This window comes from Escherichia sp. WS3227_2, from assembly GCF_046486495.1.
GTDB lineage: Bacteria > Pseudomonadota > Gammaproteobacteria > Enterobacterales > Enterobacteriaceae > Escherichia > Escherichia coli.
This window is the reverse complement of record NZ_JBJQLG010000001.1, coordinates 56,968-287,653: the sequence shown is the minus strand read 5'-3', so window position 1 is coordinate 287,653 and position 230,686 is coordinate 56,968. Positions and strand designations below refer to the sequence as shown.

The 230,686-nt window shown below is 49.9% G+C and carries 210 protein-coding genes, 9 tRNA genes, 3 pseudogenes and 1 CRISPR repeat array (2 of these 223 running past the window's edge); of the genes and pseudogenes, 131 read left to right on the top strand and 91 right to left on the bottom strand.

Annotated elements, in window-relative coordinates:
* Positions 1 to 217: the 5' portion of a urate/proton symporter UacT gene (gene uacT, locus ACJHXB_RS01395; RefSeq protein ID WP_001295374.1), read on the bottom strand. 1,232 nt of this gene lie to the left of the window's left edge; only the first 217 of its 1,449 coding nucleotides appear in the window; the start codon lies at positions 215 to 217; the stop codon falls past the left edge of the window.
* Between the two features lie 435 nt (positions 218 to 652).
* Here uacT and ygfT point away from each other — a divergent pair, with 435 nt between their 5' ends.
* Complete coding sequence (ygfT, locus tag ACJHXB_RS01390) at positions 653 to 2,572, top strand: formate-dependent uric acid utilization protein YgfT (RefSeq protein WP_001604804.1); 1,920 nt, start codon at positions 653 to 655, stop codon at positions 2,570 to 2,572.
* Positions 2,572 to 3,060 carry a 4Fe-4S dicluster domain-containing protein gene (locus ACJHXB_RS01385; protein ID WP_001604803.1) on the top strand — a complete coding sequence of 163 codons (489 nt, stop codon included), beginning with the start codon at positions 2,572 to 2,574 and terminating at the stop codon, positions 3,058 to 3,060. The genes ygfT and ACJHXB_RS01385 overlap by 1 nt, the downstream gene beginning before the upstream one ends.
* A gap of 35 nt (positions 3,061 to 3,095) precedes the next feature.
* Here the strand turns inward: ACJHXB_RS01385 and ghxQ are convergent, their stop codons facing one another.
* The 8 genes from ghxQ to mocA all read right to left on the bottom strand — a co-directional run bounded on the left by ghxQ (position 3,096) and on the right by mocA (position 16,424).
* The gene (gene ghxQ, locus ACJHXB_RS01380; protein WP_000012163.1) at positions 3,096 to 4,463 is read right to left on the bottom strand and encodes a guanine/hypoxanthine transporter GhxQ; all 1,368 of its coding nucleotides are present in this window, start codon (positions 4,461 to 4,463) and stop codon (positions 3,096 to 3,098) included.
* A gap of 35 nt (positions 4,464 to 4,498) precedes the next feature.
* A complete protein-coding gene (guaD, locus tag ACJHXB_RS01375) occupies positions 4,499 to 5,815 on the bottom strand; it encodes a guanine deaminase (protein ID WP_001604802.1) in 1,317 nt (438 codons plus the stop codon).
* Positions 5,816 to 5,832: 17 nt separating this feature from the next.
* Positions 5,833 to 7,233: a xanthine/proton symporter XanQ gene (gene xanQ / locus ACJHXB_RS01370; protein WP_001280192.1), complete on the bottom strand. Its 1,401-nt coding sequence runs from the start codon at positions 7,231 to 7,233 to the stop codon at positions 5,833 to 5,835.
* 164 nt (positions 7,234 to 7,397) lie between these two features.
* Positions 7,398 to 10,268, bottom strand: a complete 2,871-nt coding sequence (locus tag ACJHXB_RS01365; RefSeq protein WP_001604801.1) for a molybdopterin-dependent oxidoreductase Mo/Fe-S-binding subunit — start codon at positions 10,266 to 10,268, stop codon at positions 7,398 to 7,400.
* Positions 10,265 to 11,044, bottom strand: coding sequence for a molybdopterin-dependent oxidoreductase FAD-binding subunit (ygfM, locus tag ACJHXB_RS01360; RefSeq protein ID WP_000572473.1), 780 nt, complete (start codon positions 11,042 to 11,044; stop codon positions 10,265 to 10,267). The genes ACJHXB_RS01365 and ygfM overlap by 4 nt, the downstream gene beginning before the upstream one ends.
* A gap of 50 nt (positions 11,045 to 11,094) precedes the next feature.
* Positions 11,095 to 12,423: a putative aminohydrolase SsnA gene (gene ssnA, locus ACJHXB_RS01355; RefSeq protein ID WP_001604799.1), complete on the bottom strand. Its 1,329-nt coding sequence runs from the start codon at positions 12,421 to 12,423 to the stop codon at positions 11,095 to 11,097.
* 2 nt (positions 12,424 to 12,425) lie between these two features.
* A complete protein-coding gene (gene ygfK, locus ACJHXB_RS01350) occupies positions 12,426 to 15,524 on the bottom strand; it encodes a putative selenate reductase subunit YgfK (protein ID WP_001604796.1) in 3,099 nt (1,032 codons plus the stop codon).
* Between the two features lie 321 nt (positions 15,525 to 15,845).
* Positions 15,846 to 16,424, bottom strand: coding sequence for a molybdenum cofactor cytidylyltransferase (mocA, locus tag ACJHXB_RS01345; RefSeq protein WP_001604793.1), 579 nt, complete (start codon positions 16,422 to 16,424; stop codon positions 15,846 to 15,848).
* 102 nt (positions 16,425 to 16,526) lie between these two features.
* On the opposite strand from mocA, the gene yqeC reads away from it, so the two are divergent.
* Positions 16,527 to 17,297: a selenium cofactor biosynthesis protein YqeC gene (yqeC, locus tag ACJHXB_RS01340; RefSeq protein WP_001604791.1), complete on the top strand. Its 771-nt coding sequence runs from the start codon at positions 16,527 to 16,529 to the stop codon at positions 17,295 to 17,297.
* A gap of 47 nt (positions 17,298 to 17,344) precedes the next feature.
* Positions 17,345 to 18,970, top strand: a complete 1,626-nt coding sequence (yqeB, locus tag ACJHXB_RS01335) for a selenium-dependent molybdenum cofactor biosynthesis protein YqeB (protein WP_001020405.1) — start codon at positions 17,345 to 17,347, stop codon at positions 18,968 to 18,970.
* A gap of 220 nt (positions 18,971 to 19,190) precedes the next feature.
* On the opposite strand, the gene arcC is transcribed toward yqeB, so the two are convergent.
* From arcC to ygeW, 5 genes are read right to left on the bottom strand one after another with little or no spacing between them, the layout of a single operon-like run.
* Positions 19,191 to 20,123: a carbamate kinase gene (gene arcC / locus ACJHXB_RS01330; protein WP_000037992.1), complete on the bottom strand. Its 933-nt coding sequence runs from the start codon at positions 20,121 to 20,123 to the stop codon at positions 19,191 to 19,193.
* Positions 20,124 to 20,170: 47 nt separating this feature from the next.
* A complete protein-coding gene (gene hyuA, locus ACJHXB_RS01325; RefSeq protein WP_001604788.1) occupies positions 20,171 to 21,556 on the bottom strand; it encodes a D-phenylhydantoinase in 1,386 nt (461 codons plus the stop codon).
* Between the two features lie 52 nt (positions 21,557 to 21,608).
* A complete protein-coding gene (locus tag ACJHXB_RS01320) occupies positions 21,609 to 22,820 on the bottom strand; it encodes a YgeY family selenium metabolism-linked hydrolase (RefSeq protein ID WP_001107125.1) in 1,212 nt (403 codons plus the stop codon).
* A gap of 57 nt (positions 22,821 to 22,877) precedes the next feature.
* A complete protein-coding gene (dpaL, locus tag ACJHXB_RS01315; protein ID WP_000110494.1) occupies positions 22,878 to 24,074 on the bottom strand; it encodes a diaminopropionate ammonia-lyase in 1,197 nt (398 codons plus the stop codon).
* Positions 24,075 to 24,131: 57 nt separating this feature from the next.
* Positions 24,132 to 25,319, bottom strand: a complete 1,188-nt coding sequence (gene ygeW / locus ACJHXB_RS01310) for a knotted carbamoyltransferase YgeW (protein ID WP_000859787.1) — start codon at positions 25,317 to 25,319, stop codon at positions 24,132 to 24,134.
* A gap of 477 nt (positions 25,320 to 25,796) precedes the next feature.
* On the opposite strand from ygeW, the gene ACJHXB_RS01305 reads away from it, so the two are divergent.
* Positions 25,797 to 27,575, top strand: a complete 1,779-nt coding sequence (locus ACJHXB_RS01305; RefSeq protein ID WP_000417789.1) for a sigma-54 interaction domain-containing protein — start codon at positions 25,797 to 25,799, stop codon at positions 27,573 to 27,575.
* Between the two features lie 39 nt (positions 27,576 to 27,614).
* On the opposite strand, the gene xdhC is transcribed toward ACJHXB_RS01305, so the two are convergent.
* The 3 genes from xdhC to xdhA are packed head-to-tail and all read right to left on the bottom strand — an operon-like array spanning position 27,615 to position 31,277.
* Complete coding sequence (gene xdhC, locus ACJHXB_RS01300; RefSeq protein WP_001016587.1) at positions 27,615 to 28,094, bottom strand: xanthine dehydrogenase iron sulfur-binding subunit XdhC; 480 nt, start codon at positions 28,092 to 28,094, stop codon at positions 27,615 to 27,617.
* Positions 28,091 to 28,969 carry a xanthine dehydrogenase FAD-binding subunit XdhB gene (gene xdhB, locus ACJHXB_RS01295; RefSeq protein ID WP_001604786.1) on the bottom strand — a complete coding sequence of 293 codons (879 nt, stop codon included), beginning with the start codon at positions 28,967 to 28,969 and terminating at the stop codon, positions 28,091 to 28,093. Before xdhB ends, xdhC begins: the two co-directional genes overlap by 4 nt.
* 10 nt (positions 28,970 to 28,979) lie before the next feature.
* Positions 28,980 to 31,277, bottom strand: coding sequence for a xanthine dehydrogenase molybdenum-binding subunit XdhA (gene xdhA, locus ACJHXB_RS01290; protein WP_001604784.1), 2,298 nt, complete (start codon positions 31,275 to 31,277; stop codon positions 28,980 to 28,982).
* A gap of 412 nt (positions 31,278 to 31,689) precedes the next feature.
* On the opposite strand from xdhA, the gene actS reads away from it, so the two are divergent.
* From actS to ACJHXB_RS01205, 17 genes and pseudogenes are all read left to right on the top strand, one after another.
* The gene (actS, locus tag ACJHXB_RS01285) at positions 31,690 to 32,445 is read left to right on the top strand and encodes an amidase activator ActS (protein ID WP_001603437.1); all 756 of its coding nucleotides are present in this window, start codon (positions 31,690 to 31,692) and stop codon (positions 32,443 to 32,445) included.
* A gap of 78 nt (positions 32,446 to 32,523) precedes the next feature.
* Positions 32,524 to 32,597: transfer RNA gene (locus ACJHXB_RS01280), tRNA-Gly, on the top strand.
* Between the two features lie 221 nt (positions 32,598 to 32,818).
* Positions 32,819 to 34,441 (top strand): glycoside hydrolase family 15 protein, encoded by a 1,623-nt coding sequence (locus ACJHXB_RS01275; protein ID WP_032159276.1) that lies wholly within the window; start codon positions 32,819 to 32,821, stop codon positions 34,439 to 34,441.
* Between the two features lie 65 nt (positions 34,442 to 34,506).
* Positions 34,507 to 34,686, top strand: coding sequence for a GhoT/OrtT family toxin (locus tag ACJHXB_RS01270; RefSeq protein WP_001305821.1), 180 nt, complete (start codon positions 34,507 to 34,509; stop codon positions 34,684 to 34,686).
* A 345-nt stretch (positions 34,687 to 35,031) separates the two neighbouring features.
* Complete coding sequence (locus ACJHXB_RS01265; RefSeq protein ID WP_000568782.1) at positions 35,032 to 35,781, top strand: helix-turn-helix domain-containing protein; 750 nt, start codon at positions 35,032 to 35,034, stop codon at positions 35,779 to 35,781.
* Complete coding sequence (gene sctC / locus ACJHXB_RS01260; RefSeq protein WP_000694681.1) at positions 35,778 to 37,481, top strand: type III secretion system outer membrane ring subunit SctC; 1,704 nt, start codon at positions 35,778 to 35,780, stop codon at positions 37,479 to 37,481. The genes ACJHXB_RS01265 and sctC overlap by 4 nt, the downstream gene beginning before the upstream one ends.
* 4 nt (positions 37,482 to 37,485) lie before the next feature.
* Positions 37,486 to 38,631: a YopN/LcrE/InvE/MxiC type III secretion system gatekeeper gene (locus ACJHXB_RS01255; RefSeq protein WP_000974422.1), complete on the top strand. Its 1,146-nt coding sequence runs from the start codon at positions 37,486 to 37,488 to the stop codon at positions 38,629 to 38,631.
* The gene (locus tag ACJHXB_RS01250) at positions 38,624 to 40,684 is read left to right on the top strand and encodes an EscV/YscV/HrcV family type III secretion system export apparatus protein (protein WP_001604776.1); all 2,061 of its coding nucleotides are present in this window, start codon (positions 38,624 to 38,626) and stop codon (positions 40,682 to 40,684) included. The genes ACJHXB_RS01255 and ACJHXB_RS01250 overlap by 8 nt, the downstream gene beginning before the upstream one ends.
* Before the next feature lie 31 nt (positions 40,685 to 40,715).
* Positions 40,716 to 42,008, top strand: coding sequence for a type III secretion system ATPase SctN (sctN, locus tag ACJHXB_RS01245; protein ID WP_000734312.1), 1,293 nt, complete (start codon positions 40,716 to 40,718; stop codon positions 42,006 to 42,008).
* Positions 41,998 to 42,456 (top strand): hypothetical protein, encoded by a 459-nt coding sequence (locus ACJHXB_RS01240; RefSeq protein ID WP_001559743.1) that lies wholly within the window; start codon positions 41,998 to 42,000, stop codon positions 42,454 to 42,456. The genes sctN and ACJHXB_RS01240 overlap by 11 nt, the downstream gene beginning before the upstream one ends.
* Positions 42,434 to 42,664, top strand: a pseudogene (locus tag ACJHXB_RS01235) (type III secretion protein); the annotation flags it as partial. The gene ACJHXB_RS01240 and the pseudogene ACJHXB_RS01235, both read left to right, overlap by 23 nt.
* A 75-nt stretch (positions 42,665 to 42,739) precedes the next feature.
* Complete coding sequence (locus ACJHXB_RS01230) at positions 42,740 to 43,309, top strand: type III secretion system needle length determinant, SpaN/EivJ family (protein WP_122991189.1); 570 nt, start codon at positions 42,740 to 42,742, stop codon at positions 43,307 to 43,309.
* Positions 43,269 to 44,256 (top strand): annotated as a pseudogene (locus tag ACJHXB_RS01225) (YscQ/HrcQ family type III secretion apparatus protein). The gene ACJHXB_RS01230 and the pseudogene ACJHXB_RS01225 overlap by 41 nt, the downstream one beginning before the upstream one ends.
* A complete protein-coding gene (locus ACJHXB_RS01220; RefSeq protein WP_000071537.1) occupies positions 44,246 to 44,911 on the top strand; it encodes an EscR/YscR/HrcR family type III secretion system export apparatus protein in 666 nt (221 codons plus the stop codon). Before ACJHXB_RS01225 ends, ACJHXB_RS01220 begins: the two are co-directional and overlap by 11 nt.
* A gap of 9 nt (positions 44,912 to 44,920) precedes the next feature.
* Positions 44,921 to 45,181: an EscS/YscS/HrcS family type III secretion system export apparatus protein gene (locus ACJHXB_RS01215; RefSeq protein WP_000341004.1), complete on the top strand. Its 261-nt coding sequence runs from the start codon at positions 44,921 to 44,923 to the stop codon at positions 45,179 to 45,181.
* Between the two features lies 1 nt (position 45,182).
* Positions 45,183 to 45,950: a type III secretion system export apparatus subunit SctT gene (gene sctT / locus ACJHXB_RS01210; RefSeq protein WP_000503300.1), complete on the top strand. Its 768-nt coding sequence runs from the start codon at positions 45,183 to 45,185 to the stop codon at positions 45,948 to 45,950.
* Positions 45,951 to 45,958: 8 nt separating this feature from the next.
* On the top strand, positions 45,959 to 47,071 hold the full coding sequence (locus ACJHXB_RS01205; RefSeq protein ID WP_001284719.1) for an EscU/YscU/HrcU family type III secretion system export apparatus switch protein: 1,113 nt from the start codon (positions 45,959 to 45,961) through the stop codon (positions 47,069 to 47,071).
* Between the two features lie 69 nt (positions 47,072 to 47,140).
* Here ACJHXB_RS01205 and ACJHXB_RS01200 read toward each other — a convergent pair whose 3' ends face one another.
* Both ACJHXB_RS01200 and ACJHXB_RS01195 read right to left on the bottom strand, forming a co-directional pair.
* Positions 47,141 to 47,434, bottom strand: coding sequence for an invasion protein (locus ACJHXB_RS01200; RefSeq protein WP_000060687.1), 294 nt, complete (start codon positions 47,432 to 47,434; stop codon positions 47,141 to 47,143).
* Between the two features lies 1 nt (position 47,435).
* Positions 47,436 to 47,936, bottom strand: coding sequence for a helix-turn-helix transcriptional regulator (locus ACJHXB_RS01195; protein ID WP_001195865.1), 501 nt, complete (start codon positions 47,934 to 47,936; stop codon positions 47,436 to 47,438).
* A gap of 258 nt (positions 47,937 to 48,194) precedes the next feature.
* Between ACJHXB_RS01195 and ACJHXB_RS01190 the strand changes: the two genes are divergently transcribed.
* The 7 genes from ACJHXB_RS01190 (at position 48,195) to ACJHXB_RS01160 (ending at position 52,812) form a co-directional block, all read left to right on the top strand.
* Entirely contained in the window at positions 48,195 to 49,376 is a 1,182-nt protein-coding gene (locus tag ACJHXB_RS01190) for a PrgH/EprH family type III secretion apparatus protein (protein WP_001604768.1), read from the top strand.
* 13 nt (positions 49,377 to 49,389) lie between these two features.
* Entirely contained in the window at positions 49,390 to 49,629 is a 240-nt protein-coding gene (locus tag ACJHXB_RS01185; RefSeq protein ID WP_000796272.1) for a type III secretion system needle complex protein, read from the top strand.
* 19 nt (positions 49,630 to 49,648) lie between these two features.
* On the top strand, positions 49,649 to 49,981 hold the full coding sequence (gene sctI, locus ACJHXB_RS01180; RefSeq protein ID WP_001604766.1) for a type III secretion system inner rod subunit SctI: 333 nt from the start codon (positions 49,649 to 49,651) through the stop codon (positions 49,979 to 49,981).
* Positions 49,978 to 50,712, top strand: coding sequence for an EscJ/YscJ/HrcJ family type III secretion inner membrane ring protein (locus ACJHXB_RS01175; protein WP_000875224.1), 735 nt, complete (start codon positions 49,978 to 49,980; stop codon positions 50,710 to 50,712). Before sctI ends, ACJHXB_RS01175 begins: the two co-directional genes overlap by 4 nt.
* Before the next feature lie 15 nt (positions 50,713 to 50,727).
* Positions 50,728 to 51,309: a type III secretion apparatus protein OrgA/MxiK gene (locus ACJHXB_RS01170; RefSeq protein WP_001604763.1), complete on the top strand. Its 582-nt coding sequence runs from the start codon at positions 50,728 to 50,730 to the stop codon at positions 51,307 to 51,309.
* Complete coding sequence (locus ACJHXB_RS01165; RefSeq protein WP_001604762.1) at positions 51,251 to 51,958, top strand: hypothetical protein; 708 nt, start codon at positions 51,251 to 51,253, stop codon at positions 51,956 to 51,958. Before ACJHXB_RS01170 ends, ACJHXB_RS01165 begins: the two co-directional genes overlap by 59 nt.
* Before the next feature lie 221 nt (positions 51,959 to 52,179).
* Complete coding sequence (locus ACJHXB_RS01160; RefSeq protein ID WP_000516283.1) at positions 52,180 to 52,812, top strand: LuxR C-terminal-related transcriptional regulator; 633 nt, start codon at positions 52,180 to 52,182, stop codon at positions 52,810 to 52,812.
* An 18-nt stretch (positions 52,813 to 52,830) separates the two neighbouring features.
* Here the strand turns inward: ACJHXB_RS01160 and ACJHXB_RS01155 are convergent, their stop codons facing one another.
* From ACJHXB_RS01155 to ACJHXB_RS01135, 5 genes are all read right to left on the bottom strand, one after another.
* Positions 52,831 to 53,334: a lytic transglycosylase domain-containing protein gene (locus ACJHXB_RS01155; protein ID WP_019843029.1), complete on the bottom strand. Its 504-nt coding sequence runs from the start codon at positions 53,332 to 53,334 to the stop codon at positions 52,831 to 52,833.
* 83 nt (positions 53,335 to 53,417) lie between these two features.
* Positions 53,418 to 53,636, bottom strand: coding sequence for a hypothetical protein (locus ACJHXB_RS01150; protein WP_000184104.1), 219 nt, complete (start codon positions 53,634 to 53,636; stop codon positions 53,418 to 53,420).
* Positions 53,637 to 53,803: 167 nt separating this feature from the next.
* Positions 53,804 to 55,180 carry a HilA family transcriptional regulator YgeH gene (gene ygeH, locus ACJHXB_RS01145; protein WP_001604760.1) on the bottom strand — a complete coding sequence of 459 codons (1,377 nt, stop codon included), beginning with the start codon at positions 55,178 to 55,180 and terminating at the stop codon, positions 53,804 to 53,806.
* 334 nt (positions 55,181 to 55,514) lie between these two features.
* Positions 55,515 to 56,006, bottom strand: coding sequence for a tetratricopeptide repeat protein (locus ACJHXB_RS01140; RefSeq protein ID WP_000102383.1), 492 nt, complete (start codon positions 56,004 to 56,006; stop codon positions 55,515 to 55,517).
* Between the two features lie 226 nt (positions 56,007 to 56,232).
* Positions 56,233 to 56,724 (bottom strand): hypothetical protein, encoded by a 492-nt coding sequence (locus tag ACJHXB_RS01135; RefSeq protein WP_001604759.1) that lies wholly within the window; start codon positions 56,722 to 56,724, stop codon positions 56,233 to 56,235.
* A gap of 429 nt (positions 56,725 to 57,153) precedes the next feature.
* On the opposite strand from ACJHXB_RS01135, the gene yqeK reads away from it, so the two are divergent.
* Entirely contained in the window at positions 57,154 to 57,579 is a 426-nt protein-coding gene (yqeK, locus tag ACJHXB_RS01130; protein WP_000350603.1) for a protein YqeK, read from the top strand.
* A gap of 35 nt (positions 57,580 to 57,614) precedes the next feature.
* Complete coding sequence (locus ACJHXB_RS01125; protein ID WP_077636476.1) at positions 57,615 to 57,695, top strand: hypothetical protein; 81 nt, start codon at positions 57,615 to 57,617, stop codon at positions 57,693 to 57,695.
* A gap of 32 nt (positions 57,696 to 57,727) precedes the next feature.
* Here ACJHXB_RS01125 and yqeJ read toward each other — a convergent pair whose 3' ends face one another.
* From yqeJ to ACJHXB_RS01105, 4 genes are all read right to left on the bottom strand, one after another.
* Positions 57,728 to 58,210, bottom strand: a complete 483-nt coding sequence (yqeJ, locus tag ACJHXB_RS01120) for a protein YqeJ (RefSeq protein WP_001604755.1) — start codon at positions 58,208 to 58,210, stop codon at positions 57,728 to 57,730.
* On the bottom strand, positions 58,203 to 59,012 hold the full coding sequence (locus ACJHXB_RS01115; RefSeq protein ID WP_001328926.1) for a transcriptional regulator: 810 nt from the start codon (positions 59,010 to 59,012) through the stop codon (positions 58,203 to 58,205). The genes yqeJ and ACJHXB_RS01115 overlap by 8 nt, the downstream gene beginning before the upstream one ends.
* A 333-nt stretch (positions 59,013 to 59,345) precedes the next feature.
* Complete coding sequence (locus ACJHXB_RS01110) at positions 59,346 to 59,978, bottom strand: helix-turn-helix transcriptional regulator (RefSeq protein WP_001305805.1); 633 nt, start codon at positions 59,976 to 59,978, stop codon at positions 59,346 to 59,348.
* A gap of 459 nt (positions 59,979 to 60,437) precedes the next feature.
* Positions 60,438 to 61,667 (bottom strand): amino acid permease, encoded by a 1,230-nt coding sequence (locus ACJHXB_RS01105; RefSeq protein WP_001604752.1) that lies wholly within the window; start codon positions 61,665 to 61,667, stop codon positions 60,438 to 60,440.
* 254 nt (positions 61,668 to 61,921) lie between these two features.
* On the opposite strand from ACJHXB_RS01105, the gene ACJHXB_RS01100 reads away from it, so the two are divergent.
* The 5 genes from ACJHXB_RS01100 (at position 61,922) to ygeA (ending at position 67,571) form a co-directional block, all read left to right on the top strand.
* Positions 61,922 to 63,103 (top strand): acetyl-CoA C-acetyltransferase, encoded by a 1,182-nt coding sequence (locus ACJHXB_RS01100; protein WP_000656041.1) that lies wholly within the window; start codon positions 61,922 to 61,924, stop codon positions 63,101 to 63,103.
* A gap of 286 nt (positions 63,104 to 63,389) precedes the next feature.
* On the top strand, positions 63,390 to 64,226 hold the full coding sequence (kduI, locus tag ACJHXB_RS01095) for a 5-dehydro-4-deoxy-D-glucuronate isomerase (RefSeq protein WP_410233451.1): 837 nt from the start codon (positions 63,390 to 63,392) through the stop codon (positions 64,224 to 64,226).
* A gap of 29 nt (positions 64,227 to 64,255) precedes the next feature.
* On the top strand, positions 64,256 to 65,017 hold the full coding sequence (kduD, locus tag ACJHXB_RS01090) for a 2-dehydro-3-deoxy-D-gluconate 5-dehydrogenase KduD (protein ID WP_000603518.1): 762 nt from the start codon (positions 64,256 to 64,258) through the stop codon (positions 65,015 to 65,017).
* A 314-nt stretch (positions 65,018 to 65,331) separates the two neighbouring features.
* The gene (araE, locus tag ACJHXB_RS01085) at positions 65,332 to 66,750 is read left to right on the top strand and encodes an arabinose-proton symporter AraE (RefSeq protein WP_000256438.1); all 1,419 of its coding nucleotides are present in this window, start codon (positions 65,332 to 65,334) and stop codon (positions 66,748 to 66,750) included.
* A 128-nt stretch (positions 66,751 to 66,878) separates the two neighbouring features.
* Complete coding sequence (gene ygeA / locus ACJHXB_RS01080; protein ID WP_000848649.1) at positions 66,879 to 67,571, top strand: amino acid racemase; 693 nt, start codon at positions 66,879 to 66,881, stop codon at positions 67,569 to 67,571.
* On the opposite strand, the gene lysR is transcribed toward ygeA, so the two are convergent.
* Positions 67,558 to 68,493, bottom strand: coding sequence for a DNA-binding transcriptional regulator LysR (gene lysR / locus ACJHXB_RS01075; protein ID WP_000741817.1), 936 nt, complete (start codon positions 68,491 to 68,493; stop codon positions 67,558 to 67,560). The two genes, ygeA and lysR, sit on opposite strands and share 14 nt — an antisense overlap.
* Before the next feature lie 121 nt (positions 68,494 to 68,614).
* Here lysR and lysA point away from each other — a divergent pair, with 121 nt between their 5' ends.
* Positions 68,615 to 69,877 (top strand): diaminopimelate decarboxylase, encoded by a 1,263-nt coding sequence (gene lysA / locus ACJHXB_RS01070; protein WP_001120697.1) that lies wholly within the window; start codon positions 68,615 to 68,617, stop codon positions 69,875 to 69,877.
* Positions 69,878 to 69,883: 6 nt separating this feature from the next.
* Here the strand turns inward: lysA and galR are convergent, their stop codons facing one another.
* Positions 69,884 to 70,915 carry an HTH-type transcriptional regulator GalR gene (gene galR, locus ACJHXB_RS01065; RefSeq protein ID WP_000201064.1) on the bottom strand — a complete coding sequence of 344 codons (1,032 nt, stop codon included), beginning with the start codon at positions 70,913 to 70,915 and terminating at the stop codon, positions 69,884 to 69,886.
* A 585-nt stretch (positions 70,916 to 71,500) separates the two neighbouring features.
* On the opposite strand from galR, the gene aas reads away from it, so the two are divergent.
* Both aas and lplT read left to right on the top strand, forming a co-directional pair.
* Positions 71,501 to 73,660: a bifunctional acyl-ACP--phospholipid O-acyltransferase/long-chain-fatty-acid--ACP ligase gene (gene aas / locus ACJHXB_RS01060; protein WP_000899043.1), complete on the top strand. Its 2,160-nt coding sequence runs from the start codon at positions 71,501 to 71,503 to the stop codon at positions 73,658 to 73,660.
* A complete protein-coding gene (lplT, locus tag ACJHXB_RS01055) occupies positions 73,653 to 74,846 on the top strand; it encodes a lysophospholipid transporter LplT (protein ID WP_000004627.1) in 1,194 nt (397 codons plus the stop codon). The genes aas and lplT overlap by 8 nt, the downstream gene beginning before the upstream one ends.
* 31 nt (positions 74,847 to 74,877) lie before the next feature.
* Here lplT and ACJHXB_RS01050 read toward each other — a convergent pair whose 3' ends face one another.
* The 4 genes from ACJHXB_RS01050 to mutH form a co-directional block, all read right to left on the bottom strand.
* Complete coding sequence (locus tag ACJHXB_RS01050; RefSeq protein ID WP_001199297.1) at positions 74,878 to 75,918, bottom strand: NADP(H)-dependent aldo-keto reductase; 1,041 nt, start codon at positions 75,916 to 75,918, stop codon at positions 74,878 to 74,880.
* A 107-nt stretch (positions 75,919 to 76,025) separates the two neighbouring features.
* Positions 76,026 to 76,244 (bottom strand): lipoprotein YgdR, encoded by a 219-nt coding sequence (ygdR, locus tag ACJHXB_RS01045; RefSeq protein ID WP_000758655.1) that lies wholly within the window; start codon positions 76,242 to 76,244, stop codon positions 76,026 to 76,028.
* A 137-nt stretch (positions 76,245 to 76,381) separates the two neighbouring features.
* Positions 76,382 to 77,095: a TerC family protein gene (locus ACJHXB_RS01040; RefSeq protein ID WP_000895624.1), complete on the bottom strand. Its 714-nt coding sequence runs from the start codon at positions 77,093 to 77,095 to the stop codon at positions 76,382 to 76,384.
* 68 nt (positions 77,096 to 77,163) lie between these two features.
* Positions 77,164 to 77,853 carry a DNA mismatch repair endonuclease MutH gene (mutH, locus tag ACJHXB_RS01035; RefSeq protein WP_000082188.1) on the bottom strand — a complete coding sequence of 230 codons (690 nt, stop codon included), beginning with the start codon at positions 77,851 to 77,853 and terminating at the stop codon, positions 77,164 to 77,166.
* A gap of 185 nt (positions 77,854 to 78,038) precedes the next feature.
* On the opposite strand from mutH, the gene ygdT reads away from it, so the two are divergent.
* The 13 genes from ygdT (at position 78,039) to recD (ending at position 96,881) form a co-directional block, all read left to right on the top strand.
* Positions 78,039 to 78,185 (top strand): protein YgdT, encoded by a 147-nt coding sequence (gene ygdT, locus ACJHXB_RS01030; RefSeq protein ID WP_001305801.1) that lies wholly within the window; start codon positions 78,039 to 78,041, stop codon positions 78,183 to 78,185.
* A 352-nt stretch (positions 78,186 to 78,537) separates the two neighbouring features.
* Complete coding sequence (gene rppH / locus ACJHXB_RS01025) at positions 78,538 to 79,068, top strand: RNA pyrophosphohydrolase (RefSeq protein WP_000564489.1); 531 nt, start codon at positions 78,538 to 78,540, stop codon at positions 79,066 to 79,068.
* A gap of 12 nt (positions 79,069 to 79,080) precedes the next feature.
* Positions 79,081 to 81,327 (top strand): phosphoenolpyruvate--protein phosphotransferase, encoded by a 2,247-nt coding sequence (ptsP, locus tag ACJHXB_RS01020; RefSeq protein WP_000957914.1) that lies wholly within the window; start codon positions 79,081 to 79,083, stop codon positions 81,325 to 81,327.
* Positions 81,328 to 81,477: 150 nt separating this feature from the next.
* Complete coding sequence (gene lgt, locus ACJHXB_RS01015; RefSeq protein WP_000204658.1) at positions 81,478 to 82,353, top strand: prolipoprotein diacylglyceryl transferase; 876 nt, start codon at positions 81,478 to 81,480, stop codon at positions 82,351 to 82,353.
* Positions 82,354 to 82,359: 6 nt separating this feature from the next.
* Positions 82,360 to 83,154, top strand: a complete 795-nt coding sequence (gene thyA / locus ACJHXB_RS01010; protein ID WP_000816232.1) for a thymidylate synthase — start codon at positions 82,360 to 82,362, stop codon at positions 83,152 to 83,154.
* Positions 83,155 to 83,338: 184 nt separating this feature from the next.
* Positions 83,339 to 83,809, top strand: a complete 471-nt coding sequence (locus ACJHXB_RS01005) for a prepilin peptidase-dependent protein (protein ID WP_000857056.1) — start codon at positions 83,339 to 83,341, stop codon at positions 83,807 to 83,809.
* Positions 83,800 to 84,363 carry a prepilin peptidase-dependent protein gene (locus ACJHXB_RS01000; protein WP_001144286.1) on the top strand — a complete coding sequence of 188 codons (564 nt, stop codon included), beginning with the start codon at positions 83,800 to 83,802 and terminating at the stop codon, positions 84,361 to 84,363. Before ACJHXB_RS01005 ends, ACJHXB_RS01000 begins: the two co-directional genes overlap by 10 nt.
* Positions 84,360 to 84,767 (top strand): DUF2509 family protein, encoded by a 408-nt coding sequence (locus ACJHXB_RS00995; RefSeq protein ID WP_001078399.1) that lies wholly within the window; start codon positions 84,360 to 84,362, stop codon positions 84,765 to 84,767. Before ACJHXB_RS01000 ends, ACJHXB_RS00995 begins: the two co-directional genes overlap by 4 nt.
* Positions 84,752 to 85,075, top strand: a complete 324-nt coding sequence (locus ACJHXB_RS00990) for a prepilin-type N-terminal cleavage/methylation domain-containing protein (RefSeq protein ID WP_001276460.1) — start codon at positions 84,752 to 84,754, stop codon at positions 85,073 to 85,075. The genes ACJHXB_RS00995 and ACJHXB_RS00990 overlap by 16 nt, the downstream gene beginning before the upstream one ends.
* 12 nt (positions 85,076 to 85,087) lie before the next feature.
* Positions 85,088 to 88,456: an exodeoxyribonuclease V subunit gamma gene (gene recC / locus ACJHXB_RS00985; RefSeq protein WP_000946895.1), complete on the top strand. Its 3,369-nt coding sequence runs from the start codon at positions 85,088 to 85,090 to the stop codon at positions 88,454 to 88,456.
* Positions 88,457 to 88,631: 175 nt separating this feature from the next.
* Positions 88,632 to 91,520, top strand: coding sequence for a pitrilysin (gene ptrA / locus ACJHXB_RS00980; protein WP_001138176.1), 2,889 nt, complete (start codon positions 88,632 to 88,634; stop codon positions 91,518 to 91,520).
* Positions 91,513 to 95,055 carry an exodeoxyribonuclease V subunit beta gene (gene recB, locus ACJHXB_RS00975; RefSeq protein WP_001469288.1) on the top strand — a complete coding sequence of 1,181 codons (3,543 nt, stop codon included), beginning with the start codon at positions 91,513 to 91,515 and terminating at the stop codon, positions 95,053 to 95,055. The genes ptrA and recB overlap by 8 nt, the downstream gene beginning before the upstream one ends.
* Positions 95,055 to 96,881 (top strand): exodeoxyribonuclease V subunit alpha, encoded by a 1,827-nt coding sequence (gene recD, locus ACJHXB_RS00970; protein ID WP_000775930.1) that lies wholly within the window; start codon positions 95,055 to 95,057, stop codon positions 96,879 to 96,881. The genes recB and recD overlap by 1 nt, the downstream gene beginning before the upstream one ends.
* A gap of 61 nt (positions 96,882 to 96,942) precedes the next feature.
* Here the strand turns inward: recD and argA are convergent, their stop codons facing one another.
* Positions 96,943 to 98,274: an amino-acid N-acetyltransferase gene (gene argA, locus ACJHXB_RS00965; RefSeq protein WP_000237947.1), complete on the bottom strand. Its 1,332-nt coding sequence runs from the start codon at positions 98,272 to 98,274 to the stop codon at positions 96,943 to 96,945.
* Positions 98,275 to 98,505: 231 nt separating this feature from the next.
* Here argA and amiC point away from each other — a divergent pair, with 231 nt between their 5' ends.
* Positions 98,506 to 99,759, top strand: coding sequence for an N-acetylmuramoyl-L-alanine amidase AmiC (gene amiC, locus ACJHXB_RS00960; RefSeq protein ID WP_000016907.1), 1,254 nt, complete (start codon positions 98,506 to 98,508; stop codon positions 99,757 to 99,759).
* A gap of 74 nt (positions 99,760 to 99,833) precedes the next feature.
* On the opposite strand, the gene ACJHXB_RS00955 is transcribed toward amiC, so the two are convergent.
* From ACJHXB_RS00955 to ACJHXB_RS00945, 3 genes are all read right to left on the bottom strand, one after another.
* Positions 99,834 to 99,910 (bottom strand) — tRNA-Met (locus tag ACJHXB_RS00955).
* A 32-nt stretch (positions 99,911 to 99,942) separates the two neighbouring features.
* Positions 99,943 to 100,019, bottom strand: a tRNA-Met gene (locus ACJHXB_RS00950).
* Positions 100,020 to 100,052: 33 nt separating this feature from the next.
* Positions 100,053 to 100,129 (bottom strand) — tRNA-Met (locus ACJHXB_RS00945).
* Positions 100,130 to 100,337: 208 nt separating this feature from the next.
* Between ACJHXB_RS00945 and mltA the strand changes: the two genes are divergently transcribed.
* Complete coding sequence (mltA, locus tag ACJHXB_RS00940; protein WP_000678646.1) at positions 100,338 to 101,435, top strand: murein transglycosylase A; 1,098 nt, start codon at positions 100,338 to 100,340, stop codon at positions 101,433 to 101,435.
* Between the two features lie 75 nt (positions 101,436 to 101,510).
* Positions 101,511 to 102,317 (top strand): tRNA cyclic N6-threonylcarbamoyladenosine(37) synthase TcdA, encoded by an 807-nt coding sequence (gene tcdA / locus ACJHXB_RS00935; RefSeq protein ID WP_000117728.1) that lies wholly within the window; start codon positions 101,511 to 101,513, stop codon positions 102,315 to 102,317.
* 50 nt (positions 102,318 to 102,367) lie between these two features.
* Here tcdA and csdE read toward each other — a convergent pair whose 3' ends face one another.
* A complete protein-coding gene (gene csdE / locus ACJHXB_RS00930; protein ID WP_000184260.1) occupies positions 102,368 to 102,811 on the bottom strand; it encodes a cysteine desulfurase sulfur acceptor subunit CsdE in 444 nt (147 codons plus the stop codon).
* Positions 102,811 to 104,016: a cysteine desulfurase CsdA gene (gene csdA, locus ACJHXB_RS00925; protein ID WP_001469284.1), complete on the bottom strand. Its 1,206-nt coding sequence runs from the start codon at positions 104,014 to 104,016 to the stop codon at positions 102,811 to 102,813. The genes csdE and csdA overlap by 1 nt, the downstream gene beginning before the upstream one ends.
* 191 nt (positions 104,017 to 104,207) lie before the next feature.
* Here csdA and ACJHXB_RS00920 point away from each other — a divergent pair, with 191 nt between their 5' ends.
* The 4 genes from ACJHXB_RS00920 (at position 104,208) to rlmM (ending at position 107,210) form a co-directional block, all read left to right on the top strand.
* Complete coding sequence (locus ACJHXB_RS00920; RefSeq protein WP_000750398.1) at positions 104,208 to 104,435, top strand: YgdI/YgdR family lipoprotein; 228 nt, start codon at positions 104,208 to 104,210, stop codon at positions 104,433 to 104,435.
* Between the two features lie 350 nt (positions 104,436 to 104,785).
* Complete coding sequence (gene gcvA / locus ACJHXB_RS00915; RefSeq protein WP_000044401.1) at positions 104,786 to 105,703, top strand: glycine cleavage system transcriptional regulator GcvA; 918 nt, start codon at positions 104,786 to 104,788, stop codon at positions 105,701 to 105,703.
* A gap of 18 nt (positions 105,704 to 105,721) precedes the next feature.
* Entirely contained in the window at positions 105,722 to 106,117 is a 396-nt protein-coding gene (locus tag ACJHXB_RS00910; protein ID WP_000203901.1) for a DUF423 domain-containing protein, read from the top strand.
* On the top strand, positions 106,110 to 107,210 hold the full coding sequence (rlmM, locus tag ACJHXB_RS00905; protein WP_001045520.1) for a 23S rRNA (cytidine(2498)-2'-O)-methyltransferase RlmM: 1,101 nt from the start codon (positions 106,110 to 106,112) through the stop codon (positions 107,208 to 107,210). The genes ACJHXB_RS00910 and rlmM overlap by 8 nt, the downstream gene beginning before the upstream one ends.
* Positions 107,211 to 107,253: 43 nt before the next feature.
* On the opposite strand, the gene fucR is transcribed toward rlmM, so the two are convergent.
* From fucR to fucP, 5 genes are all read right to left on the bottom strand, one after another.
* Positions 107,254 to 107,985: an L-fucose operon activator gene (fucR, locus tag ACJHXB_RS00900; protein WP_000642344.1), complete on the bottom strand. Its 732-nt coding sequence runs from the start codon at positions 107,983 to 107,985 to the stop codon at positions 107,254 to 107,256.
* Between the two features lie 57 nt (positions 107,986 to 108,042).
* Positions 108,043 to 108,465, bottom strand: a complete 423-nt coding sequence (gene fucU / locus ACJHXB_RS00895) for an L-fucose mutarotase (protein ID WP_000920840.1) — start codon at positions 108,463 to 108,465, stop codon at positions 108,043 to 108,045.
* A gap of 1 nt (position 108,466) precedes the next feature.
* A complete protein-coding gene (gene fucK / locus ACJHXB_RS00890; RefSeq protein WP_000808358.1) occupies positions 108,467 to 109,885 on the bottom strand; it encodes an L-fuculokinase in 1,419 nt (472 codons plus the stop codon).
* Positions 109,886 to 109,993: 108 nt separating this feature from the next.
* Positions 109,994 to 111,769 carry an L-fucose isomerase gene (gene fucI, locus ACJHXB_RS00885; protein WP_000724153.1) on the bottom strand — a complete coding sequence of 592 codons (1,776 nt, stop codon included), beginning with the start codon at positions 111,767 to 111,769 and terminating at the stop codon, positions 109,994 to 109,996.
* Positions 111,770 to 111,801: 32 nt separating this feature from the next.
* Positions 111,802 to 113,118, bottom strand: coding sequence for an L-fucose:H+ symporter permease (gene fucP / locus ACJHXB_RS00880; protein WP_000528603.1), 1,317 nt, complete (start codon positions 113,116 to 113,118; stop codon positions 111,802 to 111,804).
* Between the two features lie 546 nt (positions 113,119 to 113,664).
* Between fucP and fucA the strand changes: the two genes are divergently transcribed.
* Together fucA and fucO are read left to right on the top strand one after the other, a co-directional pair.
* Complete coding sequence (gene fucA, locus ACJHXB_RS00875; RefSeq protein WP_000440775.1) at positions 113,665 to 114,312, top strand: L-fuculose-phosphate aldolase; 648 nt, start codon at positions 113,665 to 113,667, stop codon at positions 114,310 to 114,312.
* Between the two features lie 27 nt (positions 114,313 to 114,339).
* Positions 114,340 to 115,488 carry a lactaldehyde reductase gene (gene fucO, locus ACJHXB_RS00870; protein ID WP_000013588.1) on the top strand — a complete coding sequence of 383 codons (1,149 nt, stop codon included), beginning with the start codon at positions 114,340 to 114,342 and terminating at the stop codon, positions 115,486 to 115,488.
* A gap of 54 nt (positions 115,489 to 115,542) precedes the next feature.
* Here the strand turns inward: fucO and xni are convergent, their stop codons facing one another.
* The 5 genes from xni to queF all read right to left on the bottom strand — a co-directional run bounded on the left by xni (position 115,543) and on the right by queF (position 122,004).
* A complete protein-coding gene (gene xni, locus ACJHXB_RS00865; RefSeq protein WP_001604741.1) occupies positions 115,543 to 116,298 on the bottom strand; it encodes a flap endonuclease Xni in 756 nt (251 codons plus the stop codon).
* A gap of 111 nt (positions 116,299 to 116,409) precedes the next feature.
* Positions 116,410 to 117,777: an L-serine ammonia-lyase II gene (gene sdaB / locus ACJHXB_RS00860; RefSeq protein ID WP_000626404.1), complete on the bottom strand. Its 1,368-nt coding sequence runs from the start codon at positions 117,775 to 117,777 to the stop codon at positions 116,410 to 116,412.
* A gap of 57 nt (positions 117,778 to 117,834) precedes the next feature.
* Positions 117,835 to 119,124: an HAAAP family serine/threonine permease SdaC gene (sdaC, locus tag ACJHXB_RS00855; RefSeq protein ID WP_000450476.1), complete on the bottom strand. Its 1,290-nt coding sequence runs from the start codon at positions 119,122 to 119,124 to the stop codon at positions 117,835 to 117,837.
* A 555-nt stretch (positions 119,125 to 119,679) separates the two neighbouring features.
* Positions 119,680 to 121,044: a nucleotide 5'-monophosphate nucleosidase PpnN gene (ppnN, locus tag ACJHXB_RS00850; protein WP_000627995.1), complete on the bottom strand. Its 1,365-nt coding sequence runs from the start codon at positions 121,042 to 121,044 to the stop codon at positions 119,680 to 119,682.
* A gap of 111 nt (positions 121,045 to 121,155) precedes the next feature.
* Positions 121,156 to 122,004, bottom strand: coding sequence for an NADPH-dependent 7-cyano-7-deazaguanine reductase QueF (gene queF / locus ACJHXB_RS00845; protein ID WP_000100411.1), 849 nt, complete (start codon positions 122,002 to 122,004; stop codon positions 121,156 to 121,158).
* A gap of 67 nt (positions 122,005 to 122,071) precedes the next feature.
* Between queF and syd the strand changes: the two genes are divergently transcribed.
* The 7 genes from syd to gudD all read left to right on the top strand — a co-directional run bounded on the left by syd (position 122,072) and on the right by gudD (position 129,307).
* Positions 122,072 to 122,617, top strand: coding sequence for a SecY-interacting protein (gene syd, locus ACJHXB_RS00840; protein ID WP_000342439.1), 546 nt, complete (start codon positions 122,072 to 122,074; stop codon positions 122,615 to 122,617).
* A 621-nt stretch (positions 122,618 to 123,238) separates the two neighbouring features.
* Complete coding sequence (locus ACJHXB_RS00835) at positions 123,239 to 123,568, top strand: YqcC family protein (protein WP_000206975.1); 330 nt, start codon at positions 123,239 to 123,241, stop codon at positions 123,566 to 123,568.
* Positions 123,568 to 124,350 (top strand): tRNA pseudouridine(65) synthase TruC, encoded by a 783-nt coding sequence (truC, locus tag ACJHXB_RS00830; RefSeq protein WP_000890003.1) that lies wholly within the window; start codon positions 123,568 to 123,570, stop codon positions 124,348 to 124,350. The genes ACJHXB_RS00835 and truC overlap by 1 nt, the downstream gene beginning before the upstream one ends.
* Positions 124,351 to 124,367: 17 nt before the next feature.
* On the top strand, positions 124,368 to 124,817 hold the full coding sequence (locus tag ACJHXB_RS00825; protein ID WP_000807759.1) for a flavodoxin: 450 nt from the start codon (positions 124,368 to 124,370) through the stop codon (positions 124,815 to 124,817).
* A 434-nt stretch (positions 124,818 to 125,251) separates the two neighbouring features.
* A complete protein-coding gene (gudP, locus tag ACJHXB_RS00820) occupies positions 125,252 to 126,604 on the top strand; it encodes a galactarate/glucarate/glycerate transporter GudP (RefSeq protein ID WP_000097071.1) in 1,353 nt (450 codons plus the stop codon).
* A gap of 1 nt (position 126,605) precedes the next feature.
* Entirely contained in the window at positions 126,606 to 127,946 is a 1,341-nt protein-coding gene (locus tag ACJHXB_RS00815; RefSeq protein ID WP_001551566.1) for an enolase C-terminal domain-like protein, read from the top strand.
* A 20-nt stretch (positions 127,947 to 127,966) separates the two neighbouring features.
* Positions 127,967 to 129,307 carry a glucarate dehydratase gene (gudD, locus tag ACJHXB_RS00810; protein ID WP_000098256.1) on the top strand — a complete coding sequence of 447 codons (1,341 nt, stop codon included), beginning with the start codon at positions 127,967 to 127,969 and terminating at the stop codon, positions 129,305 to 129,307.
* Between the two features lie 230 nt (positions 129,308 to 129,537).
* Here gudD and barA read toward each other — a convergent pair whose 3' ends face one another.
* Positions 129,538 to 132,282, bottom strand: a complete 2,745-nt coding sequence (barA, locus tag ACJHXB_RS00805; RefSeq protein ID WP_137524766.1) for a two-component sensor histidine kinase BarA — start codon at positions 132,280 to 132,282, stop codon at positions 129,538 to 129,540.
* Positions 132,283 to 132,338: 56 nt separating this feature from the next.
* On the opposite strand from barA, the gene rlmD reads away from it, so the two are divergent.
* The 7 genes from rlmD to eno all read left to right on the top strand — a co-directional run bounded on the left by rlmD (position 132,339) and on the right by eno (position 140,696).
* Positions 132,339 to 133,640 carry a 23S rRNA (uracil(1939)-C(5))-methyltransferase RlmD gene (rlmD, locus tag ACJHXB_RS00800; protein WP_000046786.1) on the top strand — a complete coding sequence of 434 codons (1,302 nt, stop codon included), beginning with the start codon at positions 132,339 to 132,341 and terminating at the stop codon, positions 133,638 to 133,640.
* Between the two features lie 47 nt (positions 133,641 to 133,687).
* Positions 133,688 to 135,922 (top strand): GTP diphosphokinase, encoded by a 2,235-nt coding sequence (relA, locus tag ACJHXB_RS00795; RefSeq protein ID WP_000226799.1) that lies wholly within the window; start codon positions 133,688 to 133,690, stop codon positions 135,920 to 135,922.
* A gap of 77 nt (positions 135,923 to 135,999) precedes the next feature.
* Entirely contained in the window at positions 136,000 to 136,248 is a 249-nt protein-coding gene (mazE, locus tag ACJHXB_RS00790; protein WP_000581937.1) for a type II toxin-antitoxin system antitoxin MazE, read from the top strand.
* Positions 136,248 to 136,583: an endoribonuclease MazF gene (gene mazF / locus ACJHXB_RS00785; protein WP_000254736.1), complete on the top strand. Its 336-nt coding sequence runs from the start codon at positions 136,248 to 136,250 to the stop codon at positions 136,581 to 136,583. The genes mazE and mazF overlap by 1 nt, the downstream gene beginning before the upstream one ends.
* Before the next feature lie 70 nt (positions 136,584 to 136,653).
* Complete coding sequence (gene mazG, locus ACJHXB_RS00780; RefSeq protein ID WP_001071667.1) at positions 136,654 to 137,445, top strand: nucleoside triphosphate pyrophosphohydrolase; 792 nt, start codon at positions 136,654 to 136,656, stop codon at positions 137,443 to 137,445.
* A gap of 227 nt (positions 137,446 to 137,672) precedes the next feature.
* A complete protein-coding gene (gene pyrG, locus ACJHXB_RS00775; RefSeq protein WP_000210878.1) occupies positions 137,673 to 139,310 on the top strand; it encodes a glutamine hydrolyzing CTP synthase in 1,638 nt (545 codons plus the stop codon).
* Between the two features lie 87 nt (positions 139,311 to 139,397).
* The gene (eno, locus tag ACJHXB_RS00770; RefSeq protein WP_000036723.1) at positions 139,398 to 140,696 is read left to right on the top strand and encodes a phosphopyruvate hydratase; all 1,299 of its coding nucleotides are present in this window, start codon (positions 139,398 to 139,400) and stop codon (positions 140,694 to 140,696) included.
* 59 nt (positions 140,697 to 140,755) lie between these two features.
* On the opposite strand, the gene ACJHXB_RS00765 is transcribed toward eno, so the two are convergent.
* Both ACJHXB_RS00765 and ACJHXB_RS00760 read right to left on the bottom strand, forming a co-directional pair.
* Positions 140,756 to 141,628, bottom strand: a complete 873-nt coding sequence (locus ACJHXB_RS00765; RefSeq protein WP_001268474.1) for a TPM domain-containing protein — start codon at positions 141,626 to 141,628, stop codon at positions 140,756 to 140,758.
* A gap of 13 nt (positions 141,629 to 141,641) precedes the next feature.
* Positions 141,642 to 141,783, bottom strand: a pseudogene (locus tag ACJHXB_RS00760) (hypothetical protein).
* Between the two features lie 138 nt (positions 141,784 to 141,921).
* Here ACJHXB_RS00760 and queE point away from each other — a divergent pair.
* The gene (queE, locus tag ACJHXB_RS00755; protein WP_001199984.1) at positions 141,922 to 142,593 is read left to right on the top strand and encodes a 7-carboxy-7-deazaguanine synthase QueE; all 672 of its coding nucleotides are present in this window, start codon (positions 141,922 to 141,924) and stop codon (positions 142,591 to 142,593) included.
* A gap of 339 nt (positions 142,594 to 142,932) precedes the next feature.
* Positions 142,933 to 143,205: a CRISPR direct-repeat array (repeat unit 29 nt; unit sequence GAGTTCCCCGCGCGAGCGGGGATAAACCG).
* Between the two features lie 45 nt (positions 143,206 to 143,250).
* Here queE and ACJHXB_RS00750 read toward each other — a convergent pair.
* A complete protein-coding gene (locus tag ACJHXB_RS00750; protein WP_000039707.1) occupies positions 143,251 to 144,729 on the bottom strand; it encodes an FGGY-family carbohydrate kinase in 1,479 nt (492 codons plus the stop codon).
* 26 nt (positions 144,730 to 144,755) lie between these two features.
* Positions 144,756 to 146,033: an MFS transporter gene (locus ACJHXB_RS00745; protein ID WP_001164519.1), complete on the bottom strand. Its 1,278-nt coding sequence runs from the start codon at positions 146,031 to 146,033 to the stop codon at positions 144,756 to 144,758.
* A gap of 318 nt (positions 146,034 to 146,351) precedes the next feature.
* Here ACJHXB_RS00745 and ACJHXB_RS00740 point away from each other — a divergent pair, with 318 nt between their 5' ends.
* The 5 genes from ACJHXB_RS00740 to ACJHXB_RS00720 all read left to right on the top strand — a co-directional run bounded on the left by ACJHXB_RS00740 (position 146,352) and on the right by ACJHXB_RS00720 (position 151,705).
* Positions 146,352 to 147,137: an SDR family oxidoreductase gene (locus ACJHXB_RS00740; protein WP_001469277.1), complete on the top strand. Its 786-nt coding sequence runs from the start codon at positions 146,352 to 146,354 to the stop codon at positions 147,135 to 147,137.
* A 69-nt stretch (positions 147,138 to 147,206) separates the two neighbouring features.
* On the top strand, positions 147,207 to 148,661 hold the full coding sequence (locus ACJHXB_RS00735) for an FAD-binding oxidoreductase (RefSeq protein WP_000059296.1): 1,455 nt from the start codon (positions 147,207 to 147,209) through the stop codon (positions 148,659 to 148,661).
* A 92-nt stretch (positions 148,662 to 148,753) separates the two neighbouring features.
* Positions 148,754 to 150,091 (top strand): MFS transporter, encoded by a 1,338-nt coding sequence (locus ACJHXB_RS00730; RefSeq protein ID WP_001098096.1) that lies wholly within the window; start codon positions 148,754 to 148,756, stop codon positions 150,089 to 150,091.
* Positions 150,069 to 150,848 (top strand): electron transfer flavoprotein subunit beta/FixA family protein, encoded by a 780-nt coding sequence (locus ACJHXB_RS00725; RefSeq protein WP_001469276.1) that lies wholly within the window; start codon positions 150,069 to 150,071, stop codon positions 150,846 to 150,848. Before ACJHXB_RS00730 ends, ACJHXB_RS00725 begins: the two co-directional genes overlap by 23 nt.
* Entirely contained in the window at positions 150,845 to 151,705 is an 861-nt protein-coding gene (locus tag ACJHXB_RS00720) for an electron transfer flavoprotein subunit alpha/FixB family protein (RefSeq protein ID WP_001469275.1), read from the top strand. Before ACJHXB_RS00725 ends, ACJHXB_RS00720 begins: the two co-directional genes overlap by 4 nt.
* Positions 151,706 to 151,851: 146 nt before the next feature.
* On the opposite strand, the gene ACJHXB_RS00715 is transcribed toward ACJHXB_RS00720, so the two are convergent.
* The 4 genes from ACJHXB_RS00715 to queD all read right to left on the bottom strand — a co-directional run bounded on the left by ACJHXB_RS00715 (position 151,852) and on the right by queD (position 154,406).
* Positions 151,852 to 152,427: a glycerol-3-phosphate responsive antiterminator gene (locus ACJHXB_RS00715; protein ID WP_001130278.1), complete on the bottom strand. Its 576-nt coding sequence runs from the start codon at positions 152,425 to 152,427 to the stop codon at positions 151,852 to 151,854.
* 16 nt (positions 152,428 to 152,443) lie between these two features.
* Positions 152,444 to 152,704, bottom strand: coding sequence for a ferredoxin family protein (locus tag ACJHXB_RS00710; protein WP_000109536.1), 261 nt, complete (start codon positions 152,702 to 152,704; stop codon positions 152,444 to 152,446).
* Positions 152,695 to 153,966 carry an FAD-dependent oxidoreductase gene (locus tag ACJHXB_RS00705; RefSeq protein WP_001469274.1) on the bottom strand — a complete coding sequence of 424 codons (1,272 nt, stop codon included), beginning with the start codon at positions 153,964 to 153,966 and terminating at the stop codon, positions 152,695 to 152,697. The genes ACJHXB_RS00710 and ACJHXB_RS00705 overlap by 10 nt, the downstream gene beginning before the upstream one ends.
* 77 nt (positions 153,967 to 154,043) lie before the next feature.
* Positions 154,044 to 154,406: a 6-carboxytetrahydropterin synthase QueD gene (gene queD, locus ACJHXB_RS00700; protein WP_000108294.1), complete on the bottom strand. Its 363-nt coding sequence runs from the start codon at positions 154,404 to 154,406 to the stop codon at positions 154,044 to 154,046.
* 318 nt (positions 154,407 to 154,724) lie between these two features.
* Here queD and cysJ point away from each other — a divergent pair, with 318 nt between their 5' ends.
* The 4 genes from cysJ to ACJHXB_RS00680 all read left to right on the top strand — a co-directional run bounded on the left by cysJ (position 154,725) and on the right by ACJHXB_RS00680 (position 159,461).
* On the top strand, positions 154,725 to 156,524 hold the full coding sequence (gene cysJ / locus ACJHXB_RS00695) for an NADPH-dependent assimilatory sulfite reductase flavoprotein subunit (protein WP_000211924.1): 1,800 nt from the start codon (positions 154,725 to 154,727) through the stop codon (positions 156,522 to 156,524).
* Positions 156,524 to 158,236, top strand: a complete 1,713-nt coding sequence (gene cysI, locus ACJHXB_RS00690; RefSeq protein WP_001290701.1) for an assimilatory sulfite reductase (NADPH) hemoprotein subunit — start codon at positions 156,524 to 156,526, stop codon at positions 158,234 to 158,236. Before cysJ ends, cysI begins: the two co-directional genes overlap by 1 nt.
* Before the next feature lie 73 nt (positions 158,237 to 158,309).
* Entirely contained in the window at positions 158,310 to 159,044 is a 735-nt protein-coding gene (cysH, locus tag ACJHXB_RS00685) for a phosphoadenosine phosphosulfate reductase (RefSeq protein WP_000039841.1), read from the top strand.
* A 264-nt stretch (positions 159,045 to 159,308) separates the two neighbouring features.
* A complete protein-coding gene (locus ACJHXB_RS00680) occupies positions 159,309 to 159,461 on the top strand; it encodes a Hok/Gef family protein (protein WP_000956458.1) in 153 nt (50 codons plus the stop codon).
* A 126-nt stretch (positions 159,462 to 159,587) separates the two neighbouring features.
* Here the strand turns inward: ACJHXB_RS00680 and iap are convergent, their stop codons facing one another.
* Complete coding sequence (iap, locus tag ACJHXB_RS00675; RefSeq protein WP_000490430.1) at positions 159,588 to 160,625, bottom strand: alkaline phosphatase isozyme conversion aminopeptidase; 1,038 nt, start codon at positions 160,623 to 160,625, stop codon at positions 159,588 to 159,590.
* A 251-nt stretch (positions 160,626 to 160,876) separates the two neighbouring features.
* Here iap and cysD point away from each other — a divergent pair, with 251 nt between their 5' ends.
* From cysD to rpoS, 12 genes are all read left to right on the top strand, one after another.
* The gene (gene cysD / locus ACJHXB_RS00670) at positions 160,877 to 161,785 is read left to right on the top strand and encodes a sulfate adenylyltransferase subunit CysD (protein ID WP_000372392.1); all 909 of its coding nucleotides are present in this window, start codon (positions 160,877 to 160,879) and stop codon (positions 161,783 to 161,785) included.
* A gap of 1 nt (position 161,786) precedes the next feature.
* The gene (gene cysN / locus ACJHXB_RS00665; RefSeq protein WP_001090390.1) at positions 161,787 to 163,214 is read left to right on the top strand and encodes a sulfate adenylyltransferase subunit CysN; all 1,428 of its coding nucleotides are present in this window, start codon (positions 161,787 to 161,789) and stop codon (positions 163,212 to 163,214) included.
* Positions 163,214 to 163,819: an adenylyl-sulfate kinase gene (cysC, locus tag ACJHXB_RS00660; protein ID WP_001173673.1), complete on the top strand. Its 606-nt coding sequence runs from the start codon at positions 163,214 to 163,216 to the stop codon at positions 163,817 to 163,819. Before cysN ends, cysC begins: the two co-directional genes overlap by 1 nt.
* 49 nt (positions 163,820 to 163,868) lie before the next feature.
* Positions 163,869 to 164,192: a DUF3561 family protein gene (locus tag ACJHXB_RS00655; protein WP_001246103.1), complete on the top strand. Its 324-nt coding sequence runs from the start codon at positions 163,869 to 163,871 to the stop codon at positions 164,190 to 164,192.
* Positions 164,193 to 164,385: 193 nt separating this feature from the next.
* Positions 164,386 to 164,697 (top strand): cell division protein FtsB, encoded by a 312-nt coding sequence (ftsB, locus tag ACJHXB_RS00650; RefSeq protein WP_000517476.1) that lies wholly within the window; start codon positions 164,386 to 164,388, stop codon positions 164,695 to 164,697.
* A gap of 18 nt (positions 164,698 to 164,715) precedes the next feature.
* Positions 164,716 to 165,426, top strand: coding sequence for a 2-C-methyl-D-erythritol 4-phosphate cytidylyltransferase (ispD, locus tag ACJHXB_RS00645; RefSeq protein WP_000246138.1), 711 nt, complete (start codon positions 164,716 to 164,718; stop codon positions 165,424 to 165,426).
* Positions 165,426 to 165,905 carry a 2-C-methyl-D-erythritol 2,4-cyclodiphosphate synthase gene (ispF, locus tag ACJHXB_RS00640; protein WP_001219242.1) on the top strand — a complete coding sequence of 160 codons (480 nt, stop codon included), beginning with the start codon at positions 165,426 to 165,428 and terminating at the stop codon, positions 165,903 to 165,905. The genes ispD and ispF overlap by 1 nt, the downstream gene beginning before the upstream one ends.
* Positions 165,902 to 166,951, top strand: a complete 1,050-nt coding sequence (gene truD / locus ACJHXB_RS00635) for a tRNA pseudouridine(13) synthase TruD (protein WP_000568922.1) — start codon at positions 165,902 to 165,904, stop codon at positions 166,949 to 166,951. The genes ispF and truD overlap by 4 nt, the downstream gene beginning before the upstream one ends.
* Entirely contained in the window at positions 166,932 to 167,693 is a 762-nt protein-coding gene (gene surE / locus ACJHXB_RS00630; RefSeq protein ID WP_001295182.1) for a 5'/3'-nucleotidase SurE, read from the top strand. The genes truD and surE overlap by 20 nt, the downstream gene beginning before the upstream one ends.
* Entirely contained in the window at positions 167,687 to 168,313 is a 627-nt protein-coding gene (pcm, locus tag ACJHXB_RS00625; RefSeq protein WP_000254708.1) for a protein-L-isoaspartate O-methyltransferase, read from the top strand. The genes surE and pcm overlap by 7 nt, the downstream gene beginning before the upstream one ends.
* Positions 168,314 to 168,497: 184 nt before the next feature.
* Positions 168,498 to 169,592, top strand: a complete 1,095-nt coding sequence (gene nlpD / locus ACJHXB_RS00620) for a murein hydrolase activator NlpD (RefSeq protein WP_306174120.1) — start codon at positions 168,498 to 168,500, stop codon at positions 169,590 to 169,592.
* Between the two features lie 62 nt (positions 169,593 to 169,654).
* Positions 169,655 to 170,647 (top strand): RNA polymerase sigma factor RpoS, encoded by a 993-nt coding sequence (rpoS, locus tag ACJHXB_RS00615; protein ID WP_000081550.1) that lies wholly within the window; start codon positions 169,655 to 169,657, stop codon positions 170,645 to 170,647.
* 120 nt (positions 170,648 to 170,767) lie between these two features.
* Here rpoS and ACJHXB_RS00610 read toward each other — a convergent pair whose 3' ends face one another.
* Positions 170,768 to 171,175 carry a MarR family winged helix-turn-helix transcriptional regulator gene (locus ACJHXB_RS00610; RefSeq protein ID WP_001208079.1) on the bottom strand — a complete coding sequence of 136 codons (408 nt, stop codon included), beginning with the start codon at positions 171,173 to 171,175 and terminating at the stop codon, positions 170,768 to 170,770.
* Positions 171,176 to 171,321: 146 nt separating this feature from the next.
* On the opposite strand from ACJHXB_RS00610, the gene ACJHXB_RS00605 reads away from it, so the two are divergent.
* From ACJHXB_RS00605 to ACJHXB_RS00595, 3 genes are read left to right on the top strand one after another with little or no spacing between them, the layout of a single operon-like run.
* The gene (locus ACJHXB_RS00605) at positions 171,322 to 171,915 is read left to right on the top strand and encodes a non-oxidative hydroxyarylic acid decarboxylases subunit B (protein ID WP_001237177.1); all 594 of its coding nucleotides are present in this window, start codon (positions 171,322 to 171,324) and stop codon (positions 171,913 to 171,915) included.
* Entirely contained in the window at positions 171,915 to 173,342 is a 1,428-nt protein-coding gene (locus ACJHXB_RS00600; protein WP_000863205.1) for a non-oxidative hydroxyarylic acid decarboxylases subunit C, read from the top strand. Before ACJHXB_RS00605 ends, ACJHXB_RS00600 begins: the two co-directional genes overlap by 1 nt.
* A gap of 10 nt (positions 173,343 to 173,352) precedes the next feature.
* A complete protein-coding gene (locus ACJHXB_RS00595) occupies positions 173,353 to 173,589 on the top strand; it encodes a non-oxidative hydroxyarylic acid decarboxylases subunit D (protein WP_000562977.1) in 237 nt (78 codons plus the stop codon).
* A gap of 38 nt (positions 173,590 to 173,627) precedes the next feature.
* On the opposite strand, the gene ACJHXB_RS00590 is transcribed toward ACJHXB_RS00595, so the two are convergent.
* The 5 genes from ACJHXB_RS00590 to ltnD all read right to left on the bottom strand — a co-directional run bounded on the left by ACJHXB_RS00590 (position 173,628) and on the right by ltnD (position 178,664).
* Positions 173,628 to 174,992 (bottom strand): GntP family transporter, encoded by a 1,365-nt coding sequence (locus tag ACJHXB_RS00590; protein WP_000104454.1) that lies wholly within the window; start codon positions 174,990 to 174,992, stop codon positions 173,628 to 173,630.
* Positions 174,993 to 175,080: 88 nt separating this feature from the next.
* The gene (locus ACJHXB_RS00585; protein ID WP_001136934.1) at positions 175,081 to 175,857 is read right to left on the bottom strand and encodes an HPr family phosphocarrier protein; all 777 of its coding nucleotides are present in this window, start codon (positions 175,855 to 175,857) and stop codon (positions 175,081 to 175,083) included.
* Between the two features lie 4 nt (positions 175,858 to 175,861).
* A complete protein-coding gene (locus ACJHXB_RS00580) occupies positions 175,862 to 176,500 on the bottom strand; it encodes an aldolase (RefSeq protein ID WP_001278992.1) in 639 nt (212 codons plus the stop codon).
* Positions 176,497 to 177,759, bottom strand: a complete 1,263-nt coding sequence (gene otnK, locus ACJHXB_RS00575) for a 3-oxo-tetronate kinase (protein WP_000590400.1) — start codon at positions 177,757 to 177,759, stop codon at positions 176,497 to 176,499. Before otnK ends, ACJHXB_RS00580 begins: the two co-directional genes overlap by 4 nt.
* Positions 177,756 to 178,664, bottom strand: coding sequence for an L-threonate dehydrogenase (ltnD, locus tag ACJHXB_RS00570; RefSeq protein WP_000847985.1), 909 nt, complete (start codon positions 178,662 to 178,664; stop codon positions 177,756 to 177,758). Before ltnD ends, otnK begins: the two co-directional genes overlap by 4 nt.
* 195 nt (positions 178,665 to 178,859) lie before the next feature.
* Between ltnD and ygbI the strand changes: the two genes are divergently transcribed.
* Complete coding sequence (ygbI, locus tag ACJHXB_RS00565) at positions 178,860 to 179,627, top strand: DNA-binding transcriptional repressor YgbI (protein ID WP_001295181.1); 768 nt, start codon at positions 178,860 to 178,862, stop codon at positions 179,625 to 179,627.
* Positions 179,628 to 179,677: 50 nt separating this feature from the next.
* Here the strand turns inward: ygbI and pphB are convergent, their stop codons facing one another.
* Together pphB and mutS are read right to left on the bottom strand one after the other, a co-directional pair.
* Positions 179,678 to 180,334, bottom strand: coding sequence for a protein-serine/threonine phosphatase (pphB, locus tag ACJHXB_RS00560; RefSeq protein ID WP_410233450.1), 657 nt, complete (start codon positions 180,332 to 180,334; stop codon positions 179,678 to 179,680).
* A 105-nt stretch (positions 180,335 to 180,439) separates the two neighbouring features.
* A complete protein-coding gene (gene mutS, locus ACJHXB_RS00555; RefSeq protein WP_410233449.1) occupies positions 180,440 to 183,001 on the bottom strand; it encodes a DNA mismatch repair protein MutS in 2,562 nt (853 codons plus the stop codon).
* Between the two features lie 75 nt (positions 183,002 to 183,076).
* Between mutS and ACJHXB_RS00550 the strand changes: the two genes are divergently transcribed.
* Together ACJHXB_RS00550 and ACJHXB_RS00545 are read left to right on the top strand one after the other, a co-directional pair.
* Entirely contained in the window at positions 183,077 to 183,256 is a 180-nt protein-coding gene (locus ACJHXB_RS00550; protein WP_000611940.1) for a hypothetical protein, read from the top strand.
* Between the two features lie 31 nt (positions 183,257 to 183,287).
* Positions 183,288 to 183,632: a nitrous oxide-stimulated promoter family protein gene (locus ACJHXB_RS00545; RefSeq protein ID WP_000015479.1), complete on the top strand. Its 345-nt coding sequence runs from the start codon at positions 183,288 to 183,290 to the stop codon at positions 183,630 to 183,632.
* Between the two features lie 38 nt (positions 183,633 to 183,670).
* Here the strand turns inward: ACJHXB_RS00545 and ACJHXB_RS00540 are convergent, their stop codons facing one another.
* The 7 genes from ACJHXB_RS00540 to hypA form a co-directional block, all read right to left on the bottom strand.
* Positions 183,671 to 184,099, bottom strand: a complete 429-nt coding sequence (locus ACJHXB_RS00540) for a molybdopterin-binding protein (RefSeq protein ID WP_001469273.1) — start codon at positions 184,097 to 184,099, stop codon at positions 183,671 to 183,673.
* A gap of 44 nt (positions 184,100 to 184,143) precedes the next feature.
* A complete protein-coding gene (flhA, locus tag ACJHXB_RS00535; RefSeq protein WP_001469272.1) occupies positions 184,144 to 186,222 on the bottom strand; it encodes a formate hydrogenlyase transcriptional activator FlhA in 2,079 nt (692 codons plus the stop codon).
* Positions 186,223 to 186,295: 73 nt separating this feature from the next.
* Complete coding sequence (gene hypE, locus ACJHXB_RS00530; protein WP_001059912.1) at positions 186,296 to 187,306, bottom strand: hydrogenase maturation carbamoyl dehydratase HypE; 1,011 nt, start codon at positions 187,304 to 187,306, stop codon at positions 186,296 to 186,298.
* Entirely contained in the window at positions 187,303 to 188,424 is a 1,122-nt protein-coding gene (gene hypD / locus ACJHXB_RS00525) for a hydrogenase formation protein HypD (RefSeq protein WP_001212973.1), read from the bottom strand. Before hypD ends, hypE begins: the two co-directional genes overlap by 4 nt.
* On the bottom strand, positions 188,424 to 188,696 hold the full coding sequence (hypC, locus tag ACJHXB_RS00520) for a hydrogenase 3 maturation protein HypC (RefSeq protein ID WP_000334883.1): 273 nt from the start codon (positions 188,694 to 188,696) through the stop codon (positions 188,424 to 188,426). The genes hypD and hypC overlap by 1 nt, the downstream gene beginning before the upstream one ends.
* On the bottom strand, positions 188,687 to 189,559 hold the full coding sequence (gene hypB, locus ACJHXB_RS00515; protein WP_000337682.1) for a hydrogenase nickel incorporation protein HypB: 873 nt from the start codon (positions 189,557 to 189,559) through the stop codon (positions 188,687 to 188,689). Before hypB ends, hypC begins: the two co-directional genes overlap by 10 nt.
* Before the next feature lie 3 nt (positions 189,560 to 189,562).
* Positions 189,563 to 189,913, bottom strand: a complete 351-nt coding sequence (hypA, locus tag ACJHXB_RS00510) for a hydrogenase maturation nickel metallochaperone HypA (RefSeq protein WP_001299100.1) — start codon at positions 189,911 to 189,913, stop codon at positions 189,563 to 189,565.
* 211 nt (positions 189,914 to 190,124) lie between these two features.
* On the opposite strand from hypA, the gene hycA reads away from it, so the two are divergent.
* The 9 genes from hycA to hycI all read left to right on the top strand — a co-directional run bounded on the left by hycA (position 190,125) and on the right by hycI (position 197,987).
* Entirely contained in the window at positions 190,125 to 190,586 is a 462-nt protein-coding gene (gene hycA, locus ACJHXB_RS00505) for a formate hydrogenlyase regulator HycA (RefSeq protein ID WP_000158056.1), read from the top strand.
* Between the two features lie 124 nt (positions 190,587 to 190,710).
* On the top strand, positions 190,711 to 191,322 hold the full coding sequence (gene hycB, locus ACJHXB_RS00500; RefSeq protein ID WP_001079186.1) for a formate hydrogenlyase subunit HycB: 612 nt from the start codon (positions 190,711 to 190,713) through the stop codon (positions 191,320 to 191,322).
* Positions 191,319 to 193,145 (top strand): formate hydrogenlyase subunit 3, encoded by a 1,827-nt coding sequence (hycC, locus tag ACJHXB_RS00495; protein ID WP_001274392.1) that lies wholly within the window; start codon positions 191,319 to 191,321, stop codon positions 193,143 to 193,145. The genes hycB and hycC overlap by 4 nt, the downstream gene beginning before the upstream one ends.
* Before the next feature lie 2 nt (positions 193,146 to 193,147).
* The gene (hycD, locus tag ACJHXB_RS00490; protein WP_000115226.1) at positions 193,148 to 194,071 is read left to right on the top strand and encodes a formate hydrogenlyase subunit HycD; all 924 of its coding nucleotides are present in this window, start codon (positions 193,148 to 193,150) and stop codon (positions 194,069 to 194,071) included.
* Between the two features lie 17 nt (positions 194,072 to 194,088).
* Complete coding sequence (gene hycE, locus ACJHXB_RS00485; protein ID WP_001288122.1) at positions 194,089 to 195,798, top strand: formate hydrogenlyase subunit HycE; 1,710 nt, start codon at positions 194,089 to 194,091, stop codon at positions 195,796 to 195,798.
* Between the two features lie 9 nt (positions 195,799 to 195,807).
* A complete protein-coding gene (gene hycF, locus ACJHXB_RS00480; RefSeq protein ID WP_000493779.1) occupies positions 195,808 to 196,350 on the top strand; it encodes a formate hydrogenlyase subunit HycF in 543 nt (180 codons plus the stop codon).
* Positions 196,350 to 197,117, top strand: coding sequence for a formate hydrogenlyase subunit HycG (gene hycG, locus ACJHXB_RS00475; RefSeq protein ID WP_000067399.1), 768 nt, complete (start codon positions 196,350 to 196,352; stop codon positions 197,115 to 197,117). The genes hycF and hycG overlap by 1 nt, the downstream gene beginning before the upstream one ends.
* The gene (hycH, locus tag ACJHXB_RS00470) at positions 197,114 to 197,524 is read left to right on the top strand and encodes a formate hydrogenlyase assembly protein HycH (protein ID WP_001291918.1); all 411 of its coding nucleotides are present in this window, start codon (positions 197,114 to 197,116) and stop codon (positions 197,522 to 197,524) included. Before hycG ends, hycH begins: the two co-directional genes overlap by 4 nt.
* Positions 197,517 to 197,987 carry a hydrogenase maturation peptidase HycI gene (hycI, locus tag ACJHXB_RS00465; protein WP_000132947.1) on the top strand — a complete coding sequence of 157 codons (471 nt, stop codon included), beginning with the start codon at positions 197,517 to 197,519 and terminating at the stop codon, positions 197,985 to 197,987. The genes hycH and hycI overlap by 8 nt, the downstream gene beginning before the upstream one ends.
* Before the next feature lie 157 nt (positions 197,988 to 198,144).
* Here the strand turns inward: hycI and ascB are convergent, their stop codons facing one another.
* Together ascB and ascF are read right to left on the bottom strand one after the other, a co-directional pair.
* Positions 198,145 to 199,569, bottom strand: a complete 1,425-nt coding sequence (gene ascB, locus ACJHXB_RS00460; RefSeq protein ID WP_000110333.1) for a 6-phospho-beta-glucosidase AscB — start codon at positions 199,567 to 199,569, stop codon at positions 198,145 to 198,147.
* 8 nt (positions 199,570 to 199,577) lie between these two features.
* Entirely contained in the window at positions 199,578 to 201,035 is a 1,458-nt protein-coding gene (ascF, locus tag ACJHXB_RS00455) for a PTS cellobiose/arbutin/salicin transporter subunit IIBC (protein WP_001107857.1), read from the bottom strand.
* 259 nt (positions 201,036 to 201,294) lie between these two features.
* Between ascF and ascG the strand changes: the two genes are divergently transcribed.
* From ascG to hypF, 3 genes are all read left to right on the top strand, one after another.
* Complete coding sequence (ascG, locus tag ACJHXB_RS00450) at positions 201,295 to 202,305, top strand: DNA-binding transcriptional regulator AscG (protein ID WP_024185229.1); 1,011 nt, start codon at positions 201,295 to 201,297, stop codon at positions 202,303 to 202,305.
* 148 nt (positions 202,306 to 202,453) lie between these two features.
* Positions 202,454 to 202,981, top strand: coding sequence for an electron transport protein HydN (gene hydN / locus ACJHXB_RS00445; RefSeq protein WP_001078777.1), 528 nt, complete (start codon positions 202,454 to 202,456; stop codon positions 202,979 to 202,981).
* 152 nt (positions 202,982 to 203,133) lie between these two features.
* On the top strand, positions 203,134 to 205,374 hold the full coding sequence (hypF, locus tag ACJHXB_RS00440; RefSeq protein WP_001107670.1) for a carbamoyltransferase HypF: 2,241 nt from the start codon (positions 203,134 to 203,136) through the stop codon (positions 205,372 to 205,374).
* A 77-nt stretch (positions 205,375 to 205,451) separates the two neighbouring features.
* On the opposite strand, the gene norW is transcribed toward hypF, so the two are convergent.
* Positions 205,452 to 206,585 (bottom strand): NADH:flavorubredoxin reductase NorW, encoded by a 1,134-nt coding sequence (gene norW / locus ACJHXB_RS00435; RefSeq protein ID WP_000064698.1) that lies wholly within the window; start codon positions 206,583 to 206,585, stop codon positions 205,452 to 205,454.
* Positions 206,582 to 208,021, bottom strand: coding sequence for an anaerobic nitric oxide reductase flavorubredoxin (gene norV, locus ACJHXB_RS00430; protein WP_000029622.1), 1,440 nt, complete (start codon positions 208,019 to 208,021; stop codon positions 206,582 to 206,584). Before norV ends, norW begins: the two co-directional genes overlap by 4 nt.
* 186 nt (positions 208,022 to 208,207) lie before the next feature.
* Between norV and norR the strand changes: the two genes are divergently transcribed.
* Complete coding sequence (norR, locus tag ACJHXB_RS00425; protein ID WP_000010755.1) at positions 208,208 to 209,722, top strand: nitric oxide reductase transcriptional regulator NorR; 1,515 nt, start codon at positions 208,208 to 208,210, stop codon at positions 209,720 to 209,722.
* Here the strand turns inward: norR and gutQ are convergent.
* From gutQ to srlA, 7 genes are all read right to left on the bottom strand, one after another.
* Complete coding sequence (gutQ, locus tag ACJHXB_RS00420) at positions 209,719 to 210,684, bottom strand: arabinose-5-phosphate isomerase GutQ (protein WP_001287415.1); 966 nt, start codon at positions 210,682 to 210,684, stop codon at positions 209,719 to 209,721. The two genes, norR and gutQ, sit on opposite strands and share 4 nt — an antisense overlap.
* A complete protein-coding gene (srlR, locus tag ACJHXB_RS00415) occupies positions 210,677 to 211,450 on the bottom strand; it encodes a glucitol operon DNA-binding transcriptional repressor SrlR (protein WP_000804552.1) in 774 nt (257 codons plus the stop codon). Before srlR ends, gutQ begins: the two co-directional genes overlap by 8 nt.
* Before the next feature lie 66 nt (positions 211,451 to 211,516).
* Entirely contained in the window at positions 211,517 to 211,876 is a 360-nt protein-coding gene (gutM, locus tag ACJHXB_RS00410) for a transcriptional regulator GutM (RefSeq protein WP_000252914.1), read from the bottom strand.
* A 105-nt stretch (positions 211,877 to 211,981) separates the two neighbouring features.
* Positions 211,982 to 212,761 carry a sorbitol-6-phosphate dehydrogenase gene (srlD, locus tag ACJHXB_RS00405; RefSeq protein WP_001077351.1) on the bottom strand — a complete coding sequence of 260 codons (780 nt, stop codon included), beginning with the start codon at positions 212,759 to 212,761 and terminating at the stop codon, positions 211,982 to 211,984.
* 3 nt (positions 212,762 to 212,764) lie between these two features.
* Positions 212,765 to 213,136, bottom strand: a complete 372-nt coding sequence (srlB, locus tag ACJHXB_RS00400; RefSeq protein ID WP_000216211.1) for a PTS glucitol/sorbitol transporter subunit IIA — start codon at positions 213,134 to 213,136, stop codon at positions 212,765 to 212,767.
* 10 nt (positions 213,137 to 213,146) lie between these two features.
* Positions 213,147 to 214,106: a PTS glucitol/sorbitol transporter subunit IIB gene (gene srlE / locus ACJHXB_RS00395; RefSeq protein WP_000196934.1), complete on the bottom strand. Its 960-nt coding sequence runs from the start codon at positions 214,104 to 214,106 to the stop codon at positions 213,147 to 213,149.
* Complete coding sequence (srlA, locus tag ACJHXB_RS00390; protein WP_000573329.1) at positions 214,103 to 214,666, bottom strand: PTS glucitol/sorbitol transporter subunit IIC; 564 nt, start codon at positions 214,664 to 214,666, stop codon at positions 214,103 to 214,105. Before srlA ends, srlE begins: the two co-directional genes overlap by 4 nt.
* Positions 214,667 to 214,921: 255 nt before the next feature.
* Between srlA and mltB the strand changes: the two genes are divergently transcribed.
* The 15 genes from mltB (at position 214,922) to luxS (ending at position 226,113) form a co-directional block, all read left to right on the top strand.
* A complete protein-coding gene (mltB, locus tag ACJHXB_RS00385; protein WP_001328874.1) occupies positions 214,922 to 216,007 on the top strand; it encodes a lytic murein transglycosylase B in 1,086 nt (361 codons plus the stop codon).
* A 144-nt stretch (positions 216,008 to 216,151) separates the two neighbouring features.
* On the top strand, positions 216,152 to 216,649 hold the full coding sequence (gene pncC / locus ACJHXB_RS00380) for a nicotinamide-nucleotide amidase (RefSeq protein WP_000132231.1): 498 nt from the start codon (positions 216,152 to 216,154) through the stop codon (positions 216,647 to 216,649).
* A gap of 79 nt (positions 216,650 to 216,728) precedes the next feature.
* The gene (gene recA, locus ACJHXB_RS00375) at positions 216,729 to 217,790 is read left to right on the top strand and encodes a recombinase RecA (protein WP_000963143.1); all 1,062 of its coding nucleotides are present in this window, start codon (positions 216,729 to 216,731) and stop codon (positions 217,788 to 217,790) included.
* 68 nt (positions 217,791 to 217,858) lie between these two features.
* Positions 217,859 to 218,359, top strand: coding sequence for a recombination regulator RecX (gene recX / locus ACJHXB_RS00370; RefSeq protein WP_000140506.1), 501 nt, complete (start codon positions 217,859 to 217,861; stop codon positions 218,357 to 218,359).
* A gap of 127 nt (positions 218,360 to 218,486) precedes the next feature.
* On the top strand, positions 218,487 to 221,117 hold the full coding sequence (gene alaS, locus ACJHXB_RS00365; RefSeq protein ID WP_000047205.1) for an alanine--tRNA ligase: 2,631 nt from the start codon (positions 218,487 to 218,489) through the stop codon (positions 221,115 to 221,117).
* A 234-nt stretch (positions 221,118 to 221,351) separates the two neighbouring features.
* On the top strand, positions 221,352 to 221,537 hold the full coding sequence (gene csrA / locus ACJHXB_RS00360; RefSeq protein ID WP_000906486.1) for a carbon storage regulator CsrA: 186 nt from the start codon (positions 221,352 to 221,354) through the stop codon (positions 221,535 to 221,537).
* A gap of 315 nt (positions 221,538 to 221,852) precedes the next feature.
* Positions 221,853 to 221,945, top strand: a tRNA-Ser gene (locus ACJHXB_RS00355).
* A 3-nt stretch (positions 221,946 to 221,948) separates the two neighbouring features.
* Positions 221,949 to 222,025: transfer RNA gene (locus ACJHXB_RS00350), tRNA-Arg, on the top strand.
* 198 nt (positions 222,026 to 222,223) lie between these two features.
* A tRNA-Arg gene (locus tag ACJHXB_RS00345) sits at positions 222,224 to 222,300 on the top strand.
* A 62-nt stretch (positions 222,301 to 222,362) separates the two neighbouring features.
* Positions 222,363 to 222,439: transfer RNA gene (locus ACJHXB_RS00340), tRNA-Arg, on the top strand.
* A gap of 101 nt (positions 222,440 to 222,540) precedes the next feature.
* Positions 222,541 to 222,617 (top strand) — tRNA-Arg (locus ACJHXB_RS00335).
* Positions 222,618 to 222,827: 210 nt separating this feature from the next.
* Positions 222,828 to 223,394, top strand: a complete 567-nt coding sequence (gene yqaB, locus ACJHXB_RS00330) for a fructose-1-phosphate/6-phosphogluconate phosphatase (protein ID WP_000273309.1) — start codon at positions 222,828 to 222,830, stop codon at positions 223,392 to 223,394.
* Positions 223,391 to 223,819 (top strand): YqaA family protein, encoded by a 429-nt coding sequence (locus tag ACJHXB_RS00325; protein ID WP_001287455.1) that lies wholly within the window; start codon positions 223,391 to 223,393, stop codon positions 223,817 to 223,819. The genes yqaB and ACJHXB_RS00325 overlap by 4 nt, the downstream gene beginning before the upstream one ends.
* 72 nt (positions 223,820 to 223,891) lie before the next feature.
* Positions 223,892 to 225,448, top strand: a complete 1,557-nt coding sequence (gene gshA, locus ACJHXB_RS00320; RefSeq protein ID WP_000611804.1) for a glutamate--cysteine ligase — start codon at positions 223,892 to 223,894, stop codon at positions 225,446 to 225,448.
* A gap of 149 nt (positions 225,449 to 225,597) precedes the next feature.
* Positions 225,598 to 226,113 (top strand): S-ribosylhomocysteine lyase, encoded by a 516-nt coding sequence (luxS, locus tag ACJHXB_RS00315; RefSeq protein ID WP_001130211.1) that lies wholly within the window; start codon positions 225,598 to 225,600, stop codon positions 226,111 to 226,113.
* Between the two features lie 63 nt (positions 226,114 to 226,176).
* Here the strand turns inward: luxS and emrB are convergent, their stop codons facing one another.
* The 5 genes from emrB to ygaZ form a co-directional block, all read right to left on the bottom strand.
* Complete coding sequence (gene emrB / locus ACJHXB_RS00310) at positions 226,177 to 227,715, bottom strand: multidrug efflux MFS transporter permease subunit EmrB (RefSeq protein WP_001295176.1); 1,539 nt, start codon at positions 227,713 to 227,715, stop codon at positions 226,177 to 226,179.
* A gap of 16 nt (positions 227,716 to 227,731) precedes the next feature.
* On the bottom strand, positions 227,732 to 228,904 hold the full coding sequence (emrA, locus tag ACJHXB_RS00305; RefSeq protein ID WP_001295175.1) for a multidrug efflux MFS transporter periplasmic adaptor subunit EmrA: 1,173 nt from the start codon (positions 228,902 to 228,904) through the stop codon (positions 227,732 to 227,734).
* A 126-nt stretch (positions 228,905 to 229,030) separates the two neighbouring features.
* Positions 229,031 to 229,561, bottom strand: coding sequence for a multidrug efflux transporter EmrAB transcriptional repressor EmrR (gene emrR / locus ACJHXB_RS00300; protein WP_000378442.1), 531 nt, complete (start codon positions 229,559 to 229,561; stop codon positions 229,031 to 229,033).
* 90 nt (positions 229,562 to 229,651) lie between these two features.
* The gene (ygaH, locus tag ACJHXB_RS00295; protein WP_097447050.1) at positions 229,652 to 229,987 is read right to left on the bottom strand and encodes an L-valine transporter subunit YgaH; all 336 of its coding nucleotides are present in this window, start codon (positions 229,985 to 229,987) and stop codon (positions 229,652 to 229,654) included.
* Positions 229,977 to 230,686, bottom strand: partial view of an L-valine exporter subunit YgaZ gene (ygaZ, locus tag ACJHXB_RS00290; RefSeq protein ID WP_000445658.1) — the 3' portion only. Its footprint extends 28 nt past the window's final position; 710 of the gene's 738 nt are visible here — the last part of the coding sequence; its start codon lies off the right edge, out of view; it ends in the stop codon at positions 229,977 to 229,979. The genes ygaH and ygaZ overlap by 11 nt, the downstream gene beginning before the upstream one ends.

The window sequence follows — 230,686 nt, the reverse complement described above, 5'->3', positions numbered from 1 at the left end:
AAAAGAGATCCGAGCTAATGAGCATCGCAATAGCTTCTTTTGAGAGGCCCAGTCGGTCACCAATCATAAGAGGAACAGCGACTGCACCTGCGTACATGACAAGGACGTGTTGCAGACCGAGTATGATCAGCTTTCCTGGTGATAATATGCGGTCAACCTCATCAGTTGGGCGATCTTGCCCTGAAGATGAGGGAAGTTGGGAATCTATGGCGCTCATCAGTGTTTCTCCTTTCGCTCGCCAGAGTAAAAAGCAACCGTTTACGTTATTGAAACTGTCTAAACACATGCTCGTGGAGTGCCAGTTTTTGCGAGGAAGGGGAGTTAGAGACAGGAATTGCGGAGGCAATCACATAATCGTGGTTAAACCACGAAAATGAGAAGAGAACCTGACAATGGAATTATCTGTAATTTTCTCATATTGATATTTCATTAATCATTCTGGCATGTCGCACTCTCGCATTTAATCGTTTTTATCTGGATAGCGCTCTTTTGGTCGGCAATGTTGAAATAATGAAAGCGGCACAGATGAAGGGGCAATAATTTGAACTCAGTCGCAAAATTATAATTAAAACGGTCATGCTACCTAATATATGCCCGTTTATTGCATCGCGAAATTTGAGAAGACATAACTCATTAAATGAAAGGGATGCAAATGAATAAGTTTATCGCTGCTGAAGCTGCGGAATGTATAGGCTGTCATGCTTGTGAAATTGCCTGTGCGGTGGCACACAATCAAGAAAACTGGCCGCTGAGTCACAGTGACTTTCGACCGCGTATCCACGTTGTAGGGAAAGGCCAGGCTGCGAATCCGGTGGCCTGCCATCACTGCAACAATGCCCCTTGCGTTACGGCTTGTCCGGTTAATGCTCTGACTTTCCAGCCCGATAGCGTACAACTGGACGAGCAAAAATGTATTGGTTGTAAAAGATGCGCAATCGCTTGCCCCTTTGGCGTCGTTGAGATGGTCGATACGATTGCGCAGAAATGCGACCTTTGTAACCAGCGCAGTTCCGGCACGCAAGCCTGTATTGAAGTCTGCCCAACACAGGCGTTACGGCTGATGGACGATAAAGGGTTGCAGCAGATAAAGGTGGCCCGCCAGCGCAAAACGGCAGCAGGAAAAGCGTCATCAGACGCTCAGCCATCTCGCAGTGCAGCGTTGCTCCCCGTTAACTCGCGTAAAGGCGCAGATAAAATTTCAGCGAGTGAACGGAAAACCCACTTTGGCGAAATTTATTGCGGGCTGGATCCACAACAAGCGACTTATGAGAGTGATCGCTGTGTTTATTGTGCCGAAAAAGCTAACTGCAACTGGCATTGCCCGCTGCATAACGCTATTCCGGATTACATCCGTCTGGTACAGGAGGGAAAGATTATTGAAGCGGCAGAACTTTGCCACCAGACCAGTTCCTTACCAGAAATCTGCGGCAGGGTATGCCCACAGGACCGTCTTTGTGAAGGCGCATGTACTTTGAAAGATCACTCTGGCGCAGTCTCTATCGGTAATCTGGAACGCTACATCACCGATACCGCGCTGGCGATGGGCTGGCGTCCCGATGTCAGCAAAGTTGTTCCCCGTATCGAGAAAGTGGCGGTGATTGGCGCTGGGCCTGCAGGGTTAGGGTGTGCTGATATTCTGGCGCGCGCAGGAGTTCAGGTCGATGTCTTTGATCGCCATCCAGAAATTGGCGGTATGCTGACTTTTGGCATTCCTCCTTTCAAACTCGATAAAACGGTATTAAGCCAGCGGCGAGAGATATTCACCGCAATGGGAATCGACTTTCATCTTAACTGTGAAATTGGCCGCGATATTACCTTTAGCGATTTAACTTCTGAATATGATGCAGTTTTCATCGGCGTGGGGACTTACGGGATGATGCGAGCAGATCTGCCGCATGAAGATGCGCCCGGTGTCATTCAGGCTCTACCGTTCCTGACTGCACATACCCGCCAGCTCATGGGGTTGCCGGAGTCTGAAGAGTATCCGCTGACGGATGTGGAAGGTAAGCGGGTCGTGGTATTGGGCGGTGGCGATACGACCATGGATTGTTTGCGGACTTCCATCCGCCTCAATGCCGCCAGCGTGACCTGCGCGTATCGTCGTGATGAAGTCAGTATGCCGGGCTCGCGCAAAGAGGTGGTCAATGCGCGCGAGGAAGGTGTCGAGTTTCAGTTCAATGTTCAGCCGCAATATATCGCTTGTGACGAAGATGGGCGTTTAACTGCAGTGGGCCTGATTCGTACCGCCATGGGGGAGCCGGGGCCGGATGGTCGCCGTCGTCCTCGTCCGGTAGCGGGTTCAGAGTTTGAATTGCCCGCCGATGTTCTCATTATGGCCTTTGGTTTCCAGGCGCATGCCATGCCGTGGTTGCAGGGCAGCGGAATTAAACTCGATAAATGGGGCCTGATTCAAACCGGTGACGTCGGGTATTTACCTACCCAGACGCATCTGAAAAAAGTCTTTGCTGGTGGTGATGCAGTTCATGGCGCGGATCTGGTTGTCACTGCAATGGCCGCAGGAAGGCAGGCGGCGCGCGATATGTTAACTCTGTTTGATACGAAGGCATCGTGATGAAATCGTTAATTATCGTTAATCCGGCTGACTGTATTGGCTGCCGTACTTGTGAAGTAGCCTGTGTGGTCGCTCACCCTTCAGAACAGGAGTTGAATGCCGATGTCTTTTTACCCCGGCTGAAGGTACAGCGACTGGACAGCATCAGTGCGCCGGTGATGTGCCATCAGTGTGAAAACGCCCCTTGTGTTGGCGCTTGCCCCGTGGGGGCGCTGACGATGGGCGAGCAGGTGGTGCAGACCAATTCTGCCCGTTGTATTGGCTGTCAGAGTTGCGTCAGTGCGTGCCCGTTTGGAATGATCACCATTCAGTCGTTGCCGGGGGCTACCCGGCAACAAATCGTGAAATGCGATCTCTGTGAACAGCGGGAAGAGGGGCCAGCCTGCGTTGAATCTTGCCCAACACAGGCGCTGCAGTTGCTTACTGAAAGAGAACTCAGGCGAGTCCGCCAGCAGCGTATTGTTGCCAGCGGTGAGAATCCTCTGTGAAAGAAATCTCCGCGCTGAAAGGCGCGGAGAATCTATTAGATTGCCCAACCACCCGCGTAAAATGCGACCAGTGCGGCAGTAATGATCACCGTACCAATATTCAGCTTTTGCCATTCGCGTGCAAAGACGCGGCCTACGACCAGTGTCACAAAGCCCAGCATAATACCGGTAACGATATTACAAGTCAGAACGATGAACACGGCACACACCAGGCCAGCCATAGCGTCAATAAAATCATTGAAATCCAGCTTCGAGACGTTACTTAACATCAGCAAACCTACGTACATCAGAGCGGGTGCAGTGGCGTAACCAGGGATCAAAAATGACAGCGGTGATAAGAACAGAATCAGCAGGAATAACGCCCCCACTACGGTTGCGGTTAACCCTGTTTTACCCCCGGCGGCGGTTCCTGCCGCTGATTCGATATAAACCGCTGCGGGCGCTGCGCCCACCAGGCCGGAGAATATTGAACTTACTGAGTCACTGGTCAGGGCTTTGCCGCCGTTGATGATCTGGTTGTCTTTATCCAACAAATTCGCCTGACCGGCGACGGCACGGATGGTGCCAGTGGCGTCGAACACTGCGGTCATCACCAATGCCAGTACACTCGGAAGTACAGTTGGCTGGAGTGCGCCCATAATATCGAGGCTGAAAATCAGAGACTTACCATCTTCGCCAGTCAGGCTTGGCATCGCCACCAGACCGTGGTATTTCACCGCTGGATCAAAGATTAAGCCGATGATCGAAATTGCAATAATCACCAACAAGATCCCGCCGGGTACGCGGCACTTTTCCAGACCGAAGATGACCGCCAGCCCCAGCAAGCTCATCATCACTGGGAAGGAGGTAAACGCACCGAGCGCCACCGGCAAGCCTTCAATCGGGTTTTTGATAACCATTCCCACACCGTTAGCAGCAATCAGCAGCAGAAACAGGCCGATACCGATACCTGTACCGTGAGCGATACCCATGGGCAAATTACGTAAGATCCAGGTACGCACACCGGTTACGGAAATGGCGGTGAAGATGACGCCCATCAGAAAGACCGCGCCCAGTGCGACAGGAACGCTAATTTGTTGCCCGAGTACCAGACTGAATGCGGTAAACGCCGTCAAGGAAATCGCGCAACCAATCGCCATCGGCAAATTGGCCCATAACCCCATCAGCAACGAGCCGAAGCCCGCGACCAGACAGGTGGCAACAAACACAGCTGCGGGAGGAAAACCTGCTTTGCCCAGCATTCCCGGAACGACGATAACGGAATAAACCATGGCCAGAAAGGTCGTTAAGCCAGCCAGTACTTCCTGACGAACGGTACTGCCACGAGCGGTAATTTTAAAATAATTATCCAGCGCGCCCTGTGGCTTTGGTGCGTCCGGTGTTTGTAGGATGTCTCCAGACATAATGATGTCCTCACGAGGATGTTAAAGTTTTATTATTAGTTGCGTTCGTACACCAGACGACCATCAACGTAGGTGCGGTAGATCGAACGGTCATCGCCCAACGTCATCATCACGAACAATTTGTCGACTAAAGAAACAGAGTTGTCATAGCGCAGCTGCTGTAGCGGAGTGGCGGTGGGTTCCATCACCACGAAATCAGCCTCTTTGCCAGGTAAAAAGTTGCCAATCAAATCGTCAAGGCCCAGAGATTTCGCTCCGCCGAGCGTGGCCAGGTAAAATGCTTCATATGCCGAGAGGCGATAGCCTTGTAGTTGCAACACTTTGTAGGCTTCGTTTAGCGTTTGCAGCATGTTGAAAGTTGTTCCGGCACCGATATCCGTTCCCATGCCCACTTTAACTTTCTTCTGCCATGCTTTTTTCAAGTTGAATAAGCCGCTGCCGAGGTAAAGGTTGGAGGTCGGACAGAAAGCAATGCTGGATTTGGTTTCGCTGAGACGATCCCACTCTTTTTCTTCGAGATGGACGCAGTGAGCAAAGACACAGTTTTTACCGGTCAGGCCGTACTGATGGTAAACATCCAGATAGCCATCATGTTCAGGATAAAGTTCTTTCACCCAGGCAATTTCATCTTTGTTTTCACAGAGATGGGTATGTACCCACGTATCCGGATATTCTTCTTTCAGGCGTTTCGCCATCGTCATCTGTTCAGGAGATGAGGTAGGGGCGAAGCGTGGCGTAATCGCATACAACAGACGACCATTTTTGTGCCAGCGCTCGATCAGTTCTTTGCTTTGGTGATAGCTGCTTTCGGCAGTGTCGAGCAGATAATCCGGTGCGTTGCGGTCCATCATCACCTTACCGGCAATCATACGCATATTGATATGGCTGGCGGCTTCAAACAGCGCATCAACGGATTGCGGATGAACAGTGCCAAACACCAGAGCCGTGGTGGTTCCGTTACGTAAAAGCTGCTTGATGAAGAACGCCGACATTTCGCGGGCGTACTCTAAATCCTCATAACGACGTTCAGTAGGGAAGGTGTGTTTATTCAACCACTCCAGCAATTGTTCACCATAGGCCCCCACCATTTCACTTTGCGGATAATGGATATGTGTATCGACAAAGCCCGGTACTATCAGTTTGCCGCGATAGTCGCGCACGCGAATGGTGTCAGGAATTTGATGTTTTCCGTCTTCCCATTCGCCAAACCATTCCACTTTTCCCTGTTTAATGAGTAATAAACCATCCTCAATAAACCGCAGCGCAGAGGCAATCTCTTCCGGGTTGTCGACCGTACGCGTGACATCAATAAAACTGCCTCGTACCGCTTTTAACGTGTGTTCTCCTGACATCATTGACTCCTTTACTGTTAATCCATCTCTTCCGCTGAGGTAATACCAGGCAGAACGTTTTCCTGTCGGTAGCCACCAGGGAGGATAATATTTAATAAAATCGCAGTTAACCCGCCAGCACAAATAGGGTTTTCAACTAGTACATAAATAGAGGCTGGCAATATTTTAAAAATTTCGGGATCGTAGGAGACGCCAAGCCCTAAACCTAAAGAAGTGGCGACAATAAGTGTTTCTCGGCGCTTTAAACCGTTGGTGATGATGATGCGAATCCCAGCGATAGCAATCATGGAAAACATCAACGTCATTGCGCCTCCCAGAACTGCCGAGGGTATGGTTGTGAAGAAGCCGCCAATCATCGGAAACAAACCGAGGATAACCAGCATTACCGCGATGGTTCGCCCGACATAACGTGAAGCGACGCCAGTCATCTGAATAACCCCATTATTTTGCGCAAACGTGGTTAAGGGTAATGAACCGACAGCGGAGGCGATAACAGAAACCAGACCGTCTGCCAGCACGCCGCCTTTCAGTCGGGACTGATACTCTTCTCCCTGAATGGGTCGGCGGGAAACCATTGCCGTGGCGGTGATATCGCCGACAGCTTCCAGCACGCTAAGCAGATAAATCGTGCCAACCACCAGGAACTGATGGAAGCTAAAACTAAAGCCGTATTTGAACGGATGTGGGATGGTGATTAACGGCAAATTGCGCATACTGCTGAAATCCACCATGCCCAGGCATAACGACGCGATATAACCGACGCATAGCCCAATGGCGATCCCTCCCATGCGTAGCAACGGACTGCGACAGCAGTTAAAGCCGATCACCACAATCAAAACCAACAAACCAACGCCGAGATGTTCGTAATTGCCGAAGGTACCGCTGCTTTTGGCTGCAAATCCACCGCCAAAATCGATAATGCCGACTTTAATCAGGCTTAAGCCGATCATCAGTACCACAATACCGCTGACAGTAGGCGTAATAACCCGACGTAGGTAGGGCAAGATAAATGAAGAGCCGACAACCAGAAATGCGCCAACGAAGGATACGCCAAGCAGCGACGACATGATTAACTCTTCGTGAAAACCGTCGCTTTTCATGCTGCTGCCCAGCGCAATCATGACCGTAACAAATGAAAAATTGACTGACTGAATTGAGAGTAGGCCAGAACCGACGATGCCATAGCGGTTTACTTGTAACCAGGTACCAATACCAGAGGCGATCATCGCCATTGAAACAAGATAGGCAGTTGTTTCAGCGGAAAGCTGTAAGGCCGCACCCACGATTAACGCGGGGGTTACCATCGGAACGAAAATTGCCAACAGATGGGTAATGGCACCAACGAGAGCCTGATGAAAGGGAGGGCGATCCTCCAGTTCAAATATAAGGTCAGAACCTGCATGGTTTATATCAGACATCCCTTCACTCCTTTTAAAGTAAATTTGATCATCTGAATTAGTAAAATAAATTCCCACGAATTTGGGGCGCAGGACGCCTTGAGAACGGCTTATCTCATTTTCGCAGTCACTATTTAGTCATCGTTCAAACAGAGAAACAGGCCGCCGAAGCGGCCATTTATTACTTATATTTTTTCCAGCGCGGTGAGTATTTTCTCCGGTGTGAAATGCCATTCGCGTAACCAGATGCCGCAGGCATCGTGAATTGCGGTAGCAATCGCCGGAGCTGCGCCATTTACACCAATTTCCGAGATCGATTTCGCCCCGAACGGGCCGACTTTATCGTCGCTCGGCACCAACACAGCGCGGAAATCACGCGGAATGTCACCAATTTTCGGTGCACCGTAACTGCGTAAATCACGCGTTAACGGGTGACCTTCGGCATCATAAATGATCTCTTCGCTCATACTGTGGCCGATAGCTCGCAGGGTGGCACCGTAGATTTGTCCCAACGCTAACTCTGGATTGACCGGTGTACCGCAATCCAGCAAGGCGTAGAATTTATCCAGGCGGATTTCACCCGTACGCGTGTTGACGGCAACTTCAGCAAAGTTTGCGCCATACGGGAAGGCGAAATCAGGCGTGATATAACTGCCAGTTCCCACCAGTGAACCAAAGCCTGTGCCGGTTTCGCCTTTATGGGCAATATCCCCGAAACTAACTTCGCCTTTCTTGCCGCGTACGACGCCCGGCGTTGCTAGTTGGACATCTGCCACTGGCTCACCCAACATTTGCGCTCCGTGGAACAGAATTTTCTCCCGCAGATTTTCTGCTGCCAAACGCGCCGCGTTACCCGAGAAGCAAGTACCGGACGAGGCATATGCGCCTTTATCAAACAACGCATGATCGGTATCACCGGAGATAACATGCACGTCCTGCGCTGGGCAGTGCAGCACTTCTGCTGCCAGTTTCGTCACCACAGTATCCAAACCAGTACCAATATCCGCACCGCCAGAATGAACGATAAAGGTGCCGTCCGATTCCAGTTTGATCATGCAGTTAGCCTGATCGATATCCGGGATCCCTGATTTCTGCATGATAATGGCGACACCACGACCGATGTGCCAGTCACCGTTTTGTGGTTTTGGTGACGACCATTGGATCATCTCGCGACCCTGACGCAGGATCTCTTCCAGTGCGCAGCTGGCGGCGGAAGGAACGGAGGTCGGCGCTTTACCTTCACCGATTGCACCGAGAATTTTCAGCTCTTGCCCTTCGTGTACCCGGTTACGTTCGATAATTTCCAGTTGGTCGATCTGTAACTGTTCAGCCAGTTCCGCTAATGCCATGGTGATAGCGAAGTTACCTTTCGGTGCGCCATAACCCTGATAAGCACCATTTGGGCAAATGTTGCTGTAGTAGGTGGTGACCTGGAAATCGACGTTATCGCACGGATATAACGGCAGCGACAGCGCCGGTCCGTTACACGGTACGGTGAGTGAGTGGTTGCCGTAAGGGCCAGTGTTGGCGCGGAAATCCATCTTCACTGCCGTCAGGCGACCATCTTTTTTCGCTCCCAGTTTGACGGTGACTTTCGCGACGTGACGAGAGGTGTTAGCAATAAACTCTTCTTCACGGGTGTAGCGGAACAGTACCGGACGCCCGGTCACGCAGGTTGCCCAGGCGCACACTTCTTCCAGCAGGATGTCCTGTTTAGACCCAAAACCGCCGCCAACTCGCTCTTTAATGACATGAACTTTATGCTGTTTCATGCCCACGAGGCGCGCGACCTGGCGGCGTAAGTGCCATGGTACCTGGGTGGAGGCGTGGATAACCAGACGATCGCCGTCCATACGGGTAAAGCAGATATGAGTTTCAGTCGGGCACTGCTGCGCCTGCGTTGAGTTATAGGTTCGCTCAATGATCACATCGGCATCGGCAAAGCCCTTGTCCATATCGCCGATATGACCATGAATACTGGCGGCGATATTTTTGCGAGGGCGAGAACCGATCGGGAAGTTGATGATCATATGCTCGCCGCGCTGGGCTGCATGGCTGTTATCGTCTTCCAGAGTATCTGGCGCACCAGCAACATACACCACCGGTTCATCGTGCACGACAGGCGCATCTTCCGCCATTGCTTCGTCGATCGACATTACAGGTTTAAGCACTTCATATTCAACGTCGATGAGCTTCAGTGCTTCGAGCGCAATTTCTTCACTTTCAGCGACGACCGCAGCAACGCGATCGCCGACGTGACGCATTTTCTTGCCGAACATACGGCGGTCAAGCGGTGACGGTTCCGGTGCGCTCTGACCACCCGGGGTATAGTAGATATCCGGGCAATTCAGGTGAGTAATAACGTGAACGACGCCTGGTAAGGCTTCAGCTTTGCTGACATCCAGATGAGTAATCAGTGCGTGAGCGTGTGGGCTACGTAACATTTTAATGACGCAGGCGTCAGCCGTTACGCGGTCTTCAACATAGCAGGGTTTTGCCTGCACCATTTTCGCGGCATCAGTTTTAGGATAATGCTTACCAATGACTTCAAGGTCGTCACGGAAAGTCGGAGCGATATCAATGGTGGCCTGCGGATTATTTTTACGTGCAACCGCCAGTTCAATGACCTGATAGTATTGTTGCCAGCCTGCATCGCGGCTGAACAAACCAGAAAGCGCGTCGTCGATCTCTTCGCGGGTAGGTGCGGCAATGCGATCGAGAAGATCGGTGATAATCAGAGCCGCAGCTGGATCGTTATAACCAGACTGCACCACGCCAACATCAACCATTGCCTGTTGAACCAGACTTAACTCGTTCCATTTGCCCAGAGACTCTGCGGTACGAATATCTGCCTTCTCTAACTGTGCGGCGATAAGCAAGGACGCGTTAACGATATTACCGTTAAAGATAATTGCGTCAGAACCGGCAAACCCGAATCCATCATCGCTGTTGCGTACAGAGTGCATTCCCATGTTAAACAACAGCTTTTGCACGTTTTCGCCTGGATTAACGGTTAGCTCCTGAGGCGCGCCATTTAAAGTAAAGTGGATGATCATACGGCTTCCTCCCCAGCCTGTTGGCAGTCGGCATACAGGTCGGCTACCAGAACTCCCGTGATATAGCGTTTATAGGCCACGCTGCCCCGCAAATCTTCCTGCGGGAAAATGGCGTTGGCGACAGCCTGTTCAAGTGCATTGCCTTCCAGATTTTGTTTTTCAACATCGTGCAGACGCAGTGCTTTACTGGCGACGCCATCCAGCGCAATTCGCATACCGTCGTGGTCTGTCATTGCAACGGCTGCCGTCACGACGGTTAAACCTGCCTGAGAACGGCTAATTTTGCGGGTCGCACAGGTGCGATACGGATCTTTAATGATAATTTCGGTTAGCAGGCGATCGCATGGGCAGGCCAGGTACTCTTCGATTGACAGTGTTTCGCCATTGCCAAAAACCAGTTCAGCATCCAGTGCCAGCAGGACGGGAAGCAGCACAGACTCTTCCTGCCGGGCGGCGATTTCACCACCAATGGTCGACTGATTACGAACATGGCGAGAGTAGACAAAGCCGAGGGCTTCACGCAGTGCTGCAGGAATAAATCGCGCATCACGCAGTGGCTGCAAGCGAGACATTGCGCCAATCCGCAGTGCACCGTTATCCCAGTCAACCCAGTCCAGTTCCAGATCCTGTAAGGAAATGGCAATCTTTTTATCGGTACGGGTTGGTGTAGCGTTGAGTTTGCTGCCCCCGGCGAACCAGACGGCTTCATCCTGGTAGCGGCGCTTCAGTTCCAGCGCCTGTTCGACAGAGTCGGGCCTGAAAAATTGTTCAATCATCTTCTTTCCTTATTTAACCCTCTTCCCTACGGGAAGAGGGTATTTGTCATTTATGCCAGCGCATCCATCCGACGCCACATACTGGCAGCGGCTTTTCTGGCTTGCGCATAAATGGAATCGCAATCGAAGTTAAACTGACGGTCTTCATAGACCATCACGCCATTGACCATCACGCTATGAACGCTGCCTGAGCCCATACCGAAAGCGATATGCCCGGCGATATTGTCTGCCAGCAGCGGTGTCGGCGAGTTGTAATCGCAAATGGTTAAATCGGCTTTGTAACCGGCTTCCAGAAGGCCAAATTTCGCGCCAAAATTGCGGCTCATCAGTTCGTTGCCGTTAGTCAGGGCTTTGGCAAAACTGTCAGGCCACAGCGGACCACCCGCATCGCGATGTTTAAAGAAGGCAAATTTCATCTCTTCAAACATGTCCGAACCAATGCCGTCAGTTCCCAACGCCAGATTGCGGATGTCGCTAAGGTGATGGTTGTAGCCGACATGGTTGTTCATGTTTGAACGGGCGTTATGCACCAGGAACGCATCGCGCTGATTGAGTAGGGCGATGTCATCTTTCGACAAGTACAGCCCATGAGCGACCAGCGTTTTGCTGTCGATGAGATCGAATTGCGCCAGTCGTGCCAGCAGGTCTTTGCCGTACCAGTGGTGACTGTAGGAAACGTCGTAAAGGTCTTCCGCAGCGTGAATATGCAAACCACGACCTGTGGCTTTCACGGCTTCACGCAGCATCTCCAGACCGGCATCCGGCACGGTAAACGGCGCGTGAGCGCCGATATGTGCTTCCACCAGATACGGCTCGGTTGCTGCTTTCTTCGCCTCATCAATCTGACGGGCGAAGCGGATGTTTTCTTCTACACCTTCCTGCAACTCTTTGATGCCGTTGTTACGGTCAGTAGTTTCAAAACAGGTCATCGCGCGCAGGCCAACTTTTAAAAATGCGTTGCGCAATGTGGAGAGCGACCCGCCGATATACGCCGGAGAGGCATGGTGATCGATAACCGATGTACATCCGCTCTTAATCGCTTCCAGGGAACAAATCAGTCCGCTGTAATAGAGCGACTCTTCATCAAGGGCGCGATCGAGTCGCCACCAGAGATTTTTCAGCGTTGAGATGAAATCCGGGCAGGGGGCGATGTTTGCCATAATTCCGCGGGACAGTCCCGAGTAAAAATGGTTGTGCGAGCAGACAATTCCCGGCATCACAATCCGACCATGCATCTCTTTGTAGCTGGCATCGGGGTAGCGTTGCGTCAGGGCATCGCCGATAGCGACAATCACATCATTTTCGATGGCGATATCAACGCCTTCCTGCACTTTCGCCGGGTGTAACTGCACTGCGGTGACATTCTTCAGAATCAACATGATTACACCTCCACGCGGCCCAGCAGATAATGATGATGCTGGTGGACATGGCTAATAATGCGGCACATATCGTTCAGCTCCGGTGGTACGTTGTTGAACTGACCTTCGCTGTCGATGTTTAACACCCAGCTTTGGTTATTCAGACGTACTCGTACCCGGCAATCTTCCACAAGGAAGCCAGGATTGCTGCTGTTATCAAAGTCTTGCGACAGGCTGAAGACGGTGATTTTGTCTTTGTACGGTTTACCGTTCCACGGGCAGAACTGAGCGCAGTTGCCGCATTCGTTACAGTAAGCGTCGAGGTGCAGCGTCTGGAAACGGTTCTGGAAGCCAGGGACCGCAATGGATACGTTGGCGCGGTTCGGGCAGACATCCACACACTTGCTGCAAACGTAGTTACATTCAAGGCAGCGTGCGGCTTCCTGGGCGACAAACGCGTCACGATCGTCGCTATCCACCAGGGTGATAGAGATATCGCCTTTGCGTTGATAGATTTCCGCCGGATTGACGTTGTTCCAGTATTTATCGTTCTGGTGGGAACGGATGTTTTCCCGACTAAGGATGACATCGGTCGCCCGACGCGCGGTTCCGACAGCAGCGACAATGGAGGATGGTCCGCGCTGTACGTCGCCGATCATAAAGACGTCAGTCAGACGAGTTTCGCCATTATGGTCGACGTCTGGCCAGCCGTTTTTGTCCAGCGGCACGCCCATCGCATTCAGGGCTTCAGTATCCTGCTGTTCACCAATGGCGGTGATCAGGCTGTCTACATGCAGTGTTACTGTTTCGTTGGTTTCAACCGGACGGCGACGACCTTTCTCATCAGGTTCGCCAAGCGACATAACGCGCAAGGTTAAGGTGCCATCAGCATCGAAACGTTCCGGATTATTCAGGAAACGGAACTCCACGCCGTCGTGCAACGCTTCTTCATACTCTTCGCGCCATGCTGGCATCTCTTGCAGTGAACGACGGTAAACGACCGTTGCTTTTTCTACGCCTGGAACGCGTAACGCCGCACGAGCGCAGTCCATTGCCGTGTTACCCGCCCCGACAACGACCACATGTTTGCCCAGCTTGAGCGCTGTGCCCTTGTTGTATTCACGCAGGAAGGGGAGTGATTTCCAGACATTTTGGTTGTCGCCCGCCAGTTTCACACCGCTATTTTTATCAGTGCCGGTGGCAATCAGAACATAGTGGAAGCCCTGATTTTTTAACTGTTCAACGGTCAAATCGGGTGAGCAGCCATACTCAAATTTCACGCCGTGAGCGGCAACAAAATCGATATCGTGCTGAATTAACTCTGCAGGAATACGGAACTGAGGAATGATATTTTTCACCACGCCGCCCGCATTGGCTTCGCGTTCAAACAGCGTAACCGGATGGCCCGCTCTGGCAAGGAAGTAACCTGCTGCCAGACCCGCCGGACCTGCACCAATCACGGCAACCGGATGGCGTGAACCAGAACCGGCTGGTTTGTGCCAGCGTTGCTTATATTCATCCCAACCTTTTTCCAGCGCGACTTTTTTCAGTTCGCGGATATTCAGCGCACTGTCGTAATCCAGGCGGGTACAGTTGTATTGGCACTGGTGATCGCAAATATGACCGGTAATGGCGGGCAGGGCGTTGCGTTGGTAGATGAGTTCCAGTGCGTCGGCATAGCGGTGTTCGCCAAGCAGACGGATGTATTCCGGAATATCCTGTTTAATGGCGCAAGCAGTAACACAGGGGGCAACGTAGCAGTCAGTCAGCGGCAGGTCTTCTGCCACTTCAATACGCTCTTCTGGCTTCCAGTGTTTCTGAGTGTATTCCATGGTTAACGCGTCTGCTGCCAGTTTGTTCAGGCGTTCGACGTCAACATGGGCAAGCCCCCAGGCGTCGGAGCCTTCCAGCTCGCGCATGCAGGCACTTAAGCGCAGATAGCCGCCAGGTTTCAGCAGGTCGGTTGCCATAGTAATAGGGCGAATACCAGTATCAAAAATATCGCGGATAGTCAGCTGACTGGCACCACCGGAATAAGAAATGGGCAGTTTGCCGTCAAAGGCGCGAGAGAGAACTGCTGCAACATTGATGGAGAGCGGGAACAGCGCACGGCCTGACATATACATCTCTTCACCAGGCAGTGCGCCTTTATTGTTGATGGTGCCGAGAGTGTTAGTCAGTTTTACGCCAAAGCCGAGTGATTTTTCTTTTGCCAGTGCCATCAGGCGTTCCAGCATTTCCAGCGCTTGCGTCAGCTTGAGGTCGTGATCAAATGACTCTTCTTTTAAGCCTATGTAACCGAAACCGCAGACATCGAGGATCTCACGAACACGCGCGTACCCCAGTAAGGTCGGGTTGAGTTTCACAAAGGTATTGAGCCCTTTTTCTTCCAGCATGTAGCGGCAAATGGCTTCGATTTCATGCGGAGGGCAGCCGTGCATGGTGGAGAGGGTGACGCCCTGCACCATGCTGGTAGGGATGCGAGCTGGTAAGGCTTGCAAGCTTTCGCGTTTTTCCTGCAATCCGTGGCGGGCTAAAAATGCGTCATCCTGGAGTAGTTTATTAAGCGTATCGCGGTACTGTGCGAATTTCGGATGGTCAGACGCGTCCATCATATTATCGATGAACTGCTGCATGGGCGGCTGTTTAATCCCTTCAAGGTTATAACCGACGCTCATATTAAAGATAAATGACTTACCGGATCCTGATGGCTGGAACATCGCTTCCAACAGATGCAGGGCAAACCAAGCTTTGAGGTATTCATCCCAGGCTTTAAGCAGGGTAAATTCGGTGGACCATTCGGTGTTAAAGCACTCGTCTTCGGCATCAATACAGGGCTTTTCCAGCTCCAGGCGGTCAAGAATTTGGACGGTTTTTAGTTCGATGAAGCGTCCGCCAGTTAGCCAGGAAGTGACAATATTTTGCGCGAGCTGCGTGTGCGGGCCAGCGGCAGGGCCGACGGGAGTGGCACAGGTTTCACCGAAGACGCTAACAGTTTTACCTTTTACGGGTGAGTAAAACTGTTGCTCGGGAATACCAAAGATTGAGCGTTGTTGTTGGTATTCATCAAATATGCGCGTCAAAAGTTCCTCAAACGGAATGGGACGCATAATATCCCCCATAACCCTCTCCTTAGCTTATACAGATATCATTGAGTGACCGGTGTTGAGAAATCCGGTGGTTTAGGGGGATAGAGCAACAATCGCACCACTCTTGCCAGGTTTGGCGGGAAATATAAAAAAATGTGAGGCGGCTCGAAACTTAGGAGCTTTTTGTGAAAGAACTCACAGGTGCCAAATGAGAATTAAAATCACTCCTGAAAATTATTATTGCCAGCCCATTTATCACTTTTTCTCTTTTCTCAAAATCAGTGATTCCTTATCATTATGATAAAGAGAACTGGAAGGGTTAAATATTTGAACGCAATCGTTTAACTACGTTTTCTAAATTTCAGTATACCTTTTTTTCGCTGTAATAAAGTCGTCCGGAGTATCAATATCTAAAATTATTTCTGCATTTTCTATTTCGACGGAATAATGTTCTCCCATAAGGAGTGCCTGACGCATATTGGTGATATTGAGACGCTGGATTGCCTGCATCAGGCATGGCTTTGACACTAAAATCGGATGGCCGGGAATGCCATTATGGAGTGGCAGTATTGCGCCATCATTTCGTAACGACCAGATTTTTCTAAAAATATCGATGGTGAGGGTAGGCATGTCACCGTGGGTGAGAAAACAATATTCTGTTTTTACCGCGGGTACTGCGGCCTTTACTGATGTTAGTAAACCCTGCGCATAATCTGGGTTGTGGATAATAGTGATATTGCTCTGGTTCGCATAACGCTCGTGCAGTTCATTACCACGATAGCCGGTGACTAAAATAATTCGGCTACAAAACTGCAACGCATTTTTGATACTTGTATCAAGAATTGTTCCCTGTTGCCAGGGTAACATCATTTTCCATTGCCCCATTCTTGATGATAATCCGGCAGCGGTAATTATACAGTCGATGGCTGACATAGTGGTTCCATTATTTATAGGGACTAATAACGCCTGATAATTGCGTTACTTCCTGATGGATTAAGTTGGGGATAATTTATCCCAGAGAGGTCATAAAGACTCGTGAAAAGTATAGTTGACCCATCGGCATTATTCATTGATTTAGGCGCGCAGAAACGTCCCACTGTGATTTCTGTTGTTGGGGCTGGGGGGAAAACCAGCTTGCTTTTTTGGCTGGCAGAACTGCTCCAGGCTAGCGGCAGGCGTGTGTTAATCACTACGACGACACATATGTTTATGCCAACGTCTCACTGGCCCGTGGTTTTCTGTCGTGATCCCGCCATGCTTCCTCATGCGTCTCTTACATCCCCCATTTCATTTTGTTTTCACAGCTGGAAAGCGAACCAGGGAAAAGTGCAGGGATTTATGCCAGAAGCGATTGATGCACTGGTGCAACGACCAGAGTGTGACGTAATTCTCATTGAGGCAGATGGCTCGCGTGGAATGCCGTTAAAAGCGCCTGATGAGCACGAACCTTGCATACCCAAAAGCAGTTGCTGCGTGATTGCTGTGATGGGAGGACATATTTTGGGTGCGAAAGTGAGCACAGAAAATGTCCATCGCTGGTCGCAGTTTGCTGATATTACCGGGTTAACACCTGATGCAACCTTGCAACTGAGCGATCTCGTTGCGCTGGTTCGCCACCCTCAGGGCGCATTTAAAAACGTACCGCAAGGTTGTCGGCGAGTCTGGTTCATTAACCGTTTTTCTCAATGTGAGAATGCGATTGCGCAAAGCGAGCTCCTTCAACCGCTGCAACAACACGACGTAGAGGCAATCTGGCTGGGCGATATACAAGAACATCCTGCAATCGCGCGCAGATTTGTGAATTAGCGGCCCGGGTATTCCGGGTTACTGAAAGGATATCCATTGAGGTTGGTATGAATATTTTCACAGAGGCTGCAAAACTTGAAGAGCAAAATTGTCCGTTTGCGATGGCGCAAATTGTTGATAGCCGAGGCTCGACTCCCCGCCATTCTGCACAAATGTTAGTGCGCGCCGATGGTTCTATCGTCGGTACAATTGGTGGTGGAATGGTTGAGCGGAAGGTGATTGAAGAGTCGCTTCAGGCATTGCAGGAACGTAAGCCGCGATTATTCCATGGACGTATGGCTCGTAACGGTGTGGATGCTGTCGGGTCAGATTGTGGAGGTGCAATGTCCGTGTTTATCAGCGTCCATGGTATGCGTCCTCGTCTGGTATTGATTGGCGCGGGGCATGTCAACCGGGCGATAGCCCAGAGTGCGGCGCTATTAGGATTTGATATTGCCGTTGCCGATATATATCGCGAAAGCCTTAATCCTGAATTATTCCCACCATCAACCACGCTTCTCCATGCTGAGTCGTTTGGTGCGGCAGTGGAAGCACTGGATATTCGCCCTGATAATTTTGTCCTGATTGCCACGAATAATCAGGATCGTGAAGCCCTCGACAAACTCATTGAACAGCCCATTGCATGGCTGGGGTTGCTGGCAAGTCGTCGCAAGGTTCAGCTTTTCCTGCGTCAATTGCGTGAGAAAGGCGTGGCTGAAGAACATATTGCCCGTTTACATGCGCCCGTTGGTTACAACATAGGTGCGGAAACGCCGCAGGAGATCGCCATCAGCGTGCTGGCAGAAATATTACAGGTGAAAAATAACGCGCCGGGTGGGCTGATGATGAAACCTTCTCATCCTTCCGGACACCAGCTGGTGGTGATTCGCGGTGCGGGGGATATCGCCAGTGGTGTGGCGCTACGTCTGTATCATGCGGGTTTTAAAGTGATCATGCTGGAAGTGGAAAAACCGACAGTGATTCGTTGTACCGTGGCGTTTGCCCAGGCCGTGTTCGATGGCGAAATGACGGTCGAAGGCGTCACTGCCCGCCTGGCAACCAGCTCTGCGGAAGCGATGAAACTTACCGAACGCGGATTCATCCCTGTGATGGTAGATCCCGCCTGTTCATTGCTTGATGAACTGAAACCGCTTTGCGTGGTGGACGCTATTCTGGCGAAACAGAATTTGGGTACGCGGGCAGATATGGCACCAGTAACAATCGCGCTTGGGCCGGGCTTTACTGCTGGGAAGGATTGCCATGCGGTAATTGAAACAAATCGCGGGCACTGGCTCGGTCAGGTGATTTACTCTGGTTGTGCGCAGGAGAATACCGGTGTTCCCGGCAATATTATGGGGCATACCACCCGACGGGTGATCCGTGCTCCTGCTGCAGGCATTATGCGATCCAACGTGAAATTAGGCGATCTGGTGAAAGAGGGCGATGTGATTGCCTGGATTGGTGAGCATGAAATTAAAGCACCGTTGACGGGGATGGTGCGTGGCTTGTTGAACGACGGACTGGCGGTGGTCGGTGGTTTTAAAATTGGTGATATCGATCCACGTGGTGAAACAGCTGATTTCACCAGCGTTTCTGATAAAGCCCGGGCAATTGGCGGCGGCGTACTTGAGGCGTTAATGATGTTGATGCATCAGGGCGTTAAAGCGACAAAAGAAGTGCTGGAAGTGGCTTAAATGAAAATGGCCGGATGGTATTACCCACCCGGCCTGAGACTGATGACAAACGCCAAATTGCCTGATGCGCTACGCTTATCAGGCCTACAAGTGCATTGCAATCTATTGAATTTGCGATGTTTTGTAGGACGGATAAGGCGCTCGCGCCGCATCCGGCATCAACAAAGCGCACTTACTTGACAATCTTTGGCCGGATGGTATTACCTACCCGGCCTTAAAATTACTGACAAATCACCGTTCCGGTTTTGCCTTCAATCCCTTCTTTCGCTTTGCTCAATACGGTAATCAGTGCTTCGCGTCCAGCGCGAGAGCGAGCAAACGAGGCGGCTGCTTCCACTTTAGGCAGCATAGAACCTTTCGCAAAATGACCTTCTTCGATAAAGCGTTCAGCATCACTTAATGACAGGCGATCGAGCCACTGTTCGTTCTCTTTACCGAAGTTAATGGCCACTTTTTCTACCGCAGTCAGAATGATCAGCATATCGGCATCAATCATTTCTGCTAAACGGGCGCTGGCCCAGTCTTTATCAATAACCGCGCTGGCACCACGCAGATGGTTACCTTCACGAATAACAGGAATACCACCACCGCCAACGGTGATCACTACCTGGCCTGCATCTACCAGAGCTTTAACCGTTTCTTTTTCAATGATATCAACTGGTTTTGGCGAGGCAACAACACGGCGATAGCCGCGACCAGCATCTTCTTTCAGAGTGTAACCCTGTTTTGTCAGTTGCTCTGCTTCCTGCTCGGTAAAGAACGAACCGATCGGCTTGGTCGGGTTGAGGAATGCCGGATCGTTAGCATCGACTTCGACCTGGGTAACCAGCGTTGCTACAGGTTTATTAATGCCACGAGAAAGCAGTTCTTCTCTTAAGGCGTTTTGTAGATCGTAACCAATGTAGCCCTGGCTTAAGGCAACACAGACAGACATCGGCAGCATTGGCGAGTGCGCTTCCGTTTTTGCGGCAGCTTCAAAGGCCTGGTTAATCATGCCCACCTGTGGCCCGTTACCGTGAGTGACGATGACCTCATGTCCCTGGGCAATTAAATCAACAATTGCCTGAGACGTAATTTTTACCGCTTTCATTTGTCCGGCCAGGTCGTCGCCCAGCGCATTCCCGCCCAGGGCGAGAACAATTTTCTTACTCATTTTTCCTCACTCATCATTCTTGATTGTGTATAGATCCCTGGCAGTGGTTAGAGCACGGGAGGGACAAACGGTTTGCGTCGCAGGAAACGACCTCGCCCGGCTTTGCCTGTAAAGGTGCCGTCACAGAAAATCGTTTCACCACGGGATAATGTTCTGACAATCGCGCCCTGACAGGTAAACCCCTCCCAGGGCGAGTAGTCGGCGTTGTCGTGGAGATGGCGATGCTGAATTTGTTGGCTCTGACGTGGGTCGATAATCACCACGTCACCATCGGAACCGGGCGCTAATATCCCTTTTTGCGGCCACAGGCCAAACAGCCTGGCGGGCATTGCGCTGGTTAATTCAACAAAACGTTCCGGTGTTATACGTCCCGTCATCACGCCACTGGAAAACAGTAACTGCATGCGGTTTTCCACACCGGGTAAGCCATTTGGGCAGCGACTGAAATCGCCTTTAGAAATTTGCAGGCGTTGAGCCATCGAGAAGGTGCAGTGATCGGTCGCCACCACGTCAATCGCACCATCGCTGATGCCACACCACAGTTTGTCCTGCTCGCGTACGTTACGCAGCGGTGGGCTAAGAATGAACTTCATGCCATCTTCTGTATCGTAACTGCGTTCGTCCAACAGGAGATATTGTGGGCAGGTTTCAACCCAGACTGGCTGGTGATTCGCACGGGCAAGACGCAGATAATCCAGACCTAAGCCGTTAGACAGATGCACGATATAGAGCGGGGCGTTACCGGCAATTTGTGCCAGGTTAATCATGCGGGCGATGGCTTCCGCTTCGCATTCCAGAGGGCGACTCAAGGCGTGATAGCGCGGCGCGGTTAACCCTGCGGCGATAAACTCCGCCCGCTTGCTGGCGATAGCTGCATCATTTTCCGGGTGCACGGTGGTCAGCGCGCCGGACTCATGCAAGCGGCGTAACGCCTGCAAAACTTCGTCATCGTTGAGTTTGTATTGATAGGTTAAATAGAGTTTAAAACTGCTCAGTCCTTCTTCGACCATCATCGGAATTTCGTCGAGGATGGCGTGATTAATGTGCTGGATCACACCGTGAAAGCTGTAGTCGATGACCGCCTTATGGGCGGCATAACCACGATAAATCTCCAGTTGATGGCGTAACCGACAGCCGTTTGGGCCAAATCCCATATGGTCAATAATGGTTGTTGTACCGCCACACGCAGCTGCGCGGGTACCGGTAAAAAAATCATCACAACTGCGCGCGATGCCGACATCAATATTGAAATGCGTATGGACATCCACGCCGCCAGGGAAAACGTAACAGCCAGTGGCATCAATTTCTTCATACGGGAGCTGCGGCGAAATATTGCTGCCCAATTGGCGAACAATCCCGCTCTCAATCAGCAAATCTTGTTTGGCTTGTCCATCTGCGTTAACGACAGTGCCGTTTTTGATCAATACGCGCATAGCAAACTCCAAAAACCCTCCGGCGAACCGGAGGGGAATAAGTGAAGAGTAATTATTCGGTTGCCAGCCAGCTTAACGGGATTGCAGCGTACATCGCGGCACAGGTCACCAGGTGAGATTTCCAGGTTTTTTCGTTAGGTGCATGCGCTTCAGGTTCTTTACCCGGGCCAAAGCCGATCACCGGAATGCCGTGACGGCCCATGATAGATACGCCGTTAGTTGAGAAGGTCCACTTATCAACAACCGGCGCTTTGCCAAACAGCCCTTCGTAGGCATTCACCAGTGCTTTAACAGTGAAGTGATCTTCTTCCACTTTCCAGGTCGGGAAGTAGCATTCTGTTGGGTAAACCAGGCCAGTCCAGGACGGACGGTCGTAGTTGTACATAGAAACAACCGCGTTAGCTTTCTGTACCGCAGGCAGGGCGCGGATTTCGTCCAGCGCGCCTTCCCAGGTTTCGCCCCAGGTCAGACGACGGTCGATTGAAACTGCGCAGCTATCTGCTACAGCGCAACGGCTTGGGGATGTGAAGAAAATTTCAGAAACGGTGAGGGTGCCTTTGCCGAGGAATTCGTCATAGCCCAGGCGCTGGGAGAGTTCCTGCAATTCGCCAAGAATCGGACCCATTTTGAAAATGGCGTTGTCACCGCGTTCTGGTGCAGAACCGTGGCAGCTAACACCCTGAACATCAATGCGAATTTCCATACGACCGCGTTGACCACGGTATACCTGGCAATCAGTCGGTTCAGTACTGACCACAAATTCCGGGCGAATGCCGGATTGTTCAATAATGTACTGCCAGCACAGACCGTCGCAGTCTTCTTCCTGCACCGTACCGGTAACCAGCAGGGTATATTCATCTTCCAGACCGAGGTCTTTAATGATTTTACCGGCATAAACCATAGACGCCATGCCGCCTTCCTGATCGGAAGTACCACGACCACCGATCAGCTCATCGGTTTCCATACCTTCGTACGGATCGAAGTCCCAGTTTTTGATGTTGCCAATGCCGACGGTATCAATATGAGCGTCCATTGCCACCAGACGCGGGCCGTGGCCGATATAACCGAGAACGTTGCCCATCGGGTCGATTTCAACTTTATCGAAGCCGACTTTTTCCATCTCTTCTTTAATACGATGTACTACGCGTTTTTCGTCGCAGCTTTCACTGGGAATAGCAACCATATCGCGCAGGAAGCGAGTCATGTCTGCCTGGTAATCTTTTGCTTTTTCAAGAATCAGTTTGAATGGAATATTCTTAGCCATTATTTTTCTCCAGATTTTTTACTCCCCGTTTTGCGGGGAGCTGTTCCAATAGGGTGATTAAGGTGCTACAGAGTGTTTGCCTTCCCAGACAACTTCGCGGTAGTGCTTCACGTCGGTGTCGCCTTCAGTGCTGATAACCAGCACTACGGCATCTTTGTTCAGCGCCAGTTTTTCCATCAGGCTTTGACGTTGCGGGTGATAATGAACAGCCGCGAGAACGCCCAAACCGACAGCGCCAGATTCACCGGAGATGATGCGTGGATCGTTGCCGTACGGATTACCCAGTACGCGCATACCTAATGCGGCAACGCTGTCCTGGCAGGAGATGAATTGGGTGGCGCAGTTACGTAGGATTTCCCAGCCCAGCGGGTTAGGTTCGCCACAGGCCAGGCCTGCCATGATGGTGGCCATATCACCGCCAACGTTGACGATGTCGCCTTTGACGCCAGAGCGATAAATACAGTCAGCTTTGTCAGGTTCAACAATAATGCTGTGCAGATTTTGCGGGCTGTAGACATCGACCAGATAACCCAGCACACCACCGGCCATCGCGCCGACACCGGCTTGCAGCAGAACGTGCGTCGGGGTTACGCCCATTTCACGCATTTGCTCGACGGCTTCATCTGCCAGTGTTGCATAGCCCTGCATGATCCAGGTTGGGATTTTGGTGTAACCTTCCCAGGCGGTATCTTGCACCACTTCCCAGCCGTGCTGCTGTGCGTGTTGCATGGTCAGGCGAACGGTATCGTCATAGTTCATATCCGTGACGATGCACTCGGCACCGAGGTTCAGAATGGCGTCAACGCGTTCCTGAGCAGAACCTTTCGGCATGTAAATCACCGCATTCTGTCCGAGTTGCTGCGCTGCCCATGCCACACCGCGCCCGTGGTTACCGTCGGTGGTGGTTGCGAAGGTCATTTTTTCGCCGATAGCATTTTTCAGGTGCTCAAATGACAGCGTTTCGATATCAAGATGATATTTTTCGCACAATAATTGAGCGATGGCGTATGCACCGCCGAGCATTTTGAAGGCGTTCAGACCGAATCGTTTTGATTCGTCTTTGACGAGAATTTTCTTCACACCAAAAAGGTTTGCGAGATCGTCCAGCGCACAAAGCGGTGTTGGGCGATAACCAGCAATTTTCTGGTGGAACTGGCGCGCCAGTTTGGCCTGGCTTTGCGAAAAGAGCGGTGATGTTTCGCCGTTGAAAAATTTGTTATCGGCGATATCAATCTTCAATGAGAAAACGGACATATCCTATCCTTTTGGCCTCTGGAAATAGAGGGCCGACCAGCTGATCGGCCCGAGGGGTTATTTCACGCGTTCTTGCGCTTCTTTCAGCAGTTGCTCGAGCAGTGCACCTGGTTTGGCGTATTTACGGGACAGGATCATCGCGGCGATGATATAAGGCTTCCAGCTGGCTTCTTTGTAGGTTGCGATACGGTATTTTTCGAATACGCCTTCAGTCACTTCACCTTCTTTACAGGATACGCCGCTGATATCAGCTGGCAGGCAGTGCATGTACAGGGCTTCGCCATCACGGGTCAGTTCCATCATCTCTTCAGTACAATGCCAGTCTTTGTGTTGCGCGTTCTGTGCCAGACACTGTTTTTCCAGTGCTTTTAAGCCTTCGTGATCGTTCGCACGCAGCAATTCAGTACGCTCTTCCATCACTTTGTAAGGTGCCCATGACTTCGGATAAACGATGTCTGCGTCTTTGAAGGCTTCTTCCATGCTGGTGACCTGACGGAAGCTACCACCGGAGGCTTTAGCATTGTTTTTAGCGACTTCAACGACATCCGGGATCAGGTCGTAGCCTTCCGGATGGGCCAGGGTGACATCCATACCGAAGCGAGTCATCAGGCCGATGATGCCTTGTGGTACAGAGAGCGGTTTGCCATAGCTTGGTGAGTAGGCCCAGGTCATGGCGATTTTTTTACCTTTCAGGTTTTCCAGCGAACCAAAGTGTTCACGTAACCATGCGAGGTCAGCCATTGACTGAGTCGGGTGGTCAATATCGCATTGCAGGTTCACTAAAGCCGGACGCTGCGGCAGTACGCCCTGCTTGTAGCCGTCATCAAGTGCAGCGCCAACTTCACGCATATAGGCGTTGCCTGCGCCCAGATACATATCGTCACGAATACCGATGGCATCGGCGCAGAAGGAGATCATATTGGCGGTTTCACGCACGGTTTCGCCGTGAGCGATTTGTGATTTGCCTTCGTCGAGATCTTGCTGTGCAAGGCCGAGCAGGTTAAGCGCGGAAGCATAAGAGAAGCGGGTACGGGTGGAGTTGTCGCGGAATACGGAAATACCTAATCCACTATTAAAGACTTTGGTTGAGATGTTTTCAGCACGCAGTGCTTTTAATGCTGCGGCAACGTCCAGTACTTGTTTCAGTTCATCTGGCGTCTGTTCCCACGTTAACAAAAAATCTTTCTCGTGAAGGTGAGAGGTCAGCGAATTGATATCCTTAATCAGCTCATTAACAGTTTTCATCATAAAGTCCCGGTAGTGGAATGACAGGCAAAGAGGTTTATTTCACTGTGACTTGCCAAGTGATTGGTGTTTTCACAGCTATACCAGGGACTAACAATAAGTGTGCCAGAATTATCCACGTGGCTGCAAAAGACTAATTTGACGGATAATGTGTGGGGTTGATCACAAATTGATGCCAGCTTCTGGTTGTTTGTAAAATACGAAAACGTTTGGCTTTTTTTATCGCGTTATTTATTTGCTGCTAAGTGTCAGAAATAAGATAAAGGGGCAGGTTATCCCTCGTCAGTTTGATAAACTCACCGCCGTAATTCTCATATTGATATAGAAATGTGATATCTCTTCCATAATTTCATTAGAAAGTGATAAAAATCTTATGTTTTTATCAAAGCCAATTTCGTCTGAGTTAATATCATCATGATCTGTGAACCATCAACGTCTTCAATGATCGACTTTTAAGTAAGTCTGGAAGGTAAAGCTATGGAGCTTGCTACTACGCAGTCAGTATTGATGCAAATTCAACCGACAATTCAGCGTTTTGCCAGAATGCTTGCCAGCGTTTTGCAGCTTGAGGTTGAGATCGTTGATGAAAACTTGTGTCGCGTCGCCGGAACGGGCGCGTATGGGAAGTTTCTTGGTCGCCAGTTGAGCGGCAACTCACGCCTGCTCCGCCACGTCCTGGAAACGAAAACTGAAAAAGTTGTGACACAGTCTCGCTTCGATCCCCTTTGTGAAGGTTGCGATAGTAAAGAAAATTGCCGTGAAAAAGCATTTCTGGGTACGCCTGTCATTTTACAGGATCGTTGTGTTGGGGTGATAAGTTTGATTGCCGTTACCCACGAGCAACAAGAACATATCAGTGATAATTTACGCGAATTTTCTGATTACGTTCGCCATATATCCACCATTTTTGTTTCGAAACTTCTGGAGGATCAGGGGCCAGGAGATAACATCAGTAAAATATTCGCGACCATGATCGATAATATGGATCAGGGCGTTTTAGTTGTTGATGACGAAAATCGGGTTCAGTTTGTTAATCAGACTGCCTTAAAAACACTCGGTGTTGTGCAAAATAATATTATTGGGAAACCTATCCGTTTCAGACCATTAACATTTGAGAGTAATTTTACCCATGGACATATGCAGCATATTGTTTCGTGGGACGATAAAAGTGAATTAATCATTGGTCAATTGCATAACATTCAGGGCCGACAATTATTTTTAATGGCGTTTCACCAATCGCATACCAGTTTTTCTGTAGCAAATGCACCTGATGAACCGCATATTGAACAATTGGTTGGCGAGTGCCGTGTTATGCGGCAATTAAAACGACTCATTAGCCGTATTGCACCCAGCCCATCCAGCGTTATGGTGGTTGGTGAAAGCGGCACGGGTAAAGAAGTTGTCGCCCGTGCAATCCATAAGTTGAGCGGAAGACGGAATAAACCTTTTATTGCTATCAACTGTGCCGCGATTCCGGAGCAGCTTCTGGAGAGCGAACTGTTCGGTTATGTTAAAGGCGCATTTACTGGCGCTTCTGCCAACGGTAAAACAGGGTTGATTCAGGCGGCGAATACGGGCACGCTGTTTCTCGATGAAATAGGTGATATGCCATTAATGTTGCAGGCTAAATTACTGCGCGCTATTGAGGCACGTGAAATTCTGCCGATTGGTGCCAGTAGCCCAATACAAGTCGACATTCGCATCATTTCTGCAACTAACCAGAATTTGGCCCAGTTCATTGCCGAAGGTAAATTCCGCGAAGATCTCTTCTACCGACTTAATGTTATCCCGATAACTCTGCCACCGCTGCGTGAACGTCAGGAAGATATTGAACTACTGGTGCATTACTTTTTACATCTGCATACCCGTCGTCTGGGATCGGTTTATCCTGGCATTGCTCCTGATGTCGTCGAAATATTGCGTAAGCATCGTTGGCCCGGAAACCTGCGCGAGTTAAGCAATTTGATGGAATATCTGGTTAACGTGGTTCCTTCAGGTGAAGTTATCGACAGCACGCTATTGCCGCCAAATCTGCTGAATAATGGCACAACGGAGCAAAGTGATGTAACAGAGGTCAACGAGGCGCACCTGGCACTCGATGATGCGGGCGGCACGGCGCTGGAGGAGATGGAAAAGCAAATGATCCGCGAGGCGCTTTCACGTCATAACAGCAAGAAGCAAGTTGCTGATGAACTGGGCATCGGCATTGCTACGCTCTATCGCAAGATTAAGAAATATGAGTTGTTAAACACATAACCTCAGTGAATCCGGCCTGAATTCAGGCCGGATATCCTTTTACTTCGTTTTCTCGCAATCCAGAACTGTATTTACAATCATCTGATACCCCGTGCAGCGACAAAGATTTCCCGCCAGTCCGCGACGAATTTCCGTAATGGTTAATGGCTTCTCGCGTGGTTTCGCCAGCATTGCTGTGGTAGCCATAATCAGGCCAGGCGTACAAAACCCGCACTGCACTGCGCCGGATTTCGCATAAGCCTGCTGAACATGAGAAAGTTTTCCGCCTTTCGCTTCACCTTCCAGCGTGCGGATCTCTTTTCCTTCAGCCCAGGCGGCAAGGTATAAGCAACTGTCTATTGCTGTGCCGTCGACCAGCACCGTACAGGCACCACATTCACCCACGCAGCACCCTTGTTTGACACTTAGCAGTCCTTGTTCGCGGAGTAATTCCGAGAGTGGCGTGCCTGGTGCGGCGTGAAGCTGAAAAGGTATCCCGTTAATGGTGCATTCGATGGTAATTGTTTCGCTGTGATTCATTGCAATTTTCCCCCCGCCGCGGCGACGGCTTCGCTAATCACTTTTTTGGTCATCGTCTGGATGAGATGCAGACGAAACTCTTTACTGGCCCGCCATGAAGAACGCGGGGCGACATCTTGCAGGACAGATTCGCTGATAGCTTCCAGCGTTTGCAGGTTTAATGGCGCATTTTGTGCAGTCTGTTCGGCATGTTGGCAGCGAATCGGCGTTGGCGCTGCAACACCAAATGCCAGGCGTAATTCGCTGAAATTGCCGTTATCCAGTCGGCAATGTGCGGCGCAGCCAATCGTTGAAATATCCATTGCGTCGCGCATGGCATATTTAAAATGCGCGCTGCCCGCGTGTTCTTTCGGCTGGGGCGGAAAATGAAAGGAGACAAGGATTTCGTCATGCTCAAGAGACACTTTGCCCGGTCCAGTGTGAAAGCCATTAATCGGGACGAAACGAACACCGCGCGGGGAGTGAATCTCCAGTTTCGCGTCATAAATTAGCGTTGGCGTGGCAGAATCTGCGCTGGTAGCACCGTTGCAAATATTTCCACCGTAGGTAGCGACGTTACGGATCTGCGGTCCGGCAATGGATGAGGCCGCAGCACATAACGCTGGGAGATGACGTTGAGTTACAGGATCTTCAATGAGCTGGGTAAATGTCGTTGCAGAGCCGATACGTAGTGAGCCATCTTCCGCCAGCGTAATTCCCCGCAGCTCCGCCAGATTGTGAATATCAACAATATGGCGATAACGGTCATTGTGATGGTGGAGCTGAATCAGTACGTCAGTGCCACCGGCGAGCAGTTTGGCCTGCGGGTTGTCAGCCAGCAGGTTGATGGCATCGGCAAGGGTTGCTGCGCGATGGTAAGAAGCAAAATCAAACATGATGTTATCCTCAAATCAATCCTGCCAGATGGAACTCTTCATATAACCGTTTTGGCGTCAGCGGCAGTGTATTGATTGCAACACCGGTAGCCATCTTCACCGCGTTACGAATAGCAGCGGCAACAGGAATTATTGGTGGCTCACCCAGTGACTTATGTCCGTATGCGGATTGCGGCTCATTGATTTCGACGAACGCGCTTTCCAGATGTGGCAGATCCGGCATGGTCGGCATTTTGTAATCCAGCAGATTGGGGTTACGGACCACGCCGCTTTTCGCATCGATGATCATCTCTTCAAATAGCGCCCAGCCAATGCCCATTCCCATTCCGCCGTGTACCTGACCTTCTGCCAGCAGCGGATTTAGAATATGCCCCGAATCATGAACGTTGAGGATGCGGTTGATGGTGACTTTACACAGCGCAATATCGACCGTCAGATCAACAAAGGTACAGCCAAACGCCGGTGGGTTAGTGGTGGTTTTGATGGAGCTTTCAGCAGAGAGCTGCCCGCCGCGTTCAGGGTGGTAGAAGGCGTCCATCGCCAAATCTTTTAACGACATTAACGGCTCTTCCGGTCGTTCAACCAGCACGATATGGCCTTTTATCAAGGTAAGATTCATCGCTGACTGATGTAGCATGACAGCGGCGTGAGCGATGATTTTCTCCTTTAATAACAGTGCCGCACTGCGCAGCGCAGGCGCGGCAACATAGCTCTGGCGTGAGGCAAATGCACCGGGATCGAACGGCGTAATGTCGGTATCTTGGGTTGAAATAACGCGAACGTCGCTGACCGGAACCCCCACGGTTTCTGCTACCATTTGCGAGAAGACGGTGTCGGCCCCCTGACCGATTTCCGTGGCACCACTCTGTACGTTGAGGGTTCCATCCTGATTCATCAGAAGGCGCGCGCCTGCTATTTCTACGCCGACAGGCCAGGTGTTAGAGGTGTAGCTAAAACAGGCGACGCCAACGCCGCGGCGTAAATTGCCTTGCTGGTTCTGGCATTCTGCACGGCGTTTTTCCCATTCAAAGATTTTCCGGCCTTTTTCAAGACACTCCGGCAACCCTGCGCTGTAAATACGTTTGCCCGTGAGCGGATTAGCATCTCCTTCGCGGGCGGCGTTGCGTAAACGAATTTCAACAGGATCAATACCTAACGCTGTCGCGGCGTCATCAAGCATAGACTCAACGGCAAATACGACTTGTGGCGCGCCATAACCACGCATCGCACCAGCCGAGGGGAGGTTGGTATAGCAGGTCTTTGAACTGTAAGCGTAGGCACAACGAGGATAAAGGTAAGCGACTTTATTCCCCCCTGCAGAAGCGATGGAGTGCCCGTGAGATGCATAAGCGCCGGTGTTAGACAGAACATCCAGACTATAACCTTTCAATGTTCCGTCGCGGTTCACGCCCATTTGCCCGTCAATAGTAAAAGCGTGGCGGGTACGGGTTGCGAGGAAACACTCTTCACGGCTAAGGGAAACTTTCACCGGAATGCCGCCAAGCTTGCTGGTCAGGAATGCCGCCATTGGCTCTTCCAGCACATCCTGTTTATTACCAAAACCGCCACCGACAAACGGTTTGATAACTCGTACGCATGACCAGGGAATATCCAGCGCCTGACCAACTACGCGGCGAACAATGTGCGGGATCTGGGTGCTGGAAACGATGGTAATTCGCGAGTCATCCTCCATCCATGCCAGCGATGTCACGCTTTCCATGTGACAATGTTGAATAACGGGAGTCTGATAGTGCCCCTGCACCTGGTAATCGGCGGCATCGATTGTTTGTTGGACATTACCCGTCGACATCGTGCTTTGTTTTAGTAAATTGCCGCCGTTATGGATTGGTGCAGCGTCATCTGCCAGCGCCGCTTCTGGCGTGGTGATAACGGGTAATTCTTGCCACTCAATGCTGACCAATTGCGCCGCTTTTTCTGCCGTGAGTTCATCACGGGCCACGACGATGGCAACGGCGTCACCATGATGACGAACATGGCGAGTTAGCAGTGCGCGATCGGCGGTATCGCGCTTGTTTTCGTCAAGTGTCCATGCATGCCCAGCTGTAGCGAATGGGATATCAGGTACATCTTCCCAGGTAAAAATCGCCAGTACGCCTGGTAAACTTCTGGCTTGTTCATCATTAATACCTACGGCATAACCATGTGCGATAGGGCTACGTACATATTTCGCGTAACACATGCCCGCCATAACATAATCGTCAGTATATCGTGCCCGCCCGGTGACCTTAGCAATGGCATCTACGCGCATGCATGATTCACCTGTAGCGGTTGCTTCCCGCGCTTCCATAGAAATCCCCTCGATTTGAACATTTGGTTCTTATGGCAAAGATTTAGTCTAAGCAGGCAAGATTTACGCCAGAAACGACGATAAGCGTTAAGGGAGGAAGGAAGTGTGATGATGTTAAAAAAACACAGATATGATACGAAACAGGACCCTGAATAGGGGCAGTGATACGTATCAATATGAGTGGCGATAAAATCAATGTGATAAATCAGGATTATTACGCATCAGGATGGAAATAGGGTAAAAGTCAGGAACTTCGATACCTCTGCAGCGAATATTTTGCTGATGATACTTCCCTTTGCCAAATGAAATTAACCTCTTTCTATATTACCGCGTTTTTCCAGAAGCAAGAGATTGGGTATCCAGAGGCTGGCTGCTATGATATGGCGTCTTGTTTTTTAAGCGAGGAAAGATTTTGAGTGCGGGACGCCTGAATAAAAAATCTCTGGGTATCGTGATGTTGTTATCGGTTGGTCTGCTTTTGGCGGGCTGTTCGGGTAGCAAATCATCCGATACAGGAACGTATTCCGGCTCCGTTTACACCGTGAAACGGGGGGATACGCTATATCGTATTTCGCGCACCACGGGAACCAGCGTAAAAGAACTTGCGCGACTGAACGGCATTTCACCCCCTTACACCATTGAAGTTGGTCAGAAACTAAAACTGGGTGGGGCGAAAAATAGCAGTAGTACACGTAAATCAACCGCCAAATCAACGACCAAAACCGCATCGGTTACACCGTCATCAGCGGTACCGAAATCTTCCTGGCCGCCAGTAGGGCAACGTTGTTGGTTATGGCCAACGACAGGGAAAGTTATCATGCCGTATTCGACAGCTGATGGCGGCAATAAAGGGATTGATATCTCAGCTCCACGGGGTACACCTATTTACGCCGCGGGTGCAGGAAAGGTGGTGTATGTGGGCAACCAGCTGCGTGGCTACGGTAATCTCATCATGATTAAACACAGTGAAGATTACATTACGGCTTACGCCCATAATGACACGATGCTGGTAAATAATGGGCAAAGCGTGAAGGCTGGGCAAAAAATCGCCACTATGGGGAGCACTGATGCGGCATCTGTTCGCCTGCATTTCCAGATTCGTTACCGTGCAACGGCAATTGATCCGCTACGTTACTTGCCGCCTCAGGGCAGCAAGCCAAAATGCTGATGGCGAATTAATCAGCAGTCAGCAGCGCGGCACTTGCTAAGGAGAGCGTAAGGTTTATAATGCCTTACGCATCTCGAAGCGGGCGTAGTTCAATGGTAGAACGAGAGCTTCCCAAGCTCTATACGAGGGTTCGATTCCCTTCGCCCGCTCCAATTTATCTTCACCTCATCAATCTGCCATTTTTGCTGTATCTGATTTTCTATATTATCTTAATTCAAACGCTTCAGACTTTTCCCAATCGCTGTAACACTTCCCCATTTTTTTGTAAATAAAAAGCGTTTACGCAATGCAATCCTTTTGTAACAACCCAGGTAAAATACCTTATTTTCAAGTTGTTAAATAAGTGGTTATCTACGCTTTTAACAAACGATTGATGGAATATTTTATGAAAGGGAAATCTGCATTAACTCTTCTGCTCGCTGGTATATTTTCGTGCGGCACATGCCAGGCGACAGGGGCAGAAGTGACGAGTGAATCTGTATTTAACATTCTTAATTCCACGAGGGCAGCAACAGATAAAAGTTATTTATCGTTAAATCCAGATAAGTATCCTAATTATCGTCTTCTGATTCACTCAGCCAAATTACAAAATGAAATAAAGAGCCACTATACCAAAGACGAAATTCAAGGATTGTTTACATTAACAGAAAACACACGAAAGTTAGCGTTGACGGAGAAACCCTGGGGAACGTTTATTCTTGCTTCTACTTTCGAAGATGACAAAACAGCGGCAGAAACCCACTATGATGCTGTCTGGCTGAGGGATAGTTTATGGGGCTATATGGCATTAGTATCAGATCAGGAAAATAGGGTAGCTGCAAAAAAGATTCTGCTCACCCTGTGGGATTATATGTCTACGCCCGACCAGATTAAGCGGATGCAGGATGTCATTAGCAACCCAAAACGACTGGATGGAATTCCCGGGCAAATGAATGCTGTGCATATCCGATTTGACAGCAACTCCCCCGTGATGGCAGATGTGCAGGAAGAAGGCAAGCCGCAGCTGTGGAACCATAAACAAAATGATGCTTTAGGTCTTTATCTTGATCTCCTTATACAAGCAATCGACACTGGTACTATTAACGCTGAAGATTGGCAAAAAGGTGACCGATTAAAATCGGTTGCGCTGCTGATTGCTTATCTGGATAAAGCCAATTTCTATGTTATGGAAGATTCCGGAGCGTGGGAAGAAGATGCCAGATTAAACACATCTTCCGTTGCACTGGTGACCTCTGGACTGGAACGTTTGTCGAACTTACTCTCGAAGAAAGACTCTGTTTTTGTCTCTGATTTACTACGCGAAGCTAAAGCTAATGAACTGGATGAACCTCTTTCAACAACGAGGTTGAACCACCTCATAGATAAAGGTTATGAAAGAATAACGTTACAGCTTGATTTAGGGGGAGAATCCCCAGGTTATCTGGAAAAAGATAAACATTACAGAGAAGCCGATGCGGCTTTACTTAATGTTATTTATCCTGCAAATCTTTCAAAGATAAATACCAGAAGAAAAGAGCAAGTTCTAAAAATAGTTAAAAAACTAGCAGGTCCGTATGGTATAAAAAGATACGAGAAGGATAATTATCAGTCGGCAAATTTTTGGTTCAATGATATTAAAACTGATACCGATCAAAATTCACATGCGAAAAGAGAAAAGAGCTTCATTCCATCAACAGAAGCAGAATGGTTTTTTGACTCATGGTATGCAAAATCAGCAGCAATTGTTTATAAAGAATCAAGAAAAGAAGAATATTTGAATGACTCAGTGCAATTTATGAATAGATCATTGGCCCAAATAACAGGCGAGAATATGATTGGTGCAAATGGCAGGAGCGTACCTGAAATGGCACTTCCCGAAAGCTATAACTATATCCACAAGTCAGGAACTTTGCATGAAGCGCCAAGCCCTATCATTCCGCTAAACTGGTCGAAAGCCTCAATGACTCTTATGTTGAAAGAAATGTCCAACCTTATCAATGATGAGGGAAATAAATAGTTTTCATAATGAGGCGGTCCTGGATTAAAAGGACCGCTCAAAGAGAAATCGTAAGGGAGGTAAAAGTGATCAATAAATTACTGTTAGCTTACCTGATAGGTCTGGTTGTGACATCGACCTTAATATTTATCTTCTCGGAAGAAAAAGTAACATATCGGTTGTTTGCTGCAGTAATTACAGGGTTGACCTGGCCGCTTAGCCTCATTCCATCCATCATAAGTCTCATGATTCGTAAATCCGACTAACAAGAAAATTATATGAACGATTAAGAAAAATAGAATCGAAAAAGAGAATAAAATATATGCGGGGAGTAACAAAACACTCGCAGTGCGTTAATGTGTAACTAACAAATATGATTTTTATTGAAAATAGTCACCAAACAAGTGTTATAAGAAATACGGGGTATGTTTAAGTAAAACATATCAACAGTTGCAATTCTGTATATGGACAGGATGACTTACTACTGTAAGTGGCTGATAGCTATTCACTCATAACAAAATCATTATTTTATAAATAGTAATCATCACTTTTTAATCATGTTTTTATAGCAAGTTTATGGAGAATGAGAATATGGAATAAGGAGATGAAACATGATTGAAGAAGGGCTGTTACTTCCAATGAATGTTTTGCTTCAAGGACAGAAGTTAACCCTACTGGACCCTGAAATGTGGTTCTTACGGGGAAATGAAAACAAGGATGTAACCCTTGTTATTACGATTGGTAATAACCATCAAAAATTAATGGTAGTGGAAGATATATTACTGCTCATTGACCGAAGCCAAATTGAGGTAACTGCAGGGAAAGTAATTTATCATCCACTTCGCATTGATATCCTGAGTAAATTATTAGCTTTTATAGATGAATCAACGGGGAGTGTGGAAAGGGAACACCATGAATTGTTTGCTGATGCCTTGCCCTTTGCATCAGAAGTTGTGCTATTCAGTAAAGTTGCAAGTGAAGCCTGGTTTTTAGCCACTTATCTGAGCAGCGATAATATTAATGAAATTCTGTTTCAGCATCTAAGAAAAACAGAATGCTATAAACTGGTTCGCTATTTATTATCGCAATCGCTCATACAGACTTCACTCTATGATCTTGGTGAGCTTTACGGCGTATCGTATTCACATTTTCGCCGTTTATGTAGTTATGCATTGGGTGGTAAAGTTAAAACGGAATTATGTGGCTGGAGAGTTGCCAGAGCCGTGTTGGAAATCATTGAAGGAAACAGTGATATGACAACAATTGCGCATAAATATGGCTACTCATCCTCATCACACTTTTCAGCCGAAGTAAAAAGCCGGTTAGGAAAAACACCGAGAGAACTATGTAAAAAGTTATGAAAATAAAATTACGTATTACTATTATATTAATTTCAGCCTTATGCATTTTTAATGGATTATTGACTCCTGGTGCATATGCCGCAACAGCGAATGGATACGTAGCAAATAAAGAAAATCTACGTAGTTTTTTTGAAACGGTTTCATCATATGCGGGTAAGCCTACAATAGTAAGTAAGCTTGCCATGAAGAAACAGATCAGCGGAAATTTTGATTTAACCGAACCCTATGCCTTGATTGAACGCCTGTCGGCGCAGATGGGACTTATTTGGTACGATGATGGCAAAGCTATTTATATCTATGACTCATCAGAGATGCGTAATGCGCTGATTAATCTGAGAAAGGTATCGACGAATGAGTTTAATAATTTTTTAAAAAAATCAGGTCTGTATAACTCTCGTTATGAAATTAAAGGGGGGGGCAATGGTACTTTCTATGTTTCAGGGCCACCGGTGTATGTTGACCTGGTCGTTAATGCTGCAAAATTGATGGAGCAAAACAGCGATGGCATCGAGATCGGACGAAATAAAGTAGGAATAATTCATCTGGTCAACACATTCGTTAATGATCGGACTTATGAATTACGTGGCGAAAAGATAGTTATTCCTGGCATGGCAAAAGTACTATCGACGTTGTTAAATAATAACATTAAGCAAAGCACTGGGGTTAACGTACTTTCTGAAATTTCAAGTCGTCAACAACTAAAAAACGTATCACGTATGCCTCCTTTTCCTGGTGCTGAAGAAGATGATGACCTACAAGTAGAGAAAATAATATCGACAGCTGGAGCGCCAGAGACTGACGATATACAAATTATTGCATATCCTGATACCAACAGTTTACTTGTTAAAGGAACAGTATCTCAGGTTGATTTTATCGAGAAGTTAGTAGCTACGCTCGATATTCCAAAGCGACATATTGAATTATCTTTATGGATAATAGATATTGATAAGACTGATCTAGAACAGTTAGGAGCTGACTGGTCGGGCACGATAAAAATTGGATCCAGCCTAAGTGCATCATTTAATAATTCAGGTTCAATTAGTACACTGGATGGGACACAGTTTATTGCAACAATACAGGCACTTGCGCAAAAAAGAAGAGCCGCCGTTGTTGCGCGTCCTGTTGTTTTAACACAGGAGAATATTCCTGCTATATTTGATAATAACCGTACTTTCTATACTAAATTAGTCGGCGAGCGTACTGCGGAGTTAGATGAAGTAACCTATGGTACGATGATTAGCGTGCTACCACGATTTGCTTCACGAAATCAAATTGAATTACTCTTGAATATTGAAGATGGCAATGAAATCAATTCCGACAAGACCAATGTTGATGATCTGCCTCAGGTTGGTAGAACGCTTATAAGTACTATTGCGCGCGTGCCTCAAGGGAAAAGTCTTTTGATTGGTGGATATACACGAGATACGAATACCTATGAAAGTCGCAAGATCCCAATATTAGGCAGTATTCCATTTATTGGTAAATTATTTGGATATGAAGGAACAAATGCGAATAACATCGTTCGTGTCTTTCTTATTGAGCCAAGAGAGATCGATGAGCGCATGATGAATAATGCGAATGAGGCTGCGGTTGACGCCAGAGCAATAACACAGCAAATGGCAAAAAATAAAGAAATCAACGATGAATTACTGCAGAAATGGATAAAAACTTACCTGAATCGTGAAGTCGTCGGAGGATAGTGAAATGGCGATTCATGTAGAGCATGTCGGTGTATTAGAAAGAGCCAGAGAAGTTTCTCGCTTAGAGGACATTATCACAGAAGATAATGAAGATATTGAAGCTGAAATGCCTAAAATGGGGGATGATCCCGCCGGTAAAGAAGCTCGATTCTTACAAGCTACTGACGAGATGTCAGCAGCGTTAACGCAGTTTATGAAGAAAAAAATCTACGAAGAACAACTGGCCAACTTTCTGGACGGAGAAGAATATGTCCTGGAAGATCAGCCAATAGAAAAAACCGATAAAGTCATGGAGGCGCTTAAGGCTGCAACTACCCATGACTATGAAGTGTATAGCTTTGCTAAAAAATTATTTCCAGATGAAAGCGATCTGGTGGTTGTATTACGTGCAATTTTACGTAAAAAACAAATATCTGAAAATGTGCGGCTAAACGCTGAAGCATTACTTAGAAAAGTTAATCAAGAGACTACTAAAAAATTCATTAATAGTGGCATTAACTCGGCATTAAAAGCAAAGTTATTTGGCCAGGCGTTGTCATTAAATCCAAAATTACTAAGGGCAAGTTATCGACAATTTTTAATGGCAGAAGACGATGCTGTAGATACTTATGTAGAATGGATTGGTAGTTATGGCTATCAAAATAGAATGCTAGTGACAAAATTTATCAAAGAGACACTTTTCTCAGATATAAATGCACTTGATGCGAGTTGTTCATCATTGGAATTTGGTATGTTTCTCAATAAGTTGTCACAACTATTGTCTCTTCAGTCGGCAGAGGCTTTATTTCTGAAAACTTTAATGAATAACCCAATAATTAAAAAATTTATTAGCGCAGAAGATTACTGGATATTTTTTCTGATATCGTTAATAAAATTTCCTGAGACTGCAGAGGAACTCCTGAAAAATGCACTGGTAACCCTACCCGCAGATGCTAATTATAAAGACAAAACGTTACTCCTGAAGGCGATTTACAGCGGATGTACAAATCTTCCATTTTCACTTTTTATTAATAATGAACAATTATTAGAGATTAGGGAGTGTTGTAAACAGGCAATAAAAGTAACATTTGCAGCAGAGCTCTTTGATACACAAAATAGTAATAAAAAACAAAATAAAAAACCATGGAAGAAGGTAATGTTCAATGTTTAACAAAGTTTTGATAGGGTTAAGGAGTCATCCAGAATTAATAATTCTTGGATTAATGGTGATGATTATCGCCATGCTCATAATTCCATTGCCCACCTACTTAATCGATTTTTTGATTGGGCTGAACTTAACATTGGCAATACTTGTGTTTTTAGGATCATTCTATGTTGATAGGATCTTAAGTTTTTCTTCATTCCCATCAATTCTCCTCATCACAACGTTATTTCGTTTGGCGCTGGCGATCAGTACCAGTCGACTTATACTTCTTGAGGCGGACGCCGGAGAAATTATAACGAGTTTTGGTGAATTCGTTATTGGAGATAGCCTGGTAGTTGGTTTTGTTATTTTCTCCATTGTTACTATTGTTCAGTTTATCGTGATTACTAAAGGTTCGGAACGTGTGGCTGAAGTTGCTGCCCGCTTTTCGCTTGACGGTATGCCAGGTAAACAAATGAGTATTGACGCCGATCTACGCGCCGGGATCATTGATGCAGATTTAGCAAAAGAACGTCGTAGCGTATTAGAACGAGAGAGTCAGCTGTATGGTTCCTTTGATGGTGCGATGAAATTTATCAAAGGTGATGCTATTGCAAACATCATTATTATCTTTGTTAATATTATCGGTGGGCTATCAGTAGGAGTAGGCCAAAATGGAATGGATTTCTCGACAGCGTTGACCGTCTACACAATTCTTACCGTCGGTGATGGTCTTGTTTCTCAAATTCCAGCTTTATTAATTGCTATTAGCGCAGGGTTTATCGTAACGCGCGTGAATGGCGATAGTGATAATATGGGGCAAAATATAATGTCCCAGTTATTAAGTAATTCTTTTGTCATTATTGTGACATGTGTCCTCGCGCTAAGTATTGGGTTGCTTCCAGGTTTTCCCCTTCTTGTGTTTTTATGTTTGGCAGTAATCTTAGGAATTTATTTTTACTTTAAATTCAAAAAGAAAGGGGTTGAAGAAACGGTTGTTGAGGGAGATGTCACCGTTGGGTTGGAACCCTATAATCAGGATGATGATATTTCATTAGGTATTATTAATAAACTTGATCAGGTTATTACCGAAACGGTACCCTTGGTTTTGATTATGAATAGTGTACAGGCTAAAAAATACACTGAAATCAATCTTGCTGATAGGATTCGTAGTCAGTTTTTTATTGAGTATGGTATCCGTATTCCCGGTATTGTCATTCGCGAGGGGGAAGGCCTTAATGATGAAGATGTCATATTAATGCTAAACGAAGTCAGAGCCTCGCAATTTAAAATTTATCATGATCTTGTCTTGTTGGTTGAATATTCAGATGAAGTGGTTTCGACTTTGATCAAGAAACCTGTCATCGTAAATAGTAATGGTGAACAATATTATTGGGTTACAAAAAGTGATGCCCAAAAATTAACAAAAATTGGCTGTTATACTCGCACGGCCATGGATGAAATGTACAATCATTTATCTGTATGTCTGGCTCATAATATTAATGAGTATTTTGGTATACAAGAAACCAAATATATTCTTGATCAATTAGAGATGAAGTATCCTGATCTATTAAAAGAAATATTAAGATATATAACCGTGCAGCGCATTTCAGAGGTAATTCAGCGTCTGATCCAGGAGCGAATTTCAGTGCGCAATATGCGTTTAGTTATGGAGGCTTTAGCATTATGGAGCCCACGAGAGAAAGATATAATTACACTCGTCGAGCATGTACGAGGTGCATTAGGTCGCTACATTTGCCATAAGTTTTCATATTCTGGAGAAATTAAAGCAATTGTGATTTCGCCTGAAATAGAGGACAGAATCAGAGATGGTGTCAGGCCTACCGCTGGCGGTACTTTTCTTAATCTCGATGCATCCGAAGCTGAGATGATTCTGGATAATTTTAAACTGGCTCTTTCTGGAATCAATATTCCTATTAAAGACATTATTTTACTGGGATCTGTGGATATTCGTCGTTTTATCAAAAAACTTATTGAATCTAGTTATCGAGACCTCGAAGTACTTTCGTACGGGGAACTAACGGAAAATGTTCCCGTTAATATTCTGAAAACTATTTAGGATAATGTCTTGCGATATGGAGCATGCTGGTATGAAAAAATTAAAACTATTAAATAAATACAGCTACTTACATAGCATAAACGGCTCGCTGATTGAAGCAGAGCTTGACGACGTTTCAGTGGGCGAAGTATGCGAAATTTATGCGAGCTGGCAAGCAAATGAACGTATAGCCAGGGCTCAGGTCGTTGGCTTTCGCAATGGAAAGACATTATTAAACCTTATAGGCAGCTCTGTGGGGCTTACACGTACTGCAGTTTTGAAACCAACGGGAGAGCAGTTAACCATACAGATCAGTGATGCCTTTCTTGGTTCAGTTTTGAATGCTTCTGGTCAAATTATGGAAAGGTTTGTCCCGGACACTCCAGGCGATAGGGGAAATTTACGCCTGATTGATGAACTGCCACCGTCGTATCAGGAGCGTCGAGTTATTAATACACCACTAGAGACACGGATAAGAGTCATTGATGGCGTACTGACATGTGGCATTGGTCAACGTGTTGGGATTTTCGCATCAGCTGGCTGTGGCAAAACGGTTTTAATGCATATGCTTGTAAACAACACTGAAGCTGATGTGTTTGTTATTGGCTTGATTGGCGAACGTGGAAGGGAAGTTACGGAATGCGCGGAATCGCTGAAAAAATCAGTAAATGCAGCAAAATGTGTTTTGGTTTATGCCACCTCTGATTTTTCGTCAGTAGATCGGTGTAATGCCGCCCTGATGGCGACAACCGTGGCAGAGTATTTTAGAGATCGAGGAAAGAGAGTTGTACTTTTTATCGACTCAATGACGCGGTATGCACGAGCACTACGTGATATGAAACTGGCAGCGGGTGAACCACCTGCCAGACGTGGTTATCCTGCTTCTGTTTTTGACAGTTTACCTCGCTTACTGGAGAGGCCGGGACCAACACTAAAAGGAAGTATTACTGCGTTTTATACCGTATTACTGGAGGGGGAGGATGAATCAGACCCACTGGGTGATGAAATTCGCTCAATCCTTGATGGCCATATCTATCTAAGTCGCAAACTCGCTGGGCAAGGTCATTATCCGGCAATAGATGTACTAAAAAGTGTGAGTCGAGTATTTGGTCAGGTCACTGATGAAAAACACAGAGATAATGCTGCGCGGGTAAGGAAGATCCTCACAACTTTGGAAGATCTACAGGTGTTTATTGATTTAGGGGAATATCGCGCTGGGCAAAATGCTGAAAATGATTTTGCTATGAATGCACGGCCTAAACTCACAAATTGGTTGAAACAGTCAGTTAATGAAAAAATGCCAATGAGTGAAACGCTAAAAGAGCTTGAACGAATTGTTAAGTAAAGTTAATCGACTTATCAGAAGAACAGCGCAGAGCCTGGCTGCATGTGAAGCATCATTACAAAAGTTAAATGCAGAAAAAGAAAAGTTAGCCGAAAAGGAACGCCTGTATGATATGCAACTTAAAAACCTACAGTCACTGTTAGATATGAAAGAGTTACTCGGCGAAGTTGTATTTCGACAGGATATATTTTACTCGTTACGTAAAGTTGCAGTCATTCAGCAGCAGATCGCTGAGATAAATCTTGAAAAGCAAAAAATAGCAGAGCGGCGAAAAATACTTAACAAGGAAATAGTTCAACAGCAAGCACAAAGAAAACACTGGTGGCTAAAAGGAGAAAAGTACGATCGACTAAAGAAGCGCATCAAAAAACAACTTTTAAATCAGATGCTTTATCAAGACGAGCTTGAACAGGAGGAGAAATATAATGGACGAAGTCAAGAAAATTGAACATTATAAAATTTTAAACACAGACACATCCGAGAATTCTGCTGCGGATTTAGACAGTTTCTTAAAGAAAAACAAAAAAAATAAAGAAATGAGTGAGATTGTTGCTGGATCCATTCTCCAGTTATTACGTCAGGCTCAGGATAGCCAATTTTCTACGTTGGGGAAAAAGAATGGGCAAATGAAGTCTATTGATAATAAATCGTCTCTCCAGGTTGACAGGAATCCATCTTTTTCTTTGCAAACAAATGGAATAGAGCAACTTTCTACAAAGAAAGTCCTCAATATGACTTCACGAGATCAGGGTGTTAATTCTGAACTATCTGATAAAACGATACAATTTAAGGGGGAAATCCATAATGGTATCCATACAGAAAACATCACGGTTCAAAACCACAGTAATAATAAAGAGCGTGAAAAAAAATATCGCGATGGAGACAAAAAAAATGGAGAGCAGGCCCATTTATTAGATATTACTAACGAAAGAAGGTTTGCTGATAACAAAACCATGTTTACTCAACATATCGAAAAGCAAAGGAATGTTCATACGCTCAATCAGAATGATATAAATAATTCTGTTAATAGTGCCAATGTACCCGAAAATGAATTGACATATCAGTTTCAGCGTTGGGGACAGAATCATACAGTTCGGATTCTGGAAAGTAGTGAAGGGATACGACTAAAACCATCAGACACGATTGTCTCCGACAGACTCCATGAAGCCCAACACAATGATGTTACAGCACAACGCTGGGTATTGACTGAGCAAGATGAACGACAAGGGCAACGACATCAGCCTCATGATGAGCAAGAAAATGAAGGTAAATTCGAAAACGATCAGAAGGACGAAAGTTAATGTTCGGTCTGAGAAAAGTAAATGGAAACACTCATTCCTTTGAAACCACTTTTCAAAATTGGAAAGAAAAGGGTGAAGATGTTGCGTTATTAATGCCCGAATTTAGCGCCAAATGGCTACCGATAGCAGAAGAGAGCGGCAGCTGGTCTGGATGGGTGTTACTTCGAGAGTTATTTCCATTAATTTCTGCCGAGCTCGCTGGGATGGCTTTAATGCCAGAAACGGAAAGGTTAATAGTGGAATGGCTCAGTTTATCTAGTACCCCATTAAATCTAAAGTATCCTGAACTAAAATATAATCGTTTGTGTGTCGGTAAAGTATTTGATGGAGTATTGAGTCCAGCTCAACCACTGATAAGAATATGGACAGGGGAATTAAATATTTGGTTAGATAAAGTCACAGTCTGCCAATACGAAAACGCTCCAACGCTAGACAAAAAATCATTATATTGGCCCATTCATTTTGTAATTGGATTTAGTAAAACATGTTATAGAACCATTGTTGATATTGAAGTTGGTGATGTTTTATTAATTTCAAATAATTTTGCTTATGCGGTTATTTATAATACAAAGATTTGTGATTTAATTTATCCAGAGGAGTTAAAAATGGTTGATCATTTTGAGTACGAGGAAGATTTTGAAACAGATGACTTTGATATCAAAAAAAGCGAAATCGAGATTAATGATGAAAATGACTATCAGCAGATTAATAGTTTTGAAGACTTGCCTGTAAAAATTGAGTTTGTTCTTGGAAAGAAAATAATGAATCTATATGAAATAGACGATCTCTGTGCAAAAAAAATTATATCTTTGCTTCCTGAAGCGGAGAAAAATATAGAGATACGTGTAAATGGCGCGCTAACTGGCTATGGTGAACTTGTTGAAGTGGATGATAAATTGGGCGTAGAAATTCATTCTTGGTTATCAGGGAATAATAATGTCAAATAGCATTTCGCTGATAGCGATATTATCATTATTTACACTATTACCGTTTATAATAGCATCCGGGACATGTTTTATTAAATTCTCGATTGTTTTTGTTATTGTCCGAAACGCACTGGGACTTCAGCAAGTGCCATCAAATATGACACTTAATGGGGTAGCTTTGCTATTGTCAATGTTCGTAATGATGCCGGTTGGGAAGGAAATATATAATAACAGTCAGAATGAGAATCTTTCATTCAATAATGTAGCGTCGGTTGTTAATTTTGTTGAGACAGGCATGAGTGGTTATAAATCATATTTGATAAAATATTCTGAACCGGAGTTGGTTAGCTTTTTTGAAAAGATTCAGAAGGTGAATAGTTCTGAAGATAATGAAGAGATAATCGATGATGAGAATATTTCAATTTTCTCGTTACTCCCGGCATATGCGTTGAGTGAGATAAAAAGTGCATTTATTATAGGTTTCTATATATATTTACCCTTTGTTGTAGTTGATCTGGTTATATCCAGCGTTCTGTTAACGTTAGGTATGATGATGATGAGTCCGGTAACCATATCTACACCGATAAAATTAATTCTGTTTGTCGCGATGGACGGTTGGACAATGTTATCGAAAGGACTCATTTTACAATATTTTGACCTATCCATTAATCCCTGAGGAAAAAATATGGACGACATTGTTTTTGCGGGGAATAGGGCGCTGTATCTGATTTTAGTTATGTCTGCAGGACCTATTGCAGTTGCGACATTCGTTGGTTTATTGGTAGGGCTTTTTCAAACGGTAACACAGTTGCAAGAACAGACGTTGCCATTTGGCGTCAAATTATTATGCGTAAGTATTTGCTTTTTTTTAATGAGCGGATGGTACGGTGAAAAATTATACTCTTTTGGTATTGAAATGCTGAATTTAGCATTCGCGAGAGGATAGCATGGGGGAGGCGATACTCTATCAGTTGCATAGTCTGCTGGCTGCTACAGCGCTCGGTTTTTGCCGATTGGCACCAACTTTCTATTTGTTACCATTTTTCGCCAGTGGGAATATACCAACAGTAGTTCGTCACCCAATAATAATAGTGGTATCATGTGCATTAGTTCAGCATTACCACTATGAATTATCGACCTTAAATGAAATAGATATCGCTTTGTTAGCTGCCAGAGAAATTATCATAGGGCTGTTTATTGCTTGCTTATTAGCTTCCCCGTTTTGGATTTTTCTTGCTATAGGTAGCTTTATCGATAACCAACGCGGTGCAACGTTAAGTAGTACTTTGGATCCGGCTACAGGTGTCGATACATCGGAATTAGCAAGATTATTTAACCTTTTCTCTGCAGCAGTTTATCTTACTAACGGTGGATTGAACTTTATTCTGGAGACTCTATGGCAAAGTTATAACTTATGGCCTTCAGGAAATTTTAATTTTCCTAAATTAGAGCCTTTATTCTCATATATTAATAATATAATGACTCATACTATCGTTTACGCAAGCCCCGTGATTGCGGTTATGCTGGGCGGTGAAGCTGTCCTGGGATTGCTGGCACGTTATGCTTCACAACTAAATGCTTTTGCCATCTCACTGACTGTCAAAAGTGCGCTGGCATTTTTAATATTAATTATTTATTTTGGCCCAATACTGGCTGAACGAGTTATGCCGTTATCCTTTTTTCCAGAACAATTGCAATTATACATTGATAAATAGAGTGTTTCATGGCAAATAAAACTGAAAAGCCAACACAAAAGAAACTCCAGGATGCTTCTAAAAAAGGTCAAATTCTAAAAAGTAGAGACTTAACAGTCTCTGTAATAATGCTTGTGGGTACTTTATATCTCGGATATGTATTTGATGTGCATCACATTATGTCGATTCTTGAATACATCCTTGATCATAACGCTAAACCGGATATTTGGGACTATTTTAAAGCTATGGGGATAGGTTGGTTGAAAACGATCATTCCTTTTTTGCTGGTTTGTATGTTTACAACAATACTTGTTTCATGGTTTCAAAGTAAAATGCAATTAGCAACTGAAGCTATTAAGTTTAAGTTTGATTCATTAAATCCAGTAAATGGCTTAAAACGTATATTTGGCTTAAAAACCGTAAAAGAATTTGTTAAAGCAATACTTTATATTATTTTTTTTGCATTGGCGATCAAATTATTTTGGAGTAACCATAAATCACTGCTTTTTAAAACTCTTGATGGAGATATCATTTCTTTATTATCAGATTGGGGAGAGATGCTGTTCCTTCTCATACTATATTGTCTCGGCAGTATGATAATTGTTCTAATATTTGATTTTATCGCTGAGTATTTTTTATTTATGAAAGATATGAAAATGGATAAACAAGAAGTTAAAAGAGAATACAAGGAACAAGAAGGAAATCCAGAAATTAAGTCTAAACGCAGAGAACGCCATCAAGAAATTCTGTCAGAGCAATTGAAATCTGATGTCAGTAATAGCCGTCTGATGATTGCCAACCCTACGCACATTGCCATAGGGATATACTTTAAGCCACATCTTTCACCTATACCATTGATTTCTGTGAGAGAAACTAATGAGGTGGCATTAGCCGTAAGGAAATATGCAAAGGAAATCGGAATACCAATTATTACAGATAAAAAATTAGCACGAAAAATTTATGCTACCCATCGTCGCTACGATTATGTTAGCTTCGAAAATATAGATGAGATCTTGCGTCTTCTGCTGTGGCTTGAAGATGTGGAGAATGCTGGACAACCTGTTCCAGATGAACTGCTCCCCTCAGAAGATAAATTCAAAGAAGGTGAAGACACAAAAAGCGAGAATAAAGACAATAATTAAAAAAATTAAACATCTATCATAGTCGGAAATTTATAAGAATCTACACGCAAAAAGCGTGTAGATTCTTATTTAATGTGTTAAACGATCTTGCGAAATGACAAGCAATTGATACATACTCATCTCTTTATAAGCTGGAACAGTAGTAACCTGCGCAAATTCGCGATATAGCTTCTGCTCTAGTTCTGCTGATGATATATATTCCGGGTGTTCGCTAAAGAACTGTCTTGCATCTACTATCGCTTGAGATTCGCCACTTCTTTTATTCTGAGTATCCTTTAATGAATTTTCTCTGGTGCATGCAGAGAGCAACGATATCAGCGCTACAGTTATTATGATTTTACTATTATATCTTACTAATGACATATCAACTTTCTCTTATGCAAGATTGGAGTTTAAAATAATGTTTATCCCATTCACAGAGTGCTATAAACAACTCAACAGTACCTTTTATGTTAAGTTTATTTAGGGCTCTTATTTTGTGATATGATACTGTTTTATAATCAATTCCTTTGATAATGGCTATTTGTTTTAACGAATAAGAAACACATAACCGCAGGATATCTATCTCATCATGGGTAAGTGGTTCTTGAGTGGAATACACATTTTGTGTATGAAGATTCGAAACCAGGAAATGCGTTAAATCAGATAATGTAATATTCTTATTGATCCTGATGAAATTGTTGCTCAAAAGGGTGTTTACAGGTTCTGTATTTGGTTTGAGATTTCGATGTTGGTGCTCATCAATAACAACGAACGAATGTCCAAGATCAACCAACGCAACCAAATCGCTGTAATATTCCTTTTGGGATGCTAATAATGCATTAGTGCCTACAGTGAAGTAGACATCACTGGAAAAGACTTGCATATGCCAACCTGCACTCTAAAATCATTTAGGGTAAATATTACGTGTAAAATTTAAAATAATGGTAATTGTTATATTTGCATATCAATAAGGGAATAGGGTGTATACCTTAAATTGCAAATAAAGTTATGTATGTAGGCATTTAAAATGGTTCTCGAAAATTATAATCTTTTTATTGTGTGTCATCATAATTTGGTCATGAAATTTCCGTCTTGTTACACTACTCTAAACTAGAGCTTATGGAATTAGCGGGTGGTATTCATGGAAAATAATGATAAATTCTTATCACAAGACTTATTGGAATCTTATGCCATTCGTTTATTGAGCGGACCATTGAATGGATGCGAGTATGAAATATTTAATGGGCGTGTACTCGTTATCGTTGGTAATGATGTTTCGTTAGGAAGAAGTGATTCTTTTTCTGAGTTACCAGAGAATACGATAGTCATTCCTTATGGAGAGCTTACAGGCAGTTTTGAGGTAATAATCACTACCGACCCTGATCTGGTTGTAACAATCAGAGAATTAACAGCACAAGAACCTGAAGATAGAACGTTAACATTGAATCAGCAAATAGAAGTTTTAGGCCTCAAATTTGCTGTAAAAGTAAAAAATGAAGTTTGGCAGTATTCAATACCAGGTATTGTTGAAAATAACATTACTTCAACAAGGCAACATTTCTTTAGAAGTACGCAGTTTAAATATGTAACGCTATTTTTTCTTTTTGCTATCATTTTTATAGCTTTTTATATTGTTAATGCCAGTAATGATCCGCAGCTGAGACATATCGATAAAATTCTTGTAAACAAAAATAGAAATTATGAAATTTTATATGGTAGGGATCATGTCATCTATATCAATACCAATAGTTTGGATGAAGCTGTCTGGGTCAAACAAGCATTGGAAAAAAATCAACCAGGAAAGCCAGTACGGGTGATAAATCCTGATGATGAATCGATACGAATTTTTTCATGGCTTGCTGATAATTTCCCAGATCTACAATATTTTAAACTACAGCTATTAGATGCCAGTAATCCAAGACTGACAGTGAGTAAGCAACGGAATGCTATCACACAGCAACTAATCGATAATCTTATTAAAGGATTACTGCAAACTATGCCATATGCCAGCAATATAAGTATTGCGGTATTAGATGATAATGTATTAGAAAGTCAGGCAATTGAAACATTGTCGGCAATAGGTCTTTCTTATGAAAAATATAAAACAGCTAACAATGTATATTTCAATATCATTGGTACGTTAAGCGACAGTGAATTAAATAAAATTAATAATTATGTCGACGAATATTATAAACAATGGGGTAAACAATATGTAAGATTTAATGTGAATTTGAAAAATCAGGACACAAATAATAGTTCATTTAGCTACGGAGATAATCGATTCGAGAAGTCTCAAGGTAGCAAGTGGACATTTCAGGAATAATTGAGGAGGACTTATGGCAGATTGGAATGGTTATATTATGGATATCAGCAAACAATTTGATCAGGGCGTTGATGATCTGAACCAGCAAGTTGAAAAAGCGTTGGAGGATTTAGCAACCAATCCTTCCGACCCGAAATTCCTTGCCGAATATCAGAGTGCATTAGCTGAGTATACATTATATCGAAATGCGCAATCTAACGTTGTAAAAGCGTATAAAGATCTTGATTCGGCAATCATACAAAACTTCCGCTAAACTGGATAAGGATTTTATTATGTCAGTAAGCAATATGCCACCTATTGATAGAGCTGAGCAATCAGCTGCTCATGAAATACAGCAAGCGAAAGTTATTGATTTAAATGACCGGGTTCTCAATCTTGATAACCCGGATGATAAAATGATCTCCGCTTTTGCTAACTATGCGGTACAAACTGAAAATTGGCAGCAAAATGCGTTACAAGCATTAAGGTCTGATAAAAAGGGGTTAACTCCTGAAAAATTATTACTCTTGCAGGATCATGTGCTTAATTATAATGTCGAGGTTTCATTGGTGGGAACATTAGCAAGAAAAATTGTCGCTGCAGTTGAGACGTTGACTCGCTCATGAAATATATATCATTATTCTTGTTTATCCTGCTGTTGTGCGGTTGCAAGCAGCAGGAATTACTGAACCATCTTGATCAACAGCAAGCTAATGATGTCCTTGCTGTTTTACAAAGACATAATATTAATGCTGAGAAGAAGGATCAAGGCAAAATTGGATTTTCAATCTATGTAGAACCAACGGATTTTGCTTCTGCGGTGGATTGGCTAAAAATCTACAATCTCCCGGGTAAGCCTGATATTCAAATATCGCAGATGTTCCCTGCAGATGCACTCGTTTCCTCTCCACGAGCGGAAAAAGCAAGATTGTATTCTGCTATTGAACAGCGTTTAGAGCAATCTCTCAAAATTATGGATGGCATTGTTTCTTCAAGAGTACATGTTAGTTACGATGTTGATACAGGTGATAGTGGCAAAACTGCTTTACCAATTCATATTTCTGTACTTGCTGTATATGAAAAAGATATCAATCCAGAAATAAAAATAAATGACATTAAGAGATTTATTGTTAATAGCTTTGCAAGCGTACAATATGAGAATATTTCAGTCGTATTGTCAAAACGAAGAGATATTATTGAACAAGCACCAACATATGAAATTAACGAACCTATTTTTGCTTATGATAAGACTATGCCGGTTTCTATCTTACTTGCATTAATGTCCATTGCGACTTGCTGGCTGTTATGGAAGTACAGGGCTATTCTAACTAATTTAATCAGGTTAAAAAGTAAGTAGACATATGAGAACGTTATGAATCTTGCCCTAAGAAAGATTATATATGATCCAATTAGTTATATTCATCCTCAACGAGTAAGTTTGAATAATGCACGTATTAGCAATCCGGTACTTAGATCTATTACCAATGAAATGATACTCCTACAGTACAATCTTTCAGTTGAGCATTTCAGTCTGAATAGTTCACTTGTTTACTACATAAACAATTGGAAATTATTTCCATTGATCTGTTTACTCAGTGGTTGTCACTTTTATCGAGAAAGGTTTGCAGAACGCGGTTTTTTTTACAAGGTTCCTGATGTGCTAAGGAATTATTTATCAGCTATACCGGTGGAAATAAATGAAAAGGCACGATATAAACCTGGTATCGTTAACTATCAGAATATCATCACATGTGGTTTTTCAACGTTGTTGCCCTATGTAAGGCAACAACCGTTGGCAATGCAGCAACGATTTAATTTATTATTTCCTGATTTTGTTGACCACATACAATTGCCGTTACCACTTGCGTCTACTCTTTTGGAGAGAATTACATTTTATGCGAAAAAAAATAGAGATGAGCTTGATAAACTCTCCTACAAATGGTGTTGTGGTTAAAAGAATAATTTCTGATGGATTGAAAGAAATAGTTTCTCTAAAAGAACAGATCCTTCTTGAAACCACCGCAAAAATTCAGAGTATTGAGGAAAAGAGAGAAGAAAAAGTTATTCAAGGTTATTATGATGGCTATGCGAAAGGCATTATTGATGTGATGGATAATTTTATACCCTTGATAAGTTTGCTGAGCTCAGAATTAGAAAAAAACAGAATAAACATGATAAACGATCTGAAGAGCATATTGTTAAAATCTTCAGAGGAAGTTGAAGTTTTTATCAAAATTTTTGAAAGTTGGGTAACAAAATTACCGTCAATATCAGGCCCTTTAAATCTCTATATACCTACCAGTTTCAAAGATAAGTCTATTGAAGTAGAATCATATTTTGTCGACAAGTCAATATGGAATGTCCATATTTCATATCATGATGACAAACGTTTTATTTTTTTTACAGATCAATTTATTGCTGAATTTAGTCCGCAGGAATTTGTGGATAATTGTGAGCAATATTTAATCAGCAATCACTGTTTTTCCCCTGATAAGGTTAATGAAATCTGTGAACATGCCAGACATTATTTAGTTGAAAGAATGTGTGAAATAGATTATTTGGCTATGAATAATTCTGATTTGACGAACCCAGAGGACTTATAGATCACTGTCTCCGTTTTAATGACTTGAATATAATCTAATCCTAATATTTTAAACGCCTAATGATTTTTCAACACTGGTGTTATTCTGCTTACGCGAAATTTTATTTTTAATTATATTTCATTATTATTTCATCAATGTATTCTTTGGATTTTGCTTATAATAATAATGGAAGGGATGATTATAAATGAATGCGTTATAGCATTTACACTCAGGATGAATATATGGGAAAGATTAAAATTGTAGTTTCAGATCAGCAGCCGTTTATGATTGATGGGATAATTGGATTTCTCGGACATTATCCCGATTTATATGAGGTTGTTGGGGGCTATAAAGATCTGAAGAAAGCTATAGCGGAGTGTAACAAATCTGCAGCCCAAATATTTATTTTAGGAGAATTTGCAGGTGGAATGATGGGGTCCGAACTCATAAAATGGGTTAAATCGCATAAAATAGATGCTCATATTATTACATTTGTAGCAAAAATGCCGTATATTGATTCAATAAAATTGCTTGAAGCCGGTGCGAAAGGATGCGTATGGAAAACCAGTCACCCGGCGAAACTAAATCGCGCTATTGATTCGATTAGTAATGGTTACACTTATTTTGATAGTGTACACATGGATTGTGAAAAAATATCTTCAAGATATTCCTCTGATAATCAACTTACAAATCGTGAGTCTGAAATACTACAACTCATAGCTGATGGAAAAACAAACAAAGAAATCGCTAATTTCTTGCAGTTAAGCAGGAAAACAGTCGAAACACATAGACTCAATATCATGAAGAAATTAGATGTTCACAGTGGTATCGAGTTGATCAAAACAGCTTTACGTATGGGTGTTTGCACTATATAAAAAAAAGAGGCTTTAGGCTCATTTTGCTAAAGCCTTACGCTTGTCTAGTTCATTAAGCCTGGTATATACAACATATATTTTTTTTGCATATTTCAGCCTCTTTTTTTGGTTTTCCATTGCAAAACCCGCGTTATATGTCCCCAGACATTGCCACGTTACCCCACAACGTGAAAAATGATTATATAAAATCTCGGTCCCTATTTTAATGTTCAGACAGGGGTTATCTAACAAATCTCGTTCATCTTTTATTATTCCACGTTTTTTTAACATGGGAATGTGCATCTGGTTTATCTGCATTAAACCATAATCAAAACTCTTTATATTGTTTTTCTTATCCCTGTTCTTGCCGATGCTATCATTTTTTAAATTACTTTCAACAAGAGCGATAGCTTTGATCAAATTTGGCTCGATTCTGAAAATTGATCCTGCTTCATTAAAGCAAGCGCTACTGGCGAAAGACATTTTTGTAATTAATATAGAAAAGATGAAGATGGATAAGATTTTAACTTTGGGTAAGCGCATATATTTTTATGTATAGGATTGAAGGAAATGAACGAGATACTAATATAATCAGTATCTCGTTAATCATTTAAGTGGTCAATTGTCTACCATTCCAGTTCATAGTAAGGAGAGATAGGATTATCTTTTGAATACATATCATTTTGAAAAGATGCCATCCATGTTGAAACTATAAATGCTTGTATTTGATCTGTATCAGTAGCACTGGTGGTGATGTGTTTATCTAATGAAACGACTTCATCACCCGTTGCGGTTGCTATATTTAAACTTTGAGAAAAATTATTCATATTGATTGGATTAGTCATAAAGTTCCCTTTTTTATTTGTCCAGGCCAATAGTCTATACACAATACTTTTTAATCTAGAGTATTTGATATATATTGCAATAAGGTAATTATCTTAGATGTTTTCATCTCTGTTGTTTACATAACCAGTTGCATACATCTAAACAGTAAAATTGCGACAATAAAGATTTATCGCATACAAATTCTCGTCAGTTGCTTTAGTTTCAAAATGTTGTCAATTATAACTCGATGGCTTTCACTCGAAGTTTCTTTATAGTAGAGTTTCATGTTGCTTTTGAGCGGGTTAGGCACATACATATCTACACACTCTTTTATCACAACTGCTTTTCGTCTTCTGGGTTCGAGTTGTAGTGATTTGTCTATACAAATCCTTGCCTCTTCAATTCTTTCATTATGAAAGTTGACAAGTGCTCTATAGTAGTAGAGAGAGGCTATATCAGTTGTGTGTATCTTAGCCTGTTCAAATAAGATATGAGATACTTTTGCTTGTCCAGACAGACCAGTTATCAGTCCCATAATGGCTAAAATTTTTCCATCGACATTGGTTATGTCTGATACATAATCTAAAAGCTCTAATGCTTTTTGAGCAGCAAGTTCAAGTTCATATTTTCCATGAAGTGCCAAAGACATATGGCATTCCGCTAGCAGACAATAGCATTCTGTTTTTAGCGTCTGTATATCACTTTTATTTTGTAATCCATCAAATATAGTCATAGCCCTGTAAATGCTTTCAGGTGTAAACTCGTAAAGTTCTTTCTTACCAGCCAACAGTTCATCTGATAAATAATGATTCTTGTAACCTTGGTCCGGTTTAGCTAATCTTACAGAACGCTCTGGATTATGTACCGTTTGAAGGATATTATCTATAATAAATTGTGATGTGTTATGTAGTTCATCAACAGGAAGATGATTACTGGCGATGAGGAAAAGATTTTTAGCGTCGATCAGTTCAATGTATAAAGTTTTCACCGCGTTATTCTGGTTTATTCTTCCTGTAACGAAATAATCTGGCTTGAATCTTCTCAAAAATGAATTTTGCGATATGTGATCATTACAAAAATTTGTCGCAGCCATTGGATAGGTATAAAGGCCATCGATTTTTTTATTCGAAATGTTTTGCACTAATTCCTGATTAAGTATTAATGGATCCAGAGTATTCAATGAAGTGGTGAAAGGAAATATAGCTATGGAATAGTCTGAAGTGTTATCTTCATTTATTTTAGTTTTGAAAACCTGTCCACTGAAACGATAACCTTTCCGGTAGATTGTTTCTATGCAACGATCATAGCCAATTTTTTCAAAAATGCAGCGCAAAGAATAGATACATCTTGTCAGGGACTCGTCACTTACAATAATATTTTTCCATACTGATTCGATGATCATATCTTTCAGGACAACATGACCAGCGGATTCAAGTAATACGATCAATACTCCTAACTCTTTCGGTGGAATATAAATCTGCTCATTTCCTTGAGTAAGAATTCCATCTTCCGTGAGCGTTAATCCCTCAAGAAAATGATATGAGAATTTATTTTCTAAGTCCATTAGTTAACCTCTATGAAAAAATTGGTTTCTTGCATCCTGCATAAGCAATAGAAATTGTGGCTATTCATATTTATGTGTCATTAATGCTACAGGAGTTTACATTCGACATATCTATGGTTGTGTTCACTAATTTATCTTAGGAATTCAGTGATGTAATCTGAAATAGCCTTATTCAATTTTGATAAAATAGATTGTTCTCTAACGCGTTGAAAAATAATAATTTATAGTGTGTTCTTAACTGTTTTAAGATGTTGATTTAAGAAAACATAAGAGAAGCTGGTCATAGTAGTTAACTGCACTATAACCAGCAATTTTAACCAAAAGATTGTAATGCTTAGCCATTATCTTCTGAATTATCAGTTAAGAGTTCAATATATGCCTGCGCTTTGCTCTTAACACTTTCATCCTCACAATTGTTAATAATATGATAGAAACATTGCATTGCGTTATCGATATTTTTAGCCCCAATTTGACATTGACCCATACGATAAATAACTGAATAGTCATCATACGGGGAGTAATTGTAACTTAGTTTGTAAAGGTCATATGCTTGTTGATATTTCTTTTTTGACTGGCATACTGATGCAAAACCTTTTAGATATTCATGATTTTCGAACGCATAAATGCACAGAAATTTATAATAAATTTCTGCGTCCGTTATATTACCTTTTTCATGGTAGTCGAATGCATATGCATATATTCTATCAAGGATATCAGGAGTCAATCCATGTAGTAATGCCAGATTTTCTCCTTGCGATAATGCGTGTTTTAGTTGACTTGCCCATTCATCACTGTTATTGAATATTTCAAGTGTATCTGTGCTCATAATATTCCTCTGTGATGTGTTTCGTGATGCTAAATTATTATTGATTGACTCATTAATTTTTTTGCATTTATCTTTTTTGAATTATGAGTTTTAAGCTTGCATTGCTTATGGGTATATTGGTTCATTATTAGTAAATATACTGGCCACTATAAACCAATAATGTCATTAGTTGTTTTGCTAATATTCACCTTATTAGTTATCTTAATTACGACATTTCATAAATGCCTTAATGTGCATGATCTGGATTCATATTGTCAATTTCCATTTTTTCGATGAAAATTAAAAAGGGGATTTTTGCGAAGGGTAGTAAGTCGTCTGGTTTTTTTTCTTTATTATGTCTGGTGACGAGGGGGGATAGAACGTCGGTGCATATAGTAGAGAATTTATTCAGGTCTAAATTATTCTCTATTTTGGCCAGTTTTATGAGTTCATTTGTAGCCATACTCATTAAATCATCTGTTATCGGAAATTTATATATGCTCATAGCCGATAATATTGCTTGCTGAATTATTTCTTCAGAAATATCCGCTATCTTTATTGACAAATCATGTGTTAGATATTTTCCTCCAAGAGATTCTTGTTCAATATAATTTAAACCAGACCTCATCGTAATTTTAACTGGATTCACGTATTTCTCTTCATTTTTCTTATTTTTGTTCTCCTGATCAGGAACTAATGGTTGCAGTGGTAGGCTATTATTAATATTTCGTGGCTTCATTTTACATTTCTCTCATTTGATTAGAGCAAAATCCGAATTCGCAGCTTCTGATAATGTCAAATATCACCTTTTCTCATGCTTTATTCTATCAAAAATCGCTCATTTTTACTTTTTTTACCATAATGTTACCTAGTAGCATCGGCAATTTACATAACTTACATGTTGTTTTTTATATCCTGAAAAAACAGATAGATAGTGTGCACACTCGAAATGATATTGGTAACATAAATAGCTTTATTCGTGACAAACATCTCAAAAGATTTCCTTTATTATTTTCGAAATTCATTTGATCAAGGTTATCACCTTATGGAGACGTTACGTAGAATGACTATATTTGTTATCGGCACATTAGGGGTATTAAATTTAGTATTGATGGAAGGTGATTATTGAACAGTAACATCGAGTCACGGTAAAAATGTGAGGTATATAATGGACATTGAGTTTTCGCAGATTCATGAAATGGTCTATATGCATGATATTGTAAATTCGGACTCGAAAAAGAAACCAAGGATTCCGTTAAAAAAATTCCTTAATGCTGAGAAGGTTCTCACGCAAACAACATCATGGGCACTAAATTCAAGATATGTGAATGTTAATTCTGTCAGTAAAGTCAACGTAAAGAGTAAAGTTAAAAACAGCTATATCTCACGATCTGTCAATGATGAGTTTAGTTTAACAGATGATGAAATCAATTCTTTTAAAGAAACGTTAGTCCTTTCCTCTATTGATTCACTAAGTAAACTGGTTCTTAATAATCCTCTTTCTGTATTGTTTACATCGACTGTACGAAGGAATAATAATAGAGCTAAGATGAATGTTGAGTTCGACTCATGGATTTGCACCAGATGTTGTTGATGCATGATATTTTACATTGCAAGGTGATATCTAAAATGAAAGATGTTGATCAAAAATTTGATGCTTTATACTGGCATATACTACAAGCATATTTAATTTTATTGTTTTATGATTAACGAGGTTCCATCTTTTTATTATCTGTTTAAGTTTACCTTGTACAATGCATTATTGCTCTGTTACCAATACTCAAAATAAAAGCATGCTTACCTTGCTTTAGTATATTATAGCTTACACTTTTTTCTGGAAAGACATAAAAATCAGGAATAAATTCTGCAAGTCTATCATCATCGACTTGATCCATGATCTCAAATTTATTAACTTTCTTTGATGTTAAATGGGCTGTGTCATAGTTTTCAATCCATGTGTATTCAATATTTCGCCGTATTGACTTACTTTCTCCGTTACCTTGTTGCCAGGTTCCGCTCAACGCAACAGTTCCTGTTTTATTTTTTTGGTTATACATAAAGTCGATGGTAAGATTTGCTCGCCCCTTGTCATTAAAAATTACCCAATTTGCAGTGCATGTTTCATTATATATCATTTTTTCTGCAGTATAAGAGTAAACAATGAAGAGAATAAACCCACTGATAAAAACAAAAATAAATAATAAGTTTTTTTTATAATCAATCACGATTAACCTCACGGTAAGACAGGGTTAAACAGCCTGCCACTTCATGTTGGTTATAGTTTTTATTGCATGCCATAACAATCATCCCTGGTGAGGATTTTGCAAGAGGGAAGTATAACCACGGATATTTTTTACAGTTAATCCCCGAATCCAGTATCCGTGTCTTATATTTATCGAACTCTTTCAACCCATCAATTGTATCTTCTGTCACATTAAAATGGCAGCCATTAATTTCCGCAACAGTCTTGTAATCCTTGAAGAAAGGTTTCGGTTGATTATTATTCCATAGCCAATGTGCAGAATATACGCCTATAGCAAATATGCTCAACATAATTAGATAACTTTTTATATGTTTGAGGATTTTGTTATTGAAATTGTTTGCGCTTCCAATGCTCTCTTTGTACCCCGCATTACCTTTTACGGCAGGTGGGGCATTGTGTGTATGTGCGTCTGTTGAAGAGTTTATTGCATGATTTTGTATGTTAATGTCATTATGAATCTTGAATCCTCTTCTCGGCACGGTTGCAATAAGCGAGTGGGTGGTATCACCAACAGCGCGAAATCCGCGTCTGATAATGGATATGTTCTGATATAACGTGTTAGTTGGCACACGCATACCTTCTTCTTCCCAGACTCTGGTGAAAAAATCTTGTTGTGCAACCACATCAGGAAAAGCTTCAAGTAGAAGTGATAAACAACGACTGGCTGGCGTTGTCAGAACGACGTTAAGATCGGCGTTATGTACCGATATTAATTTTCGGTGCTCAGGCCAGAACTCGATATTATCGTTAATAATCCAGTACATACGTCAATAGACACTAAATCAATCGAAATGGAAATCACATAGTTTGCTAAGTATATTGGTATTTACGGCATAAATATATATTAATTTTATATTTATCATAATGATTGAAATGAGGCTTTAATGTCGCAACCTAAAACTTTACGTAAATTAACATGATTAACATTTATGCCACTATTGTTTGTAAATTCATATTTCGTAATGCTTCTGAATTTTTCGTGTGATGGTTTTAAATACCATGTTGTTTACTCTTGGGGGTACTGCTTATTTGTAAAATACGGGCATTTCAATAGATGCCCGTATAAGCAGAGTATGATTCTGGCAGATTATTGAGTATCAATGTTGGACCGAATGTGAACGAATAAATAACTCGTTTATTTTACCACCCATTCTCTTTTCGATTCGTTGCTTGTACGCGTAGATGCTACGGATATCCATATCCAGAACTTCAGCAATCTGATATGGATTATAACCAGAAACCATATATCCCATTATGGTGAATTCCATCTGAGTTAATGTGTTCCCTCTGGTAAATGATAAATAACGACCAATAAATAGTTGTCTGATCTTTTCATTGGCAACATCAAGACCATCATCATTATATATGACAGCAGATATTGCAGAGTTGTGTTTTCGCCAGTAGTTAGCTAACGATTGCATATTTCGGTCGCTGACTAAAACAATCCCCATGTCAGTACTTGCAAGATAGTCAATCCAGTCTTTTTCAAGGAATAGACGTAAAAAACTTACTGAAAAATCGACAAAAATATATCCGCTTAATCTCGCATTGTGGTTTTTTGTTAAGATACCTTCCACCACACCACGATTAAAATATGAACTTTCTTCGGGCCACATACAAAAACACGAGTTTGCGCAATACTGCAAACGCGGTGACTCTTCTGGCATTATTTGGCAATGCATTGAGCAACTATTGCATGTAAGACTTTTATAACGACTACAAAGCCCCATGTTAAGAACCTCCCTATCCGTATATAATTGCATAATTTCATTGGTTATTGATGATGTCAATACACCATGATTTTGTAATTTTGCTGGGAAAAATTGCGATTAATCTGTATTTGCTATAATTCTGAGTAAAGCATTTAAAAATGCATTTCTCGTTATTAAATATGATTATGTTTCACTGATTTAATCTTACCTGGTTGATGGTGGTTCAGATAACTATCTCATGGTATGAGAATATCTATATCGCAAATTGTTTTTGAATGACCAGAAGATATCTTGCGAATCTAAGTTATGCATCTTAAATAGTCTTATTTAAGATGTTCAGATCTCTTTGTGTGTTTAACTAACTGATAATACTAGGATATGACGAGAGAAGTGATAGAGCGGAATTATAACAAATGAACATTATGAAAACTGGAATGGTTCAAAATTGTAGCAATTTTGAACCATTCACAATGGATATTAGCTAAAGAACATTACCGATACGCACAGGACACCCACGATCAGCGTAATCAGATTTCCGATGGAACGCCAGGGTTTAAGCGCCGGGATGAGATATGTTGACAGCGTAGGCATGATGAAAAGTATCATGGCAATGAGCGGGCCGCTGATCGCGTAAATCATCGATATCGCGTTCGGGTTAATGCAACAAACAATGAAGGTAATCAGCGATACCAACATAATTGATAGTGCGCGGTTAAATGCACGACTTTTCTTTACACCAACCTGCTGCAGTGTTGTTTTGACGACCTCCGTGGCACCTTCAATAACGCCAAAGTACGTACCCAGGAATGATTTCGACATCGCAACGACTGCGACAATAATCCCGGAAATTGACAACCATGCTGGGGCGTTCGGCAGCATAGAAAGCGCCGATAAAATGGTAACCCCTTCTTCTTTAGCCGCTTCAATATACGAAGGTGGAATAGAAAGCAGGCAGCTAAAGACAAAGAACAGTACACTTATGCAGATGATGAGATAAGCGACTTTCATAATTTTTTTGCATTTATCCATAGCATGTTCGCCATATTTTTCACGTCTGTCTATGGCAAACGTAGAAATAATGGGCGTATGGCTAAAGGCGAAAACCATCACGGGAATCGATATCCATATCTGGTGAAGGGTATTCTGATTGAACTCTACCTGGGTAGTTAATAGATCAGGTTGCCAACTACCGACCAGGTAAATAGAAAGAAATAAGAAATAGGCAATCAATGGGAATACCAAAAATCCCATTACCCGAATAGTGGCATGGCGTCCCATTAGAAAAATGAGATTCAGGATTAATACAACACCCAGACTCACCAACATACGGATGCGAAGATCAATAACCATATGCTTTGCCAGCTGTTCCGTAAGTGAGTTGGTAATTGCCACGGCATATATCAACACGACGACAAAAAAGGCGATGAAGTACAGCGTGGTAATCAGATTACCAATCTTCTTGCCATAGTAGTGTGTTACCGCGCCCGTTATCCCTTCACCTGCTGATGTTTTTGATGAGAGGATGAACTGGCATAAGGCTTTATGTGGCCAATATGTTAAAGGCCAGGCGACCAGAGCAGTAATAAACAGGACCACAGCCCCTGCCGAACCTAACTGAATAGGAAGGAAGAGCGTGCCTGCACCAACGGCTGTGCCGTAGAGCGCGAAACTCCACAGAGTTTCTTCTTTTGACCAAATATTAGACATTATCTGAACGTATCATCTACAAATTAAACAAAATGGAGGGCAATTTACCATAAACCAGGTTAAGTATGGGAGATTAACGCCCTTTCTACCTCTCTATTGGTGGGTTAGTGGTTGCAAACCTTACGTGCCAGTTATGTCTCTGACTGCTGGTCAGGCGTATTTCCTTTGTGATAAAAATCACTTTTTTTAAACAATTAAGATAACTGTAATTAACAATCATTTACTATTGCACTGTTAATTGGTGCGAGGTTGTGATGAAAGACGTTGTGATTGTCGGGGCGTTACGGACACCTATCGGCTGCTTTCGTGGTGCGTTAGCGGGTCATTCCGCCGTGGAACTTGGCAGCCTGGTCGTGAAAGCGTTAATAGAACGTACCGGTGTTTCTGCATATGCGGTGGATGAAGTGATTCTTGGTCAGGTGTTGACTGCAGGGGCAGGGCAGAATCCGGCAAGACAATCGGCTATTAAAGGTGGTCTTCCTAACAGCGTTTCTGCAATCACGATTAATGACGTTTGCGGTTCCGGGCTTAAAGCACTGCATCTGGCTACTCAGGCGATACAGTGTGGCGAGGCTGATATTGTCATCGCCGGTGGTCAGGAAAACATGAGTCGCGCACCACATGTTCTGACTGATAGCCGCACCGGTGCACAGCTTGGCAATAGCCAGTTGGTTGATAGTCTTGTGCACGATGGGTTGTGGGATGCCTTCAATGATTATCATATTGGTGTCACCGCCGAAAATCTGGCTCGCGAATATGGCATCAGCCGTCAGTTGCAGGATGCTTACGCACTTAGCTCGCAACAAAAAGCGCGAGCGGCGATTGACGCCGGACGATTTAAAGATGAGATCGTCCCGGTAATGACCCAAAGTAACGGTCAGACGTTGGTTGTTGATACCGATGAACAGCCACGCACTGACGCCAGTGCAGAAGGCTTAGCCCGTTTAAATCCTTCATTTGATAGTCTCGGCTCTGTGACAGCGGGTAATGCATCATCCATAAACGATGGCGCAGCTGCAGTAATGATGATGAGCGAAGCCAAAGCACGAGCGTTGAATTTACCCGTGCTGGCCCGCATCCGCGCATTTGCCAGCGTTGGTGTAGATCCGGCATTGATGGGAATTGCGCCGGTGTATGCGACCCGCCGTTGCCTGGAGCGTGTTGGCTGGCAGTTGGCTGATGTCGATCTTATCGAGGCTAATGAAGCGTTTGCTGCACAGGCGCTTTCGGTTGGCAAGATGCTTGAATGGGATGAGCGTCGGGTCAATGTCAATGGTGGCGCGATCGCACTCGGTCACCCAATAGGCGCTTCCGGTTGCCGAATCCTCGTTTCTCTGGTTCATGAAATGGTGAAACGTAATGCCCGCAAAGGACTGGCTACGCTTTGTATCGGCGGGGGCCAGGGCGTGGCATTGACCATTGAACGTGACGAATAGCTCTGCATTTCCTCCTTACCGATAAATATCAGCCGTCATTAATCTGTTGAATAATGGTGGCTGGCGAGTCGACATACATTTTCAGGGCTCCCTGATTTTTCCATTCTCATGACATATTCGTGATCGACACTGCACTTTTTTCAGTCCTTAACTTAAAAATGAAACATTGTTTTATTTTTAATTGAAAACCCTATCCCGTGGGCATATCATCCCCTTATAGAGAAAACGAAACAGCGTTTCACTATCGTTTTCTATTTTCACGCTTCACTGATTATCGGAGGTTGATGTGGACGTAAGACAGAGCATCCACAGTGCGCATGCAAAAACGCTGGATACCCAGGGGCTGCGCAATGAATTTTTGGTTGAAAAGGTATTTGTCGCCGATGAGTACACCATGGTTTACAGCCACATTGACCGTATTATTGTTGGCGGCATTATGCCGGTAACTAAAACGGTTTCCGTTGGCGGGGAAGTTGGTAAACAACTCGGCGTAAGCTATTTCCTGGAACGTCGCGAGTTAGGTGTTATCAATATTGGCGGTGCCGGTACGATTACCGTCGATGGTCAATGCTATGAAATCGATCACCGCGAAGCCCTGTATGTTGGTAAAGGTGCAAAAGAAGTTGTCTTTGCCAGTATTGATACCGCTACTCCGGCGAAGTTTTATTACAATTGCGCACCTGCGCATACGACGTATCCCACCAAAAAAGTCACACCGGACGAAGTATCTCCAGTCACGTTAGGCGATAACCTCACCAGTAACCGTCGCACGATTAACAAATATTTTGTCCCGGATGTACTGGATACCTGCCAATTGAGTATGGGGCTGACGGAGCTGGCTCCGGGTAACTTGTGGAACACCATGCCGTGTCACACCCACGAGCGCCGGATGGAAGTTTATTTCTATTTCAATATGGATGATGACGCCTGCGTTTTCCACATGATGGGGCAGCCGCAAGAAACGCGTCATATTGTGATGCATAACGAGCAGGCGGTGATCTCCCCGAGCTGGTCGATCCATTCCGGTGTCGGAACCAAAGCTTATACCTTTATCTGGGGCATGGTCGGTGAAAACCAGGTCTTTGATGATATGGACCATGTGGCCGTTAAAGATTTGCGCTAGTTGTGGGCATAAACGAATAAGGTATTGTTATGATTTTAAGTGCATTTTCTCTCGAAGGTAAAGTTGCGGTCGTCACTGGTTGTGATACTGGACTGGGCCAGGGGATGGCGTTGGGGCTGGCGCAAGCGGGCTGTGACATTGTTGGCATTAACATCGTTGAACCGACTGAAACCATCAAGCAGGTCACGGCGCTGGGGCGTCGTTTTTTAAGCCTGACCGCCGATCTGAGAAAGATTGATGGCATTCCAGCACTGCTGGATCGCGCGGTAGCTGAGTTTGGTCATATTGATATCCTGGTGAATAACGCCGGATTGATTCGGCGCGAAGATGCTCTCGAGTTCAGCGAAAAAGACTGGGACGATGTCATGAACCTGAATATCAAGAGCGTATTCTTCATGTCTCAGGCAGCGGCGAAACACTTTATCGCGCAAGGCAATGGCGGCAAGATTATCAATATCGCGTCAATGCTCTCCTTCCAGGGCGGGATCCGTGTGCCTTCTTATACCGCATCAAAAAGCGGCGTGATGGGCGTGACACGATTGATGGCGAATGAATGGGCTAAACACAACATTAATGTTAATGCGATAGCTCCGGGTTACATGGCAACCAACAATACTCAACAACTACGGGCAGATGAACAACGTAGCGCGGAAATTCTCGACCGCATTCCAGCTGGCCGTTGGGGACTGCCGAGTGACCTGATGGGGCCGGTAGTGTTTCTTGCCTCCAGTGCTTCAGATTATGTGAATGGTTATACCATTGCCGTGGATGGCGGTTGGCTGGCTCGTTAATCCATTCTTCTTACTTTTATGACCCTGCCGCATGGCAGGGTTTTTTATACCTGTAGATCATCATAATCCATATCATGGTTATGAAATAATCCATATCAATTATCAATTAATGAACTTTATGAATTTTATCTGCTTTAAAATTAGGTGGTTAATAATAATCTCAATTATTCAACTTAATTTGAAAATTGGAATATCCATCACATAACGACATGTCGCAGCAATTTAATCCATATTTATGCTATTTCCGACCTGACACCTGTGTGAATTGTTCACGTATTTTTTCACTATGTCTTACTCTCTGCTGGCAGGAAAAAATGGTTACTATCAATACGGAATCTGCTTTAACGCCACGTTCTTTGCGGGATACGCGGCGTATGAATATGTTTGTTTCGGTAGCTGCTGCGGTCGCAGGATTGTTATTTGGTCTTGATATCGGCGTAATCGCCGGAGCCTTGCCGTTCATTACCGATCACTTTGTGCTGACCAGCCGTTTGCAGGAATGGGTGGTTAGTAGCATGATGCTCGGCGCAGCAATTGGTGCGCTGTTTAATGGTTGGCTGTCGTTCCGCCTGGGGCGTAAATACAGCCTGATGGCGGGGGCCATCCTGTTTGTACTCGGTTCTATAGGGTCCGCTTTTGCGACCAGCGTAGAGATGTTAATCGCCGCTCGTGTGGTGCTGGGCATTGCTGTCGGGATCGCGTCTTACACCGCTCCTCTGTATCTTTCTGAAATGGCAAGTGAAAACGTTCGCGGTAAGATGATCAGTATGTACCAGTTGATGGTCACACTCGGCATCGTGCTGGCGTTTTTATCCGATACAGCGTTCAGTTATAGCGGTAACTGGCGCGCAATGTTGGGGGTTCTTGCTTTACCAGCAGTCCTGCTGATTATTCTGGTTGTCTTCCTGCCAAATAGCCCGCGCTGGCTGGCGGAAAAAGGGCGTCATATTGAGGCGGAAGAAGTGTTGCGTATGCTGCGCGATACGTCGGAAAAAGCGCGAGAAGAACTCAACGAAATTCGTGAAAGCCTGAAGTTAAAACAGGGCGGTTGGGCACTGTTTAAGATCAACCGTAACGTCCGTCGTGCTGTGTTTCTCGGTATGTTGTTGCAGGCGATGCAGCAGTTTACCGGTATGAACATCATCATGTACTACGCGCCGCGGATCTTCAAAATGGCGGGCTTTACGACCACAGAACAACAGATGATTGCGACTCTGGTCGTAGGGCTGACCTTTATGTTCGCCACCTTCATTGCGGTCTTTACGGTAGATAAAGCAGGGCGTAAACCGGCTCTGAAAATTGGTTTCAGCGTGATGGCGTTAGGCACTCTGGTGCTGGGCTATTGCCTGATGCAGTTTGATAACGGTACGGCTTCCAGTGGCTTGTCCTGGCTCTCTGTTGGCATGACGATGATGTGTATTGCCGGTTATGCGATGAGCGCCGCGCCAGTGGTGTGGATCCTGTGCTCTGAAATTCAGCCGCTGAAATGCCGCGATTTCGGTATTACCTGTTCGACCACCACGAACTGGGTGTCGAATATGATTATCGGCGCGACCTTCCTGACACTGCTTGATAGCATTGGCGCTGCCGGTACATTCTGGCTCTACACTGCGCTGAACATTGCGTTTGTGGGCATCACTTTCTGGCTCATTCCGGAAACCAAAAATGTCACGCTGGAACATATCGAACGCAAACTGATGGCAGGCGAGAAGTTGAGAAATATCGGCGTCTGATTTCACGGGCCGGATGTGCTGTACATCCGGTCCTTTTTTCGTTAATAGAGATTGGGCACCTGGCCGTTGAGGCGTTTGTCTCGTTCCTTATTCAGCCTTGTTGCGGTAACACACATCAGGAGAGAGGAATGAAAACAATTGGTTTGCTGGGAGGAATGAGCTGGGAATCCACTATTCCTTATTATCGTCTGATTAATGAAGGTATTAAACAGCGGCTTGGTGGGCTTCACTCTGCGCAAGTGCTGCTACATAGCGTCGATTTTCATGAAATAGAAGAGTGCCAGCGTCGCGGCGAGTGGGACAAAACCGGGGATATTCTGGCTGAGGCGGCGCTTGGCTTACAGCGGGCGGGCGCAGAAGGCATTGTGTTATGTACCAATACGATGCACAAAGTGGCGGATGCCATTGAGTCTCGTTGCTCTCTGCCTTTCTTACACATTGCGGATGCCACTGGACGTGCAATTATCCGGGCTGGAATGACTCGTGTGGCGCTGCTGGGTACGCGTTACACCATGGAACAGGATTTTTATCGCGGGCGGCTGACGGAACAATTTTCCATCAACTGTCTTATTCCTGAAGCGGATGAACGGGCGAAGATTAATCAGATTATTTTTGAAGAACTGTGTCTGGGGCAATTTACTGAAGCGTCACGCGCTTATTATGCGCAAGTGATTGCTCGCCTGGCAGAACAGGGGGCGCAGGGTGTCATTTTTGGCTGTACGGAAATTGGTTTACTGGTGCCAGAAGAGCGCAGTGTTCTGCCTGTGTTTGATACCGCGGCGATCCATGCCGAGGATGCTGTCGCTTTTATGCTGTCGTAGCTGACGACAAAATAGCGTCAAGAGAAGTGACCAGTTTCGGTAACCCCGCTTGTAAATGCCCACTAAACGCCTGAACCAGCGCTGATGACGGGCGGTGCAGGGGGCGGATCAGGCTGACGGTGAACGGAACCGCAATACTGAACCGCCGCACCACTAAACCGCTTGCCGCATAATCCAGTGCGGTGAGCGGGTTAACCACCGAAACACCTACCCCCGCCCGTACCATTGCGCAGACTGACGCGGCGCTGTGGGTTTCTACGATCATGCGTCGTTTAACCTGATGTTCAGTAAACAATTGATCCAGCAACTGGCGATAGCTGTCAGTACGGGAAAGGCTGATGTAGTTCTCACTGTGAAAATCTTCTGGCGTTAATATCTCTTTTGCCGCCAGCGGATGACCCGGAGGTAACACACACACTTCATCTAAAGAGAGTAATTCGGTACGTTCTGTTCCCGCAGGCGTATGGAGTGTCTCAGTGAGTCCTAAATCATGACGCTGGGCCGAGAGCCACTCTTCAAGTAGCGGTGATTCCTGGGGCACGATATTTAAGCTGACATCGGGATAACGTGCCAGAAAGGGTTGCAGGAGCTGCGGTAAAAAAGATTGCGAAAAGACCGGCAGGCAGGCAATAGACAGTTCTCCCTGGCGAAACTCGCGCAGACTTTCTGCGGCGCTGACAATGCGATCCAGTCCGTACCAGGATCGTTGCACTTCTTCAAACAGACGCAGTCCTTGCACGGTAGGATGCAATCGTCCACGTACGCGCTCAAACAATTTCAGCCCGATCACCTTCTCAAAGCGCGCCAGTTCGCGGCTGACAGTTGGCTGTGAGGTGTGTAGCAGGTGTGCCGCCTCAGTCAGGCTTCCGGCGGTCATTACCGCATGAAAAATTTCAATATGACGTAAGTTAACGGCGGCCATTAGCGCTCTCTCGCAATCCGGTAATCCATATCATTTTTGCATAGACTCAACATAAATCGATATTTTTTATTCTTTTTATGATGTGGCGTAATCATAAAAAAGCACTTATCTGGAGTTTGTTATGCCACATTCACTGTTCAGCACTGATACCGATCTCACCGCCGAAAATCTGCTGCGTTTGCCCGCAGAATTTGGCTGCCCGGTGTGGGTCTACGATGCGCAAATTATTCGTCGGCAGATTGCAGCGCTGAAACAGTTTGATGTGGTGCGCTTCGCACAGAAAGCCTGTTCCAATATTCATATTTTGCGCTTAATGCGTGAGCAGGGCGTGAAAGTGGATTCCGTCTCGTTAGGCGAAATAGAGCGTGCGTTGGCGGCGGGTTACAATCCGCAAACGCACCCCGATGATATTGTTTTTACTGCAGATGTTATCGATCAGGCGACGATTGAACGCGTCAGTGAATTGCAAATTCCGGTGAATGCGGGTTCTGTTGATATGCTCGACCAACTGGGCCAGGTTTCGCCAGGGCATCGGGTATGGCTGCGCGTTAATCCGGGGTTTGGTCACGGACATAGCCAAAAAACCAATACCGGTGGCGAAAACAGCAAGCACGGTATCTGGTATACCGATCTGCCCGCCGCACTGGACGTGATACAACGTCATCATCTACAGCTGGTCGGCATTCACATGCACATTGGTTCTGGCGTTGATTATGCCCATCTGGAGCAAGTGTGTGGTGCTATGGTGCGTCAGGTCCTCGAATTCGGTCAGGATTTACAGGCTATTTCTGCGGGCGGTGGGCTTTCTATTCCTTATCAACAGGGTGAAGAGGCGGTTGATACCGAACATTATTATGGTCTGTGGAATGCCGCGCGTGAGCAAATCGCCCGCCATTTGGGCCATCCTGTGAAACTGGAAATTGAACCGGGTCGCTTTCTGGTAGCGCAGGCTGGCGTATTAATTACTCAAGTGCGGAGCGTCAAACAAATGGGTAGCCGCCACTTTGTGCTGGTTGATGCCGGGTTCAACGATCTGATGCGTCCGGCAATGTACGGTAGTTACCACCATATCAGTGCCCTGGCAGCTGATGGTCGTTCTCTGGAACACGCACCAACGGTGGAAACCGTCGTCGCCGGGCCGTTATGTGAATCGGGCGATGTCTTTACCCAGCAGGAAGGGGGAAATGTTGAAACCCGCGCCTTGCCGGAAGTGAAGGCAGGGGATTATCTGGTACTGCATGATACGGGGGCATATGGCGCGTCAATGTCATCCAACTACAATAGCCGTCCGCTGTTACCAGAAGTTCTGTTTGATAATGGTCAGGCGCGGTTAATTCGCCGTCGCCAGACCATCGAAGAATTACTGGCGCTGGAATTGCTTTAACTGCGGTTAGTCGCTGGTTGCATGATGACTTGCCTCCAGCGACGGAGTTGACACTGAATGGCGACGTACCAGCGTCGGGCTAAAGACATTAGTGATTTCCGGGAGAGGGCGATTATCCGCCAGCGCCAAAGCCAGTTCGGCAGCCTGCGTCGCCATCGTCACGATTGGGTAACGCACGGTGGTCAGACGCGGGCGCACATAGCGTGACACCAGCACATCATCAAAGCCAATTAACGAAATCTCACCCGGTACATCAATACCATTATCATTGAGAACGCCCATCGCGCCCGCCGCCATTGAATCGTTATAACAGGCTACCGCAGTGAAATTTCTTCCTCGTCCCAAAAGCTCGGTCATTGCCTGTTCGCCGCCGCTTTCGTCTGGTTCGCCAAATGTCACCAGCCGATCATTGGCCGGAATACCACTTTCAGCAAGGGCATCGTAATACCCTTGCAGACGATCTTCGGCGTCAGAAATAGAGTGGTTAGAGCACAGATAACCAATGCGGGTATGACCTTGCTGAATTAAATGACGCGTTGCCAGCCAGGCACCGTAACGATCGTCCAGAGCAATACAACGATTTTCAAAGCCAGGCAGGATACGGTTGATCAGCACCATACCGGGCATTTGTTTCATTAATGAGGCTAAATCGGCATCCGGGATCATTTTGGCATGGACAACCAGCGCAGCACAGCGATGGCGGATCAGTTGCTCAATGGCCTGACGCTCTTTTTGTTCGTTGTGGTAACCGTTGCCAATCAATAAAAAATTACCGGTGTGATAAGCCACCTGTTCGACCGCTTTCACCATTGCACCGAAAAACGGATCGGAAACATCACCAACGACCAGACCGACCGTTTCAGTGGTCTGCTGTGCCAGCGCACGGGCGTTGGCGTTCGGGTGATAGCTAAGAGACTCCATTGCACTATGCACAGCCAGCCGGGAAGCTTCGCTGGCTTTGGGTGAATTATTAATGACGCGGGAAACGGTGGCGACTGAAACGCCTGCCAGTCGGGCTACATCCTTTATTGTCGCCATGAAAATACCTTAGTGGGTAAACGCTTACATTGTTTCAGTGTTACGGAAAACGCCCGTTGGTTCAAGGGGCGGCGTGTTTTCATCGTGGGAATGTGAGCCAAACGCAAATAAGTAAGACAAAAAAAGAGATTGCAAACCTTTGGTTACACTTTGCGAAACGCTGTTGCGATTGACCGCTGGTGGCGTTTGGCTTCAGGTTGCTAAAGTGGTGATCCCAGAGGTATTGATAGGTGAAGTCAACTTCGGGTTGAGCACATGAATTACACCAGCCTGCGCAGATGCGCAGGTTTTTTTTTGCCGGTCATCAATCTGTAACAGTAACCGACAATTTACACACCTCGTTGCATTTCCCTTCATTCCTTTGCGTTTTCTCGCTGGCGAAGAGTCGTCGTGCAGACCACAATCAAGATCCCAGAGGTATTGATTGGTGAGATTATTCGGTACGCTCTTCGTACCCTGTCTCTTGCACCAACCTGCGCGGATGCGCAGGTTTTTTTTCGCACCTAATTTACTGTCGCTCGCGTTCTTTATCTCGTGTAATCTCCCTCCATTCGCTTTTACTGAATCAGAGCAAAGGGAGTTGGAATGCTTTTTAGCTTTTTTCGAAATTTGTGCCGTGTTTTGTATCGCGTTCGCGTTACGGGTGACACCCAGGCACTGAAGGGCGAGCGCGTTCTAATCACGCCTAATCACGTCTCTTTTATTGATGGCATACTGCTGGCATTGTTTTTACCCGTACGTCCGGTATTTGCCGTTTACACCTCAATAAGCCAACAGTGGTATATGCGTTGGCTGAAATCATTTATCGACTTTGTTCCTCTCGACCCGACGCAACCTATGGCGATTAAACATCTGGTACGTCTGGTGGAACAGGGCCGACCAGTGGTGATTTTCCCTGAAGGACGAATCACCACCACAGGCTCGCTGATGAAAATCTACGATGGTGCGGGTTTTGTCGCGGCGAAGTCTGGTGCAACGGTTATTCCTGTGCGTATTGAAGGGGCGGAACTTACGCACTTCAGCCGCCTGAAAGGTCTGGTTAAACGTCGCTTGTTCCCGCAAATTACTCTGCATATTTTGCCACCAACGCAGGTGGAGATGCCGGATGCGCCGCGTGCCCGTGACCGTCGCAAAATCGCTGGCGAAATGCTGCATCAAATAATGATGGAAGCGCGTATGGCGGTGCGCCCGCGTGAAACGCTGTACGAATCTTTACTGAGCGCAATGTACCGCTTCGGAGCCGGGAAGAAATGTGTCGAAGACGTCAACTTTACCCCAGACTCCTATCGCAAATTGCTTACGAAAACGCTGTTTGTTGGACGCATCCTTGAAAAATACAGTGTTGAAGGCGAACGCATCGGCTTAATGCTACCCAATGCAGGCATCAGTGCGGCAGTGATTTTTGGGGCCATCGCCCGTCGTCGCATTCCTGCAATGATGAACTACACCGCTGGGGTAAAAGGGCTGACCAGCGCCATTACGGCAGCTGAAATCAAAACCATCTTCACTTCCCGCCAGTTTCTCGATAAAGGCAAACTCTGGCATCTGCCGGAGCAACTTACTCAGGTGCGCTGGGTCTATCTGGAAGATTTAAAAGCAGATGTCACCACTGCCGACAAAGTGTGGATCTTCTCTCATTTGCTGATGCCGCGTCTGGCACAGGTTAAACAGCAGCCGGAAGAAGAGGCGCTGATCCTCTTTACCTCCGGTTCTGAAGGCCATCCGAAAGGCGTCGTCCATAGCCATAAAAGCATTCTGGCGAACGTCGAGCAGATTAAAACGATTGCCGACTTCACCACCAACGATCGCTTTATGTCGGCGTTACCGCTGTTTCACTCCTTTGGGCTGACGGTAGGCCTGTTTACGCCACTGCTCACAGGTGCAGAAGTGTTCCTTTATCCAAGCCCGCTGCATTACCGTATTGTGCCGGAGTTGGTGTATGACCGCAGTTGCACCGTGTTGTTCGGTACCTCGACTTTCCTCGGTCACTACGCGCGTTTCGCCAACCCGTATGACTTCTATCGTCTACGCTATGTGGTGGCAGGCGCAGAAAAACTACAAGAAAGTACCAAACAGCTTTGGCAGGATAAATTTGGCCTGCGCATCCTTGAAGGCTACGGTGTGACCGAGTGCGCGCCTGTCGTTTCTATCAACGTACCGATGGCGGCGAAACCCGGTACGGTAGGGCGTATTCTACCAGGTATGGACGCGCGCCTGTTGTCGGTTCCTGGTATCGAAGAGGGCGGACGCCTGCAACTGAAAGGGCCGAACATAATGAACGGCTATCTGCGGGTGGAGAAGCCAGGTGTACTGGAAGTGCCCACCGCCGAGAATGTTCGCGGCGAAATGGAGCGCGGCTGGTATGACACTGGCGATATTGTGCGTTTCGACGAGCAGGGCTTTGTGCAGATTCAGGGCCGCGCAAAACGCTTTGCCAAAATTGCAGGCGAAATGGTGTCGCTGGAAATGGTGGAACAACTGGCACTTGGTGTTTCGCCAGATAAAGTCCATGCCACTGCGATTAAGAGCGATGCCAGCAAAGGCGAGGCACTGGTGCTTTTCACCACAGATAACGAACTGACGCGCGATAAGTTGCAACAGTATGCCCGCGAGCACGGCGTGCCGGAGCTTGCTGTACCGCGCGATATTCGCTATCTGAAACAGATGCCATTACTTGGCAGCGGCAAACCTGACTTTGTCACGTTGAAAAGCTGGGTAGACGAAGCGGAACAACACGATGAGTGAGTCAGTGCACACTAACACTTCGTTGTGGTCGAAGGGGATGAAAGCGGTTATCGTGGCGCAGTTTCTCTCTGCGTTTGGCGATAATGCGCTGCTGTTTGCCACTCTGGCGTTACTGAAAGCGCAGTTCTATCCGGAGTGGAGCCAGCCCATCCTGCAAATGGTGTTTGTAGGTGCTTACATTCTTTTTGCGCCGTTTGTCGGACAGGTGGCGGATAGCTTCGCCAAAGGCCGGGTGATGATGTTTGCCAACGGCCTGAAGCTGCTGGGCGCAGCCAGTATCTGCTTTGGTATCAATCCGTTTCTCGGCTATACGCTGGTGGGTGTTGGTGCTGCAGCCTATTCACCGGCGAAATACGGTATTCTCGGCGAATTAACCACGGGTAGTAAGTTAGTGAAAGCTAACGGTTTAATGGAAGCTTCTACCATAGCGGCGATTTTGCTCGGTTCCGTAGCCGGTGGTGTGCTGGCTGACTGGCATGTCCTGGTCGCCCTGGCCGCATGCGCACTGGCCTACGGTGGTGCGGTCGTTGCCAATATCTACATTCCCAAACTGGTGGCGGCGCGTCCGGGGCAGTCCTGGAATCTCATCAGCATGACCCGCAGTTTCCTGAATGCCTGCACCTCGCTATGGCGCAATGGTGAAACGCGTTTTTCGCTGGTGGGCACCAGTTTATTCTGGGGAGCGGGTGTCACGCTGCGTTTCCTGTTGGTGCTGTGGGTACCGGTGGCGCTGGGCATTACCGATAACGCTACGCCGACCTATCTCAACGCGATGGTAGCGATTGGTATCGTGGTTGGCGCTGGTGCGGCAGCGAAGTTAGTTACGCTGGAAACCGTGTCACGCTGTATGCCAGCCGGGATTTTGATTGGCGTGGTGGTACTGATTTTCTCCCTGCAACACGAGCTGCTGCCAGCCTATGCCTTGTTGATGCTGATTGGCGTGCTGGGGGGCTTTTTTGTAGTACCGCTCAATGCGTTGCTACAGGAGCGGGGTAAAAAAAGCGTCGGGGCGGGGAATGCGATTGCAGTACAAAACCTTGGCGAAAACAGCGCCATGTTGTTGATGCTGGGCATTTACTCGCTGGCGGTAATGGTAGGCATCCCGGTCGTGCCCATTGGCATTGGCTTCGGTGCGCTATTTGCGCTGGCAATAACGGCGCTGTGGATCTGGCAGCGCCGTCATTAATATTTAACGCCGGTTTTAACCGGCGTTAATCTTATGGTGCCGGATAAGTATAAACCTGATGTACCGCTTCAATTTCAGCTAATATGTCTTCGCTTAACTCCAGATGCAAACTTTCGACGTTAGTTTTCAGCTGCTCCATCGTGGTTGCGCCCAGCAGAGTGCTGGCAACAAACGGTTGACGGCGTACAAAAGCGAGCGCCATCTGTGCAGGATCCAGGCCATGACGTCTGGCTATATCAACATACGCCGCGACGGCTTTTTGCGTTTGCTCACCGCTATAGCGGGTGAACCGACTAAAGAGCGTATTACGTGCGCCAGCGGGTTTTGCACCATTGAGATATTTCCCGGTCAGCGTGCCGAAACCCAGGCACGAATAGGCCAGCAGTTCGACCCCTTCATACTGGCTGACTTCTGCCAGACCTACTTCAAAACTGCGGTTTAACAGACTGTAAGGGTTCTGAATGGTGACAATACGCGGCAGATCGTGTTTGTCCGCCAGATGCAGATAGCGCATTACGCCAAATGCAGTTTCGTTCGACACGCCGATATAACGAATTTTTCCCGCGCGTTGGTACTCTGCCAGTGCGTCCAGCGTATCCAGCAGCGAAACCGCAGGCGCAGAATCTGTCCAGCTATAACCGAGTTTGCCGAAGCAGTTGGTTGGGCGCTGCGGCCAGTGCACCTGATAAAGATCGAGGTAATCAGTCTGCAGACGCTTGAGGCTGTCATGCAGCGCTTCGCGGATATTCTTCCGATCCAGCGCCTGATCCGGGCGGATGCCTTTGTCATTATTGCGCGACGGTCCGCTCACTTTGGAGGCGATAATTAACTTTTCGCGGCTGCCATGTTTCGCCAGCCAGTTGCCGACGTAGGTTTCGGTTAACCCTTGCGTTTCGGGGCGCGGAGGTACTGGGTACATTTCGGCAACGTCGATAAGGTTAATGCCCTGAGCGACGGCATAGTCGAGTTGTGCGTGGGCGTCGGCTTCGCTGTTCTGTTCACCAAACGTCATCGTGCCAAGCCCCAGCGTGCTGACTTCCAGCGAACTGTGGGGTATACGGTGATATTGCATAGCCGTTTCCTTTTTATAATCACGACATAAGGAATATAAAAATGGCAGAGGGAAGGGAAAAGGGAAAGAGAAAAATCTTAAGGCCAGCCGGATGCTGACCTTATTTGTTAACGTTCAATAATTTGCGAAACATCATCACGGTTAATTTGCATCGCGTTACCTTGCTGATCGTGATAACTCACCAGCCCGGTATCATCATCAATTTCAGGTTTTCCATCGGTCAAAATCATACGGCCATCTTTGGTCGCCATGACGTAATCACTGGAACACCCGGAAACAGCAAACGCCAGTCCGACTGCAGAAATTATTACTGCCCATTTTTTCATCCGGTTATCCTCATTTGGCCCACCTATGATAATAGTCTGTTTATAAACCGACGTTATATATCTTGAAAGCAGGAAAATCTTAAACTGTGAGGGTAACAGGAGTGAGTACGCCCTCCCGCAGGAGAGCGTACGGAGTATCAGAGCGGATTCTTTTTGTTGCGAATCAGGTTGAGGCTTTCAACCGCAATAGAGAAGAACATCGCGAAGTAGATGTAACCTTTCGGTACGTGGATGTCGAAACTTTCAAGAATCAGGGTAAAGCCCACCAGAATCAGGAAAGAGAGCGCCAGCATTTTTACCGAAGGATGGCGTTCGACAAAATCACCAATCGAGCGCGCGGCAAACATCATCACGCCTACGGCAATCACCACGGCGGCCATCATAATAAACAGGTGATCTGACAGACCCACAGCGGTAATCACCGAGTCGAGGCTGAAGATAATATCCAGCAGCATAATCTGCACGATAGCGCCGAGGAATGATGAAACGCGTGTTTTCAGCCCTTCTTCTTCACCTTCGATGGATTCGTGGATTTCCTTGCTGGCTTTCCAGATAAGGAACAAGCCACCCAGAAGCAGAATCAAATCACGGGCGGAAATTTCCTGACTGAATATTGTAAAAAGCGGATTCGTCAGGCGCGTAACCCAGGCGATGGATGCCAGCAGCGCCAGACGCATAACCATGGCTCCCGCCAACCCCAGACGGCGCGCATGAGCACGTTGTGCTGTGGGAAGCTTTGCCACCACCAGAGAAAGGAAAATAATATTGTCGATCCCAAGAACGATCTCCAGCAGCGTCAGCGTACCGAGCGCAAGCCAGGCGTTAGGATCGGTTATCCATGCAAATAACATCTAAAAAGCCCTGCCAAAAAAATGAAGCGGTAATTATATGCCCGGAAAGCGGCAGGTCAAAGCGATGGCTACTGGATCAGAAAATGACGGGCCAGTAGTGCACTGGTGAAATTCTTCTTCAAATAAAAGCCGCGTGGCAGCGTCAGAATCCGTTCGCCCCGGGCACCAATGGCTTCGGTCAGCGCTTTCGCATTCGCTGCTTTCGGTCGTATCTGTAAATATTCCCCGTGACGAGCGGTAATCCGCTCAACCTGACCGAGAACAATCATATCCATTAATTCTTCCCAGTCTTCGCGTAGCTGTCGGTCTTCCTCTTCATTCGGGCTCCACAGTAACGGTGATCCTACGCGACGCTGCGCCAGCGGGATGCTGCGCTCGCCTTCAACCGGTATCCACAGTACGCGTTTGAGCTTGTGGCGTACGTGGCTGGTTTCCCAGGTCACCCCGCTATTACCCGTTAACGGGGCTACACAAACGAATGTTGTTTCCAGCGGACGACCAAGACTATCCACAGGGATAGTTTTAAGTTCCACGCCCAGAGCAGCAAAATCTTGCTCAGGTTTACTTCCTGCGCTGGCACCTAGCCAGATCTCCAGTAACACGCCAATCCAGCCCTTATCGCGTTTTAAATTCTCTGGCGTCACCAGCCCGGCAAGTGCCGCCAGTTCTCCCAATGTATAACCAGAAAGTTGCTGTGCTTGCGCTAACAACTGTTCTTCAGTTTCGGGAGGAGAGAGCAGTGGGCGAGGTTGGGACATGTCATGATACCTTGGTTAAAAAACAAACAGCATTTCTGTGCCGAATATTCGCAGTGTAACTTTTTCCACATGCGTTGTTCAATTCTCTGATTTATATTGCTTTTTAGATTGTCGGTAATCGAGTTGCGCAACACTGAAACGGGTTTTCCAAATCTGGTCACTGAAAATAAACAGGATCTTACACCATGTTATCCACAGAAAGCTGGGATAACTGTGAAAAACCTCCACTACTGTTTCCATTTACAGCCTTGACGTGCGACGAAACTCCAGTTTTTAGTGGTTCAGTGCTTAACTTAGTGGCACATTCTGTGGATAAATACCGCATTGGTTGATCTTTCGCCAACCCGTAAATGAGAGGTGTGACCTGGGTCACGAATTACTCTTTTTTATTACTCAAATTACATGTAATGCATTGACTGATAATGAATATTTTAAAATGTCTATATCGGGCTTATTCAGAATGCTCCGGGTTTTCCCGTAGTAATTCCGTAGTTCTTCACAACTCTATCCACAGAAAAGGTGAATAAAAACGGCTATCCACCCCTTCTTCTGTTTATAACTCTGCACATAACTGTGAGTTATTCAATTGTTATTAGTGTGTAATGCCCTGCAGAGAGTGGTTTACCGTCTTCCTGGAGTATGAAACAATCATTCGTATATAAAGCTTTATTTTGAGGTAGTCCGGTGATTGATGACGATGGCTACCGCCCAAACGTAGGTATCGTGATTTGTAATCGCCAGGGGCAGGTAATGTGGGCCCGGCGATTTGGTCAGCACTCCTGGCAATTTCCGCAAGGCGGAATCAACCCCGGAGAATCCGCAGAGCAGGCGATGTACCGTGAATTGTTTGAAGAAGTAGGATTAAGCCGTAAAGACGTTCGAATCCTTGCTTCAACGCGTAACTGGTTGCGCTACAAATTACCGAAACGTTTGGTGCGTTGGGACACGAAGCCGGTTTGTATCGGCCAAAAACAAAAATGGTTTCTCTTGCAGCTGGTGAGCGGCGATGCAGAAATCAATATGCAAACCAGCAGTACACCAGAGTTTGACGGCTGGCGATGGGTAAGTTACTGGTATCCAGTCAGACAGGTGGTGTCATTTAAACGTGATGTCTACCGTAGGGTAATGAAAGAGTTCGCGAGTGTGGTGATGTCACTGCAGGAAAATACGCCAAAACCACAAAACGCATCTGCTTATCGACGTAAAAGAGGTTAAGTCACGCCAATTATGCTCACTCGCCTGCGCGAAATAGTCGAAAAGGTAGCCAGCGCACCACGCCTGAATGAGGCGTTAAATATTCTGGTTACCGACATCTGTCTTGCGATGGATACCGAGGTCTGTTCGGTTTACCTGGCCGATCATGATCGACGTTGTTACTACCTGATGGCGACCCGGGGGCTGAAAAAACCACGCGGTCGCACTGTAACGCTCGCGTTTGATGAAGGGATCGTCGGCCTGGTTGGCAGGCTGGCGGAACCGATAAACCTTGCAGATGCGCAAAAGCACCCCAGCTTCAAATACATCCCCTCCGTAAAAGAAGAACGTTTCCGCGCGTTTTTAGGCGTACCAATTATTCAACGTCGCCAGTTGCTTGGTGTACTGGTGGTACAGCAACGAGAGTTGCGCCAGTATGACGAAAGTGAAGAATCCTTCCTGGTGACGCTTGCCACCCAGATGGCAGCGATTCTTTCTCAGTCGCAGTTGACTGCCTTGTTTGGGCAATATCGCCAGACGCGAATCCGTGCATTACCGGCAGCGCCTGGTGTAGCGATTGCCGAAGGCTGGCAGGATGCCACGTTACCTTTAATGGAACAGGTGTATCAGGCATCAACGCTGGATCCGGCTCTGGAACGCGAACGACTGACCGGGGCGCTGGAAGAAGCGGCAAACGAGTTTCGCCGCTACAGCAAACGCTTTGCCGCCGGTGCACAAAAAGAAACGGCGGCTATTTTCGATCTTTACTCGCACCTGCTTTCGGACACCCGGCTGCGTCGCGAATTGTTTGCCGAGGTTGATAAAGGCTCGGTGGCAGAGTGGGCGGTAAAAACGGTCATTGAAAAATTTGCCGAACAGTTTGCCGCGCTAAGCGATAACTATCTCAAAGAGCGGGCTGGCGATTTACGTGCGCTGGGTCAGCGATTGCTGTTTCATCTTGATGACGCTAATCAAGGGCCGAACGCCTGGCCGGAACGTTTCATTCTGGTGGCAGATGAACTGTCAGCAACAACGCTTGCTGAGCTGCCCCAGGATCGCTTAGTCGGTGTTGTCGTGCGCGATGGCGCAGCCAACTCCCATGCTGCGATCATGGTACGTGCGCTGGGGATCCCTACCGTGATGGGCGCGGATATTCAGCCTTCGGTGCTGCATCGTCGGACGCTGATTGTCGATGGTTATCGCGGTGAATTGCTGGTCGATCCGGAGCCGGTACTGCTGCAAGAATATCAGCGACTAATTAGTGAAGAGATTGAGCTTAGCCGTCTGGCGGAAGATGACGTCAATTTACCCGCGCAGTTAAAAAGTGGCGAGCGTATAAAAGTCATGCTCAATGCCGGTTTAAGCCCGGAACATGAAGAAAAACTGGGCAGCCGTATTGATGGCATAGGACTTTATCGCACTGAAATCCCATTCATGCTGCAAAGTGGTTTTCCGTCGGAAGAAGAACAGGTGGCGCAGTATCAGGGGATGCTGCAAATGTTCAATGATAAGCCCGTCACCTTGCGTACGCTGGATGTCGGAGCAGATAAGCAGCTGCCTTACATGCCGATCAGCGAAGAGAATCCATGCCTGGGTTGGCGTGGGATTCGCATTACGCTCGATCAGCCGGAGATCTTCTTGATCCAGGTGCGGGCGATGCTGCGTGCTAATGCCGCTACGGGCAACCTGAATATTCTGTTGCCGATGGTCACCAGCCTCGATGAAGTTGACGAAGCACGCCGCCTGATTGAACGTGCCGGACGTGAAGTCGAGGAGATGATCGGTTACGAAATTCCCAAACCACGTATCGGCATCATGCTTGAAGTGCCGTCAATGGTATTTATGCTGCCGCATCTGGCAAAGCGGGTCGATTTTATCTCTGTTGGCACCAACGATCTGACTCAATACATCCTGGCCGTTGATCGCAACAATACCCGGGTGGCGAACATTTATGACAGTCTTCATCCTGCAATGTTACGAGCTCTGGCGATGATCGCTCGGGAAGCGGAAATACATGGTATCGATCTCCGTTTGTGCGGTGAAATGGCGGGCGATCCCATGTGCGTGGCAATCCTCATTGGGCTTGGGTATCGTCATCTGTCTATGAACGGACGTTCTGTAGCGCGCGTAAAATACCTGCTGCGGCGCATTGATTATGCCGAAGCAGAAAATCTTGCGCAGCGTAGTCTGGAAGCGCAACTGGCGACCGAAGTTCGCCATCAGGTTGCAGCCTTTATGGAGCGTCGCGGCATGGGCGGGTTGATTCGCGGAGGGTTATAGCGCGGATCATATACATATCTTTTAACGGTATCCGGCAACCAGCCAGGTCCCCTTGTGCTATTATTCGCACCTTTGGAGCGCCTGAAACCTGCGGCGCGCATTTCAATCGCTGTTCTCTTTCAGCGAAATAACAAGAACTTGTGGTGACAGATGACCAGTAGCTATCTGCATTTTCCGGAGTTTGATCCGGTCATTTTCTCAATAGGACCCGTAGCGCTTCACTGGTACGGCCTGATGTATCTGGTGGGTTTCATTTTTGCAATGTGGCTGGCAACACGTCGGGCGAATCGTCCGGGCAGCGGCTGGACCAAAAATGAAGTTGAAAACTTACTCTATGCGGGCTTCCTCGGCGTCTTCCTCGGTGGACGTATTGGTTATGTTCTGTTCTACAACTTCCCGCAGTTTATGGCCGATCCGCTGTATCTGTTCCGTGTCTGGGACGGCGGCATGTCCTTCCACGGCGGCCTGATTGGCGTTATCGTGGTGATGATTATCTTCGCCCGCCGTACTAAACGTTCCTTCTTCCAGGTCTCTGATTTTATCGCACCACTCATTCCGTTTGGTCTTGGTGCCGGGCGTCTGGGCAACTTTATTAACGGTGAATTGTGGGGCCGCGTTGACCCGAACTTCCCGTTTGCCATGCTGTTCCCTGGCTCCCGTACAGAAGATATTTTGCTGCTGCAAACCAACCCGCAGTGGCAATCCATTTTCGACACTTACGGTGTGCTGCCGCGCCACCCATCACAGCTTTACGAGCTGCTGCTGGAAGGTGTGGTGCTGTTTATTATCCTCAACCTGTATATTCGTAAACCGCGCCCAATGGGAGCAGTCTCAGGCTTGTTCCTGATTGGCTACGGCGCGTTTCGCATCATTGTTGAGTTTTTCCGCCAGCCCGACGCGCAGTTTACCGGTGCCTGGGTGCAGTACATCAGCATGGGGCAAATTCTTTCCATCCCGATGATTGTCGCGGGTGTGATCATGATGGTCTGGGCATATCGTCGCAGCCCACAGCAACACGTTTCCTGAGGAACCATGAAACAGTATTTAGAACTGATGCAAAAAGTGCTCGACGAAGGCACACAGAAAAACGACCGTACCGGAACCGGAACGCTTTCCATTTTTGGTCATCAGATGCGTTTTAACCTGCAGGATGGATTCCCGCTGGTGACAACTAAACGTTGCCACCTGCGTTCCATCATCCATGAACTGCTGTGGTTTCTGCAGGGCGACACTAACATTGCTTATCTACACGAAAACAATGTCACCATCTGGGACGAATGGGCCGATGAAAACGGCGACCTCGGGCCAGTGTATGGTAAACAGTGGCGCGCCTGGCCAACGCCGGATGGTCGTCATATTGACCAGATCACTACGGTACTGAACCAGCTGAAAAACGACCCGGATTCCCGCCGCATTATTGTTTCAGCGTGGAACGTAGGCGAACTGGATAAAATGGCGCTGGCACCGTGCCATGCATTCTTCCAGTTTTATGTGGCAGACGGCAAACTCTCTTGCCAGCTTTATCAGCGCTCCTGTGACGTCTTCCTCGGCCTGCCGTTCAACATTGCCAGCTACGCGTTACTGGTGCATATGATGGCGCAGCAGTGCGATCTGGAAGTGGGTGATTTTGTCTGGACCGGTGGCGATACGCACCTGTACAGCAATCATATGGATCAAACTCATCTGCAATTAAGCCGCGAACCGCGTCCGCTGCCGAAGTTGATTATCAAACGTAAACCCGAATCCATCTTCGACTACCGTTTCGAAGACTTTGAGATTGAAGGCTACGATCCGCATCCGGGCATTAAAGCGCCGGTGGCTATCTAATTACGAAACATCCTGCCAGAGCCGACGCCAGTGTGCGTCGGTTTTTTTTACTCTCCGTTAAATTCTTCGAGACGCCTTCCCGAAATTTTGCAACGTCCTGCAACGGCGTAAATAGTCCGGAAGATGTGCCGAAGAAATAGAAACTGGCCCTCGTCTTTTTTTCTCCTCGCTCCATACTGCCGGCATGAAAACACAACGTGGTTATACGCTGATTGAAACGCTGGTCGCGATGCTGATTCTGGTCATGCTAAGCGCAAGTGGGCTCTATGGCTGGCAATATTGGCAGCAGTCGCAACGGCTTTGGCAAACCGCCAGCCAGGCGCGGGACTATTTGCTCTATTTACGTGAAGATGCCAACTGGCATAACCGCGACCACAGTATCAGTGTTATCAGGGAGGGGACGTTATGGTGCCTGGTGAGTTCCGTTGCTGGGGCGAATACCTGTCATGGCAGTTCACCATTGGTCTTTGTGCCACGCTGGCCCGAAGTCGAAATGAGCGACCTGACACCTTCGCTTGCTTTCTTTGGCCTGCGCAATACCGCATGGGCCGGGCATATTCGCTTCAAAAACTCAACGGGCGAGTGGTGGCTGGTGGTTTCGCCGTGGGGAAGACTCCGGCTTTGTCAGCAAGGAGAAACAGAAGGATGCCTGTAAAAGAGCTAGGTTTTTCTCTGCTGGAAGTGTTGATTGCTATGGCGATCAGTAGCGTATTGTTGCTGGGGGCAGCACGCTTTCTGCCTGCGTTACAGCGTGAAAGTTTAACGAGCACCCGTAAGCTGGCGCTGGAAGATGAAATCTGGCTGCGGGTATTTACCGTCGCGAAGCATCTCCAGAGGGCGGGTTATTGTCATGGCAGCTGTACCGGCGAAGGGCTGGAAATTGTCGGACAGGGTGACTGTATCATTGTGCAGTGGGATGCGAACAGTAACGGTATCTGGGATCGCGAACCGGTAAAAGAGTCCGACCAGATTGGATTTCGTCTGAAGGAGCATGTGCTGGAAACGCTACGCGGTGCGACATCCTGTGAAGGTAAGGGCTGGGATAAAGTCACTAATCCGGATGCCATCATTATCGACACTTTTCAGGTTACCCGACAGGATGTCAGCGGTTTCTCGCCGGTGTTGACGGTTAATATGCACGCTGCCAGCAAGGCTGATCCGCAAACCGTGGTGGATGCCAGTTATAGCGTGACAGGATCCAACCTGTGAACCGCGAAAAGGGTGTTTCGTCACTGGCTCTGGTCCTTATGCTGCTGGTTTTGGGTAGCTTGCTATTACAAGGAATGAGCCAACAGGATCGCAGTTTTGCCTCTCGCGTGAGCATGGAAAGTCAGTCATTGCGCCGCCAGGCCATCGTTCAGTCGGCGCTGGAGTGGGGAAAAATGCACTCCTGGCAGACGCAGCCCGCAGTTCAGTGCTTACTGTACGCTGCCACCGGTGCCCGGGTTTGTCTGCGTTTATTGGCAGATAATGAAGCCTTATTGATTGCCGGTTATGAAGGCGTTTCGTTGTGGCGAACAGGAGAAGTCATCGATGGAAACATTGTTTTTTCGCCACGCGGCTGGAGCGATTTTTGTCCGCTGAAAGAGAGGGCGTTATGTCAGCTTCCCTGAAGAATCAACAAGGCTTTAGCCTGCCGGAGGTAATGTTGGCGATGGTGTTGATGGTGATGATTGTCACTGCGTTATCGGGTTTCCAGCGAACATTAATGAACAGTCTTGCCAGCAGAAATCAGTACCAACAGCTCTGGCGGCATGGCTGGCAGCAAACGCAACTGCGTGCGATTTCGCCACCTGCCAACTGGCAGGTAAACCGAATGCAGACATCGCAGGCGGGATGTGTCAGCATCAGCGTTACGCTAGTTTCACCCGGGGGCAGAGAAGGCGAGATGACCCGCCTGCATTGCCCGAATCGTCAGTAGTCAGGAGCCGCTATGTTAAGGGTCTACCATTCCAATCGTCTGGACGTGCTGGAAGCGTTGATGGAGTTTATTGTCGAACGCGAACGGCTGGACGATCCTTTCGAACCAGAGATGATTCTGGTGCAAAGTACCGGTATGGCGCAGTGGCTGCAAATGACCCTGTCGCAAAAGTTTGGTATTGCGGCAAACATTGATTTTCCGCTGCCAGCGAGCTTTATCTGGGATATGTTCGTCCGGGTGTTACCGGAAATCCCCAAAGAGAGCGCCTTTAACAAACAGAGCATGAGCTGGAAACTGATGACTCTGCTGCCGCAACTGTTGGAGCGCGAAGACTTTACCCTGTTGCGGCATTATCTGACTGACGATAGCGACAAGCGAAAACTGTTCCAGCTTTCTTCAAAAGCGGCGGACCTGTTTGACCAGTATCTGGTCTATCGTCCGGACTGGCTGGCACAGTGGGAAACAGGACATTTGGTTGAAGGGCTGGGAGAAGCACAGGCCTGGCAAGCGCCGTTGTGGAAGGCGTTGGTGGAATATACCGACGAACTCGGGCAACCGCGCTGGCACCGCGCCAATCTCTATCAGCGCTTTATCGAAACGCTGGAGTCCGCGACGACCTGCCCGCCGGGGCTACCTTCGCGCGTCTTTATATGCGGTATTTCCGCGTTACCGCCTGTTTATCTCCAGGCGCTACAGGCGCTGGGTAAACATATTGAAATCCATCTCCTGTTTACCAACCCCTGCCGTTATTACTGGGGCGACATTAAAGATCCTGCTTATCTGGCGAAACTGCTGACTCGCCAGCGCCGACACAGTTTTGAAGATCGCGAATTACCGCTATTTCGCGACAGCGAAAATGCCGGACAGCTCTTTAACAGCGATGGTGAACAGGATGTCGGTAACCCGCTGCTGGCCTCATGGGGCAAGCTTGGGCGCGACTACATTTATCTTCTTTCTGACCTGGAGGGCAGCCAGGAGCTGGACGCTTTTGTCGATGTCACGCCAGATAACCTGCTGCATAACATTCAGTCTGACATTCTGGAACTGGAAAACCGCGCCGTTGCGGGTGTGAACATCGAAGAGTTTTCCCGTAGCGATAACAAACGCCCGCTTGATCCACTGGATAGCAGTATCACCTTTCACGTTTGCCATAGCCCGCAGCGTGAAGTTGAAGTTTTACACGATCGCCTGCTGGCGATGCTGGAGGAAGACCCGACACTTACTCCGCGCGACATCATCGTGATGGTGGCTGACATCGACAGCTACAGTCCGTTTATTCAGGCTGTGTTTGGTAGCGCACCTGCGGATCGTTACCTGCCTTACGCCATTTCCGACCGTCGGGCGCGGCAGTCACATCCGGTACTGGAAGCGTTTATCAGCCTGTTATCACTGCCTGACAGTCGCTTTGTGTCAGAGGATGTGCTGGCGCTGCTGGATGTGCCGGTGCTGGCGGCGCGGTTTGACATCACCGAAGAAGGGCTGCGTTATTTACGCCAGTGGGTCAACGAATCCGGCATTCGTTGGGGGATAGATGACGACAACGTTCGCGAGCTGGAACTCCCGGCCACCGGACAACACACCTGGCGATTTGGCCTGACGCGTATGTTGCTGGGCTACGCGATGGAGAGCGCGCAGGGCGAGTGGCAATCGGTTCTACCTTATGATGAATCGAGCGGCTTAATTGCAGAACTGGTGGGGCATCTGGCTTCACTGCTAATGCAGCTAAACATCTGGCGTCGCGGGCTGGCGCAGGAGCGTCCGCTGGAAGAGTGGTTGCCGGTTTGTCGCGATATGCTCAACGCCTTCTTCCTGCCGGATGCGGAAACCGAAGCGGCGATGACGCTGATCGAACAACAATGGCAGGCGATTATCGCCGAAGGTTTAGGTGCGCAGTATGGCGACGCGGTGCCGCTGTCACTATTGCGTGATGAACTGGCACAGCGCCTGGATCAGGAACGTATCAGCCAGCGTTTTCTCGCCGGACCGGTTAACATTTGTACTCTGATGCCAATGCGTTCCATCCCATTCAAAGTGGTTTGCCTGCTGGGAATGAACGACGGCGTTTATCCACGCCAGCTTGCGCCATTGGGCTTTGACCTGATGAGCCAGAAACCGAAGCGTGGCGACCGTAGCCGTCGCGATGATGACCGCTATCTGTTCCTGGAAGCGTTAATTTCCGCGCAGCAAAAACTCTATATCAGCTATATCGGGCGTTCCATTCAGGATAACAGTGAACGTTTCCCGTCGGTACTGGTGCAGGAACTGATCGACTACATCGGACAAAGTCATTATCTACCGGGCGATGAGGCGCTCAACTGTGATGAAAGCGAGGCAAGGGTAAAAGCGCATCTTACTTGCCTCCATACCCGAATGCCGTTTGATCCGCAAAACTACCAGCCAGGCGAACGACAAAGTTATGCTCGTGAATGGCTACCTGCGGCCAGCCAGGCTGGTAAAGCACATTCTGAATTTGTTCAGCCGCTGCCGTTTACCTTACCGGAAACCGTGCCGCTGGAAACGCTACAACGATTCTGGGCACATCCGGTGCGGGCATTTTTCCAGATGCGTTTGCAGGTGAACTTCCGTACCGAAGACAGCGAAATCCCCGACACCGAGCCATTTATTCTGGAAGGGCTTAGCCGTTATCAAATCAATCAGCAGTTATTGAATGCACTGGTTGAGCAGGATGATGCCGAACGCTTGTTCCGCCGCTTCCGGGCGGCAGGGGATTTACCGTATGGCGCTTTTGGTGAAATTTTCTGGGAAACACAGTGCCAGGAGATGCAGCAGCTTGCCGATAGAGTCATTGCCTGTCGCCAGCCGGGGCAGAGTATGGAAATTGATCTCGCCTGCAACGGTGTGCAGATAACTGGCTGGTTGCCGCAGGTGCAGCCGGATGGCCTGTTGCGCTGGCGTCCCTCTTTATTAAGTGTGGCACAGGGAATGCAACTTTGGCTGGAACACCTTGTCTACTGTGCCAGCGGTGGTAATGGTGAAAGTCGCCTTTTTCTACGCAAAGACGGCGAGTGGCGTTTTCCGCCGCTTGCAGCCGAACAGGCTTTGCATTACCTCTCACAACTGATTGAGGGGTATCGTGAAGGAATGTCCGCGCCATTGCTGGTGTTACCTGAAAGTGGCGGCGCGTGGCTAAAAACCTGTTATGACGCGCAAAACGATGCCATGCTGGATGACGATTCCACGTTGCAAAAAGCCCGTACGAAATTCCTTCAGGCTTACGAAGGCAACATGATGGTGCGTGGCGAAGGTGATGATATCTGGTATCAACGGCTCTGGCGGCAATTAACACCAGAGACAATGGAGGCCATCGTTGAACAGTCGCAACGTTTCCTGTTACCGCTGTTTCGCTTTAATCAGTCATGAGTGTTGTATAAAAATTGCGCAATTCATTCGCTTACATTATGATGCGCACCAGTCACGGACTGATGGATATATAGACATAGGCTGACTCGTGCAGCACAAGATTAAATTCTGGCAGATGATTTGCGTTAACCTGTTGAATCTGGTCAGAAAATAAAGTTGATTATGAGGTCCGTGAATGCCCCGCAGCACCTGGTTCAAAGCATTATTGTTGTTTGTTGCCCTTTGGGCACCCTTAAGTCAGGCAGAAACGGGATGGCAGCCGATTCAGGAAACCATCCGTAAAAGTGATAAAGATAACCGCCAGTATCAGGCTATACGTCTGGATAACGGTATGGTGGTCTTGCTGGTTTCTGATCCGCAGGCGGTTAAATCGCTCTCGGCGCTGGTGGTTCCCGTTGGGTCGCTGGAAGATCCCGAGGCGTACCAGGGGCTGGCACATTACCTTGAACATATGAGTCTGATGGGGTCGAAAAAGTACCCGCAGGCTGACAGTCTGGCCGAATATCTCAAAATGCACGGCGGCAGTCACAATGCCAGCACGGCACCGTATCGCACGGCTTTCTATCTGGAAGTTGAGAACGACGCCTTGCCCGGTGCGGTAGACCGCCTGGCGGACGCTATTGCAGAACCCTTGCTCGACAAGAAATACGCCGAACGTGAACGTAATGCAGTGAATGCCGAATTAACCATGGCGCGTACGCGTGACGGGATGCGCATGGCGCAGGTCAGCGCAGAAACCATTAACCCGGCACACCCCGGTTCAAAGTTTTCTGGTGGTAACCTCGAAACTTTAAGCGACAAACCCGGAAATCCGGTGCAGCAGGCGCTGAAAGATTTCCACGAGAAGTACTATTCCGCCAATCTGATGAAGGCGGTTATTTACAGCAATAAACCGCTGCCGGAGTTGGCAAAAATGGCGGCGGACACCTTTGGTCGCGTGCCGAACAACGAGAGCAAAAAACCGGAAATCACCGTGCCGGTAGTCACCGACGCGCAAAAGGGCATTATCATTCATTACGTCCCGGCGCTGCCGCGTAAAGTTCTGCGCGTTGAGTTTCGCATCGAGAACAACTCAGCGAAGTTCCGTAGTAAAACGGATGAATTGATTACCTATCTGATTGGTAATCGCAGCCCAGGTACACTTTCTGACTGGCTGCAAAAGCAGGGATTAGTTGAGGGCATTAGCGCCAACTCCGATCCTATCGTCAACGGCAACAGCGGCGTATTAGCGATCTCTGCTTCTTTAACCGATAAAGGTCTGGCGAATCGCGATCAGGTTGTGGCGGCCATTTTTAGCTACCTCAATCTGTTACGTGAAAAAGGGATCGATAAACAATACTTCGATGAACTGGCGAATGTGCTGGATATCGACTTCCGTTATCCGTCAATCACCCGTGATATGGATTACGTCGAATGGCTGGCAGATACCATGATTCGCGTTCCTGTTGAGCATACGCTGGATGCAGTCAATATTGCCGATCGGTACGACGCTAAAGCAGTAAAAGAACGCCTGGCGATGATGACGCCGCAGAATGCGCGTATCTGGTATATCAGCCCGAAAGAGCCGCACAACAAAACGGCTTACTTTGTCGATGCGCCGTATCAGGTAGATAAAATTAGCGCACAAACTTTCGCTGACTGGCAGAAAAAAGCCGCCGACATTGCGCTCTCTTTGCCAGAGCTTAACCCCTATATTCCTGACGATTTCTCGCTGATTAAGTCAGAGAAGAAATATGACCATCCAGAGCTTATTGTTGATGAGTCGAATCTGCGTGTGGTCTATGCGCCAAGCCGTTATTTTTCCAGCGAACCCAAAGCTGATGTCAGCCTGATTTTGCGTAATCCGAAAGCCATGGATAGCGCCCGCAATCAGGTGATGTTTGCGCTCAATGATTATCTCGCAGGGCTGGCGCTTGATCAGTTAAGCAACCAGGCGTCGGTTGGTGGCATAAGTTTTTCCACCAACGCTAACAACGGCCTTATGGTTAATGCCAATGGTTACACCCAGCGCCTGCCGCAGCTGTTCCAGGCATTGCTCGAGGGCTACTTTAGCTATACCGCTACGGAAGATCAGCTTGAGCAGGCGAAGTCCTGGTATAACCAGATGATGGATTCCGCAGAAAAGGGCAAAGCGTTCGAGCAGGCGATTATGCCCGCGCAGATGCTCTCGCAAGTGCCGTACTTCTCGCGAGATGAACGGCGCAAAATTTTGCCTTCAATCACTTTGAAAGAGGTGCTGGCCTATCGCGACGCCTTAAAATCAGGGGCTCGACCAGAGTTTATGGTTATTGGCAACATGACCGAAGCCCAGGCAACAACGCTGGCACGCGATGTGCAAAAACAGTTGGGCGCTGATGGTTCGGAGTGGTGTCGTAACAAAGATGTCGTGGTCGATAAAAAACAATCCGTCATCTTTGAAAAAGCCGGTAACAGTACCGACTCCGCACTGGCAGCGGTATTTGTACCGACTGGCTACGATGAATACACCAGCTCAGCCTATAGCTCTCTGTTGGGGCAGATCGTACAGCCGTGGTTCTACAATCAGTTGCGTACCGAAGAACAGTTGGGCTATGCCGTGTTTGCGTTTCCAATGAGCGTGGGGCGTCAGTGGGGCATGGGCTTCCTGTTGCAAAGCAATGATAAACAGCCTTCATTCTTGTGGGAGCGTTACAAGGCGTTTTTCCCAACCGCAGAGGCAAAATTGCGGACGATGAAGCCAGAAGAGTTTGCGCAAATCCAGCAGGCGGTAATAACCCAGATGCTGCAGGCACCGCAAACGCTCGGCGAAGAAGCATCGAAGTTAAGTAAAGATTTCGATCGCGGCAATATGCGCTTCGATTCGCGTGATAAAATCGTGGCCCAGATAAAACTGCTGACGCCGCAAAAACTTGCTGATTTCTTCCATCAGGCGGTGGTCGAGCCGCAAGGCATGGCTATTCTGTCGCAGATTTCCGGCAGCCAGAACGGGAAAGCCGAATATGTGCATCCTGAAGGCTGGAAAGTGTGGGAGAACGTCAGCGCGTTGCAGCAAACAATGCCCCTGATGAGTGAAAAGAATGAGTGATGTCGCCGAGACACTAGATCCTTTGCGCTTGCCCTTACAGGGCGAGCGCCTGATTGAAGCCTCTGCCGGCACAGGCAAAACCTTTACGATTGCGGCGCTCTATTTGCGCCTGTTACTTGGACTAGGCGGTTCTGCCGCCTTTCCCCGCCCGCTGACCGTTGAAGAACTGCTGGTGGTCACCTTTACCGAGGCTGCCACGGCAGAATTGCGCGGTCGTATCCGTAGCAATATCCACGAGTTGCGCATCGCCTGTCTGCGTGAAACCACCGACAATCCACTGTACGAACGCCTGCTGGAAGAGATCGACGATAAAGCGCAAGCCGCGCAGTGGTTGTTGTTAGCCGAACGGCAGATGGATGAAGCGGCAGTCTTTACTATTCACGGTTTTTGCCAGCGCATGCTCAACCTGAATGCCTTTGAATCCGGCATGCTGTTTGAGCAGCAGCTGATTGAAGATGAGTCTCTGCTACGCTACCAGGCCTGCGCCGATTTCTGGCGTCGCCACTGCTACCCGCTGCCGCGTGAAATTGCCCAGGTGGTCTTTGAAACCTGGAAAGGGCCGCAGGCGTTGCTGCGCGATATTAATCGTTATCTGCAAGGCGAAGCACCGGTTATCAAAGCACCGCCGCCCGATGATGAAACGCTGGCTTCCCGCCACGCGCAAATTGTGGCGCGTATTGATACGGTAAAACAGCAGTGGCGCGACGCAGTGGGTGAACTGGATGCGCTGATCGAATCTTCTGGTATTGATCGACGCAAGTTTAACCGTAGCAATCAGGCTAAATGGATCGAGAAGATCAGCGCTTGGGCAGAAGAAGAGACCAACAGTTATCAGTTACCGGAGTCGCTGGAAAAATTCTCTCAGCGTTTCTTAGAAGATCGCACGAAAGCCGGGGGGGAAACCCCGCGACATCCACTGTTTGAGGCGATCGATCAACTGCTTGCAGAACCATTGTCGATCCGTGATCTGGTGATAACCCGCGCATTGGCTGAGATCCGCGAAACAGTAGCGCGTGAAAAACGCCGCCGTGGTGAATTGGGTTTTGATGACATGTTAAGTCGGCTCGATTCCGCGCTGCGTAGCGAAAGCGGCGAGGTGTTGGCAGCGGCGATCCGTACGCGATTCCCGGTGGCAATGATCGATGAATTTCAGGATACCGACCCCCAGCAGTACCGAATTTTTCGCCGTATCTGGCACCATCAGCCGGAAACCGCTTTGTTGCTGATTGGCGACCCGAAACAGGCCATATATGCATTCCGGGGTGCGGATATCTTCACTTATATGAAGGCGCGTAGCGAAGTTCACGCCCACTACACCTTAGATACCAACTGGCGCTCCGCACCAGGAATGGTGAATAGTGTGAACAAGCTTTTCAGCCAGACTGATGACGCGTTCATGTTTCGCGAAATACCGTTTATTCCAGTGAAATCAGCCGGGAAAAATCAGGCGTTACGTTTTGTCTTTAAAGGTGAAACGCAGCCTGCGATGAAAATGTGGCTGATGGAAGGCGAAAGCTGTGGCGTTGGCGACTATCAAAGTACCATGGCGCAGGTATGTGCTGCGCAAATCCGCGACTGGCTACAAGCCGGACAGCGGGGCGAAGCGTTGCTGATGAACGGCGACGACGCGCGTCCGGTGCGTGCTTCGGACATCAGTGTGCTGGTGCGCAGCCGCCAGGAGGCCGCCCAGGTGCGCGACGCCTTAACGTTGCTGGAAATCCCTTCCGTTTACCTTTCGAACCGCGACAGTGTTTTTGAAACTCTGGAAGCGCAGGAAATGCTTTGGTTGTTGCAGGCGGTGATGACGCCCGAACGTGAGAACACCCTGCGTAGTGCGCTGGCAACGTCAATGATGGGGCTGAACGCGCTGGATATCGAAACGCTGAACAATGACGAACATGCGTGGGATGCGGTAGTCGAAGAGTTCGATGGTTATCGGCAAATCTGGCGCAAACGTGGCGTTATGCCGATGCTGCGGGCGCTGATGTCGGCGCGTAAGATTGCAGAAAACTTGCTGGCAACGGCAGGCGGTGAGCGGCGTCTTACCGATATCTTGCATATCAGCGAACTGCTACAAGAAGCCGGAACGCAGCTGGAAAGTGAACATGCGCTGGTACGCTGGTTATCGCAACATATCCTCGAGCCAGACAGTAATGCCTCCAGCCAACAAATGCGCCTCGAAAGTGATAAACATCTGGTGCAGATTGTCACGATCCATAAATCAAAAGGGCTGGAATATCCGCTGGTTTGGTTGCCATTTATTACCAATTTCCGCGTCCAGGATCAGGCGTTCTATCACGATCGCCACTCGTTTGAGGCTGTTCTGGATCTTAATGCTGCGCCAGAAAGCGTCGACCTCGCGGAGGCCGAACGTCTGGCGGAAGATCTGCGTTTGCTTTACGTGGCGCTGACGCGTTCGGTTTGGCATTGCAGTCTCGGCGTTGCACCGCTGGTGCGCCGTCGTGGCGATAAAAAAGGTGACACCGACGTCCACCAAAGTGCGCTCGGGCGTTTGCTGCAAAAAGGGGAACCGCAAGATGCGGCAGGGCTTCGCACCTGTATTGAAGCGTTATGCGATGATGATATTGCCTGGCAAACGGCACAAACGGGTGATAACCAGCCCTGGCAGGTTAATGATGCTATAACTGCAGAACTGAATGCGAGGACACTACAACGATTGCCCGGCGATAACTGGCGTGTCACCAGCTACTCCGGTTTGCAGCAGCGTGGTCACGGTATCGCTCAGGATCTGATGCCACGGCTGGATGTTGATGCCGCAGGCGTGGTCAGCGTCGTTGAAGAACCGACGTTAACACCGCATCAGTTCCCGCGCGGTGCGTCACCGGGGACATTCTTGCACAGTTTGTTTGAAGACCTCGATTTTACCCAGCCGGTTGACCCGAACTGGGTACAGGAAAAACTGGAGCTCGGCGGCTTTGAATCGCAGTGGGAACCGGTGTTGACCGAGTGGATCACGGCTGTCCTCCAGGCACCTCTCAATGAAACGGGTGTTAGCCTGAGTCAGCTTTCCGACCGCGATAAACAGGTGGAGATGGAGTTTTACCTGCCGATTAGTGAACCGCTCATCGCCAGCCAGCTTGATGCACTAATTCGCCAGTTTGATCCGCTATCCGCTGGCTGCCCGCCGCTGGAGTTCATGCAGGTACGCGGCATGTTAAAAGGCTTTATCGACCTGGTATTCCGCCACGAAGGGCGTTATTACCTGCTCGACTATAAATCCAACTGGCTGGGTGAAGACAGTTCGGCTTACACCCAACAGGCTATGGCAGCGGCGATGCAGGCACACCGCTATGATCTGCAATATCAGCTTTATACCCTGGCGCTGCATCGTTATCTGCGCCATCGCATTGCTGATTACGACTATGATCGTCACTTTGGCGGCGTTATCTATCTGTTCCTGCGTGGTGTTGATAAAGAACATCCGCAACAGGGGATTTACACAACCCGACCCAATGCCGGGTTGATTGCCCTGATGGATGAGATGTTTGCCGGTATGACCCTGGAGGAGGCGTAATGAAATTGCAAAAGCAATTACTGGAAGCTGTGGAGCACAAACAGCTACGCCCGCTGGACGTGCAGTTTGCCCTGACCGTGGCGGGAGATGAACATCCTGCCGTCACCCTCGCGGCGGCACTGTTAAGTCATGATGCCGGAGAGGGACACGTTTGTTTGCCGCTTTCACGACTGGAAAATAACGAGGCATCGCATCCGCTGTTGGCGACCTGTGTCAGTGAAATCGGTGAGCTACAAAATTGGGAAGAATGCTTGCTGGCTTCACAAGCGGTCAGCCGGGGAGATGAACCAACGCCGATGATCCTCTGTGGCGATCGTCTTTATTTGAATCGCATGTGGTGTAACGAGCGCACAGTGGCACGCTTTTTCAACGAAGTGAATCATGCCATTGAGGTTGATGAAGCTCTACTGGCGCAAACCCTGGACAAACTTTTTCCAGTAAGCGATGAAATTAACTGGCAAAAAGTTGCGGCGGCAGTGGCGCTGACGCGGCGGATCTCGGTGATTTCCGGCGGCCCTGGCACCGGTAAAACGACCACCGTAGCGAAGTTGCTGGCAGCGTTAATTCAAATGGCCGACGGCGAACGCTGCCGTATCCGTCTGGCTGCACCAACGGGTAAAGCTGCCGCGCGCTTAACCGAATCTCTCGGCAAGGCTTTGCGCCAGTTACCGCTGAGCGATGAACAAAAGAAACGCATTCCGGAAGATGCCAGCACTTTGCACCGATTGCTGGGTGCGCAGCCGGGTAGCCAGCGTTTACGTCATCATGCCGGTAACCCGCTGCATCTTGATGTGCTGGTGGTAGATGAAGCGTCAATGATCGATCTGCCTATGATGTCGAGACTGATCGACGCCTTGCCCGATCATGCGCGAGTGATCTTTCTCGGCGATCGTGATCAACTGGCCTCGGTTGAGGCTGGGGCTGTGCTGGGCGATATCTGCGCTTATGCCAATGCCGGCTTTACCGCCGAGCGTGCCGGGCAGTTGAGCCGCCTGACGGGAACTCACGTTCCGTCAGGAACTGGCACAGAAGCGGCATCTTTGCGCGACAGTCTCTGCCTGCTGCAAAAAAGCTATCGTTTCGGCAGCGATTCTGGCATTGGTCAGTTAGCTGCGGCGATCAACCGTGGTGATAAAACGGCAGTGAAAACCGTTTTTCAGCAGGATTTTTCTGATATCGAAAAACGGCTTTTACAGAGCGGCGAAGATTATATTGCGATGCTTGAGGAAGCTCTTGCGGGTTACGGACGTTATCTGGATCTGCTGCAAGCGCGTGCCGAGCCGGATTTAATCATTCAGGCGTTCAATGAGTACCAGCTTTTGTGCGCCCTGCGGGAAGGGCCGTTTGGCGTGGCTGGACTGAATGAGCGAATTGAGCAGTTTATGCAACAGAAGCGCAAAATTCATCGTAATCCGCACTCTCGTTGGTACGAAGGCCGACCGGTGATGATTGCCCGTAATGACAGCGCGCTTGGGTTGTTTAATGGCGATATCGGTATCGCTCTGGATCGTGGGCAGGGGACGCGCGTCTGGTTTGCGATGCCGGACGGCAATATTAAGTCTGTGCAACCGAGTCGCTTGCCAGAGCACGAAACTACGTGGGCGATGACGGTACATAAATCGCAGGGATCGGAGTTCGACCATGCGGCGTTGATTTTACCGAGCCAACGCACGCCGGTAGTAACACGAGAGCTGGTTTACACTGCGGTAACCCGCGCGCGTCGACGTTTGTCTCTGTATGCCGATGAGCGTATTTTGAGTGCGGCAATCGCCACGCGTACTGAGCGGCGCAGTGGTCTGGCGGCGTTGTTTAGTTCACGGGAATAAACGTAATTGCCGGATGCGACGCACGAGTGTTACGCATGTCGCATCCGACGATTTTCATCGCTTACCCCAAATCCGCCATCAACACTTTGGATTTACGCTGGTAGTTATACAACTGCTTTTTGCTCTCGGGCAGTAAATCAATATCCACTGGGGTAAATCCACGTTCCTGGAACCAGTGAATACTGCGCGTGGTCAGCACAAACAATTTGCTTAAGCCGCTCTGCTTCGCCTGAGCGGCAATGCGTTCCAGCAGAACCTCGCCCCGTGATGAACTGCGGTAATCCGGGTGAACTGCCACACAGGCCATTTCCCCAATCTTCTCTTCCGGGAACGGATAGAGCGCGGCGCAGGCAATAGTCGTGTTATCGCGCTGAATAATGGTGAATTTGTCGATTTCCATCTCCAGCTGCTCGCGAGAACGGCGTACCAGAATACCTTGCTGCTCCAGCGGGCGAATCAACTCCAGAATACCGCCAATATCGTTGATTGTTGCGCGACGAATCTGCTCGGCGCTTTCCATCACAATCTGCGTACCGATACCATCGCGTGAGAACAACTCTTGCAACAGCGCGCCATCTTCCTGATAACTGATTAAATGACAGCGACGCACGCCGCTGCGGCAGGCTTTCACTGCGCCACGCAAAAAGCGCACCGTACCGGAGTTGTAATCGCCTTTCTCTTCCTGGGCTTCTACCCGCGCTTGCGCTTCGTTAGGGAAAAGTTCGGAGACAATATCACCGTCGTCATTAGTGACGCCCTGGGAAGAGCAAAAACCAATCATCTTTTCAGCTTTCAGTTTGATGGCCAGTTGAGTGGCAATCTCTTCCGAGGTCAGATTAAAGCTCTCGCCAGTGACTGAAACAGCGACCGGCCCCATTAGCACTATTGCACCGCTGTCCAGTTGACGATGGATCGCGTCTTCATCAATCCGCCGGATACGCCCGCTATGGCAGTAATCCACGCCGTCATCGACGCCCAGTGGCTGGGCGATAATAAAATTGCCACTGACGACGTTGATATGCGCGCCCTGCAGCGGCGTGTTATTGAGACTCATCGACAGGCGAGCAGTAATATCCAGTTGCAATGTTCCCGCAGCCTGCTTCACCAGTTCCAGTGTTTTGGCGTCGGTCACACGTATATTCTTGTGATACAGCGGTTCGTGGTGATGCGCAGCCAGATTTGCGTCGATCTGCGGACGTGCGCCATAGACCACCACCAGACGGATGCCGAGGCTGTGCAGCAACCCGATATCATTAACGATACTGGAGAAATTCTCATGCTCAATGGCTTCACCGCCGAGCATGATGACAAACGTTTTTCCCCGGTGGGTATTGATATAGGGAACCGAATGGCGGAATCCCTCGACCAGCTCGGTTTTACGTTCCTTTACCACGGCACACCTCTTTGCATGATTATTCGAAATTAGTGTATTTTTATTCTGTTTTTTCGCAGGGTGCAAGTGTAAATTTTATGCGAGAGCGACTTTTTTATCAGTAATGCCGTGAATATAAAAAGAATGTTTACCGTTTATTAGATGACAGATTATGCGTCTTTCGCTAAAGTTTCCGGTCAAATTAGTCGTTTACTTGTTACACAGCTTAGATTTCTTTTGCTCGGGAGAGGCATGTCAGGATCCAACACTGCAATCAGCCGTCGTCGTTTACTGCAAGGCGCGGGTGCCATGTGGCTATTGAGCGTAAGTCAGGTCAGTCTGGCTGCGGTCAGCCAGGTCGTGGCGGTGCGCGTCTGGCCTGCGTCCAGCTACACCCGCGTGACGGTAGAATCAAATCGTCAGCTGAAATATAAGCAGTTCGCGTTGAGTAACCCGGAACGCGTGGTGGTGGATATCGAAGATGTAAACCTGAACTCGGTACTCAAGGGGATGGCGGCACAAATTCGTGCAGACGACCCGTTCATCAAGTCGGCGCGCGTCGGGCAATTTGACCCGCAAACCGTACGCATGGTTTTTGAATTAAAGCAAAACGTAAAACCGCAGCTGTTTGCCCTTGCACCGGTCGCCGGGTTTAAAGAGCGTCTGGTGATGGACCTCTATCCGGCCAATGCACAGGATATGCAGGACCCGCTGCTGGCGCTGCTGGAGGATTACAACAAAGGCGACCTCGAAAAGCAGGTGCCGCCAGCACAAAGTGGTCCACAACCGGGTAAAGCAGGGCGCGATCGTCCGATTGTCATTATGCTTGACCCTGGCCACGGTGGCGAAGACTCCGGTGCGGTGGGGAAATACAAAACGCGCGAAAAAGACGTGGTATTGCAAATAGCTCGCCGTCTGCGCTCTCTGATCGAGAAAGAGGGCAATATGAAGGTGTACATGACGCGCAATGAAGACATCTTCATTCCGTTGCAAGTGCGCGTAGCAAAAGCCCAGAAACAGCGGGCTGACCTGTTTGTCTCTATCCATGCCGACGCCTTTACCAGCCGTCAGCCGAGCGGTTCCTCTGTGTTTGCGCTCTCAACCAAAGGTGCAACCAGTACTGCGGCAAAATATCTGGCACAAACCCAGAACGCCTCGGACTTGATTGGTGGCGTGAGCAAAAGCGGTGACCGCTATGTCGACCACACCATGTTCGATATGGTGCAGTCGCTGACCATTGCCGACAGCCTGAAGTTTGGTAAAGCGGTGCTGAATAAGCTCGGTAAAATCAACAAGCTGCATAAAAATCAGGTTGAACAGGCCGGGTTTGCCGTACTAAAGGCACCAGATATTCCCTCCATTCTGGTCGAAACGGCGTTTATCAGTAACGTTGAGGAAGAACGTAAACTGAAAACGGCGACTTTCCAGCAGGAAGTTGCGGAGTCTATTCTTGCGGGGATTAAAGCGTATTTTGCCGATGGGGCGACGCTGGCGAGAAGGGGATGATAAAAAGGCGCTGAATGGCGCTTTTTTTATGGGAGACCAGAAACAAAAAAACACCCGTTAGGGTGTTCAATAATTGGTTGCGGGGGCCGGATTTGAACCGACGACCTTCGGGTTATGAGCCCGACGAGCTACCAGGCTGCTCCACCCCGCGTCACCGTACTGCTTTATTTCATCAAATTTGATTGGTTGCGGGGGCCGGATTTGAACCGACGACCTTCGGGTTATGAGCCCGACGAGCTACCAGGCTGCTCCACCCCGCGTCACCGTACTGCTTTACTTCATCAAATTTTAATTGGTTGCGGGGGCCGGATTTGAACCGACGACCTTCGGGTTATGAGCCCGACGAGCTACCAGGCTGCTCCACCCCGCGTCCGTGGATGCGCACTATACTCCGCTCGCGTTTTCATGCAACCTTTTTTTTACCCCGATCACGGATTCGGCATGATTTTGAACAAAAACAAATCACTAAAGCCTATTTTTTGTGCAAAATTTGCGTCAGGGAGAGGCTGCTCATTTCATTAAACGCGGCGGTTTGTTATCTTCGTTGCGCCTTATTTTTTAACCTGAAGAAGAGAACAATGAAAGGACGTTGGGTAAAGTACCTTCTTATGGGCACGGTTGTGGCAATGCTTGCCGCCTGCTCTTCCAAACCAACCGATCGCGGACAGCAATATAAAGACGGGAAATTTACCCAGCCTTTCTCTCTGGTGAACCAGCCAGATGCCGTTGGCGCGCCGATTAACGCCGGTGATTTTGCCGAGCAAATTAACCATATCCGTAATTCGTCACCGCGTCTGTATGGCAACCAGAGTAATGTTTATAACGCGGTGCAAGAGTGGCTGCGCGCAGGCGGTGATACCCGCAATATGCGCCAGTTCGGCATTGATGCCTGGCAGATGGAAGGTGCCGACAACTATGGTAACGTGCAGTTTACAGGCTATTACACGCCGGTAATTCAGGCGCGCCATACCCGCCAGGGCGAGTTTCAGTATCCGATTTACCGTATGCCGCCAAAACGTGGTCGTCTGCCGTCTCGTGCGGAGATCTACGCGGGGGCATTGAGTGATAAATATATTCTCGCTTACAGTAACTCCCTGATGGATAACTTCATTATGGATGTGCAGGGTAGTGGTTATATCGACTTTGGTGATGGCAGTCCGCTTAACTTTTTCAGCTATGCAGGGAAAAACGGTCATGCATATCGCAGCATTGGTAAGGTGCTGATCGACCGTGGCGAAGTGAAAAAAGAAGATATGTCGATGCAGGCGATTCGTCACTGGGGTGAAACACACAGTGAAGCCGAGGTTCGCGAGCTGCTGGAACAGAACCCGTCTTTCGTTTTCTTTAAACCGCAATCTTTTGCACCGGTGAAAGGGGCAAGTGCGGTGCCGCTGGTTGGCCGTGCTTCTGTTGCCTCCGATCGTTCAATTATTCCGCCAGGTACTACCTTGCTGGCAGAAGTGCCGCTGCTGGATAATAACGGCAAATTTAACGGTCAGTACGAATTGCGTCTGATGGTGGCGCTGGATGTCGGTGGCGCAATCAAAGGCCAACACTTCGATATCTATCAAGGGATTGGGCCGGAAGCCGGGCACCGCGCAGGTTGGTACAACCACTATGGACGTGTCTGGGTGCTGAAAACGGCTCCGGGCGCAGGTAACGTCTTTAGCGGCTGATGTGATATTCTGTATGCCGTTTTTACGGATACGACAGGGTGAGGGATAACCTCGCCCTTTTTATTCTGAGGTGCTATGTCTGTGGTAATTAGTGATGCATGGCGTCAGCGTTTTGGTGGCACAGCGCGTCTGTATGGTGAAAAAGCGTTGCAACTGTTTGCTGACGCGCATATTTGTGTGGTCGGTATTGGCGGTGTCGGTTCCTGGGCGGCGGAAGCGCTGGCGCGCACGGGGATTGGCGCAATCACGCTTATCGATATGGATGATGTGTGCGTCACCAATACCAATCGGCAAATTCATGCCCTGCGCGATAACGTTGGGCTGGCAAAAGCGGAAGTTATGGCGGAGCGTATTCGCCAGATTAACCCGGAGTGCCGTGTAACGGTGGTGGATGATTTCGTGACGCCGGATAACGTAGCGCAGTATATGAGCGTGGGTTATTCGTACGTGATTGATGCCATTGATAGCGTACGGCCCAAAGCGGCGCTGATTGCTTATTGTCGGCGCAATAAAATCCCGCTGGTCACGACTGGTGGCGCGGGTGGGCAGATTGACCCGACGCAGATTCAGGTTACCGATCTGGCGAAAACGATTCAGGACCCGCTGGCGGCGAAGTTGCGCGAGCGCCTGAAAAGCGATTTTGGCGTAGTGAAAAACAGCAAAGGTAAGCTCGGCGTGGATTGCGTGTTCTCTACCGAAGCGCTGGTGTACCCGCAGTCAGATGGCACGGTCTGTGCAATGAAAGCTACGGCGGAAGGGCCAAAGCGAATGGATTGTGCATCTGGATTTGGTGCTGCGACGATGGTGACCGCCACCTTTGGTTTTGTTGCGGTTTCTCATGCGCTGAAGAAGATGATGGCGAAAGCGGCGCGTCAGGGGTAAACAATCAGGTCGGATGCGACGCGAACGTCTTATCCGACCTGGTTCTGTGCTTAAACCTGCTTCGCCGCAGCGATAATCGCCTCGCTTAACGCATTCAACCCCTGGCTGCGTGAGGCGCTAAGCTGCGCACGCAATCCCAGCTCATCAAACAATGCCAGCGGCGACTGTGCCTGCAATTCGGCGGCGGTTTTCCCCTCAACGGCAGTCAACAACACCGCCAGCAGGCCGCGCACAATGCGCCCTTCGCTGTCGCCAAAGAAGTGCATTTTACCGTTTTCAGCCACGGTATATCCCAGCCAGACGCGGTTTTCGCATCCGGCAATCTCTTTAGCCTGCGCTTTTAACTCGTCTGGCAAAGCCGGAAGCTGTTTCCCCAGCATGATCAACTGGCGATATTTATCTTCCCATTGCGTCAACGGTGCGAAGGTATTGCGTAACGTTTCTGCGGTTACGGTTGTGCCGAACGGATGTCCGGCGAATTGCGGGTTCGTCATTAATCCACCAATAATTCCAGCGCGCGGTCAACGGCATTCACCAGCGCATCCACATCACTCTTTGTATTATATGGCGCAAATGAGGCACGCAGTGTGCCGGTTACGCCTAATTCTGCCAGTAGCGGCTGAGCGCAATGCTGCCCGGCCCGCAGGGCAATACCGTACTCCGCCAGCAGCGTCACCATATCGCTGTGATGAACGCCAGCAAAATCGAAGGCCAGCAGGCTGGAATCCTGGCAGCGGAATGAACGAAAGCCTGGACGTTTCGCCAGCGCATCTTCCGCCAGCGTTGCTAAGCTACGGCTCCAGTTTTCAGTCTGGTTGATATCGTAATCTGCCAGCCATTCCAGCGCCGCGCTTAATCCTATGACACCAGCGACATTTGGCGTTCCGGCTTCCAGTTTCCACGGCGCAGATTGAGTCGTGAAGCCGTCAAAACTCACTTCGTGAATCATTTTGCCGCCACCCAGCCAGGGTGACATCGCTTCCAGCAGTTCTGATTTGCCATACAGCACGCCGATACCCGTCGGGCCATACAGTTTGTGACCAGAGAAAGCATAGAAATCGATATCCAGTTGCTGAACATCTGCGGGGACATGCACCGCCCCCTGAGCACCATCAACCATCACCACCATCCCGGCTGAATGAGCAAAGGTAATCGCTCGTGCCAGATCCGGGCAACCGCCAGTCACGTTCGACATCTGACCCAACGCCAGAATCCGACTACGAGGAGTAATCAGTTCCGGCAACAAATCGACATCTGGCAACCGCTGCGCATTAAGCGGCAATTTCACCACTTTGGCTCCAGTTTGTTGGGCGACCATCAGCCAGGGGACGAGGTTGGCGTGGTGTTCTGCCACGCTGACAATAATCTCATCGCCCGGTTGCAGACGCGGACGCGCATAGCATTGTGCCACCATGTTGATGGATTCAGTGGTGCCGCGCGTCCAGACGATATTTTTGTCATCCGATGCATTCAGTAATTGCGCCACTTTCTCTCGCGCAGCTTCATAACGCGCGGTCAGGCGTTGGGCTTCGGCAAACTGGCTGCGATGGACGTTTCCGGCGCTCAGGCTGTAAAACTGTCGGGTGGCTTCAACCACGGCTTCAGGTTTAAGCGCGGTCGCGGCGCTGTCGAGATAGACGCCCGCATCCTGAAGTGCGGGAAACTGGGCGCGAAACTGCGCGGGATTAAAAACGTTCATGGTACTCCTCGGCTTGATGAACCGATCGTGACGCAAAATTCACTTTGATACAAGGAGAGTGCTAACCATCAGAATTATCTGGATATCCTGGCGAAGCCGCGTCAGTAACATATGCTGAATAGTGTTAGGCGTTAATTTTAGCCTGTTAATCAATACTATTAAGATTTATTAATCGCTTTAAGGAGAAGATGATGAAAAAGACTGCCGCAATTATTTCTGCCTGTATGCTGACTTTTGCCCTGAGCGCCTGTTCCGGTTCGAACTATGTGATGCACACCAATGACGGACGTACCATCGTCTCTGACGGCAAACCACAGACTGATAACGATACCGGTATGATTTCGTATAAAGACGCTAATGGCAACAAACAGCAGATCAACCGTACTGACGTGAAAGAGATGGTCGAACTGGATCAGTAATTCGCGATCGCAAGGTAAAAAAAAGCACCGCAATTAGGCGGTGCTACATTAATCACTATGGACAGACAGGGTAAATGTACAGGAAGTGAAAAAAGGTAGCTTTGCTACCATGGTCTGAATCGCAGACCAATTGCAAACACAACAACACAACATCACAACCGTAAGCCAAAAGTTCACCAGAACACGCATTCCGATCAAACTTTTCGTTCCGGCTCAGGAAGTGCCGCCACTATAGGTATTTGCTGGTAGAAGCTCAACGGACAATTTATAATGGCTCAGATTAAAAAAACTAATAGGTTACACAGTGTGATCTAATTGTTAAATTCATTTAACATCAAAGTTTAAAAGCCATGTCTAAACGATTACCACCGCTAAATGCCTTACGAGTTTTTGATGCCGCAGCACGCCATTTAAGTTTCACTCGCGCAGCAGAAGAGCTTTTTGTGACCCAGGCCGCAGTAAGTCATCAAATCAAGTCTCTTGAGGATTTTCTGGGGCTAAAACTGTTCCGCCGCCGTAATCGTTCACTCCTGCTGACCGAGGAAGGTCAAAGCTATTTCCTCGATATCAAAGAGATATTTTCGCAATTAACCGAAGCGACGCGTAAACTCCAGGCCCGTAGCGCCAAGGGGGCGTTGACGGTCAGTTTACTCCCCAGTTTCGCCATTCATTGGTTGGTTCCGCGACTTTCCAGCTTTAATTCAGCTTATCCGGGAATTGACGTTCGAATCCAGGCGGTTGATCGTCAGGAAGATAAGCTGGCGGATGATGTTGATGTGGCGATATTTTATGGTCGGGGCAACTGGCCGGGGCTACGGGTGGAAAAACTGTACGCCGAATATTTATTGCCGGTGTGTTCGCCGCTACTACTGACTGGCGAAAAACCCTTGAAGACCCCGGAAGATCTGGCTAAACATACGTTATTACATGATGCGTCGCGTCGTGACTGGCAGACATATACCCGACAGTTGGGGTTAAATCATATCAACGTTCAGCAAGGGCCAATTTTTAGCCATAGCGCCATGGTGCTGCAAGCGGCTATCCACGGGCAGGGAGTGGCGCTGGCAAATAACGTGATGGCGCAATCTGAAATTGAGGCCGGACGTCTTGTTTGCCCGTTTAATGATGTTCTGGTCAGTAAAAACGCTTTTTATCTGGTTTGTCATGACAGCCAGGCAGAACTGGGTAAAATAGCCGCCTTTCGCCAATGGATCCTGGCGAAAGCCGCTGCTGAACAAGAAAAATTCCGCTTTCGTTATGAACAATAATTTACGTAGGGTACGACCATGACCAGCCGTTTTATGCTGATTTTTGCCGCCATTAGCGGCTTCATTTTTGTGGCTCTGGGCGCTTTTGGCGCGCATGTGTTAAGTAAAACCATGGGGGCCGTTGAGATGGGCTGGATCCAGACCGGTCTCGAATACCAGGCGTTCCACACGCTGGCGATCTTAGGTCTGGCGGTGGCAATGCAGCGTCGCATCAGTATCTGGTTTTACTGGAGTAGCGTTTTCCTCGCGTTAGGCACGGTGCTGTTCAGCGGCAGCCTTTATTGCCTGGCGCTGTCCCATCTGCGTTTGTGGGCGTTTGTCACACCAGTTGGCGGCGTGAGCTTCCTTGCGGGCTGGGCGTTAATGTTAATTGGTGCTATCCGTTTAAAGCGCAAGGGCGTAAGTCATGAATAAGGTTGTATTGCTGTGCCGTCCGGGCTTTGAAAAAGAGTGCGCCGCAGAAATTACCGATAAAGCCGGTCAGCGGGAAATTTTCGGTTTTGCCCGCGTGAAAGAGAATGCGGGTTATGTCATTTATGAATGTTATCAACCTGATGATGGCGATAAGTTAATCCGTGAGCTGCCGTTCAGTTCATTAATTTTTGCCCGCCAGTGGTTTGTGGTGGGGGAACTCCTGCAGCATTTGCCGCCTGAAGATCGTATTACCCCCATTGTCGGTATGTTACAGGGCGTAGTAGAGAAGGGCGGTGAACTGCGTGTTGAAGTTGCCGATACCAACGAAAGCAAAGAGTTGCTGAAATTCTGCCGTAAATTCACCGTGCCGCTACGCGCTGCCTTGCGTGATGCGGGTGTGCTGGCGAACTATGAAACGCCGAAGCGTCCGGTTGTGCATGTATTCTTTATTGCACCAGGCTGCTGCTATACCGGTTACTCATACAGCAACAATAATTCGCCGTTCTATATGGGCATTCCGCGCCTGAAATTTCCGGCAGATGCGCCGAGTCGTTCCACGCTCAAACTGGAAGAGGCATTTCATGTGTTTATTCCTGCGGATGAGTGGGATGAACGCCTGGCGAACGGGATGTGGGCGGTGGATTTAGGCGCTTGCCCTGGCGGCTGGACCTACCAACTGGTGAAGCGCAACATGTGGGTTTATTCCGTCGACAACGGCCCGATGGCGCAAAGTCTGATGGATACCGGGCAGGTGACGTGGCTGCGGGAAGACGGTTTCAAATTCCGTCCGACGCGCAGCAATATCTCCTGGATGGTATGCGATATGGTTGAAAAACCGGCGAAAGTTGCGGCATTGATGGCGCAGTGGCTGGTTAATGGCTGGTGTCGTGAAACCATTTTCAACCTCAAACTGCCGATGAAAAAACGCTACGAAGAAGTGTCACACAATCTGGCGTATATTCAGGCACAGCTTGATGAACATGGCATAAATGCTCAGATCCAGGCGCGGCAGTTGTATCACGATCGCGAAGAAGTGACGGTGCACGTCCGCCGTATCTGGGCTGCGGTGGGTGGTCGTCGCGACGAGCGATAACAGGCAAGGCCGGGGCGTCGTCTCCGGCCTGCTACCCTTTCCGTCAGGCTGTTACCAAAGAAGTTGCAACCTGGCGCTCATCAGAAATAATGTGCGTTACCTCATCCAGATGCCCGATGCGGGCTTCCCCTGAACGATTAAATTTACTTTTATCAATCAATAACAACGATTGCGCGGCACGTTTTAATAGCATCGATTTGTAATCAGCGTTGATGGCATTGGAGTCCCACAGTGCACCGCTGCTATCGATCCCTTCACAAGAAAAAATAAACAGATCGATTTCCAGCGATTTAAGTTGGGAAATCAGCGAGGGATTGACGTAACAGCCATATTTGCGCTCAAGTGTGCCACCGGAACTGATCAGTTGAATGCGTTCGCGTTTACCGAGTTCATGGCAAATCGGATGGCTATTGGTGAAGACCTGAATGTTGATGTCAGGCAACTGGCGTGCCAGATACCAGCAGGTTGAACTGGCGTCTAAGGCTATCACCATCCCTTCTTCAATCCACGCGAGCGCCTCGCGCGCGATATCTGCTTTATGCGCATAATGGCTTTTCAGCCGGATGTGAAAGGGATCGCCACTGTCTTGATTTTGACGGTGGATATATTTAGCGCGCCCATGATTGCGCAGAATTTTACCCTGCGTCTGTAATTCATTGAGATCGCGACGAATGGTTTCTTTACTGACCTTTAGCTGTTCAGAAAGAGCTTCCGTGGTCAGGCTGGTATGGTTCAGCAGCAGGTCGACTATCGCTTGCTGGCGTGCCGCTTTCATATTTTTCACCCCATCATTCGATAACCGCCCGCGTCGTGCGGGCGTACCGGTATGAGATTACGGTGTTACCCCTTTTTTTAAAAGAATATTCCCGTACTTCGCTCGTTCGCCTGTGATAACGATCGCAAAGGCTTTTTGTGCCCGTTCATAAAAAGCAAAACGATTGATGCGGATGATGTCAGGACACGGGGCTTGTAGTGAAAGCGCATTACGGTAACGTCGTTCTACTTCAGGATCGAGAGTGTCACCTTCTACCGCCGCCATCATCACCAGCGGCGGTGCATAACTGTCCAGCTCAAATAATGGGATAATCGCCTGGAGCAAGTCGCTCACCAACAGGCCATCAGCGCGGATCACCTGCGGTCCCATCGAATGGGCGGGAAAGTGAGCATCGGAAAAAATAATTTCATCTCCATGTCCCATCTCTGCCAGCACTTTCAATAGTTCGGGAGAAATTAACGGCGAAATTGTTTTCAGCATTTCACACTTCCTCTATAAATTCAGGTTCAGTTTGCGGGTAGAAATAACGGTACTGATAATGAATCTGCGCGCGAGCTTCCTCCGGGCTGTTAAATTCCCCTACGCCATACCAACCGAACATCGCAGCTCCTGCGACGGTCGTTTCGGCGTCGTCGAGAACTTTTACCGGAATATCAAGCATATTGGCTTTAATCTGATTCCACAATGTGTTGCGACTTCCTCCACCGACTAACAATAATTCAGAGGCTTTAAAGTGCCCGATTTTTTCCAGCATCTGTAGATTGTGCTGTAATTGCGCAGTTAACCCTTCCAGCGCCGCGCGATAGAAATGCCCCCGCGTGGTATTAAGCGTCACTCCTTGCCAGCCAGCGTTCTGACACGACAATAAATCACACTGCATTTTCACGCCATCCGCGCCAGGCGCGATCAGACGAGCCTCTTCAATCAACATTTGCCAGGGAGTTTCAGCCGTCCAGAACAGTTTTCTCACCCATTCCAGCACGCCGGATGCCAGCCATTGCATACCTGGGTTATACAACCCTGCCTGACTATCCAGTTCGCAGGTCGAACCGGCGTACTGACTTAACAGCGAAGTATCAACCTGGGTGCTACGGACCATTAAAATTTCCCATGTACCGGAAGAGAGCACGGGTTCATTTTGGTCGGCACCAGCGCCAAAAAGGGCGAACTGGGTATCGTGACCTGCGGAAATCACCGGTATGCCAACGGGTAAGCCGAGCATTCCTGCGGCGCTGTTCTGTAGCGTACCAATCTGTTCACCCGCTTCCACCAGACGAGGGAAGAGTCGGCGTGGAATACCGGTGGCTTGTAAAATTTGCGGACTGAAATCGCGTTGCTGGATATCCAGCATCTGGCTGGTTCCGGCCATCGTGATATCAGTAGTGAATTCGCCGGTTAAACGGTGGTTAATCAGCGACGAAATAAAGAGCCAGGCGTGCGCGCGTTCCAGCAGTTGTGGATGATTTTCTTTCAACCACACCAACTTATATAACGTATTGAAACTAAAGGCTCCGACTCCAGAAATAGCCTGCAACTGCTGTGCGGAGATCAACCGTTCAATATTGTCCATTACCGCTGCTGTTCGCGGACATTTCCAGCTAATGATCGGATAGAGCAGATTGCCTTGCTTATCTACCAGAGCGCCATCCACACCAAAGGTGGTGACGGCGATACCGCGGATGTGGCAATCAGTCAGTTCACTATTGATTTGCCGACAGCAATCAGCAAAGCGTTGCAAAATGGCGTCTAAAGACCACTGGTGCCAGGTGTTGTTTTCCATCGCGATATCGCTGGCATTAGGCGTTGAGGCGCGGGCAACAATTTTTCCCTGCCGATTAACCGCGATGGCCCTGACATTGGTCGCGCCACAGTCGAGTACCAGGATAACTTCTTGTTTCATAATCGCTCCTGCAATATAGCCGGATAACATTGTTTATCCGGCTAACCACTCTTGCTTGTTCAGGCCCGGTAGCCGGAGCGACCGGGCATCACATCAGGGAGTAATATATTAACGCTTGTACAACGGGCCGTAGTTCTGGCAAGCGCGGTAATCCTGGCCTTCAATATCCATGCCGTGCGCGGCCCAGGCAGAAGGACGATATACTTTGGTCTCTTCAACGTTGTGCATACATACCGGGATACGCAGCATGGAGGCGAGAGTGATAAAGTCTGCGCCAACGTGGCCGATGGTCAGAACCCCGTGGTTAGCGCCCCAGTTCGCCATTACCGAATACACATCCGTAAACGGCCCTTTACCGGTGAGGCGCGGTGCAAACCAGGTGGTTGGCCAGGTTGAGTTGGTGCGTTTGTTGAGGATGTCATGCACATCCTTCGGTAACTCAACGCTCCAGCCTTCCGCGATTTGCAGTACCGGGCCCAGGCCTTTGATGATGTTGACACGGGTCATGGTGAACGGGACGCCGCCTTCGGTAAGGAAGCGGGAAGAGTAACCGCCGCCACGGAAGTATTCGTGGATCGCCGGGCACCATTCGGTAGCGGCGAGGCAAGCGTCAGCCTCTTGCTGAGAGATTTCCCAGTGTGGCTTCATCGTCGGGTTACCTTCGCTGTCGCGTTGTTTACAGGAACCGTCCAGCGCAGCAGAACCGGAGTTGATCAAATGGATGATGCCGTGTTCTGCCAGTCCGTCCAGTTTATGCCCCGTTACACGCTCAATTGCTTCTGGTGACCAGTAGGTACGCACATCGGCAAATACCTGCGCGGTGCCGGTGAGTTGGTGACCCATTAGCATTGCCACGCCGTTAAGACTGTCGTTTTCGGTCGCCACGACAAAGGGTTCGCGCACGCCATTCCAGTCAAATGAACTGTTGAGGATCGCTTCGGCGGTGTCACCATTGGGATATTGATCGGTCCAGTGGCGTTGTCCCTGGAAGCCCGCAGCGATGGCGTTGTAGCCAAGTGATTCTTCCACGCGACCAATATCGGCCAGTTTGCTGTTGCCTTGCATCATGTCGCGGATACACATCGCCATCAGTAAACTTTCGCGCAGAACTGCGCGGCTTTGCTCGGCATTGCGTTGATACTGTTTGTTATTTTCATCTTCGCCATAGCGGAAGTTTTTATCAGCCCAGGCCAGCGCCATTTCCAGTTCGGCTTCGTCGTAAATCTTCTGATCGATACGGCGACGCAGTTCGGTCATATCCACCGCCTGGACTTTCATTCCCAGCCAGGATTCAAAGAAGTTGTGATCAACAATGGAACCGGCGATACCCATCGAAACGCCGCCCAGCGACAGATAGCTTTTACCTTTCATGCTGGCGACGGCCAAACCGGCACGGGCAAAGCGCAGCAGTTTTTCTTCAACATCAGCAGGAATCGATGTGTCATCGGCATCCTGAACGTCATGACCGTAAATGGAGAATGCCGGGATGCCTTTCTGGCTGTGAGCTGCCAGAGCCGCAGCCAGGTAAACAGCGCCGGGGCGTTCAGTGCCGTTAAAGCCCCAAATGGCTTTCGGGCGGGTTGGATCCATGTCGATGGTTTCACTGCCATAGCACCAGCAAGGCGTTACCGTAATGGTGAGGCCTACATTCTGACTGCTGAATTTTTCTTCGCAAGCAGCGGCTTCAGCCATACCCGCGATACAGGTATCGGAAATGACACACTCGACGGCAGCTCCGCAGGCATGGCGCAGTTTCTCGGTCAGCAGTGCAGCCGTGGCTTTCGCCATATTCATTGTTTGTTCTTCAAGCGACTCACGAACACCCATGCGACGACCGTCAATAACCGGGCGGATACCAATTTTCGGTAAGCTGATTTTTTTCATTACTGATTCCTCACTTTATTCGGAAAATATGTTCAGTTAGTTGCCGTTTGAGAACGGAAACGGGCAAAGATAAAGATGACTGCGAAGCAGAGTGCCGGGATCAGTTCAGCAGTGGGGATGTTGCCCGCCGCGTCACTGACAAAACCCATGACCGGAGTGACAATACCGCCGCCAATAATGGTCATAACGATGAAGGACGAACCGTATTTGGTGTCCTGGCCGAGATTTTTAATGCCCAGCGAGAAGATTGTTGGGTACTGAATCGACATAAAGGCGCTGCATAAAGTCAGAGCTATTAAGCCCACATGACCGCCAGCGAAGGCTGAGATCAGGCACAGTGCCATAGCGATTAATGCGTAGGCGGCCAGGACTTTGTGTGGTGCGAAGCGACTGATGAGCCAGGTACCGGTGAAACGACCAATAAAGAAGCACACCATGGTTCCGGTTAAATAGTTAGCGGCAAAGCCTGCAGTCATACCTGGAATTTCTTCTACAGCGTAGCGAATCAAATAGCTCCAGCAGGCCGTTTGTGCGCCGACATAGCAGAATTGCGCTAATACCGCCCAGCGCCAGTGACGAATACGCGCCAGACGAGAAAGCGATGCGGAGAACGATCCTTGTTTGGCGTCACTGTGATTATCACTCTGCAATGCCGGGAATTTCGTCAGCATGATCAGCAGGGCGACCAGTAACACGATAGCCACGATGATCATATAAGGTGTCTGTACCGATAATACCAGGCTGTGTTTATACGCACTCAATTGCTCTGGAGACATTTTATCGAGAACGTCTTGCGATTGATGTGGCACGTTAGACAAAATAAGACTTTGCCCAAAGACAACCGCGATAATTGCGCCAAATGAGTTAAATGTTTGCGCAAGATTTAAGCGGAAGTGACCACTGCTTTCCGGCCCTAATACCGTAACAAAAGGGTTTGCGGCAGTTTCCAGACAACCTAATCCAGCTGCAATAATAAATAGGCCAACTAAAAATAAGGTGTAGTTCATTATTTCTGCAGCGGGCCAGAATAATGCAGCGCCCAAGGCATATAAAAATAATCCGGTAATAATCCCTGCTTTATAACTGAGTTTTTTCATCAATATCCCAGCAGGGATTGGGATAATGAAATAACCAAAGTAAAAGGCCGATTGGATCAGGCCAGCCTGGAAATTTGTCAGCGTAAAAGCCTGCTGGAATTGAGGTAATAAAATGTCGTTAAGGTTATTGGCTACCGCCCAAAGAAAAAACAGTGAGCACAGCAGCGCGAATGGAATAATGTAACTTCTGCTTTGCCCTGCATCTTTATCTACCGCACGGTAACTCTGCGTTTGTATTGATGTGTTTCCCATAGCATCCTCTTAGGTTCAGAAGCTTAAGCACGTAATCGGTTATGTTTTCAAAAGTGCAAAACCAGCGAGTTCGGGCTTCATATCAGTGAATATTTGCCTGTCTGAAATGAACTCATGGATTCATTTTCAAATAAAAAACGCTCTGTAATATGACGGCGGTCACACTTATTAGCTGGGAGGTGACTTTATGTGACTACCATCACTTTAATAATCGAAATTTCATGCCCGTTTCAGAAAATAAATCATAAAAAACACAAACCTGATGACCGTATTAATTGTTTGTGCCGAAAACGGGCATTTCTGGCTTGGGTGAATAAAAAAATGACCGTTTTGATAAATATTTTTAAGAGCGGTCATTTTTAATAGGGTTATAAAAAGAGAACTTGCAGTTATTTACTGTGATTAGTTGAACCAGGTCACAAAATATAAGCTTGTGAATTTCTTTCTGGTTAATCAGGAAGAAGATGGTGGGTAATTAAACGGCTAATTCAATAGTGTGAAAGGAACAACATTATTGCCCTGTTTTGAATCAGAGAGAGGTAGCTAATGGAACGAAATAAACTTGCTCGTCAGATTATTGACACTTGCCTGGAAATGACCCGCCTGGGACTGAACCAGGGGACAGCGGGTAACGTCAGTGTACGTTATCAGGATGGGATGCTGATTACGCCTACAGGTATTCCATATGAAAAACTGACGGAGTCGCATATTGTCTTTATTGATGGCAACGGTAAACATGAGGAAGGAAAGCTCCCCTCAAGCGAATGGCGTTTCCATATGGCGGCCTATCAAAGCAGACCGGATGCCAACGCGGTTGTTCACAATCATGCCGTTCATTGCACGGCAGTTTCTATTCTTAACCGACCAATCCCCGCTATTCACTACATGATTGCGGCGGCTGGCGGTAATTCTATTCCTTGCGCGCCTTATGCGACCTTTGGAACACGCGAACTTTCTGAACATGTTGCGCTGGCTCTCAAAAATCGTAAGGCAACTTTGTTACAACATCATGGGCTTATCGCTTGTGAGGTGAATCTGGAGAAAGCGTTATGGCTGGCGCATGAAGTTGAAGTGCTGGCGCAACTTTACCTGACGACCCTGGCGATTACGGACCCGGTGCCAGTGCTGAGCGATGAAGAGATTGCCGTAGTGCTGGAGAAATTCAAAACCTACGGGTTACGGATTGAAGAGTAATTTCGTAAAGCAACAAGGAGAAGGATGATGGCTAACAGAATGATTCTGAACGAAACGGCATGGTTTGGTCGGGGTGCTGTTGGAGCTTTAACCGATGAGGTGAAACGCCGTGGTTATCAGAAGGCTCTGATCGTCACCGATAAAACGCTGGTGCAATGCGGCGTGGTGGCAAAAGTGACCGATAAGATGGATGCTGCAGGGCTGGCATGGGCGATTTACGACGGCGTAGTGCCCAACCCAACAATTACTGTCGTCAAAGAAGGGCTCGGTGTATTCCAGAATAGCGGCGCGGATTACCTGATCGCTATTGGTGGTGGTTCTCCACAGGATACTTGTAAAGCGATTGGCATTATCAGCAACAACCCGGAGTTTGCCGATGTGCGTAGCCTGGAAGGGCTTTCCCCGACCAATAAACCCAGTGTACCGATTCTGGCAATCCCCACCACAGCAGGCACTGCGGCAGAAGTGACCATTAACTACGTGATCACTGACGAAGAGAAACGGCGCAAGTTTGTTTGCGTTGATCCGCATGATATCCCGCAGGTGGCGTTTATTGACGCTGACATGATGGATGGTATGCCTCCAGCGCTGAAAGCCGCGACGGGTGTCGATGCGCTCACTCATGCTATTGAGGGGTATATTACCCGTGGCGCGTGGGCGCTAACCGATGCACTGCACATTAAAGCGATTGAAATCATTGCTGGGGCGCTGCGAGGATCGGTTGCTGGTGATAAGGATGCCGGAGAAGAAATGGCGCTCGGGCAGTATGTTGCGGGTATGGGCTTCTCGAATGTTGGGTTAGGGTTGGTGCATGGTATGGCGCATCCACTGGGCGCGTTTTACAACACTCCACACGGTGTTGCGAACGCCATCCTGTTACCGCATGTCATGCGCTATAACGCTGACTTTACCGGTGAGAAGTACCGCGATATAGCGCGCGTTATGGGCGTGAAAGTGGAAGGTATGAGCCTGGAAGAGGCGCGTAATGCCGCTGTTGAAGCGGTGTTTGCTCTCAACCGTGATGTCGGTATTCCGCCACATTTGCGTGATGTTGGTGTACGCAAGGAAGACATTCCGGCACTGGCTCAGGCGGCACTGGATGATGTTTGTACCGGTGGCAACCCGCGTGAAGCAACGCTTGAGGATATTGTAGAGCTTTACCATACCGCCTGGTAAATGCGCTGATGTGATAATGCCGGATGCGACGTTTGCGGCGTATCCGGCACGCCGTTACCGTACCAACCGCAATTGCTGTAAATTGCCGTCGATATGCAAATCGGTTTGTAAGCGGGCAATATCGCGGCACAGAAACGCCATCTCTTTATGGGTTTCTAATTTTTTGCGCCACTTTTCGGCAACCGCATCCAGATTCTCATATATCCCTTCCAGACTCTGAAACTCGACCAGCAGCTGCGTGGCGCTTTTTGGTCCGATCCCCGCAACACCCGGTACCTTTGAACTGCTTATTCCGGCAAGCCCCCAGTAATCGGGCAACTGCTGCGGTTGAACGCCAAATTCTTTATCGATAAATGGCGCATCCAGCCAACGTTTCTGGAAGTAATCACGAATACGTAATGTCGGTGAAAGTAACTGACAGTAGCCTTTATCTGTCGAAACAATCGTTGCCTGATGCCCGGCCTGTGTCACTTTGACCGCCAGCGTGGCGGCTAAGTCATCGGCTTCGTTACCGCTGGCTGACCAGCACGGGACGCCGCGTTGCTCAAAGGCGGCGCGTAATGCAGGCATCTCGTCGTGCAACTCTTCCGGCATTGGCGGTCGACCCGCTTTGTAATCTGGTAAACGCTGATGACGCCAGCCGCTACTGCGGTTTTCATCATCAAAAACGGCGATCGCGTGGGTTGGCTGGCTGTGCATAATGAGCTGATCGAGCGCGTGCTGGCAGGTTTCGACACAGGGCGAACCCTGAACGGCATGAATGCGACGAATAAGATTCAGTGCATCGACAATAAGCAAATGAACAGCCACGATAACCCCCTTAAAGATCAGGCGATAAGGGTAACATTCGATACTGGAACAGGCTATGGCTGGATGAGAAATCGGGAAGAGGCCTCGCAAAACGAGGCCTGTGGAGAGCGATTAATCGCAGGCAACGATCTTCATTGCCAGGCCGCCGCGAGAGGTTTCGCGGTACTTGGCGTTCATATCTTTACCTGTTTCGTACATGGTTTCGATAACTTTATCGAGGCAGACGCGCGGCTCGCTGGTACGGCGCAGCGCCATACGTGCGGCGTTCACCGCTTTTACTGCCGCAATGGCGTTACGCTCGATGCATGGCACCTGGACCTGTCCAGCAACCGGATCACACGTCAGACCGAGGTTGTGCTCCATGGCGATTTCCGCCGCGATGCACACCTGCGCCGGGCTTGCGCCTAACAGTTCTGCCAGACCAGCCGCCGCCATTGAGCACGCCACGCCAACTTCACCCTGGCAACCCACTTCGGCACCAGAAATCGACGCGTTCATCTTATAAAGAGAACCAATGGCGCTGGCTACCAGCAGGTAACGAGCCAGTGAGTTAGCGTTCACTTCGCGGATAAACTTATCGTAGTACGCCAGCACAGCCGGGATAATCCCGCACGCACCGTTAGTCGGCGCAGTCACCACGCGACCGCCAGCAGCGTTCTCTTCGTTCACTGCCAGTGCAAACATGTTGATCCAGTCAACAACCGCCATCGGGTCAGTGGTGGTTTTATCCTGGCTGACCAGCATCCGGCGTAGTGCCGCAGCACGGCGTGGTACGCGCAGTTTGCCAGGCAACACGCCTTCGGTAGAAATACCGCGCTCAATACCGCCGCGCATGACTTCCCAGACGTTCGCCAGGTGCTGTTCCAGCTCTTCTTTGCTGTGCAGCGCCAGCTCGTTTTTCATCATCAGGCCAGAGAGTGACAGCCCGGTTTCCTGACAATGTTTTTGCAGATCGGCTGCTGAACTGTACGGATAAGGAACTTCAACCGGTGCGCTATCCTGCTGGCCAAAATGCTCTTCATCAACGATAAAGCCACCGCCAATAGAGTAGTAAGTCTGGCTGTAAACGACTTTATCGCCCGCCAGCGCGGTAATGCGCATACCGTTTTCATGCAGAGAAAGGTTGTCGGCATGGAAGTTCATGCACTGATCAACCGGGAACTCCACTTCATGCTGACCATTTGCCAGCATCAGGCGACCATGAGTATTCACATCCTGAATAAAACCAGGGATGGAATCGATATCCACGGTATCCGGCAGGTTACCCGCCAGGCCCATAATAATGGCGATATCAGTGTGGTGGCCTTTACCGGTCAGAGAGAGCGAGCCGTACACGTCAACCACCACGCGGGTCACGTCTTTAAGCAGGTTACGGGCAATCAGATCGTCGGTAAATTGTTTACCCGCTTTCATTGGTCCAACGGTATGAGAACTGGAAGGGCCAATGCCGATTTTGAAAATATCGAATACGCTAATCATAGGAAATACATCGCGTTAAAACGGAGGAAGCGCCGCCCGAAAGCGGCGCGAAAGGACTTAGCTGAACAGAGAGTAGAAGATTGCGGAGATTGCAATCAGACCCATCACGACAACGAATACGTTGCTGATGTGACCGCTGTACTTACGCATTGCCGGTACTTTCTGAATTGCGTACATCGGCATCAGGAACAGGATCATCGCGATGATTGGGCCGCCCAGGGTTTCAATCATACCCAGGATGCTCGGGTTCAGGGTGGCAACAATCCAGGTCGTTACCAGCATGAACAGCGCAGTGATACGGTTCAGCTTGTTGATTTCGATAGACTTACCTTTACCACGCAGAGATTTAATCACCATACCGTTGAAGCCTTCACGTGCGCCCAGGTAGTGGCCGAGGAAGGATTTGGTGATAGCGATAATCGCGATAATCGGAGCCATCCACGCGATAACCGGTGCGTTAAAGTGGTTAGCCAGGTAAGACAGAATCGAGATGTTCTGCTCTTTAGCCGCAGCTAGGTCTGCCGGAGTCAGGCTCAGTACGCAGCTGAAGACGAAGAACATTACGGTCAGCACCATCATGATGTGTGCGAATGCCAGGATCTTCGAGCATTTCTGTTCTGCCATATCGCCGTACTCTTCACGCTTCGCAACGGCGAAAGAAGAGATGATCGGAGAGTGGTTGAACGAGAACACCATTACCGGAATTGCCAGCCACAGGGTCATCCACAGACCGTTTCCGGTTGCAGATGCAGTGTCCAGAGACAGCGTTTCCAGTGCTGCGCCGTTCCACTGCGGGATCAGGTACAGAGCCAGCAGCATCAGTACGCCAACAAACGGGAATACCAGAATACTCATCGCTTTAACGATCATCTGCTCACCAAAGCGAACGATGGTCATCATACCCACGATCAGGATCAGCGACAGAATCGCACGCGGCGGTGGTGTCATACCCAGCTGGTGAGACATGAAGCTTTCAACTGTATTGGTGATTGCCACACTATAAACCAGCAGGATCGGGTAGATAGCGAAGAAGTAGAGCAGGGTAATCAGTTTACCTGCGCCAATACCAAAGTGTTCTTCTACAACCTCGGTGATGTCTTCGCCTGGGTTTTTACCAGACAGTACGAAGCGAGTCAGGCCGCGGTGTGCAAAAAATGTCATCGGGAACGCAAGGATAGCCATGATGATCAGCGGGATCATACCGCCAACACCGGCGTTGATTGGCAGGAACAGCACGCCCGCGCCGATTGCCGTGCCGTAAAGGCCCAGCATCCACATGGTGTCTGTCTTGCGCCAGGCACTACGAGAGTCTTTCGACGCAATCGTGCTGGTTTGAGTCGTTTCCATCTATTTCTCCTGGAGGAATGCAAATAATTCAGCTTTTAGCCAGTTCAGCCCGGGAAGGTGCCTGACCGTAAAAATGAAATCTGTCTATCGGCGATGGCTTAATCATTTACCGCCGTAATAATTTGAGGGCGGAAAGATACACACAAGTTATGTATCTATCAGTGATCTTGATCTCAAATACAATAATCTACTTGGAAGATAGATTATCCCAACGCTTTACTCTGTAAATCAAAAGTAAAAGAGAATTTAAGGGCAATATTTGCCCATTAAACGACATCTGACTTCTTCCGGGGCGCGCAATATATGTAGGTTGAACTGAAAAAATCAATACTTTTAGTTAATCATGGCGATAATTTCTTTTTCATAGCGATAAAATGTGGTTTATGAAAATAGGGAAACGTTTGCGTTACAACATAAATTGTATGACATATTAACTGTAATGATATTTATCGCGTGAGGGTGGTAAGAAACATTCATATAACAAATGAAATAAATTGATGGGTATGTGACCAAAAACGAGAAAACCCGGCAACAAACGTCACCGGGGGAGGGAGATTACGTGCAGATTTCGTAGCAAGGGATGTAGGCTGAGCCTGGCAACTTCATACGATGCTGGGCAACAAAACCCTGTAGCAGGTCGTCCATACGACGCATAATCTCTTTATCGCCGTTGATTTTGTAAGGACCAAACTCTTCAATGGCGCGAATACCGACTTCTTTTACGTTACCCGCCACAATACCGGAGAACGCACGGCGCAGGTCGGCAGCCAGCACTTCAACAGGTTGATCCGGGTAAAGCTTCAGATTAGCCATGTTCTCGTGAGACGGCTCAAACGGCATTTGCAAATCTGGCGCAATGCGCATTGACCAGTTAAAGCTGTAAGCATCGCCTGTGTCGCGGCGATTTTCTTTCACCAGCGGCATCGATTTTTTCATCTGACGAGCGACTTCAGCGGCGTCATCAATGATGATGCGGTAATGGCGGCGCGCGTTTTCACCCAACGTATGCACGACAAACTCGTCCAGTACGCGGAAGTAGTCGGCGCTCTCTTTCGGGCCGGTGAGGATCAATGGTAAAACCTGATCTTTGTTGGCCGGGTTCATTAAAATTCCCAGCAAATACAGCAACTCTTCTGCCGTACCCACACCGCCAGGGAAGATAATGATACCGTGAGCGATACGGACAAACGCTTCCAGACGTTTTTCGATATCCGGCATGATGATCAATTCGTTGACCAGCGGGTTAGGCGGTTCAGCGGCGATAATCGACGGCTCTGTCATACCAATAAAACGACTGTCTTTGTAACGCTGCTGTGCGTGTCCGACCGCAGCGCCTTTCATCGGCGCTTCCATCGCTCCCGGACCACAGCCGGTGCAGATATTCAGCTCACGCAGGCCCAGCTGATTCCCGACGCGACGGGCATACAAATACTCGTTTTCGTTAATTGAGTGCCCGCCCCAGCAGACCACCATATTTGGCGCTTCACCGACATGCAGTGCGCGAGCGTTACGCAAGATGGAAAAGACCAGGTTAGTGATGTGGACGGAGTTGTCGAGATTCAGGTTGGGAAAACGAACGGTGTTATGGATTTGCCCGTAAACGAAGAGAATGTCACGCAGAACCGCGAACAAGTTGGCCTGCAAAGCGCGAATAATTCGCCCATCGACAAAAGCCTCTTCCGGGGGATTAATCAGTTCCAGCTTTACGCCGCGTTCACGGCGCAGGACGTTAATATCGAAATTTTCAAAACGAGACAGCAATTCTTTGCTGTTATCGGTCAAACTACCGGAGTTCAGTACGGCAAGTGAACAGTTGCGAAACAGTTGATAGAGGTCGCTGCTGGCGGTGCGTTTAAGCATATCCACTTCCAGCTGCGACAACATATCCATGGAGCCAAGCGGGCTAATATGTGTAATCAAGAAAAACTCCTTATGGGACGAATATCGTCATTCCCTTTGATTACAATAGCCCTGCCTGATGACCTTTCACAACCTTCTGCGTGAATCCAGCACGCAAAATTGAGAAAAAATTTATTGCCGAACCAGTCTTGTGGTCGATGGGACAAAATCGCTATTACTGCGCCACGGGTTAATGTCCAGACCGCCACGACGGGTATAACGTGCGTAAACGCTCAATTTCTCTGGCTGGCAGAAGCGTAACAGGTCATTAAAGATGCGTTCCACGCACTGTTCGTGGAACTCGTTGTGATGACGGAAAGAAACCAGGTAACGCAGCAGTTTTTCTCTGTCAATTTGGCGTCCACGATACTGAATTTGGATCGATCCCCAATCTGGTTGATGGGTGATCAGGCAGTTTGATTTCAGCAGGTGGCTGACGAGCGTCTCTTCTACTACTTTTTCGCCACTGGTGGCATTCTCCAGATAGTCAGTAGTGAATTCATAGTTATCGATAGTGATATCCTGGTCATCAATGCAAGTGCCATTGAAATGACCTATCGGTTGGCCTTCCAGTTCATCAAGACGATATAACGCCACGCTAACCTTACCCTGGGCGCAAGTGCTTAAGTCGCGCTCCAGCGTCTGGCGCACCTCATCCCAGTTATTAAAACGCGTCTGGTTAAAACTGTTGAGATAGAGCTTAAAACTCTTCGACTCAATCAGATTTGCGCTGGTGTAATCAAGTTCAACATGACCGACGGCGACCTGCGGCAAACCTTTCGCATTCAGCCAGGAAAGTTCATACAGCGTCCAGATATCCGTACCGTGAAAAGGCAGGTTATCCGCTTTCAGACCCAGCGGATCGCGATTCAGACTACGCGGAACGCCTTGCAGTAGGCTGGCGTCATAGGTATCCCGGTAATCGGTTGATTTTCCAAGAGTCAGGCCCGCAAGTGCCTGATGGTTTGCATAAGAAGACATGTTTCACCGTCATAAACCAGATAAACTAAACGACAAGTGTATCTGGTTTAGGTGAAGAGAGAAATTAGTGGACGATTTGACCGCACAAGCCCTGAAAGATTTTACTGCACGCTACTGCGATGCGTGGCATGAAGAGCATAAAAGCTGGCCGTTGAGTGAGGAACTGTACGGCGTTCCTTCACCGTGCATTATTTCAACCACCGAAGATGCCGTATACTGGCAACCCCAGCCGTTTACCGGGGAACAAAATGTAAACGCGGTTGAACGCGCTTTTGATCTTGTGATACAACCCACAATTCATACCTTTTATACGACTCAGTTTGCCGGGGATATGCACGCGCAGTTTGGCGATATCAAACTGACATTGCTGCAAACCTGGAGTGAAGACGACTTCCGTCGGGTGCAGGAAAATCTGATTGGTCATCTGGTGACTCAGAAAAGGCTAAAATTGCCGCCCACGCTATTTATCGCGACGCTGGAAGAAGAGTTAGAGGTGATCTCGGTGTGTAATCTCTCCGGTGAAGTGTGCAAAGAGACGCTGGGAACACGTAAACGGACGCATTTAGCCTCAAATCTTGCGGAATTCCTTAATCAACTTAAGCCTCTTCTGTAATCCAAATACCCCATCTGGTTGTGAGAGATCTCTTACAGACTCTGTAGGAGATCGCCAGGAAATAAGCGAATACTTAAAAAGATAAGAATCGTTATTTTCATTTAAAATCAATATATTGCTTGTCAATTCTTAACTTTCATATGAAATTTTCCTTAAGGCATTGTCTGTAAGCGCCTTGTAAGACTTCGCGAAAAAGACGATTCTATCTTCGTCGACAGGGAGTCAGACAACGAAGTGAACATCAGGATGATGACACTTCTGAAGGACACACCAGGATGGTGTTTCAGGGAAAGGCTTCTGGATGAAGCGAAGAGGATGACGCAGGACGCGTTAAAGGACACCTCCAGGATGGAGAATGAGAACCGGTCAGGATGATTCGGTGGGTCAGGAAGGCCAGGGACACTTCAGGATGAAGTATCACATCGGGGTGGTGTGAGCAGGAAGCAATAGTTCAGGATGAACGATTGGCCGCAAGGCCAGAGGAAAAGTTGTCAAGGATGAGCAGGGAGCAACAAAAGTAGCTGGAATGCTGCGAAACGAACCGGGAGCACTGTGAATACAGTGCTCCCTTTTTTTATTCCTGCTATCCTTCGCGGCAGTTTTTCTTATTGAGGTTGCTTTATGACCACTCATGACCGCGTTCGTTTCCAGTTGCAGGCGCTTGAAGCGTTACTGCGTGAACATCAGCACTGGCGAAACGATGAACCCCAGCCGCATCAATTTAATAGTACCCAACCGTTCTTTATGGACACCATGGAACCACTGGAGTGGTTGCAGTGGGTGCTGATCCCGCGAATGCACGATTTGTTAGAAAACAACCAGCCGTTACCGGGTGCTTTTGCCGTTGCTCCCTATTATGAAATGGCGCTGGCGACGGACCACCCGCAACGCGCGCTTATTCTGGCTGAGCTGGAAAAACTGGATGCTCTTTTTGCGGATGATGCGAGCTAATGCTGGAAATACTCTATCAGGATGAATGGCTGGTTGCGGTAAATAAACCCTCCGGCTGGCTGGTTCACCGCAGCTGGCTGGATCGCGACGAGAAAGTAGTGGTCATGCAAACCGTGCGTGACCAGATAGGCCAGCATGTGTTTACTGCTCATCGTCTGGACCGACCAACTTCTGGTGTGTTGTTGATGGGATTATCCAGCGAGGCCGGACGGCTGCTGGCACAACAGTTTGAACAGCACCAAATCCAGAAACGTTACCATGCGATTGTGCGCGGCTGGTTGATGGAAGAAGCAGTTCTGGATTATCCACTGGTGGAAGAACTGGACAAAATCGCTGATAAATTTGCTCGCGAAGATAAAGGCCCACAGCCAGCAGTGACGCATTATCGCGGTCTGGCGACCGTAGAAATGCCGGTAGCGACCGGACGTTACCCGACCACGCGCTACGGCCTGGTGGAACTGGAGCCGAAAACCGGACGCAAGCACCAGCTCCGTCGCCATCTTGCCCATTTGCGCCATCCGATTATTGGCGACAGCAAACATGGTGATTTACGCCAGAATCGCAGCGGTGCTGAACATTTTGGCCTTCAGCGGTTAATGCTGCATGCCAGTCAGTTGTCATTGACGCATCCTTTTACTGGCGAGCCGTTGACTATTCACGCGGGCCTGGACGGCACCTGGATGCAGGCGTTATCACAATTTGGCTGGCGGGGTCTGCTTCCTGAAAATGAAAGGGTTGAGTTCAGTGCGCCATCGGGTCAGGATGGAGAGATAAGTTCCTAATCCAGGGAGAAAACGGTATGGCGGAAATTGGTATTTTTGTGGGCACTATGTACGGAAATTCGCTGTTAGTGGCGGAAGAAGCGGAAGCAATTCTGACCGCGCAGGGCCACAAAGCAACGGTATTTGAAGATCCTGAATTAAGCGACTGGCTGCCCTATCAGAATAAGTATGTTCTGGTGGTTACGTCCACGACCGGGCAGGGCGACCTTCCTGATAGCATTGTGCCGCTCTTTCAGGGAATTAAAGATACCCTGGGCTTCCAGCCGAATCTGCGTTATGGCGTGATTGCGCTCGGCGACAGTAGTTATGTGAATTTCTGCAATGGCGGCAAACAGTTCGATGCCTTGTTGCAGGAACAGAGCGCTCAGCGGGTGGGAGAAATGCTGTTGATTGACGCCAGTGAGAACCCGGAACCGGAAACGGAATCAAATCCGTGGGTCGAACATTGGGGCACGCTGTTGTCCTGATACGTTCAGCGAGCGGTAAATGCCGTTTTAGCGGTGCTGAATCGAATCTTTTCAGGCAAATGCCAGTAAAAACTGCTTCATAGCGCGGATTTTTACTGGCGTTTGCCTGGAGTCAAGCGATCCATTTCATACTCTTCTTTATTTCTTCGTTTTAACCCTTCCTTTCTTGTTCTTGTTTTCATTTCCGTGAAGTGGATTCCACCGTCCAGGGCTAATGCCAAAATCGGGCCTCATTGAACGCATTAATGTTGTGTTGTTGCACGGTGAGCCGCTATGGCGCGCTTTTTATACTGCTATTGCCAGATATAAACACGCGCCGTATTCGGCGAACGACCTATAAAAACGGCAAAAAACACCCTACGTCACCTCTGATTTCCTGGCGATGTCGCAGTCCAGAGTGAGCGTGGCTAACGCGAATTTTCAGGAGTGCAACAATGAGTTCTTTAAGTCAGGCTGCGAGCAGTGTGGAAAAACGCACAAATGCTCGTTACTGGATAGTGGTGATGTTGTTTATCGTCACATCCTTCAACTACGGCGACCGCGCTACGCTTTCTATTGCCGGTTCGGAAATGGCCAAAGATATCGGCCTTGATCCCGTGGGAATGGGCTATGTGTTCTCTGCTTTCTCATGGGCTTATGTTATCGGACAGATCCCTGGTGGTTGGTTGCTGGATCGTTTTGGTTCAAAACGCGTCTACTTCTGGTCGATCTTTATCTGGTCGATGTTTACCTTGCTGCAAGGCTTCGTCGATATTTTTAGTGGATTCGGCATTATCGTTGCCCTGTTTACTCTGCGCTTCCTGGTCGGGCTTGCTGAAGCGCCATCTTTCCCCGGCAACAGTCGCATTGTTGCGGCCTGGTTTCCGGCGCAGGAAAGGGGAACGGCGGTGTCTATTTTTAACTCCGCTCAATACTTCGCAACGGTGATCTTCGCGCCGATTATGGGCTGGCTGACTCATGAAGTGGGCTGGTCACACGTCTTCTTCTTTATGGGCGGTCTGGGCATTGTCATCAGCTTTTTCTGGCTGAAAGTCATCCACGAGCCAAATCAACATCCGGGTGTAAATCAGAAAGAGCTGGAGTACATCGCCGCGGGTGGCGCGCTGATCAATATGGATCAGCAAAACACCAAAGTTAAAGTACCGTTCAGCGTGAAGTGGGGGCAGATCAAACAGCTGCTAGGGTCACGGATGATGATCGGCGTTTATATCGGTCAGTACTGTATCAACGCCCTGACTTACTTCTTTATTACCTGGTTCCCGGTTTATCTGGTGCAGGCACGCGGGATGTCGATTCTGAAAGCGGGCTTTGTGGCTTCCGTTCCGGCGGTTTGCGGTTTTATCGGCGGTGTGCTGGGTGGGATTATTTCCGACTGGCTGATGCGCCGCACGGGATCGCTGAACATTGCGCGTAAAACACCGATCGTAATGGGCATGTTGCTGTCGATGGTGATGGTGTTCTGCAACTACGTCAACGTTGAGTGGATGATCATCGGCTTTATGGCGCTGGCCTTCTTCGGTAAGGGCATCGGGGCGCTGGGTTGGGCAGTAATGGCAGATACCGCGCCAAAAGAGATCAGCGGTCTTTCCGGTGGCCTGTTCAACATGTTCGGTAACATTTCTGGCATCGTCACGCCAATCGCAATTGGTTATATCGTTGGCACGACTGGCTCGTTTAATGGGGCGCTGATTTATGTTGGTGTTCATGCCTTAATCGCGGTACTGAGCTACCTGGTGCTGGTGGGCGATATCAAGCGTATCGAGCTGAAACCTGTCGCGGGGCAATAAGATGACGACACAATCCAGTCCTGTTATTACTGATATGAAAGTCATTCCGGTCGCCGGGCACGATAGCATGTTGCTTAATATTGGTGGGGCGCATAACGCATATTTCACTCGCAATATTGTGGTACTCACCGATAACGCCGGGCATACCGGCATTGGTGAAGCGCCAGGCGGAGAGGTGATTTATCAGACGCTTGTCGATGCTATTCCGATGGTGTTGGGCCAGGAAGTTGCGCGCCTGAATAAAGTGGTTCAGCAGGTGCATAAAGGTAATCAGGCAGCCGATTTTGATACCTTCGGCAAAGGTGCCTGGACTTTTGAATTGCGCGTTAATGCCGTGGCGGCGCTGGAAGCCGCCTTGCTTGACCTGCTAGGTAAGGCGCTGAATGTTCCGGTCTGCGAACTGTTGGGGCCAGGCAAGCAACGCGAGGCTATTACCGTCCTCGGTTATCTGTTTTATATCGGTGATCGGACCAAAACCGATCTTCCTTATCTGGAAAATACGCCGGGCAACCATGAGTGGTATCAGTTGCGCCATCAGAAAGCGATGAACAGCGAAGCCGTTGTGCGTCTGGCGGAAGCTTCACAGGATCGTTATGGCTTTAAAGATTTCAAACTTAAGGGCGGAGTGTTACCTGGCGAGCAAGAAATCGACACTGTTCGTGCATTGAAGAAACGCTTCCCGGATGCGCGGATTACCGTTGATCCCAACGGTGCATGGCTGCTTGATGAAGCCATTTCTTTGTGCAAAGGGCTGAATGATGTTCTTACCTATGCCGAAGATCCATGCGGCGCAGAACAGGGTTTCTCCGGTCGTGAAGTGATGGCGGAGTTTCGGCGGGCGACCGGCTTGCCCGTCGCGACTAACATGATCGCCACCAACTGGCGTGAAATGGGTCATGCGGTAATGCTCAATGCAGTAGATATTCCACTTGCCGATCCGCACTTCTGGACGCTTTCCGGTGCAGTCCGCGTGGCGCAGCTTTGCGACGACTGGGGGCTGACCTGGGGCTGTCATTCCAACAACCACTTTGATATCTCTCTGGCGATGTTTACCCATGTGGGTGCGGCGGCACCGGGTAATCCTACCGCTATCGATACCCACTGGATTTGGCAGGAGGGAGATTGTCGCCTGACCCAAAATCCGCTGGAGATTAAAAACGGAAAAATTGCAGTTCCTGATGCGCCCGGTCTGGGCGTGGAACTGGACTGGGAGCAGGTACAAAAGGCGCATGAGGCCTATAAACGTCTGCCTGGCGGTGCGCGTAACGACGCGGGCCCGATGCAGTACCTGATCCCCGGCTGGACCTTTGACCGTAAACGTCCCGTTTTCGGCCGTCATTGATTTTGAAAAAGGACATAAATATGAGTTCTCAATTTACGACGCCTGTTGTTACTGAAATGCAGGTCATCCCGGTGGCGGGCCATGACAGTATGCTGATGAATCTGAGTGGTGCACACGCACCGTTCTTCACGCGTAATATTGTGATTATCAAAGATAATTCTGGTCACACCGGCGTAGGGGAAATTCCCGGCGGCGAGAAAATCCGTAAAACGCTGGAAGATGCGATTCCGCTAGTGGTGGGTAAAACGCTGGGTGAATACAAAAACGTTCTGACGCTGGTGCGTAATACATTTGCCGATCGTGATGCCGGCGGGCGCGGTTTGCAGACATTTGACCTGCGGACCACTATTCATGTGGTTACCGGGATAGAAGCGGCAATGCTGGATCTGCTGGGGCAGCATCTGGGGGTTAACGTGGCATCGCTGCTGGGCGATGGTCAACAGCGTAGCGAAGTCGAAATGCTCGGTTATCTGTTCTTCGTCGGTAATCGCAAAGCCACACCGCTGCCGTATCAAAGCCAGCCGGATGACTCATGTGACTGGTATCGCCTGCGTCACGAAGAAGCGATGACGCCGGATGCGGTGGTGCGCCTGGCGGAAGCGGCATATGAAAAATATGGCTTCAACGATTTCAAACTGAAGGGCGGTGTACTGGCCGGGGAAGAAGAAGCAGAATCTATTGTGGCACTGGCGCAACGCTTCCCGCAGGCGCGTATTACCCTCGATCCTAACGGTGCCTGGTCGCTGAACGAAGCGATTAAAATCGGTAAATACCTGAAAGGTTCGCTGGCTTATGCAGAAGATCCGTGTGGTGCGGAGCAAGGTTTTTCCGGGCGTGAAGTGATGGCAGAGTTCCGCCGCGCGACAGGTCTGCCGACTGCAACCAATATGATCGCCACCGACTGGCGGCAGATGGGCCATACGCTCTCGTTACAATCCGTTGATATCCCGCTGGCGGATCCGCATTTCTGGACGATGCAAGGTTCGGTACGTGTGGCGCAAATGTGCCATGAATTTGGCCTGACCTGGGGTTCACACTCTAACAACCACTTCGATATTTCCCTGGCGATGTTTACCCATGTAGCCGCTGCTGCACCGGGTAAAATTACTGCTATTGATACGCACTGGATCTGGCAGGAAGGCAATCAGCGTCTGACCAAAGAACCGTTTGAGATCAAAGGCGGGCTGGTACAGGTGCCGCAAAAACCAGGATTGGGCGTAGAAATCGATATGGATCAGGTGATGAAAGCCCACGAGCTGTATCAGAAACACGGGCTTGGCGCGCGTGACGATGCAATGGGAATGCAGTATCTGATTCCTGGCTGGACGTTCGATAACAAGCGTCCGTGCATGGTGCGTTAAGACAGAAAACCAAAACCGGCTCTGTCAGGAGCCGGTTTGAGACTGATGCCAAACGCAAAATTGCCTGTTGCGCTACGTATCAGGCCAACATACTTTTTAATTCATTGAATTTAATTGGTTTTGTAGGCCGGATAAGGCGTTAACGCCGCATCCGGAATAAACACAGGCACTTTGTCACCAATCTGAAACCAGCGTCATAAAAAGCCGATTGCTACTCGACAAGACGTCCGTTACCCGAGAATTTTGCTGGCTTCGCGCGCTACATTATCCATCTCGTCCAACAGTTCCAGCAGCTCCGGCTCCAAATCTTCTTCTTTAGTACCGCTACGTAGCTGTTGTTCGATCAGTTGGCAGAGATTCTTCATACGCGGCACACCGCTATAGCCGCAACTGCCATGCAGTTTATGAATCAAATCAACCAGGCCTTCCGGGTTTTCTCCAACCAGCTGTTCCTCAACTTTGTTGCGAACTTCAGGCAGGAAATCGAGTAACATTTGCAGCATATCGCGCGCTAAATCGGTTTTTCCTGCTGCCTGGCGTAGTGCCAGTTGCCAGTCGAGGGTCGCATTCGGGTTCACCACAATTTCGTTGACTTCGGGCGTCACGACGCGAGAGGAAATACCGCTGCCAGGCTTGTAGCGCAACAACAAATTATGCAATCGCTCTTCTTCAATCGGTTTCGCCAGATAATCGCTCATCCCTGCGCCAAGCAGCTTCTCTTTTTGCCCGGCCATTGCATGCGCCGTTACCGCGATAACTGGCGTTTGTTGCTGATGGGGGAGCTGGTGGATGAGTTCGCAGGCCCGAATGCCGTCCATGTCCGGCATTTGAATATCCATTAAGATCAAATCGAACGGCATCTGTTTCGCCCGTTCAACCGCCTGATGCCCGCTATCGCAAAGTTCCACATGTTGCACCATATCTTCCAGCAATGCGCCGATAAGTTTCAGGTTAGCGGGGTTGTCATCAACCGCCATGACTGTCATTGCCAGCTTACTTTCATCGGTTACAGGCAAAAGCGTGTTTTGTTTGTGATGACAAAATTCCGTCAGGGCAGGTAACAGGCGCGTAGGTGTTAATGGTTTCAGCAGACACGCGCCGATACCATCTTGCTTAAGTTTTTCAGCATTGACTTGTGCATGGCAAGGAAGTGCCAGCATCAGGAAATCGGTCATCGATACCGCTTTCGCTAATCGCTCATGTTGCATTGTTAACGGCTCGCGGAAGGTCACCGCGATGCCTAACAACATCATGTCGTAATGCGCGGGAGGCAGCGCGGAGAACGTTGGGCTATAAACCACTTCCAGCGGCGTTTCACTTAAAATATCCAGCGTGCATTGCGCTGCTGCGGAGTTTGGTTCGACATAGGCCAGGCGCTTGCCGGCTAGGCACTGGGTGGATGGCCCTTCGATAATAATGTTCGGGTTCAGATCGAGATTAATGTGGAACCAGAAAGTTGAACCGCGATTCGGCTGGCTATGGAACGAAATATCGCCGCCCATTTCATTAACCAGTTTTTGTGTAATCACCAGCCCCAGCCCGGTGCCACCATGACGGCGGGAAATACTGGCATCAGCCTGTCGGAAGGCCTGGAATAAGCGCGATTGATCGCGTTCAGGAATACCAATGCCGGTATCCCGAATCTGCACTTTAGTATTACTCAGCGCACGTTTTTCTACCAGAATATCAATGTTGCCATTCTCGGTGAATTTAATTGCATTCCCCACCAGGTTAGTGATGATTTGCTGTAATCGCAGTGGGTCGCCGATCACGTTATCGGGCACGTCGCTCTTAATATTGAGCGTCAGTTCCAACCCTTTATCGTGAGAAGAATGTGCCAGCAGGGTAACGACTTCATCCAGCGTGCTGCGTAGTGGGAATGGAATACTTTCCAGAATCAGCTTACCTGCTTCCAGTTTCGAGAAGTCGAGAACATCATTAATAATTGCCAGCAAATTATTTGCCGAACGTTCAATCGTATTCAGGTGATCGCGCTGTGTTGGTGTTAATTCTGTTTTCAGCGTCAGGCGGGTAAAGCCAATAACACCATTCAGTGGTGTACGCAGCTCGTGTGACATATTTGCAAGAAACTCGGATTTAATACGCGCCGCTTCCTGGGCGCGCTTTTTCGCCAGATCCAACTCAACGTTCTGAATTTCCATCTGCTCCAGCGTTTCACGCAGATCGGACGTCGCCTGGTCGATATTGTGCTGCATCTCTTCGTGATAAGCAGCCAGCGACATTGCCATCGAGTTGATACCGTTTTTCAGCATATCCAGCTCGCCGAGCATAAATCCTTCCACCCGGCTGTCGAGTTGCCCGCGACGGATGCGGTCGACGGTATTCACCATATTGCGAATCGGACCGGTTACATCGCGCATTAAGCGCCAGCCAAAAATAAGCGCAATACCGATACAAAACAGCATCATCACGCTGGAAATAAAGATCTCTTTATATTGCTGCAAGCGAACCGATTTAAGATCCAGCTCCAGCGCAATATATCCCAGCATATTTTGACTATTTTTGGCATCGCTACTGGGCGATTCGTCGGGGGAGTAACTCTCAGAAATAATCGGCGTGCGGAGGATCATAATATCGCCGTCACGGGTGACAGTGAGCTGGCGAGGAAACGGCACGTTGCTGCCGAGCTGCATTGATGAGGGATCAAGATGAAAATTGGAGGTGACAAAGAGTCGATTATTTTCATCATAAACCGAAATCGCGCGAACAATATCGGAATGGCGACGATGCAGTACGCTTATTAACTGACCGATAGATTCGCGATTTTGCAGGCTCATGCCATATTCAGTAGAAACTGCAAGCGGCTCAATAATGCTGGCTCCGGCATCTTCCAGTTGACGCTGCAAGTCGTTATAGCGATGCACAACGAAAAAGATACTCAGCAATAAACCAATAAGGACGGTCGGTGCCAGGATCAGAATCATCATGCGTGCGCGCAGGCTGTAGTTGGTCATGGAGTTCCGTTATGGGACAATTAAGGTCACACTGTTAAATTGAGAAAGTCTCGCCAATGGCGCAATTCTACTCTGCAAAACGACGCACGACGACGCGTCAGATCATAACTGTTTCAGTCAACGACCTCGACTCTTTTGGTCAGGGCGTGGCACGACATAACGGCAAAGCGTTATTTATTCCTGGATTATTGCCACAGGAAAACGCGGAAGTTACTGTTACTGAAGATAAAAAACAATACGCCCGCGCTAAAGTCGTGCGCCGGTTAAGCGATAGCCCGGAACGCGAAACGCCACGCTGCCCTCATTTTGGCGTATGCGGCGGCTGTCAGCAACAACACGCCAGCGTGGATTTACAGCAGCGAAGCAAAAGTGCGGCACTCGCCCGATTAATGAAACACGAAGTCTCTGAAGTGATCGCCGATGTTCCCTGGGGCTATCGCCGTCGCGCGCGTTTAAGTCTGAACTACTTACCGAAAACACAGCAACTTCAGATGGGGTTTCGCAAAGCGGGCTCCAGTGACATTGTCGACGTTAAACAATGCCCCATTTTAGTGCCCCAACTTGAAGCATTGCTGCCCAAAGTCAGGGCATGCCTGGACAGCTTACAAGCTATGCGCCATCTTGGTCATGTTGAACTGGTACAGGCAACCAGCGGCACGCTGATGATTTTGCGCCATACCGCACCGCTAAGTTCGGCTGATCGCGAAAAACTGGAACGCTTTTCGCATTCTGAAGGCCTGGATCTGTATCTCGCCCCCGATAGTGAGATACTCGAAACCGTCGCTGGTGAGATGCCCTGGTATGACTCAAACGGGTTGCGCTTAACTTTTAGCCCGCGCGATTTTATTCAGGTCAATGCGGGTGTGAACCAAAAAATGGTAGCGCGTGCGTTGGAATGGCTGGATGTGCAACCTGAAGATCGCGTACTGGATTTGTTCTGCGGTATGGGCAACTTTACACTGCCATTAGCGACACAAGCTGCCAGTGTGGTGGGTGTAGAAGGTGTTCCGGCGCTGGTGGAAAAAGGCCAGCAGAATGCGCGTCTTAATGGCTTACACAATGTGACGTTTTATCACGAAAATCTTGAAGAAGATGTCACAAAGCAGCCGTGGGCGAAAAACGGCTTCGATAAAGTGTTGCTGGACCCGGCGCGAGCAGGTGCCGCAGGTGTTATGCAGCAAATTATAAAACTGGAACCTATTCGTATAGTTTATGTATCCTGTAACCCTGCAACGCTGGCTCGGGATAGCGAAGCGTTATTAAAAGCAGGATATACCATTGCGCGACTGGCGATGCTGGATATGTTCCCACACACGGGACATCTGGAATCGATGGTACTTTTCTCGCGCGTTAAATAGTTGCGATTTGCCGATTTCGGCAGGTCTGGTCCCTAAAGGAGAGGACGATGGTTGCGGTAAGAAGTGCACATATCAATAAGGCTGGTGAATTTGATCCGGAAAAATGGATCGCAAGTCTGGGTATTACCAGCCAGAAGTCGTGTGAGTGCTTAGCCGAAACCTGGGCGTATTGTCTGCAACAGACGCAGGGGCATCCGGATGCCAGTCTGTTATTGTGGCGTGGTGTTGAGATGGTGGAGATCCTCTCGACATTAAGTATGGACATTGACACGCTGCGGGCGGCGCTGCTGTTCCCTCTGGCGGATGCCAACGTAGTCAGCGAAGATGTGCTGCGTGAGTGCGTCGGTAAGTCGGTCGTTAACCTTATTCACGGCGTGCGTGATATGGCGGCGATCCGCCAGCTGAAAGCGACGCATACCGATTCTGTTTCCTCCGAACAGGTCGATAACGTTCGCCGGATGTTATTGGCGATGGTCGATGATTTTCGCTGCGTGGTCATCAAACTGGCAGAGCGTATTGCTCATCTGCGCGAAGTAAAAGACGCGCCGGAAGATGAACGCGTACTGGCGGCAAAAGAGTGCACCAATATCTACGCGCCGTTGGCGAACCGTCTTGGGATTGGACAACTGAAATGGGAGCTGGAAGATTACTGCTTCCGTTATCTCCACCCGACCGAATACAAACGCATCGCAAAACTGCTGCATGAACGCCGTCTCGACCGCGAACACTATATCGAAGAGTTTGTCGGCCATCTGCGCGCTGAGATGAAAGCTGAAGGCGTTAAAGCTGAAGTGTATGGTCGTCCGAAACACATCTACAGCATCTGGCGCAAAATGCAGAAAAAGAACCTCGCCTTCGATGAGCTGTTTGATGTGCGTGCGGTACGTATTGTCGCCGAGCGTTTACAGGATTGTTATGCCGCACTGGGGATAGTGCACACTCACTATCGCCACCTGCCGGATGAGTTTGACGATTACGTCGCTAACCCGAAACCAAACGGTTATCAGTCTATTCATACCGTGGTTCTGGGACCAGGTGGCAAAACCGTAGAGATCCAAATCCGCACCAAACAGATGCATGAAGATGCAGAGTTGGGTGTTGCTGCGCACTGGAAATATAAAGAGGGCGCGGCAGCTGGCGGCGCACGTTCGGGACATGAAGACCGAATTGCCTGGCTGCGTAAACTGATTGCGTGGCAGGAAGAGATGGCTGATTCCGGCGAAATGCTCGACGAAGTACGCAGCCAGGTCTTTGACGACCGGGTGTACGTCTTTACGCCGAAAGGTGACGTCGTTGATTTGCCTGCGGGATCAACGCCGCTGGACTTCGCTTACCACATCCACAGTGATGTCGGGCACCGCTGCATCGGGGCAAAAATAGGCGGGCGCATTGTGCCGTTCACCTACCAGCTGCAGATGGGAGACCAGATTGAAATTATTACCCAGAAACAGCCGAACCCCAGCCGTGACTGGTTAAACCCAAACCTCGGTTACGTCACAACCAGCCGTGGGCGTTCGAAAATTCACGCCTGGTTCCGTAAACAGGACCGTGACAAAAACATTCTGGCTGGGCGGCAAATCCTTGACGACGAGCTGGAACATCTGGGGATCAGCCTGAAAGAAGCAGAAAAACATCTGCTGCCGCGTTACAACTTCAATGATGTCGACGAGTTGCTGGCGGCAATTGGTGGCGGGGATATCCGTCTCAATCAGATGGTGAACTTCCTGCAATCGCAATTTAATAAGCCGAGTGCCGAAGAGCAGGATGCCGCCGCGCTGAAGCAACTTCAGCAAAAAAGCTATACGCCGCAAAACCGCAGTAAAGATAACGGTCGTGTGGTGGTTGAAGGGGTCGGTAACCTGATGCACCACATCGCGCGCTGCTGTCAGCCGATTCCTGGTGATGAAATTGTTGGTTTCATTACTCAGGGACGCGGTATTTCAGTGCATCGTGCAGACTGTGAGCAACTGGCGGAACTGCGCTCCCATGCGCCAGAACGCATTGTTGACGCGGTATGGGGCGAGAGCTACTCCGCCGGATATTCGCTGGTGGTCCGCGTGGTGGCTAATGATCGTAGTGGGTTGTTACGTGATATCACGACCATTCTCGCCAACGAGAAGGTGAACGTACTTGGCGTTGCCAGCCGTAGCGACACCAAACAGCAACTGGCGACCATCGACATGACCATTGAGATTTACAATCTGCAAGTGCTGGGCCGCGTGCTGGGTAAACTCAATCAGGTGCCAGACGTTATCGACGCGCGTCGGTTGCACGGGAGTTAGGCCGAAATTAGCTCGTATCTACAATGTAGATTGATATATACTGTATCTACATATGATAGCGGTTTGAGGAAAGGGTTATGATCCACAGTAGCGTAAAGCGTTGGGGAAATTCACCAGCGGTGCGGATCCCGGCTACGTTAATGCAGGCGCTCAATCTGAATATTGATGATGAAGTGAAGATTGACCTGGTGGATGGCAAATTAATTATTGAGCCAGTGCGTAAAGAGCCCGTATTTACGCTTGCTGAACTGGTCAACGACATCACGCCGGAAAACCTCCACGAGAATATCGACTGGGGAGAGCCGAAAGATAAGGAAGTCTGGTAATGGTAAGCCGATACGTACCCGATATGGGCGATCTGATTTGGGTTGATTTTGACCCGACAAAAGGTAGCGAGCAAGCCGGACATCGTCCGGCTGTTGTCCTGAGTCCGTTCATGTACAACAACAAAACAGGTATGTGTCTGTGTGTTCCTTGTACAACGCAATCAAAAGGATATCCGTTCGAAGTTGTTCTATCCGGTCAGGAACGTGATGGCGTAGCGTTAGCTGATCAGGTAAAAAGTATCGCCTGGCGGGCAAGAGGAGCAACGAAGAAAGGAAAGGTTGCCCCAGAGGAATTACAGCTCATTAAAGCCAAAATTAACGTGCTGATTGGGTAGTGTTACTTACTCACTTCTATTCTGGTCACAGGTTTCCACCTGACAGACCCGCAATTTTCAGGACAATTCAATGAATCAAATCGACCGTTTGCTCACTATTATGCAGCGCCTGCGCGACCCGGAAAACGGCTGCCCGTGGGATAAAGAGCAGACATTTGCCACCATTGCGCCTTACACCCTTGAAGAAACCTACGAAGTGCTGGACGCCATTGCCCGTGAAGATTTTGACGATCTGCGCGGTGAACTCGGCGATCTGCTGTTCCAGGTGGTGTTTTACGCACAAATGGCCCAGGAAGAAGGGCGCTTTGACTTTAATGATATTTGCGCCGCGATCAGCGATAAATTAGAACGTCGCCATCCGCATGTTTTTGCTGACAGTTCTGCCGGAAACAGCCGCGAAGTTCTCGCCCGTTGGGAGGAGATCAAAACCGAAGAGCGCGCGCAAAAAGCGCAGCATTCGGCGCTGGACGATATTCCTCGTAGTTTACCCGCCTTAATGCGCGCACAAAAAATCCAGAAACGTTGCGCCAACGTTGGCTTCGACTGGACGACGCTTGGCCCGGTAGTCGATAAAGTCTACGAAGAGATCGATGAGGTGATGTACGAAGCGCGGCAGGCTGTTGTCGACCAGGCTAAACTGGAGGAGGAAATGGGTGACCTGCTGTTTGCCACAGTCAATCTGGCTCGTCATTTAGGGACAAAAGCGGAAATCGCATTGCAAAAAGCGAACGAAAAATTCGAGCGTCGTTTTCGCGAAGTGGAGCGTATTGTTGCCGCGCGTGGACTGGAAATGACAGGTGTTGACCTCGAAACAATGGAAGAAGTCTGGCAACAGGTAAAACGGCAGGAAATTGATCTCTAAGGGAATTACGCGGTCAAGCGCCATTTGTGTCATTTTTTAAATGACAAGCGCTTGATTTGCGTCAAAAACATTTACCCCAAAGGGGCTATTTTCTCACTCCTGATTTCAATAGTGCGCTGGCGAAGAGGAGGGATAATGAAAGTTTGTGGCACAGGTCATGTTCGGGTATACTGCTTTCCCGTCCTGGTTATTCCATCGTCTTTTCAACCTAACTTCTCAGGTTCAGCATGACAACGAACTATATTTTTGTGACCGGCGGGGTCGTATCCTCTCTGGGTAAAGGCATTGCCGCAGCCTCCCTCGCAGCCATTCTTGAAGCCCGTGGCCTCAATGTGACCATCATGAAACTGGATCCGTACATCAACGTCGATCCAGGTACTATGAGCCCAATCCAACACGGGGAAGTGTTCGTTACTGAAGACGGCGCTGAAACCGACCTGGACCTGGGGCACTACGAGCGTTTCATTCGTACCAAAATGAGCCGCCGCAACAACTTCACCACGGGTCGTATCTACTCTGACGTTCTGCGTAAAGAACGCCGCGGTGACTACCTCGGCGCAACCGTACAGGTTATTCCGCACATCACTAACGCTATCAAAGAGCGCGTGCTGGAAGGCGGCGAAGGTCATGACGTGGTACTGGTCGAAATCGGCGGTACAGTAGGTGATATCGAATCCCTGCCGTTCCTCGAAGCGATTCGCCAGATGGCTGTTGAAATTGGCCGTGAGCACACCCTGTTTATGCACCTGACGCTGGTGCCGTACATGGCAGCGTCTGGTGAAGTCAAAACCAAACCGACTCAGCACTCTGTAAAAGAGCTGCTCTCCATCGGTATCCAGCCTGACATCCTGATTTGTCGTTCAGATCGCGCCGTTCCGGCGAACGAACGTGCGAAGATTGCATTGTTCTGTAATGTTCCGGAAAAAGCGGTTATTTCTCTGAAAGACGTCGATTCCATCTATAAAATTCCGGGCCTGTTGAAATCGCAGGGGCTGGACGATTATATTTGTAAACGATTCAGCTTAAACTGCCCGGAAGCGAATCTGTCCGAATGGGAACAGGTTATCTTCGAAGAAGCGAATCCGGTAAGTGAAGTCACCATTGGTATGGTCGGCAAGTACATTGAACTGCCGGACGCTTACAAATCCGTGATCGAAGCACTGAAACACGGTGGGCTGAAGAATCGTGTCAGCGTCAACATCAAACTGATCGATTCACAAGATGTTGAAACGCGCGGCGTTGAAATCCTTAAAGGTCTGGACGCAATCCTCGTACCTGGCGGTTTCGGCTATCGTGGCGTAGAAGGCATGATTACGACCGCGCGTTTTGCGCGTGAGAATAATATTCCTTATCTGGGCATTTGCCTGGGTATGCAGGTGGCGTTAATTGATTACGCTCGCCATGTTGCCAACATGGAGAACGCCAACTCTACGGAATTTGTGCCAGACTGTAAGTACCCGGTTGTGGCGCTGATTACCGAGTGGCGCGATGAAAACGGCAACGTTGAAGTTCGTAGCGAGAAGAGCGATCTCGGCGGTACCATGCGTCTCGGCGCACAGCAGTGCCAGTTGGTTGACGATAGCTTGGTTCGCCAGCTGTACAATGCGCCGACAATTGTTGAGCGTCATCGTCACCGTTACGAAGTCAACAACATGCTGTTGAAACAGATTGAAGATGCAGGTCTGCGCGTTGCGGGCCGTTCCGGGGATGATCAGTTGGTCGAGATCATCGAAGTTCCGAATCACCCGTGGTTCGTGGCTTGCCAGTTCCATCCGGAGTTTACTTCTACTCCACGTGATGGTCACCCGCTGTTTGCAGGCTTTGTGAAAGCCGCCAGCGAGTTCCAGAAACGTCAGGCGAAGTAAGTAAAAAAGTTAGAACGGCAACGCGTACCCTGGGTACGCGTTGTTTGTCTGGAGTTTCAGTTTAACTAGTGACTTGAGGAAAACCTAATGTCCAAAATCGTAAAAATCATCGGTCGTGAAATCATCGACTCCCGTGGTAACCCGACTGTTGAAGCCGAAGTACATCTGGAGGGTGGTTTCGTCGGTATGGCAGCTGCTCCGTCAGGTGCTTCTACTGGTTCCCGTGAAGCTCTGGAACTGCGCGATGGCGACAAATCCCGTTTCCTGGGTAAAGGCGTAACCAAAGCTGTTGCTGCGGTAAACGGCCCGATCGCTCAGGCACTGATTGGCAAAGATGCCAAAGATCAGGCTGGCATTGACAAGATCATGATCGACCTGGACGGCACCGAAAACAAATCCAAATTCGGCGCGAACGCAATCCTGGCTGTATCTCTGGCTAACGCCAAAGCTGCTGCTGCCGCTAAAGGCATGCCGCTGTACGAGCACATCGCTGAACTGAACGGCACTCCGGGCAAATACTCCATGCCGGTTCCGATGATGAACATCATCAACGGTGGTGAGCACGCTGACAACAACGTTGATATCCAGGAATTCATGATTCAGCCGGTTGGCGCGAAAACTGTGAAAGAAGCCATCCGCATGGGTTCTGAAGTTTTCCATCACCTGGCAAAAGTTCTGAAAGCGAAAGGCATGAACACTGCTGTTGGTGACGAAGGTGGCTATGCGCCGAACCTGGGTTCCAACGCTGAAGCTCTGGCTGTTATCGCTGAAGCTGTTAAAGCTGCTGGTTATGAACTGGGCAAAGACATCACTCTGGCGATGGACTGCGCAGCTTCTGAATTCTACAAAGATGGTAAATACGTTCTGGCTGGCGAAGGCAACAAAGCGTTCACCTCTGAAGAATTCACTCACTTCCTGGAAGAACTGACCAAACAGTACCCGATCGTTTCTATCGAAGACGGTCTGGACGAATCTGACTGGGACGGTTTCGCATACCAGACCAAAGTTCTGGGCGACAAAATCCAGCTGGTTGGTGACGACCTGTTCGTAACCAACACCAAGATCCTGAAAGAAGGTATCGAAAAAGGTATCGCTAACTCCATCCTGATCAAATTCAACCAGATCGGTTCTCTGACCGAAACTCTGGCTGCAATCAAGATGGCGAAAGACGCTGGCTACACTGCAGTAATCTCTCACCGTTCTGGCGAAACTGAAGATGCTACCATCGCTGACCTGGCTGTTGGTACTGCTGCAGGCCAGATCAAAACTGGTTCTATGAGCCGTTCTGACCGTGTTGCTAAATACAACCAGCTGATTCGTATCGAAGAAGCTCTGGGCGAAAAAGCACCGTACAACGGTCGTAAAGAGATCAAAGGCCAGGCATAAGTCTGACTTTATCTGATTTAAAAATGCCAGCCTTCGGGCTGGCATTTTTTATGGTTGAGTTACCAGCGACCGGACGCGCCGCCACCGCCAGAAGAACCGCCCCCGCCGCTAAATCCGCCGCCACTTGAGCCGCCACCGGAACCGCTGTTGTCTGAATGATAACTTCTACCAGATGCTTTTTTCTGAAGTACACATAAACAGGTAAAGACCATAATGGTGGTGAAAGTAAAAAAGAAGAAAAATACAGCAATGGAAAAAGTTTTATCGGAGAACAGGAATAAATCTAAAAGATAGATTGCTGAAATACAGACACTGCTTTTACATGCGCGACAAAAATTACTGCCTTGATGAAAAAACCAGAAAGGGAAGAACATCACTGCAAATACCCAAAAAATAGCAAAGTAATAATGATCACTGGAAGACGCTGATTCAATTTCTGAAGGATTAGCCGGATATTGGTGTTGTGAAGTGAGTTGGTTATTCAAAGCGTTTATAGCTAGCTCTAATCCCTGAGCTAATTTTTGTTGTTTAAATGCGGGTATCATGTTGCTACGGATGATATCTCCAGCCAGAGCATCGGTTACCTTTTCTTCCAGCCCATAACCTACCTGGATGCGGACAGTACGATCCGACCAGGCAACAATGATCAGTATCCCATCATTACGTTTGGCATCTCCTAAACGCCAATTGTCAAAAACCCGTGTAGCATATTTTTCAATTGTCTCGTCTTTGGTTGTGGGAACAATTAATACAGCAATTTGCACTTGGGTATTATTGAAAATAGATTCTAACTTGTACGTCAGTTCTTTCTTTTCTTGTGAGTTTAAGCTACTCGTAAGATCCGTAACTTGTTGCTGTAATGATGGGACAATAGTTGGTTGGGCTGCAACAAAGGAACACACGAATGTGAATATTGGTATGAAATAGCGCATTATAAATGTCCCATTAAAGCTGGATAAATAAATTGACGGCGGCATCGGTAATTTGAGATTCGTTATAATTAAAAACGAACACAGAAAAAATAAGTATAATTTTGGTGAATGTTTTTGACATGATTAAATCCCTTTACTTTATTTATTTCTGACATAATACGTTACTCCCTTTTATTATTAACGATCTGTTTCTCATTTTTCTTTAAACCTGCCTGTAACAGAATGTTAATAAGACATGATTGTTGTGGCAGGATCTGCAATAATTAACAATTATCCACTTCACAGAGAATGCTATGCAGTACCCGATTAACGAGATGTTCCAGACCCTGCAAGGTGAGGGTTACTTTACCGGCGTTCCCGCCATTTTTATTCGTTTACAGGGATGCCCGGTCGGCTGTGCCTGGTGCGACACCAAACACACATGGGAAAAGCTTGAGGATCGGGAAGTTTCCCTTTTCAGCATTCTGGGTAAAACGAAAGAGAGTGATAAGTGGGGAGCAGCAAGCAGTGAAGACTTACTCGCAGTCATCGGTCGTCAGGGATACACCGCGCGTCACGTGGTGATTACGGGTGGTGAACCTTGTATTCATGACTTGATGCCACTAACTGATCTGCTCGAAAAGAACGGTTTCAGTTGCCAGATAGAAACCAGCGGTACTCATGAAGTGCGTTGTACGTCGAATACCTGGGTCACCGTGTCGCCAAAGCTAAATATGCGTGGTGGTTATGAAGTATTGTCGCAAGCCCTGGAGCGAGCTAACGAAATCAAACACCCAGTTGGACGCGTACGTGATATCGAAGCACTGGATGAATTGCTTGCGACGCTGACCGATGATAAACCGCGAGTCATTGCACTGCAGCCGATTAGCCAAAAGGATGATGCCACACGTTTGTGCATTGAAACTTGCATTGCGCGTAACTGGCGTTTGTCGATGCAAACACATAAATATTTAAATATTGCCTGATTACACATTTATATGCGTTATAAATGGGTGGAACCTGTAAAGACTTCCACTCATTTATATTTTTTGTCGCCTCTGAAAACTCATCCATTTTGCCCATTCCGGACTAATCATTGTCATTCTCTACAAATTCTGTGGCGTTAATTTTTCTCTGAGGTGAAAATTATTACGTCGGAGTTTGGTAGATTTTAGTTTGTATAGAGTTATTTTAAATATTTACCTTTTCAATCAATGGATTAAGTGCTCTTTAACATAATAGATGTGTTGTTTGTGTGATACTGTAAAGTTGGTAGATTGTGACTGGCTTAAAAAATCATTAATTAATAATAGGTTATGTTTAGAGAGTTCCCCGCGCGAGCGGGGATAAACCGCGCGCAATGCTGCATTATTTGTGTCGGGCTGGGAGTTCCCCGCGCGAGCGGGGATAAACCGAATACGCATTAAAATGTTTGCAAGCCGCAAACGAGTTCCCCGCGCGAGCGGGGATAAACCGACAATCCCACGCCGATAATCTCTATACAGCAAGAGTTCCCCGCGCGAGCGGGGATAAACCGGATAGGTGTTACACATATGACCAGGCACTGGCGAGTTCCCCGCGTCAGCGGGGATAACCATTCAGGTATGTTCAGGCCGGGCAGTTTCCCGCCCGGCCTTCCTCACTTACGCATTCGACCAGCTCTGGATCGAATCTTCATTCCCCAGCTCACCATGCATCACTTCATACGATTTTTTCAGGATCACATCAGTGTGCTTGGTTAGGTCTTTGAAAATGCCTTTATTCATCGCGTCGTAGCGTTTGGCGTTGCTCTCAACAGGCATAAAGATATCTTTCACGCGAACCATTTTGTCGACAGCCGTTGCGTAATCCGGGTATAGCCCCAGACCTACCGCCGTATTAATCGCTGCCCCCAGACTTGCACAACCATTAATGGCGTTACGGCGTGCCGGAAGGTTGAACACGTCGGCAAAAATCTGCATAAACAGATCGCTGTTCGAACCGCCGCCAGTAATGATCACATGCTTTGCAAAGTGATTCATTTCATTACACATATTGTCGTAATTGTTCTTCAGCGTCAGCGCCACGCTTTCCAGTATCGAACGATATATCCATGCGTAATCCATGCTGGAATCAAAGCCGATCATAATCCCGCGTTTGTACGGTTCCCACGGATTGGTCAGCCAGTCCAGCACCGTCATCAGACCATTACAGCCAGGCGGCACACAAGACGCTTTTTTGTTGAGCAAATCTTCCGGTGAAAGATCCTGTGCTTTGGCATCCTGAATTAACGACTCGCCTAACATGTCGCGCAGCCAGCTCACTGTCCACATGCCTTTGCGGATACCGTAACCTTCATACAGCAATGTTTGCGGAATAGAAGACATAATCGGCCAGTACGCTACCGGATCTTTCGGCAGTGCTTTGCCGTTCATCATCAACGCGATGTAAGTGCCAAGAGAAATTACCGTAGTTTCATCATCCAGTAACCCGGCTCCCAGTGCTTCTACCGGTTTATCACTGGTGGTACAAACAACCGGCAGCCCAGCCGGGAAATGTGTCGCCAGCGCGGCTTGTGGTGTGATATGTCCGAGGACGGTGCCAGGCATTTGCACATCAAACAGCATATGACGGGGGATATTAAACTTATCCATTACCGCAGCCTCTTCGCTCCATGCCCAGCTCTTATAATCCACCGGCCACTGACCAAAATAGTTGGCGATATTATCTTTAAACTCGCCGGTTAAGCGATGCGTCAGATAACCCGAAAAAGAGGTGACATATGCCACGTCAGGATTCGTATGTTCGTAAGGGCGTGTAACGCGAGCATCCTGCCAGCTAATCAACGGCGCAGCTGGCGTGCCATCGGCTTTCAATAACGCACGGCAGCAACGGATGGATCCCAGACCAATACCGACAATATCTTCTTTATTTCCGGCAAACTGACTCATCAAATCGTGACCGGCAAAACATAATGATGCCCATAAATCGTCGTCAGGATGTTCTGCAGTATCGGCATCTGGCGTGTGCATCGGCTGTAATAAGCCTTTGCCTTCGCAAACCACGTTACCTTCCAGATCGTACATCACCACTTTTGTGCTCTGACTTCCGCCATCAATCCCTATGATGTATTTTTTCGACATGATTTTTCTCCTGTAATTTTCTGGACTTACTTGCTGCTAGCCATAGCAGGGGCGCTATCAGCAGTACGAATTTTTTGGAACAGCAAAAAGGTAAAGACGATCACCATGGCAAGCGCCGCCATGCCCATCAGCCACATATTGCGGTAGGCTTCTGCAGCGGGCAGGGTGTCTTGCCAGTAGCCGATAATCGGGTAAACGAAGACATCCGGCAGGAATCCAATCACCGAACAAATACCTACCGTGGTGCCCATAATGTAAGACGGTGTTCTCGCTTCGCCAGGGCAGGCCCAGTACAGCCCGCGTGAGGCGTAACAGGTGAATCCCAGCAGTAAAATCAGGCCAATCCCCATCGCGACCGATTGCGGGTTAGAGTTCGTGACGAGCAGGGCAGTTAACGCCAGCAAGCCGAGTACGGAAAGGATTTGGATCACGCGGGTAGGGGATTTCACTTTGCTGTAGGTGGTGATAATGCCACCAAGTGGGCCGCACAGCGCGCGGAAGATTTTGTTGATCACAATCCCCATGTAGCTCGCCGCCACCAGCGACATGCCGTACATTTCGGTCAGATAGTTGGTGGAGTAACTCAGAATGGCGTAGATGGTGAAGACACCAAAAATCACCATGCTGCAATACCAGGTGGTTCTGATGCGCAAAACGGCCAGGATGTCGCTAAGCTGGAATGAATGTTTTTCTTCGTTATTGGTATTGCGCAGGTTGTTGTTATCGCTAACAAAAAACCAACACAAAATGCCCAGCAGAATGTAAACCACACTATAGATAATAATGACCGTTTTCAGGCTGGCGCTGTCATCCGGTGCAAAGCGAGAAAAGACCCACATGGTAAACACCGCCAGCGACATTACACCGACGCCGCGCAGCCCTTCCATCCAGCCCATAATTTTCCCTTGCTCGCTATGATCGCCCAGCAACGAGGCGGCTTTAATCGACACCGACCACAGCATTAAAATCGTCGTTATCGCAAAGGCGACCTGAATACAGAGCATTACCCACAGCGGTGGATATGTTGCCATTAACAGACCCAGTAATCCGGTAATGATCATCGCGGAAGTAATCATTTTGCGGTGTGAAAATTTATCGGCAATAACGCCGCTGGGGGCATAAAGAATAATAGCCGCAATACCAAAGGTACTCATTATTAAACCTATCTCGGTATTGCTGAATCCCATAAATTTCGCCATGGGAATTTGATAAATATAACGTAAATAAGCCAGGTCGAAACTAACGCCGCCGCTAAAACTAATTATCGCGAGGGTTATCCAACGGCGACATGAGTTGTGTTGCATATCGTATTCCCATTTGTAATAGACAAAAAAAAGAGAAAAGTAAGCCGCCCTTTCAGGTGGATTACTTTTCTCAGGTCTCTAGTAATTGCAATAAGAAATAACATGGAAAGCAGTGGTGTTGTGTGAGAGTAATCACGCTTCTGCTTTTTAAAATTATTTGACAATTCGAATATCACACTGTGATTACGATCACATTAGCGATTATGCCCTTATGATAAAAATTATCTCCAGTTACCAGAGATAATGAGAAAGGTAACTTCCCTCTCGCGGGGGAAGTTACCTTTCTTTTTTTTTGCCTTACGGAAATTGGAGCTAACTATGTCAATCGAATCTCTCAATGCGTTCTCAATGGATTTTTTCTCCCTGAAAGGTAAAACCGCAATTGTTACCGGCGGGAATAGCGGTTTAGGCCAGGCATTTGCCATGGCGCTGGCCAAAGCAGGCGCAAATATCTTTATTCCAAGCTTCGTCAAAGATAACGGCGAAACAAAGGAAATGATTGAAAAACAGGGTGTTGAAGTAGACTTCATGCAGGTGGATATCACCGCAAAAGGCGCGCCGCAGAAGATAATCGCCGCCTGTTGCGAACGTTTCGGTACCGTCGATATTCTGGTTAACAATGCCGGTATTTGTAAGCTGAATAAGGTGCTGGACTTCGGTCGTGCCGACTGGGATCCAATGATTGATGTGAACCTGACCGCCGCATTCGAGTTAAGCTATGAAGCTGCAAAAATTATGATCCCGCAGAAAAGCGGTAAAATCATTAATATCTGTTCATTGTTCTCTTACTTAGGTGGACAATGGTCACCTGCTTATTCTGCCACTAAACATGCTCTTGCCGGATTCACCAAAGCCTATTGCGATGAATTAGGTCAATATAATATTCAGGTGAATGGTATTGCCCCGGGATATTACGCTACCGATATCACTCTGGCGACCCGTAGTAATCCAGAAACTAACCAGCGCGTTCTTGATCATATTCCGGCAAACCGTTGGGGCGATACTCAGGATTTAATGGGCGCAGCCGTATTCCTCGCAAGTCCGGCTTCAAATTATGTTAACGGGCATTTATTAGTGGTCGATGGCGGTTATTTAGTGCGCTAATCCATAACGGTGGTTTCTGTTTTCTCTTATTAATGATTATTCCATTTTTATTATCAGGAAGGAATTACTATGTCTTTATCTCGCGCAGCGATTGTCGACCAGCTAAAGGAAATTGTTGGTGCAGATCGCGTAATTACCGATGAAACAGTATTAAAGAAAAACAGTATTGACCGTTTTCGTAAATTTCCGGATATTCATGGTATTTATACTTTGCCGATTCCGGCAGCGGTCGTAAAACTCGGTTCCACAGAACAAGTCTCCCGTGTGCTGAATTTTATGAATGCGCACAAAATTAACGGTGTGCCGCGTACCGGCGCTTCCGCCACTGAAGGTGGGCTGGAAACCGTTGTGGAAAACTCGGTGGTGCTCGACGGCTCCGCCATGAATCAAATCATTAATATTGATATTGAGAATATGCAGGCGACGGCGCAATGTGGCGTTCCGCTGGAGGTGCTGGAAAACGCGTTGCGTGAAAAAGGTTACACCACGGGGCATTCTCCGCAGTCAAAGCCGCTGGCGCAGATGGGCGGCCTGGTAGCAACCCGCAGTATCGGGCAGTTCTCCACACTCTACGGCGCAATCGAAGATATGGTCGTTGGTCTGGAAGCAGTATTGGCTGATGGCACCGTAACACGCATTAAAAACGTACCACGCCGCGCGGCAGGCCCGGACATTCGTCACATCATCATCGGCAACGAAGGTGCATTGTGCTATATCACTGAAGTAACTGTGAAAATCTTTAAGTTCACCCCGGAAAACAACCTCTTCTACGGCTATATCCTGGAAGACATGAAAACCGGCTTCAACATCCTGCGTGAAATCATGGTGGAAGGGTATCGTCCGTCGATCGCTCGTTTGTATGACGCTGAAGATGGCACCCAACACTTCACCCATTTTGCCGATGGTAAATGTGTGCTGATCTTTATGGCTGAAGGTAACCCTCGCATTGCGAAGGCGACAGGCGAAGGGATTGCGGAAATCGTGGCACGTTACCCGCAATGCCAGCGAGTGGACAGCAAGCTGATCGAAACCTGGTTTAATCACCTGAACTGGGGGCCGGATAAAGTGGCCGCTGAACGTGTGCAGATCCTCAAAACCGGCAACATGGGCTTTACCACCGAAGTGTCCGGCTGCTGGAGCTGCATCCACGAAATCTACGAAAGCGTTATTAACCGTATTCGTACCGAGTTCCCGCACGCCGACGACATCACCATGCTGGGCGGTCACTCCTCTCACAGCTACCAGAACGGCACCAACATGTACTTCGTTTACGACTACAACGTTGTCGACTGTAAGCCGGAAGAGGAAATCGACAAGTACCACAATCCGCTCAACAAAATCATCTGCGAAGAAACCATTCGCCTCGGCGGTTCGATGGTGCACCACCACGGTATTGGTAAACATCGCGTTCACTGGAGCAAACTGGAACACGGCAGCGCGTGGACGTTGCTGGAAGGTCTGAAAAAACAGTTCGATCCTAACGGCATTATGAATACGGGTACTATCTATCCGATTGAAAAATAATGTGTGAGGCAGCGTTCCGCTATGAGGGGCGTTGCCTTTTCGGCTTCTCAGGCGAGAAGCCGTTCTTATTACCGGACAATGAAGGGGTAAAGATGAACACTTCACCGGTGCGAATGGATGATTTACCGCTTAACCGTTTTCACTGTCGAATTGCTGCGCTCACTTTCGGCGCGCACCTGACCGACGGTTATGTTCTCGGCGTCATTGGTTACGCCATTATTCAGCTTACACCCGCCATGCAACTGACGCCGTTTATGGCGGGAATGATTGGCGGCTCGGCGCTACTTGGCCTGTTTATCGGTAGCCTGGTTTTGGGGTGGATCTCCGACCATATTGGTCGGCAAAAAATCTTCACCTTCAGCTTTTTGCTGATTACGCTCGCTTCGTTCTTACAATTTTTTGCCACCACGCCAGAGCATCTTATTGGACTGCGCATTTTGATCGGCATTGGTCTGGGAGGCGATTACTCAGTAGGCCACACCTTGCTGGCTGAATTTTCTCCGCGCCGCCATCGCGGTATTTTGCTGGGCGCATTCAGCGTGGTGTGGACCGTAGGCTATGTGCTGGCAAGTATTGCCGGACATCACTTTATTAGCGAAAGCCCGGAGGCCTGGCGCTGGCTGCTGGCATCGGCAGCTCTGCCCGCATTGTTGATTACGTTATTACGCTGGGGAACGCCAGAATCGCCACGCTGGCTACTGCGGCAGGGGCGTTTTGCAGAAGCTCACGCTATCGTGCATCGCTATTTTGGTCCCCATGTTTTACTGGGCGATGAAGTGGCAACGGCGACCCATAAACACATCAAAACCTTGTTCTCTTCGCGCTACTGGCGGCGCACGGCGTTTAACAGCGTCTTCTTTGTCTGCCTCGTAATCCCATGGTTTGTGATTTATACCTGGCTGCCAACTATCGCCCAGACTATTGGTCTGGAAGATGCGTTGACCGCTAGCCTGATGCTTAATGCGTTGTTAATTGTGGGTGCGCTGCTGGGATTAGTTCTGACGCACCTGCTGGCACATCGCAAATTTTTGCTGGGAAGTTTTTTGCTGCTGGCGGCAACGCTGGTAGTGATGGCTTGTTTGCCTTCCGGCAGTTCATTAACGCTGCTGCTTTTTGTTCTCTTCAGCACCACCATTTCGGCAGTCAGTAATCTGGTGGGCATTTTGCCTGCGGAAAGTTTTCCTACTGACATTCGCTCGCTGGGCGTCGGTTTTGCCACCGCCATGAGTCGGTTGGGGGCGGCGGTAAGTACTGGCCTGCTGCCGTGGGTGCTGGCGCAGTGGGGAATGCAAGTCACCTTAATGCTCCTGGCGGCAGTGTTGTTGGTTGGTTTTGTTGTGACCTGGCTATGGGCACCAGAAACCAAAGCACTCCCGCTGGTGGCGGCGGGAAATGTAGGAGGTGCGAATGAACATTCTGTTAGCGTTTAAAGCCGAACCGGATGCCGGAATGCTGGCGGAAAAAGAGTGGCAGGCGGCGGCTCAGGGTAATAGCGGACCGGATGTTTCGCTTCTGCGAAGTTTACTCGGTGCTGATGAACAGGCTGCCGCCGCGCTGCTGTTGGCGCAGAGAAAAAACGGTACGTCGATGTCCTTAACCGCGTTGAGCATGGGGGATGAACGGGCGTTGCACTGGCTGCGCTATCTCATGGCGCTTGGGTTTGAGGAAGCTGTATTGCTGGAGACGGCGGCAGATCTGCGCTTTGCGCCGGAATTTGTCGCTCGCCATATTGCCGAATGGCAGCGTCAGAATCCGCTGGATCTGATAATTACCGGCTGCCAAAGCAGCGAAGGGCAGAATGGGCAAACGCCATTTTTGCTGGCGGAAATGCTGGGCTGGCCCTGCTTCACCCAGGTGGAGCGTTTTACTCTCGACGCGCCGTTTATCACCCTCGAACAGCGTACTGAAAACGGGCTGCGCTGTTGCCGGGTTCGCTTGCCTGCGGTGATTGCCGTGCGTCAGTGCGGTGAAGTGGCCTTGCCAGTACCGGGAATGCGCCAGCGTATGGCGGCGGGGAAAGCAGAAATTATCCGTAAAACTGTTGCTGCCGAATCGCCAGCGATGCAGTGTCTGCAACTGGCAAGAGCAGAGCAACAACGCGGAGCGACGCTGATTGATGGGCAAACGGTAGCAGAAAAAGCGCAAAAGCTATGGCAGGACTATTTACGCCAAAGGATGCAGCCATGAATATCGCAATTGTGACAATAAATCAGGAGAATGCCGCAATAGCGAGCTGGCTGGCAGAACAGGATTTCAGCGGTTGTACCCTGGCACACTGGCATATTGAACCTCAGCCCGTAGTGGCGGAACAGGTGCTGGATGCGCTGGTGGAACAGTGGCAGCGAACGCCAGCGGACGTTGTTCTCTTTCCGCCGGGAACGTTTGGCGATGAACTGTCGACCCGGCTGGCCTGGCGTTTACATGGTGCAAGCATCTGCCAGGTGACTTCGTTAGATATTCCAACCGTAAGCGTGCGCAAATCCCACTGGGGAAATGCGCTAACGGCGACGCTGCAAACAGAAAAACGCCCGCTATGCCTTTCGCTGGCACGTCAGGCGGGAGCAGATAAAAACGCCACGTTGCCCTCTGGTATGCAGCAACTGAACATTGTCCCAGGTGCGCTTCCCGACTGGCTGGTTAGCATAGAAAACCTGAAAAATGTTACCCGCGACCCATTAGCTGAAGCCAGACGGGTGCTGGTGGTGGGGCAGGGCGGAGAGGCAGATAACCAGGAAATCGCTATGCTGGCAGAAAAGCTGGGAGCCGAAGTGGGCTACAGTCGGGCGCGAGTGATGAACGGTGGCGTTGATGCTGAAAAAGTGATTGGTATTTCCGGACATCTGCTGGCACCTGAGGTGTGTATTGTTGTTGGCGCTTCCGGCGCAGCAGCGTTAATGGCGGGCGTACGCAATAGCAAGTTTGTGGTGGCGATTAATCATGACGCCAGCGCAGCGGTATTTTCACAGGCAGATGTTGGCGTGGTTGATGACTGGAAAGTGGTGCTGGAGGCACTGGTGACAAACATTCACGCAGATTGCCAATAACGTGTTGCCGGATGATCCTGCCTACGGTTCTGGGCTGGGGACTTGTAGGCCTGATAAGACGCGTCAAGCGTCGCATCAGGCGCTGAATGTCGGATGTGGCGTGCAGCCTACAAATCACACAAATTCAATTCGTTACGATTATCCCGTCAAAGCAATTTTTTCGCTAGCGTCCAGACCCCGGTATTCGTGGTGGAAAGCGCCACGACACCTGCGTTAATCGCATTACGCGCATCTTCTTCATCGCACACCAGCCCGCCAGCAATCAGCGGTTGGCGGATTTTCTCCGTCACCCAGCCCAGCACTTTGGGCATACAGCCTGGCAGGATCTCAATACAATCCGGATTCGATTGCGCAACTTGCTTATCAATGTTGTGAAACGAAATTGAATCAACAATAAACAGGCGATGAATACAGAAAAAACCTTCCGCTCTTGCTGCTTTCAGCATTGAGGCTTTGGTACTGATAATTCCGTCCGCCTCTGTCACCAGTTTCAAAAACTGAATCACCACTTCTTTATTTGACGCGCCTTCCAGCAAATCAACATGAATAAAAGCATATTTTCCGGCATTTTTAATCTTTTTAACGATTTGACTAATGGTGCAGATATTGCCGTACAACACGGAAATAAACTGGCATTCAGAGTCGATTGCCAGTTGCAGGCTGGCATTATCTTTAACGGCAGCAATCACCGGATTCTGGCGGAGCAGGTGTAAGAGGGGCATAAATTATCCTTATTATTTATCCAAAACGGTAGGTGATGCCGAATCCGGAAGGCGGATAGCGCCACTGTTGTAGTGTTGATTCGTCGCACAGCAAACGGCAGGTGCCACACTCCAGGCAGCCGCGATAATCAACGCGTAAATCACCTTCCGGTGTGAGCGAAAAAAGACCAGCCGGACAAGCGTTAATCAACCGTTGTACCGTCTGGCGCTCAACGGAGTCAGCCGGAACAATGTGCGGCGCATCGGCAACGCGCCAGAGATTACGGGCTACAGACATCGCAGACTCCTGATAACATCGCCCGCCAGATGCCACAGGCCGTGACGACGTAAATGACGCCAGAATAACTGGCGCAGCGGCGGAACAGGTTTATCACCCTGATCCCATAAATCACGGGAAATATCCTGCATTAACGCAGGCCACGCCCGATACCAGCCAGGTCGTTGCAAAAGCGCCGGAACATGCTGATAACGTTGTAGAACATCCCATAGCAGGCTGCGCTCGACGTTGTGATGATAAAGCGGAAACAGATTTTGCGGCTCGCGGTGCAGGCAGGCGCTTATCAGCGTTTGTGCCGCCGCCTGTGCGCCAGCCAGCGCCATATCCATACCGCGCACGGAAATTCCGGTATTGACGCAACTGCGCAACGCATCGCCCACCAGCAGCCAGCCGTTACCGGCGTATTGCACTGGCATACTGTGCAAGCCACCTTCTGGCACCAGATGCGCACCATACTCCAGTGATTCCGTGTTTTTGATAAGCGGGTGCACTGCCGGATGCGTTTTAAAGCGAGCCAGCAGCTCGCTTGCTGGAACACGACTTTGCGTAAGTGAAGAGAGCGGGCAAACAATCCCTAACGAGAGCGTTTGTTGATTAGTATAAAGAAATGCGCCGCCGGGTAAGTCATCACAGATTCCGCCGCTGAACAGCAACGCTGCGCCTTCGTTATTCTCCAGATGAAAACGTTCTTCAATAGCGGATGTTTCCAGCGCCAGCACTTCTTTGATCCCCAACGCCATCGCTTCGCCAGCAGGACGAGTCACTAACCCGTGACGCTCAGCCAGGACGCTGTTGGCACCTTCTGCCAGCACCACATAACGGGCGCGGAGAATATCGTCACCACAAATGACACCACACACCCTGCCGTTTTCTTCATACAGCGCATCCACCGTCGCACCAGGGATGCATTCGACACCTTCTTTTTCGGCTTCGGCAACCAGCCACGGATCGAACCGTGCACGTAATACGCTCCAGGATTCTCCGCCGGGCTGTAAGCTGGAAAACGTCGTTGCGCCATCCGGCGTTAACAGGGAAAGGCTTTCGTGAGTGATGCGTCGTTCAAGAGGCGCGGTCAGATGAAATTGCGGGAGGAGTTCCGCGAGCGCATGGGTGTATAAACGCCCGCCAGAAAGATTTTTGCTGCCAGGGGTTTCAGCACGTTCCAGTAACAGAACGGATAAACCTGCCCGCGCGCAGCGTAACGCACAAGCGGTGCCCGCAATGCCGGCACCGATAATAATAATGTCGCAGTCGTCTTCCATGTCGTGCCCCATATATCCAGAGCGCAACACCCTAACATAGCGTTACTTAAGGGAAATTTACCGCCGACACACTCTTATCATTCGCCGCGATAGATGCAACCTGCGGTGCAGGTTTCTTTCACCATAACCGCACTTAACAGCGGAACAACCGGTTTAACCTGATCCCAAATCCATTTTGCTAAAACTTCGCTGGTTGGGTTTTCCAGACCTGGAATATCATTGAGATAATGGTGATCGAGGCGCTCATAAGTTGGCTTAAACGCCGCTTTCAGTTCAGCGAAATCGATAATCCAGCCCGTATGCGGATCGACTTCCCCGGTAATTTCCAGTCGCACCATAAAGGAATGCCCGTGCAGGCGACCACATTTATGCCCTTCCGGGACGTGTGGTAAGCGGTGAGCGGCTTCGAAGGTGAAATCTTTAAATAACGTGGTGGACATCATAATTTCTCTACAGGACGATAAAACCGCCGTAGAGTACCGGAAAGGCTGTTTTTTCGCATTATCTAAAACGACTTTGTTGCGCAAAATCGCTAATTTATCTTAATGATTGGCTAATTTCATTTGTTTTTCATTGGGTTGGTTAATCTGTTTTGTTGTTAAAGACTATTGCTAAAACAGGTTAGTCGATTTGGTTATTAGTTATCGCTATCCCGTCTTTAATCCACACCGTTCACCCCGTTAACCTTACCTTCTCTTCTGTTTTATGGGCGCTGACAGGGCGCAGAAACAGCTTTGCTTACTGGAACATAACGACGCATGACGACACAGGTCCCACCTTCCGCGTTGCTTCCGTTGAACCCGGAGCAACTGGCACGCCTTCAGGCGGCCACGACCGATTTAACTCCCACCCAGCTTGCCTGGGTTTCTGGCTATTTCTGGGGCGTACTCAACCAGCAGCCTGCAGCGCTTGCAGCGACGCCTGCGCCCGCCGCAGAAATGCCGGGTATAACTATTATCTCCGCTTCGCAAACCGGCAATGCGCGCCGGGTTGCTGAAGCATTACGCGATGATTTATTAGCGGCAAAACTGAACGTTAAGCTGGTGAACGCGGGCGACTATAAATTCAAACAAATCGCCAGCGAAAAACTGCTCATCGTGGTGACGTCAACGCAAGGGGAAGGGGAACCGCCGGAAGAAGCCGTCGCGCTGCATAAGTTCCTGTTCTCCAAAAAAGCGCCAAAGCTGGAAAACACTGCATTTGCCGTGTTTAGCCTCGGCGATAGCTCTTATGAATTTTTCTGCCAGTCCGGGAAAGATTTTGACAGCAAGCTGGCGGAACTGGGCGGTGAACGCCTGCTCGACCGTGTCGATGCCGACGTTGAATACCAGGCTGCTGCCAGCGAGTGGCGCGCCCGCGTGGTTGATGTTCTGAAGTCCCGTGCGCCTGTCGCGGCACCTTCGCAATCCGTCGCTACTGGCGCGGTAAATGAAATCCACACCAGCCCGTACAGCAAAGACGCGCCGCTGGTGGCGAGCCTTTCGGTTAACCAGAAAATTACCGGGCGTAACTCTGAAAAAGACGTTCGCCATATCGAAATTGACTTAGGTGACTCTGGCCTGCGTTATCAGCCGGGTGACGCGCTGGGCATCTGGTATCAGAACGATCCGGCACTGGTGAAAGAACTTGTCGAACTGCTGTGGCTGAAAGGCGATGAACCTGTCACCGTTGAGGGCAAAACGCTGACCCTGAGCGAAGCGCTCCAGTGGCACTTTGAACTCACCGTCAACACCGCGAATATTGTTGAGAACTACGCCACGCTTACCCGCAGCGAAACGCTGCTGCCGCTGGTGGGCGATAAAGCGAAGTTACAGCATTACGCCGCGACCACGCCGATTGTTGACATGGTGCGTTTCTCTCCGGCGCAACTGGATGCCGAAGCGCTGATTAACCTGCTGCGCCCGCTGACCCCGCGCCTGTATTCCATCGCCTCCTCGCAGGCGGAAGTCGAGAACGAAGTACATGTCACCGTTGGTGTGGTGCGTTACGACGTGGAAGGCCGAGCCCGTGCCGGTGGTGCCTCCAGCTTCCTCGCGGATCGCGTGGAAGAAGAGGGCGAAGTCCGCGTCTTTATCGAACATAACGATAACTTCCGCCTGCCAGCCAACCCGGAAACCCCGGTGATTATGATTGGCCCAGGCACCGGCATCGCGCCGTTCCGCGCCTTTATGCAGCAACGCGCCGCTGACGAAGCGCCAGGTAAAAACTGGCTGTTCTTTGGCAACCCGCACTTTACGGAAGATTTCCTCTACCAGGTGGAGTGGCAGCGCTACGTGAAAGAAGGCGTATTGAGCCGCATCGATCTTGCCTGGTCGCGCGACCAAAAAGAAAAAGTTTATGTACAAGACAAACTGCGCGAACAGGGCGCGGAGCTGTGGCGCTGGATCAATGACGGTGCCCACATTTATGTCTGCGGCGACGCTAATCGCATGGCGAAAGACGTTGAGCAGGCACTTCTGGAAGTGATTGCCGAATTTGGTGGCATGGACACCGAAGCGGCGGATGAATTTTTAAGTGAGCTGCGCGTAGAGCGCCGTTATCAGCGAGATGTCTACTAATGAGCGAAAAACATCCAGGGCCTTTAGTGGTCGAAGGAAAACTGACAGACGCCGAGCGCATGAAGCTTGAAAGCAACTACCTGCGCGGCACCATTGCGGAAGATTTAAACGACGGTCTGACCGGCGGCTTTAAGGGCGATAACTTCCTGCTGATCCGCTTCCACGGCATGTATCAGCAGGATGACCGCGACATCCGCGCCGAACGTGCTGAACAGAAGCTGGAGCCACGTCATGCAATGCTGTTGCGCTGTCGTCTGCCGGGTGGGGTGATTACCACCAAACAGTGGCAGGCGATCGATAAATTTGCCGGTGAAAACACCATCTATGGCAGCATTCGCCTGACCAACCGCCAGACGTTCCAGTTCCACGGCATTCTGAAAAAGAACGTCAAACCGGTGCACCAGATGCTGCACTCGGTCGGTCTTGATGCGCTGGCGACCGCCAACGATATGAACCGTAACGTGCTGTGCACTTCGAACCCTTACGAGTCGCAGTTGCACGCGGAAGCATATGAATGGGCGAAGAAAATCTCTGAACATCTGCTGCCACGTACCCGCGCGTATGCGGAGATCTGGCTCGATCAGGAAAAAGTCGCCACTACTGATGAAGAGCCGATCCTTGGTCAGACCTACCTGCCGCGTAAGTTCAAAACCACGGTAGTGATCCCGCCGCAGAACGATATCGATCTGCACGCCAACGACATGAACTTCGTGGCGATCGCCGAAAACGGCAAGCTGGTGGGCTTTAACCTGCTGGTGGGCGGTGGGCTTTCCATCGAGCACGGCAACAAGAAAACCTATGCCCGCACGGCGAGTGAGTTTGGTTATCTGCCGCTGGAGCATACGCTGGCGGTGGCAGAAGCCGTCGTGACGACTCAGCGCGACTGGGGTAACCGAACCGATCGTAAAAATGCCAAAACCAAATACACGCTGGAGCGCGTAGGGGTTGAGACGTTTAAAGCGGAAGTTGAACGTCGCGCGGGGATCAAATTTGAACCGATCCGCCCGTATGAGTTCACCGGACGCGGCGATCGTATTGGCTGGGTTAAGGGCATTGATGATAACTGGCATCTGACGCTGTTTATCGAAAATGGTCGTATCCTTGATTATCCTGGGCGTCCGCTGAAAACCGGCCTGCTGGAGATCGCGAAGATCCACAAAGGTGATTTCCGCATTACGGCGAACCAGAATCTGATCATCGCCGGAGTGCCGGAAAGCGAGAAAGCGAAGATCGATAAGATCGCCAAAGAAAGCGGGTTAATGAATGCCGTCACGCCGCAACGTGAAAACTCAATGGCCTGCGTGTCATTCCCGACTTGCCCGCTGGCGATGGCGGAAGCGGAGCGTTTCCTGCCGTCTTTTATCGACAACATCGATAATTTAATGGCGAAACATGGTGTCAGCGATGAGCATATCGTGATGCGTGTAACAGGCTGCCCGAACGGTTGTGGTCGCGCGATGCTGGCGGAAGTGGGTCTGGTGGGGAAAGCGCCGGGTCGCTACAACCTGCATCTTGGCGGCAACCGCATTGGGACACGTATCCCACGGATGTATAAAGAAAACATCACCGAGCCGGAAATCCTGGCGTCGCTTGATGAACTGATAGGGCGCTGGGCGAAAGAGCGCGAAGCGGGTGAAGGCTTCGGCGACTTTACGGTGCGTGCGGGCATCATTCGCCCGGTGCTCGATCCGGCGCGCGATTTGTGGGATTAACCATCAGCCCGGTCTTGTAGGCCTGATAAGACGCGTGAGCGTCGCATCAGGCAAGGCAAACAGTGAGGAATCTATGTCCAAACTCGATCTAAACGCCCTGAACGAACTGCCGAAGGTAGATCGCATTCTGGCGCTGGCAGAAACTAACGCCGAACTGGAAAAACTGGATGCTGAAGGCCGCGTTGCCTGGGCGCTGGATAATCTGCCCGGTGAATATGTACTTTCTTCCAGTTTCGGCATTCAGGCGGCGGTGAGCCTGCATCTGGTGAATCAGATTCACCCGGATATCCCGGTGATCCTGACCGATACGGGTTATCTGTTCCCGGAAACCTACCGCTTTATTGACGAGTTAACGGACAAACTCAAGCTCAACCTGAAAGTGTACCGCGCTACCGAAAGCGCCGCCTGGCAGGAAGCGCGCTACGGCAAACTGTGGGAGCAGGGCGTTGAAGGCATTGAAAAGTACAATGACATCAACAAAGTCGAACCGATGAACCGGGCGCTGAAAGAACTTAACGCGCAAACCTGGTTTGCTGGCCTGCGCCGTGAACAATCCGGCAGCCGCGCCAATTTACCGGTGCTGGCAATTCAGCGTGGCGTATTTAAAGTGCTGCCGATTATCGACTGGGATAACCGAACTATTTATCAGTACCTGCAAAAACATGGCCTGAAATATCACCCATTATGGGACGAAGGATATTTATCGGTGGGCGATACCCATACAACCCGTAAATGGGAACCCGGCATGGCGGAAGAAGAAACGCGTTTCTTTGGCTTAAAAAGGGAATGTGGGTTACACGAAGGGTAAATATTGCCGGATAAATTAAACGCCTCTGTCAGAAATGATGGGGGCGTTTTTATTTTGCGAGCAGCATTCCGGCATTTAAAGGTGAACATCGCAGGGAGAATTAACAGGTATAGAATGGAGTTGGGTGCTTGAGGCTGTCTGGCGTTAAGCATTCGCGAGGTTCCAGATGGACAAAAGCCCCAGGCGATATTTCTATCAACCTGAGGCCAGCGTTCGAACCTAAGCAATTCGAATGTTAGTCTCTTCTTTGCAGGGAGGCAAGACATGCTGACAAAATATGCCCTTGTGGCAATCATCGTACTGTGTTGTACAGTACTGGGATTCACGCTGATGGTAGGCGACTCGTTGTGTGAGTTGAGTATCAGAGAACGTGGTATGGAGTTTAAGGCAGTTCTCGCTTACGAATCGAAGAAGTAGCCACCACGCGGGGGTAAAACCCCGCGTATTGAATTGTTAAAGTTTGGCCTCCTGCACCCCTTTTTTATACTCTGTTTCTGGTGGCATTGATTTCCTGCAGGCAAGGGAGTAATCATTTCAAACCCATCAAGACGCCTTCGCCAGCTCCTTCACCAGCGGTAGCATTATCCGCATAACATCACGGCAGCGACGTTCTATTCTTCCTGGAAGTGCCTTATCAATATGTTGTTGATTATCCAGTCTTACGTCATGCCAGCTATTTCCCGCAGGGAATGCTGCTGTTTTTGCGCGTTGCTGATAACCATCCTTATTCCCAAGATTCCAATTTGTTGCTTCTACCGAAAGTACGGCAATACCGGCTTTGTCGAAAACTTCGGCGTCATTACAACAGCCAGTACCCTTCGGATAATTTTTATTCAAACCCGGATTGGTCGTTGCGGCAATTCCATGACTACGCGCAATTGCCAGTGCCCTGTCGCGCGTTAATTTCCTTACTGCTTCAGGGGTTTTTACACCACTGTTGAAATACAATTTATCGCCAACAATTAAGTTATCGAGATTAATCACCAGCAGCGTATTTTTCTTTTCGGTGTCACTCATCCGCTTGAGTAAATTCTCAGCACCTAATTTCCCTTCCTCTTCACCACTGGTCGCCACAAATCGAATACCATACTCGGTAGGCGTATTTTTCAGGCGTTCTGCCAGTTCCAGCATGACACCTAAACCTGCGGCATTATCATCCATTCCTTGTAACGTCAGCCCGCCGAGATTGGCATCGGCGTCAGCATCGCTCAGCGGGGCGTAAGTATCCAGATGCGCCATAATGATGATCTGCTGCGGCGCTTTGCCTTCATGAGCGGCAATCACCGTACTTCCCGTCACGTTATGCCAGCTCTTGCGATTATCGCGGGCGGTATAAATATACCGACTATTAAATGTCCGAATATCACTGCGATAACCCATTTGCTGAAACTGTTGGCGAATATAATCGGCAGATAACATTTCTGCAGGAGTTCCGGTCATGCGTCCCGGAAAGAAAGTAGCAATATGTCGTGCCTGGGTATTAGCAAAATCGCCAGGTTTAGGTGACGAGGCGTGTACGGGGAGAATAAAGCATACGCCGAGCGCCAGGGCAGCGGTACGGTGGCGCAATGCGGAAAACATAGTGAGTCCTTAAATACCATGCAAATTTTTTTACCGCCATAGTATGAAACTGCCGCTGCGCTAAAACAATTTCAAATCTTCCTAAACGCCCGAAATCCGGTGCCTTAAGCACTTTTTGATATTAGCTTTGCCAAAGCGTTATTCCGTTAAGGAACTACTCATTCTAATTGGTAATTTCATTCGTTCTCTTACGCTCCCTATAGTCGAAACATCTGATGGCAAGAAAATAGCGGTATTGCAAAGGAACGGTTATGGATCAAAAACGACTTACTCACCTGCGGCAACTGGAGGCGGAAAGCATCCACATTATTCGCGAGGTGGCGGCAGAATTCTCAAATCCGGTGATGCTCTACTCTATCGGTAAAGATTCCAGCGTCATGTTGCATCTGGCGCGCAAGGCGTTTTATCCAGGTACGCTGCCTTTCCCGTTGCTGCATGTCGATACCGGCTGGAAATTCCGCGAGATGTATGAGTTCCGCGATCGTACGGCGAAAGCCTACGGCTGCGAGCTGCTGGTGCATAAAAACCCGGAAGGCGTGGCGATGGGGATTAATCCATTCGTGCACGGCAGCGCGAAACATACCGATATTATGAAAACTGAAGGCCTGAAACAGGCGCTGAACAAATACGGTTTTGATGCCGCCTTCGGTGGTGCGCGCCGTGACGAAGAGAAATCCCGCGCTAAAGAGCGAATTTACTCTTTCCGTGACCGCTTCCATCGCTGGGATCCGAAAAATCAGCGCCCGGAGCTGTGGCACAACTACAACGGGCAAATTAACAAAGGCGAAAGCATCCGCGTCTTCCCGCTCTCTAACTGGACCGAGCAGGATATCTGGCAATACATCTGGCTGGAAAATATCGACATTGTGCCGCTGTATCTCGCTGCGGAACGTCCGGTTCTGGAACGCGACGGTATGTTGATGATGATTGATGACAACCGTATCGACCTGCAACCGGGCGAAGTGATTAAAAAACGGATGGTGCGTTTCCGTACGCTGGGCTGCTGGCCGCTGACCGGCGCGGTGGAGTCAAATGCACAAACACTGCCGGAGATCATCGAAGAGATGCTGGTTTCCACCACCAGTGAACGTCAGGGCCGCGTGATTGACCGCGACCAGGCGGGGTCTATGGAGCTGAAAAAACGTCAGGGGTATTTTTAAGATGAACACCGCACTAGCACAACAAATCGCCAATGAAGGCGGCGTCGAAGCCTGGATGATTGCGCAACAACATAAAAGCCTGCTGCGTTTTCTGACCTGTGGTAGCGTCGATGACGGCAAAAGTACCCTGATTGGTCGCCTGCTGCACGATACCCGCCAAATCTACGAAGATCAGCTCTCATCGCTGCATAACGACAGTAAACGTCACGGCACCCAGGGCGAAAAACTGGATCTGGCACTGCTGGTGGACGGCCTGCAAGCTGAGCGCGAACAGGGCATCACCATTGACGTGGCTTACCGTTATTTCTCTACCGAGAAGCGCAAATTTATTATCGCCGACACCCCTGGGCACGAGCAGTACACCCGCAATATGGCGACCGGCGCATCGACATGCGAACTGGCGATCTTACTGATCGACGCCCGTAAAGGCGTGCTCGATCAAACCCGTCGTCACAGTTTTATCTCCACACTGTTGGGGATCAAACATCTGGTCGTGGCGATCAACAAAATGGATCTGGTGGGTTACAGTGAAGAGACGTTCACCCGTATTCGCGAAGATTATCTGACGTTTGCCGGGCAGCTGCCGGGTAATCTGGATATCCGCTTTGTGCCGCTCTCTGCACTGGAAGGCGACAACGTGGCTTCGCAAAGTGAAAGTATGCCGTGGTACAGCGGTCCGACACTGCTCGAAGTGCTGGAAACCGTGGAGATCCAGCGAGTGGTGGATGCCCAGCCAATGCGCTTCCCGGTGCAGTACGTTAATCGCCCGAATCTCGATTTTCGTGGCTACGCCGGAACGCTGGCATCCGGTCGAGTGGAAGTCGGGCAACGTGTCAAAGTGCTGCCCTCTGGTGTGGAATCAAACGTCGCGCGGATCGTGACTTTTGATGGCGATCGCGAAGAAGCCTTTGCCGAAGAAGCGATCACCCTGGTGCTAACGGATGAGATCGACATCAGCCGTGGCGATCTGCTGCTGGCGGCAGACGAAGCGTTACCGGCTGTGCAGAGCGCGTCGGTGGATGTGGTATGGATGGCGGAACAGCCGCTTTCCCCAGGCCAGAGTTACGACATCAAAATTGCCGGTAAGAAGACGCGTGCTCGTGTTGATGGCATTCGTTATCAGGTTGATATTAATAACCTTACCCAACGCGAAGTTGAAAACCTGCCGCTGAACGGCATCGGCCTGGTGGATCTCACTTTTGACGAGCCACTGGTGTTAGATCGTTATCAGCAAAACCCGGTTACCGGTGGGCTGATTTTTATCGATCGCCTGAGCAATGTGACCGTGGGTGCCGGTATGGTGCACGAGCCAGTTAGCCAGGCAACTGCTGCGCCATCTGAATTCAGTGCATTCGAACTGGAATTGAATGCCCTGGTTCGTCGCCACTTTCCGCACTGGGGCGCGCGCGATTTGCTGGGGGATAAATAATGGCGCTGCATGACGAAAACGTCGTCTGGCATAGCCATCCGGTCACTGTGCAACAACGCGAGCTACACCACGGTCATCGTGGTGTAGTGCTGTGGTTTACCGGCCTCTCCGGGTCCGGTAAATCAACGGTCGCCGGGGCGCTGGAGGAGGCGTTACATAAACTCGGCGTCAGTACGTATCTGCTGGATGGCGACAATGTTCGCCACGGATTATGCAGCGATCTCGGTTTTAGCGATGCCGATCGTAAAGAGAATATCCGTCGCGTCGGTGAAGTGGCGAATTTGATGGTTGAAGCCGGACTGGTGGTGCTGACCGCATTCATCTCGCCACACCGCGCCGAACGCCAGATGGTTCGCGAACGCGTAGGAGAAGGGCGCTTTATCGAAGTGTTTGTCGATACACCGCTGGCGATTTGCGAAGCCCGCGATCCAAAAGGCTTATATAAGAAAGCGCGTGCCGGTGAACTGCGTAACTTTACGGGAATAGATTCTGTTTACGAAGCGCCTGAATCGGCAGAAATTCATCTCAATGGTGAACAATTAGTAACAAATTTGGTACAGCAATTATTAGATCTGTTGAGACAGAACGATATTATCAGATCCTGAGACACCACCGGGTTTCCATGCCCGGTTCGTCAAAGTAACAGGATCAAATATGCGTAATAGCCATAACATTACACTAACAAATAACGACAGCCTTACTGAGGATGAAGAAACCACATGGTCACTGCCTGGTGCCGTGGTCGGTTTTATCTCCTGGTTATTTGCGCTGGCGATGCCGATGTTGATTTATGGCTCTAACACGCTGTTCTTCTTTATCTACACCTGGCCTTTCTTTCTGGCGCTGATGCCCGTCGCGGTAGTGGTGGGGATTGCGCTGCATTCATTGATGGACGGAAAGCTACGCTACAGTATTGTTTTCACCCTGATGACAGTAGGCATTATGTTTGGCGCACTGTTTATGTGGCTACTGGGCTAATTTGTACTTTCTTGTCTCCTCTGTTCATAATTCAAACCGTAACTAATAATGAGATTATGTTCTGCACGCCCTGGGTATACGTAACAATGGACAAATGTGGTACATTTGCCCGCGTTGTCGCGGTATCCCCAACAGAGGATGTAGAGTCGTCTTCGGATGCATGGGATGATGATGCCGTTTTTCAGGGGGCAGGATGGGTAAACTAACGCTGCTGTTGCTGGCTATTCTGGTCTGGCTACAGTATTCGCTGTGGTTCGGTAAGAACGGTATACATGACTATACCCGCGTCAATGATGATGTGGCGGCACAGCAAGCTACAAACGCGAAACTTAAAGCGCGAAACGATCAACTTTTTGCCGAAATTGACGATCTCAATGGCGGCCAGGAGGCGCTCGAAGAGCGTGCGCGTAATGAACTCAGCATGACCAGGCCGGGCGAAACTTTTTATCGTCTGGTGCCTGACGCGTCGAAGCGCGCACAGTCTGCGGGGCAAAACAATCGATAAATCAGCCCGGGAATTAACATGGCAACCACTCATTTGGATGTTTGCGCCGTGGTTCCGGCGGCCGGATTTGGCCGTCGAATGCAAACGGAATGTCCTAAGCAATATCTCTCAATCGGTAATCAAACCATTCTTGAACACTCGGTGCATGCGCTGCTGGCGCATCCCCGGGTGAAACGTGTCGTCATTGCCATAAGTCCTGGCGATAGCCGTTTTGCACAACTTCCTCTGGCGAATCATCCGCAAATCACCGTTGTAGATGGCGGTGATGAGCGTGCCGATTCGGTGCTGGCAGGTCTGAAAGCCGCTGGCGACGCGCAGTGGGTATTGGTGCATGACGCCGCTCGTCCTTGTCTGCATCAGGATGACCTCGCGCGATTGTTGGCGTTGAGCGAAACCAGCCGCACGGGGGGGATCCTCGCCGCACCAGTGCGCGATACGATGAAACGTGCCGAACCGGGCAAAAATGCCATTGCTCATACCGTTGATCGCAACGGCTTATGGCACGCGCTGACGCCGCAATTTTTCCCTCGCGAGCTGTTACATGACTGCCTGACGCGCGCTCTAAATGAAGGCGCTACCATTACCGACGAAGCCTCGGCGCTGGAATATTGCGGATTCCATCCGCAGTTGGTCGAAGGCCGCGCGGATAACATTAAAGTCACGCGACCGGAAGATTTGGCACTGGCCGAGTTTTACCTCACCCGAACCATCCATCAGGAGAATACATAATGCGAATTGGACACGGTTTTGACGTACACGCCTTTGGCGGTGAAGGCCCAATTATCATTGGTGGCGTACGCATTCCTTACGAAAAAGGATTGCTGGCGCATTCTGATGGCGACGTGGCGCTCCATGCGTTGACCGATGCATTGCTTGGCGCGGCGGCGCTGGGGGATATCGGCAAACTGTTCCCGGATACCGATCCGGCATTTAAAGGTGCCGATAGCCGCGAGCTGCTACGCGAAGCCTGGCGTCGTATTCAGGCGAAGGGTTATACCCTTGGCAACGTCGATGTCACTATCATCGCTCAGGCACCGAAGATGTTGCCGCACATTCCACAAATGCGCGTGTTTATTGCCGAAGATCTCGGCTGCCATATGGATGATGTTAACGTGAAAGCCACTACTACGGAAAAACTTGGATTTACCGGACGTGGGGAAGGGATTGCCTGTGAAGCGGTGGCGCTACTCATTAAGGCAACAAAATGATTGAGTTTGATAATCTCACTTACCTCCACGGTAAACCGCAAGGCACCGGGCTGCTGAAAGCCAATCCGGAAGACTTTGTGGTGGTGGAAGATTTGGGCTTTGAGCCTGATGGTGAAGGTGAGCATATTCTGGTTAGAATCCTCAAAAACGGCTGCAATACCCGTTTTGTGGCGGATGCACTGGCAAAATTCCTTAAAATTCATGCCCGTGAAGTCAGCTTCGCTGGGCAAAAAGACAAACATGCTGTTACGGAACAGTGGTTATGCGCTCGCGTGCCGGGCAAGGAAATGCCCGATCTGAGCGCCTTTCAACTGGAAGGCTGCCAGGTGCTGGAGTATGCGCGGCACAAGCGCAAGCTGCGTTTAGGCGCGCTGAAAGGTAACGCCTTTACCCTGGTTCTGCGCGAAGTGAGCAATCGCGATGACGTTGAACAACGTCTGATCGATATTTGCGTAAAAGGCGTGCCTAACTATTTTGGTGCCCAACGTTTTGGGATTGGCGGTAGCAACTTGCAGGGCGCGCTGCGCTGGGCGCAAACCAATACTCCGGTGCGCGATCGCAATAAACGGAGTTTTTGGTTGTCGGCCGCCCGCAGTGCGTTGTTTAATCAGATTGTTGCTGAGCGCCTCAAAAAAGCAGACGTTAATCAAGTTGTTGACGGCGATGCGCTACAATTAGCCGGACGTGGTAGCTGGTTTGTTGCAACCACCGAAGAACTGGCGGAATTACAGCGTCGCGTCAACGATAAAGAGCTGATGATAACCGCCGCATTGCCGGGCAGTGGTGAATGGGGAACTCAGCGTGAAGCGCTGGCATTCGAACAAGCAGCTATCGCCGAAGAAACTGAATTACAAGCCTTACTGGTGCGCGAAAAAGTTGAAGCAGCGCGCAGAGCGATGCTGCTGTATCCGCAACAATTAAGCTGGAACTGGTGGGATGACGTCACCGTAGAAATCCGTTTCTGGCTTCCGGCGGGTAGTTTTGCAACCAGCGTTGTCAGGGAACTTATCAACACAACAGGTGATTATGCGCATATTGCTGAGTAATGATGACGGGGTACATGCACCCGGTATACAAACGCTGGCGAAAGCCTTGCGTGAGTTTGCTGACGTTCAGGTGGTCGCCCCAGATCGTAACCGCAGCGGCGCTTCAAATTCTCTGACACTGGAATCCTCCCTGCGCACGTTTACCTTTGAAAATGGTGATATTGCTGTGCAAATGGGAACCCCGACCGATTGCGTCTATCTTGGCGTGAATGCTCTGATGCGTCCGCGCCCGGACATTGTTGTGTCCGGAATTAACGCCGGGCCGAATCTGGGGGATGATGTTATTTATTCCGGTACGGTAGCCGCCGCGATGGAAGGCCGTCATTTAGGTTTTCCGGCGCTTGCCGTCTCGCTTGACGGGCATAAACATTACGACACTGCCGCGGCGGTAACCTGTTCAATTTTGCGCGCACTGTGTAAAGAGCCGCTGCGCACCGGACGTATTCTTAATATTAACGTTCCGGATTTACCCTTGGATCAAATCAAAGGTATTCGCGTGACGCGCTGCGGTACACGACATCCGGCAGATCAGGTGATCCCGCAGCAAGATCCGCGCGGCAATACGCTGTACTGGATTGGCCCGCCGGGCGGTAAATGTGATGCCGGTCCGGGGACCGATTTTGCTGCGGTAGATGAGGGCTATGTCTCCATCACGCCGCTGCATGTGGATTTAACTGCGCATAGCGCGCAAGATGTGGTTTCAGACTGGTTAAACAGCGTGGGAGTTGGCACGCAATGGTAAGCAGACGCGTACAAGCACTTCTGGATCAATTACGTGCGCAAGGTATTCAGGATGAGCAGGTGCTGAATGCACTTGCCGCCGTGCCGCGTGAAAAATTCGTTGATGAAGCGTTTGAACAAAAAGCCTGGGACAATATCGCCTTGCCGATAGGTCAGGGGCAGACAATTTCGCAGCCGTATATGGTGGCGCGAATGACCGAATTACTCGAGCTGACGCCGCAGTCGCGGGTGCTGGAAATTGGCACCGGTTCGGGATATCAAACGGCAATCCTGGCGCATCTTGTCCAGCATGTTTGCTCGGTCGAACGGATTAAAGGCTTGCAGTGGCAGGCGCGTCGCCGCCTGAAAAATCTTGATTTACATAATGTTTCAACCCGTCATGGCGATGGATGGCAAGGTTGGCAGGCACGTGCGCCGTTTGACGCTATCATTGTTACGGCGGCACCGCCGGAAATTCCAACTGCGCTAATGACGCAGCTGGACGAAGGCGGGATTCTCGTCTTACCCGTAGGGGAGGAGCACCAGTATTTGAAACGGGTGCGTCGTCGGGGAGGCGAATTTATTATCGATACCGTGGAGGCCGTGCGCTTTGTCCCTTTAGTGAAGGGTGAGCTGGCTTAAAACGTGAGGAAATACCTGGATTTTTCCTGGTTATTTTGCCGCAGGTCAGCGTATCGTGAACATCTTTTCCAGTGTTCAGTATGGTGCCTTGCACGGTAATTATGTCACTGGTTATTAACCAATTTTTCCTGGGGGATAAATGAGCGCGGGAAGCCCAAAATTCACCGTTCGCCGCATTGCGGCTTTGTCACTGGTTTCGCTATGGCTGGCAGGCTGTTCTGACACTTCAAATCCACCGGCACCGGTCAGCTCCGTTAATGGCAATGCGCCTGCAAATACCAATTCTGGTATGTTGATTACGCCGCCGCCGAAAATGGGAACGACGTCTACAGCTCAGCAACCGCAAATTCAGCCGGTACAGCAGCCACAAATTCAGGCCACTCAACAACCGCAAATCCAGCCGGTGCAGCCAGTAGCTCAGCAGCCGGTACAGATGGAAAACGGACGCATCGTCTATAACCGTCAGTATGGGAACATTCCGAAAGGCAGTTATAGCGGCAGTACCTATACCGTGAAAAAAGGCGACACACTTTTCTATATCGCCTGGATTACTGGCAACGATTTCCGTGACCTTGCTCAGCGCAACAATATTCAGGCACCATACGCGCTGAACGTTGGTCAGACCTTGCAGGTGGGTAATGCTTCCGGTACGCCAATCACTGGCGGAAATGCCATTACCCAGGCCGACGCAGCAGAGCAAGGAGTTGTGATCAAGCCTGCACAAAATTCCACCGTTGCTGTTGCGTCGCAACCGACAATTACGTATTCTGAGTCTTCGGGTGAACAGAGTGCTAACAAAATGTTGCCGAACAACAAGCCAACTGCGACCACGGTCACAGCGCCTGTAACGGTGCCAACAGCAAGCACAACCGAGCCGACTGTCAGCAGTACATCAACCAGTACGCCTATCTCCACCTGGCGCTGGCCGACTGAGGGCAAAGTGATCGAAACCTTTGGCGCTTCTGAGGGGGGCAACAAGGGGATTGATATCGCAGGCAGCAAAGGACAGGCAATTATCGCGACCGCAGATGGCCGCGTTGTTTATGCCGGTAACGCGCTGCGCGGCTACGGTAATCTGATTATCATCAAACATAATGATGATTACCTGAGTGCCTACGCCCATAACGACACAATGCTGGTCCGGGAACAACAAGAAGTGAAGGCGGGGCAAAAAATAGCAACCATGGGTAGCACCGGAACCAGTTCAACACGCTTGCATTTTGAAATTCGTTACAAGGGGAAATCCGTAAACCCGCTGCGTTATTTGCCGCAGCGATAAATCGGCGGAACCAGGCTTTTGCTTGAATGTTCCGTCAAGGGATCACGGGTAGGAGCCACCTTATGAGTCAGAATACGCTGAAAGTTCATGATTTAAATGAAGATGCGGAATTTGATGAGAACGGAGTTGAGGTTTTTGACGAAAAGGCCTTAGTAGAAGAGGAACCCAGTGATAACGATTTGGCCGAAGAGGAACTGTTATCGCAGGGAGCCACACAGCGTGTGTTGGACGCGACTCAGCTTTACCTTGGTGAGATTGGTTATTCACCACTGTTAACGGCCGAAGAAGAAGTTTATTTTGCGCGTCGCGCACTGCGTGGAGATGTTGCCTCCCGCCGCCGGATGATCGAGAGTAACTTGCGTCTGGTGGTAAAAATTGCCCGCCGTTATGGCAATCGTGGTCTGGCGTTGCTGGACCTGATCGAAGAGGGCAACCTGGGGCTGATCCGCGCGGTAGAGAAGTTTGACCCGGAACGTGGTTTCCGCTTCTCAACATACGCAACCTGGTGGATTCGCCAGACGATCGAACGGGCGATTATGAACCAAACCCGTACTATTCGTTTGCCGATTCACATCGTAAAGGAGCTGAACGTTTACCTGCGAACCGCACGCGAGTTGTCCCATAAACTGGACCACGAACCAAGTGCGGAAGAGATCGCAGAGCAACTGGATAAGCCAGTTGATGACGTCAGCCGTATGCTTCGTCTTAACGAGCGCATTACCTCGGTAGACACCCCGCTAGGTGGTGATTCCGAAAAAGCGTTGCTGGACATCCTGGCCGATGAAAAAGAGAACGGTCCGGAAGATACCACGCAAGATGACGATATGAAGCAGAGCATCGTCAAATGGCTGTTCGAGCTGAACGCCAAACAGCGTGAAGTACTGGCACGTCGATTCGGTTTGCTGGGGTACGAAGCGGCAACACTGGAAGATGTAGGTCGTGAAATTGGCCTCACCCGTGAACGTGTTCGCCAGATTCAGGTTGAAGGCCTGCGCCGTTTGCGCGAAATCCTGCAAACGCAGGGGCTGAATATCGAAGCGCTGTTCCGCGAGTAAGTAAGCATCTGTCAGAAAGGCCAGTCTCAAGCGAGGCTGGCCTTTTTTCTTTCGGTTGGTGAGTCGGTGTATTTGTAGTCTGGATAAGACGCGATAGCGTCGCATCCGGAAATTTGCCCCCTATGCGTTCATCATCTTGCGCACCAGCTGCATAAACAGCTCCTGCTCTTCTGCACTCAAACGCCCCAAAAATTCCTCATCCACGCTGTCACCAATCGGTATCGCCGCAGCAAGTACCTTTTCTCCTTCGGCAGTCAGCCAGACAAAGCGTCGCCGCTTATCAGCGGTGTCATGTTCTCGTCTGACTAAGCCACGATTTTCCATTCTTGCCAGCATTTCTGCCAGCGTTGCTTTGGTGCTGACTGCTGCTTCCATCAGTGCCACCTGTTCGATACCAGGCTTATCAGCAATGGCGCGCATCACCGCGTACTGTGGTTTGGTGAGGTCAGGTAACTCGTGCTGCCAGCGAGCCGTGTGCTGCTGAAAAAGCTGTCGTAACTGATGGAACGCTTTATTTCGTAACGCCATGTAAACTCCGGGCAAACTATCTGTGGCTATCATAGCGGTTTTTCAGTGACGAAGAAGATGTTGTTACTTTTCAGTGCTTGCCGCGATGAAAACAGAGGCGTATTTTAATAATAACGTTCGTATACGAACAATTAAGAGAATAAACAATGAGACTGATCGTCGGGATGACAGGGGCTACCGGTGCGCCTCTTGGGGTGGCATTACTGCAAGCGCTGCGGGAGATGCCGAATGTCGAGACTCATCTGGTGATGTCGAAGTGGGCGAAAACCACCATTGAACTGGAAACGCCTTACAGCGCTCGCGATGTTGCTGCCCTCGCAGACTTCAGTCATAACCCGGCGGATCAGGCGGCGACCATCTCCTCAGGTTCCTTTCGTACCGACGGCATGATCGTTATTCCGTGCAGTATGAAAACGCTCGCCGGTATCCGTGCCGGTTACGCCGATGGCCTGGTAGGGCGCGCGGCGGACGTCGTGCTCAAAGAAGGCCGCAAACTAGTGCTGGTGCCGCGTGAAATGCCGCTTAGCACCATCCATCTCGAAAATATGCTCGCACTTTCACGCATGGGCGTGGCGATGGTGCCGCCGATGCCTGCCTTTTATAACCATCCCGAAACGGTAGATGACATTGTCCACCACGTGGTAGCCCGCGTGCTGGATCAATTTGGCCTCGAACATCCCCACGCCAGGCGCTGGCAAGGATTGCCGCAGGTCCGGAATTTTTCTCAGGAGAATGAATAATGGCATTTGATGATTTACGCAGCTTTTTACAGGCGCTTGATGACCACGGACAGTTACTGAAAATCAGCGAAGAGGTGAACGCGGAACCGGATCTGGCAGCAGCAGCTAACGCCACCGGGCGTATCGGCGACGGCGCGCCCGCGCTGTGGTTTGATAATATTCGCGGCTTTACCGATGCCCGTGTGGCGATGAATACCATCGGTTCCTGGCAGAACCACGCGATTTCCCTCGGCCTGCCGCCAAACACCCCGGTCAAAAAGCAGATTGATGAGTTTATCCGCCGCTGGGATAACTTCCCGATTGCCCCGGAGCGCCGCGCCAATCCAGCCTGGGCGCAGAACACCGTCGATGGCGACGAGATCAACCTGTTCGATATCCTGCCGCTGTTTCGTTTAAACGATGGCGATGGCGGTTTCTATCTCGACAAAGCGTGCGTGGTTTCCCGCGATCCGCTTGATCCGGATAACTTCGGCAAGCAGAACGTCGGCATCTACCGCATGGAAGTGAAGGGCAAGCGTAAGCTCGGCCTGCAACCGGTGCCGATGCACGATATCGCCCTGCATCTGCATAAAGCAGAAGAGCGCGGTGAAGATCTGCCGATTGCAATCACGCTCGGTAACGATCCGATCATCACCCTGATGGGGGCCACGCCGCTGAAATACGATCAGTCTGAGTATGAAATGGCAGGCGCGCTGCGCGAAAGCCCGTATCCGATCGCCACCGCGCCATTGACCGGTTTTGATGTGCCGTGGGGCTCGGAGGTGATCCTCGAAGGGGTCATCGAAAGCCGTAAACGCGAAATCGAAGGGCCGTTCGGTGAGTTTACCGGGCACTACTCCGGCGGGCGTAACATGACCGTGGTGCGTATCGATAAAGTCTCTTACCGCACCAGGCCGATTTTCGAATCGCTGTACCTCGGCATGCCGTGGACAGAAATCGACTACCTGATGGGGCCAGCCACCTGCGTGCCGCTGTATCAGCAACTGAAAGCCGAGTTCCCGGAAGTGCAGGCGGTGAACGCCATGTACACCCACGGCCTGCTGGCGATTATCTCCACCAAAAAACGCTACGGTGGCTTTGCCCGCGCGGTGGGCCTGCGTGCGATGACCACGCCACACGGTCTGGGCTACGTGAAGATGGTGATTATGGTCGATGAAGACGTTGATCCGTTCAACCTGCCGCAGGTGATGTGGGCGCTCTCTTCGAAAGTGAACCCGGCAGGGGATTTGGTGCAGTTGCCGAATATGTCCGTGCTGGAACTCGACCCCGGCTCAAGCCCGGCCGGTATCACCGACAAGCTGATTATCGACGCCACCACGCCTGTCGCCCCGGACAACCGTGGTCACTACAGCCAGCCGGTGGTGGATTTACCGGAAACCAAAGCCTGGGCTGAAAAACTGACCGCTATGCTGGCCGCACGTAAATAAGGAGAACAAGATGATTTGTCCACGTTGTGCTGATGAACAGATTGAAGTGATGGCGAAATCGCCGGTAAAAGATGTCTGGACGATCTATCAGTGCCAGCATTGCCTCTATACCTGGCGCGATACCGAACCGCTACGCCGCACCAGCCGCGAACATTATCCCGAAGCGTTCCGCATGACGCAGAAAGATATTGATGACGCGCCGATGGTGCCGAGCATCCCGCCGCTGCTGGCGGAAGGTAAGCGCTAAATAAAAGGTCCGATGCCCATCGGACCTTTTTATTAAGGTCAAATTACCGCCCATACGCACCAGGTAATTAAGAATCCGGTAAAACCGAGAATGGTCGTTAACACTGTCCAGGTTTTCAGACCGTCTGCTACCGACAACCCCAGATATTTGGTCACAATCCAGAACCCTGAGTCATTAATATGTGACGCGCCAAGCCCACCAAAGCAGGCTGCCAGCGTCACCAATACGCACTGAATCGGATTCAATCCCATCACCGCTTCTGAGAGTAACCCGCCGGTTGTCAGGATTGCTACGGTTGCTGACCCCTGCGATGCACGCAGCGCCAGTGAAATAATAAATGCGGCTGGTAACAGAGGCAGGTCAATCATTTGTAGCATGTTGGCAAGGGCTTTGCCGACGCCCGATTCCACCAGCACTTTGCCAAATACCCCTCCAGCACCAGTAACCAAAATCACTACCGCCGCAGTGGGAAGGGCTGAGCCCATAATGTCGCTGGTGTGTTGTAAGCTCCAGCCGCGACGTAAAGCCAATAACCAGAATGCCAGCACCAGCGCAATCATTAGAGCTACCATTGGTGAGCCGATCAGCTGTAGCGTACCAAGCAGGGGATGCGAAGGCGGCATCAGTGTTGCGGAAACCGTACCCGCCATGATAATCGCGATAGGAATAACAATTAGCGAGGTGACCAGCGCGACGCCCGGTGGATTTATTTTATCGCTTAATTTTGTCGCGCCTTCCTCACTGGCCGGAGCCAGTTGCATCTGTTCCAGTACTTCCACCGACATCGCATATTGGCGCTTATTGATTATTTTCGCTGCAAAGTAGCCAACAATCCCTGCTGGAATAGAAATCGCAATACCGATGATGGTTAGCCAGCCGATGTCTGCGTGGAGTAACCCCGCTGCGGCGACAGGGCCTGGATGCGGCGGTACCGCCACATGAACAGTTAGCATGATTCCAGCGACAGGCAGGCCAAATTTGAGTGGCGATATTTTGGCAACCTTGGCAAAACCGTAAATGATTGGCGCAAGAATAATAAAGCCGACATCAAAGAAGACGGGAATACCGAGGAAGAACGCTGCCAGAGTCAGCGCAGCGATAGTTCGTTTGTCACCTAACTTGCGACTGAAATAATTAGCCAGTGACTCTGCACCACCAGAGTGTTCGATCATACGCCCCAGCATAGCGCCCAGACCAATAATAATAGTGACGGAACCAAGCACACCGCCCATCCCGGCGATCATCACTTTACCCACTTCGCCCGCTGGTATACCCGCCGCAAGTGCGACTAACAGGCTGACGAGGAGCAGAGCAACGAATGGTTGTACCTTTGCCTTGATGACCAGCAGCAACAGCATGATTACGCCAGTTAACGCAATGCATAACAATGTAATTGTGGACATGGGAAACCCTGTCTGAAAGTTATAGTTAACCTACCCCATCCGTAGATGGGGGGATGTATGGGTACGTTGTAATTAGGGATTTAACGAATTAGCGCCAGGCGTCAAACCAGCCAAGCCCTTCTTCGGTGAGGCCACGAGGTTTATATTCACAACCGATCCAGCCCTGATATCCCACCTCATCGAACAGGCGGAACAGCCACGGATAGTTGATTTCTCCATCGTCCGGTTCATGTCGATCAGGTAGTCCGGCAATTTGTACGTGCGCATATTTCCCGGCGTAGTCGCGGATTAAATGCGTCAGGTTGCCATCTACTTTTTGCGCATGAAAAGTATCTAGTTGAATAAACACGTTATCTCGCGCAACTTCTTCAACAATAGCCAGTGCCTGATACTGGCTGGAGAAGAGATAATGAGGCTTAACGCCGGGGCTGAGTGCTTCAACTAATATTCGCTTGCCGTGTGGTGCAAAGCGGTCGGCAGCGTAGCGGATATTATCGATAAATACTGCCCTGTACCGTTCAGCATCTTCGCCAGCGGGCACGACGCCTGCCATCACATGGACTTGTTCACAATTGAGCGCCAATGCATATTCCAGTGCCAGGTCGATGTCTGCGTGTGCTTCGTGCTCACGTCCGGGAAGGGCGGATAATCCCCATTCCCCCGCATTAATATCTCCGGGAGCGGTATTGAACAGCGCCAGTGTCAGATGGTTTTGCTCCAGTTGCTTTTGGATTTGCAGGGTGGAGTAGTTATAGGGAAACAGAAATTCCACAGCATCGAACCCGGCTTTTCGCGCTGCGGCGAAGCGTTCAATAAAAGGCACTTCGGTGAACATCATGGATAAATTAGCTGCAAAACGAGGCATTGCATTAACTCCTTAATTCCGCAATTTCACCTGCGGTCAGATAACGGATCGGGCGGTCACCGAGAATAAAAATCAGCTTTGCCGTTTCCTCCAGCTCTTCCATATTGTTGGCGGCTTCTTGCAGGCTTTCACCGCAAACCACTGGGCCATGATTTGCCAGTAAAAAAGCCTGATTGTCTGCTGCCAGTTCCGCCAGATCCTGTGCGATGCGTTTATCGCCCGGTCGGTAATAAGGCACCAGCGGGATATTTCCCATCCGCATCACCACGTATGGTGTGAACGGACGAATAACGTTGCTGCTGTCCAGCCCTTGCAGGCAGGAAAGCGCCGTCGACCATGTGCTGTGCAAATGCACCACCGCTTTACAGCGCGGATTGTTGCGATACAGCGCCAGATGAAAGAGCACCTCTTTCGAGGGTTTGTCACCACTTAACCATTCGCCATCCGCGGCGACTTTGGAAAGCCGCTGCGGATCGAGATTGCCCAGGCATGAACCTGTCGGTGTCGCCAGTAAATTCCCGTCAGGTAAAAGCAGCGACAGATTGCCAGCCGAACCGGTTGCATAGCCGCGCTGAAAGAATGAACTGGCAATCCGCGTCATCTCCTCTCGCAAAGACTGCTCTACTTTTGCGAAATCGCTCATGATAAAAACTCTCTTTGGGCTCGTGAAAAAAAGGCTTCATCACCGAAGTTGCCAGATTTAAGGGCGAGTGAGACAGGCTTATCCAGTGCGTTTACCCACGGCACGCCGGGGGAAATGGTTGGGCCAATATGAAACCCTTTTATTCCCAGGCTCTGTGTGACTACGCCGGAGGTCTCACCGCCTGCGACAATAAAGCGTGTCACGCCTTCCGCGGCTAACCGCGTCGCTAGTTGAGAAAACAGTGTTTCTACTGCCTGACTGGCTTTTTGTGCACCGTATTGCTGTTGAATTGCTGCCAATGCGTCAGTGCTGGCGGTGGCAAAAACCAGTGGAGCAAGTACACTTTCCTGGCCCAGAACCCACTCTGCCAGTTCGTGTGCATAAGCGGCCAGAGTTTCAATTGAGAGGCAGCGTGCCACATCAACTTCACGGGCTGGTGCAATTTGACGGTAATGTGCTACCTGGCGGTTGGTCATTTGAGAGCATGAACCGGAGAGCACTACGCCGCGCCCAGCGAGCGGATGCCCTGCTTTGCGAGCCTGGTTACCGTTTTCTTGCGCCCACTGCCGGGCAAGGCCAATCGCCAGACCAGAACCGCCCGTTACCAGTGGGGCATCGCGCAAGGCTTCTCCCTGAATTTCCAGATGGTGTTCGGTCAGCGCATCAAGCACCGCGTAGCGGTAGCCCTCTTGCTGTAAGCGAGCCAGCTCTTGACGAACGGCATCCACACCTTGTTCGAAAACATGTGCCGAAACGACGCCGCAGCGCCCTGTGGATTGCGCTTCAACCAGACGGGGAAGATAGCTGTCGGTCATGGGATTTACCGGGTGATGGCGCATCCCAGATTCGGCCAGCAGTTGATTCATTACGAACAAATACCCCTGATAAACCGTACGTCCGTTGACCGGCAGGGCCGGAGAGAAGACCGTAAACGGCGTGTCGAGAGCATCCATTAATGCATCGGTAACCGGGCCGATATTACCTTTCGCCGTACTGTCGAAAGTAGAGCAGTATTTGAAATAGATCTGTTTGCAACCTTGCTGTTGCAACCAGCTCAGAGCCGCCAGCGATTGCTGTGTGGCTTCAACCACCGGACAGGAACGCGTTTTCAGGCTGATCACCAGTGCGTCGATTGCTTCCGGCATTTTACCTGTTGGAACACCGTTAATTTGTACCGTTGGTAGACCGTTTTCCACCAGAAAACTGGCGATATCCGTCGCGCCGGTAAAATCATCGGCGATAACGCCAATCTTGATCATGATTTCGCTCCCGGTAGAGTGATGCCAGAGAAAATCTTGATAACTGCGCTATCGTCTTCTTTCCCGTAACCCGCGTTACTGGCGCTGGTGAACATATTCAATGCTGTTGAGGCCAATGGCAGCGGGAAGTGCAGGGCTTTGGCTGTATCGGCAACCAGACCAAGATCCTTAACAAAAATATCGACGGCTGAATGCGGGGTGTAATCGCCATCCACCACATGACGCATCCGGTTTTCGAACATCCAGGAATTTCCGGCGGCATTGGTCACGACGTCATACATCACATCCAGCGGGATCCCCGCACGGGCTGCAAGTGCCATCGCTTCGGCTCCGGCAGCAATATGTACGCCCGCTAACAACTGGTGAATAATTTTTACGGTCGAACCTAGTCCCGGTTCTGCACCTATGCGATAAACTTTTCCGGCAACGGCTTCCAGCACGGGTGCCAGTCGTTCAAAGGCAATATCGCTACCGGAGGCCATGACAGTCATTTCACCGTTAGCGGCTTTTACTGCACCACCAGAAACTGGCGCATCCAGCATTTCCAGATCGAATCCAGCCAGAGCGGTAGCAATTTCTTGCGCATCAGCACTAGCGATAGTGGAAGAAACCATTACTGCCGTACCGGGTTTCAGATGTTGTGCAACGCCTGTTTCACCAAACAGCACCTGTTTAACCTGGGCCGCATTGACCACCAGCACCAGCAGAGCGTCCAGTTTTTCGGCAAACGTCGCGGCGTTATCAGAAACCCCGCAAGCACCTGCCTCTTTCAACGTAGCGCAGGCATTGCTGTTCAGGTCTGCGCCCCAGGTAGAAAGACCTGCGCGGACACATGACAGTGCTGCTCCCATTCCCATTGACCCTAAGCCAACGATACCGACATGAAACTCAGATCCCGTTTTCATCTGCTCTCCTTGTTAATTTAAGTGATATTTTGTTTGATATTGTGAATATAAGCGCTGAAAGATAACGATATGGTGAGCTGATTCACAAAAATTAACATTGTGTGTTATTTTATGTGAACTAAGCGTTAGTTGCGCCGCGCACGTTTCGCAGGCAAATAGCGTAGAATGTCAGCAGGACAAAGGAAGGAGCAAAAGTTGATACCCGTAGAGCGTCGCCAAATCATCCTTGAGATGGTAGCTGAAAAAGGCATTGTCAGTATTGCTGAACTAACGGACAGAATGAATGTGTCACATATGACCATTCGTCGGGATTTACAAAAACTGGAGCAGCAGGGAGCCGTTGTGCTGGTGTCCGGAGGCGTCCAGTCTCCGGGACGCGTGGCGCATGAACCTTCTCATCAGGTAAAAACTGCGCTGGCAATGACGCAAAAAGCGGCTATTGGCAAGCTGGCGGCAAGTCTTGTTCAGCCGGGAAGTTGTATCTATCTGGATGCGGGAACGACCACGCTAGCGATAGCACAGCATCTGATTCACATGGAGTCACTGACTGTGGTCACAAACGATTTCGTTATTGCGGACTACTTGCTCGACAACAGTAATTGCACAATTATTCACACTGGCGGTGCAGTGTGTCGGGAAAACCGTTCCTGTGTCGGGGAAGCCGCTGCGACCATGCTGCGCAGCCTGATGATTGATCAGGCTTTTATTTCTGCATCGTCATGGAGTGTGCGGGGGATTTCTACGCCAGCGGAAGATAAAGTCACGGTGAAACGGGCGATTGCCAGTGCCAGCCGCCAGCGAGTTTTGGTCTGTGATGCGACGAAATATGGTCAGGTGGCGACATGGCTGGCGTTACCATTAAGCGAGTTTGATCAGATTATTACAGACGACGGTTTGCCGGAGAGTGCCAGTCGCGCGCTGGCGAAGCAGGATCTCTCTTTGCTGGTAGCGAAAAATGAATAATGGCCTGCAATAACACCGGGTTACTCATGCTTCACAGAAGAAGCATGAGACTACTTTATTTTATAAAATGACAGCCGCCCGCTTTTCGGCGATCCGGTATCAATATAAATCTGGTTTGCGAACGTCTGAATGTTATCAAACATCATATGTCCAAATATAAAATAATCAGCGCCGTTTATTTGTTGTAACTCGCCATTAAGCGATTTCTGCACACGATCAACAGGCCAGAGTAGTTCTCTCTCCGCTATTTCTTTGCCAAAGAGATATTCATTCCCCGGATAATCTGCATGTGCGATGACATATTTTATTATGTCGTTAGTGATTTCAATAATATGTGGAAGGCGATGAAATTTCAGCAACAGATTTATTGCTTCTTGTTGTTCCGTCTCATTTAATTCAAAGAACCAGTCGCCGCCGCTGGCAAGCCACATATTTCCATCGCCAGTTTCGAATGCATCAAGCGCCATCGCTTCATGGTTGCCTTTAACCGATGTAAACCAGGGCTGGTTTAACAGGCGTAGTACGTTAAGACTCTCCGGCCCACGATCAATATTATCGCCGACAGAAATAAGTAAGTCGGTTTCATGGCAAAAAGAGAGTTGATGTAAGCGGGATTGTAATAATTGATAGTCACCATGAATATCACCAACGGCCCATATATAACGATAGTGATGGGCATTAATTTTTTGATAGCGTGTAGATGGCATGGTTTTACCCTGTAAAATAAGATTTCCTATTATACAGGGTGTTTTTATTTGATTCGTCAGTTGTCGTTAATATTCCCGATAGCAAAAGACTATCGGGAATTGTTATTACACCAGACTCTTCAAGCGATAAATCCACTCCAGCGCCTGACGCGGAGTCAGTGAATCCGGGTCGAGGTTTTCCAGTGCCTTGACCGCAGGCGACGTTTCTTCTGGCACTGACAGCAAAGACATTTGCGTACCATCCACTTGCGTAGCGGCGGCGTTCGGCGAAATGCTTTCCAGCTCACGCAGTTTTTGCCGTGCGCGCTTAATAACCTCTTTTGGCACGCCTGCCAGAGCTGCAACCGCCAGGCCGTAGCTTTTGCTCGCCGCGCCATCCTGCACGCTGTGCATAAAGGCAATGGTGTCGCCGTGCTCCAGCGCATCGAGATGCACGTTGGCGACGCCTTCCATTTTCTCCGGTAACTGGGTCAGCTCGAAATAGTGGGTGGCAAACAGTGTCAACGCTTTAATCTTATTCGCCAGATTTTCCGCGCACGCCCACGCCAGCGACAGACCATCGTAAGTGGACGTCCCGCGCCCAATCTCATCCATCAGCACCAGACTGTACTCGGTGGCGTTATGTAAAATATTGGCGGTTTCGGTCATTTCCACCATAAAGGTTGAACGCCCGGATGCCAGATCATCCGCTGCCCCTACGCGGGTAAAGATGCGATCGATAGGTCCAATCTCGACTTTTTGTGCCGGTACATAGCTGCCGATGTAGGCCATCAGCGCAATCAGTGCGGTCTGGCGCATATAGGTACTTTTACCGCCCATATTCGGACCGGTAATGATCAACATGCGACGCTGCGGCGACAGGTTCAGCGGGTTGGCGATAAACGGCTCATTCAGCACCTGTTCAACCACCGGATGGCGGCCTTCGGTGATGCGAATACCCGGTTTATCAATAAAGGTCGGGCAGGTGTAGTTCAGCGTATAGGCCCGTTCTGCCAGGTTCACCAGCACGTCGAGTTCCGCCAGCGCGCTCGCGCTCTGTTGCAACGCTTCCAGATGCGGCAACAGCAGGTCGAACAACTCTTCATAAAGCTGTTTTTCCAGTGCCAGTGCTTTGCCTTTTGAAGTGAGAACTTTGTCTTCGTACTCTTTTAGCTCTGGAATAATGTAGCGCTCGGCGTTTTTCAGCGTCTGGCGACGCATGTAATTGATGGGTGCCAGATGGCTTTGTCCACGGCTGATCTGAATGTAATAACCATGAACCGCGTTAAAGCCGACTTTCAGGGTGTCCAGGCCAGTACGTTCACGCTCGCGGACTTCCAGACGCTCCAGATAATCGGTCGCGCCGTCAGCCAGCGCGCGCCACTCATCCAGCTCTTCGTTATAGCCCGGTGCGATAACACCACCGTCGCGTACCAGCACTGGCGGTGTGTCGATGATTGCTCGCTCCAGCAGATCGCGCAGCTCGGCAAACTCGCCCATTTTTTCACGCAGCGCCTGTACCGGAGCGCTATCGACATTTTCTAATAGCGCACGCAGCTCCGGCAGTTGCTGGAAAGCGTGACGCATACGGGCCAGATCGCGTGGGCGAGCAGTTCGTAAAGCCAGACGCGCCAGAATACGTTCCAGGTCGCCGACCTGACGCAGTACCGGCTGCAGCTCGGCGGTGAAATCCTGCAATGCGCCAATAGTTTGCTGGCGCTCAAGCAAGACGCGGGTATCGCGCACTGGCATATGCAGCCAGCGTTTCAGCATACGGCTGCCCATCGGCGTGACGGTGCAGTCGAGCACAGAAGCCAGCGTATTTTCCGCACCACCCGCCAGGTTCTGGGTGATTTCCAGATTACGACGCGTCGCGGCATCCATAATGATGCTGTCCTGCTCACGTTCCATGGTGATGGAACGAATATGCGGCAGAGTCGTACGTTGGGTATCTTTCGCATACTGCAACAGACAACCGGCAGCACAAAGTCCGCGCGGCGCGTTCTCGACGCCAAAACCGACCAGATCGCGGGTGCCAAATTGCAGATTCAACTGCTGGCGCGCGGTGTCGATTTCAAACTCCCATAGCGGGCGACGGCGCAGTCCGCGACGACCTTCAATCAGCGACATCTCGGCGAAATTTTCTGCATACAACAGCTCTGCCGGATTAGTGCGTTGCAGCTCTGCCGCCATCGTTTCGCGGTCAGCCGGTTCGCTCAGGCGAAAACGCCCGGAACTGATATCCAGCGTCGCGTAGCCGAAACCTTTGCTGTCCTGCCAGATAGCCGCCAGCAGGTTGTCCTGACGCTCCTGCAACAGGGCTTCATCGCTGATGGTGCCTGGCGTAACGATACGCACAACTTTGCGCTCAACCGGACCTTTGCTGGTCGCCGGATCGCCAATTTGTTCGCAGATGGCAACGGACTCGCCCTGATTCACCAGTTTGGCGAGGTAGTTTTCCACCGCATGGTAGGGGATCCCCGCCATCGGGATCGGCTCTCCCGCCGAAGCACCGCGTTTGGTCAGTGAAATATCCAGCAGTTGCGACGCGCGTTTTGCGTCGTCATAAAACAGTTCATAAAAATCACCCATCCGGTAAAACAGCAGGATCTCGGGATGCTGGGCTTTCAGCTTGAGATATTGCTGCATCATGGGCGTATGGGCATCGAAATTTTCTATTGCACTCATGGGGTTATGTCCGGTTCCCTGATATTAAATGAGGTGTGATGGTTTTTATTTTCGTTGTAATCACATAAGGCGCACATGATACCGGAGTTAATCATTTCAGGGGAAGAAGCGAACGGCGAGTTCTTGATGGTGATTCCGGGAAAGATGCTGTTTTGCAGCTTTTGCGTGATGCTTATGAAGCAAGTACGCAAAATTGTATCAGTTGGCGAACCCTTCTTCTTTAGAGTCATAGTGCCCTTTAAGATTAAGTTGTAATATAAATGCATCTTAATGAGGTGGAGGCAGCATGTCCGGCAAGCGTATCTCTCGTGAAAAACTGACGATTAAAAAAATGATCGATCTTTATCAAGCGAAATGCCCGCAGGCGTCAGCGGAGCCGGAGCATTACGACGCGCTGTTTGCCTACGCGCAAAAGCGGCTGGATAAATGTGTGTTCGGCGAAGAGAAACCAGCCTGTAAGCAGTGTCCGGTGCACTGTTACCAGCCTGCAAAGCGTGAAGAGATGAAACAGATTATGCGTTGGGCCGGGCCGAGAATGCTGTGGCGTCATCCGATCTTAACCGTGCGTCATCTCATCGATGACAAGCGTCCGGTGCCGGAGTTGCCAGAAAAATATCGTCCAAAGAAATAAATCTGCCGGAGAGCCATACTCTCCGGCAAATAAGGCGTTTACGCTTTGGTGGCAATCAGGATGGCTGATGCTTTGATCAATGCAATAACGCGCGAGCCAGTGGTGAGTTTCATTTCATCCTGACTTTCATTTGTTACCACTGCCACAATTTCAAAACCCGCATCCGTTATGATATGGACAGTGGCGTTCACTGCGCCTTCGGTGATTGTCGACACGCTGCCAGCAAACTGGTTGCGAGCAGAGAATTTCAGTCCACAGTCTTCCGTTGCCAGCGTGACCCACGGGGCTTTAATCAGGGCAATCGCTTCTTTCCCTTTTGCCAGACCAAGAGCCTGCTGGCTGCTGTGAGTCACAATTGCCACCAGTTTTGCACCACCTGCCAGCGTCAGTTCTACTTCATCATTCACAGCGCCCATTGCTACTGCGCTAACTGTTCCGGTTAATTGATTTCTTGCTGAAACTGCCATACTGCCTCCTTTCATTGAATGTTGATCGAGTATAACCACATCTGTTAAATCAATGCCGATTTATCAATTCCAAGCCGCTTCATCCGTGACAGCAGGGTCGTGCGTTTCAGCCCCAGACGTTGCGCAGCGCCTTTAGGCCCGGCAACCACGCCGTTGGTTTCTTTCAGCACGCGAACAATCAACTGATATTCATCTTCGCCCTCCTGGGCGACAACCGTTGCGGCAGGCGGCGTTTCAGGCTCCGGTAAAGCAATATCAGGCAATGACAGCTGCAGCACGTTGCCGCGTGTTAGCAATACCGCGCGCTCAATGACATTTTCCAGTTCGCGTACGTTACCCGGCCACTCCATGTTGCTCAAGGTGCGCAGCGTCTCGGCAGGAATGCTGTCGATATTGCGCCCCAGACGACGGGCAATTTTGAAGGTAAAGGCTTTCGCCAGCAGCGGAATATCTTCCGGACGCTCGCGTAGTGGCGGCAGGTGGATCGGGAATACATTCAGGCGGTAATAGAGATCGCTACGGAACTCACGGTCGGCGACCATTTTTTTCAGATCGCGGTTAGTTGCGGCGATTAGACGCACGTCCGTCTGAATGATTTTGTTGCTGCCGAGACGTTCAAACTCCTGTTCCTGTAATACACGCAGCAACTTCGGCTGTAACTCCAGTGGCATATCGCCCACTTCGTCGAGGAACAGGGAGCTTTTATCCGCCAGTTCAAAACGACCGATACGCTGGGCGCTGGCACCGGTAAAAGCCCCACGCTCATGACCAAACAGATCGCTCTCCAGCAATCCGGCAGGCATTGCCGCGCAGTTCATTTTGACCATGCGGCGATTATTACGCCCACTGAGATTATGGATAGCACGGGCAATCAGCTCTTTACCCGTGCCAGTTTCACCGAGGATCAGCACGGTACTGTCACTTTGCGCCACCATTTCAACTTGTTTAAGTACGCTGTACATGGCTTCGCTGCGGCCAATAATCTCGCCAAATTCACTATCAACATTGTTGAGCTGCTCGGTCAGGGCGAGGTTTTCATCAACCAGCCGTTCTTTCAGACGATGAATTTCCTGATAGGCGAGGGCGTTATCGACAGCGATTGCCACACGTTCGGCAATCTGGCGCAGTAAGCTCAGATTGGTAGTGGTAAATACTTTCTCTTCGCATTGCGCCAGTTTCAGCACGCCCAGCATGGTGTCGCCAGACATCAGCGGTAACAGGCACAAGGTTTGAATCTGGTTGCCCCAGGTGTCGAACAACATGCGTTCATAGGGGGCTAAATCGTCCCGCTCGTGGAGGTTAATCAGCAGCATCTCTTTGCTTTTGAACACGCGTTCGGTGAGGGTTCCGGCTTCATCGACTTCGCTCTGTTCGTGGGCGGGATGTTGTTTATCAAGATAGTGAGTGGAGTAGATGTTGAGTTTGTTTTTACGGTGGCTGCGTAAGACGATGCTGATATCGTCAATGTCGAAGTAGTAATGGATTTCTTTGGCGACTTCGCTGACCAGTTCGTCCATATCCAGGCGGGAAAGCACCGCGTTGGTAATGGCAACCAGGATGCGGAAGTTATCGCGCTCCCGGCATAACAACTCATAGTCAACATTATTGACGACGCGACTCTGGATTTGTTCGGTGACGACAGAAACGATCTGCGTAAATGTTTGCAGACGATTGAACTCTTTTTCGCTCCAGGGGCGATCGTCATAACGAATAAATTCACAGCCACCAAAAATATGCCCTTCCGCCGCCAGTGGCATCAGGCAATAGTGACCAAATTTTGGGTATAGCCCACCTGCGGCCAGCTGCGGCCAGGTTTCACAAAATTCTTCGTAACTGCAATGCAGCGTATCAGGGCGCGACAAAATGCTGCGTACCGGACCGTGTGCCAGAACAGTTTCGTCTTCATATTTAATGGGGGTGTCTTTTTCACGCGATGCGTAATAAGACGCACGTTGAGTCTGCGCTTGCCACAACACAATAGCCGCGTTGTCGGCGAGCGCAGAACGCTTTACCAGTTGCGAAAGAGCCTCACACAGCGAGGCCAGATCGGGCTGCTGCAATAGTGTCCGAGTGATGTCGAACAACCCTTGTTGTCCGAGATCACTCATCGGTGTATATGACATTTTGTTCTTCCAGGAAAGCACCGCAAAGCGGTGCAAAAGGTCATTGACTAACTATAGGAGATTTAGAATTTTATTAGCATATACGCGGAAGCGGTTCGGCGTGCGGTAGATCGAGGGTTCGTTTCACGCCATACAGACCGGCAAGACGAACACCTTTACGTTCCACCACTTCACCAATCAGCGCCGCGTCTTTTCCCAGTGGATGGGAATGTAACGCTGCCAGCACTTGCTCTGCCGCGTTGCGTTCAACGGCGATCACCAGTTTGCCTTCGTTGGCAAAGTTAAGGGCGTCCAGTCCCAGCAGTTCGCAAACGCCGCGCACAGCAGGTTTAACCGGCAGTGCCGCTTCTGAAATTTCAATACCGCAACCGCAGGCTGCCGCGAACTCATGAACTACCGCGTTCACACCACCACGGGTGGCATCACGCAGCGCTTTCACGCCGGGAATGTCACGCAGCGTCTGAATAAGCGGCGTCAGCACCGCGCAGTCGCTGACCAGTTCGCCATCCAGCCCCAGCTGCTCACGCAGGTTAAGGATAGTCGCCCCGTGGTCGCCGAGTGTACCGCTAACCAGCAATACATCGCCTGCGGTTAGCGTCTGTGCTCCCCAGTGAATATTCGCCGGAATTGCGCCCATGCCAGCGGTGTTGATAAACAGTTTATCTGCCGCGCCGCGCTGCACCACTTTAGTATCGCCAGTGACGATGGCAATGCCTGCCGCGCGGGCGGTTTCTGCCATGCTGGTCACTACGGCTTTCAGTGTCTCCATCGGCAATCCTTCTTCGAGGATAAAGCCACAGGAGAGATAGCGCGGAATAGCGCCACTGACCGCAACGTCATTGGCTGTGCCGCAAATCGCCAGCTTGCCGATATTACCGCCAGGAAAGAACAGCGGGTCAATGACGTAACTGTCGGTGGAGAACGCCAGACGGTCGCCTTCCGCTACCAGCTGCGCCAGATCAAGACGTGCCTGATCTTCCTGCTCTGCCAGCCACGGGTTGGCAAAGGCTTCCATAAACAGGCTGTTGATTAATTGCTGCATCGCCTGGCCGCCGCTACCGTGGGCGAGTTGGATATTATTCACGCTTCACTCTCCTGCTGACGATACTGATACCACGCGGCGCACGCTCCTTCGGAGGAAACCATCAGCGCACCAAACGCGGTTTGAGGATTACAGGTGTTACCAAACAGCGGGCATTGATGCGGCTTACATTTGCCCGTTAATACTTCGCCACAACGTGCGCGCGGGTCATCGCAGACCTGCTGCGGTGCCGGGCGGAAATGCGCTTCGGCATCGAATCGTTGATAATCCGGCGTCAGGTGTACACCAGAAGATTCAATCACGCCTAAGCCGCGCCATTCGCTGTCGCCGTTGACACAGAACACATCGGCAATCGCCTGTTGCGCCAGCAGGTTACCGGCATCCGGCACCACCCGACGATACTGATTCTCTACCTTGCTGTGGGCCGCTATTTTCTGCTCCACCAGCATCACCACGCCTTGCAGTAGATCAAGGGGTTCGAAACCAGCGACCACCAGCGGACGATGAAAATCGCTGGCGATAAAATTATAGGCATCAGTGCCGATAACCATACTAACGTGACCGGGCGCAAGAAACGCGTCGATACCGTTATCCGGCTCTTCCAGCAAACTGCGCAGCGTCGGGATAAGCGTAATATGCTGGCAGAAGAAGTAAAAATTCTGCACATCACGCGCTTTCGCCTGTTGCAGAGTGATGGCCGTCGTCGGCATGGTGGTTTCAAAACCTAAGCCGAAGAACACCACTTTGCGGGTTGGATTCTCCTGCGCCAGTTTCAACGCATCCATCGGCGAGTAAACGATGCGCACATCGGCACCGCGTGCTTTTGCCTGCAACAGCGATCCCTGTTTCCCCGGCACGCGCATGGCGTCGCCAAAGGTACAGAAGATGACTTCCGGATGGCTGGCAATCTCCACGCAGGTGTCGATTCTACCCATCGGCAGTACACACACCGGGCAACCGGGACCGTGGATAAACTCAACGTTTTCCGGCAGCAACTGGTCGAGGCCGAATTTAAAAATGGCGTGGGTATGACCACCGCACACTTCCATAATCCGCAGAGGGCGTTCGGCGGTGTAAGAGAGATGTGAAGCACGTTCGCGCAGATGCTCAATTAACTGCATCACCTGTTCCGGCGCGCGATATTCATCAACAAAACGCATTATTTTTCCTCGCCATACAACAGCGCACCGACATCCGGCTCAACGTCAAACATGTTTTGTAAGGCGTTGAGAGTGTCGCGCGCTTCGGCTTCATTAATTACGCTCATGGCAAAGCCAACGTGAACCAGTACCCACTGGCCCACGCGTGGCTGACCGTTTTCATCGCAGCTGCCGACTAACGTTAAATCGACGTCGCGCTGAATGCCGCAGACGTCGACTTTCGCCTGGTTGCCGTCAATGGTGCGGATCTGCCCGGGAACGCCTATGCACATCGCTGTGTCTCCAGCCAGTTCAGCCACTGGTCCATCCCTTCGCCGCTGGTGGCGGAAATAAGGATGATTTCAATTTCTGGATTGACTTCGCGGGCGCAGGCGATGCACTTCTCAACGTCAAAGTTGAGATACGGCAGCAAGTCAACTTTGTTGAGCAGCATCAGCGAAGCTGCGGCAAACATATGCGGATATTTCAGCGGTTTGTCTTCACCTTCGGTAACGGAAAGCACCGCCACTTTGTGTTTTTCACCGAGATCGAAGCTCGCCGGGCACACGAGGTTGCCGACGTTTTCGATAAACAGAATACCGTTATCGTCCAGTGGCAGGCGCGGTGCGGCGTCGGCAATCATCTGTGCGTCAAGATGGCAGCCTTTACCGGTATTCACCTGAATCGCTGGTGTGCCGGTAGCGCGAATGCGTGCGGCATCGTTCACGGTTTGCTGATCGCCTTCAATAACCGCGCACGGAACGCTGTCTTTCAGGCGCATTAAGGTTTCCGTCAGCAGGGTGGTTTTACCGGAACCAGGGCTGGAAACCAGGTTGAGCACCAGTTGCTTGCGGGCAGCAAAGCGCGCGCGGTTGCGTTCAGCCAGACGGTTATTTTTGTCCAGCACGTCAATTTCGACTTCCAGCATCCGACGCTGGCTCATGCCCGGCGCGTGAGTGCCCGCTTCGCCATGACCGTAATGCAGGTCGCCTTCTTCAGTCTGGCTGGGGGTAAATTCAGGCGTTTTAATGCCGGTGATTTTCATCTTCGGGCGTGCCGCCGGGGCAAATGGCGCGCTACGAAACGCGGAATGAGGGTTATGTTCATCACCCTCGATATACAGGTTGCCTTCACCGCAACCGCATGTTGTACACATCGCTCACTCCTGGTCTATTTCTATCCGCCGAATCTGTAAACCGTCGTCTGCCACAATCTGTAGCATGTCACCATGACACTGTGGACAGCGGCGGACGCGCTGGGTCAGTAGCGTCACATACTGTTGGCATGTTTCACACCAGCATTCGGCCTCTTGTTCTTCGAGGTGCAGTTTACAACCTTCCGCCACGCTGCCGCGGCAAACCAGATCAAAACAAAAGGCAAGAGAGCTGGTTTCGACACAAGAAAATGCGCCAATTTTGAGCCAGACCCCAGTTACGCGTTTTGCGCCGTGTTTTGCGGCCTGCTGTTCGATCAATTCCAGTGCCCGTTGGCAGAGGGTTATTTCGTGCATATCGCCTCCCATTAACTATTGCCAGCTACAAGCAATAATTGTGCCAGTGTTGATTATCCCTGCGGTGAATAATGTCGATGATGTCGAAATGACACGTCGACACGGCGACGAAATTCATCTTTAGCTTAAAAATCGCTTTAATAACAATAAATTAAAAGTTGGCACAAAAAATGCTTAAAGCTGGCATCTCTGTTAAACGGGTAACCTGACAATGACTATTTGGGAAATAAGCGAGAAAGCCGATTACATCGCACAGCGGCATCGTCGCCTACAGGACCAGTGGCACATCTACTGCAATTCGCTGGTTCAGGGGATCACGTTATCGAAAGCGCGCCTGCATCACGCCATGAGCTGCGCGCCGGACAAAGAACTCTGTTTCGTCCTTTTTGAACATTTTCGCATTTACGTCACCCTGGCGGATGGCTTTAACAGCCACACCATCGAGTATTACGTCGAAACAAAAGATGGTGAAGACAAACAGCGGATTGCGCAGGCGCAACTGAGCATTGACGGCATGATTGATGGCAAGGTCAACATCCGCGATCGCGAACAGGTTCTGGAACACTATCTCGAAAAAATCGCTGGCGTTTACGACAGCTTATACACCGCCATTGAAAACAATGTGCCGGTGAATTTAAGCCAACTGGTAAAGGGACAAAGCCCGGCAGCATGAGCTGAGGCTTTGCCCGTTTTGCAGGCGTTACGCCTGTTTGGGGATGGGCGTGTCGATGAGTGTCGAAAATGACATTTCATCGGCATGTTTTCGTCAAAAATGACAATCACCTGAGGAATGCCTGGTGAATCGTTTTGTAATTGCTGACTCCACGCTCTGTATCGGCTGCCACACCTGTGAGGCCGCCTGTTCAGAGACGCATCGCCAGCACGGCCTGCAATCAATGCCGCGCCTGCGAGTGATGCTCAATGAAAAAGAATCTGCGCCGCAGCTCTGTCACCACTGTGAAGATGCGCCCTGTGCGGTGGTTTGCCCGGTTAACGCCATCACCCGCGTTGATGGGGCCGTGCAGTTGAATGAAAGTCTGTGCGTAAGCTGCAAACTGTGCGGCATCGCCTGCCCGTTTGGCGCAATTGAATTTTCCGGCAGCCGTCCGCTGGATATTCCGGCAAACGCCAATACCCCGAAAGCGCCACCGGCACCGCCTGCTCCGGCGCGTGTCAGCACATTGCTTGACTGGGTGCCAGGTATTCGCGCGATCGCCGTCAAATGTGACCTTTGCAGTTTTGATGAACAAGGTCCGGCCTGCGTGCGGATGTGCCCGACTAAAGCCCTGCATCTGGTGGATAACACCGATATCGCCCGCGTTAGCAAACGTAAGCGTGAGCTGACCTTTAACACGGACTTTGGCGATCTCACCTTGTTTCAGCAGGCTCAAAGTGGAGAGGCTAAATGAGCGCAATTTCCCTGATCAATAGCGGCGTGGCGTGGTTTGTCGCCGCCGCTGTTCTGGCATTTCTCTTTTCTTTTCAAAAGGCGCTAAGCGGCTGGATAGCCGGAATTGGCGGCGCGGTGGGTAGTCTGTATACGGCAGCCGCGGGCTTCACTGTACTGACTGGCGCGGTTGGCGTGAGCGGTGCGCTGTCGCTGGTAAGCTACGATGTGCAAATCTCTCCGCTTAACGCGATTTGGCTGATTACGCTCGGTCTGTGCGGTCTGTTTGTCAGCCTCTATAACATTGACTGGCATCGCCACGCGCAGGTGAAGTGCAACGGCTTGCAGATCAATATGTTGATGGCTGCCGCCGTCTGCGCCGTCATTGCCAGCAACCTCGGCATGTTCGTGGTAATGGCCGAAATCATGGCCCTGTGCGCGGTGTTCCTTACCAGCAACAGCAAAGAGGGCAAACTGTGGTTTGCGCTGGGGCGTCTTGGCACTCTGCTGCTGGCGATTGCCTGTTGGCTGCTGTGGCAGCGTTACGGCACGCTGGATCTGCGCCTGCTGGATATGCGTATGCAACAGCTGCCGCTCGGTTCCGATATCTGGCTGCTCGGTGTGATTGGTTTTGGCCTGCTGGCCGGGATTATTCCGCTGCACGGCTGGGTGCCGCAGGCACATGCTAACGCCTCTGCGCCAGCTGCCGCGTTGTTTTCCACGGTAGTCATGAAAATTGGCCTGCTGGGCATTTTAACCCTGTCACTGCTGGGCGGTAATGCACCGCTGTGGTGGGGGATCGCGCTGCTGGTGCTCGGTATGATCACCGCGTTTGTCGGCGGTCTGTATGCGTTGATGGAACATAATATCCAACGTTTGCTGGCTTACCACACCCTGGAGAATATCGGCATTATCCTGCTGGGGCTGGGCGCTGGCGTAACGGGTATCGCGCTCGAACAACCGGCGCTGATTGCTCTTGGCCTGGTCGGTGGTCTGTACCATCTGCTTAACCATAGCCTGTTCAAAAGCGTACTTTTCCTCGGGGCGGGGAGTGTCTGGTTCCGTACCGGTCATCGCGATATCGAAAAACTCGGTGGTATTGGCAAGAAAATGCCGGTTATCTCCATCGCCATGTTAGTCGGGCTGATGGCAATGGCTGCGCTGCCGCCGCTGAACGGGTTTGCCGGGGAATGGGTTATCTATCAATCCTTCTTCAAACTGAGCAATAGTGGCGCGTTTGTTGCCCGTCTGCTGGGGCCGCTGCTCGCTGTGGGTCTGGCAATTACCGGTGCGCTGGCGGTGATGTGTATGGCGAAAGTCTATGGCGTCACGTTCCTCGGCGCGCCGCGTACCAAAGAAGCCGAAAACGCCACCAGTGCGCCGCTCCTGATGAGCGTAAGCGTGGTGGCACTGGCGATTTGCTGCGTAATTGGCGGTGTTGCTGCGCCGTGGCTGCTGCCGATGCTCTCTGCTGCTGTACCTCTGCCGCTGGAGCCTGCTAACACCACCGTTTCTCAACCCATGATCACGTTGCTGCTGATTGCCTGCCCGCTGCTGCCATTCATCATTATGGCGATTTGCAAAGGCGATCGTTTGCCGTCGCGTTCCCGCGGCGCGGCCTGGGTGTGCGGCTACGACCATGAAAAATCAATGGTGATTACTGCTCACGGTTTTGCCATGCCGGTGAAACAGGCGTTTGCGCCAGTGCTGAAACTGCGCAAATGGCTGAATCCGGTGTCGCTGGTACCGGGCTGGCAGTGCGAGGGGAGTGCGTTGCTGTTCCGCCGGATGGCGCTGGTTGAACTGGCGGTACTGGTGGTGATTATTGTTTCACGAGGAGCCTGAGAATGAGTGTTTTATATCCGTTAATTCAGGCGCTGGTGTTATTTGCCGTTGCGCCGCTGCTCTCCGGTATAACCCGCGTGGCGCGCGCCCGCTTGCATAACCGTCGCGGGCCGGGCGTGTTGCAGGAGTATCGCGACATTATCAAACTGCTGGGTCGCCAGAGCGTTGGCCCGGATGCCTCCGGCTGGGTGTTCCGCCTGACGCCGTATGTGATGGTGGGCGTCATGCTGACTATCGCTACTGCGCTGCCGGTGGTGACCGTTGGTTCTCCGCTGCCGCAGCTGGGCGATTTGATCACTTTACTGTATCTCTTTGCCATCGCGCGTTTCTTCTTTGCCATTTCTGGTCTGGATACCGGTAGCCCGTTTACCGCTATCGGCGCGAGCCGTGAAGCGATGCTTGGCGTGCTGGTCGAACCGATGCTGCTGCTTGGTCTGTGGGTTGCGGCGCAGGTTGCCGGTTCCACCAACATCAGCAACATCACCGACACCGTTTATCACTGGCCGCTGAGCCAGAGCATCCCGCTGGTGCTGGCGCTTTGTGCCTGTGCATTCGCCACCTTTATCGAAATGGGCAAACTGCCGTTCGACCTGGCGGAAGCCGAGCAGGAGTTGCAGGAAGGTCCGCTCTCTGAGTATAGCGGCAGCGGCTTTGGCGTCATGAAATGGGGTATCAGCCTGAAACAGCTGGTGGTGTTGCAGATGTTCGTCGGGGTGTTTATTCCGTGGGGACAAATGGAAACCTTCACCGTCGGTGGGCTGCTGCTGGCGCTGGTGATTGCCATCGTCAAACTGGTGGTCGGCGTCCTGGTTATCGCGCTGTTCGAAAACAGCATGGCCCGTCTGCGTCTTGATATTACTCCGCGCATTACCTGGGCTGGGTTTGGCTTTGCATTTTTAGCGTTCGTCTCCTTGCTGGCGGCGTGATTAAAGAGAGTTTGAGCATGTCTGAAGAAAAATTAGGTCAACATTATCTCGCCGCGCTGAATGAGGCATTTCCGGGCGTCGTGCTGGACCACGCCTGGCAGACCAAAGATCAGCTGACTGTCACCGTAAAGGTGAACTATCTGCCGGAAGTAGTGGAGTTTCTCTATTACAAGCAGGGTGGCTGGCTGTCGGTGCTGTTTGGTAACGACGAACGCAAACTGAATGGTCATTACGCCGTTTATTACGTGCTGTCGATGGAGAAGGGCACCAAATGCTGGATAACCGTGCGCGTTGAAGTTGACGCCAACAAACCGGAATATCCGTCCGTAACGCCGCGCGTTCCGGCGGCGGTATGGGGCGAGCGTGAAGTGCGCGATATGTACGGTTTGATTCCGGTAGGGCTGCCGGATGAACGTCGTCTGGTGCTGCCGGATGACTGGCCGGATGAACTTTATCCGCTGCGTAAAGACAGCATGGATTATCGTCAACGTCCGGCACCGACTACCGATGCTGAAACCTACGAGTTCATCAACGAACTGGGCGACAAGAAAAACAACGTCGTGCCGATTGGTCCGCTGCACGTCACTTCCGACGAACCGGGTCACTTCCGTCTGTTCGTCGATGGCGAAAACATTATCGACGCCGACTACCGCCTGTTCTATGTCCATCGCGGCATGGAAAAACTGGCGGAAACCCGCATGGGTTACAACGAAGTGACCTTCCTCTCTGACCGTGTGTGCGGGATCTGCGGCTTTGCTCACAGCACCGCCTACACCACGTCGGTGGAAAACGCGATGGGTATTCAGGTGCCAGAACGTGCGCAGATGATCCGCGCCATTCTGCTGGAGGTAGAACGCCTGCACTCGCATCTGCTCAACCTCGGCCTCGCCTGTCACTTTACCGGCTTCGACTCCGGCTTTATGCAGTTCTTCCGCGTGCGTGAAACCTCCATGAAAATGGCAGAGATCCTTACCGGTGCACGTAAAACCTACGGCCTGAACCTGATCGGCGGGATTCGTCGCGATCTGCTGAAAGACGACATGATCCAGACCCGCCAGCTGGCACAACAGATGCGTCGTGAAGTGCAGGAGCTGGTGGATGTGCTGCTGAGCACACCGAACATGGAACAGCGCACCGTCGGCATTGGTCGTCTGGACCCGGAAATTGCCCGCGACTTCAGTAACGTTGGCCCGATGGTCCGCGCCAGCGGACACGCTCGCGATACCCGTGCCGATCACCCGTTTGTTGGTTATGGCCTGCTGCCAATGGAAGTCCACAGCGAGCAGGGCTGCGACGTTATTTCGCGCCTGAAAGTGCGTATCAACGAAGTTTATACCGCGCTGAACATGATCGACTACGGTCTGGATAACCTGCCGGGCGGTCCGTTGATGGTAGAAGGTTTTACCTATATTCCGCACCGTTTTGCGCTGGGCTTTGCCGAAGCGCCGCGCGGCGATGATATCCACTGGAGCATGACCGGCGACAACCAGAAGCTGTACCGCTGGCGCTGCCGTGCGGCGACCTACGCGAACTGGCCGACCCTGCGCTACATGCTGCGCGGCAACACCGTTTCCGATGCGCCGCTGATTATCGGTAGCCTGGACCCTTGCTACTCCTGTACCGACCGCATGACGGTGGTCGATGTGCGTAAGAAGAAGAGCAAAGTGGTGCCGTACAAAGAACTCGAGCGCTACAGCATTGAGCGTAAAAACTCGCCGCTGAAATAAGGAATCGCCATGTTTACCTTTATCAAAAAAGTTATCAAAACCGGCACGGCGACCTCGTCTTATCCGCTGGAGCCGATTGCGGTTGATAAAAACTTCCGTGGTAAGCCAGAGCAGAACCCGCAGCAGTGCATCGGCTGCGCGGCCTGCGTCAATGCCTGCCCGTCAAACGCCTTAACAGTTGAAACTGACATCGCCACAGGAGAGCTGGCCTGGGAGTTTAATCTCGGGCGCTGCATCTTCTGTGGACGCTGCGAAGAAGTTTGCCCGACGGCGGCGATCAAACTGTCGCAAGAGTACGAACTGGCGGTGTGGAAGAAAGAAGACTTCCTGCAACAGTCCCGCTTCGCGCTGTGCAACTGCCGCGTCTGCAATCGTCCTTTTGCCGTTCAGAAAGAGATCGACTACGCCATTGCGCTGCTTAAGCACAACGGCGACAGCCGCGCGGAAAACCACCGCGAAAGCTTTGAGACTTGCCCGGAATGTAAGCGCCAGAAATGCCTGGTGCCGTCCGACCGTATTGAACTGACTCGCCATATGAAAGAGGCCATCTGATGAGCAATTTATTAGGCCCCCGTGACGCCAACGGCATTCCGGTCCCGATGACGGTGGATGAATCCATCGCCAGCATGAAGGCGTCGTTACTGAAAAAAATCAAACGTTCTGCCTACGTTTACCGCGTGGACTGCGGCGGCTGCAACGGCTGCGAAATCGAAATTTTCGCCACGCTTTCGCCGCTGTTTGATGCAGAACGCTTCGGCATTAAAGTCGTTCCTTCACCGCGTCATGCGGATATTTTACTGTTTACCGGCGCGGTCACCCGTGCAATGCGATCCCCTGCGCTGCGTGCGTGGCAGTCCGCGCCGGACCCGAAAATCTGTATCTCCTACGGTGCCTGCGGTAACAGTGGCGGGATCTTCCACGATCTCTACTGCGTGTGGGGCGGTACGGATAAAATCGTCCCGGTAGATGTCTACATCCCTGGCTGCCCGCCAACGCCTGCCGCCACGCTGTACGGCTTTGCAATGGCGCTCGGCCTGCTGGAGCAGAAAATTCACGCCCGTGGCCCGGGTGAGCAGGATGAACAACCGGCAGAAATTCTGCATGGCGATATGGTGCAGCCGCTGCGCGTGAAAGTGGATCGCGAAGCACGCCGCCTGGCGGGTTACCGTTACGGTCGCCAGATTGCCGATGACTTCCTGACACAGTTAGGGCAGGGCGAAGAGCAGGTTGCACGCTGGCTGGAAGCGGAAAACGATCCGCGTCTGAACGAGATTGTCAGCCATCTGAATCATGTTGTTGAAGAGGCGCGTATCCGATGAGTGAAAAGGTGGTGTTCAGTCAACTGAGCCGTAAATTTATTGATGAGAACGATGCCACGCCCGCCGAGGCGCAGCAGGTGGTCTATTACAGCCTGGCGATTGGTCACCACCTTGGGGTTATCGATTGCCTGGAAGCGGCGCTCACCTGTCCGTGGGATGAATATCTGGCATGGATTGCCACTCTGGAGGCGGGCAGCGAAGCCCGCCGCAAAATGGAAGGCGTGCCGAAATATGGTGAGATTGTCATCGACATTAACCATGTGCCGATGTTGGCCAACGCATTCGATAAAGCCCGGGCAGCGCAAACTTCGCAGCAGAAAGAATGGAGTACAATGCTGTTAAGTATGTTGCATGATATTCATCAGGAAAACGCCATCTATTTGATGGTGAGGAGATTGCGTGACTGACGTTTTACTCTGTGTTGGCAATAGCATGATGGGCGATGATGGCGCAGGCCCGCTACTGGCGGAAAAGTGCGCCGCCGCGCCGAAAGGTCACTGGGTGGTGATTGACGGCGGTAGTGCACCGGAAAACGACATCGTCGCCATCCGTGAACTGCGCCCTACGCGGCTGCTGATTGTCGACGCCACGGATATGGGGCTAAACCCCGGCGAGATCCGCATCATCGACCCGGATGACATCGCCGAGATGTTTATGATGACTACCCATAACATGCCGTTGAACTACCTTATCGACCAGTTGAAAGAAGACATTGGCGAAGTGATTTTCCTCGGCATCCAGCCGGATATCGTCGGCTTTTACTACCCGATGACCCAGCCGATTAAAGATGCGGTAGAAACCGTTTATCAACGACTGGAAGGCTGGGAAGGGAATGGCGGATTCGCGCAGTTAGCGGTGGAAGAAGAGTAGTTTTTCAGTAAGGAATCAGGACAGGGATGTTCTTGATGAGGGAATCAGAACTGATAGCAAACGCCAGATTGCCCGATGCGCAATGCTTATCGGGCCTACATGTCGCACGAACTATGTAGGCCGGATAAGGCATTCACGCCGCATCCGGCACGGTTGCTTACTCTAAATCTTCACCGTTACTGGCAATCACTTTTTTATACCACCAGAATGATTTCTTACGCGTGCGCGCCAGCGTACCGTTGCCTGCGTCGTCACGGTCTACGTAGACAAAACCGTAGCGTTTGCTCATTTCACCCGTTGAGGCGGAAACTAAATCAATACAGCCCCAGGTGGTGTAGCCCATCAGCGGAATACCGTCTGCAATCGCTTCGCCCATTGCGCGGATATGTTCGCGTAAATAGCTGATGCGATAGTCATCGTTAATGTCACCATTGGCAGCAAATTCATCTTTTGCGCCCAGGCCGTTTTCCACCAGAAACAGCGGCTTCTGATAACGGTCGTACATCATATTCATGGTGATACGCAGACCGAGTGGATCAATACCCCAGCCCCAGTCGCTTACCTGTAGATACGGGTTACGCAGCGATTTCACCACGTTCGCCGCACTGCTGTTGTTGGCGTTCATCTCCGCCGAGGCGCAGCGCGAGGCGTAATAGCTGAAGGAGACAAAATCGACGGTGTTTTTCAGGATTTCATCATCGCCCGGTGCTTTGTTGATGGTTACCCCTTTTTCGCGGAATACGCGGGCAGAGTAAGCCGGATACGCGCCCCGCGCCTGCACATCGATAAAAAACAGGTTTTCCCGGTCTTTCTCCAGCGCCGCCCAGACATCTTCCGGCTTGCAGCTATAAGGGTAGAAGTTGCCGCCCGCCAGCATACAGCCCACCTGATTTTGCGGGTTAACCTCATGGGCGATTTTGGTGGCTAGCGCACTGGCAACCAGCTGGTGATGCGCAGCCTGATATTTCACCTGATCCTGATTTTCGCCTTCTTCAAACACCAGACCCGCGCCGGAGAACGGGCTATGCAACATAATGTTGATTTCATTGAAGGTGAGCCAGTATTTCACCAGGCCATCAAATGCTTCAAAGCAGGTCCGGGCGTAGCGGCTGAAAAACTCCACCAGCTTGCGGTTACGCCAGGAGCCATATTCGGTGACCAGATGCATCGGCACATCGAAGTGGCACAACGTGACCAGCGGTTCGATACCGTACTTTTTACACTCTTCAAAGACAGAACGGTAAAAAGCAATGCCCTGCTGGTTGGGCGTCAGTTCATCGCCCTGCGGGAAGAGGCGGCTCCAGGCAATTGAGGTACGGAACACTTTGAATCCCATCTCTGCCATCAGGGCGATATCTTCTTTATAACGATGATAAAAATCCGTCGCCTCATGGCTGGGATAAAACTCGTCATCGCGCAACTGAAAACGTTTTTCCAGCCCCAGTTTCACCGCCATTCGATGCTCGCCGTGCGGGATCATATCGACCGTGGTCAGTCCTTTGCCGCCTTCGCGGAACGCACCTTCAGACTGGTTGGCGGCAAGCGCGCCGCCCCATAAAAAACCTTCTGGAAATACTGACATTTTCATCCTCAATTAAGACTTACTTCTTTGGCGACGGTCGGTTGTGCGCTCTGATGCTTTCGCGCCTCGGCAGCCGCTTCCTCAACAGGAATATCCTCAAAGCCGAGCAACAGTGTGAGGATAAACGACAGCACCACCGCCAGCGCCATGACCGCGAACACCCAGACGATGCTCATTGGATTCGCCGGATCGAAGAACTGCACGCTGGTAAATAGCCCCGGCGCTGCCATTGAGTGGCTGGCAAGCCCCGCCATACCGGCAACCGCGCCGCAAATAAAACCACTGATAAGACTGGCGATAAGCGGACGTTTCAGGCGGATCGCCACGCCATATAACGCCGGTTCGGAAATCCCCGCCATAATGGCTGATGCCGCCGCTGCGAGCGCCGTCTGGCGCAGTTCCGGGTTTTTCGTTTTCCACGCCACCGCCAGTGATGAACCGCCCAGCGACAGGTTAGCGCCGATCTCTGACGGCATGACCATCCCTTCTTTGCCGGTTTCGGCAATGGTCTGAATGATGGTTGGCGTAAAGACGCGGTGCATCCCGGTCATTACCAGCAGAGGCCACAGCGCGCCCATAATGGCGACTGAAAGCCAGCCCAGATAACCATGAATGGTGTAAACCAGCGCCGAAATGGCGCTACCGATCCAGATACCAATCGGGCCAATCAGCAGGATTGCCAGCGGTGCGGCAATCAACACAATCAGCATTGGCTTGAGGAAGTTTTTAGTCACCGCCGGTGTAATGCGATCCACCCAGCGTTCGATATATGACAGGCACCAGGTCATCACCAGCGCCGGGATCACCGTGTAGGTGTATTTCACCGCGGTGACCGGGATCAGGGCAAATTCGACATGTTCACCCTGGGCCGCTTTCGCCATTAATTCAATAAAACTCGGATGTACCAGCACACCCGCGATGGCAATCGCCAGCGACATATTGGTTTTAAATTTGATGGCGGCAGATGCCGCGACCATTAGCGGCAGGAAGAAGAAAGCACCGTCACCAATCACATTCAGAATGGTTAAGGTCGGCGATCCTTTTGTCAGCACGCCGCTCATCTCGAGGATCATCGCCAGCAGTTTGACCATCGATCCGCCGATAATCGCCGGGATCAGCGGTGACATGGTGCCGATCAGCGCATCGAGGATCCCCGCACCTATGCGACGTAGCGTAAGTTTGGGTTTACCCACGGGCTGTGCGGGCTGCATATCTCCCGGCAGCAGGCTGACGACTTCCTGAAAGGCTTGTGAAACGGTATTGCCGATAATCACCTGACACTGGTTGTCACTACGTACCACGCCGAGCACGCCGGGGATGGTTTTCAACGTCGGACTGTCGATAAGCTGGTCATCTTTGATAACAAAGCGCAAACGCGTCATACAGTGCGTGACTGCCGAGATGTTATCAACGCCGCCCAGTGCCGCTATCACCGAGCGTGCCAGCGCCGCATAATTTTTGGCCATCGGATTTTATCCTGTTATCAGTAGGGTAGATGTAGTTGTTATCAGTCGACGTGACGGAAAAATGCCGATGCTGAAACGGAATTATGAAACCGGTTTCACAAAATCATGAATAGTTGTCACTAAATAAGCAAGAGAGTTAATTGTTCATTTTTTATATTTGTGAAACCGGTCACCTGAATATTTTTCCCGCCGATTGCGCAAGGACAATCGGCAAACGGTGCAGTACACTGCGTTGATTGCGTGTAAAGGGATGAAAATGATGACGACGATGCTGGAAGTGGCGAAGCGCGCCGGGGTTTCAAAAGCGACCGTTTCCCGCGTGCTTTCAGGTAATGGCTACGTCAGCCAGGAGACTAAAGATCGCGTGTTTCAGGCGGTAGAAGAGAGCGGTTACCGTCCAAACTTGCTGGCGCGCAATCTGTCGGCGAAGAGTACTCAGACGCTGGGGCTGGTCGTGACCAACACGCTTTACCACGGCATTTATTTTAGTGAATTACTGTTTCATGCCGCGCGAATGGCGGAAGAGAAAGGGCGACAGTTGCTATTGGCAGATGGTAAACATAGCGCCGAAGAAGAGCGCCAGGCGATTCAGTATCTGCTGGATTTGCGCTGCGACGCCATTATGATTTACCCGCGTTTTTTAAGCGTGGATGAGATTGATGACATCATTGACGCACACAGTCAGCCGATAATGGTGCTTAATCGCCGCCTGCGCAAAAACAGCAGCCATAGCGTCTGGTGCGATCATAAACAGACCAGCTTTAACGCCGTGGCAGAGTTGATAAACGCCGGACATCAGGAGATTGCTTTCCTTACCGGTTCGATGGATTCCCCCACCAGCGTTGAACGTCTTGCCGGGTATAAAGACGCGCTGGCGCAGCATGGTATTGCGCTCAATGAAAAACTTATCGCTAACGGTAAATGGACGCCTGCCAGCGGGGCCGAAGGGGTAGAAATGTTGCTCGAACGTGGGGCTAAATTTAGCGCGTTAGTTGCCAGTAACGACGATATGGCGATAGGTGCGATGAAAGCGTTACACGAGCGCGGCGTAGCGGTGCCAGAGCAGGTGTCAGTTATCGGATTCGATGATATCGCTATTGCCCCCTACACCGTTCCGGCGCTCTCCAGCGTAAAAATTCCGGTAACTGAGATGATTCAGGAAATTATTGGACGGCTGATTTTTATGCTCGATGGCGGGGATTTCTCACCGCCGAAAACCTTCAGCGGAAAACTGATCCGCCGTGACTCACTCATTGCCCTTTCGCAATAAACATTGTCATCACATGTCATCGTCACTAGTGTCGATGACATCGTTTTTCCTGCATTACAGAATTTAATTTCCTTAAATAACAGTAAATTAAAAACTGGCATGATTTGTGAATGTATCGGCGCATTAACTGTCATTGCTGGAGAATTTGATGAACCGTTTCATCATTGCTGACGCGAGTAAATGTATTGGTTGCCGTACCTGTGAAGTGGCGTGCGTGGTTTCTCATCAGGAAAATCAGGACTGTGCATCGCTGACCCCGGAAACATTTTTACCGCGTATCCATGTCATTAAAGGTGTGAACATTTCCACGGCGACAGTTTGCCGTCAGTGTGAAGATGCACCGTGCGCTAACGTCTGCCCGAATGGTGCTATCAGTCGTGATAAAGGGTTTGTTCATGTGATGCAGGAACGTTGTATTGGTTGCAAAACCTGCGTTGTGGCTTGCCCGTATGGCGCGATGGAAGTGGTGGTACGTCCGGTGATTCGCAACAGCGGCGCGGGGCTGAATGTACGGGCTGACAAAGCCGAAGCCAATAAATGTGACCTGTGCAACCATCGTGAAGACGGCCCGGCGTGTATGGCGGCTTGCCCGACTCATGCGCTGATTTGTGTCGATCGTAATAAACTTGAACAACTGAGCGCAGAAAAACGTCGCCGTACGGCGCTGATGTTCTAAAAATCTTACTGAACTGTTCTGGCATCAAAGGAATTCCCGGAAATATTCGTAGAATACGGAGCGGGCGGTATCGCCGACCTGTGATTGCCGGATACGACGCTGTCGTGTCCGGCAGGGCGGGTTACGCAATTCATGATGGCGGGAATAACTCAATGGCAAAAAACACATCTTGCGGTGTCCAACTGCGTATTCGTGGCAAAGTGCAGGGCGTCGGTTTTCGTCCGTTTGTCTGGCAGCTGGCACAGCAATTAAATCTTCACGGCGATGTCTGTAATGACGGCGATGGCGTAGAAGTCCGGCTGCTGGAAGACCCGGAAACGTTTCTTGTGCAGTTGCATCAGCACTGCCCGCCGCTGGCGCGTATTGATAGCGTCGAGCGTGAGCCGTTTATCTGGTCACAACTGCCCACCGAGTTCACTATCCGTCAGAGCACAGGCGGCGTCATGAATACGCAAATTGTTCCCGATGCCGCGACTTGTCCTGCCTGTCTTGCTGAAATGAATACCCCGGGCGAGCGGCGTTATCGTTATCCGTTTATCAACTGTACCCACTGCGGCCCACGTTTCACCATTATTCGCGCGATGCCTTACGACCGCCCGTTTACCGTGATGGCGGCGTTTCCGCTGTGTCCGGCCTGTGACAAAGAATATCGCGACCCGCTCGATCGTCGCTTCCACGCCCAGCCGGTGGCCTGCCCGGAGTGTGGCCCACATCTTGAATGGGTAAGTCATGGTGAACATGCAGAACAAGAGGCGGCATTACAGGCGGCTATCGCACAGTTAAAAATGGGCAACATTGTCGCCATCAAAGGGATTGGCGGATTTCATCTCGCCTGCGATGCGCGTAACAGTAACGCGGTGGCGACACTTCGGGCGCGCAAACATCGCCCGGCGAAACCGCTGGCGGTCATGTTGCCAGTGGCAGAAGGTTTACCAGACGCTGCGCGCCAGTTGCTTACCACGCCCGCCGCGCCGATTGTGCTGGTGGATAAAAAATACGTACCTGAGCTTTGTGATGATATCGCCCCTGGCCTTAACGAAGTCGGGGTAATGTTGCCTGCGAACCCGCTCCAGCATTTGCTGTTACAGGAACTGCAATGCCCGCTGGTGATGACCTCCGGCAACCTGAGCGGTAAACCACCGGCTATCAGCAACGAACAGGCGCTGGCGGATTTGCAGGGCATTGCCGACGGATTCTTGCTACATAACCGCGACATCGTGCAGCGGATGGATGATTCAGTGGTGCGCGAAAGCGGCGAAATGCTGCGCCGTTCGCGAGGGTATGTACCGGACGCGCTGTCTTTGCCTCCGGGCTTTAAAAATGTTCCGCCTGTGCTGTGTCTCGGCGCGGATCTGAAAAATACCTTCTGCCTGGTGCGCGGTGAACAAGCGGTGTTGAGTCAGCATCTGGGCGATTTAAGTGACGATGGCATCCAGATGCAGTGGCGCGAAGCGTTACGCCTGATGCAAAACATCTACGATTTCACCCCGCAATACGTTGTGCATGACGCGCATCCGGGCTATGTCTCCAGCCAGTGGGCGAGCGAAATGAATCTGCCGACACAAACGGTGCTGCATCATCATGCCCACGCAGCGGCGTGTCTGGCAGAACATCACTGGCCGCTGGATGGCGGTGATGTCATTGCGTTGACGCTCGACGGTATCGGTATGGGGGAGAACGGCGCTTTATGGGGCGGCGAGTGCCTGCGGGTGAACTATCGCGAATGCCAGCACCTGGGCGGCTTGCCAGCGGTGGCGCTTGCTGGGGGCGATTTGGCGGCGAAGCAGCCGTGGCGTAACCTGCTGGCGCAGTGCCTGCGCTTTGTGCCGGAGTGGCAGAATTACCCTGAAACGGCAAGTGTGCAACAGCAAAACTGGAGCGTGCTGGCGCGGGCCATTGAGCGTGGAATTAACGCGCCGCTGGCGTCGTCGTGTGGGCGTTTGTTTGATGCTGTGGCGGCGGCACTGGGCTGTGCGCCAGCCACGTTAAGTTATGAAGGTGAAGCGGCTTGTGCTCTGGAGGCGCTCGCAGCCTCATGTGACGGAGTGACGCATCCGGTGACGATGCCGCTGGTGGACAATCAACTGGATCTCGCCACTTTCTGGCAGCAGTGGCTGAACTGGCAGGCACCGGTTAATCAACGCGCGTGGGCGTTTCATGATGCGCTGGCGCAGGGTTTTGCCGCGTTGATGCGTGAGCAGGCCACGATGCGCGGTATCACTACGCTGGTATTTAGCGGTGGGGTTATTCATAACCGATTGCTGCGTGCACGTCTGGCGCATTATCTCGCTGATTTCACATTGCTCTTTCCACAGAGTTTACCGGCGGGTGATGGCGGCTTGTCTCTGGGGCAGGGGGTTATTGCTGCGGCGCGCATCCTGCATACTGCATAGTGGTGGATGTGGCGTAACTAAGCGTAAATAGAGCGCGGACAGTCCCCTCGCCCTTTGGGCGAGGGAGAAAACCATGCCTACACCGGCAACGTTTTCAACAATCCAAACGCCTCTTTCATCCGATCCTCACTGACCACAAAGGCGCGAAGCTGGTCGGCATCATCAACACCGCGCGCCACCATTCCCTGGCGTTCGGTATTTATCTGCCAGCGTAAATCCCGACGCTGGGTTTCGCCTGCCAGATGCAGCGGTAATTCCGGCGTTTTGATTTTCACCAGCATCGACGGGAGTTTCAGCGGCGTGTTATTGCCGAGAAGATTTTTTGCCAGCACCATCGCGCTAAGTTGAATCGGTTGCAGGAACGGCAATACCTGACCGTTAATTTCCGCGCAATCGCCCAGCGCATAAATATCGGCATTACTGGTTTGCAGATAACTATCGACGCAAACGCCGCGATTAATCGTCAGCCCTGCGCGTCGTGCCAGGGCGGTTTCCGGGCGCAGCCCGGTGGCGGCAATTACCGCATCCACTTCGATGCTGCGCTGGCGGTCCAGCGTTGCCAGAATGCCAGAATCTGTTTTTTCTAGTCCCTGCAACTGAGATTTCAACTGCAGATGAACATCCATCTCCGTCAACCGATGCTGCAAGCGGCTGCTTACTTCCGGTGGCATTAACGATGCCAGAATACTGGCAGCGTTGTCGATTAGCGTGACCGCTTTGCCTGCACGACAAAAATCCATCGCCAGTTCGCTACCAATCAAACCACCGCCGACAATCAACACGCGTCGGGCATCCCGCAGTTGCGTTTCACAGGCGCGATACTCTTGCTGACTATTTAACGTCAGCATTAACTCACGCCCAGGCACTGGCGGGACAAAGGCACTGGCACCAGTTGCCAGCACCAGCTTGTCGTATTGCCACTGATTATTCTGGCTTTTCACCACATGGGCTTCGGCATCGATATCCGTCACCCAGGTGTGCGGAAACAGGTGCAGATTAAACTGCTCGGCAAATTCACCCGCCGTCTGGCGGGTAAGGTCATCGGCACGTTGCCCCTGGCTGATAACATGGCTGAGATCCGGTTTGTTGTACTCATCCATGCTGTCGGCGGCAATCAGGGTTAATGGAATACTGGCGTCCTGTTTGCGAATATTTTTCACCAGTTGGCGGGCGGCGAAGCCCGAACCAATGATCACAATGCCGTTGCTCATTTTGCCTCCGATGCCAGTTCGTCAAAGACGTCTTTTCCAAGGGAGCATTCCGGGCACAGGAAGTTATCCGGGACTTCACTCCACGGCGTTCCTGGCGCAACGTCCTGCATTGGCTCGCCTTTTGCCGGATCGTAAATCCACTGGCAGACGCTGCACTGCATCCGTGGGCCGAGGTCAGCCGTCGTGGTGGCAGAGGTTTCTTCTTTAACTACCGTATTCACCGTGCTCTGCGGCAGCGGCGCGAGCGCCCACTGACGGGCGATTTCGCGACCGTGTTCACGGCATAACTCCAGAGCGTCCTGGTCCGGTCGCCATTTGGCTTTCAGGCTAAGCGACATTTCGAAACCTGCATCCTGCAGGCGTGTGGAAAGACGATCCACCGCACCGCCGCTCCAGCCGTGAGAGCCGAAAGCACTGGCGCGTTTGTTACGGAAGCGTAAACCAGTCATCTCCTCCACCAGCCCGGCGATTTTTGGCATCATCACGTTATTCATCGTCGAAGTGCCGACCAGCACGCCTTTTGAGCGGAAGACATTGGTCAGGATTTCGTTTTTATCGCTTCGGGCGACGTTGAAAATTTTTACCGCCACGCGTGGGTCGGTTTCCGCAATACCCTGGGCGATAGCGTCAGCCATCATGCGGGTGTTATTCGACATGGTGTCGTAGAAAATGGTGATTCTGTCTTCCTGATAATCCGCCGCCCATTTCAGGTACAGCTCGACAATTTGCGTCGGGTTATCGCGCCATACCACGCCGTGAGAGGTCGCTATCATATCGACTGGCAAGTTAAAGCCCAGGATCTCGGTAATTTTCGGCGTTACCAGGCGGCTGAACGGCGTCAGGATATTGGCGTAGTAACGCTGGCACTGCTCGAAAAGCTCCGTCTGATCCACTTCATCGTTGAACAGATGCTCGTCGCAGTAGTGCTGACCGAAAGCATCGTTACTGAACAGCACCGCGTCGCCTGTCAGGTAAGTCATCATGCTGTCCGGCCAGTGCAGCATTGGCGTTTCGACAAAAATGAGCTGTTTGCCGTTGCCGATATCCAGCGTGTCGCCTGTTTTCACCACATTAAAATTCCACTCCGGATGATGGTGATGACCATTTATCGAGTCGATAGCGTTGGCAGTACAGTAGATCGGCGTATCGGGAATTTGTGCCATCAGTTCGGTCAGCGCCCCGGCGTGGTCCTCTTCAGCATGGTTAATTACGATGTAATCGATATCCGCCAGATCGATTTCATTACGCAGGTTCTGCACAAATTCACGGCTGAATTTATGGTCGACGGTGTCGATCAGCACGTTTTTTTCTTCGCGGATGAGGTAGCTGTTGTAGCTGCTGCCGCGCAGCGTTTTATATTCTGTACCGTGAAAATCACGCACTTCCCAGTCACGTTGACCAACCCAATGAATGTTATTCTTCACCACAATAGACATAGCAACCTCAATTTATTCAGCGTGTTCTAAAAAGATGTCTTGCTAACTGCAGATTGCGTGCCAGTTTTTTATCTGATTGTTTTTACTCTATAAATAAAATTGTGCTCATTAATGAGTAGTCAAAATGACTATCAATAAAATGGTCGATATGACAATATCTATAGTCAAATTGACAGTGAGGCAAAGATGAGTTTTTCCGTTGATGTGCTGGCGAATATCGCCATCGAATTGCAGCGTGGGATTGGTCATCAGGATCGTTTTCAGCGCCTGATCACCACGTTGCGTCAGGTGCTGGAGTGCGATGCGTCTGCGTTGCTACGTTACGACTCGCGGCAGTTTATTCCGCTTGCCATCGACGGGCTGGCGAAGGATGTACTCGGTAGACGCTTTGCGCTGGAAGGTCATCCACGGCTGGAAGCGATTGCCCGCGCCGGGGATGTGGTGCGCTTTCCCGCAGACAGCGAATTGCCCGATCCTTATGACGGTTTGATTCCAGGGCAGGAGAGTCTGAAGGTTCACGCCTGCGTTGGTTTGCCGTTGTTTGCCGGGCAAAACCTGATCGGTGCCTTGACGCTCGACGGGATGCAGCCCGATCAGTTCGATGTTTTCAGCGACGAAGAGCTACGGCTGATTGCCGCACTGGCGGCGGGAGCGTTAAGCAATGCGTTGCTGATTGAGCAACTGGAAAGCCAGAATATGCTGCCAGGCGATGCCACGCCGTTTGAAGCGGTGAAACAGACGCAGATGATTGGCTTGTCCCCTGGCATGACGCAATTGAAAAAAGAGATTGAGATTGTGGCGGCGTCCGATCTCAACGTCTTAATCAGCGGTGAGACGGGAACCGGTAAGGAGCTGGTGGCGAAAGCGATTCATGAAACCTCGCCAAGGGCGGTGAATCCGCTGGTCTATCTCAACTGTGCCGCACTGCCGGAAAGTGTGGCGGAAAGTGAACTGTTCGGGCATGTGAAAGGGGCGTTTACTGGCGCTATGAGTAACCGCAGCGGGAAGTTTGAAATGGCGGATAACGGCACGCTGTTTCTGGATGAGATCGGCGAGTTGTCGTTGGCATTGCAGGCCAAGTTGCTGCGAGTGTTGCAGTATGGCGATATTCAGCGTGTTGGCGATGACCGCAGTTTGCGGGTCGATGTGCGCGTGCTGGCGGCGACTAACCGCGACTTACGCGAAGAGGTACTGGCAGGGCGATTCCGCGCCGATTTGTTTCATCGCCTGAGCGTGTTTCCACTTTCGGTGCCGCCGCTGCGTGAGCGGGGCGATGATGTCATTCTGCTGGCGGGGTATTTCTGCGAGCAGTGTCGTTTGCGGCTGGGGCTCTCCCGCGTGGTATTAAGTGCCGGGGCGCGAAATTTACTGCAACACTACAGTTTTCCGGGAAACGTGCGCGAACTGGAACATGCTATTCATCGGGCGGTAGTACTGTCGAGAGCCACTCGCAGCGGCGATGAAGTGATTCTTGAGGCGCAACATTTTGCTTTTCCTGAGGTGACGTTGCCGCCGCCAGAAGCGGCGGCGGTGCCCGTTGTTAAGCAAAACCTGCGTGAAGCGACAGAAGCGTTCCAGCGTGAAACTATTCGTCAGGCACTGGCACAAAATCATCACAACTGGGCTGCCTGTGCGCGGATGCTGGAAACCGACGTCGCCAACCTGCATCGGCTGGCGAAACGTCTGGGATTGAAGGATTAAATAATCCCGGCCTGATAGAAATCCTGCAAGTTAATTGCGCCGGTGAGTTTGCCGTTTTCATCCACCACCGGTGCGGCAGTGATTTTGCGCTTCATCAGGATCTCTTTGGCGTCGATGGCACGGCTTTGCGCCTGTAATGTGGTGCCGCCTGTCGTCATCGCTTCATTAACTGGCGTGGTGAGTGCGCCGCCGCCAACCAGCCAGCGACGTAAATCGCCGTCGGTAAAGACGCCTTGTACCTGTTGTTGAGCGTCACATACCGCCACCAGCCCCAGACCAGTGCGGCTGAGTTCCAGCATCGCATCCATCACGCTGGCGGTTAACGCTACCTGCGGGATAGCGTCATCACGGCGCATCAGATGATGCACTTTATTCAGCAAGCGAGCACCCAATGCTCCAGCAGGGTGGGAGCGGGCAAAATCTTCTTCATTAAATCCGCGCGCCTGCATGACCGCCATCGCCAGCGCGTCACCCATCATCAGGGTATTGACGGTGCTGGAGGTCGGCGCAAGGTGCATCGGACAGGCTTCGCGTTCTACGGAGATATCCAGCACCGCTTTCGCCGCCAGGCCCAGCGGTGACGTCGGTTTGCCGGTCATCGCCAGCAGTGCGATAGATTTATCTTCCAGACGCGGAATAATCAGATCCAGTTCCTTCGCGCCACCGGAGTAAGAGATAAACAGCATCACATCGCGGCTTTCGATCATCCCCAGATCGCCGTGCAGTGCCTCTGCCGGATGGACAAAAAAAGCCGGTGTGCCGGTACTGGCAAGCGTTGCGGCGATTTTCTTACCAATGTGGCCCGATTTGCCAATTCCCGAAACCACCACTTTGCCTTCGCAGTGCAGGATGATATTGGCGGCGCGAACAAAATCATCGCCCAGACGTTCCGGTAAACGGCTTGCTTCCTGCAACTCCAGCATTAAAGTCTGACGTCCCGCGTTCAGTAGTGCTTCACTCATTGCTCTCTCCGGTTATGATCACATCGATCCCTTTCTTTTCCAGCGCCTGACGAAACGCTGGATCGATACCTGCGTCGGTAATTAGCTTATCGACGCTTTCAAGACTGCAAACTACGTTGGGGCTTTTACGGCCAAACTTTGATGAGTCTGCCATCAAAATCACTTCGCGCGCGGCATTGCACATTGCCTTACTGACGGTATAAACCTCGTTGAACGTGGTTACGCCCGCATTGAGATCGATGCCGTCGGTGCCCATAAACAATTTATCGAAGGTGAAATGCTCGAAGGCATTCTCTGCCAGTTGCCCGTGAAATGAGGCCGATTTTTTACGAAATGTTCCGCCTGGCATCAGGATAGTTTGTTCGTTATCCAGTTCGGATAGCGCATTGACGATATGCAGGCTGTTGGTCATCACTGTGATGTTATTAAAGCGCGAGAGCAGGGGAACCATCTGCAAAACGGTACTGCCAGCATCAAGAATGATCGAATCGCCATCATGGATAAAACTAACGGCAGCTTCTGCAATCAGCTCTTTCTTGTGGGTGTTGATGAGTGTTTTATGATCGATAGGCGGATCGGATTCCTCTTTATTCAACACCACTCCGCCATAAGTACGAATGACGGTTCCGGCATGTTCCAGAATGACCAGATCTTTGCGAATGGTTGTGCCTGTGGTGTCAAAGTATTGCGCCAATTCTTCAACCGAGCATTTACCCTGCTTTTGCAGATACTCCAGAATGGCGGCCTGACGCTGACGAGGTTTCATGGGCGTGATTACCTGATTTAGGTTTCAAAATGATAACTTCGCAAGCAAGTAACATTCACAACGAAATTATCCACGTTTTAGTTTAAGCGCCAATGATAGAGCATTCTGTGATAGTGGATCATGGGGAAAGATCACATCGGGCTGTAAATCACCCGCATACATACCGGTAATTGCGGGAATTTTTTGTGGTCGGGCGAAGACGGTCAGTCCTTTCATAAACAAGGTGTCGACGATGCGTTGCTGATCGTCCAGGGCGATGGCGACCACGACCCGCGGTTTAAAGCGCCCGCTGGAACGGCCCACGCCAACCCGCCCTTGCTGGCATAGTGTGTCGAAGGCACGGTTAAAACGAGAAATTTGCCAACCGCCTAAGGCCAGTTGCGCACACCAGGCGATAACGGCGACGGTGATGAGTGCGGATACCATAACTTTTCCTTAATGTAGTGGCGGAAGTCCTGTATGCCTGATGAGCGTAGCGCATCAGGCATTTTATTAGTCTCGCGGAGATCCTTAACGGATCTCCGCTGTTAATCAGAACATCACCTGACCGCCGGTGACATTGATCGACTGACCAGTGCAGTACGACGCCTTAGGACTGGCGTAGAACAGCAGCATATTCAGCACATCCTGATAATCGCAGCCGCGTTTGAGCGGTACTTTGTCGATGTAATACTGCTCGACTTGATCCGGTTTGATACCCAGCTTGGTCGCATATTGTGGCAATAGCGACTGAAACATCGGCGATTTCAGCAGATTACCGAGCATCAGTGAATGCACCGTAATGCCGTACTCCGCCAGATCCAGCGCCAGTGATTGAGTCAGCCCGACGCCACCAAATTTCGCGGCGCTATAACCAGAGTTGTGTTTGCTGCCCACTTTGCCGGATTTCGAGTTGATCTGAATAATGCGCCCCTGAATCCCGTCGCGGATCATCAAACGCGAAAATTCACGGGCACACAGGAAATAACCCACCAGATTCACTTGTAGCGAACGGTCAAAATCGCCGAGCTGGAAGTCGCTGATAAAGGCTGCTTTTGCAATTCCGGCGCTGTAGACCAGCAAATCCACGCGACCAAAGATTTCATCTACCCCACGAGAGAGCGCCAGAACGCTTTGCTCGCTGGTGGCGTCAGCACCAAAACCATACGCTGTTCCTTCACCATATTCGGCGTTAATTTCTTGTGCCACATTTGCGGCTTTGTCGCTCTGAATATCGACAACCGCGACGCGATACCCCTCGGCAGCCAGACCGTGGCACAGGAACGCGCCTAAGGTTTGCCCACCACCGATGACAACGGCAACCTGATTCATTTTTTACTCCTTAACAGATTCAAACATCAAAACCGATCCCGGCGCGATATCGTCGGGTACAGGGCCTGCCACATGGACAGTGCCCGGAAATTCCGCTTCGTTTAAACCATCGAAGCGCAGGGTGACATGACCCAGTTCGCGAAGGTTGTCTTCCGCCACACTGCCAACGGCGGTCACCGGATAGCGATGCTGCCCGAGCGTAAATTGCAAACCGGGATGGAGTGCACCTTTCAACTCGCCGTGGCAATGAATGAAGCAATACTCTTCGAGATCCGCAGGCGCGCCTTCACGAAAGGTGATGAGCATCTGGTCGCTGAGGGCGTCAGTGGCACTCGCGCCGATACGGGTGATGGTGGTCTGATAAATAACGGTCATGTTTCAGCCTCTATTGATAGATAAAACCGGAGACAAACCAGGCGATCAGTACAGTCGGCGCGCCGGTTAAAAAGCGGCTCACCAGTACAGAAGGGACACCGACGCGAACCGTGTCCTGACGGGCTTCCGCCAGCGACAAACCGACCGGGATGAAGTCGCAGGCCGCCTGCGCGTTGATGGCAAACAGTGCAGGTAAAGCCAGATGCGGCGGAATATTGCCGAGGCCAATCTGCACGCCAATCAATACGCCGATAACCTGTGCGATAACTGCGCCTGGGCCGAGGAAAGGTGAAAGCAGCGGGAAGGAGCAGATGAGCGCCAGCATGACCAGACCCAGTGGATGGCTCGCCAGCGGAGCAAGACCGTGGGCAATCCAGTCGCCAAGACCGGAAGCCATAATGATGCCGATAAGCGCCGAGACGAACGCCATAAACGGCAGAATGGTTTTTAATACAGTGTCGATGGTGTCACGACCAGATTGAAACAACACGGCAACGGCAGAACCCATACCCATTCCCACCTTCGCCAGTAAACCATCGCTTTGTTCGGTGATTTTCTTGCTGGTGTCATAGTCACGGCCCACGGAAGAGGGTTGTGGTGTCGCATCACCCACTACAGTGATGTTTTCTTCTTTTACGCCAGAGACATAAATATCTTCCACAATGTACTGCGCCAGTGGACCGGACTTGCCCGTCGAGTGGATATTAATGGTGGGAATACGCCGTTTCGGATAAATGCCGCAGCGTAATGTGCCGCCACAGTCGATTACCGCGACACCAATTTCCGCCTCCGCGGGTTCACCTTCTTTAAATCCGTCAATAGCCTGCCAGCCAGTAAGCTGTGCCAGTTTGTCAACAATCGCAGGCCGGGTACCGGCGGTGATATAGACGATTTTTTTGCCCGGCGTGGCTTCCAGCTCAAGCGGGCCGCCCCAGCCACCCGTTCCTTTTTCGATCCGAATACGCGTCATGATGTTGCTCCTGCCAGGTGAACTTTTTGTTCAAGTTGAATACCCATCTTTTTCTCAAAAATGGCGGTGGTCAGATCGGTCACCCAGCCGCGGAAGAAGTTGGTGACAAGACCAACCAGCAGATAACTCACCGCCAGTGGGCCAAGTGGCAGGTTCAGTGTTGTCAGACCGCTGGCAATGCCAAGATAAACAAACAGTTCGCCTGGGTTGATATGGGGGAAGAGGCCATTCATTGAGTGGCAGCTATAAGAGGCGGCCGCGTAGTAGCTGGGTTTGTACTTTTCCGGCATAAAGCGACCCAGGCTTAAGGTCATCGGATTGCAAAAGACAAACGTGCCAATGCACGGTAACAGCAGGTAACGGGAAACAGGGTTACCGGTGCAACGTTGAGCAAAACGTTCAATACGATGCTGACCGATAAAATTAATCAGTGCGTTCATGATAACCAGCAGGCTAATCAACAGCGGAAGAATGCCGGTCACCATCCCGGTAAACACCTCTCCGCCCTTTTGGAACAGCCCGATAAACCACTCTGCACCATGAGTAATGGTTTCTATCATTGTTCTCTCCTTCAGGATTTATTGTTTTATTACCAAACGGCAACCTAATCTAATCAGATTGAAAGATTTAAAAGTGTTATTTTGATCGCAAAATGAAAGATAAATATTTTAACTTGAAAGTTTCAATAAAAGGATAGCGAGGAGAATGAGTTGAGTTATGTAAAGTCCGTATCGGGCAGTGACTACCGCTTCCTTGTGCGGGGCGTGATGCTTTACCATACTTGCCCCTGGTTGAATCTGTTAAATGGACCCCTCATGTTCAAGCGTCGTTATGTAACATTGCTTCCCCTTTTTGTGTTGCTTGCCGCCTGTAGCAGCAAGCCAAAACCTACTGAGACTGAAACGACCACCGGAACGCCGTCTGGCGGCTTCCTGCTTGAGCCGCAGCACAATGTGATGCAGATGGGTGGCGATTTCGCTAATAACCCGAATGCCCAGCAGTTCATCGACAAAATGGTGAACAAACACGGTTTCGATCGTCAGCAGTTGCAGGAAATTCTCTCCCAGGCGAAACGTCTGGATTCGGTACTTCGGCTGATGGATAACCAGGCACCAACCACATCGGTGAAACCGCCATCAGGTCCGAACGGCGCATGGCTGCGTTATCGCAAAAAATTTATTACGCCGGACAACGTGCAGAACGGTGTGGTTTTCTGGAATCAGTATGAAGATGCGTTGAATCGCGCGTGGCAGGTGTATGGTGTACCGCCGGAAATTATCGTCGGGATTATCGGCGTTGAAACCCGCTGGGGGCGCGTGATGGGGAAAACCCGTATCCTCGATGCGCTGGCAACGCTGTCATTTAACTACCCACGCCGCGCGGAGTATTTCTCTGGCGAGCTGGAAACCTTCCTGCTGATGGCGCGCGACGAGCAGGACGATCCGCTCAATCTGAAAGGTTCCTTTGCCGGGGCGATGGGCTACGGACAGTTTATGCCGTCGTCTTACAAACAATATGCGGTAGATTTCAGCGGCGACGGGCATATCAACCTGTGGGATCCGGTTGATGCCATTGGTAGTGTGGCGAACTATTTCAAAGCGCACGGCTGGGTGAAAGGTGATCAGGTTGCGGTGATGGCAAACGGTCAGGCTCCAGGCTTGCCAAATGGCTTCAAAACCAAGTACAGCATTTCGCAGCTTGCCGCGGCAGGTTTAACGCCACAGCAGCCGCTGGGCAACCATCAACAAGCCAGCCTGCTGCGTCTGGATGTCGGTACCGGTTACCAGTACTGGTACGGTCTGCCGAACTTCTACACCATCACCCGTTACAACCACAGTACCCATTACGCAATGGCGGTCTGGCAGTTAGGACAAGCCGTGGCGCTGGCGCGCGTGCAGTAACTATTTGCAAGAGGGGAGCGTGAGCTTCCCTCTGGCTAATCAGCTTTTTTCTGAATCCTCCTCGTAAAATTGCAACGCCAACACCATCTTCCTGACGAAAGTGCTATCTTGTCCGGCATAAATTTTTGACTGACAGAGGTTGTGATGACTGACAGTGAACTGATGCAGTTAAGCGAACAGGTTGGGCAGGCGCTGAAAGCCCGTGGCGCAACCGTAACAACTGCTGAGTCTTGTACCGGTGGTTGGGTAGCGAAAGTGATTACCGATATTGCCGGTAGCTCCGCCTGGTTTGAACGCGGATTTGTCACCTACAGTAACGAAGCCAAAGCGCAAATGATCGGTGTACGCGAAGAGACGCTGGCGCAGCATGGCGCGGTGAGCGAACCTGTCGTGGTGGAAATGGCGATAGGCGCACTGAAAGCGGCTCGTGCTGATTATGCTGTGTCTATTAGTGGTATCGCCGGGCCGGATGGCGGCAGTGAAGAGAAGCCTGTCGGCACCGTCTGGTTTGCTTTTGCCACTGCCCGCGGTGAAGGCATTACCCGGCGGGAATGCTTCAGCGGTGACCGTGATGCGGTGCGTCGTCAGGCTACTGCGTATGCATTGCAGACCTTGTGGCAACAATTTCTACAAAACACTTGATACTGTATGAGCATACAGTATAATTGTTTCAACAGAACATATTGACTATCCGGTATTACCCGGCATGACAGGAGTAAAAATGGCTATCGACGAAAACAAACAGAAAGCGTTGGCGGCAGCACTGGGCCAGATTGAGAAACAATTTGGTAAAGGCTCCATCATGCGCCTGGGTGAAGACCGTTCCATGGATGTGGAAACCATCTCTACCGGTTCGCTTTCACTGGATATCGCGCTTGGGGCAGGTGGTCTGCCGATGGGCCGTATCGTCGAAATCTACGGACCGGAATCTTCCGGTAAAACCACGCTGACGTTGCAGGTGATCGCCGCAGCCCAGCGCGAAGGTAAAACTTGTGCGTTTATCGATGCTGAACACGCGCTGGACCCAATCTATGCACGTAAACTGGGCGTCGATATCGACAACCTGCTGTGCTCCCAGCCGGACACTGGCGAGCAGGCACTGGAAATCTGTGACGCCCTGGCGCGTTCTGGCGCAGTAGACGTTATCGTCGTTGACTCCGTGGCGGCACTGACGCCGAAAGCGGAAATCGAAGGCGAAATCGGCGACTCTCACATGGGCCTTGCGGCACGTATGATGAGCCAGGCGATGCGTAAGCTGGCGGGTAACCTGAAGCAGTCCAACACGCTGCTGATCTTCATCAACCAGATCCGTATGAAAATTGGTGTGATGTTCGGTAACCCGGAAACCACTACCGGTGGTAACGCGCTGAAATTCTACGCCTCTGTTCGTCTCGACATCCGTCGTATCGGCGCGGTGAAAGAGGGCGAAAACGTGGTGGGTAGCGAAACCCGTGTGAAAGTGGTGAAGAACAAAATCGCTGCGCCGTTTAAACAGGCTGAATTCCAGATCCTCTACGGCGAAGGTATCAACTTCTATGGCGAACTGGTTGATCTGGGCGTGAAAGAGAAGCTGATCGAGAAAGCAGGTGCGTGGTACAGCTACAAAGGTGAGAAGATCGGTCAGGGTAAAGCGAATGCGACTGCCTGGCTGAAAGATAACCCGGAGACCGCGAAAGAGATCGAGAAGAAAGTACGTGAGTTGCTGCTGAGCAACCCGAACTCAACGCCGGATTTCTCTGTAGATGACAGCGAAGGCGTAGCAGAAACTAACGAAGATTTTTAATCATCTTGTTTGATACACAAGGGTCGCATCTGCGGCCCTTTTGCTTTTTTAAGTTGTAAGGATATGCCATGACAGAATCAACGTCCCGTCGCCCGGCATATGCTCGCCTGTTGGATCGTGCGGTACGCATTCTGGCGGTGCGCGATCACAGTGAGCAAGAATTGCGACGTAAACTCGCGGCACCGATCATGGGCAAAAATGGCCCGGAAGAGATTGATGCCACGGCAGAAGATTACGAGCGCGTTATCGCCTGGTGCCATGAACATGGCTATCTCGATGACAGCCGATTTGTTGCGCGCTTTATCGCCAGCCGTAGCCGCAAAGGTTATGGACCTGCGCGTATTCGTCAGGAACTGAATCAGAAAGGTATTTCCCGCGAAGCGACAGAAAAAGCGATGCGTGAATGTGACATCGACTGGTGCGCACTGGCGCGCGATCAGGCGACGCGAAAATATGGCGAACCTTTGCCAACTGTCTTTTCAGAAAAAGTTAAGATCCAGCGTTTTCTGCTCTATCGTGGCTATCTGATGGAAGATATCCAGGATATTTGGCGAAATTTTGCCGACTGAACGCATACGGTATTTTACTTCCCAGTCAAGAAAACTTATCTTATTCCCACTTTTCAGTTACCAGCCCGGCGGTTAAGACACGCTGGAGCTGGTGGCGATATTTCGTTAGCTTGATTTCAGGATAATTATGAGCAAGAGCACCGCTGAGATCCGTCAGGCGTTTCTCGACTTTTTCCATAGTAAGGGACATCAGGTAGTTGCCAGCAGCTCCCTGGTACCCCATAACGACCCAACTTTGTTGTTTACCAACGCCGGGATGAACCAGTTCAAGGATGTGTTCCTTGGGCTCGACAAGCGTAATTATTCCCGCGCTACCACTTCCCAACGCTGCGTGCGTGCGGGTGGTAAACACAACGACCTGGAAAACGTCGGTTACACCGCGCGTCACCATACCTTCTTCGAAATGCTGGGCAACTTCAGCTTCGGCGACTATTTCAAACACGATGCCATTCAGTTTGCATGGGAACTGCTGACCAGCGAAAAATGGTTTGCCCTGCCGAAAGAGCGTCTGTGGGTTACCGTCTATGAAAGCGACGACGAAGCCTACGAAATCTGGGAAAAAGAAGTCGGGATCCCGCGCGAACGTATTATTCGCATCGGCGATAACAAAGGTGCGCCATACGCATCTGACAACTTCTGGCAGATGGGTGACACTGGTCCGTGCGGCCCGTGCACCGAAATCTTCTACGATCACGGCGACCACATTTGGGGTGGCCCTCCGGGAAGTCCGGAAGAAGACGGCGACCGCTACATTGAGATCTGGAACATCGTCTTCATGCAGTTCAACCGCCAGGCAGATGGCACGATGGAACCGCTGCCGAAGCCGTCTGTAGATACCGGTATGGGTCTGGAGCGTATTGCTGCGGTGCTGCAACACGTTAACTCTAACTATGACATCGACCTGTTCCGTACGCTGATCCAGGCGGTAGCGAAAGTCACTGGCGCGACCGATTTGAGCAACAAATCGCTGCGCGTAATCGCTGACCACATTCGTTCTTGTGCGTTCCTGATCGCGGATGGCGTAATGCCGTCCAACGAAAACCGTGGTTATGTACTGCGTCGTATCATTCGTCGCGCAGTGCGTCACGGCAATATGCTGGGCGCGAAAGAAACCTTCTTCTACAAACTGGTTGGTCCGCTGATCGACGTAATGGGCTCTGCGGGTGAAGACCTGAAACGCCAGCAGGCGCAGGTTGAGCAGGTGCTGAAGACTGAAGAAGAGCAGTTTGCCCGTACTCTGGAGCGCGGTCTGGCGCTGCTGGACGAAGAGCTGGCAAAACTTTCTGGTGATACGCTGGATGGTGAAACGGCTTTCCGTCTGTACGACACCTATGGCTTCCCGGTTGACCTGACGGCTGATGTTTGTCGTGAGCGCAACATCAAAGTTGACGAAGCTGGATTTGAAGCAGCAATGGAAGAGCAGCGTCGTCGTGCGCGCGAAGCCAGCGGCTTTGGTGCCGATTACAACGCAATGATCCGTGTTAACAGTGCATCTGAATTTAAAGGCTATGACCATCTGGAACTGAACGGCAAAGTGACCGCGCTGTTTGTTGATGGTAAAGCGGTTGATGCCATCAATGCAGGCCAGGAAGCTGTGGTCGTGCTGGATCAAACGCCATTCTATGCGGAATCCGGCGGTCAGGTTGGTGATAAAGGCGAACTGAAAGGCGCTAACTTCTCCTTTGCGGTGGAAGATACGCAGAAATACGGCCAGGCGATTGGTCACATCGGTAAACTTGCTGCGGGTTCTCTGAAAGTGGGCGACGCGGTGCAGGCTGATGTTGATGAAGCTCGTCGCGCCCGTATTCGTCTGAATCACTCCGCAACGCACCTGATGCACGCTGCGCTGCGCCAGGTTCTGGGTACTCATGTATCGCAGAAAGGTTCACTGGTTAACGACAAAGTGCTGCGCTTCGACTTCTCACACAACGAAGCGATGAAACCAGAAGAGATTCGTGCGGTCGAAGACCTGGTGAACGCACAGATTCGCCGTAACTTGCCGATTGAAACCAACATCATGGATCTCGAAGCGGCGAAAGCGAAAGGTGCGATGGCGCTGTTCGGCGAGAAGTATGATGAACGTGTACGTGTGCTGAGCATGGGCGATTTCTCCACCGAGCTGTGTGGCGGTACTCACGCCAGTCGCACTGGTGATATTGGTCTGTTCCGCATCATCTCTGAATCGGGTACTGCTGCAGGCGTTCGTCGTATCGAAGCGGTAACCGGAGAAGGCGCTATCGCCACCGTTCATGCAGACAGCGATCGCTTAAACGAAGTCGCGCATCTGCTGAAAGGCGATAGCAATAATCTGGCTGATAAAGTGCGCTCAGTACTGGAACGTACGCGTCAGCTGGAAAAAGAGTTACAACAGCTTAAAGAACAAGCTGCCGCACAGGAGAGCGCAAATCTTTCCAGTAAGGCAATTGATGTTAATGGTGTTAAGCTGTTGGTTAGCGAGCTTAGCGGTGTTGAGCCGAAAATGTTGCGTACCATGGTTGACGATTTAAAAAATCAGCTGGGGTCGACAATTATCGTGCTGGCAACGGTAGCCGAAGGTAAGGTTTCTCTGATTGCAGGCGTATCTAAGGACGTCACAGATCGTGTGAAAGCAGGGGAACTGATTGGTATGGTCGCTCAGCAGGTGGGCGGCAAGGGTGGTGGACGTCCTGACATGGCGCAAGCCGGTGGTACGGATGCTGCGGCCTTACCTGCAGCGTTAGCCAGTGTGAAAGGCTGGGTCAGCGCGAAATTGCAATAATATAAGCGTCAGGCAATGCCGTGGACTCGCTTCACGGCATTCGCATTAACGCTATCGACAACGATAAAGTCAGGTTGAAGTTGTGTATATCGGCTAAACTTAGGTTTAACAGAATGTAATGCCATGACTGCTTAGATGTAATGTGTTTGTCATTGCTTACTTTTTGGCGTTATATGATGGATAATGCCGGGATACAGAGAGACCCGACTCTTTTAATCTTTCAAGGAGCAAAGAATGCTGATTCTGACTCGTCGAGTTGGTGAGACCCTCATGATTGGGGATGAGGTCACCGTGACAGTTTTAGGGGTAAAGGGCAACCAGGTACGTATTGGCGTAAATGCCCCGAAGGAAGTTTCTGTTCACCGTGAAGAGATCTACCAGCGTATCCAGGCTGAAAAATCCCAGCAGTCCAGTTACTAATCTTTCCGCGTCTCATCTTTATCGGTGAGACGCACCCTCAAAATTTCTTCTTCACTCCATTGTCTTTTCGCTTTACTCCCGTTCATTCAACTTAAGTCTCCATTTTTTTGCATTACTGCTATCTGACAGACCTCCGTTTTTCTGTTGATAAAACACTCTTTTTGACGTTTTTACAGACTAATTGAGCGTGAAGTGTGCAAACGATAAAAGTGTGGGAAAAATTGTTTGACTTATAAGTCTCAGAAAGTAATATGTGCGCCACGCAGCGACGATGAGCGATAAACAAGTTCTTCGAAGCACTCGTAAGAGGCGTGTGGTGAGGTGGCCGAGAGGCTGAAGGCGCTCCCCTGCTAAGGGAGTATGCGGTCAAAAGCTGCATCCGGGGTTCGAATCCCCGCCTCACCGCCATTTGCATCCGTAGCTCAGCTGGATAGAGTACTCGGCTACGAACCGAGCGGTCGGAGGTTCGAATCCTCCCGGATGCACCATATTCTACGTACTTTCAGCGATGAAGGTATGGAAGAGGTGGCGGTAATAACCGCAGGCACCAGGGAGGATAACGTTGCTTTAGCAACGGCCCGAAGGGCGAGCCGCAAGGCGAGTAATCCTCCCGGATGCACCATCTCTTACTTGATACGGCTTTAGTAGCGGTATCAAAAAATCTGCAGTAAAGTAAGTTTCCCGATGCATCCGTAGCTCAGCTGGATAGAGTACTCGGCTACGAACCGAGCGGTCGGAGGTTCGAATCCTCCCGGATGCACCATCTCTTACTTGATATGGCTTTAGTAGCGGTATCAATATCAGCAGTAAAATAAATTTCCCGATGCATCCGTAGCTCAGCTGGATAGAGTACTCGGCTACGAACCGAGCGGTCGGAGGTTCGAATCCTCCCGGATGCACCATATTCTCCGTAATCATCAGTGATGATGGTTAAGATGGATTTTCTTACTTGATATGGCTTTAGTGGCGGTATCAATATCAGCAGTAAAATAAATTTCCCGATGCATCCGTAGCTCAGCTGGATAGAGTACTCGGCTACGAACCGAGCGGTCGGAGGTTCGAATCCTCCCGGATGCACCATATTCTCCGTAATCTTCAGCAATGAAGGTATCGAAGAGGTAGCGGTACTAACCGCAGGCACCATCTTCTCCCACAAATTTCCTTCAAAAATATCTCATTTCTAAATAACTACTTTATCCATTTCCTGAATTTTCTTCTCCTTCGCCATCAGCGACAAAATCAAGCAATTACGCTAAAGTAGCGTCATATTTTTCGACTTGCGAGAAGACCATGTACGAGCGTTATGCAGGTTTAATTTTTGATATGGATGGCACAATCCTGGATACGGAGCCTACGCACCGTAAAGCGTGGCGCGAAGTATTAGGGCACTACGGTCTTCAGTACGATGTTCAGGCAATGATTGCGCTTAATGGCTCGCCCACCTGGCGTATTGCTCAGGCGATTATTGAGCTGAATCAGGCAGATCTCGACCCGCATGCGTTAGCGCGTGAAAAAACAGAAGCAGTAAGAAGTATGCTGCTGGATAGTGTCGAGCCGCTTCCTCTTGTTGAAGTGGTGAAAAGTTGGCATGGTCGTCGCCCAATGGCTGTAGGAACGGGGAGTGAAAGCGCCATCGCTGAGGCATTGCTGGCGCACCTGGGATTACGCCGTTATTTTGACGCTGTCGTCGCTGCTGATCACGTCAAACACCATAAACCCGCGCCAGACACATTTTTGTTGTGCGCGCAGCGTATGGGCGTGCAACCGACACAGTGTGTGGTCTTTGAAGATGCCGATTTCGGTATTCAGGCGGCCCGTGCAGCAGGCATGGACGCTGTGGATGTTCGCTTGCTGTGAGTGAAGCGTTATCGCTTTTCTCGTTGTTTGCCAGTAGTTTTCTCAGCGCTACACTATTACCCGGCAACTCCGAAGTCGTGCTGGTGGCAATGTTGCTTTCCGGGATCAGTCATCCCTGGGTTTTAGTTTTAACAGCAACAATGGGTAATAGCCTTGGAGGGTTAACTAACGTTATCCTTGGGCGTTTCTTTCCACTGCGTAAAACATCGCGCTGGCAAGAGAAAGCTACCGGCTGGCTGAAACGCTATGGTGCAGTCACGCTATTATTAAGCTGGATGCCCGTGGTTGGCGATTTACTGTGTCTGTTAGCGGGATGGATGCGCATCTCGTGGGGACCGGTAATCTTTTTTTTGTGCCTTGGTAAAACGTTACGCTATGTTGCAGTTGCAGCAGCTACCGTTCAGGGCATGATGTGGTGGCACTAATTGTAGGCCTGCACATATGGTCACCATTACAGTTATGCTAATTAAAACGATTTTGACAGGCGGGAGGTCAATTTGATCCCGGACGTATCACAGGCGCTGGCCTGGCTGGAAAAACATCCTCAGGCGTTAAAGGGGATACAGCGTGGGCTGGAACGCGAAACTTTGCGTGTTAATGCTGATGGAACACTGGCAACAACAGGTCATCCTGAAGCATTAGGTTCCGCACTGACGCACAAATGGATTACTACCGATTTTGCGGAAGCATTGCTGGAATTCATTACACCAGTGGATGGTGATATTGAACATATGCTGACCTTTATGCGCGATCTGCATCGTTATACGGCGCGCAATATGGGCGATGAGCGGATGTGGCCGTTAAGTATGCCATGCTACATCGCAGAAGGTCAGGACATCGAACTGGCACAGTACGGCACTTCTAACACCGGTCGCTTTAAAACGCTGTACCGTGAAGGGCTAAAAAATCGCTACGGCGCGCTGATGCAAACCATTTCCGGCGTGCACTACAATTTCTCTTTGCCAATGGCATTCTGGCAAGCGAAGTGCGGTGATATCTCGGGCGCTGATGCCAAAGAGAAAATATCTGCGGGTTATTTCCGCGTTATCCGTAACTACTATCGCTTCGGTTGGGTCATTCCTTATCTGTTTGGTGCGTCTCCAGCGATTTGTTCTTCTTTCTTGCAAGGAAAACCAACGTCGCTGCCGTTTGAGAAAACCGAGTGCGGTATGTATTACCTGCCGTATGCGACCTCTCTTCGTTTGAGCGATCTTGGCTATACCAATAAATCGCAAAGCAATCTTGGTATTACCTTCAACGATCTTTACGAGTACGTGGCGGGCCTTAAACAGGCAATCAAAACGCCATCGGAAGAGTACGCGAAGATTGGTATTGAGAAAGACGGTAAGCGACTGCAAATCAATAGCAACGTGCTGCAGATTGAAAACGAACTGTACGCGCCGATTCGTCCAAAACGCGTTACCCGCAGCGGCGAGTCGCCTTCTGATGCGCTGTTACGTGGCGGCATTGAATATATTGAAGTGCGTTCGCTGGACATCAACCCGTTCTCGCCGATTGGCGTAGATGAACAGCAGGTGCGATTCCTCGACTTGTTTATGGTCTGGTGTGCGCTGGCTGATGCACCGGAAATGAGCAGTAGCGAACTTGCCTGTACACGCGTTAACTGGAACCGGGTGATCCTCGAAGGTCGCAAACCGGGCCTGACGCTGGGTATCGGCTGCGAAACCGCGCAGTTCCCGTTACCGCAGGTGGGTAAAGATCTGTTCCGCGATCTAAAACGCGTCGCGCAAACGCTGGATAGCATTAACGGCGGCGAAGCGTATCAGAAAGTGTGTGATGAACTGGTCGCCTGCTTCGATAATCCCGATCTGACTTTCTCTGCCCGTATCTTAAGGTCTATGATTGATACTGGTATTGGCGGAACAGGCAAAGCATTTGCAGAAGCCTACCGTAATCTGCTGCGTGAAGAGCCGTTGGAAATTCTGCGCGAAGAGGATTTTGTAGCCGAGCGCGAGGCGTCTGAACGCCGTCAGCAGGAAATGGAAGCCGCTGATACCGAACCGTTTGCGGTGTGGCTGGAAAAACACGCCTGACAGAAAAGAAAAAGGCCACTCGTGAGTGGCCAAAATTTCATCTCTGAATTCAGGGATGATGATAACAAATGCGCGTCTTTCATATACTCAGACTCGCCTGGGAAGAAAGAGTTCAGAAAATTTTTAAAAAAATTACCGGAGGTGGCTAAATGCCGTTGTTAGATAGCTTCACAGTCGATCATACCCGGATGGAAGCGCCTGCAGTTCGGGTGGCGAAAACAATGAACACCCCGCATGGCGACGCAATCACCGTGTTCGATCTGCGCTTCTGTGTGCCGAACAAAGAAGTGATGCCAGAAAGAGGGATCCATACCCTGGAGCACCTGTTTGCTGGTTTTATGCGTAACCATCTTAACGGTAATGGTGTAGAGATTATCGATATCTCGCCAATGGGCTGCCGCACCGGTTTTTATATGAGTCTGATTGGTACGCCAGATGAGCAGCGTGTCGCTGATGCCTGGAAAGCGGCAATGGAAGACGTGCTGAAAGTGCAGGATCAGAATCAGATCCCGGAACTGAACGTCTACCAGTGTGGCACTTACCAGATGCACTCGTTGCAGGAAGCGCAGGATATTGCGCGTAGCATTCTGGAACGTGACGTGCGCATCAACAGCAACGAAGAACTGGCGCTGCCGAAAGAGAAGTTGCAGGAACTGCACATTTAGTCAGTAAACTATCTTCACAATTAATTGAAAAAAGCCAGTTCAAATGAACTGGCTTAGTTGTACTTAGTGCGCACCGCCTCCACCGCCACCTGCGCCAAAGGGCGGTTTAGCAAACCACACCAGCCCCAGCAGGACGAGGAATATTCCGGCTGACATCCAGAAGATCTCATTGGCGGAAATAATCAGCCCCTGATTGGTGATCTGCTGGGCAATCCAGCCTGATGCCTGCTGTTGCGTCATCCCAAGCCCTTCCAGTTGACTGTACATCGCCTGGGCATTCGGGTTGAACGGGTTTACCGACTCGGTTAACTGTGCGTGGTGCATCGACTCGCGGTTGGTCCACATGGTGGTGGTAATGGATGTGCCGATAGACCCCGCCAGCGTTCGCGTAAAGTTAGAGAGGCTCGATGCCGCCGCCAGTCGTTCCGGTGGCAAACCAGACAGCGTAATGGTGGTCAGCGGCATAAAGAAGCAGGCCACTGCGAAGCCCTGGATAAACTGCGGCCAGGCCGACGCACCAAAATCCATACCCGGTTCAAAGGTATAGGCACGCCAGTAGAAGCAGACGGCATACATAATAAAGCTGAAGGTTACCAGCCGCCGCATATCCAGTTTATGCGCGAAGCGGCCGATAATCGGCGACAGGATCACCGGAATAATCCCTACCGGCGCAGAGGCCAAACCTGCCCAGGTCGCCGTGTAACCGTAGACCTCCTGCAACAACTGCGGCAGCAGAACAATCGCGCCGAAGTAGAGCATATACGCGAGGCTGATACACAAGCAGCCGATGGTGAAGTTGCGCGACTTAAACAACGACAGATCGACTATCGGGTTATCGTCGGTCAGCTCCCAGACAATCAGGAAGCAGATAGCCACCACCGCCACCACGGTAAGGATGATAATTTCCTGTGATGAAAACCAGTCCAGCTCTTTACCGCGGTCGAGCATAATCTGTAGGCTGCCGATACCAATAACCAGCAGTGCCAGCCCCACGGCATCAATCCGCCGCCGTTCGGTGCGGGTTTCGCGTCCGCGCAGGGTTTGCAGTGTCATCAACACCACCGCCACGCCAATCGGCACGTTGATGAAGAATATCCAGCCCCAGTGGTAATTATCGCTGATATAACCGCCGAGGATCGGGCCGCAAATTGGCGCGACAATCACCGTCATCGACCACAACGCCAGCGCGATCGAGCGTTTGGCTGGCGGGTAGTTATTCAGCAATAGACTTTGCGAAAGCGGGATCAGCGGCCCGGCGACAATCCCCTGAATTACGCGGAAGAAGATCAGCATATTCAGGCTGCTGGAGACACCACACGCCCACGACGCAATAGCAAAGGCGATGGTTGACCAGAGGAACAGTTTCACTTCCCCGACGCGCTTTGCCAGCCAGCCGGTAAGCGGGATCGAGATGGCATTCGCTACCCCGAAGGAAGTGATTACCCACGTTCCCTGGCTGAGCGATGAGCCCAGGTTTCCGGCGATAGTGGGGATCGCCACGTTAGCAATGGTGGAGTCCAGCACCTGCATGAATGTCGCCAGTGACAGCGCAATCGTCATAATGACCAGTTGCGCGCCTTCCAGCGGTTTTTGCTGTTGCATAACACGCACCTCTGGATTAGCCAGCGTTAGCTTTTACGATATCGTCGATCAGTTTATTGACAGGTGCCAGGCTGATTTCACGCGCGGTACTTACCGCGACCGGTGTGGAACGTACTTTATTTGCCAGTACCTGACCGTCACGGTTAGTGGTATTGACGCTCACCAGCGTGGATAAACCGATACGCAGCGGGTATTGCTCCAGCTGTTTTTGGTCCAGTTCGATACGAACAGGCAGACGCTGAACGACTTTGATCCAGTTACCGGTGGCGTTTTGCGCCGGAAGCAGCGAGAACGCGCTACCTGTGCCCATATCCAGACCAACCACTTTACCGGTGTATTTCACATCATCGCCGTAAATATCGGTGGTGATGGTGACCGGCTGACCGATGCGCATATTGGCAATCTGCGTCTCTTTAAAGTTGGCATCCACCCACATATTGGTGGCTGGAACGACCGCCATCAGCGGCGTCGTTGGGCTAATTTGGGCCCCAGGCTGTACTGCTCGGCGGGAGACATAACCAGTCATCGGGCTGACAATACGGGTACGCTCCAGTGCCAGCCAGGCGTTACGTACTTCGGTGGCAGCCTGTTGCACGGCAGGCTGATCTTCCAGTTTAGTTCCCAGAATCATCGCCTGATTGGCATTGTATTGTTGAATAGCGACGTCCAGTTGCGCCTGGGCACTGGTGACGGCGTCGCGGGCGTGTTGCAGCTCTTCGCGACCAATCAGGTTGGCATTGCCCAGCGGCACACGGCGGTTGTAGTCGCTTTGTGCTTTCGCGAGGGCGATTTTTTGCACCTCAATATTCGCCTGCAACTGTTTGCTGTTAATCATCAGCTGGTGGGTTTGGCGAACGCTGGAAGCCAGTGCAGTTTTGGCTTTTTCAAACGCCTGGCGAGCATCTGTCGGGTCGAGAGTGACCAGCACATCGCCTTCTTTTACAAAATCGGTGTTATCGGCCCAGACTTTCGTCACGCTGCCAGACACCTGAGACATAATTTGAATCTGATTCCCTGCCACGTATGCGTCATCAGTTTCTTCGAAATGACGCAGTACCAAAAACCAATAAATCCCTATCGCTACGGCAATAATTATAAAGAGCAAGGTGAGAAGGAGGAGCAGACGCTTACGTTTGCCGCTCTTCTTTACCGGTTGCTGCGGGGTTTGAGTCTCCGCATTTGCGCTCATATTGTTCTCCACGATCTTCTTAACTCATCGGCTGAGCCGACCTGCTTGCCAAAAAGGCCAGCATGTTGCGATGCTGGCCAGTCATTTTTTCTTTTATAAATCTGGATTTTTGAGCGAGATGACGCGTTAGCTCATCGCTTCGAGAACCACACCGTCTTGTTCCATCTGGTCGAGACGGGAGAGCAATTTGCGGGTGATTTGCTCGAGCTGATCTTTTTCTGTTGTGCTGAGCGCGGACCAGAGTTGATGCAGGCAGTTATGCTGCGGTGGTAAAACCTCGCGCAAAAACTCGTGACCTTTTTCCGTTAATTGCAGATGCAGGCAGCGGCGATCGTTATCGCTTTCACGACGTTCGATCCAACCGCGTTTTTCCAGTTCATCGGCAATACGCGTCGCGTTGGTACGGGATGATCCAAGAGCACAACTCAATTCAGAAGGCTGAATACTGTGGTTTTCCTGAGACTCCAGCGTAATCAACGCCATAAACAACGTCTCGTTAATCCCCTGAGCCTTCAGCATTTTATTGCGGTTCTCCAGCAGCTTGCTTTGCATGTGCATGCAAAGACGGGTCAGAAGGATCTCCTGATAAGGAAAATCTTCGTGGCGGCTGGCGCGAAATTTTAGCATTTGTTCAATGGGCGTAAACGAACTATCCATTTGGGTATGACCTCATTAATTTCAGCCGATATAGTAACGACAGTGACAAATAAAGTAAATGTATTGTTTTAGAAAAATGATTCTTGTGGGTTATATAATCGCCATCACTTTCCAGGCGAGCCCGTAGGCCAGCGCACTAAGCAGTGTTGGGATGATAATGCTGCGTGTTTTATAGAAACTGGCACCCAGTACCGCGAAGCCGACCAGCGTGGGTACGAAACGGCGTGTATCGTGCATCACTTCTGGTGCGGTAGAGACAACCAGCAGAGCGCATATCGAGGCGATGCCAATGGTGTCGAGCAATATGCCTATCGCGCCACATTTGGTTGGGCGGGCATTACCCACACGCAGGCGCAGCGGCAAATAGCGGAAGCAATAATTCGCCGCGCCAACCAGTAACCCAAGCAGCAGAACCTCATAGCTCATCGGGCGCTCCTTGCCAGAATGCCTGGATTAACGCAGTGAGGCAGCCACAGACAATGCCTGCCAGAATGGCGACGGGAATAGAAAATAGCGTTACGCCTGCAAGGGCACCAACTAACGCTGCGGTAACGCAAAGAGATTGTTTGCGCTGGAAAGAGGCGAGCAGGAAACTCATAAAGAGTGCCGGAAGCATAAAACCTAATGCTGCTTCAACGGCGGGATAACCTTGCAGCAAACCGCTGCCGGAGAATGCCCCTATTACCGTACCAAATACCCACGATGACCATGAACTGAAGGCAATGCCGATCATCCAGTTCTCGCTCCAGCGGCGATTATTGCGTACCAGTTTTGCGGTTGCGGCGGCAAAAACCTCATCCGTCAGGCCAAACGCCCACAGGGCGGTTTTCGATTTTTGCAGACGCTGAATAATACGGCTACGCAGTGACGGGCCATACAAAACATGGCGAACATCCATTGCCATGACGGTCAGTGCAGCAACCCACAAACTACTCCCGGCTGCCAGCATCGCGGTAATGACGAACTGGCTCGCGCCTGCATAAATGATGCAGGAGAAAAAAACGCTTTCGAGAGGAGAGAATCCCAGACGGGTCGCATTCAGACCGAACGCAAAGGCCACCGGAATATAACTAATAACAATCGGTAAACTGTCTTTGCATCCTTCCATGAAGGTCGCCGAACCAG

Excerpts from the sequence above, each read along its gene's own strand:
- ACJHXB_RS01150 (WP_000184104.1), bottom strand. The coding sequence starts at position 53,636 with ATGACTAATCCAATCAATATGAATAATTTTTCTCAAAGTTTAAATATA.
- ACJHXB_RS00540 (WP_001469273.1), bottom strand. The coding sequence starts at position 184,099 with ATGGCAGTTTCAGCAAGAAATCAATTAACCGGAACAGTTAGCGCAGTA.
- ACJHXB_RS01110 (WP_001305805.1), bottom strand. The coding sequence starts at position 59,978 with ATGGGGCTTTGTAGTCGTTATAAAAGTCTTACATGCAATAGTTGCTCA.
- rlmD (WP_000046786.1), top strand. The coding sequence starts at position 132,339 with ATGGCGCAATTCTACTCTGCAAAACGACGCACGACGACGCGTCAGATC.
- arcC (WP_000037992.1), bottom strand. The coding sequence starts at position 20,123 with ATGAGTAAGAAAATTGTTCTCGCCCTGGGCGGGAATGCGCTGGGCGAC.
- ygeW (WP_000859787.1), bottom strand. The coding sequence starts at position 25,319 with ATGAAAACTGTTAATGAGCTGATTAAGGATATCAATTCGCTGACCTCT.
- ACJHXB_RS01165 (WP_001604762.1), top strand. The coding sequence starts at position 51,251 with ATGCGAAAAAAAATAGAGATGAGCTTGATAAACTCTCCTACAAATGGT.
- ACJHXB_RS00990 (WP_001276460.1), top strand. The coding sequence starts at position 84,752 with ATGTCAGCTTCCCTGAAGAATCAACAAGGCTTTAGCCTGCCGGAGGTA.
- ACJHXB_RS01205 (WP_001284719.1), top strand. The coding sequence starts at position 45,959 with ATGGCAAATAAAACTGAAAAGCCAACACAAAAGAAACTCCAGGATGCT.
- ACJHXB_RS00545 (WP_000015479.1), top strand. The coding sequence starts at position 183,288 with ATGTCCGGCAAGCGTATCTCTCGTGAAAAACTGACGATTAAAAAAATG.
- ascF (WP_001107857.1), bottom strand. The coding sequence starts at position 201,035 with ATGGCCAAAAATTATGCGGCGCTGGCACGCTCGGTGATAGCGGCACTG.
- ACJHXB_RS01155 (WP_019843029.1), bottom strand. The coding sequence starts at position 53,334 with ATGCGCTTACCCAAAGTTAAAATCTTATCCATCTTCATCTTTTCTATA.
- ygdR (WP_000758655.1), bottom strand. The coding sequence starts at position 76,244 with ATGAAAAAATGGGCAGTAATAATTTCTGCAGTCGGACTGGCGTTTGCT.
- queF (WP_000100411.1), bottom strand. The coding sequence starts at position 122,004 with ATGTCTTCTTATGCAAACCATCAGGCACTTGCGGGCCTGACTCTTGGA.
- truC (WP_000890003.1), top strand. The coding sequence starts at position 123,568 with ATGCTGGAAATACTCTATCAGGATGAATGGCTGGTTGCGGTAAATAAA.
- yqeB (WP_001020405.1), top strand. The coding sequence starts at position 17,345 with ATGAATATTTTCACAGAGGCTGCAAAACTTGAAGAGCAAAATTGTCCG.
- iap (WP_000490430.1), bottom strand. The coding sequence starts at position 160,625 with ATGTTTTCCGCATTGCGCCACCGTACCGCTGCCCTGGCGCTCGGCGTA.
- hypF (WP_001107670.1), top strand. The coding sequence starts at position 203,134 with ATGGCAAAAAACACATCTTGCGGTGTCCAACTGCGTATTCGTGGCAAA.
- ACJHXB_RS00815 (WP_001551566.1), top strand. The coding sequence starts at position 126,606 with ATGACGACACAATCCAGTCCTGTTATTACTGATATGAAAGTCATTCCG.
- lgt (WP_000204658.1), top strand. The coding sequence starts at position 81,478 with ATGACCAGTAGCTATCTGCATTTTCCGGAGTTTGATCCGGTCATTTTC.
- ygeH (WP_001604760.1), bottom strand. The coding sequence starts at position 55,180 with ATGGACTTAGAAAATAAATTCTCATATCATTTTCTTGAGGGATTAACG.
- xdhC (WP_001016587.1), bottom strand. The coding sequence starts at position 28,094 with ATGAATCACAGCGAAACAATTACCATCGAATGCACCATTAACGGGATA.
- pcm (WP_000254708.1), top strand. The coding sequence starts at position 167,687 with ATGGTAAGCAGACGCGTACAAGCACTTCTGGATCAATTACGTGCGCAA.
- ACJHXB_RS01115 (WP_001328926.1), bottom strand. The coding sequence starts at position 59,012 with ATGTACTGGATTATTAACGATAATATCGAGTTCTGGCCTGAGCACCGA.
- norW (WP_000064698.1), bottom strand. The coding sequence starts at position 206,585 with ATGAGCAACGGCATTGTGATCATTGGTTCGGGCTTCGCCGCCCGCCAA.
- mltA (WP_000678646.1), top strand. The coding sequence starts at position 100,338 with ATGAAAGGACGTTGGGTAAAGTACCTTCTTATGGGCACGGTTGTGGCA.
- otnK (WP_000590400.1), bottom strand. The coding sequence starts at position 177,759 with ATGATCAAGATTGGCGTTATCGCCGATGATTTTACCGGCGCGACGGAT.
- ispF (WP_001219242.1), top strand. The coding sequence starts at position 165,426 with ATGCGAATTGGACACGGTTTTGACGTACACGCCTTTGGCGGTGAAGGC.
- gutM (WP_000252914.1), bottom strand. The coding sequence starts at position 211,876 with ATGGTATCCGCACTCATCACCGTCGCCGTTATCGCCTGGTGTGCGCAA.
- ACJHXB_RS00655 (WP_001246103.1), top strand. The coding sequence starts at position 163,869 with ATGCGTAATAGCCATAACATTACACTAACAAATAACGACAGCCTTACT.
- queE (WP_001199984.1), top strand. The coding sequence starts at position 141,922 with ATGCAGTACCCGATTAACGAGATGTTCCAGACCCTGCAAGGTGAGGGT.
- xanQ (WP_001280192.1), bottom strand. The coding sequence starts at position 7,233 with ATGTCTGATATAAACCATGCAGGTTCTGACCTTATATTTGAACTGGAG.
- cysN (WP_001090390.1), top strand. The coding sequence starts at position 161,787 with ATGAACACCGCACTAGCACAACAAATCGCCAATGAAGGCGGCGTCGAA.
- sdaC (WP_000450476.1), bottom strand. The coding sequence starts at position 119,124 with ATGGAAACGACTCAAACCAGCACGATTGCGTCGAAAGACTCTCGTAGT.
- ssnA (WP_001604799.1), bottom strand. The coding sequence starts at position 12,423 with ATGTTGATTCTGAAGAATGTCACCGCAGTGCAGTTACACCCGGCGAAA.
- fucI (WP_000724153.1), bottom strand. The coding sequence starts at position 111,769 with ATGAAAAAAATCAGCTTACCGAAAATTGGTATCCGCCCGGTTATTGAC.
- surE (WP_001295182.1), top strand. The coding sequence starts at position 166,932 with ATGCGCATATTGCTGAGTAATGATGACGGGGTACATGCACCCGGTATA.
- ACJHXB_RS00600 (WP_000863205.1), top strand. The coding sequence starts at position 171,915 with ATGGCATTTGATGATTTACGCAGCTTTTTACAGGCGCTTGATGACCAC.
- ACJHXB_RS00735 (WP_000059296.1), top strand. The coding sequence starts at position 147,207 with ATGTCTTTATCTCGCGCAGCGATTGTCGACCAGCTAAAGGAAATTGTT.
- ACJHXB_RS00550 (WP_000611940.1), top strand. The coding sequence starts at position 183,077 with ATGATACCGGAGTTAATCATTTCAGGGGAAGAAGCGAACGGCGAGTTC.
- tcdA (WP_000117728.1), top strand. The coding sequence starts at position 101,511 with ATGTCTGTGGTAATTAGTGATGCATGGCGTCAGCGTTTTGGTGGCACA.
- hypA (WP_001299100.1), bottom strand. The coding sequence starts at position 189,913 with ATGCACGAAATAACCCTCTGCCAACGGGCACTGGAATTGATCGAACAG.
- ACJHXB_RS01365 (WP_001604801.1), bottom strand. The coding sequence starts at position 10,268 with ATGATCATCCACTTTACTTTAAATGGCGCGCCTCAGGAGCTAACCGTT.
- ACJHXB_RS00580 (WP_001278992.1), bottom strand. The coding sequence starts at position 176,500 with ATGAGCGATTTCGCAAAAGTAGAGCAGTCTTTGCGAGAGGAGATGACG.
- srlE (WP_000196934.1), bottom strand. The coding sequence starts at position 214,106 with ATGACGCGTATTCGGATCGAAAAAGGAACGGGTGGCTGGGGCGGCCCG.
- ACJHXB_RS00725 (WP_001469276.1), top strand. The coding sequence starts at position 150,069 with ATGAACATTCTGTTAGCGTTTAAAGCCGAACCGGATGCCGGAATGCTG.
- norR (WP_000010755.1), top strand. The coding sequence starts at position 208,208 with ATGAGTTTTTCCGTTGATGTGCTGGCGAATATCGCCATCGAATTGCAG.
- hypB (WP_000337682.1), bottom strand. The coding sequence starts at position 189,559 with ATGTGTACAACATGCGGTTGCGGTGAAGGCAACCTGTATATCGAGGGT.
- lysA (WP_001120697.1), top strand. The coding sequence starts at position 68,615 with ATGCCACATTCACTGTTCAGCACTGATACCGATCTCACCGCCGAAAAT.
- ptsP (WP_000957914.1), top strand. The coding sequence starts at position 79,081 with ATGCTCACTCGCCTGCGCGAAATAGTCGAAAAGGTAGCCAGCGCACCA.
- srlR (WP_000804552.1), bottom strand. The coding sequence starts at position 211,450 with ATGAAACCTCGTCAGCGTCAGGCCGCCATTCTGGAGTATCTGCAAAAG.
- yqeK (WP_000350603.1), top strand. The coding sequence starts at position 57,154 with ATGGACATTGAGTTTTCGCAGATTCATGAAATGGTCTATATGCATGAT.
- ACJHXB_RS01040 (WP_000895624.1), bottom strand. The coding sequence starts at position 77,095 with ATGTTATTTGCATGGATAACCGATCCTAACGCCTGGCTTGCGCTCGGT.
- ACJHXB_RS01320 (WP_001107125.1), bottom strand. The coding sequence starts at position 22,820 with ATGGCTAAGAATATTCCATTCAAACTGATTCTTGAAAAAGCAAAAGAT.
- ACJHXB_RS00705 (WP_001469274.1), bottom strand. The coding sequence starts at position 153,966 with ATGGAAGACGACTGCGACATTATTATTATCGGTGCCGGCATTGCGGGC.
- fucR (WP_000642344.1), bottom strand. The coding sequence starts at position 107,985 with ATGAAAGCGGCACGCCAGCAAGCGATAGTCGACCTGCTGCTGAACCAT.
- ACJHXB_RS00920 (WP_000750398.1), top strand. The coding sequence starts at position 104,208 with ATGAAAAAGACTGCCGCAATTATTTCTGCCTGTATGCTGACTTTTGCC.
- ACJHXB_RS01125 (WP_077636476.1), top strand. The coding sequence starts at position 57,615 with ATGAAAGATGTTGATCAAAAATTTGATGCTTTATACTGGCATATACTA.
- ACJHXB_RS00585 (WP_001136934.1), bottom strand. The coding sequence starts at position 175,857 with ATGCCTCGTTTTGCAGCTAATTTATCCATGATGTTCACCGAAGTGCCT.
- ispD (WP_000246138.1), top strand. The coding sequence starts at position 164,716 with ATGGCAACCACTCATTTGGATGTTTGCGCCGTGGTTCCGGCGGCCGGA.
- emrA (WP_001295175.1), bottom strand. The coding sequence starts at position 228,904 with ATGAGCGCAAATGCGGAGACTCAAACCCCGCAGCAACCGGTAAAGAAG.
- srlD (WP_001077351.1), bottom strand. The coding sequence starts at position 212,761 with ATGAATCAGGTTGCCGTTGTCATCGGTGGTGGGCAAACCTTAGGCGCG.
- ACJHXB_RS01265 (WP_000568782.1), top strand. The coding sequence starts at position 35,032 with ATGATTGAAGAAGGGCTGTTACTTCCAATGAATGTTTTGCTTCAAGGA.
- ACJHXB_RS01140 (WP_000102383.1), bottom strand. The coding sequence starts at position 56,006 with ATGAGCACAGATACACTTGAAATATTCAATAACAGTGATGAATGGGCA.
- hycF (WP_000493779.1), top strand. The coding sequence starts at position 195,808 with ATGTTTACCTTTATCAAAAAAGTTATCAAAACCGGCACGGCGACCTCG.
- fucU (WP_000920840.1), bottom strand. The coding sequence starts at position 108,465 with ATGCTGAAAACAATTTCGCCGTTAATTTCTCCCGAACTATTGAAAGTG.
- truD (WP_000568922.1), top strand. The coding sequence starts at position 165,902 with ATGATTGAGTTTGATAATCTCACTTACCTCCACGGTAAACCGCAAGGC.
- hypD (WP_001212973.1), bottom strand. The coding sequence starts at position 188,424 with ATGCGTTTTGTTGATGAATATCGCGCGCCGGAACAGGTGATGCAGTTA.
- yqaB (WP_000273309.1), top strand. The coding sequence starts at position 222,828 with ATGTACGAGCGTTATGCAGGTTTAATTTTTGATATGGATGGCACAATC.
- ACJHXB_RS01255 (WP_000974422.1), top strand. The coding sequence starts at position 37,486 with ATGGCGATTCATGTAGAGCATGTCGGTGTATTAGAAAGAGCCAGAGAA.
- emrB (WP_001295176.1), bottom strand. The coding sequence starts at position 227,715 with ATGCAACAGCAAAAACCGCTGGAAGGCGCGCAACTGGTCATTATGACG.
- luxS (WP_001130211.1), top strand. The coding sequence starts at position 225,598 with ATGCCGTTGTTAGATAGCTTCACAGTCGATCATACCCGGATGGAAGCG.
- ACJHXB_RS01190 (WP_001604768.1), top strand. The coding sequence starts at position 48,195 with ATGGAAAATAATGATAAATTCTTATCACAAGACTTATTGGAATCTTAT.
- ACJHXB_RS00680 (WP_000956458.1), top strand. The coding sequence starts at position 159,309 with ATGCTGACAAAATATGCCCTTGTGGCAATCATCGTACTGTGTTGTACA.
- gutQ (WP_001287415.1), bottom strand. The coding sequence starts at position 210,684 with ATGAGTGAAGCACTACTGAACGCGGGACGTCAGACTTTAATGCTGGAG.
- ACJHXB_RS00710 (WP_000109536.1), bottom strand. The coding sequence starts at position 152,704 with ATGTCTGTAGCCCGTAATCTCTGGCGCGTTGCCGATGCGCCGCACATT.
- csdE (WP_000184260.1), bottom strand. The coding sequence starts at position 102,811 with ATGACGAACCCGCAATTCGCCGGACATCCGTTCGGCACAACCGTAACC.
- ACJHXB_RS00740 (WP_001469277.1), top strand. The coding sequence starts at position 146,352 with ATGTCAATCGAATCTCTCAATGCGTTCTCAATGGATTTTTTCTCCCTG.
- norV (WP_000029622.1), bottom strand. The coding sequence starts at position 208,021 with ATGTCTATTGTGGTGAAGAATAACATTCATTGGGTTGGTCAACGTGAC.
- hycG (WP_000067399.1), top strand. The coding sequence starts at position 196,350 with ATGAGCAATTTATTAGGCCCCCGTGACGCCAACGGCATTCCGGTCCCG.
- ACJHXB_RS00590 (WP_000104454.1), bottom strand. The coding sequence starts at position 174,992 with ATGTCCACAATTACATTGTTATGCATTGCGTTAACTGGCGTAATCATG.
- ACJHXB_RS01195 (WP_001195865.1), bottom strand. The coding sequence starts at position 47,936 with ATGCAAGTCTTTTCCAGTGATGTCTACTTCACTGTAGGCACTAATGCA.
- pphB (WP_410233450.1), bottom strand. The coding sequence starts at position 180,334 with ATGCCATCTACACGCTATCAAAAAATTAATGCCCATCACTATCGTTAT.
- mocA (WP_001604793.1), bottom strand. The coding sequence starts at position 16,424 with ATGTCAGCCATCGACTGTATAATTACCGCTGCCGGATTATCATCAAGA.
- ftsB (WP_000517476.1), top strand. The coding sequence starts at position 164,386 with ATGGGTAAACTAACGCTGCTGTTGCTGGCTATTCTGGTCTGGCTACAG.
- fucA (WP_000440775.1), top strand. The coding sequence starts at position 113,665 with ATGGAACGAAATAAACTTGCTCGTCAGATTATTGACACTTGCCTGGAA.
- csrA (WP_000906486.1), top strand. The coding sequence starts at position 221,352 with ATGCTGATTCTGACTCGTCGAGTTGGTGAGACCCTCATGATTGGGGAT.
- fucO (WP_000013588.1), top strand. The coding sequence starts at position 114,340 with ATGGCTAACAGAATGATTCTGAACGAAACGGCATGGTTTGGTCGGGGT.
- fucK (WP_000808358.1), bottom strand. The coding sequence starts at position 109,885 with ATGAAACAAGAAGTTATCCTGGTACTCGACTGTGGCGCGACCAATGTC.
- gudP (WP_000097071.1), top strand. The coding sequence starts at position 125,252 with ATGAGTTCTTTAAGTCAGGCTGCGAGCAGTGTGGAAAAACGCACAAAT.
- recC (WP_000946895.1), top strand. The coding sequence starts at position 85,088 with ATGTTAAGGGTCTACCATTCCAATCGTCTGGACGTGCTGGAAGCGTTG.
- relA (WP_000226799.1), top strand. The coding sequence starts at position 133,688 with ATGGTTGCGGTAAGAAGTGCACATATCAATAAGGCTGGTGAATTTGAT.
- ACJHXB_RS01000 (WP_001144286.1), top strand. The coding sequence starts at position 83,800 with ATGCCTGTAAAAGAGCTAGGTTTTTCTCTGCTGGAAGTGTTGATTGCT.
- ACJHXB_RS01185 (WP_000796272.1), top strand. The coding sequence starts at position 49,390 with ATGGCAGATTGGAATGGTTATATTATGGATATCAGCAAACAATTTGAT.
- ACJHXB_RS01250 (WP_001604776.1), top strand. The coding sequence starts at position 38,624 with ATGTTTAACAAAGTTTTGATAGGGTTAAGGAGTCATCCAGAATTAATA.
- hyuA (WP_001604788.1), bottom strand. The coding sequence starts at position 21,556 with ATGCGCGTATTGATCAAAAACGGCACTGTCGTTAACGCAGATGGACAA.
- ACJHXB_RS01160 (WP_000516283.1), top strand. The coding sequence starts at position 52,180 with ATGGGAAAGATTAAAATTGTAGTTTCAGATCAGCAGCCGTTTATGATT.
- ACJHXB_RS01135 (WP_001604759.1), bottom strand. The coding sequence starts at position 56,724 with ATGAAGCCACGAAATATTAATAATAGCCTACCACTGCAACCATTAGTT.
- ACJHXB_RS00750 (WP_000039707.1), bottom strand. The coding sequence starts at position 144,729 with ATGTCGAAAAAATACATCATAGGGATTGATGGCGGAAGTCAGAGCACA.
- ACJHXB_RS00595 (WP_000562977.1), top strand. The coding sequence starts at position 173,353 with ATGATTTGTCCACGTTGTGCTGATGAACAGATTGAAGTGATGGCGAAA.
- xdhB (WP_001604786.1), bottom strand. The coding sequence starts at position 28,969 with ATGTTTGATTTTGCTTCTTACCATCGCGCAGCAACCCTTGCCGATGCC.
- ACJHXB_RS00715 (WP_001130278.1), bottom strand. The coding sequence starts at position 152,427 with ATGCCCCTCTTACACCTGCTCCGCCAGAATCCGGTGATTGCTGCCGTT.
- sdaB (WP_000626404.1), bottom strand. The coding sequence starts at position 117,777 with ATGATTAGCGTATTCGATATTTTCAAAATCGGCATTGGCCCTTCCAGT.
- ygfM (WP_000572473.1), bottom strand. The coding sequence starts at position 11,044 with ATGATTGAACAATTTTTCAGGCCCGACTCTGTCGAACAGGCGCTGGAA.
- hycD (WP_000115226.1), top strand. The coding sequence starts at position 193,148 with ATGAGTGTTTTATATCCGTTAATTCAGGCGCTGGTGTTATTTGCCGTT.
- mazF (WP_000254736.1), top strand. The coding sequence starts at position 136,248 with ATGGTAAGCCGATACGTACCCGATATGGGCGATCTGATTTGGGTTGAT.
- srlA (WP_000573329.1), bottom strand. The coding sequence starts at position 214,666 with ATGATAGAAACCATTACTCATGGTGCAGAGTGGTTTATCGGGCTGTTC.
- emrR (WP_000378442.1), bottom strand. The coding sequence starts at position 229,561 with ATGGATAGTTCGTTTACGCCCATTGAACAAATGCTAAAATTTCGCGCC.
- ACJHXB_RS00720 (WP_001469275.1), top strand. The coding sequence starts at position 150,845 with ATGAATATCGCAATTGTGACAATAAATCAGGAGAATGCCGCAATAGCG.
- ltnD (WP_000847985.1), bottom strand. The coding sequence starts at position 178,664 with ATGAAAACGGGATCTGAGTTTCATGTCGGTATCGTTGGCTTAGGGTCA.
- lplT (WP_000004627.1), top strand. The coding sequence starts at position 73,653 with ATGAGTGAGTCAGTGCACACTAACACTTCGTTGTGGTCGAAGGGGATG.
- hycA (WP_000158056.1), top strand. The coding sequence starts at position 190,125 with ATGACTATTTGGGAAATAAGCGAGAAAGCCGATTACATCGCACAGCGG.
- lysR (WP_000741817.1), bottom strand. The coding sequence starts at position 68,493 with ATGGCCGCCGTTAACTTACGTCATATTGAAATTTTTCATGCGGTAATG.
- hypC (WP_000334883.1), bottom strand. The coding sequence starts at position 188,696 with ATGTGCATAGGCGTTCCCGGGCAGATCCGCACCATTGACGGCAACCAG.
- pyrG (WP_000210878.1), top strand. The coding sequence starts at position 137,673 with ATGACAACGAACTATATTTTTGTGACCGGCGGGGTCGTATCCTCTCTG.
- ygfT (WP_001604804.1), top strand. The coding sequence starts at position 653 with ATGAATAAGTTTATCGCTGCTGAAGCTGCGGAATGTATAGGCTGTCAT.
- ACJHXB_RS01050 (WP_001199297.1), bottom strand. The coding sequence starts at position 75,918 with ATGCAATATCACCGTATACCCCACAGTTCGCTGGAAGTCAGCACGCTG.
- sctC (WP_000694681.1), top strand. The coding sequence starts at position 35,778 with ATGAAAATAAAATTACGTATTACTATTATATTAATTTCAGCCTTATGC.
- ACJHXB_RS00910 (WP_000203901.1), top strand. The coding sequence starts at position 105,722 with ATGACCAGCCGTTTTATGCTGATTTTTGCCGCCATTAGCGGCTTCATT.
- mltB (WP_001328874.1), top strand. The coding sequence starts at position 214,922 with ATGTTCAAGCGTCGTTATGTAACATTGCTTCCCCTTTTTGTGTTGCTT.
- rlmM (WP_001045520.1), top strand. The coding sequence starts at position 106,110 with ATGAATAAGGTTGTATTGCTGTGCCGTCCGGGCTTTGAAAAAGAGTGC.
- mazE (WP_000581937.1), top strand. The coding sequence starts at position 136,000 with ATGATCCACAGTAGCGTAAAGCGTTGGGGAAATTCACCAGCGGTGCGG.
- kduD (WP_000603518.1), top strand. The coding sequence starts at position 64,256 with ATGATTTTAAGTGCATTTTCTCTCGAAGGTAAAGTTGCGGTCGTCACT.
- galR (WP_000201064.1), bottom strand. The coding sequence starts at position 70,915 with ATGGCGACAATAAAGGATGTAGCCCGACTGGCAGGCGTTTCAGTCGCC.
- ygeA (WP_000848649.1), top strand. The coding sequence starts at position 66,879 with ATGAAAACAATTGGTTTGCTGGGAGGAATGAGCTGGGAATCCACTATT.
- thyA (WP_000816232.1), top strand. The coding sequence starts at position 82,360 with ATGAAACAGTATTTAGAACTGATGCAAAAAGTGCTCGACGAAGGCACA.
- ACJHXB_RS00765 (WP_001268474.1), bottom strand. The coding sequence starts at position 141,628 with ATGCGCTATTTCATACCAATATTCACATTCGTGTGTTCCTTTGTTGCA.
- srlB (WP_000216211.1), bottom strand. The coding sequence starts at position 213,136 with ATGACCGTTATTTATCAGACCACCATCACCCGTATCGGCGCGAGTGCC.
- sctN (WP_000734312.1), top strand. The coding sequence starts at position 40,716 with ATGAAAAAATTAAAACTATTAAATAAATACAGCTACTTACATAGCATA.
- ACJHXB_RS00835 (WP_000206975.1), top strand. The coding sequence starts at position 123,239 with ATGACCACTCATGACCGCGTTCGTTTCCAGTTGCAGGCGCTTGAAGCG.
- hycE (WP_001288122.1), top strand. The coding sequence starts at position 194,089 with ATGTCTGAAGAAAAATTAGGTCAACATTATCTCGCCGCGCTGAATGAG.
- pncC (WP_000132231.1), top strand. The coding sequence starts at position 216,152 with ATGACTGACAGTGAACTGATGCAGTTAAGCGAACAGGTTGGGCAGGCG.
- recB (WP_001469288.1), top strand. The coding sequence starts at position 91,513 with ATGAGTGATGTCGCCGAGACACTAGATCCTTTGCGCTTGCCCTTACAG.
- recD (WP_000775930.1), top strand. The coding sequence starts at position 95,055 with ATGAAATTGCAAAAGCAATTACTGGAAGCTGTGGAGCACAAACAGCTA.
- rpoS (WP_000081550.1), top strand. The coding sequence starts at position 169,655 with ATGAGTCAGAATACGCTGAAAGTTCATGATTTAAATGAAGATGCGGAA.
- ACJHXB_RS01105 (WP_001604752.1), bottom strand. The coding sequence starts at position 61,667 with ATGTCTAATATTTGGTCAAAAGAAGAAACTCTGTGGAGTTTCGCGCTC.
- ygfK (WP_001604796.1), bottom strand. The coding sequence starts at position 15,524 with ATGGGGGATATTATGCGTCCCATTCCGTTTGAGGAACTTTTGACGCGC.
- queD (WP_000108294.1), bottom strand. The coding sequence starts at position 154,406 with ATGTCCACCACGTTATTTAAAGATTTCACCTTCGAAGCCGCTCACCGC.
- ACJHXB_RS00730 (WP_001098096.1), top strand. The coding sequence starts at position 148,754 with ATGAACACTTCACCGGTGCGAATGGATGATTTACCGCTTAACCGTTTT.
- ACJHXB_RS01215 (WP_000341004.1), top strand. The coding sequence starts at position 44,921 with ATGGACGACATTGTTTTTGCGGGGAATAGGGCGCTGTATCTGATTTTA.
- cysH (WP_000039841.1), top strand. The coding sequence starts at position 158,310 with ATGTCCAAACTCGATCTAAACGCCCTGAACGAACTGCCGAAGGTAGAT.
- hydN (WP_001078777.1), top strand. The coding sequence starts at position 202,454 with ATGAACCGTTTCATCATTGCTGACGCGAGTAAATGTATTGGTTGCCGT.
- amiC (WP_000016907.1), top strand. The coding sequence starts at position 98,506 with ATGTCAGGATCCAACACTGCAATCAGCCGTCGTCGTTTACTGCAAGGC.
- ACJHXB_RS01175 (WP_000875224.1), top strand. The coding sequence starts at position 49,978 with ATGAAATATATATCATTATTCTTGTTTATCCTGCTGTTGTGCGGTTGC.
- aas (WP_000899043.1), top strand. The coding sequence starts at position 71,501 with ATGCTTTTTAGCTTTTTTCGAAATTTGTGCCGTGTTTTGTATCGCGTT.
- ghxQ (WP_000012163.1), bottom strand. The coding sequence starts at position 4,463 with ATGTCTGGAGACATCCTACAAACACCGGACGCACCAAAGCCACAGGGC.
- ascG (WP_024185229.1), top strand. The coding sequence starts at position 201,295 with ATGACGACGATGCTGGAAGTGGCGAAGCGCGCCGGGGTTTCAAAAGCG.
- flhA (WP_001469272.1), bottom strand. The coding sequence starts at position 186,222 with ATGTCATATACACCGATGAGTGATCTCGGACAACAAGGGTTGTTCGAC.
- ACJHXB_RS00610 (WP_001208079.1), bottom strand. The coding sequence starts at position 171,175 with ATGGCGTTACGAAATAAAGCGTTCCATCAGTTACGACAGCTTTTTCAG.
- ACJHXB_RS00745 (WP_001164519.1), bottom strand. The coding sequence starts at position 146,033 with ATGCAACACAACTCATGTCGCCGTTGGATAACCCTCGCGATAATTAGT.
- cysD (WP_000372392.1), top strand. The coding sequence starts at position 160,877 with ATGGATCAAAAACGACTTACTCACCTGCGGCAACTGGAGGCGGAAAGC.
- xdhA (WP_001604784.1), bottom strand. The coding sequence starts at position 31,277 with ATGGAAGCGCGGGAAGCAACCGCTACAGGTGAATCATGCATGCGCGTA.
- recA (WP_000963143.1), top strand. The coding sequence starts at position 216,729 with ATGGCTATCGACGAAAACAAACAGAAAGCGTTGGCGGCAGCACTGGGC.
- ACJHXB_RS01385 (WP_001604803.1), top strand. The coding sequence starts at position 2,572 with ATGAAATCGTTAATTATCGTTAATCCGGCTGACTGTATTGGCTGCCGT.
- cysJ (WP_000211924.1), top strand. The coding sequence starts at position 154,725 with ATGACGACACAGGTCCCACCTTCCGCGTTGCTTCCGTTGAACCCGGAG.
- araE (WP_000256438.1), top strand. The coding sequence starts at position 65,332 with ATGGTTACTATCAATACGGAATCTGCTTTAACGCCACGTTCTTTGCGG.
- ACJHXB_RS01275 (WP_032159276.1), top strand. The coding sequence starts at position 32,819 with ATGGAATATTTTATGAAAGGGAAATCTGCATTAACTCTTCTGCTCGCT.
- gcvA (WP_000044401.1), top strand. The coding sequence starts at position 104,786 with ATGTCTAAACGATTACCACCGCTAAATGCCTTACGAGTTTTTGATGCC.
- sctI (WP_001604766.1), top strand. The coding sequence starts at position 49,649 with ATGTCAGTAAGCAATATGCCACCTATTGATAGAGCTGAGCAATCAGCT.
- ACJHXB_RS01305 (WP_000417789.1), top strand. The coding sequence starts at position 25,797 with ATGGAGCTTGCTACTACGCAGTCAGTATTGATGCAAATTCAACCGACA.
- mutS (WP_410233449.1), bottom strand. The coding sequence starts at position 183,001 with ATGAGTGCAATAGAAAATTTCGATGCCCATACGCCCATGATGCAGCAA.
- alaS (WP_000047205.1), top strand. The coding sequence starts at position 218,487 with ATGAGCAAGAGCACCGCTGAGATCCGTCAGGCGTTTCTCGACTTTTTC.
- mutH (WP_000082188.1), bottom strand. The coding sequence starts at position 77,853 with ATGTCCCAACCTCGCCCACTGCTCTCTCCTCCCGAAACTGAAGAACAG.
- ACJHXB_RS01200 (WP_000060687.1), bottom strand. The coding sequence starts at position 47,434 with ATGTCATTAGTAAGATATAATAGTAAAATCATAATAACTGTAGCGCTG.
- ygaH (WP_097447050.1), bottom strand. The coding sequence starts at position 229,987 with ATGAGCTATGAGGTTCTGCTGCTTGGGTTACTGGTTGGCGCGGCGAAT.
- dpaL (WP_000110494.1), bottom strand. The coding sequence starts at position 24,074 with ATGTCCGTTTTCTCATTGAAGATTGATATCGCCGATAACAAATTTTTC.
- mazG (WP_001071667.1), top strand. The coding sequence starts at position 136,654 with ATGAATCAAATCGACCGTTTGCTCACTATTATGCAGCGCCTGCGCGAC.
- guaD (WP_001604802.1), bottom strand. The coding sequence starts at position 5,815 with ATGTCAGGAGAACACACGTTAAAAGCGGTACGAGGCAGTTTTATTGAT.
- eno (WP_000036723.1), top strand. The coding sequence starts at position 139,398 with ATGTCCAAAATCGTAAAAATCATCGGTCGTGAAATCATCGACTCCCGT.
- ACJHXB_RS01005 (WP_000857056.1), top strand. The coding sequence starts at position 83,339 with ATGAAAACACAACGTGGTTATACGCTGATTGAAACGCTGGTCGCGATG.
- ygdT (WP_001305801.1), top strand. The coding sequence starts at position 78,039 with ATGTTATCCACAGAAAGCTGGGATAACTGTGAAAAACCTCCACTACTG.
- barA (WP_137524766.1), bottom strand. The coding sequence starts at position 132,282 with ATGACCAACTACAGCCTGCGCGCACGCATGATGATTCTGATCCTGGCA.
- sctT (WP_000503300.1), top strand. The coding sequence starts at position 45,183 with ATGGGGGAGGCGATACTCTATCAGTTGCATAGTCTGCTGGCTGCTACA.
- ACJHXB_RS01100 (WP_000656041.1), top strand. The coding sequence starts at position 61,922 with ATGAAAGACGTTGTGATTGTCGGGGCGTTACGGACACCTATCGGCTGC.
- cysC (WP_001173673.1), top strand. The coding sequence starts at position 163,214 with ATGGCGCTGCATGACGAAAACGTCGTCTGGCATAGCCATCCGGTCACT.
- hycC (WP_001274392.1), top strand. The coding sequence starts at position 191,319 with ATGAGCGCAATTTCCCTGATCAATAGCGGCGTGGCGTGGTTTGTCGCC.
- ptrA (WP_001138176.1), top strand. The coding sequence starts at position 88,632 with ATGCCCCGCAGCACCTGGTTCAAAGCATTATTGTTGTTTGTTGCCCTT.
- ACJHXB_RS01230 (WP_122991189.1), top strand. The coding sequence starts at position 42,740 with ATGACTTCACGAGATCAGGGTGTTAATTCTGAACTATCTGATAAAACG.
- recX (WP_000140506.1), top strand. The coding sequence starts at position 217,859 with ATGACAGAATCAACGTCCCGTCGCCCGGCATATGCTCGCCTGTTGGAT.
- fucP (WP_000528603.1), bottom strand. The coding sequence starts at position 113,118 with ATGGGAAACACATCAATACAAACGCAGAGTTACCGTGCGGTAGATAAA.
- ACJHXB_RS01220 (WP_000071537.1), top strand. The coding sequence starts at position 44,246 with ATGTCAAATAGCATTTCGCTGATAGCGATATTATCATTATTTACACTA.
- hycH (WP_001291918.1), top strand. The coding sequence starts at position 197,114 with ATGAGTGAAAAGGTGGTGTTCAGTCAACTGAGCCGTAAATTTATTGAT.
- ACJHXB_RS00605 (WP_001237177.1), top strand. The coding sequence starts at position 171,322 with ATGAGACTGATCGTCGGGATGACAGGGGCTACCGGTGCGCCTCTTGGG.
- csdA (WP_001469284.1), bottom strand. The coding sequence starts at position 104,016 with ATGAACGTTTTTAATCCCGCGCAGTTTCGCGCCCAGTTTCCCGCACTT.
- ascB (WP_000110333.1), bottom strand. The coding sequence starts at position 199,569 with ATGTCAGTATTTCCAGAAGGTTTTTTATGGGGCGGCGCGCTTGCCGCC.
- ACJHXB_RS00825 (WP_000807759.1), top strand. The coding sequence starts at position 124,368 with ATGGCGGAAATTGGTATTTTTGTGGGCACTATGTACGGAAATTCGCTG.
- cysI (WP_001290701.1), top strand. The coding sequence starts at position 156,524 with ATGAGCGAAAAACATCCAGGGCCTTTAGTGGTCGAAGGAAAACTGACA.
- ACJHXB_RS01170 (WP_001604763.1), top strand. The coding sequence starts at position 50,728 with ATGAATCTTGCCCTAAGAAAGATTATATATGATCCAATTAGTTATATT.
- gudD (WP_000098256.1), top strand. The coding sequence starts at position 127,967 with ATGAGTTCTCAATTTACGACGCCTGTTGTTACTGAAATGCAGGTCATC.